This is a genomic window from Rhodococcus sp. ACPA4 (genome assembly GCF_002300185.1).
GTDB lineage: Bacteria > Actinomycetota > Actinomycetes > Mycobacteriales > Mycobacteriaceae > Rhodococcus_F > Rhodococcus_F globerula.
This window is the reverse complement of record NZ_NSDY01000001.1, coordinates 1,267,928-1,452,105: the sequence shown is the minus strand read 5'-3', so window position 1 is coordinate 1,452,105 and position 184,178 is coordinate 1,267,928. Positions and strand designations below refer to the sequence as shown.

The following is a 184,178-nucleotide window of genomic DNA, read 5'->3' as shown; positions in this document are numbered from 1 at the left end:
GTTGTGTGTTGTTTGAGAACTGCACAGTGGACGCGAGCATCTTTGTTGTAAGTAATGAAGAGCGTACGGTGGATGCCTTGGCACCAGGAGCCGATGAAGGACGTAGGAGGCTGCGATAAGCCTCGGGGAGCTGTCAACCGAGCTGTGATCCGAGGATGTCCGAATGGGGAAACCCAGCACGAGTGATGTCGTGTTACCCGCGCCTGAATATATAGGGCGTGTGGAGGGAACGTGGGGAAGTGAAACATCTCAGTACCCACAGGAAGAGAAAACAACCGTGATTCCGTGAGTAGTGGCGAGCGAAAGCGGAAGAGGCTAAACCATGGGTGTGTGATAGCCGGCAGGTGTTGCATTCGTGGGGTTGTGGGGTTCATTTTGTCAATGCTGCCGTGTTGGCCAACAGTAAGAAATCATGAGGTTAGTGGAAGTGGTCTGGAACGGCCTGTCGTAGAGGGTGAGAATCCCGTACACGAAAACTTTGTGACTGTTGTAATGGAAACCCAAGTAGCACCGGGCCCGTGAAATCTGGTGTGAATCTGTCGGGACCACCCGATAAGCCTGAATACTCCCTGGTGACCGATAGCGGACTAGTACCGTGAGGGAAAGGTGAAAAGTACCCCGGGAGGGGAGTGAAATAGTACCTGAAACCGTGCGCTTACAATCCGTCAGAGCCTTTGCACACTTCGGTGTGGGGGGTGATGGCGTGCCTTTTGAAGAATGAGCCTGCGAGTTAGTGGCATGTCGCGAGGTTAACCCGTGTGGGGTAGCCGTAGCGAAAGCGAGTCCGAATAGGGCGATCATAGTGGCATGCTCTAGACCCGAAGCGGAGTGATCTACCCATGGCCAGGTTGAAGCGACGGTAAGACGTCGTGGAGGACCGAACCCACTTAGGTTGAAAACTGAGGGGATGAGTTGTGGGTAGGGGTGAAAGGCCAATCAAACTCCGTGATAGCTGGTTCTCCCCGAAATGCATTTAGGTGCAGCGTCGCGTGTTTCTCACCGGAGGTAGAGCTACTGGATGGTCTAGGGGGCCCACAAGCTTACCGAAATCAGCCAAACTCCGAATGCCGGTGAGTGAGAGCGCGGCAGTGAGACTGCGGGCGATAAGGTTCGTAGTCGAGAGGGAAACAGCCCAGATCGCCAGCTAAGGTCCCTAAGCGTGTACTAAGTGGAAAAGGATGTGGGGTCGCGAAGACAACCAGGAGGTTGGCTTAGAAGCAGCCACCCTTGAAAGAGTGCGTAATAGCTCACTGGTCAAGTGATCCTGCGCCGACAATGTAGCGGGGCTCAAGTACACCACCGAAGCTGCGGCATTCACGCAATAGCCCCCAGTTGATCCAAGGATTTTCTGGCAGGTGTGTGGATGGGTAGGGGAGCGTCGTGTGGCCATGGAAGCGGCAGGGTGACCTAGCCGTGGAGGCCACACGAGTGAGAATGCAGGCATGAGTAGCGAAAGACGAGTGAGAAACTCGTCCGCCGAATGACCAAGGGTTCCTGGGCCAGGTTAATCCGCCCAGGGTGAGTCGGGACCTAAGACGAGGCCGACAGGCGTAGCCGATGGACAACGGGTTGATATTCCCGTACCCGTGTGAACGCGCCCATGGTGAATCAGTGATACTAACCGTCCTGAAGCCACGAGAAGACCTTCGGGTCTCGAGTTGGTGGATGCACGGGACCTGATCTGGTAGTAGCCAAGCGATGGGGTGACGCAGGAAGGTAGCTGGGCCGGTCAGTGGTAATACCGGTGTAAGCGTGTAGGGCGTGACCTAGGCAAATCCGGGTCACACATAGCCTGAGACGTGATGCGTAGCCGATTGAGGCGAATTCAGTGATCCTATGCTGCCGAGAAAAGCCTCTAGCGAGCTTTCACACGGCCCGTACCCCAAACCGACACAGGTGGTCAGGTAGAGAATACTAAGGCGATCGAGATAACTATGGTTAAGGAACTCGGCAAAATGCCCCCGTAACTTCGGGAGAAGGGGGGCCCTGTCTGGTGACGACATTTACTGTCTGAGCTGGGTGGGGCCGCAGAGACCAGTGAGAAGCGACTGTTTACTAAAAACACAGGTCCGTGCGAAGTCGTAAGACGATGTATACGGACTGACGCCTGCCCGGTGCTGGAAGGTTAAGAGGACCGGTTAGTTCTTCGGAGCGAAGCTGAGAATTTAAGCCCCAGTAAACGGCGGTGGTAACTATAACCATCCTAAGGTAGCGAAATTCCTTGTCGGGTAAGTTCCGACCTGCACGAATGGCGTAACGACTTCTCAGCTGTCTCAACCGTAGACTCGGCGAAATTGCATTACGAGTAAAGATGCTCGTTACGCGCGGCAGGACGAAAAGACCCCGGGACCTTCACTACAGCTTGGTATTGGTGTTCGGTTCGGTTTGTGTAGGATAGGTGGGAGACTGTGAAACGGTGACGCCAGTTATCGTGGAGTCGTTGTTGAAATACCACTCTGATCGAATTGGACCTCTAACCTCGGACCATGATCTGGTTCAGGGACAGTGCCTGGTGGGTAGTTTAACTGGGGCGGTTGCCTCCCAAAATGTAACGGAGGCGCCCAAAGGTTCCCTCAGCCTGGTTGGCAATCAGGTGTCGAGTGCAAGTGCACAAGGGAGCTTGACTGTGAGACTGACAGGTCGAGCAGGGACGAAAGTCGGGACTAGTGATCCGGCACCGGCAAGTGGAAGCGGTGTCGCTCAACGGATAAAAGGTACCCCGGGGATAACAGGCTGATCTTCCCCAAGAGTCCATATCGACGGGATGGTTTGGCACCTCGATGTCGGCTCGTCGCATCCTGGGGCTGGAGTAGGTCCCAAGGGTTGGGCTGTTCGCCCATTAAAGCGGCACGCGAGCTGGGTTTAGAACGTCGTGAGACAGTTCGGTCTCTATCCGCCGCGCGCGTAAGAAACTTGAGGAAGGCTGTCCCTAGTACGAGAGGACCGGGACGGACGAACCTCTGGTGTGCCAGTTGTTCCGCCAGGAGCACCGCTGGTTAGCTACGTTCGGAAGGGATAACCGCTGAAAGCATCTAAGCGGGAAGCCTGTTCCAAGATGAGGTTTCTCACCCCCTCGAGGGGGTAAGGCCCCCGGCAGACCACCGGGTTGATAGGCCAGAACTGGAAGTACAGTAATGTATGCAGGTGACTGGTACTAATAGGCCGAGGACTTACCACAAAGAAGCTACGCGTCCACTGTGCGGTATCTGAAACAACACACAGATACCTTGAATTCGATTCCCCATCATTCACCAACATTCTTGTTGGTGGGTGTGTGGAGGATCTGGTTCACGGTTAGTTACTGTGACAGTTTCATAGAGTTACGGCGGTCATAGCGAAGGGGAAACGCCCGGTCCCATTCCGAACCCGGAAGCTAAGCCCTTCAGCGCCGATGGTACTGCACTCGACAGGGTGTGGGAGAGTAGGACACCGCCGAACACCCGTTAACCGAAAGGGGACCCAACATACTGGGTCCCCTTTCGTGCGTTGTATGAAAGGAAAGACTGTGTCGGAGAATGGCGACGAGCGTCGGTCCTTCCGTGGGGGAGGAGCGCCTCGTTCAGGTGGCCCCCGTCGTGACAACGACGGGCGTGGTCCCCGAAGCAGCGGTGGCGGCGACCGCCGCAGCGGCGGAGACAGAAGCGGCGGATCGCGTCGTGGCGGCGAGGGTGGATTTACCCCTCGTGGACGCGACGGTGACCGCAATCAGCGTCAGGCAGCACGCCCTGACGAACCCGATCTACCAGACAACGTAGAACCGACCGAACTTGATCCGGCTGTTCGTCGTGATCTGCTGAGCTTGGACAAGGACAACGCCAACACAGTTGCGCGTCACCTCGTCATGGCCGGCAAGTTGGTCGACGAAGATCCGGAACTTGCACTGCTCCATGCCCGTGCTGCCCGTCAGCGCGCCGGCCGAATCGCGGTTGTTCGTGAAGCTGCCGGAATCACTGCGTATCACGCCGGTGAATGGGCTGAAGCATTGTCCGAGCTGCGTGCAGCTCGTCGTATGGCCGGCGGTCCTGGACTTATTGCAGTGATGGCTGACTGCGAACGCGGATTGGGTCGCCCCGAGCGGGCGATCGAACTCGGTCGTAGTGACGAAGCCAAACTGCTGTCGGGTGATGAAGCGTCGGAGCTTCGGATGGTCGTAGCAGGCGCCCGGATGGATCTCGGCCAGTTCGATCAGGCCGTTGTCACCTTGCAGACTGCCGATCTTGATGCAAAGCGCACCGGTGCGTCTGCTGCCAGGCTGTTCTACGCCTACGCCGACGCACTTGTTGCGGCCGGCCGCGTCGAAGACGGTCTGAAGTGGTTCCTCAATGCTGCAGCAGCAGATCTCGAGGGCGATACGGATGCAGAAGAGCGGGTGGCGGAGCTGTCCGGAGAAGATCTGTGACGGTTCTTCGCAGCCAGTACGACGTACTTCTGCTCGATCTCGATGGGACGCTCTACGCGGGCGCTCACGCGATTCCTGGTACCCAGAGTGCTCTGGGCCAGGGATCGCAAGCGCTCTACTACGTGACCAACAACGCGAGCCGGTCGCCGTCGGACGTGTCTGCGCATCTGACCGAACTCGGCTTCGATTCTGTCGACGACCGGGTTGTGACAAGTTCACAGACGGCTGCCCGTTTGCTTGCCGAACGGGTCGCTCCCGGGTCTGCGGTCCTTGTTGTCGGTACCGAAGCGCTTGCCGACGAGGTGACTCGGGTCGGACTGCGTCCGGTTCGTGAGTTCGCCGAATCTCCAGTTGCCGTCGTACAGGGGCATTCGACCGCAACCGATTGGTCGATCCTCGCCGAGGCCTGCCTCGCAATTCGCGCAGGCGCACTGTGGGTGGCGGCCAATCTCGACACCACGCTGCCTTCCGAGCGTGGTTTGGTGCTCGGAAACGGTTCGATGGTCGCGGCGCTGCGCGCAGCGACCAAGGTAGAACCATTGGTGGCCGGCAAGCCCGCGGCCCCGCTCATGAACGATGCATTGCTCCGCAGCGGTTGCACCAAACCGTTGGTCGTCGGCGATCGCCTCGATACGGATATTGAAGGCGCGCATGCTGTTTCGATCGATTCACTGCTTGTTCTGACCGGTGTCAGTACACCCGCTGATGTTCTGCGCGCTCCACTCGAACAGCACCCCACCTACATTGGTGCAACGCTGGACGCACTGAACCAGCCTGCCGCCTTGTCGAAGGTCGGCACAGACTCGAAGTGGACCATCTCCGCGTCCGGGACGGCACTGGTCGTGGACGGGCCGATGGTGGGAGACGAGACGTCGCTGCTGCGCGCACTCGCTCCCGTGGCATGGGAACATCCGGCATTCGAAAACGTCAAGGCATTGGACGCCGATGTGCAACGCGTCGTAGATTTGTGGTTGGCGTAAATTCTCGCAAGAGTGTTCGACTCGCGGGGTGGGGATGTGTGCGCAACCAATGGTCATGCACTAGCGTTGTGCGCGATGAGCACCCCGATATCGAACAACAAAAACACGAGCCCTGGCACCGGAGTGCCCGGGCCGTCGCGAGGTGTTGACCCGGAGCGTATTCGGTCCGACGTCGACGCTTTGCTCGTGAGTCTCGGGCAACTCGATCAGGATCCGAACGATCAGCACGGAGCAGGCGTGATTCCACACAAGGCGCAACTACTGGAACAAGCACACGAGGTGCTGGTCCAAGCACTGGCGTCTGTGGACAGGGTCTGACATGGCACGTAGAGCACGTGTGGATGCTGAACTCGTTCGTCGTGGATTGGCACGTTCACGCGATCATGCACAAGAGTTGATCTCGGCCGGCCGGGTCCTCATCTCGGGTGCCGTTGCCACCAAACCAGCTACGGCCATCGAAGCCGGAACACCGCTGCGCGTGGTCGAGGTCGAGCAGGAAGTCTCTTGGGCCTCCCGAGGAGCACACAAACTGATTGGCGCTCTTGACACTTTCGGCGAATCAGGGCTGAGCGTCGAGGGGCGTCGCTGCCTGGACGCCGGTGCCTCGACCGGTGGATTTACCGACGTTCTGTTGACCCGCGGTGCCAAAGAAGTGGTTGCTGTCGACGTCGGATACGGCCAATTGGTGTGGCGACTGCAGTCGGACGAGCGGGTTCACGTCATCGACCGCACCAATGTCCGCGCCATCGACGCCGAAACCATCGGTGGGACCGTCGACATGGTTGTTGCCGACCTCTCGTTCATCTCTCTCAAGCTTGTGCTCCCGGCATTTGTCGCGTGCACCGCAGACGGCGCCGATCTTGTTCCTATGGTGAAGCCGCAGTTCGAGGTCGGCAAGGATCGAGTCGGGGCAGGTGGGGTTGTTCGTGACCCTGAGCTTCGGATTTCCGCTGTCCTCGAAGTGTCCGAAGCTGCCGCCAAGGTGGGCCTGCGTACCGCCGGTGTTGTTGCGAGTCCGCTGCCCGGCCCGTCCGGAAACGTCGAGTACTTCCTGTGGCTCAAGAAGGAAACCGAGCCGCAGGAGCAGGCTGACGATGCGCCGTCGGTCGAGGATCTGATCCGCAGAGCTGTAGAGGAAGGTCCGCAGTGAATGCAACTGCCGGAGGTGAGTCACGCGAAATTCTCCTGGTGGCACACCCGGGTCGCCGTGATATCGCCGAAACTGCCCGACGAGTCGGAAAGATCTTCGAGAGCGCGGGCATTGGCCTGCGGGTGCTGGTCGACGAAGCTGACAGCTCGCGTATCGAGGCAATGACTGCGCCTGAGGGATTCTCGGCGCCGGATCTTGATGTGACAGTTGTTCACCCAGGTCCCGAAGCGGCAGTCGGATGCGAGATGGTTCTGGTTCTCGGCGGCGACGGCACCTTTCTCCGTGCCGCGGAGTTGGCTCAGGAAGCGTCGATTCCGGTTCTCGGAATCAACCTCGGACGCATCGGGTTCCTGGCGGAGACCGAGGCCGAGCATCTCGAAGAGGCTCTCGCGCAGGTAGTCCGCAAGGAATACCGCGTGGAACACCGGATGACGTTGGACGTTGTGATTCGCGTCGATGACGAGATAATCGATCGCGGGTGGGCTCTCAACGAGGCGAGTATCGAAAACCGCTCGCGTCTGGGTGTTCTCGAAGTGGTTCTCGAAGTTGACGGGCGGCCGGTGTCGGCATTCGGCTGCGACGGTGTGCTGGTGTCCACGCCGACGGGGTCGACGGCCTATGCGTTTTCTGCCGGTGGTCCGGTGGTGTGGCCGGAACTCGAAGCGCTACTTGTGGTTCCGAGCAACGCTCACGCACTGTTCGCGCGTCCACTCGTCACCAGTCCGGAGTCTCTGATTGCGGTGGAGACCGTTGCCGGCAGTCACGACGGGTTGGTGTTCTGCGACGGTCGCCGCACGCTGGAACTGCCTGCGGGCGGACGCGTCGAGATTGTTCGGGGTGCCACTCCGGTCAAGTGGGTACGACTGGATTCGGCGCCGTTTGCCGATCGGATGGTGCGAAAGTTTGAATTGCCGGTGACCGGGTGGCGGGGAAGGAAGCCTTAAAACGTGCTCGCAGAGATCCGAATCGACAGCCTGGGTGTGATCTCCGAGGCGTCAGCGCAATTCCACGAGGGATTGACCGTCCTGACCGGTGAGACCGGTGCGGGTAAGACGATGGTTGTCACCAGCCTGCACTTGCTCAGTGGTGCGCGAGCCGATGCCGGGCGGGTGCGCTTGGGCGCCTCCCGCGCAGTTGTCGAGGGCAGGTTCGTCACGGACTTGTCGCCGGCGTCGGAACGAGAGATCGCGCGGATCCTCGAGTCGTCCGGTGCCGAGCGTGACGAGGACGGCAGCATCATCGCGGTCCGTACCGTCGGTAGCGACGGACGATCGCGAGCTCATCTCGGTGGTCGCAGCGTTCCGGCCGGTGTGCTCTCGGAGTTCACCGACCCGTTGTTGACCGTGCACGGCCAGAACGATCAGCTCCGCCTGCTTCGTCCCGACCAGCAGCGTAATGCTCTGGATCGCTTCGGCGACAAGACAATCGGAACGCTCCTGACGCGCTACCGGAAGCATCGCCGTGAATGGCTCGACGCTCGTTCGGAACTGATCGAACGCACGTCGAAGGCCCGCGAACTGGCGCAGGAAGCGGATCAGCTGACCTTCGCACTCAACGAAATCGACGGTGTTGCACCGGAACCGGGCGAGGACGCCACCATCGTGGCAGAGGTTCGGCGCCTCAGTGATCTGGATTCGTTGCGCTCGGCAGCCGAGGAAGCACATGCAGCGCTCGCCGGTAGTGACGACATGGCCAGTGCTGATGTCGGAGTCTCGCCCGCACTGGATCTGATGTCGGAGGCCAGGGCGCGGATCGAGTCCGTCGTCGATTCCGATTTGGACGGATTGGGTGCGCGGCTGGCCGATGCCATCGCGGTTGTCACCGATGTAGCCGGCGATCTCAATACCTACCTCGCTGGATTACCGTCTGATCCGGGTGCTCTGAACACACTGCTGTCACGTCAATCCGAACTGAAGACGCTGACGCGCAAGTATGCCGCTGACGTCGACGGAGTTCTGGAATGGGCCGACACTGCTCGCACTCGGCTGTCCAAACTCGACGTATCGTCGGATGCTCTCGGATTGTTGAGCAAGCAGGTCGAGGAATCCGCCGCATTGACCGCAGATGCGGCCACCAAACTCAGCGCGGCGCGAGTGAAGGCGGCTGCAAAGTTGTCGAAAGCCGTCAGTGCGGAATTGGCCGGACTGGCGATGGGCCGGGCCGGTTTGGAAGTCAGCGTCCGGCAGCAGGTCGCCGGCCCTCAGGATTCGGCTCCGCTGAACGTCGGGGGAGTGGAATTGCATGCCGGTTCCGGTGGCGTAGACGAGGTGGCGTTCCGGTTGTCGGCTCATAGCGGCGCTCCGTCGTTGCCGATCAGTAAAAGCGCGTCGGGCGGTGAACTCTCACGCGTGATGCTCGCCTTGGAAGTTGTTCTTGCCGGTAGCGACACGGGCGCGACGATGGTGTTCGACGAAGTGGACGCCGGAGTCGGTGGTCGTGCGGCCGTCGAGATCGGTCGCCGATTGGCCAAACTTGCTCGGACACATCAGGTGATTGTGGTGACGCACCTTCCGCAAGTGGCGGCATTCGCTGATACCCATCTCGTAGTCGACAAAGTCGACGACAAGGGCGGCGTCGTCAGCAGTGGTGTTCGGACACTCTCGGACAGCGATCGAGTCGTGGAACTGGCCCGGATGTTGGCCGGTTTGGACGATACTGAAACGGGTCGTGCGCACGCCGAGGAACTGTTGGAAATAGCCAATGCGGCACGCGTCACAGATTGAACAATACGTGGTGCAGTTGTGGTTGATGTGGTAGTTGGTTCGGCGCGCCTCCACCGATAGCGGCAGGTTCGGGTTCATCATCGAAGCCATGAAGATGCCCGCATTGCTCTCCCGTAACACCACGTCGTTGCCAGGGATCAGCGGCATCGCCAGGGTCGATCGGAATACGGCCAAGCTTTTACGCCGTGTCGGTCCCGGGGATATCGTCGTCCTGGACGAACTCGACATCGACAGGCGAACAGCCGACGCTCTGGTGAAAGCCGGAGTGCTCGCGGTTGTCAACGCATCGCCGTCCATCTCCGGTAGATACCCGAACCTCGGCCCGGAGGTGATCGTCGCCAACGGCATCGTCCTGATCGACGCGCCGGACGGCGAGGTATTCAAGTCGATCAAGGACGGCAGCAAGATTCGCCTGCACGAAGGCGAGGTCTTCAACGGAACAAAGAGCCTCCTCAAGGGTGAGGAACAGTCCGAGGCCGAGATCTCCGACCGGATGATCGAGGCAAAAACCGGGCTCGTCGACCACCTCGAAGCGTTCTCCGGCAACACAATCGAGTTCATCCGAACCGAGAGTCCGCTCCTCATCGACGGTATCGGCGTGCCAGACGTCGACATCAATCTCAAGGACCGCCATGTCGTGGTGGTGTCCGACGGGCCCGATCACGAGGCGGATCTCAAGAACCTCAAGCCGTTCATCAAGGAGTACTCGCCGATCATGATCGGCGTCGGTGCGGGCGCCGATGTACTGAGCAAAGCCGGCTACCGCCCCGACCTCATCGTGGGCGACCCGGAAGAAATCACCAGCGCCACTCTGAAGTCCGGCGCCGAGGTGGTTCTGCCTGCAGACCAGGACGGTCATGCTGCCGGCCTTTCGCGTATCCAGGATCTCGGCATCGGAGCGATGACGTTCCCGGCAACGGGGTCACCGACGGATCTGGCTTTGTTGCTTGCGGACCATCATGGCGCGTCGCTGATCGTGACGGTCGGTAACGTCGTCTCGCTCGACGAATTCTTCGATCGTGCTCGCCGCGAAAGCAATCCGTCGGCGTTCATGACCAGACTCAAGGTCGGTCCGAAACTTGTCGACGCCAAAGCCGTCGCAACGCTGTATCGCAGTCGGGTATCCGGGGGAGCTATTGCTCTTCTGGTGCTCGCCGCACTGGTCGCGGTGATCGTCGCGCTGGTCGTATCCAATGCCGGTAGTGAAGTTCTCGACTGGGCAATCGCAACATGGAACAGCTTTGCGCTGTGGGTTCAGGGGCTCTTCAAGTGATTTCTATGCGTCAACACGCAATTTCGATTGCGGCTATTTTCTTGGCACTCGCTATCGGCGTTGTTCTGGGATCCGGAATGTTGTCGAGTGGGCTGCTCTCCGGCCTGCGCGACGACAAGGCTGATCTGCAGAACGAGATCGAAAATCTTAACGAACAGAACAATCATCTCGAAGAGCAACTCAACTCCGCCGACGGTTTCGACTCGGCCGTGGGCGGACGCGTCGTACGTGATTCCCTCGCCGGTCGGACCGTTGTGCTGGTGACCGCACCCGACGCTGATCCGAGCGATCTGGACGGTGTCACGCGATTGATCGCGGCATCGGGCGGCGCCGTGACGGGTCGCGTGTCGTTGACGGATTCGTTTGCCGACGCCAGCGGCGGTGACCGTCTGCGGACGGTCGTGAACAACGTGATCCCCGCGGGCATCACTCTCAAGACGGGAGCGGTCGACCAGGGAAGCCTCGCCGGTGACCTGCTCGGATCAGTCCTTTTGCTCAACGGATCGACCAGTGAGCCGCAGAGCACGCCGGACGAGCTGAATCTGGCTCTCGACACGTTGCGCAGCGCAGGTTTCGTCACGTACGACGGCGTCGTCAAGCCGGCTCAGCTCGCGGTGGTCCTCACGGGCGACAACGCATCGGACGACGGGGCCTCCGGTAATCGCGGCGCCGTGATCGCCCGCTTTGCCGGTGCGCTGGACGGACGCGGCGCAGGAACGGTCCTGGCGGGTCGACCGGGCTCGGCCGATGGCAATGGTCCGATTGCGGTTGTACGGGCCGATGCGGCGCTCTCAGCGGGTCTGACGACTATCGACAACGTTGATCGTGAAGCCGGGAAGATCACTACCTCGCTGGCTTTGCAAGAGCAGTTGAACGGCGGAGCAGGGCGGTACGGAACCGGCCCGGGAGCCGCGGCGATCACCGTCGGTGCACCCGCGAGTTGATACCCCGGTCACATCGTGGGGCGAAACTCGGCGCGTAGTAGGCGTCGGGGCCCCATAGGTGTTACCGTGAAATCCCGTGGGTCGGCAGGCCCCAGCATTGCTTCAACAGACCAAGCCCTGCACAGTCGTCACGGGAGCCCCTTTTGCCACAGTCACGCAACACCACGCGTACCGCCACCAAGCACATCTTCGTCAGCGGAGGTGTTGCTTCTTCGCTCGGTAAAGGTTTGACCGCCTCCAGTTTGGGACAGTTGCTCACCGCGCGGGGCATGCGCGTGACCATGCAGAAACTCGATCCCTATCTCAATGTGGATCCGGGCACCATGAATCCGTTCCAGCACGGTGAAGTGTTTGTCACCGAAGACGGCGCGGAGACCGACCTCGACGTCGGACACTACGAACGCTTCCTCGATCGCGATCTCTCGGGTCAGGCCAATGTCACCACCGGCCAGGTGTATTCGACGGTTATCGCCAAGGAGCGACGCGGCGAGTACCTGGGCGACACCGTTCAGGTCATCCCGCACATCACCGACGAAATCAAGCGACGCATCCTCGAGATGAGCGGCCCGGATCTGCAGGGCGTGCGCCCCGACGTCGTCATCACCGAAATCGGTGGAACTGTCGGCGACATCGAATCGCAGCCGTTCCTCGAAGCCGCCCGTCAGGTCCGCCACGACGTCGGCCGCGACAACGTGTTCTTCCTGCACGTCTCCCTCGTGCCGTTCCTCGGCCCGTCCGGAGAACTCAAGACCAAGCCGACGCAGCACTCGGTTGCGTCGTTGCGCAGCATCGGCATTCAGCCCGACGCGCTCATCCTTCGTTGCGACCGTGACGTCCCGCAGGGCCTCAAGAACAAGATCGCCCTGATGTGCGACGTCGACGTCGACGCCTGCATCTCCACTCCCGACGCGCCGTCGATTTACGACATCCCGAAGGTTCTGCACCGCGAGGGCCTCGACGCGTACGTCGTGCGTCAGTTGGGTCTGCCCTTCCGTGACGTCGATTGGACCGTATGGGGCGATCTGCTCGATCGGGTTCACCAGCCGCGTGAGACCGTCCGAGTTGCGTTGGTCGGCAAGTATGTCGACCTGCCGGACGCGTACCTGTCGGTGACCGAGGCTCTGCGTGCGGGCGGCTTCGCCAATCGTTCCAAGGTCGAGATCTCGTGGGTTGCTTCCGACGAGTGCGAGACCGAAGCAGGTGCTCAGGCCGCACTCGGCGACGTCGACGCCATTCTGATCCCCGGCGGCTTCGGCATCCGCGGTATCGAAGGCAAACTCGGCGCGATCCGGTACTCCCGCGCACGCAAGCTCCCGCTGCTCGGTATCTGCCTCGGTCTGCAGTGTGTTGTCATCGAAGCCGCACGCAGCGTCGGTTTGACGGACGCCAACTCGGCTGAATTCGAACCGGACACCAAGTACCCCGTCATCTCCACGATGGCCGATCAGGAAGACGTGATCGCCGGCGAGGCCGACCTCGGTGGCACGATGCGTCTGGGTGCGTACCCGGCAGTGCTGACCAAGGGTTCGGTTGCGGCGCAGGCTTACGGAACCGAAAATGTGTCCGAGCGTCACCGTCACCGCTTCGAGGTCAACAACACCTACCGTGAGCGGATTGCCAAGTCCGGCTTGAAGTTCAGCGGTACGTCGCCCGACGGCCATCTCGTCGAGTTCGTCGAGTACCCGCGCGAGCAGCACCCGTTCTTCGTTGCAACGCAGGCACACCCGGAACTCAAGAGCCGCCCGACGCGTCCGCACCCGCTGTTCTCGGCGTTCATCGATGCGGCGTTGAAGTACAAGCTCGAAGAGCGTCTGCCCGTTGACGTTCACGCCGAGAAGACCATCGACACCGCAGCAACCGAGACCGAACTCGATGCCGTCACCGAATCTTCGGAAAAGGTCTAGCAATCACATGAGCGACCCCGGTCGGCACGAATTCGACACCCTCGACTCCACCACGATCTACACCGGCGCGATCATCGCGCTGCGTAAGGACTCCGTGGTGATGCCAGGAGGTCAGCGCGCCGACCGGGAGGTCGTCGAACACCACGGCGCTGTTGCGGTGGTGGCGATCGACGCCGACGACAATCTTGTTCTGATTCATCAGTACCGGCATCCGCTCGGTCATCGGTTGTGGGAGATCCCGGCCGGTCTTCTCGACGCACCTGGCGAGAGTCCGTTGGACGCGGCCGCGCGTGAGTTGGGCGAAGAAACCGGACTCGGCGCTGATCGTTGGTCCGTGCTTGTCGACGTTGCGCTCTCGCCGGGGTTCACCGACGAAGCTGTGCGAGTTTTCCTCGCAGAGGGGTTGCACGACGTCGACCGGGAAGATCCCGAACACGAAGAGGCGGACCTGCAGATTGCGCGGGTGCCGTTGGCGAAGGCCGTCGACATGGCCTTGCGCGGCGATCTGGTGAACGCCACCGCGGTGTCCGGCATCATGGCGCTGGCGGCAGCACGCGCTGTCGGCACAGAGTTGCGACCAGCCGACGCTCCGTGGCCGGACCGTCCGACCGCCTTCGGAGAACGCAAGTCCAGGGCCTGAAATGCTTGCCAGACAGGTGGATTCATTTCTGGACCACCTAGCGGTCGAGCGGGGATCCGCTCGCAATACTCTTCTCTCGTACCGCCGGGATCTGTATCGATACGTCGAATTCCTCAATGCCAGGGGCATCGACAATGTCTCGCGAGTTGCTGAAAACGACATCACGGAATTCGTGACGAATTTGCGGCTGGGGGACAAGGACGCCGGAATTGTCGCGTTGGCACCGAGTTCTGCCGCGCGGACCCTGATCGCTGTACGCGGTTTCCACAAGTTCTCGACCGCTGAAGGACTCACAACGGTCGACGTGGCCCGGGCAGTCAAACCGCCGACCCCCGGACGCAAACTCCCCAAAGCGCTTCCGCTCGACCAGATCATCGCGCTATTGGAAGCGTCCGGTGGTGGCGCAGCCGGAGACGGTCCCCGAGATCTGAGGGATCGCGCACTCCTGGAACTGCTTTACTCCACCGGAGCTCGTATCTCGGAAGCCATCGACCTCGATGTCGACGACATCGACACCCACTCTCGATCCGTTGTGCTCCACGGCAAGGGCGGAAAGCAACGCGTGGTGCCCATCGGTCGGCCCGCGATCGAGGCCGTCGACGCTTATCTTGTGCGTGGCCGGCCCGCACTGGCTACCAGGGGCTTGCCTGCCCTGTTCCTCAACGCGCGAGGTGGACGGTTGTCCCGGCAGAGTGCCTGGCAGATCCTTCAGGACTCGGCGGCTGCCGCAGGAATCACGGCTGACGTTTCGCCCCACACGCTGCGACATTCCTTTGCCACACACCTACTGGACGGCGGTGCCGACGTTCGTGTTGTGCAGGAACTTCTGGGCCACGCGTCGGTCACCACAACCCAGATCTACACCTTGGTCACCGTCACAGCGCTACGTGAAGTGTGGGCGCAAGCACACCCCCGGGCGCGCTAGCCGTCTGCGTGTAATGCGTGTTGCGTGAGAAATCGGAGAAATAAGCGGTAGCGTTCAAGGCGCGCGAGCGACTCTTGTGAGTATTCGGCCTGTCGGAATTCGGTATTGCCGGGTATTCCACGGGTTGCCGGCGCCGAGAGCAACCGTCGAAAGAACAGGGGAGCATCGGACCGTGTCGACATCGCAGCGAGCAGCGGCGGAGTCAGCGCCGCCGTATGTCACAACCCAGTACCTCGACCCCTCTACCGAACCTGCCCCTGCCGCCGATTCCGAGGCGATATTCGACCTACCGACCTCGTCGGACACTGCGTCAGTCGAAGAACTCGGACCGACCGGTAGGCCGGTACGAGAAGTCCCGATGCCGACCCCGTTGCCGCACCACGGTCCCGCGATGATCATCGCGATGTGTAACCAGAAGGGTGGCGTCGGCAAGACGACGTCCACGATCAATCTGGGGGCGGCGTTGGCGGAGTACGGCCGCCGCGTGCTGTTGGTCGATCTGGACCCGCAGGGCGCACTGTCCGCAGGGTTGGGTGTGCAGCACCATGATCTGGAACTGACGGTCCACAACCTGCTCGTCGAACCGCGTGTGTCCATCGACGACGTGCTGATGCGCACCCGGATCGACGGACTGGATCTGCTGCCGAGCAATATCGATCTGTCGGCGGCCGAGATTCAGCTGGTTACCGAAGTGGGACGTGAACAGACGCTGGGTCGCGTTTTGCATCCTGTTCTGGATCGATACGACTACGTCCTGATCGACTGCCAGCCGTCGCTCGGTCTGCTGACGGTCAATGCCTTGGCCTGCGCTGATTCGGTGATCATTCCGATGGAATGCGAGTACTTCAGCCTGCGCGGTCTGGCGCTGCTCAACGACACCGTCGAAAAGGTTCACGACCGGCTCAATTCCAAACTCGAGTTGGCCGGTATCGTCGTCACGATGTTCGACTCGCGCACACTCCACGCCCGTGAGGTGATGGCGCGCGTCGTCGAGGTGTTCGGCGACGTTGTCTACGACACCGTGATCAACCGCACCGTGCGTTTCCCCGAAACCAGCGTGGCCGGCGAGCCGATCACCACCTGGGCACCCAAATCTGCCGGAGCCGAGGCGTATCGGGCGCTGGCCCGCGAAGTAATCCACCGGTCTGGTCGTTAGTGAAACTGATTCCACCGCAAGAAGATTCATCCCCAGCAGTTGCAGAGTTCCGCGTAACACTTCGAAACTTCGAAGGGCCGTTCGATCTGCTGCTTTCCCTGATCAATCAACGCCAACTCGACGTCACCGAGATAGCGCTGCACACCGTCACCGACGATTTCATCGCGTACACCCGGCAACTCGGCAGTGCGATGGGGCTCGATCAGACGACGGAGTTTCTTGTTGTCGCCGCGACACTTCTCGATCTGAAAGCCGCCAGGCTCCTGCCGGCAGGCGAAGTCGAGGACGCCGAGGATCTTGCTCTGCTCGAAGCCCGCGACCTTCTTTTTGCCAGGCTCCTTCAGTACCGCGCCTACAAGCAAGTTGCGACGCTGTTCGGTGAACTCGAGGAAGCAGCATTGCGGCGATACCCCCGCTCCGTTGCCGTCGAGGACCAGTTCGCCGATCTCCTTCCCGAAGTGCTGTTCGGAGTGGATTCGCACAAGTTCGCCGAGATCGCCGCAGCCGTTTTCGCACCCCGGCCGGTGCCCACAGTCAGCCTCGATCACCTGCATGTGTCCAATATCTCGATCCCCGAACAAGCGGAGTTCATCCTCGAACTGCTGCGCGCCCGCGGCACAGGGGAGTGGGTACCGTTTCCGGACCTGATCGAGGACTGCGACGACGCCGCCCCGATTGTCGCCCGCTTCCTGGCGCTGCTCGAGCTGTACCGTCGGCGCGCCATTGCCTTTGACCAACCCGAGCCGCTCGGGCCACTGCTCATTACCTGGACCGGCGAGGAATCAACCCCCGTCACCGAGGAGGACTACCGATGAGTCTCGATCCCGCCGCGACGGAATCTGTGCAGGTAGAAGACTCTGGTGAGGGTGATTCGGCTCTCGCTTTCGAGCTGGACGACACTCAACTCGACGCTGTGCTCGAGTCGCTGCTGCTCGTAGTCGATTCACCGGCGGAGGTGGCGCAACTTGCCTCCGTGACCGGTACCGATCCGGCTCGCGTCGAGCAGCGACTGCAACTGATGTCGGCTGCATTTACCGCCCGTGGCAGCGGCATAGACCTGCGATACGCAGGCGACGGATGGCGTTTCTACACGCGGCAAGAATTCGCCCCCTACGTCGAACGGCTGTTGCTGGACGGCGCACGTACCAAACTGACCCGCGCAGCATTGGAAACTTTGGCGATAGTCGCATACCGTGGACCGTTGACTCGTGCGCGGATCAGTGCAGTACGAGGCGTCAACGTGGACGGGGTGGTACGCACACTCCTCGCCCGCGGACTGATCGCGGAAGCCGGGCCAGACCCGGACACCAACGCGACACGGTACTCCACAACCGAACTGTTCCTCGAACGGCTCGGATTGAGCTCGCTGAGCGATCTCCCGGAGTTGGCACCGCTTTTGCCTGATGTCGACCTGATCGACGACATCAGCGAAAGCCTCGAATCCGATCCGCGATTTGCGAGAATGAACAAGGCCGACGTGCCCACCGACGTGGTGGACACCGAAGTCGACGACGACTGACGGGGAAAACCCGCCGTCGTCAGCAGAAAGAAAAGACCCGACCACAGTCGGGAAACAGCTGAAAACTGACAGGAAAAAAGTGAACAATCCCGCTCGCCGAGATGGCACACCGGACCGTAACAACTCCCGCGACACCCGCGGCGCACGCAGCGATGCCCCCCGCGGTGGTCGTAGCGACAGCCCCCGTGGTGGACGCAGTGACGCCCCCCGTGGCGCACGCAGCGAAGCCCCCCGTGGCGCACGCAGCAACACTTCCCGCAGTACTTCCGGATACGACCGCAATGCCGGATCCGACCGCCCCCGCACGGATGACCGTCGCAGTGGATTCAATGATGATCGGCGCCCCCCGCGCAGTGATGATCGTCGTCCCGCACGTAGTGATGATCGTCGTCCCGCACGTAGTGATGATCGTCGTCCCGCACGGACCGACGACCGTCGTGGTGGTTACAACGACGACCGTCGTCCGGCACGCACCGACGACCGTCGTGGTGGCTACAACGATGACCGCCGAGGCCCGCGCAATGACGATCGTCGCGGCCCCCGCAGCGATGACCGTCGTACCCCTCACGTTGATGCCCGTCGCGCACCGCGCGGTGGTGCTGACCGTCGCAGCGACGATCAGCGCGGCGCACGCCCCGAGGCCCCTCGCGGCACTGCCTGGGCAAACGCTCCTCGTGGATCCAAGTTCGACGGACCTCCGCGCAAGCGGCCGGCAGCCCCGACACCGGCGGCAACCAACAAGCGTGGCAAGCCGAAGACGGAGAAGCCGCAGCGCGTCGTCTCCCAGAACCCGTTGGTGTCCAACGCCAAGCCTGCGCGTCATCAGCACGCCGAGGTCACCAAGCACGACGGCCCGCCGAAGGGCGACGGCGTCCGCTTGCAGAAGGTCCTGGCTCAGGCCGGCGTCGCATCACGTCGTGCAGCAGAAGAACTGATCGACCAGGGTCGCGTCGAGGTCGACGGCCGCATCGTGGTGGAGCAGGGTCTGCGTGTTGATCCCGAGAACGCAGTAGTCCGCGTCGACGGCGTTCGTGTTGTCGTGCAGAAGGACCTCGTCTACTTGGCAATGAACAAGCCGCGTGGATGGCAGTGCACCATGTCTGACGACCTCGGTCGCCCGTGTGTCGGTGACATCGTCTCCGAGCGCGTTCAGTCCGGTCAGCGACTGTTCCACGTCGGCCGTCTCGACGCCGACACCGAGGGCTTGCTCCTCTTCACCAACGACGGCGATCTCGCTCACCGCCTGATGCACCCGTCGTTCGAGGTTCCGAAGACGTACCTCGCCACCGTTCACGGCGTTGTCGAGCGCAGCACCGGTAAGCAGTTGCGTGACGGTGTCACCCTCGACGACGGTCCGGCCAAGGTGGACGCATTCACTGTGCTCGAGATCAACGAGGGCAAGACGCTCGTCAAGCTCGTTCTGCACGAAGGTCGCAAGCACATCGTGCGTCGCCTCCTCGATGCCGTCGGTCACCCTGTTGTCCGCCTGGTTCGCACCAACGTCGGAGTTGTCGCTCTCGGCGATCAGCGTCCGGGAACGCAGCGCGTACTCGGTCGTAGCGAGGTCGGTGGACTGTACGAGGCGGTCGGCCTGTGACCGATTCGTCCATGCCGCTAGTGGTCGCGATGGACGGACCGTCCGGAACCGGCAAGTCCAGCGTCTCCCGTGCGTTGGCGCAGCGTTTGGGCGCCCGCTACCTCGACACCGGAGCTATCTACCGGATCGCGACCCTGCACGTGCTGCGTCAGGGAATCGATCTGACTGACGCTGCGGCGATCACCGCTGCGGTTGCGGCGTTGCCCTGGTCCATCGGTACTGATCCGAGCAACGAGCAGGTGCATCTCGACGGCGCGGACGTCAGCGAGGAGATCCGCGGCGACGCGGTGACCAAGGCTGTCTCCGCTGTGTCCGCCGTGCCCGAGGTTCGCGACTTGCTGGTTGCCACTCAGCGTGAGTTGGCGGCGGGCGCAGACCGGATCGTCGTCGAAGGACGCGACATCGGAACCGTCGTACTCCCTGATGCGGACGTCAAGATCTTCTTGACCGCATCGGCGGAAACCCGTGCGGCACGCCGCAATACGCAGAACGTCGGCCAAGGCCGCGAAGACAATTACGAAGCGGTGCTGGCTGATGTGCAGCGCCGTGACCATCTCGATTCGACTCGGGCAGTGTCGCCGTTGCGCCCTGCCGAGGATTCCATCCTGGTGGATACGAGCGAATTGGGCATTGAAGATGTGATCGCCAAGCTGCTGTTGGTGGTCAGCGACAGAACTGGAGCAGTGCAGTGAGCGACGATCTGGTAACCGAATTTGCCGGCGACGGAACCTGGTCCGAGGAATCGGAGTGGGACTACGCCGATCTCGAAGCGGACGGCGAAGGCGAAGCGCACATTGCCGTTCCGACCTTGGCTGTTGTCGGTCGACCGAACGTCGGCAAGTCGACGCTCGTGAACCGCATCATCGGCCGCCGTGAAGCGGTAGTCGAGGACATCCCCGGCGTTACCCGTGACCGTGTCTCGTACGAGGCGAACTGGGCCGGCCGACGCTTCCTGGTTCAGGACACCGGCGGATGGGAGCCCGACGCGAAGGGTCTTCAGCAGGCCGTTGCTCGTCAGGCCGAGTTGGCCATGGGAACGGCTGACGCCATTCTCCTGGTCGTCGACGCTGTTGTCGGCGCCACCGCGACCGACGAAGCGGTCGCTCGCGTGCTGCGTCGTTCCAAGACTCCGGTCATCCTCGTTGCCAACAAGGTGGACGACGGACGCACCGAGTCCGAGGTCGCCGCACTGTGGTCCTTGGGTCTCGGTCAGCCGTACTCCGTGAGTGCGACGCACGGCCGCGGTACCGGCGACCTGCTCGACGAGGTTCTGGAGAAGCTTCCGGAAACCCCGCGTGAAGGCATCCCCGGCGGCGGCCCGCGTCGTGTTGCTCTGGTCGGAAAGCCGAACGTCGGAAAGTCCAGCTTGCTCAACAAGCTGTCCGGCGACGAGCGGTCCGTCGTACACAACGTTGCCGGCACCACCGTCGACCCGGTCGACTCGATCGTCGAACTCGGCGGGCGCCCTTGGCGTTTCGTCGACACGGCTGGTCTGCGCAAGCGCGTCAGCCATGCCAGCGGCGCCGAGTTCTATGCGTCGCTGCGCACGAAGAGCGCGATCGAGGCCGCTGAGGTCGCGATCCTGCTCATCGACGCACACGAGCCGATCACCGAGCAGGACCTCCGTGTTCTGAGCATGGTGGCCGACACGGGTCGCGCATTGGTGATCGCATTCAACAAGTGGGACCTCGTGGACGAGGACCGTCGACTCATGCTGGACAAGGAAGTGGACCGCGATCTAGTCCGCGTTCCATGGGCTCAGCGAGTCAACATCTCCGCCCACACCGGTCGCGCCGTGGCGAAGCTCGTGCCGGCTCTCGACACGGCTCTCGAGTCCTGGGACAAGCGCATCCCCACGGGTCGCCTGAACACCTGGCTCAAGGAAGTTGTGGCAGCAACACCGCCGCCGATGCGCGGTGGCCGACTGCCTCGCATCATGTTCGCGACGCAGGCAAGCACGCGTCCGCCGACCTTCGTTCTCTTCACCACAGGCTTCCTCGAGGCCGGTTACCGCCGGTTCATCGAGCGGCGTCTGCGTGAAGAGTTCAACTTCGACGGCAGCCCGATCCGCGTTTCCGTGCGAGTGCGCGAGAAGCGCGACCGTAAGAGCCGCTAGTTTCTGCGTCCAAACAGTACTAAAAAGGCTCTGACCAGCCGATTGGTACTTCAGCCCGTCTCTGATGTAATCTTTCCAAGCGCCCGAAACAAGGGCGCGGACGGGCTGTGGCGCAGCTTGGTAGCGCACTTGACTGGGGGTCAAGTGGTCGCAGGTTCAAATCCTGTCAGCCCGACCGAAGAGCAAAAATGCGGTTCCGGAGAAATCCGGAGCCGCATTTTTTGTTTGTCTGAGTGGATGTCGATGTCGAACCGGCACTCACGTAGGGATTGGCTCGAACTCCCGCATTTCGTCCCGTCCCGCTTGAACGACACCCGCAGCCGATTCCGGCACCTCGTTCCACGCTCCCGGAAGGTCGCGCAGCGGTTCGGAAACGACGATTCGTGCTTCCTCACCAAGGTGGTGCAATGCTTCCACTTCGGGATGGAGTTTCCGCAGCGTGGAGATCTCGGTGGAGAAGAAGAGCGACCTTGATTGTCTTTCAGTCGAATAGCGGAAGATCCAGGTTGAAGTTCCGTCCGTCGTAGCGACCGTCATCTGTACTGGATTGTCGATTCCGTGGGCGCGGGCTGTCTGCTCGACAAACCCGACCGCTCTGGCAACCCCGTCGAACGGATCATCGGTCAAGCCGAAGGTGAGCGCGAGAAAGAACAGAGTTTCCGAGTCCGTGGAGCCCTCCAAGTCGGGGAAGAGCGATGGATCGATGGCGGTCACCAATTCGCGTTTGATCTCATGAAACCCGTGCAGGGAACCGTTGTGCATCCACATCCAATTCCCGTGCCGAAATGGGTGACAGTTGCTGCGCTGCACCGGAGTACCGGTTGATGCGCGGACGTGAGCGAAGAGCAACGGAGTGCGCAATTGGCTGGTGACCTCGCGGAGGTTCGAGTCGTTCCACGCGGGTTCAATGCTCTTGAACAGGGCAGGCTCGCTGCCCTCTCCGTACCAACCGATTCCGAAGCCGTCGCCATTGGTTGTCGTCGCACCGAGACGGGAATGCAGGCTCTGGTCGATTAGCGAGTGCTTCGGCCGGAACAAGAGGTCATGCGCAAGGATCGGTTCACCTGAATATGCCAGCCACCTGCACATCTTTCCATTGAATCAGATTGCGGCAGTGATGACGATCCTCTACGACTGGTGAGGGATAGGGTTGAAGGGCGCTGGTCGTGCCGTCGGGACCAGTGGCCAGGAGTTAGGTGCCGACGGAGTGAGTAGGCCGTCCGATGGGTGAAGGTGATTCGCTCGGCACTCAGCGTTACCCGCCGCCGTCGGCCGTGGAACTGGGAAGTGCCGGCTTCGACGATGTCCAGGAGATCGGCCGCGGCGGATTCGGCGTCGTCTACCGCTGCATGCAGGCAGATTTGGATCGCCCGGTTGCGGTGAAGGTGCTCACGGTTGATCTCGACGAGGAGAACAGGTCTCGCTTCTTCCGGGAACAGCAAGCGATGGGCCGGTTGACCGGACACCCGAACATCGTCAACATTTTGCAGGTCGGCGCCACCGACAGTGGCTGTCCGTTCATCGTGATGCCGTATCACCCGCGGGATTCCCTCGATGCTCGGATTCGACGCGACGGTCCGCTGCCGTTGGATCAGGCGTTCCGCCTGGGGGTGAAGATGGCGGGCGCGGTGGAGTCGGCGCACAGGCTCGGCATCCTGCACCGCGACATCAAACCCGCCAACATCCTGCTCACCGAGTACGGCGAACCGGAGTTGGCCGACTTCGGTATCGCGCATATCACCGGTGGTTTCGAGACTGCCACCGGGGTCGTCACCGGGTCGCCGGCATATACGGCGCCGGAGGTGCTGGGGGGAGATCCGTCGAGTCCAGCGGCCGATATTTACGGTCTTGGCGCTGTCCTGTTCAGCGCTCTCACCGGTCACGCCCCGTTCGAGCGTCGTAGCGGTGAGCAAGTTGTCGCGCAGTTTCTGCGGATCACCAAGCAAGCGGTACCCGACTTGCGTGACCATGGGATCCCCGACGACGTGGCCGAAGTAATCTCTCGCGCGATGTCGCGGACGCCCGGCGCGCGCCCAGTCACTGCCGCGGAGTTCGGCGAGCAACTGCGGCAAATGCAACGGCACTACGATTTCCCGGTCGACGAGATGTCCCTACGTGCCGAACCCGGCGAACCCGGCGAACCGGGCGGCGGCTGGCGACCTGGCCCTGAAGGTCGACTGCGACGTTCAGGTGCCTTTACTCCGAGCACGACGGGGGAGCTTCCGCTGGAACTGACCAGCTTTGTGGGCCGCCGACGCGAGCTGACCGAAGCGAAGAACCTGCTCGCCGCTGGCCCGTTGGTGACGTTGACCGGGATCGGCGGGGTCGGAAAGACGCGGCTGGCGATGCGGCTCGCGGCGGGGATGCACAGCGAATTTGACGATGGCGTCCGGCTCGTCGAGTTGGGCGAGCTGCGTGACGAGTCGTTGCTGATCGAAACAGTGGCTGGTGTGCTGGGACTGCGGGGCCAGTCGGCGAGACCGGTACCGGAGATGCTGATCGAGTTTCTCGAACCGCGGGAATTGCTGCTGGTTCTGGATAACTGTGAACAGCTGGTCGATGCCGTCGCTGAATTGGCCGCGACCCTGGTGCGCGTCTGTCCGTCGCTACGGATTCTGGCTACCAGCCGCGAACCCCTCGACATCGGTGGGGAGGCGGTGCTGCGGGTTCCGCCGCTTGGCGTCCCTGAGCCCGAGCGGAAGCCGTCGCTCCGGGGATTGTCTAAATACGATGCAGTGTCGTTGTTCGGCGAGCGCGCCGCGTCGGCAGTTCCGGGATTTGTGCTCACCGAGGAGAACGCGGAGACGGTGGCCGGGATCTGCCGCAGGCTCGACGGGCTGCCGTTGCCGATCGAGCTGGCGGCGGCGCGATTGCGGGCGATGTCGCTCGAGCAGATTCTCGAGCGATTGACTGATCGATACGCGCTGCTGACTCGAGGTATCCGGGGCGCCCCGTCGCGGCAGCAGACGTTGCGGCTCTGTATCGACTGGAGCTTCGAGTTATGTACTGCCAGTGAGCAACTGGTGTGGGGTCGGTTGGCGGTATTCGCGGGTAGTTTCGAACTCGATGCTGCGGAGCAGGTGTGCAGCGCGGACCAGTATCCGGGCGCGCTTCTCGACACGTTGACGTCATTGGTCGATAAGTCGATTCTGATTCGCGAGGAACATGGGTCGGTGGTGCGGTTCCGGATGCTCGAGACGTTGCGCGAGTACGGCTACGAGAAGCTCGAGCAGTCCGGCGATCTAACGGAACTGCGCCGCCGGCACCGGGACTGGTACGAACGGTTGGCGCTCGACGCGGAGGCCGAGTGGGTCAGCGACCGCCAACTCGACTGGATCGCGCGTCTGAAGCGCGAGCAACCGAACCTGCGGGAAGCCCTCGAATTCAGCGTCGTCGACGATCCCGTCGCCGGCCTGCGAACCGCTGTCGCGTTGTCCTTCTTCTGGAGCTCCCAAGGCCTGTACAACGAGTGCCGGCACTGGATCGACCACTTGCTTGCCCGTCAGAGCGGCCAATTCACCCTCGACTGGGCCAAGGGTCTTTACTTCGCCACGCTGATGGCGAGTATTCAAGGTGACCTCAGGGCCGGGGCGGGCCGCGTCGAGGAGGCACGGAGTCTCACCGCTCACACGCGTGACCCGATGATGCGCCCACTCGTTGACTTCGCCGACGGAATGCATGCTCTTTACAGTGGTGACCCCAGGCGCGCTTCCTCGCTTCTCGAAGCCGCCGCCGCCGGATTCAGCCGTCACGGCGATCGGACGCTCGAGGTAGGTGCGTTGTATTCGTTGGGGTTGGCCTATGGATTGAGCGGCCAGATGGACAGGGCAATCGAATGTCTCGAGCGTGTCCTCTCGATCACGGACCACTATGGCGAGAAGATGTATCGGTCGCTCTCGTTGTGGGCCCTCGGCATCGCCGTGTGGCGAAAAGGCGATACCGATCGTGCGATGCGGCTACTCGAGCAATCGCTGAAGTTGGCCCGCCTGGTACACCACCCACGCGTCGCAGCAGCTTGCCTCGAGACGATGGCCTGGATCGAGTGCGGGCGGCGCGACGCCACCAGAGCCGCAGTGTTGATGGGAGCGGCGGATGGGTTGGCGCACGCAATGGGCAGCACCGCGATTATTCATTCCAACTTACTTGTCTATCACCAGGAATGCGATCAGAAGGCGCGTCAGAAGCTCGGAGACAAAGCATTCGCGGCGGCTTTCCGAAAGGGGCAAGGCTTCGGACTCGAAGCTGCAATTTCCTACGCCCTCCACGAACGGCTCTCCGACGCAGCCGGATCCGGCATGGACGCCTCGACGCGACTGACCAAGCGGGAACGCCAAGTCGCCGATCTCATCGCCCAAGGTCTGACCAACCAGGCCATCGCCGATCGGCTGGTGATCTCACCGCGCACCGCCCAGGGGCATGTGGAGCACATACTGACAAAACTGGGGTTCACCTCGCGGGCGCAGGTTGCAGCCTGGATTGTGGAGAGGGACCGTGATCGGACATCTTGACACGATCTCGCGAGATCCGTTGCCGATCAATAGATTTAGTGTTCTCCTGCTGTAGGGGCATGCTGTTGCTCCGAGGGTGAACTGCTCCGGGAACGGCACGGATATGCTGAGTGCGTGGAAGCAACTGAGTACCGCGCCGCACTGAGAGCCGTCCTCGACACCGCGTCGCCGGTCGTGGCCGCTCGGCTCGAAACGATACGCAACACAGCGTCTGCCCGAATTGATGGCGTGATCATCGAGGTATTCGTCGACCAGGACGCGCACGGCACGTTCGATGTCTGGGCGCGATTCGACGGCCCTGATGCGTTCACGTTGGATAGGCAGCTCGGTGATGAGCGGGAACTGTTCGGGGTCATCTGGGGTGAGGACGGCTGGGAGCCTGCGGTTCCGGTCCGGCCGCGGATTTGGTCACGAGAGGAACTCGAGGACGTCATCGTCGAGGTCGTTGCCGAGTGGGTCGACCCACTCATCTTGGTCGGGCCATCCAACCTGTACTGGGAGGTCGCCACGCCGGACAGTGCTGTCGACCCGCGCCCCGTCGGAGCGAACCGTGAGTGAGCCTTCGATCGGTGTGGCCGGATGACGCATCGGCTCAGGTTCAGATCGGTGTTCGGCGGCCCGTCGATACCGCTGACCTACTTCGAAGAGTTGAGTCGGATCAAGTGGCAGCTGCGGAACGTGGAGTTCCAGTACGACTTCGACCTGTTTGTCATCGTCGGTGGCGACATCACGACGGTGACTGATCCGACCGGTGTCCGGTCCCCGCGTGTTTTTCTGGCGCGGCGCACGATCACTGCGCAGATCCAGATGAACAGTGCCGACGTCCTGGGAGATTCCGACCCACGCGGATTCTTGCGACAGACCATCCACGCTGCGGTGACGGAGCTGATCGCGCGCATCGCCGCCCGCGACGCCGACTTCGACGTGGATGTGGAACGGCAGAAGGTCGCGTTCTTGGTGGGGGAAGCGCTCGGCTGACATCCACATTGCTGGAATGCGGCAAAGCGCGTGGTTCGGAGCAACGGCGATAGCGACACAGTTTCGATCTGGTTCGTATTCGATCGAGTGAGACTTATTCCTGCAGAGCAGATCCATCAGTCGTGCAACGCAGCCGAGGGGCCGGGGTGATCTGTGAGTGCACCGATATCACGTGTGTTGGCGGCTTCAGGAGGCTGACGTCTCCGAAGTCCGCGTCCGCGAAGATCTTCTTTCCGTCGGCTTCGAGGCGCCTGAGAACGGAATCGAATGCGTCGATAAGCCATTCATCGGTGGCGTCGGCGAGTAGTTCGTCTGGGAGGCCGCCGATTTGAGATTGGAAGATACGAACCAACCACGAGCCGGCGGGATAGGTTTCGTCCGACAGACCCTCGGCAGTGTTGGTGGCCAGTACGTAGCGGCTGTACTCGAGATCGACACGGATGGCGTAATCGCCGGCGAGGTTGACAACATTGGCCGGACGCTGGGTTGCAGCGGCCAGCGCGATCAATGCGTCGTTATATGTTTCCGAGTGCTTCGACGTAAGGGGAATGATTGACCTACCTGTTCGAGGTGGCCGTTGCAGGGCAGCACGGCATGGGAATTAAACGTCCGTTGCCGATGCTTGACGAAGAACTGAAACAGATCCTATCCCAGCGGGCCAGACATGATGCTGCCGGCTGCAAGGCAACCGTCTCGCGCCAACTTTCTCAGGAGACAGCGAGCCGGTCAGTCGAGAGTAGATCGATGCCGGACGATGACGTCGCGAGCGAGGTCTGCGACCTTGACATTCATGTTCTGCGAAGTCTTCTGCAGAATCTCGAATGCTGCGTCGCTCGATACCCCGTGTAATCCCATCAGCAAACCGACGGCCTGGCCGATCTCACGGCTACCGGTCAGACCTCGCCGCAGCGATTCGGCATCCTCTCCTCGCGACAACGCAGTGACTGCCACAGACGCGAAGGAGACGAGAACAATAGCCACGTCGGCTATGTCCTCCGTGAACGCTCCCGGTGTATCGGAGAAGAGGTTGAGAGCACCGATTTTGCGTCGGTCGACGAGTAGGCGGAACCCCATGCTTCCACGGATCGGAGTCTTCGAGAGAGCTTGCCGCGCAAATTCAGGCCACTGGTTCGGAGTGCGCAGATCCGACTCGAGCTGTGGTGTTTCGGTTTCGAGAGCGTCAAGGCACGGACCTTCTCCGGTGGCGCGCTCCAAATCATCTGCAAAAGCGGCCATCTCATCACTCGCAGCGACGGTGACGGTGGTGTTTCCACGGCGCAGCATCAAACTGGCATGATCACAACCGGGAATCAATTCGACCGCGGCGGAACAGATCGCGTTGTACACGTCGGCATCGTCTGTCGCGGAGTAAAGAATCTGGGCCAACGCCGCAAAAACAGCTGCGGGTTCTGTCAGGGCATTGTCTGGCCAAGACATCGTGTGTGCACCTCGGGGTCTGCTGTTAAGTCCTACCTGCATCGAACGGTACTAGATCCTACTTTCCCGTCGTCAGAAGCTTTTTGCGGCTCGACGCTTCCCGGATCTCGACGGTTGAAATGCTGTGAATCATCTTCCGTCGGTGTCGTCCTGCTTCGTGAAACCTTGGTCTCCGGAACCCTGCTCTGCGCGGGAACCGAGGCGTACTTGTCGTTTGTATCGTGCAGCGGTCGCGAGGAGGTAGCGCTCAGCGGCGGTGTAGTCGATGGTGGTGCCGTCACGCTCGTTGCCTGGTGTTATCAGTTCAAGATATCGGCGCCGGATGCTTGCTGCGTCAGGTTGCGTGCGGAGGAATTCCACCGCTGCGATGATCTCCGGGGCGGGCGGTATTTTACTGCGGTCCGTCGTTCCTGCAGGGGGAGTGGAGCCCTGCCTTTCCTCACCGGTGTGCGCGTTCATCGTGAAGTCGCTTTCGTGTTGACGAGGGTGAGATCACCGTCGTAGTAGGCGAGAACACGGCGATCCATGAGCCACCTCCACAACGGGGGTATCCAAGCACAGACGATCATTACCGCGTATCCCGCCGGCAGTTGCGGTGCCGCCGGGCTACTTCGCAATGATTGGTATCTCAGGCGTGGGTTGGCGTGATGATCGCTGTGACGTTGAAGTTGATAAAGGAACACATTGCTGACGATGTGATCACTGTTCCAACTGTCCTCCGGTCGGACTTTCGTAAAACTGCCGTCGGATCTGCGCTTGCGTAGCAGTCCGTAGTGTTCGATGTAATTTGCCGCCTCCAAAAATGAGATCCCGGCGATTGCTTGGAGTGCTAGCCAAGGGGCGATCTGCCAGCCGAACACTGCGATCAGTCCACCGAATAAGACGATGCTCATCACCCATGTCTGAACGATGCTGTTCTGCGCACCCCAGCTGAGTTTTCCGCGTCGGCGCGCACGCGCTGTTTCGATCGCCCAACTCGATTTCAATCCGCCGATTACACTGCGTGACAAAAACATCCAGAATGATTCGCCGAACCGAGCGCTGGCTGGATCGTCAGGTGTTGCCACTCGGACATGGTGCCCGTGATTGTGTTCGACGAAGAAATGCCCGTAGAACGATTGTGCGAGAACAATTTTTGCCAACCATCGCTCGACGGCTTCGCTTTTGTGTCCGAGCTCGTGTGCGGCATTGATTCCTACGCCGGCTACGACTCCGACTGTCATGGAGAGGGCGATCTTCTCACCCATCGCCATGGGGGCGTTCACCCAGCACCAGCACGCAAACATCAACCCGGCATACTGTAGTGGCACGAAAAGGTAGGTGCACCAACGATAATAGCGATCCTTTTGCAGCGGCAGAATTGCATGATCCGGCGGGCTCTGGCCGTCTCTACCTGAAATCAAGTCGATGATCGGAATGATCAGTACCAGAATCCATGCCCCGGTCGCCCAGAACAATCCCAAGCTCAGACGATCGACGAGCAACCAGGACAGGAATGGGCTCAGTGGGATCAACAAGGCCACGGGCCACCAATACCGTTTTCGATCCCGCCACCTGGGTAGATCAACTGTCTCGGTAGCGATATCTTTGTCGGTCGTCATGGTGTCTCCAACATGTGCTGCACAGTCGTGGGTGTTCCGGTCGTCTGCTGAGCATGCAACCTATGTATCCCTTTCCGTCGCAATAAGTTACAAGGACATTCGTGCGACTGATGGGTGGTTCCCGAGCATTCTCGGCGCTGTGTCTATCGACAGAGTCTCGTGTTGCGGCGTCTTGTGTCACGCCATTTGGGACGTGTCCGTACACGAATGTTCACAGAGGTAAATGGTGCCGCGAGGAAATGTGCGGTCACGCGCCGAGCATGCAGGAAATCAAGCAGAAACTTCAGGATCTGGACGACACTTCTCTGGACTGGACAGCAAAATAACTAGTGCTGTTCAGTTTGCTTGTAGCACTGCGCTTATCGCACCGCCCATCTTCGGACCACGTTACAGTGTCAGGCAGGTCGGTTTGGAGTTGGTGTCCGTGTTTCGAAACCCGATCAACGCAGGCTCTCTCGACACTGTCGGATAAGCCTTGGTCCGGTTTCCCTCGTGATTGGTCATTGGGCCTCCTGGAGTTGCGTGGTTAACACTGCCTGAGGCGTCGTTCTGCAGATGTGACACTAGATCTGCCTGTTCATTCAGATCTGTCTGTTCATTCGACGGTTGCGCCCATCGCCTTCCCTCAAAATCTATACCAGCAGCTGCAGATAATTGGCAACAGCTGAGGTGGAAAATTGACGGGACAAATGCGCGCTCGCATTGCACACTGCTGGACTCATGAAATCTGTGCTGGCGACGTTAGATTGAAATGCAGAGAATGTTAAGGTTGCACGGTCAATGAAGACGCCTAGGAGGTATACCGTGACGTCAGAGACCCAGGCGCGCGCGCTTCGAGGCGTTTACGGAATCTCGGTGATGGCCGAACTTTCCGGAGTCGGGCCGCAAACGTTGAGATTGTATGAGCGACGAGGGTTGTTGACACCGACCCGCACCGGAGGCGGAACCCGCCGATACAGCGAATCGGACCTGGAGACGCTGGCCCGTATCACTGCGCTGATCGACGACGGTGTCAACTTGGTCGGCATCCGGTTAATACTGTCGCTCGAGGCCGAGAATTCAATTCTGGCGGCGAGGGTTGCACAGTTGAGCGAACAAACTGGAGTTCGAGTCTGACCGACGAGTTGGTTCCGGTTTCCTCTGCAGGCCCACCGCGAATCATGATGGCTCGCTACAACTCTCGAACCTCACGTCCTCTGGTCGACTAGGCCGCGCCGAGGGCTCACATGGCTTCGCCACATCACGTCCACATTCAGCGCTGGTCACGAGGGATGGACCTCCTTTTCTTGTGTGTGCCGTCGCAGAACGGAGAGATACTCGTACCACCGCATCGGCACAGCGCGACCGTTGCCCGTTTTCGTTCGATCGGATTGCCCGCGCCATCGATCAGGGTTGCAGGACCACGAACAAGTATCGGTCCGTCCGGGCACACGGTGACGGTGACCGTGCTCATGTCGCGTTCGGTATCGGACATGGAATTCACATGACCTCCTTGTCGAGACTTGGTTTCGCGGCCCGAAGGACAACGATCTCTTCGGTGCGCTGGCCCGGAGCGATGAGGCCGCGGGCCTCGAACAGTGCCGCCCGCGCGGAGAGTACGCGCCCGAAAGGGATCTCCGCGCGAGCCACGACTTCCACAGATAATCCCTGTTCTTCCAGCATGGACTGAGTTTTCTCAATCCCGCTGAGCACAGACTGCGCGATCAAGAGAACACCTGACTCGGCAAGCACTCGGGGTGCGTGTGTACATATCCGATCCAGAAGCACCCGCCCGTCTACGCCCGCGTCCCACGCCCGCTCCACGCCGCGAGTGGGTAGGACGTCGTCGTGCGCAGGAACGTACGGGGGGTTGGAAATGACTACGTCGAAACGTTGGTCTTGAACGGGTGTAGTCAGATCGCCTTGAATCACTCGAATCGAATGCCGATGCAGGATGGCATTCAACTGGGTGGTGACGACTGCGCGACGAGATATGTCGACGGCGGTGACATGTCTGGCTCCGATTGCAGCGGCGCGCAAGCTCAGCGCCCCCGTCCCGGTGCAGAGATCCAGTACCCGTGAGTCCCGTCCTAGTCTCTCTGCAGCCAGTGCGTCGGCCAGCAGCCACGTATCTTCCTGCGGAGGGTAAACACCTGGCAGACGCAAGAGCATCGGTGACTCCTCGGGGTTGTGCGTTCTGGTGTGACGCGGCCGTTTAACTGAAGCAATCCTATACTCCAAACGGTCAATTATCTGCATCCACTGATGTAGATAAGCTACATTTAGACTGGATGACAAGAGTCGATTTGAAATCGGGACAAGGCGAGAATGGCGGGAGGTATGACTGGTTACAGATCAATCATCACGACGGCGCGGTCGATTGGCCCACGAATGCCTCTGGGCGCCGAGCGTGAGCGAAACGCTACTGCGATACTGAATGGGTCGGCGTGAAATACAGCGGAGGGTTTCCTCGATGACTGAACAACCCGGTCTTGCCGCAGGGGCCGAGCGGGAAATCAACAGGAGGACAATCACTTACGCAGTCTCGATCGTCCTGGTTGTGATTGTGATGATAGTGGCACTTGTGGTGTTGGGTTCTCGGCGGGGCGAGTGTTTCGACACCGACGTGCTGGTCTGCTCGCGTAAGGATCGACGCCTTTTGGTGTTCTTGCCGAGCGTGACGCTCTTGGTGGGCGCTGTAGGGGCATTCTTACGAGCGTCGCCGCGATGGCATCGCACTCGCAGGTTGTCCATCAGATCGTATGTCGGATGGATTCTCGTAGGGTTGGCCGTAGCGTACGGTGCGGCGTCGTTTTCCTTCTTGTTCTGACCGATCCGAAGGGTGAATGGACGACAGTGCGCTGACAACTATTTTGCATACTTGACGAGTGCGCGCTCGAGTACTTGGCGATCGTCGAACACTATCTCCGTACCGTCGTAGTTCATCACGTGGTCGTTCCCACGCCCCGCAACGACAACGATATCGCCTGCTTTTGCCAAGCATACGGCGGTCCGTATAGCTTCACTCCGATCCGGAATGATAAGCACCTCTGCATGATTCGCGTGTCGCGCCCCCGCGGCCACGTCATTTCTGAGGGCTGTTGCGTCATCGCGGTACGGACCTTCGTCGGTGACGACAACGACGTCGGCATGACTGCCGGCAGTACGACCCAGAGGCTCGCGTTTGCCGGGGTCCCGGCCCCCAGTGGCGCCGATGACGACAATGATCTTTCCCTTCGACAACGAGCGCAGGTACGGAAACAAGCGGAGTTGCGCACCTGCGTTGTGTACGTAGTCGACGAATGCCAGGAAATTCTGTCCTATTTCCACATTTTCCAATCTCCCGGGGACGGTGTCGAGATTTTCGATACCGTCGAGCGCCGCCGCGATATCGACTCCTCCGATGCGAAGAGCGGCAATTGCCGCCAATGCGTTGTCAACTTGGTGACACCCCAGCAGGCGCAGCCGGATTCTCCTCTCCCAACTCCCATGGCGTGCGACAAAAGATGTTCCCGTTTGATCGGCCTTGATGTCAGCGGCGGTGACATCGGCGCTGGCACCATGCGATGAGAAGGTCAAACGAGGAACAGTGACGCGTTCAGCGAGGGCTTTGCCGTACAGATCGTCGACACTGATCGCCGCGCAGGCGCAACGTTCGGGTAAGAAAAGCTGCGCCTTCGAGTCGAAGTACGACGCCATAGTTTTGTGGAAATCCAGATGGTCACGCGAAAGGTTCGTGAAGGCAGCGACGCGAAAGAACGTCCCATTGACTCGGTGTAGTGCAAGACCATGACTCGACGCTTCCATAGCGACGGCGTCGACGCGGTTGTCGACGAAAGCGGACAACGTACGTTGCAACGTGCACGCTTCAGGTGTCGTTCGCTCCGCTTCCGATACGCCGTCTGGTCCCCGAACGCAGATTCCGCTGATGATGCCGGTGCGCAGTCCGGCCGCGGCTAGACCGGCTTCGAGCATGAATGTAGTGCTGGTCTTGCCGTTGGTGCCGGTAACGCCGTATACGTCGAGCGATGTGGAGGGATCGCCGTATATCCAAGCGGCCAAAGGGCCGAGGATCTTTCGGGGGTTCTTCACCACAAACGCCGGCAATATTTCAGTGGGTCGATCGCTGACCACAGCGACGGCACCCCTCTGCGCTGCTTCGGCGACGAACTCGCCACCATGGTGTTCGGCGCCTGGCAGCGCCGCGTAAATATCGCCAGGGCGAACCTGACGGGAGTCCTGACAGACGCCGGCAACAACCAGGGTTCCTTGCTCGTGCAGTAACTCGCTGTCCGCGCCGAGATATTCAGCCACCGCCTCGAGCGACCATTTCGGTTGTCTGCTGGGCCTATTCGACACGGTGCGCATGTCGGATCACGGCGTTTGTGCTCGAGGTGGCATGCCTCAGGTTTGACATTTGCGAGTTGCGCCAAACACATCACGTGGCACTGCACACCGCAATCATTCCGCTGCCGCTCGCCGATTATGCACCCGCGCGGATGATCAGGCCTGCGCGAGCACAATTGCCGCGCGGCGGTTACTCGGGTGAACTGTAACTTTTGAATCGCGCCGAAACGATGTACCCAATGTCGGGATCGGCTGCGGAATAATTGCCCGATGGCACCACAAGAATATTTTGTCAGTCCGATCGTGCCGATATATGCGATTGTACTGGTATTTTGACTGAATTGACCAGATTGTCAGACCGTAGATGAGGGTAGCGGGAATGAGAACTTTTGGTACCGCAGGTGCGTGCGCAGCGATCTTTGCCACCGCAGCCCTGATCACTACGGCGCTGCCGGGAGCAGCCGGCGCCGCGCCCGTTTTGACGCAGACGTGCGTTCCCGAGATCAATGACAACTCCATGTCACTCGATCCGGCCGTCGTCGACGGCTGGTACGACGTCTCGACCGGCACACCCGGCACGAAGATCAATTCCATCGAGTCCTGGCGCGCTGTCCCAGGCGACACTCTCGAGTTTCGAGCCTCGGTAACCATCCGCGCGCATGGCAGCCCGGTCAGCGGCACCTTGCGGATCGACGGCGCGGGACTCACCGGCGACCCGGAACTCCGCTCACGTATGACATTGACCCAGGATCTGGGGATGTCCGGAACGAAAGTCACGCATACGGACAACGGACGAGTGATTCCGGTCCGAGCAACCCTCGCCTTTGATGCGTCGACTCCGAACCTCGTGGCGCAGAATCAATCCGTCGACCTTTCCGCGGTCAAGATCGTGCTGACGGGCGATACAACCGATCCGGGGACCGACTGCCCAGACGGCGGCGGGAATGGCGGCAACCAGGGTGGCGGAAACGGCGGCGGTGGTGGCGAAAATGGCGGAAACAACGGTGGCAACCAGAACGGTGAACTGCCCGGACGCGATGTAGGCAATCGAGTTCCGATTTCCCAGGTTCCGTCCGGGCCGATCTCGCGGTGACGCAATCCTCTGGCCAGGCGCTTCGGGGCCTGTGCGGCGCAGTGGCGCTGACGGTGTTGTTGTGTGTCAGTGGGTGTTCGGATGACAGTGACCAACCGGTTCGGGTTCTCGCGACCGGGCAGGAGGATCTGCCATCTGCGTTGGAGGCGGTAGTCGACAATCCGGCAACACCGACTCAGTTGCGCATCGGCAGCGAGGCCGCCGTGGTTCTTGCGATCAAGACAACGTCGGGTGGTTCGCTGATTCCTCCGGAGGATGTGAGCAAGGTCGGCTGGTGGGCGGACTCCGCATTTCCGGGTTCGGGTACGGGAACTGTTGTTATCACCGGCCACATCAATGACGTGTACGCCGGTGACGGTTTCGGAAAGAAATTCTCGTCGTTGACTCCGGGGTCGGTTGTGACGTTGACCGGGGAGGATGGCCAAAAGTGGACCTATCGGATCGATGCGGTTGACGAGTACCGCAAGGACGGGGAACTACCGGTCGAGCGCCTGAACCGGATGGACGGACCGGAGACGCTTGCGTTGATCACGTGCGGGGGAGAGTTTGTGGGTCCGCCGCTGGGTTACGAGGACAACGACATAGCCTGGGCGACACGGATTCCCGATTTGTCGTAGTTGTACGCATTGTCGCGATTATCGATATCGTTGGCCGCACTAGCGTCTTCGCCGCACTGGTAACAGTGCCCGATTGAAGGACACGAGTGTGAGTGCACTGACAGAGACCGCGGCCGCTGCGTATTTCTATTACTACCCGCTGGTGGAGAACCTCCGACAGGTGGAGCGTTATGTCACGACCGGAGTCGGCTCCAATCCTGCAACACCGTTCAACAGTTTCTCGCATGCCCGCAAACTTGCAGGGCCAGAGGACACGTTTGTCACGATCAACAACGACACCGTCTATTCGATGGCGCAGCTTGACCTTTCGGGTGGACCACTGCGATTGGACGTGCCCGCAACCGGGGATCGCTATTACGTACTCCAATTTGTCGACGCCTGGACGAACAACATCGCGTATGTCGGCACGCGGGCTACGGGCAATGAAGCCGGCAGTTTTCTGATCGTCCCACCGGGCTGGACCGGAGAATCGGAGCATCCGGTGGTCCAGGCCTCAACCGACATTGTGTCGATAGTCGGCCGATTTGCCTGCACCGGCCCAGCCGACATTCCCGCCGTGACGAAGCTGCAGGATTTGCTGATACTCGAGTTACTCGACCCGGCCGCGACAGTGAACGGTCTACCCGCGGTGGACGCGAACCTTACCGATGAACTGCTCTTCTGGCAGCAGGCACACCGCTGGTCACAGGCATTCCCCGCTCCGACCGCGGAATCTGCCCTGATCGAGCAGTTTTCCGGTTTGTGGTCTCCGGATGTCGATAGCGATGACCTGCGCGCCTGGTATGCGGACGGCGTCGCGGAGCTCGAGGACGCCACCAAACACGGCCAGGCACCGGTCTTCAACGGATGGACGGTGGGCCTGCATCTCTTCGACTACAACCTCTACAACCTCGGCCTCGGAACGATCGACGACGACCGGTGGAAGATCCTGGACGAGAAGGTGCGCATTGTCGAAAGGGCGATTGCGTGCCGCCTGGGGCTGTGGGGAAATCACGCCTACGAAGCGGTGTATGCACAAGCCTTCACCGACGTGACCGGAGCGCCTCTGATCGGCGAGAACACCTATCTCATCAACTTCCCGGAGAAACCGCCCGTCGGCGCATTCTGGTCGATCACGCTCTACGACATTCCGCGCTACTACCTGGTTGACAACCCGATAGACCGGTACTCGATCGGCGACCGCACCGCCGGAATCCGCTACGAAACAGATGGGTCTCTCCGGATCACCATCTCGAAGGACGCGCCGACCGACGCCACCGCGCGAGCAAACTGGCTGCCGTCGCCCGATGCAGCATTCAGGCTGGTGCTTCGGCTCTATATGCCCGGGGAGGCGATCCTCGACGAAACCTATTCGTACCCTCCGGTGGAGCGGGTGAGTAACCAGGACACGTAGTCGCGGAGAAGCGCCGGGGTCAACGTTGATAAACTTCGACCTCCGGCGTTCGCGGGTATCCGTGGATGGTGTCGAAGCCTCAAAAGGAGTTTGTACCGTGGTTGACCTCGCCTATGTCATCGCTGGATCCGAATCCACCGGTGGTGCCGGCTTACAGGTCGACCTCAAGACCTTCCAGGCCCGCGGTGTCTACGGAATCGCCACCACGACGTGCATCGTGTCCTTCGACCCGAAGAACAACTGGGGCCACCGCTTTGTCCCCATCGCACCCGAGGTGATCGCAGACCAGATCGAGGCAGCAACGTCGGCGCACGATCTCGACGTCGTGAAGATCGGCATGCTGGGAACTCCCGCGACCATCGAGGTTGTTGCGGAGGGGCTGCGTCGCCAGTCGTGGCGGCACGTGGTTCTCGATCCGGTTCTGATCTGCAAGGGTCAGGAGCCCGGAGCGGCACTCGATACCGATACGGCACTTCGTGATTCGATCCTGCCCCTCGCAACGGTTGTCACCCCGAATCTCTTCGAGGCGCGCACCTTGGCCGGAATGGACGCGATCTCGAGCGTCGACGAACTGATCGAAGCAGCGCGTCGTATCCACGATCTCGGACCGAAGTACGTTCTGGCCAAGGGCGGCGTGGAACTGGCCGGCGACGACGCCGTCGACGTGCTGTTCGACGGAACCGACGTGACGGTACTTTCTGCTCCCAAGGTTGGCCAGGAGCGCGTCTCCGGTGCCGGTTGCACCCTTGCCGCTGCGGTGACCGCAGAACTCGCAAAGGGCGCTGACGTGGGAGAAGCTGTGGCACTGGCAAAGAAGTTTGTCACCGCGGGTATCGAGGCCCGGGTCTCGGCGCACACGCCGTTCGACACCGTGTGGCAGGGAGCTTTCACCGGATAGGGGACCTGATGTTCGCCCGGCCTGGCAGGATCAGACGGGTGAGCACAGCAAACCTGAACCGAACTGAAGTCACTCTCCGATCGTCCGCGGTATCGGTCACCGGTTATCGAGTGGAGTTGGACCTCCGCTCGGCGGTCGACCCTGCTGTGGCGACGTTCAAGACCGTCACCACGATCGAGATGACGTCGACCGTGGATTCGACGTGGCTCGATTTCATCGGTAGGGCGGTCGAATCGGTGGAGGTGAACGGCCGTCGTATCGCTGTCGAGTACGACGGTGCGCGGATCGCGCTGAACGGGCTGTCGGATGTGAACGTCGTGCAGGTTGCTGCGCTCGCGGAGTACAGCCGCTCCGGAGAGGGTCTGCACAGATTTGTCGACGACGCCGACGGGCAGGCGTACCTCTACACACAATACGAACCAGCGGATGCGCGTCGGGTGTTTGCGTGCTTCGAGCAGCCGGACATGAAGGCGCCATTCACTTTTGTGGTCACGGCACCGCAGTCCTGGGAAGTGCTGTCGAATCAGGTTCCCGTGCAGACAGATTCGAATTCCACCGGCAGCAAGACCGTCAATTTTGCTCCGACACTGCCTATTTCGACGTACATCACGGCAGTGGCGGCCGGTCCGTACCATCGAGTGAGCTCGGGGTGGAGTCGCGGCGACCTCACCGTCGAACTGGGTGTTCTGTGCCGAGCGTCGCTGGCCCAGTACCTCGATGCCGACGACGTGTTCGAGGTGACTCGGCAAGGTCTCGACTTTTATGCCGATGCCTTCGACTACCCGTATCCGTTCGGCAAGTACGACCAGATATTCGTTCCCGAATACAACCTCGGCGCAATGGAGAATCCGGGCCTCGTCACCTTCACCGAGTCCTACGTGTTTCGCGGCAAAGCCACTGCCGAGCAGTACCAGCGCCGCGCGAACACGATCCTGCACGAGATGGCACACATGTGGTTCGGGGACCTCGTGACCATGGTGTGGTGGGACGATCTGTGGCTCAAGGAATCGTTCGCCGATTTCATGGGATCGCTTGTCAGCGTCGAGGCAACGCGGTTCACCGACGCCTGGGTGGCGTTTGCGATCAAGCGAAAAGCCTGGGCGTACGTGCAGGATCAGTTGCCGACCACGCATCCGATCGTCGCCGACATCGTCGATCTGGAAGCTGCGAAGCTGAACTTCGACGGCATTACCTACGCCAAAGGTGCGAGTGTCCTCAAACAACTGGTGGCCTTTGTCGGGCGTGACGCGTTTTTCGAGGCGTCACGGAAGTACTTCCGGGCGAACGCTTTCGGTAACACTCGGCTAGTCGATTTCCTCGACGCGCTGAGCACGACGTCCGGGCGAGACATGCGCGATTGGTCACGTGCCTGGCTCGAGACAACGGGAGTGTCGACGTTGACGTTCGAGGGCGGGGAATTGGTGCAAACCGATCCACGACCGCATCGTCTGGCAGTCGGGGTCTACAACTACGGCGATACCGGCGACCTGGTTCGCACGGCACGCGTCGAGGTCGACATTTCGGCGGAGCGCACACCGATCGACGTTCCCGCGGGACCACTGATTCTGCTCAACGACGACGACCTGACATACGCAAAGATTCGGCTCGACGCCGCGTCGCTCGCCACCGTCGAATCGTCGCTCGAGCGTGTTGTCGATCCACTCGCGCGTGGATTGATTCTGTCCTCGCTGTGGAACTCCGTACGTGACGGTGAGCTGTCGGTATTCCGGTACCTCGCGGTGGCCGAACAAAGTGGCCCTTCAGAACCGGACCTGGCGATTCTCAGTTCGATCACTGCTGACGCGCAGTTCGCAATCGCGCACTATGTTCCGCGCGAGCTGCGCTCCAGCGCGGCGGCTGGGTGGTTGGCGACGGCATGGAAGGCGATGTTCGAGAGCGAACCGGAATCGGGCCGTCAGTTGGCGTGGGCCCGAGCCTGTGCCGCCGCGGCGGCACTCGACGATTCGCGGGCTGACGCGTTGCGTGCCATTCTGCTCGGCGAGAGCCCCGGCCCGATCGGGCTCGCTCTCGACCCCGATCTTCGGTGGTCGATGTGGATTGCCCTGGCTGCCACAGGCTTTGCCGAACCGAGTGACCTCGACCACGAGTTGCGCAGCGACGGGACATCGGCCGGCCGGATCGCCCACGCTCGCGCACTCGCGTCGTTGCCCACCGCAGCGACCAAGCAACGCGTCTGGCAGGCCGCAACCACAGACTTCACACTGTCGAACGATCATCTCGATGCCATGATCGGCGGCTTCAAAGCCGGCGTCGACGCGTCCCTGATCGAGGGCTACGCGGCGGACTATTTTGCCTCGTTGCGCACGTGGTGGTCAGGGCGCAGCATCGAGATTGCGCGGCGCCTGGTGAATGGCTTGTTCCCGGCGTCCGGGGATCTGATTGCGGTCGATCGGTGGCTCGACGCCAATGCCGATGCGCCGGCGTCGTTGCGGCGGTTGGTGCTCGAGAAGCGCGACAACCTGTCTCGGGATCTGAAGGTTCAGGCGTTCAACTCGGCGCTCTGAATTACTTCGCTCCTGGTCGTCCGACAATCAGAGGATGGACACGGCCGCTTGCACCTGCCTCGGATCCGAGGCCCTGGGGATCGGCGACACCGGCCAGGCGTATGTCCAGTTCGCCGGTCCACTCGCGGGTCAGTTCGGCGTCCATGGCGTCGAGGCGTTCGAGGAGCGGAGCGTGCTGATCCACCGGGCACGCTGCCAGCAAGGTCGTGAACACGGCGCGCAAGCGGCGCTGCACCTGGGCGGAATTGGTACTGAAGTGCCGAATTTCGTCGGTCGCGATGGACACGTAGTCCGTCCAGGTTCTCTGCTGCCCGCGGATCCGAGTCAACGTGGAGGTCGCGGAGTCGGCATGCACCCGCGGTGCCAGCAGAACGAGCAGATCCTCGATGTGGTCGAGAGCTTGGACCGCGCGGCCAGGATCGTTGATAGCCGGAGACAATGCTTTGAGCGCAATATCGACAATGGATTGGATTGCCGCGGCCGGACCGACTACGGGACCGTGAGTGTCACCGAAAACCAGGCACGACATCAGCGAATCCGGACGGATCGCCATCGAGGTGCCACGGACTTCGAACAGCGGCGCGTTCTGGGCGACGAATTCTCCGATGCCGGGCACGACTGCGATGCTGACCCCCCACTTCGATGCCAACCGCTCCAGTCGCGGCAGGTTGATCGCCAGCAGTATGCGCCCGTTGGGGGAGAGGTGTCGCAGTCGGACGATCAAGAGGTCTGCGGACTCGTCGTCGGCCAGTGCGGGATTGGCGACTACGGGTGCAGCAGTTGCGTCCAACGTCGACTCGTCGTAATGCGGGTAGGAGCGAACGATTGCGCTTCGTCCTTCGGCTGCGATCCATCGCAGGAGGCGACTGGAATTGAGAATCGAGCCGACCCGAGATACCAGTGCAATAAACAGAATGGCGCTGATGATCGCAAGAAACAGCGCCGTGTACGTGGATATCTGGGGAGCTGAATGTTGGGTGTTGAGAGCAAGATCGAGGGCAACGATGATCGAGTAGACAAATGTCGCGAGAAACATCCCGATGGACCATCGCATGACTCGCTGCTGAGCCAGCATCGGCACCACTCGCACCGATATCTGCGAAGCGCCGAATTGCATGGCCAGTGTGATCGCAGTGAACACCAGACCGGTGAGGGTGATCATTCCACCGGCAATCACGCTCAGCAGAGTTGCTGTAGCTCCCGGATCCACGGCGTATTCGAGCGAATCAGAACCGAAGCCGTCGAACACCGAACTGTCGAGATCGATAAGCGTGTCGGCCAAGAAGAATGCCGCGACGACAAGCAGAACAGGTAACCGCCACACGGGGACGGTGCGAAGCCGTCTGCGGGTACGACGCCACCGCAGTGCGTCGGATAGCCGCCACTTCGGAGTCGTAGCCGGGGGCTCGGGTGTCGACACCGTGGTCGGTTCAGCTGCTGCTGAAGGGATGGCTTCCGGTACCCCGAAACTCCCCGAGACGCTTTCCTGAAATCGAATTTTGGCTTTGATCAGTGGTTCCCTGACGCGTTGCTCGCGAGCGACCGCGCGAGACATCTTCGCCGGCTTGTCGCGATACCGGGATCTGGCCCACGGCGCACCCGGTCGGCTCAGCCGGATTGCGCCGACGATGAGGAGCGGCGGGAAAAACAATCCGATCAAACCGGTCCACAACTTGCCCTTGAGAAGTGTGATCATCGCGAGTGCCAATTGGAGTATCAGCGCGACAACAATTGCAATGAGGGTTGCGATACTGCGATCTTCCTCGTACGGGTCGAACTCGCCGGCAAACCCGATCGGATGGACGCCGAACAAGAAAAGAAAGGAAATGGCGATCGCCACGAAGACCGCATCTATCGACGACCGACCTTCTTCGGCCCAATAGACATCACGCAAATGCAGAACCAGCGCATATTCGTCGAGAACCAAGGCGCTACCGATTCCGAACACCGACGCGAGCACACAATTGGCGACCGGGGTGTGGAAATCCGCCAATGCGATAAAGGCAAACCCGGAGACGAGCATCATCATCAGCCCGAACACCATGTGATGGATATGCATACCGCCCGGCGTGACATTGCCCGGCCACCACGACACCTCGGCGCGGATCATGCGCACACTGAATCTGATGAACAGAAAGGTAAGCAGGAACGCGACCAGCAGGAAGAACAACGGTAGTCGTCCGGTATCGACGACCGTGTGCTCGAACCATGCCTTCACTACGTCAGCATGACAGGGTTTTCCGCAGGTATTCTCGCAAAACGCTCAATTGGAAACTGGCCTGTGTCTGAATCTTGCCGGGGCCGCGCTACTGTCGAGAAATGGTGAACGCGGATTTACTGGATCGGGCCCATGTCGAATCAGCCTTTTCGACCTTCGAACCGCGGTCTGTCGACCTCGACGGGCGCAGGTTGGCATCTGTGGTCTTTGCCCTGATGCGAGATGCCGACGGCACATCGGTGTTCCCGCTGACCAAGCGGCCGAGCAAAATGCGCGCGCACCCCGGTCAATTCGCCCTGCCAGGCGGGAGCGTCGACGCCGGTGAAACACCCGAAGAAGGCGCCCTGCGCGAACTCTCCGAAGAACTGGGGCTGACCGCCGCGACGTCCGACATCATCGGCCGCCTCGACGATTACGTCACACGCTCAGGCTTCGTGATCCGCCCGTTTGTCGTGTGGTCGGGCGCCGAGATCGAAAAATTGGTACCCAACCCGGACGAGGTTGCGTCATTGTACGCGGTCACATCAGCCGAACTCGATGTGGACCCGCGTTTCGTGTCGATCGAGGAGTCTCCGAATCCTGTGGTGCAGTGGCCGTTTCGAACCAGCCTCGTGCATGCTCCGACCGGTGCCGTCGTCTACCAACTCCGGGAAGTTCTCAGTGGGCGGCACACCCGGATCGACAACCTCGAACAACCCGTCTTCGCCTGGCGGTAACAACACCCACACGGGCGCGAGCGGCTCCCTGAGCGGCCATGAGCAAAATGTCGCAAGTGCTGTGGAAAGCTGGCACCACGGCGCCGCAACGGCGGGCAGTTCGATGCGGAGTGCGGAACAATACGAGGTGTGTGCAGTGACATCAGGTGAACAGGAACTTGTCGTGACAGATCGAGTTCTGACGGTTCCCAACATTCTCAGCATGGCTCGCCTGCTGCTGCTCCCGGTGTTCGCGTACCTGCTCTTGGTGACACATTCGGACGGGTGGGCGCTGGCGCTGCTGATGCTCACCGGATTCACGGACTGGCTCGACGGCAAACTGGCGCGGATTCTCGATCAGAGCTCGAAATTGGGCGCTGTTCTCGATCCACTGGTCGATCGCTTGTACGTCGTGACGACGCTCGTGACGTTTGTGGCCCGCGACTTCATCCCCTGGTGGGTCGCAGCGATCCTGATCGGCCGGGACTTGATCCTTGCTCTCACTCTTCCGATCTACCGCAGACGCGGCCTCCCGCCGCCCGAGGTCATCTATCTCGGCAAAGCCGCGACATTCCTGCTGATGTTTGCGTTGCCGCTGATACTGGCCGGCCACGGAGATTGGCCGATCGCCGGATTCACTCACGCTTTCGGTTTTGCCTTCCTGATCTGGGGAACAGTCCTGTACGTGTGGACCGCCGTGATCTATGTGCTCAAAGCTGCCCGGATTGCGCGGACCTACGAGGTTGTACCCCGATGAAAAGAACGGGGGAGGACGTGCGCCGCAACCCGGTGCCGTCACTGCTCCGGTCGCTGATGACCGAACACCTCGATCCCGGATACGAGGCTGCAGCGCTCGAACGAGAACATGAACACAGCAAGAACTCCATGCCCCGAACCGGGCCGTGGCTGGCTCTGGGCGGACTCCTGCTCGGTTTTGTTCTGACAGTCTCAGCGGTCTCGGCAGCTGGGCAGGTGTCCGGCACCGAAGATCTCCGTTCCGATCTCGTTGCGAAGGTACGTGCGACCGAAGATCAGATCGACGATCTGGACGCGACTCGGCACTCCCTCACCGAGCAGGTCGACGCCGCCCGAGCCACCGCATTGGCCGGAGACACCGAAGGCAACAAAATTCTCGGGGAACTGCGCGGCGTCGAAGCCGAAGCGGGCGCCGAAGCCGTACACGGCGAAGGCATCACCGTCACCCTCACCGACCCGGCTGGACGCCCCAATCTTTCCGACGCATCGCAACGCAGCGTCGGGGGAAAGAGCGTCGTACTCGATCGAGATATACAGAGTGTGGTCAACGCACTGTGGGCCGGCGGCGCCGAGGCCGTTGCCGTGGGCGGCGTGCGCATCGGCCCGACGGTGACGATCCGTCAGGCCGGCGGCGCGATGCTGGTCGACAATCAGCCCGTCTTCTCGCCGTACGTCGTCGAGGCAATCGGTGACTCTCGTGCGTTGCAGCGAGAATTTGTCGTGAGCGATGCCTACCTGCGGATGTCCAGCATCGCGCAGCTGTACGGCGTCGGTTTTGCTGTGGCCGAGGATAATTCGATGAGCCTTCCGCCCGCCGCAACGCGCCCGGTGCGCGTTGCGACTGAACCGATAGGACCTAGATAGATGGAGCGAGTTCGATGAAGGCCGGTTCCGCCCTGTACGGACTCGCCGCGTTGGTGATCGGCATCGTCCTGGGTGTTGTCTTCAGCCCACAGGTGCCCGACGCATTCGCGCCGTATCTTCCGATTGCCGTTGTAGCCGCACTCGATGCGGTATTCGGTGGCTTGCGGGCGTACTTGGACGAGATCTTCGACGCCAAGGTATTTGTCGTCTCGTTTGTCTTCAACGTTCTTGTCGCCTCGCTGATCGTCTGGCTGGGTGATCAGCTCGGAGTCGGCACACAACTCTCGACGGCCATCGTAGTGGTCCTGGGGATTCGAATCTTCGGCAATGCAGCGGCACTGCGTCGCCGGCTGTTCGGAGCGTGAGACATGGCTGACGCGGTCAGGAAGCACGACGAGGGACGACACGAGTTGCGACCGGTGAACAAGCACCGAAGCAACGTGGTGTTCGCAATTCTTGCGACAGTTCTGCTCGGTGTTCTGGGAGTGGCAATCGCAACTCAGGTGCGCAGCACCGTTGCGGGGGACTCGCTCGATTCTGCGCGCCCCGCCGATCTCCTTGTGGTTCTCGACAACCTGAATCGGCGCGAAGCTGCGCTGCGACAGGAAGTCTCGGAGCTCGAGGATTCTCTGGCGACATTGCGGCGCAGCGGAAGCACCGACGCGGCTCTCGGTGAAGCGCAGGCCCGATTGAATGCCCTCTCCATCCAGGTGGGGACAGCGCCGGCGAGCGGTCCTGGCGTCACCATGACGTTGACCGATCCGACGGGTGGTGTCGGGCCGGAGGTGATTCTCGATCTGATCCAGGAACTACGTGCCGCCGGAGCCGAGGCTATTCAGATTGCCGGAGCCACAGGCGAACCGATCCGGATCGGCGTGAACTCGTGGGTCGGTGGCCGCGGCGGTGACATCGAAGTGGACGGAACCAAGATCGCAGCGCCGTACACTGTGAGCGCGATCGGCGATCCGCCGACTTTGGCAGCGGCATTGAACATTCCGGGCGGAGTGTTCGACAACGTGTCACGGGGCGGCGGAAGTTCCACCGTCGAGCAATCACAGCAGGTCACGATCTCCGCCTTGCGACAATTGAATCCGCGCCAATACGCTCAACCCGGAAATTGAATTTTTGCGTCCGGAACTTTCGGGCGGCATGTGAAAGGAAGCCACTGTGAGTGAGCTCGATACACCTACCGATCTGCGTTACACCGCGGAGCACGAGTGGGTGAAGCGAACCGGCCCGACATCTGTTCGAGTGGGCATTACCGACTTCGCTCAGTCACAGCTCGGAGATGTGGTGTTCGTTCAGCTCCCCGCCGCGGGGGAAGACGTCACCGCTGGCGAATCGCTCGGTGAGGTCGAATCGACCAAGAGCGTATCCGACATCTTTGCGCCGTTCACCGCGAAAGTTATTGCGGCTAACGGCGAATTGGACGGTGCTCCCGAACTCGTGAACACCGATCCGTACAACAACGGTTGGCTCGTCGATCTCGAGGTTGCCGACGAAGCCACTTTGGACAGTGCGATTTCGGAGACCTTGGATGCTGCGGGATACACCGCACTGACGTCCAGCTAGGGCTTGACTGCCGACCCGTTGTGTCGCGGCCAGTCTCGCTGCACACAAGGGTGCGCGCAGGGTACGGTCGTGGGGTACGCATGTGCCAAGTCGGGGTGCAGGTCGTATCTGTAAGTGACTGTGAAAGATGCTCGAGAAAAAAGTGCACTGCGTAGTCCAGTGATTTCTGATCTGGACGATTGATCGAGGAGGAGAAACAGTGAGCGAGAACGGTAACGACGCGGGCTACGGGGAGACGCCGGCGGAGACCACATCGGTATTCCGTGCAGATTTCCTCAACGAGCTCGACAACTCCTCAGCAGCACCGGCCGCCGAGCAGCCGGTTTCGGGTGTCGAAGGTCTGCCTGCCGGCGCGGCTCTGCTCGTCGTCAAACGAGGACCAAACGCGGGATCGCGTTTCTTGCTGGATCAGCCGACCACGTCGGCAGGTCGCCACCCGGACAGTGACATCTTCCTCGACGATGTGACGGTCAGCCGCCGCCACGCCGAGTTCCGTCAGGAAGAAGCCGAATTCCACGTCGTCGACGTCGGAAGCCTCAACGGCACGTACGTCAACCGTGAGCCTGTCGATTCGGCAGTGCTGGCCAACGGCGACGAGGTGCAGATCGGTAAGTTCCGTCTGGTTTTCCTCACCGGCCCGCGTTCCGGCGGTTCGCAGGTGGGCGAGGCGTCAGCAGGTGCTGGTAGCTAATGACGGCATTGCGGCAGCAGAGCCAGCCGGGGATGTCTATCGGCTCCGTGCTGGATCGGTTGCGTCCAGATTTTCCCGACGTGACGATTTCGAAGATTCGTTTCCTCGAGTCCGAGGGCTTGATCAGCCCACAACGGACGCCGTCGGGATACCGCAGGTTCTCCATCGAGGACTGCGAGCGTCTTCGCTACGTACTGACCGCTCAACGTGATCAGTACCTGCCGCTGAAAGTCATCAAGGAACAACTCGAGGCGATCGACAGTGGTGCCGCGACGGTCAGCGCAGACAACTCTGCGCCGCGACGTCCGCGCGTCCTGTCGATCGCTCCGGGAGAAGTATCGCCCGAGGTTTTCCGGGTGGATCGAGAAGTCCGAGTGGGTCGGGCGGATCTTCTCGCTCGCGCGGACATCGACGATCGATTCCTGACCGACCTCATTCGTACCGGCCTGATCGTGCCAGGCGCTGCCGGATTCTTCGACGAAGACGCAGTGACGTTGGCCCGGACAGCCAAGGCGATGGCGGAATACGGTTTGGAAGTACGACATCTACGTGCGTTCAAGTTGGCTGCGGATCGTGAAGCCGGGTTGGTTACCCAGATCGCCGGACCGGTAGCCAAGGGACGTGATGCGGGTGCTCGTGATCGAGCCGAGGAAATGGTTCGAGAACTGGCAGCATTGTCATTGACATTGCATACGTGCCTGGTCAAATCAGCAGTCCGCGGAAGTCTTGATCGCTGAGTTCTCGATCATCTCGTTCCACGCGAATAGAATCTCAGTACGGTCGTGAATTCGGCCACCAGGGTCATTTCAGGTTGGAGGCAAGCTCGATGGGCGAAATGCGTGTGATCGGAGTTCGTGTCGAGCAGCCCCAGAATCAGCCGGTTTTGTTGCTCCGCGAGTCAGATGGTGATCGGTACCTTCCGATCTGGATCGGGCAGACGGAAGCCACGGCGATCGTTCTGGAGCAACAGGGAGTCGAGCCGGCGAGGCCGCTCACACACGACCTGATCAAAATACTGATCGAATCCTTCGGCCGCAGTCTGCAGGAAGTCCGCATCGTGGATCTGCAAGAAGGCACGTTCTATGCCGACCTGGTTTTCGACGAGCAAACTACGGTCTCCGCTCGTCCGTCGGATTCCATCGCGTTGGCACTTCGGATCGGGGTCCCGATCTTTGCCTCGGAATCAGTCCTTGCCGAGGCGGGATTGGTCATTCCTGACGAGCGTGAAGACGAGGTGGAGAAATTCAAGGAATTCCTGGACACGATCTCGCCGGATGATTTCAAGGCAACTGACGGTTAGCCGAAAGTTTCCGAGACTGGCTTGAGGCTTCAACTCTCAAGTAGAGGTTTAGTCTCGTTCGGCGTGTTGCGTTGACCAAAATCGCGCCGGGGTCTTACCGTTGCGAGCGGTGAAGATCGTTGAGCCTTGAAATAGAGTCTGGTCTTGGTGCTCTGTCGGGGCGTACTCTAGGTAAGTCCACTCGTGGAATTACGTGCCTCGGATTCACTGCTTCGAAATGTTCGGTGGTTCGAGATCGGCTGACGCGGGTATCCGTTTCTGTTCGGGTATCAGACTCTGCCGCATAGCACAGCGTGATGACACGATGGCGTATCGAGAAGGAGACGGCAGTGGAAGAACAGTCGAACGTAGGCAAGGCGGAGAATTCCGGCGTCGCTGAACTGACTGCAGATCCGGCTGCCCAACCCATGTCGGAAGAGTTGCAGCCGGGATTGTTCCCGGACGACTCCATTCCTGACGATCTTGTCGGCTACCGCGTTCCCATCGCCTGCCAGATCGCCGGCATCACCTACCGTCAGCTCGATTACTGGGCACGGACCGCACTGGTCGTCCCGTCCATCCGTGGCGCGGCCGGCTCCGGCAGCCAGCGTTTGTACTCGTTCAAGGACATTCTGGTTCTCAAGATCGTCAAGCGATTGCTCGACACCGGAATCTCTTTGCAGAACATCCGGGTGGCCGTCGATCACCTGCGTCACCGCGGCGTTCGCGATCTCGCCAACATCACTCTGTTCTCCGACGGGACCACCGTCTACGAGTGCACGTCCCCCGAAGAGGTCGTAGACCTGCTCCAAGGTGGGCAGGGAGTATTCGGCATCGCCGTCAGCGGCGCGATGCGTGAACTCACCGGAACCATCGCCGACTTCCCGGCCGAGCGTGCAGACGGCGGCGAAAGTGATCCGAATCCCGAAGACGAATTGGCGTCGCGCCGCAAGAATCGCGTGAGCCGCAAGACCGGATAGTGTTCCGGGCGTCACACCCGCTCGGTCGATGTGGTGGCGACGGAAGGTCGGCCGGTCAACTAGACTGGTCCACGCGTCGCCGGCGTACGGGAGAGCCTCGGGTAGTGCTTCACACACCAGTCTTCGATTTGCGGACTTGTCGTGAGCGTTATCAGGGCGCCGAAGGAGCAATACCTCCCCGTCAATCTCTCAGGCACCAAGGACCGTACGGGCTCCGACGCCTCTGGAAAGCGGTGGGATAACCCACCCGCCGACGGGGAAAGGCTGTGGTTCCGCCGGCATGGTGGATCACTACCGAATCTCTCAGGCGCTCGTTGTCGAGCAGGCGACAGAGGGGGAGGAACACACCGCAGTCGGTGTGTGTCCTGATCCTCCGATCTGCCTGGGAGTTGTCGTGATCGACGCTGCAAGCCGTAATTTTGCCGACCGCCATGTCGGTCCGAACGCCGCGGAACTCGCGCGCATCCTCGAACTCATCGGGGTCGACTCCCTCGACGATCTCGCAACCAAGGCCGTTCCGTCGGTCATTCTCGACGCCGCACCCGGCGGAATCGCTGCCGGACTCGACGCATTGCCGTTGCCGGTCGGAGAGCACGAAGCGCTCGCGGAACTGTCCGCCCTCGCTGCCCAGAACACGGTCGCCACGTCGATGATCGGCCTCGGCTACTTCGATACGTTGACACCGCCGGTGTTGTTGCGCAACATCATCGAGAACCCGGCCTGGTACACCGCGTACACGCCGTACCAGCCCGAGATCAGCCAGGGCCGCCTCGAAGCCCTCCTCAATTTCCAGACCATGGTCGCCGATCTTTCCGGCATGGAGCTCGCCAACTCGTCCATGCTCGACGAGGCCACCGCCGCTGCCGAAGCCATGACGCTCCTGCGCCGCGCGAACCGCAGCAAGTCCCCACGCTGTGTCGTCGACGCGGACCTGTACCCGCAGACCCTTGCTGTCATCGAGACGCGCGCCGAGCCGCTCGGCATCGAGATCGTCTCCGCTGACCTCACTGCCGGACTGCCCGAGGGCGATTTCTTCGGTGTCATCGCCCAGATCCCGGGCGCTTCTGGACGCGTTGTCGACTACACCTCGATCATTGCGGAAGCTCATGAGCGCGGCGCACTGGTGGCCGTCGGTGCCGACCTACTTGCGATGACGCTCATCACCTCGCCCGGTGAGCTCGGTGCGGACGCGTGCTTCGGCACCACCCAGCGCTTCGGTGTTCCCATGGGTTACGGCGGACCGCACGCCGGTTACCTGGCGGTGCACTCCAAGCTCGCGCGTCAGCTGCCCGGCCGTTTGGTCGGCGTGTCCATCGACGCGGACGGAGACAAGGCGTATCGCCTGGCGCTGCAGACGCGTGAGCAGCACATTCGCCGTGAGAAGGCGACGTCCAACATCTGCACCGCTCAGGTGCTCCTCGCCATCCTGGCCGCGATGTATGCGAGCTACCACGGCGCCGAGGGACTCAAGGCGATTGCCTTGCGCGTCGCTGCCCGGGCGCACGCGTTGGCAAACGGTTTGCGTGAGGGCGGCGTGACCGTTGTCCACGATTCGTTCTTCGACACCGTGCTGGCTCAGGTTCCGGGCAAGGCGGCCGACGTTGTCGCTGCCGCAAAGGAATCCGGAATCAACCTGCGTCTGGTCGACGCCGATCATGTCGGCATCTCCTGCGACGAGGCCACCACCGCCGATCACGTTCTCGCGGTGCTCGACGCTTTCGGTATCGACGACGCTGTTGTTGCCATCGAAGCAGAGGGCAACTCGGTTCCGGCTGATCAGGAGCGCACGTCCGACTACCTGCAGCACGAAGCCTTCACCCGTTACCGTACGGAAACAGCGATGCTTCGCTACCTGCGCGCGCTGTCCGACAAGGACATTGCGCTCGATCGCAGCATGATCCCGCTGGGTTCGTGCACCATGAAGCTCAACGCGACCGCCGAGATGGAATCCATCACGTGGCCCGCGTTCAACGCAATCCACCCGTTTGCGCCGACGTCCGACGCACCGGGACTGCTGAAGATCATCAAGGACCTCGAGGACTGGCTGGTTGCGGTCACCGGCTACGACAACGTCAGCCTGCAGCCCAACGCCGGAAGCCAGGGGGAGTACGCGGGCCTGCTCGCGATCCGTAACTACCACCTCAGCCGCGGCGACGATCACCGCGACACCTGCCTCATCCCGTCGAGTGCTCACGGCACCAACGCGGCTTCGGCCGTCATGGCCGGGATGCGCGTCGAGGTTGTTGCGTGCCGCCCCAACGGTGACGTCGACGTCGACGATCTGCGCGCGAAGATCGCCGATCATGCCGAGCGTCTCGCCGCGATCATGATCACCTACCCGTCCACCCACGGTGTCTACGAGCACGAGATCTCCGACATCTGCGCAGCAGTACACGACGCCGGCGGCCAGGTGTACGTCGACGGCGCCAACCTCAACGCGCTTGTCGGCCTTGCTCGTCCGGGCCGATTCGGTGGCGACGTCAGCCACCTGAACCTGCACAAGACCTTCTGCATCCCGCACGGCGGCGGGGGACCCGGCGTCGGACCGATCGGCGTGCGCTCGCACCTGACGCCGTTCCTGCCCGGACACCCGATGGCCCCCGAACTCGGTGGTAGAGGCACGATCTCGGCAGCGCCGTACGGCAGTGCGTCCATTCTGCCCATCACCTGGACCTACATCCGGATGATGGGTGCTCAGGGCCTGCGCCGCGCCAGCCTGACCGCCATCGCGTCGGCCAACTACATCGCGCGTCGACTCGACGAGTACTTCCCGGTTCTCTACACCGGCGAGAACGGCATGGTCGCGCACGAGTGCATCCTCGACCTGCGCGGTCTGACCAAGGACACCGGCGTGACCGTCGACGACGTCGCAAAGCGTCTCGCCGACTACGGTTTCCACGCTCCGACCATGAGCTTCCCCGTGGTCGGCACCTTGATGGTCGAGCCGACCGAGAGTGAAAACCTCGAGGAAATCGACGAGTTCTGCGACGCGATGATCGCCATTCGCGGCGAGATCGATCGCGTGGGAGCCGGTGAGTGGACTGTGGAGGACAACCCGCTTCGCGGCGCTCCCCACACTGCCGGAAGCATCGCGGCGCAGTGGGATCACCCGTACTCGCGTGAGATCGCAGTGTTCCCGCGCGGTAAGGCTCGTCCCAAGGTGTGGCCGTCCGTGCGTCGTATCGACGGTGCACACGGCGACCGCAACCTGATCTGCTCGTGCCCGCCGATCGAAGCGTTCGCAGGGAACTAAGGCGTGTGCCCGCCGGAGACCATCAGTTCTCGCGAACGAGTTCGAGGACGGTGATCTCCGGCGGCGCGCCGACGCGCACCGGCGGACCCCACGCTCCGGCGCCGCGCGTTGTGTACAGAACGGTATTGCCGATCGTGTCCAGGCCCTGCACCGAAGGTTGTTGCAGCGGGACGAGATAGCGCAGCGGCCACATCTGTCCGCCGTGCGTGTGCCCGGACAGTTGCAGATCGATGCCCATCTCCGACGCTTCGAGCGCTTGGCGGGGTTCGTGGGCGAGCAGCAAGGCAAACGTGTTCGGATCGTGCCCGTTCAGTGCTGCTGTCAGATCCGGCTCGTACGGGGCCGGTGACCTGTAGTCGTGGATGCCCACGATGTCGATGGTGTCGCCGCCACGCTCGATCGGTGCTCGGCTGTTACGAAGCGTGGTGATCCCCAAGGTTTCCCACACATCGAGCCACTTGCCGCCGTCGTCGGCGTAGAACTCGTGATTGCCACTGACCCCGAAGATCCCGTCCGGCGCATGAAGATCGGCGAGCGGCCCAAGATCGGGAGCAACCTTCGCGACTGTGCCGTCCACGAGGTCACCGCCGATCGCAATCAGATCGACATTCTGCGAGTTCACGATCTCGACCACCTTGCGGGTGAAGTCGACTCCGCGGGCCGGGCCCACATGCAAGTCGGTGATCAAGGCAATCCGGTAGCCGTTGAAGCCTTCGGGCAGGCGGGCCAACGGCACCCGAATCCGGGAGACCTTCGGGTTCGACGCCTCGTACACCCCGTATGCGGCAGTGCCCAACGCCGCAACCGTGACCGCGGCGGTTGCCAACTGCAAAGTACGACGCTTAGCCGGATCCACCTCAGGTTCCTCATGGCGTCTACGCGCCAGACGATTGACCCCGGCGCACACTCCGATGATCAGCAGCCCCGGAATCAGATACAACCACGAAGCCAACCAGACCCACCCGAGAAACCCGACCGGGCGGGCCCACGACGTGGCGAAGACCTCACCGCTCCCCATGCCGATGAGCGTCAGAACGGCCAACAGCACCAATGCGGTGTCGGTGATGCGGGCCCACCGCGTCGGCATGCCGGTTGCCCGGACCAGCCTGCGGTGCAGAAACCAGGTGAGAAGCGCGAGAACAACGGCAAATACTGCGATCCGCGCCATCAGGACAGCAGTTCCGCGACTGCAGCCGACATCGCGGCGGAGTCATCCGGGTTCACGCGAATCAATGTCCCACCAGTTCTGTCGGAGACATCTTGCAGCGTGGCGGCATCGCCACTGGAACCGATAACCAGAATGTCGACCCGCACCGGGCGAGCTGGATCAGTTGCCGACGCGATGGCGCTGAGGAGTTCGGCGCGTGTCATCGTCGACTCGTCGGTGGCAGCAGAGGTGACCAGCAGAACGGAGTTGGTTTGATCGGCGTCGTATCCGGTTGCCGCGTCTTTGTACGCTGCGGCCAGCGCGGGGTACTTCGATGATTTTCCTTCAGCGCTGAGACTGCTCATAGCGGCGGTGAGTTTGGTTCGTTGATCAGCGTTGAGGGGTGCGCCGGGAACGATTACACGCTCCGCTGCCGCGGCGTCGGAACCGGGGAACGCGTGCAACCCGACATCGGAGGCGTCCGGGCTGCGGACCAACTGAGACTCGATCGCCGTACCGGCTGCGGACAAGTTGGCGCTCATCGACGTCGAGGTATCCAGCAGGATGGTTGCGCTGCGAACGGAAACGGGGTTGGCGACAACAGCGTTCAGAGCAGTGGCAGTTTCCGCCGATGCGGGCGTCAGGGTTGAGGTGATCTGCGCGGGTTCGAGTGCACCCAGATCTGGGACACTCTTACCCTCGACGCGGAATCCGGCGTCGACAAAGATCTGGGACTGCTCCGCATCGCGCATGAACTCGGAGAACTGTGCGGCGGCGCGTGAGGCGGTTTCGTCGATTCCGCCGCCCGCGACGATCACCGCCGGATAGTCCGCGAGCGGAGTTGCGCCGCTCGGGGAAAATGCCGTCATGTCAGCGTTGGCCGACTGGGCGATCGACTGTTCGATGGCCGGGACGGCGGTGACAGTGGCAGGGGCGCCGCTGGTGAGGGCGGCTAGTGCGTCGGCGGTGGTGGCGGGCGGCGTCGGGAGAGATTGAAACTGTGACGCCAGAGCGCTCAATGCCGATGTGACTTGGCTGGACTGAGCCTGTTCGAGGGGGACCGGTCCAGAACCCGCGCCAGCCACGGCCGCGGCAATTGCCTGCGTTGCCATGACGGTCTGCGGGCTGCCAACCGGAAGTGCGAGTGTTGTGTCACCGAGGGACTGCCATCCCGCGTTCGCGGACTCCAGCGACGTTGCTGTCTCCGGCGCAACCGCCAGCACAACCGGCGAGTTCGCGATGGACCGTGGCTCTCCGTTGATCACGGCTTTACCGGACAGTGGGGCGAGTTCGAAAGAACTGGTCGGAATCCACAGATTTGGGCGCGGTCCGAGCGCGGCGGAATCCCATTCGGCGCCTGCTGCCAGGGCATTTGCGATTAATGGCGATAGAACCGCATTGATTGCAGTGGTGATGCAATGATCTCGGATCACCGGTGAAGTGTCGGTGAATCGCTTGGCCAACTGCTCGACCTGCGGGGCAATCGACGGATCAACCGTGATGTCGAGCGTCCGGTTGCCCTCGACGCACGTCCCCGCTGCTTGCTGACCTTGATCGTCGATGCGATTACCGAGGGCCTTCCACCCGAAGAATCCGGCCACGATCAGGACGACCGCCACGACAACAAGGATCGGCCCCTTACTGATACCTCTGGCGCCTGACCCGCCGCGATGTTCGCCCACGTACGCTGCCCTACCTTGCTCACTCGACGATCTCTGCCGAGAGCCAGTCTAGTGACGAATCTTCGGGGCCAACGCGAACAGCCTCGACACCGGGAGCGGCGTCGAGGCTGTTCGAGTTGAGCGAGGTGAAATCAGGCGTTGGCGGCCTTGTACTCGCGGCGGCGGCGATGCAGGATCGGCTCCGTGTATCCGCTGGGCTGCTTCGCACCTTCGAGGATCAGTTCCTTCGCGGCCTGGAAGGCGATGTTGGAATCGAAATCAGGTGCCATGTTCCGGTATTCCGCGTCGCCCTCGTTCTGGCGGTCGACAACCGGTGCCATGCGCTCGAGTGCGCTCACGACATCGGTCTCGCTGACGATGCCGTGACGCAGCCAGTTGGCGAGCAGCTGGCTCGAGATGCGTAGCGTTGCGCGGTCCTCCATGAGGGCGACATCGTGGATGTCGGGAACCTTGGAGCAGCCGACACCCGCGTCGATCCACCGGACGACGTAGCCGAGGATGGACTGGCAGTTGTTGTCGAGTTCTTCCTTCTTCTCCGCGTCCGTCCAGTCGGTGCTGGGGGCGAGCGGAATGGTCAGGATGTCGTCGACGCTCGCGCGCGGCTTACCCTTCAGGCCGTCCTGAACCGCGAACACGTCGACGCGGTGGTAGTGCGTCGCGTGCAGGGTGGCGCCGGTGGGCGAAGGCACCCAGGCGGTGTTGGCGCCGGCCTTGGGGTGGCCGATCTTCTGCTCGAGCATGTCCGCCATCAGTTCGGTCATGGCCCACATGCCCTTGCCGATCTGAGCCTTGCCCTGCAGACCGCAGGCCAGGCCGGTGTCGACGTTCCAGTCCTCGTACGCGCCGATCCACTTCTGCTTCTTCATCTCGGCCTTGCGCACCATCGCGCCGGCTTCCATGGAGGTGTGGATCTCGTCGCCGGTGCGGTCGAGGAAGCCGGTGTTGATGAAGACAACGCGGTCGACGGCTTCCTTGATGCAGGCTGCAAGGTTGACCGTCGTACGACGCTCTTCGTCCATGATGCCGACCTTGAGCGTGTTCTCCGGCAGGCCGAGGACCTGCTCGACACGGCCGAACAGTTCGGTGGTGAAGGCAACTTCCTCGGGACCGTGCTGCTTGGGCTTGACGATGTAGATCGAGCCGGTGCGGCTGTTGTCCAGTGGGCCGTTGGCGTCGCTGATCGACAAGCCGTGGACAGCACAGGCGCTGGTGATCAACGCGTCGAGAATGCCCTCGGGAACCTCGTTGCCGTCGGCGTCGAGGATCGCCGGGTTGGTCATGAGGTGACCGACGTTGCGGACGAACAGGAGTGAACGGCCGTGCAGGCTGAGTTCGCTGCCGTCGACGGCGGTGTACTTACGGTCGCCGTTGAGCGTGCGGGTGAAGGACTTGGCGCCCTTCTTGATCTCCTCGGACAGGTCGCCGCGGTTGAGGCCCAACCAGTTGCGGTAACCGACGACCTTGTCGTCGGCGTCGACAGCGGCGACCGAATCCTCGAAGTCCATGATGGTGGTGACCGCGGATTCGAGAACGACGTCCTTGACGCCGGCCGCGTCGGTGCTGCCGATCGGGGAGGACGCGTCGATCTGGATCTCGGCGTGCAGTCCGTTGTTGCGCAGCAGAATGCTGGTGGGCGCGTCCTTCTCACCGAGGTAGCCGACAAACTTCTCCGGCTGGGCGAGCGTGGTGACAGTGCCGTCCGCCAGGGTGACCTTCAGCTCACTGCCGTCGATCGAGTACTTGGTCGAATCGGCGTGCGATCCCGATGCGAGAGGTGCTGCCGCGTCGAGGAATTCACGAGCCCAGGCGATGACCTTGTCGCCGCGGACCTTGTTGTAGCCCGACCCCTTCTCGGCGCCGTTCTCCTCGGAGATGGCGTTGGTGCCGTAGAGCGCGTCGTACAACGAACCCCAGCGAGCGTTGGAGGCGTTGAGCGCGAAGCGGGCATTGAGGATCGGGACGACCAACTGCGGGCCCGCGGTTGAGGTGATCTCGGTGTCGACGTTGGTGGTCGTCACGGAGAACTCGGCGGGGGTGGGCAGGAGATATCCGATTTCCTGCAGGAACGCCTTGTATGCGGCGGCGTCGATGGGAGCGCCGGCCTGGTTGCGATGCCACTGATCGATCTGCGCCTGCAGATCGTCGCGCTTGGCAAGCAGGGCGCGGTTCTTCGGCGCGAGCTCGGTGATGACCTTGTCAGCGCCGGCCCAGAAGGTCTCGGCATCTACACCGGTGCCTGGCAGAGCCTCCTCGACCACGAAGTCGTAGAGAACCTTGGCAACCTGCAGACTGCCGACCTGAACGCGCTCAGTCATGAATAGCCTCACTTTTCCGAAATCGGAGCACCACGACGGGTGCCATGAACCACAATCAATGTTACTCGTGAGTATCTCGCAGGTGGACAGAGCCTCGATGGATACATCACAACCGGCCTGCGGAGATCTCGAAACCGCTACGACGCAGACGTTCGACCAGGACATCCCCCAAGGCTGTGGCCGGGGTGAGGACGCCTGCAGCGTTGGGTAATGCTGCGTTATCGGGCAATTCTGCGTTGCTGACAGCAAGACTCAGCGCTGATTCGCCGAGCATCACTGCGGTAGCACTATATCCCGGGTCGCCTTTGGCCCGGACACGCGAGGTGTAGCGCGCGCCCGTTGTGGTCACCGTGAATACGTCAAGGGTGAAGTGGCCTTTGCTCTGAGTGTCCTCGCTTGGTCCCTCGCCCGGGGATGGCAGAACCTTGTCGAGGAGGAAACGCGTCGGCGGCAGTGCGAGGCCTGCGATCAAGGCGCCAAGTCCCACGGCAACGCCGCCGGCGATCACCGGTGAGACCACCGACGAACCGACGTTCATCACCTCGGTGTACTTGAACTTTCGGCCGTATGCCCACTCACGAAGGGCATTGCTGCGACGCACGACTCGGGTGTTGTACGACGCCATGAAGAACGGCGCCTTCCAGCCGTGCAGCGACGGATCGATCTTTCGGCCGTCGACCACCGTGGCGTCACTCTGCTTTCCCAGATCGGGTTCGCTGGCGCGATCGGGGCTCAGCGAGTACGGCGAGGCCGCGAGTTTCCGCAACCGTGCATCGTGTTTCGACACGTCGATCTGTGTGCGGAGTGAATCGATGGTCCCGCCGCTGACGCCGCCGCGCAGTGACGTGACCACCAGCGTGGTGTCCGTCAACTCCCCGGCGCCGTCCGCTTCGATCAGCTTGTGAAGAACATGGACCCCAAGATCGGAAGGGACGGAATCGAAGCCGCACGAATGGACGATGCGGGCACCTGTCGACATGGCAAGTTCGTGATTGGCGTCGATGCTCTCGCGGTGGAAGAGAACCTCACCGGTGAGGTCGACGTAATGGGTTCCCGCGGCGGCGCATTCGTGAACCAACTGATGGCCGTACTTGGCATACGGACCGACCGTCGTAGCTACGACGCGCGTCCGTTCGGCAAGCGCCTTCAAGGCGGTCGAATCATCGGCGTCGGCGACAACGAGGGGGAGTTCGGCTGCCGCAGCACCCAGTCCGGCCCGCACGGCGGTCAGCTTCTCGAGGGAACGCCCGCCGAGGCCGATCTTCGTTCCGGCGGGTGCATGCTGAACGAGGTATTCGGCAAGGAGTTTGCCGACGAAGCCGGTAGCTCCGTAGACGATGATGTCGAGTTCGCGCTCGGGTCGACTGTCGATATTGCGGTCACTCACGGGTCCGGTCATGTAGTCAGCCTACAAATGCGGGACCCGAATGCGTGTGAGTGAGCTCACTCCGCAGGTAGTGGTTCCTTCACGACGAGGATCGGAACCTCGACTTCGAGCAGTAGCCGCTGCAGCGGGCGCTCGAGTAGGAACTTGCCGATCGGGGACATACGACGCGTTCCCACGATCAACAGATCGGCTTCGACGGCATCGACCAACTCGACCAGCGCGGTCACCGGATCGCCGTCGTGTTCTGTGGTGCGGAGCTCCCACGGAGTCTGCGCGAATCCTCCGGCGTCCAGTGCCGATTGGATCTCGCCGCGCAAAGCCGCGCTGTCTTCGTCAGTGTCCGGGACATTGACGTCGTCGAGTACGTGCAGCACGACAAGTTGCTCACGCCGATTCACAGATTCTCGTGCTCCGTGGACAATTGCCGCGCGGCCCTCCGGGCTGTCCTTGTGTACGACGGCAATCGTCATGGTTCCTCCGAGGCAGTGGGCAGTGTCGGGGTCCATTATCGCGCGGTATCGCCGGGCACTACCTCAAATGCGGTACTCGACACGGCGTATACGGGGTGTCGAGATCGCCACATCGAGACGGTGAGGTGTGTGCGGTCACCTCTCTCACCAGGGTGAGGGCTTGTAGTCCTTGAGGAAGCAGCCATGGATGTCGACGCCCAGTTCGCCCTGAACGATGGGGTCGTAGACGCGGGCGGCGCCGTCGACAAGGTCGAGCGGAGCGTGGAAACCCTCGTCGGCGAGGCGCATCTTGGTGAAGTGGGGGCGCTCGTCGGTGATCCACCCGGTGTCGACGGCAGTCATGAGGATGCCGTCCTCGAGCATTTCCTTGGAGCTGGTGCGAGTGAGCATGTTCAGTGCTGCTTTCGCCATGTTGGTGTGCGGGTGACCAGGACCCTTGTACGCGCGGCTGAACTGGCCTTCCATCGCGGAGACGTTCACGACGTACTTACGACGCGCTGCTGCTGCCGCCATCGACGGGCGCAGGCGCGAGACCAGAATGAACGGAGCAACCGAATTGCAGAGTTGCACTTCGAGAAGCTCGATCGGATCAACTTCCTCGACGGTCTGAACCCAGCTGTTGGTGTGTGCGAGGTCGGGGAGGAGTCCGCCGGCATCGATGGCGATGCCCTGCTCGATGCGATCGGGTGACGCGGATTTCGCGACCAGCGCGAGCGAGCTGACGGCGTCGGCGGAGAGATTTCCGGACGTGATGGCTGCGACGTCGGACAGCGAGCCTGCGAGCGCTGCGGGATGCGCGTCGCTGGTTTTGCCGAAGGTCACCACATCGGGGAGCTCGCCCGCCGGCAATGCGCCGGATTCGGCGTCGACCAGAGCGCCGTACGCGCCGGGGGAGCGGCGCACGGTCTGGGCGGCGTTGTTGATCAGGATGTCGAGAGGGCCTTGTGCTGCAACGGAATCGGCAAGGGCGACTACCTGCGCAGGGTCGCGGAGGTCGATGCCGACGATGCGAAGGCGGTGAATCCAGTCGGCGCTGTCTTCCATCGCTTTGAAGCGCCGGATCGCGTCGTTGGGGAATCGCGTGGTGATCGTCAGGTGGGCGCCGTCGCGCAGGAGGCGTAGCGCGATGTACATGCCGATCTTGGCGCGGCCACCGGTCAAGAGTGCGCGGCGTCCGGTCAGGTCTGTGCTGGCGTCACGCTTGGCGCGGGAAGTTGCGGCGCAGTCCGGGCACAACTGGTGATAGAACGCGTCGACCTGGGTGTAGCGCTGCTTGCAGATATAGCAGGGACGCGCCTTGATAAGGGTGCCCGCGATTGCCCCGGCAGTGTTGGACGTGATGGGGATGCCGGCGGTTTCGTCGTCGATTCGATCCGGTGATCCCGTCGCCGTTGCGGCGACGACACTGCGGTCGGCTTCGTTGACCGCCGCACGCGAGGCGAGGCGACGCTTCTTCTTGAGTCGTTTGAACAGATGGCCGACGGCACGCTGCATGATGATCGAGTCGGGATGCTCGTCGTCGAGTTCGGCTGCTTCGCGCAGAACCTTCAAGCAGATTTCGAGTTCTGCGGGGTCGAGTCCGGCCAGTTCTGCTCCCGCAGATTCTGTATCCGTTACGTCGAACTGCCGTGTGTCTGTATCCACGTGAACTTCTGTTCCATCTCGATCGCCGCTCGCGCGGTCTGTTCCCGGTGTGGGAACTTGGCCTTTTACGAGAAAAGCTCCGGTTCAATGAACCGGAGCTTTTCCTGTCTGTCTCAACACAGAGTGTCCGAGGGGGGACTTGAACCCCCACGTCCGTTAATAGGACACTAGCACCTCAAGCTAGCGCGTCTGCCATTCCGCCACTCGGACTCGGCCCCGATTTCTCGGTGCTGGGAAAGAGTATCCGATGCTGTCCCGCTCTCCCAAATCGCGTCGGCGGTGTGGACGTTTGTCCTGTTCAGGCGTGTCAGCTGCCGCTGCCGAATGGTCCCGGATTCGGAGCGACGGGGTAGGCCGCGACGTCCATGATCACCGAACCGTCGCAGGGCCCGCCGTAGATGTCGGTGCGCCACGAACCGACCAGGGTGCCGTCTGGCTGCGGCGTGTAATAGGCCAAGGAATGAGCCGGCGCCATCACTTTGGGTACACCCTCACCCTGATAGCAGTCCCATTCCCAGTCGTACGGATGAACCCAACTGGTGCCGTCCCACGTGTATTGCGCAGGCTGAGGCAAAGTCGGATTAGCCGGCGCCGGCCCGGCGATCACGGTGGCGACACAGGGTTCGGCGGAGCAATCGGTTTCGAAAGTGTAGATATCGGAGAAGTCCGGTTCCCACTGACTCGCCGCGAGACTGGTGCCCGTTTTCGAGGCTGCGAACCGCTTGACCGAGTAGTCACCGTCCCAGGTCTGCGTAGCGGCTCCCGCCGGCATTGCCGTGACAATCACGGACGTACCGAGCAACGCTGCGACCAGCAGTGATTTGCGCATAAACGAGTCAAGCACACGGAATGTCCGGATTTCCGGCATTCGGTACATAGTGAACAAAAAATGACCCCAGCTTCATCAGCTGGAGTCATTGGTTGTTTATTCGAGTGTCCGAGGGGGGACTTGAACCCCCACGTCCGTTAATAGGACACTAGCACCTCAAGCTAGCGCGTCTGCCATTCCGCCACTCGGACTCGGCCCCGATTTCTCGGTGCTGGGAAAGAGTATCCGATTCGGTGAGGTTGCCCAAATCGCCAGGTCGGACCACGTCCATGCCGCCGCGGCGGGTGTTTCGGTGGTAGGAAAGTGACATGTCCTTATCGCCGAATAACTCAGGCCCTTCTCGCGCCGAAAGCGAAGTTGTCGAACTTGTCAGCTCACTGATCCGGTTCGACACATCCAATACGGGAGAACTCGAAACAACCAAGGGTGAACGGGCGTGCGCGGAATGGGTCGCCGCTCAACTTCAGGAAGTGGGATACGAGACCGAGTACGTCGAATCCGGCGCGCCCGGACGCGGCAATGTGTTTGCCCGGTTGAAAGGCGCCGAGTCCGGCCGTGGGGCTCTCATGCTGCACGGGCACTTGGACGTCGTCCCGGCCGAGCCCGCCGACTGGAGTGTTCACCCCTTCTCCGGCACCGTGCAGGACGGTTACATCTGGGGACGTGGCGCCGTCGACATGAAGGACATGGTCGGGATGATCCTGGCCCTGGCGCGGCAGTTCAAGGCAGAGGGAACAGTGCCGCCGCGTGATCTTGTGTTTGCCTTCGTCGCCGATGAAGAGGCAGGCGGCAAGTACGGCTGTCAGTGGCTTGTGGAGCACCGTCCGGATCTGTTCGAGGGCGTCACCGAAGCAGTCGGTGAAGTGGGCGGATTCTCGCTGACCGTTCCGCGTCCGGACGGAACCGACCGTCGGCTGTATGTCGTGGAGACCGCGGAAAAGGGACTTGGCTGGATGCGGCTCACCGCAAAAGGCCGAGCCGGACACGGCTCCTTCCTGCACGACGACAACGCCGTGGCAACGTTGGCCGGTGCGGTGGCCCGCCTGAGCGCGCATGAATTCCCGATCGTGATCTCCGATTCGGTCGCGGAGTTCCTGACCGCGGTCGGCGAGGAAACCGGGCTCGACTTCGACCCGACGTCACCGGACATCGACGGGACACTCGCGAAGCTGGGGAGCATCTCCAACATCATCGGTGCAACGTTCCGCGACACCGCCAATCCGACCATGCTCAAAGCCGGTTACAAGGCGAATGTCATTCCTCAGACAGCCGAGGCTGTCTTCGACTGCCGTGTGCTTCCCGGCCGTCAAGCCGAGTTCGAGCGCACCGTCGACGCCCTGATCGGACCCGACGTCACCCGAGAGTGGATCACCAAACTCGACTCGTACGAGACAACGTTCGACGGTCATCTTGTCGACGCGATGAACGACGCAATCCTGGCCCATGACCCAGGCGCGCGCACTGTGCCGTACATGCTCTCCGCGGGCACCGACGCAAAGGCCTTCGCGAAGCTCGGGATTCGGTGCTTCGGGTTTGCGCCGCTGCAGTTGCCGCCGGAACTCGATTTCACCGCGCTGTTCCACGGCGTCGACGAGCGGGTGCCGGTGGACGCACTACTGTTCGGAACACGCGTGCTGGAACATTTTCTCCGCAATTCCTGAACGCGTGGACAGTCACCGAGTACAAGAAACAGAGAGGATTCGCATGGCTTACGATCCGTACGAACCATTGCCGAAGCTCCCGAGCTTCGAGCTGACCAGTGAAGACATCACGGCCGGTGAGCCGCTGAAACTTGCGCAGGCGAGTGGCGCTTTCGGCGTCCCCGGTGGGCAGGACATCTCGCCGCAGCTCTCCTGGTCGGGTTTCCCCGCTGAGACGAAGAGCTTTGTGGTCACCGTGTTCGATCCGGATGCTCCGACGGCGTCGGGATTCTGGCACTGGGCCGTAGCGAACATTCCCGCTTCGGTCACCGAACTGCCTGCCGGTATCGGCAGTGCGGACAGCACTGACCTTCCTGCGGGAACCGTGACTCTGCGCCACGACGGCGGCGGATTCGGCTTCATCGGTGCAGGCCCGCCTCCCGGGCACGGCCCGCATCGCTACATCGTCGCGGTACACGCGCTCGACGTGGACAAGCTCGACGGAGTCACGGCTGATTCCTCGCCGGCATTCCTCGGGTTCAACGTGTTCCAACACGCAATTGCGCGTGCAACGCTGACCGGGACGTTCGAGGTCGCATAACGCACTGTGCGCCTTTGTTAACCGCCCGCGGTTAACAAAGGCGCACAGCGTTCAGCGGGGGTTTTCCGCCCCGACGGCCTGGCTGATCGACGAGAAACCAGCCGCGCGAACACGCTTCGCGATTCCCTTGTGAATGCTGCGCGCCCAGAACGGGCCGCCGTAGATGAAGCCGGTGTAGCCCTGCACCAGGGTTGCACCCGCAAGAATCCGCTCCCACGCCTGGTCAGCTGTTTCGATACCGCCGACAGAGATGATGGTGAGCTTGTCGCCAACCCGCGCGTACAGCCGGCGAAGTACCTCGAGTGAACGGTCCGCGACGGGAGCGCCCGAGAGTCCACCGGCGCCGATCGCGGCTACCTCCGCGTCCGGGGTTTTCAAACCGTCACGGCGAATTGTGGTGTTCGTGGCCACGATGCCGGCCAACCCGAGTTCGATAGCCAGGTCTGCGACGGCGTCGACGTCCTCGTCGGACAGATCAGGCGCAATCTTCACCAGCACCGGGATATGGACCGTATCGAGCACGGCCTGCAGGAGCGGGCGCAGCGACTCGACGGCTTGCAGGTCACGCAACCCGGGGGTGTTCGGGGAGCTGACATTGACGACCATGAAATCGGCGAGCGGCCCGAGCAATTGGGCGCTGGCGGTGTAATCGGCGGGCGCGTCCGCGGCGTCGACGATCTTGGTCTTGCCGATGTTCGCGCCGATCGGCACGGTGACTCGGCGCTGACGGAGGAAGTTCGCGGCATGTCCGGCGCCGTGATTGTTGAATCCCATCCGGTTGATCAGTGCACGGTCGGCAGGCAGTCGGAACAGTCGTGGCTGCGGATTGCCGGGCTGAGCCTGAGCGGTGACGGTGCCGATTTCAGCGAATCCGAAACCGAGCGGACCCCAGGCGTCGACGCCGGTTGCATCCTTGTCGAAGCCTGCGGCCAAACCGAGTGGGGCGGGAAATGTCAGTCCGAATGCCTGACTACGTAGTACCGGATCGTCGAGAACAAGAACCTTCGCCACGAGCCACCGGATCGGTGCAAACCGAGTCACCAGTTTCATCGCGGTGAAGGCCAGGTGGTGGATGCGCTCCGGGGGTAGCCGAAACATCAGGCTCAAGAGCAGTTGGTACACGATTCTCCTGCTTGTCTGGTGAGATCTTCGATGAAACGGGCGGCTCAGTGAGCAATGCCGTCCGGGTTGTCCACGTGCAATGGTGTCTTCTTGCGCCGCAGGAGTACCCGGCGACTGCCGTCGGGGTAGAGCCGCACCTGCGAGAGTTCCCAACCGCCGAACTCCGCAGAAATTGCCAGGCGCATAGATGCCGTCACTCGTGAGACGTGGGGCGGTAGTTGCAGCGGCAGATAGTCGAACACATCGTCGGACATGTCCCACTGTGGTGACGGAGTGCGTCGCAGATGTGGCGATCCACCGTTGTGCCGCTGCATCGTCAGCCGTTCCGCGTGGGGATGACCTGCACGCCGTCCCCGGTTGCGGAACCGACGACGAGGGTTCCGGTGCTCGAATCGACCGCGAGAGAGTTGGGCTGACGAACGGTGTTGAATCGGTTCGTTTCGACCGGGATGCCCGACGAGAGGTCGAGTCCGACAACTTCGTTGGTCCCGGTCAAGCTCACCCACACACGATCGGCGGTCTCGTCGTATGCCACTGCGTACGGCGAATCGCCGACCGGGAATCGCTGGCGCAGGATGAGAGAATCGGCGGTGAAGACCAGCAGTTCGTCGCCGGTGGTGTCAGTGACGAGAATGCGACCGAAATGGTCGGTCACGAGGTGCGTCGCACCTTCTCCGGCGCGCAGAGCTGCGCCGAGTCGGTCTTCGTCGAGGTTGATATCCGTCAGTGAGGTCTGACGATGATCGAGGGCGCTCAGGTTGTCGCCGGTGACGGCAAGTTCGTCGACCGATGCAAGGCCTGAAATAGTTTGTGACTTATCAGAACTCGGATCGACAACGTGAACTGTGCCTCGCTCGGTTCCGATCGCGATGCGGCCGTCGGGCAACTCGACAGCGGAGTTGGCCGGGTCGGGGGAGGCGAAGGACGTTTGTTCGCCGGACGTCAGATTCAGCTTCACAACCTGGTTGTCCATGGACAGCAGTGCGTTTCCGTCGGACGCGATCGACACGTCCCGGATGTTGCCGTCGATGCTGATGTCGCGGCCGGCCGCAGCCGGGCCAGCGGACTCGACCTCGTCGGCCGCGACGATCCGAACGGCGGGCGGATCCTGCGATACGAGAAGTACGTTGCGCGTAACCGGATCAAATGTGATGGAATCGATCCGACCCGAATACGGATGAACGACGCCGTCCAGAGAACTTGTCGTGGCAGGCGATACGACGGCGGTGGCCGGATCAATTGTCTGGAGCTTGGTGCCGTCGCTTTCGGAAGAACATCCTGTCACCAGCATCAACGCCGCCCCCATCGCTGCTGTGGTGGTGCGGAGCCCAATGCGAGTCATGGTGTTGAATCCTCGTTTTCTACTCGAGACGGTGTTTCAGCGGAACGCGCCTGCACTCGATCATCCCTGATCGCTGCGAATCGGTTTTCATTGCATCGAAGTGCAACGGTCATTCCGTCTGCTGTTCGCACGCGATACCGTACAAATACGGATTTCCGCCCACGCGGTAATCCTCGAGGAGATCACTGTGATTCCTGTCGAACCCACCGAATCCGCTGCGGAACGACCTGGCGGATCTTTCGGCGATTTCGAGATCGAAGATATTTCGGTAGGACCCTATGCCCACGGTTTCGGCAGGTCGGAGGGGCGAACTTTCGCGTTTCGTGTCCGCAAGAGTGTGCTGTACGTCGAGGTGTATCGCGATTATTGCGAGCGCACCGTGCCGAGTTCTGACGACGTGATTGCCACGGCCAATCGTTCGGTGACCGATATCGATCTGACCGATGAACGCAGCATTTCTGCTGTGGTGCGAGACGCAGTACATTCCGCTGAGTCGGATTCGTCACATTCTCCGACTCGTGGTTCCGGTGTGACCACGTTGCGCGGAGTGCTCGATCGGCTCGGTTCGATCATCGATTCCGTTCGTTGACGCCGGCTTGCTGATGCTGCGTGCTGCGGGAATCGCGCCGCGGGATCACCAGCGTCGCGCCGCTCCGTGGGTGGGCGAACACCTCCACGGGATAGCCGTAGACGCGGGTGAGCAGATCCTCACGTAGAACCGATGCAGGTGGACCGTCGGCGGCAATGCGGCCGTTCTCGAGGACGACTATCCGGTCCGCGTAGGCGGCGGCCAACGCCAGATCGTGGAGAACGACAACGACGGCGTCACCGTCGGCCGCGCGGCTGCGTGCAACGGACATGACGGCTTCCTGATGCCCGAGATCAAGTGCGGCCGTGGGCTCGTCGAGCAGAACCGTCGACGTTTCCTGCGCCAGAACGCGGGCGAGTGCAACCCTCGCCTGTTCGCCGCCGGACAGCGCCGCAAACGGCCGATGGGCAAACGCTTCGACGTCACAGGTTTTCATTGCCGCCGCGATGGCGTCGCCGTCGCGTTCCTCGCGGGCGGTGCCGGCCCACGGCGCCCTGCCCATCGTGACAACCTGCGCAGCGGTGAACGAGAAGCCGATGGTGTGTTTCTGGGGGAGTACGGCGCGTCGCCTGGCCATGTCCAAGGGTGTCCAGTGATTCAGGTCGGTTCCATCGACGTCGACGCGGCCGGCGACGACGGGCTGATCGCCCGACAGTGCCGCGAGGAGCGTCGACTTGCCTGCGCCGTTCGGGCCCACGAGAACAACTACCTCGCCGGCGCGAACGTCGACGCTGACGCCTTCGAGGATGTTCCTGCCACCGCGCTCGACGGTGATGTCCCGCGCTTGCAGCGTGATGTCACCGCTCTGCGGACTCGACGGTTCGGGTGACGTTCGTCCGAACAGTTCGCGCCAGTTCCGGGCGATGCTGCTCATGCCCACCCACCTTGCTGTGAACGGGTGCGTCGGAGGAGCCAGAAGAAGAAGGGTCCGCCGACCAGTGCCGTGAGCATGCCGAGTGGAAGGTCGGCGTTGTCGATCAGGGACCGGGATCCGAGGTCGGCAAGTAGGAGAACCAACGCGCCGGTCAGTGCGCTTGCCGGGATGAGCGCGCGGTGACCTGGACCGACGACGATGCGCATGAGGTGGGGGACAACCAGTCCGACAAACAGGATGATGCCGGTGAAGGCAACGCTCGCCGACACCAGAAGGGCGACGATCAAGACCGCCAGCTGTCGCAGCCGTTCGACGTTGACGCCCAGGTGCCTGGCGGCATGTTCGCCGAGGGCGAGGAGATCGAGACGCGATGCGATCGCCATAGTCGCGGCGATTCCGACAACGGTCATCGGTGCGACCACCAAGACCGAATTCCACGTGGCGCCGTTGAGGCTGCCTAGTTGCCAGAACACGATCTGATCGCGTGCCGACGGGCTGGCGATGAAGGTGAAGAAGGCGATGAGTCCGCCGGCAAACGCGTTGACCGCCACACCGGTCAGGACCAGGGTGACCACTTCGGTCCGGCCTTCGTGGCGCGCGAACAGGTAGACGATTGCCGTGGTCAGGAGTCCGCAGACAAACGCTGCGGCTGCAATGGCCCAGCCTGCGACGAAATTGCCGCCGACCACGATGACCGCGCTGGCGCCTACCGCTGCGCCGGAGGACACGCCGATCACACCCGGCTCGGCCAATGGATTGGCAAAGACGCCTTGAAGCAGGGCGCCGGAACATCCGAGAGCTGCGCCGACGCAAATAGCCAGAACGACGCGAGGGAAGCGCACTTCCCAGAGCGTGACTTCACCGCTGGGGTGGGCGGGCATCGGGCCGATGTCCAGACCGATGCGGTGCATGATGCTGCCGAGGACCTCGAGCGGCGAGGTCGGCACCTGACCGATACATGCGGAGAGCACGGCGACGATAACCAAAGCGACTGTGAGCCCGATCAACACCCCGCTCACTCGTGAACGCGATGTCGGTCGTGGTGCCGATTTCTCGACTGCTTTATCTGTTTCTGTACTCACGAATCAGCGGGTCCGTAGATTGCTTCGGCGAGCGATTGCATCACTCGCCCGGTGTTGGGGCCGAAGCTGAGCAGCACGCCGTCTTCCATGTCGACGACCCGCTGGTTCTTTCCGGCCGGGGTCTGGGCGATGCCCGGGATCTTCTCGAGACCGTCGATCCCGCCGATGGACGCGAGACCGTCGGTCATCATCAAAAACGCGTCGGGCGCTGCCGCGATGAGTGCTTCGCTGGTGATGGGAGCAAATTTCTGCGTGATGCCCGATGCTGTTCCGGCGTCGACGGCGCCGAGTGCTTCGATGAGTGAATCGGCTCCGGATCCGTCACCGCCGATCATGGTGATCGCCGATCCGCGGAGGTAGAGGAACGCGATCTTCAGGGGATCTCTGTCATCGGGGACCAGGTCACGCGCAGCGGCGATTTCGCCTTCGGTCCGGTTGACCAAGGCCTTGCCCTGTTCCGGTACACCGAGGGCGTCGGCGACTGCCTGGATTTGTGCCGGGACACCTTCGAGGGTGCGGGTGGGATCGAAGAAGACGACCGGAATCCCGGCTGCCCGCAGTTGGTCCTGCACACTCTGTGGGCCGATGCTGGTATCGGTGAGAACGACGGTCGGGTTGAGATCGAGGATCGCTTCGGCGCTGAGCGACGAACCACCTACCGTCACTACCGGTACGTCTTCGACAGCCGGGAACTTGGCGGACGTGTCACGCCCGACCAGGTTGTCCCCGAGTCCGAGTGCGACCGTGGTTGCGGCAAAGGTTCCGTACCTGTCGGCAGCGATGATTCGACTGTTGTCCGTGATCGTGACGGGGACGCCGTCGAAGCCGGTGACTGTGGTGGGCAACGCGGCGACCGGATTTTCACTTACCGGTGTGGGACTGGAATCCTCGAGTACCGCAGTGCGGGCCTGCGTCGAGCCGCCCCCGTCGTTTTCCGCCGACCCACATGCGACCAATCCGAACCCGGCAACCGCAACCAGTGCGGCAGCGGCCCACCGCTTGCTCATTTGACGAGGTAGCTCTCGATGTTGCCCTCGAGGTCGGCAAACAGATCACCGTTGAGGCGGTAGGCCAGGTTGACCTCGTCGATGAACTTCTGCTGGTCTTCGGGAGAAATCGAGAGCGCGTCGAGATTTGCGCGGTACGCGTCCTTGAACGGCTTGGGCTTGGGGATGCCGTCGAAGATGTAGAAACGCAGGCCGTCGGTCTCGAAACCGTACGCACGCTCGAGCATGCGGCGGATGATCTGGCCGCCGGACAGGTCGCCCATGTACCGGAGGTAGTGGTGCGCGACGAAGTCGGCCGGCGAGTCGAAGGCAACTTCCTGCAAACGCGCCACGTAACGCTGCGTTGCCGGCAGGGCCTCCAGGCTCTCACGCCAGTTCGGTCCGCTCAGGAACTCGAGATCGGCTTCGAGCGCCGCGACGCGGAGAAGATCGTCGGAGAGGAACGGGTTGACCAGCGCGTTGTCCGCGTGTGCACGACCGGCTTCTTCGAGGCTTGTGTAGACCAGGTACGTCTGTCCCAGTAGCGCCGCGTATCCGGCGGTGGTCAGTTCGCCGCCGAGGAGAGCGCCGACAAACCGTGACTGCTCGGTTTCGCGGTGCGCTGCATCGGTCTCCGCCTTGATGCGTTCGGAGAAGGCCGACGCGTCGGCGGGACTGTGGTCTACGTCAAGCGTGGTCATAGGTTCTCCTCTAGCTAAGGAACGTGTTATCTACTAGGTTAGCCTGCCCTCGCTAAATGGGTAATTCGGGTATTTCGTCGAGTGAGACCGCAAGTTACGCGCTCACGTCGTCGAGTGCAGCAGCGATCGCCGCAGGCAACTCCAACTCCTCGGCTACCAGTACACCCGTCAATTGCGCGAGATCCCGAGTACCGACGACGGCGCTGGCAACTCCGGGGCGATCGCGAGCCCAGGCGAGAGCAACAGCCAACGGTGAGGTACCCAGACCGTCGGCGGCTGTAACGACGGCGTCGACAACCCGGACCGACGAATCCGTGAGGTAGCTCTGCACGTGGTGGGAATGAGCGTCGTCGGCGCCGCGGGAATCGACGGGAATCCCGCCGCGGTATTTACCGGTGAGGACACCGCCGGCGAGGGGGACAGCCGCAAAGACTCCGACGCCGTGGTGTGATGCGGCGGCAAACAATTCCTCTTCGACGCCTCGCGCCAACAGGGAGTACTCCGCCTGAGTGGCGGTGAGAGATGTTGTGCCGCAGGCGCCGACGGCCGTAGCCAACTGCCACCCGAGGTAGCCGCGCACGCCGACGTAGCGCACTTTGCCGCTCGAGACCGCGTAGTCGAGAGTTGCAGCGACCTCGTCGACCGGGGTCAGCGGATCCCAGGTCGCGACTTGCCACATGTCGAGGTAGTCGGTGCCGAGTTCGCGCAGTGTGGCGTCCAATTGGCGGAGCAGGCCTCGCCGCGAGCAGTCGACGCGATCCGTGCCGATCGGGTTGGGATGGATCCCCGCGCTCGAGCTGACGATCAGTTCGTCGCGGGGGACGACGTCGTCGAGAAGTTCGGAGAGGAGTCGTTGAGCCGCGCCGTCACCGTACGCGGGGGAGCTGTCCACCAGGGTTCCGCCGGCTTCCGCAAAAGCCAGAAGTTGTGCGGCGGCCTCGTCCCCGTCGGTGTCGCGTCCCCAGGTGAGCGTGCCGAGTCCAAGTCGCGACACCCGAAGTCCGCTCGTTCCGACTGATCTGTGTTTCATCAATGCCGTCCATCTCACGCCCGACCCGGGAGCGTACGTCGCACCCGGGAGTTCTCACCACGTGCAGACTAGTGGTCGCCCGACCGAACTCGGGGGATTCGGGCATCAGCGTGCCGGGCGCGGCACGTCTGGCGGTGCACCGGTAGCGTGACGCCAGTGAAAAGTGAACTCGCCCCACGAAACTGTTGTGTAGTAATCCCATTCGAATCAGTGCAGTTCGCATCAGTCCGGGCGGTTCTCTGATGGGTGAGGCGATGACATGGCTACAGGCCATGGTCCTGGGACTCGTGCAGGGATTGACCGAATTTCTTCCCGTCTCGTCGTCGGGGCATCTGCGCATCGTCTCGGAGATCTTCTTCGGAAGTGATGCCGGTGCGTCCTTCACCGCGGTGACTCAGCTCGGCACCGAACTCGCGGTCCTGATCTATTTTGCGCGCGATATCGTGAGGATCATCACCGCGTGGTTCCGGGGGTTGTTCCACGCCGAGCATCGCGGCGACCTCGACTACCGGATGGGTTGGTACGTCATCATCGGCACGCTGCCCGTCGGTATTCTCGGGTTCCTGTTCAAGGACCAAATCCGTACCGGCGCACGAAATCTGTGGCTGATCGCCACAATGCTGATCGTCTTTGCGCTCGTGATCGCCGCCGCCGAGTACTACGGACGTAAGTCCCGACCCATCGAGTCCCTCACGGCGCGTGACGGCATCATCATGGGTTCGGCGCAGGCACTCGCCCTCATCCCCGGAGTGTCGCGTTCGGGTGGAACCATCAGCGCCGGTCTGTTTCTCGGACTGACACGTGAGGCCGCCGCACGCTATTCGTTCCTGCTGGCGATCCCGGCGGTGCTGGCGTCGGGACTGTTCAGCCTTCCCGATGCCTTCGAACCTGCGGGTGAGGGACTGAACGCCAGTGGCCCCCAGCTGTTCGTCGCGACGGTGATCGCGTTTGCGGTCGGCTATGCGGCCATCGCGTGGTTGCTCAAGTTTGTGGTCAATCATTCGATGTACTGGTTTGTCGGCTACAGAATCGCTCTCGGCGTAGTCGTCCTTGCGTTGCTGGCCACAGGGGTTGTGTCCGCGACATAACGCCGGTTTCGACGTCGACCGCCCGCCGCGCTCTGCGCCGCCCCATTAGGGTTATGGCATGACAGTTGTCCTTCTGCGGCACGGGCGGTCGACGTCCAACACGGCCCACACACTTGCCGGTCGCACGCCGGGCGTCGAACTCGACGATCACGGCCGGAAACAGGCAGCGGCCGTCGTAGACAGGTTGGTGGGTCTCGACATTGCCGAGATCGTGCGGTCTCCGCTGCTGCGATGTGAGCAGACGGTGGGTCCCATCGCTGCGGACCGTGGATTGACTCCCGTTGTCGAGGAACGCCTCGTCGAGGTGGACTACGGGCAGTGGACGGGCCGCCCCCTCAAGGATTTGCTCGAGGAACCGCTGTGGAAAGTTGTGCAGCGGCACGCGTCAGGTGCCGTCTTCCCCGATGGTGAAGGGCTGGCGCAAGTCCAAGCGCGGGCCGTTGCCGCGATTCGTGAACACGACAGAAGGCTTGCCGAGGAGCACGGCAAAGACGTCGTTTGGATTGCCTGCACACACGGCGACGTCATCAAATCCGTACTGGCGGACGCGTACGCGATGCATCTCGATTCGTTCCAGCGCATCGTTGCCGAACCGGCGTCGATGAGTGTGATCCGATATTCCGCAACCTCGCCCTTCGTGCTGCGGGTCAACGACACGGGAGATGCGCTGGCGGCGATCGGTCAGGCCAAGGCGTCGACCAACGGCTCCGCTCCCGAACAGGAATCCGTGCCTGGCGGCGAGGTCGGAGTGTGATCGTGACGGATAATGGGTACCCAGGGAAGTTCCGCTCGAATTCGAGGAGGTGCAATGTCGCGCGCGATTCACGTATTTCGCACCCCTGACCGATTTGTCGCAGGGACCGTGGGAGAACCCGGTGACAGGTCTTTTTATCTCCAAGCCGTGCACGAGGCGCGAGTAGTGAGCGTGCTGCTCGAGAAGCAGCAGGTTCAGGTACTGGCAGACCGGATGGGTCTACTCCTCGAAGAGGTACATCGCCGTTTCGGCACCGAGGTTCCGCCGGAAGCCGGTGATATCACCGACCTCAGTCCGCTTGTTACTCCGTTGGATGCCGAATTCCGGGTCGGGACGATGGGTTTGGGCTGGGATGCAGATGCCGGCGCCGTTGTGGTGGAACTTCTTGCAGTGAGCGAAACGGAGTTCGACGAGTCGGTCGTGCTCGACGATTCGGACGACGGACCCGACGCCGTACGGGTGTTCCTGACGCCGGAGCAGGCGCGGGAATTCTCACTGCGATCAGAGCGAGTGATTGCCGCCGGCCGTGCGCCATGTCCGCTGTGCGGCGAACCCCTCGCTCCGGACGGACATATCTGCGTCCGGACCAACGGATATCGCCGCGGTGATTCGTTCGGGTTCGCGATCGACGACGCCGACACCGACGAGGACTGAGCGGTGTCGAGCTCGCCTGGCCCTGATGTCCAGCTCGAAGGTGAGCTGACGGTGATCGGTCAGATCACCACTGCCAGCAACGCAACTTTGGTCTGCGACGCTGTTCTCGGCGACGAGTCGATGCGGGTCGTCTACAAGCCGGTGCGCGGCGAGCGCCCGTTGTGGGACTTCCCGGACGGCACCTTGGCGGGGCGCGAAGTGGCGTCGTATCGGGTGTCGGAGGCGCTGGGGTGGGGTGTCATCCCGCGAACAGTGTTGCGCGACGGACCTTTTGGGCCAGGAATGGTGCAGAAATGGATCGACACCGTCGACCGCCACGCTGACGTGCTCGGTACGCCGGACATCGTCGATCTCTGCAGCCCGGACAATGTCCCGTCAGGATGGTTCGAGGTTCTTCAGGCGTTCGATTCTGCGGGGGAACCGGTTTCGCTCATTCACGCCGATGATCCGCGGCTTCAGCGGATGGCAGTGCTCGATGTCCTCATCAACAACGCGGATCGCAAGGGTGGTCATGCACTCGAAGGGATCGACGGCTCCGTCTACGGCGTGGATCACGGAATCTGCATGCACACGGACAACAAACTACGCACTGTCCTGTGGGGATGGGCAGGCCAACAAGTTCCCGGGCCCTTGATCGCGGATGTCGCGGAATTTGCGGCAACTGTCGACGGCAGTTTCGGTGATGAACTGTCGGAACTGGTTACCGACGACGAAATTGCGGCGCTGGCGCAGCGGGCGCGTGAGCTGACGTTGTCAGCAGTCATGCCTGTGCCGAACGGGCATCGAACGATCCCGTGGCCGGCTTTCTAGTTTTCGTTGTACTAGTTTTCGTTGTACTTGGGATTGAGTTCCGGTGACCGAACCAGCCGTAGTAGCTGTTCGCGCAATGCCGACACATCTCCGGCGCCGAAGGCCAGAGCGGCTTCGTCCTTTTCGAGTTCGAGTAGGCGTTCATAGGTCGCTTGCCCGGACGCCGTGATGGCTATAAGGCGTCGTCGTTCGTCGCGCGGATCGGTATCCCGGGTGACGTAGCCGGCACGCTCGAGGCGATCGACGGTCCGACTCATGGTCTGGTCGGTTACCCGAGCCTTCTTGGCGATGTCTCGCTGCGACGCGGGGGACATGGCGATGGAATGTAAGACGATAAGTCCGGCGTGCGTCATGTCCTGGCTGCGTAGGACCTGCTCCCACGAGTGTTCGACGAGGCGCGCCGCAGTCGACAGCAAGCGGCCTGTCGGCCAGTTTTCGAGCCCATCCTCGGTCACGCTCCTGCCTTCCGTTTGCAATTGTTCAGCTTGCTGAACAAAATAGGGGACCATCACGCATCAGCCAAACCGAACTCTGGAGAAACCGTGAGCACACCCACGAGTATGCGTCGTCGCCTGAGATGGATTGTGCCAGCTCTGCTGGTAATCGGCTGGTTGGCTATCGGCGGCTTCGGTGGACCGTTTGCCGGAAAACTGAGCACAGTGCAGCAGAACGACAACACGTCCTTCCTGCCCGCATCGGCGGAAGCGACCGAGGTCGGCAAGCTCCAGGAAGGTTTCACCGACACACGATTTGTTCCGGCGATCATCGTCGCAGAACGTTCGGGTGGGCTGCAGGGCGGCGACAGTGCCTTCCTGACGGACACGGTCGCAGAGTTTGTCGGAACCGAAGGATTCGGTGACGCGAGCTCGCCCGCGATTCCGTCGGCGGACGGTCAGGCGTTGCAGCTGTTCCTCCCGATCGACAGCACAGTCGAGGTCAAGACCTCGGTGAAGGAACTGCGTGCCGCGCTCGAATCCGCGCCGGAGGGACTGACCGTCCTGGTGACCGGTCCGGCCGGTCAGGTCGCCGACTTGTCCGCCGCTTTTGCGGGCATCGACGGTCTCTTGTTGCTGGTGGCCGGATCAGTGGTGATTCTGATCTTGATCGTGGTGTATCGCAGTCCCATCCTGCCGTTCGTTGTCATTTTCTCGGCGGTCTTTGCGCTCGGCTTGTCGAGTCTGTTGGTGTACGCGCTGGCCGACGCCGACGTCATCGCGTTGAACGGTCAGAGCCAGGGCATTTTGTTCATCCTGGTGTTCGGCGCCGCGACAGACTATGCGCTGCTTCTGGTCTCACGCTATCGCGAGGAACTGCGCATCGAGCAGGACAAATACTCGGCGATGCGGGTGGCGTGGCGTGCCACGCTGGAACCCGTCGCAGCGTCAGCCGGTACCGTGATCGCGGGCGTTCTGTGCCTGCTGTTGTCGGATCTGAACTCGAACCGCGGATTGGGACCCGTCGCGGCCATCGGTATCGCCGCATCGTTCCTCGCATCGATGACGTTCCTGCCTGCCATTCTCGTATTGTTCGGCCGTACCGCGTACTGGCCGACCAAGCCGAAATTCGACGCCGACGTCGCCCACCACGACGAGGCAGACGATCACCGTTTCTGGGCCGGACTTGCCGCTCGCATCGGGCGGCATCCGCGTCGTTTCTGGGTGGCGTCGACGCTGGTGCTGGTGATCTTCGCGCTGATGATGCCGCAGTTCAAGGCCAGCGGAGTGGCGTCGTCTGACGTCTTTCTGCTCGAGGTCGACTCGGTTGCGGGTCAGGAGATTCTCGGCGAGCATTTCGACGCCGGATCAGGTTCCCCGGCGATTGTGATCGCTGATGCAGACCAGATGGATGCCGTTGTCGCGGCAAGCCGAGTCGACGGCGTCAGTGACATCACTGTTGTTCAGAACGGGGGAGCACCGCTTGTCGTCGACGGCCGTGTCTCGCTCGAGGCGACGCTGACCGATGCCGCTGATTCGATCGAGGCCGAAAACACGATTGTGCGACTACGTGATTCAGTCCACTCCGTCGAGGGTGCCAACGCCTTGGTCGGTGGTGTCACCGCAACGGATCTCGACACAAAGACCACGTCGACGCGCGACCGCACGCTGATCATCCCGGTGGTAGTGCTCGTGGTCTTCGCGATCCTTGCGCTGTTGCTTCGATCACTCCTTGCGCCGCTGCTGCTCATGGGCACCGTAGTGCTCTCTTTTGCTGCGACACTGGGTATTTCGTCGCTCGTATTCGAGCATGTCTTCGGATTCCCCGGCGCAGATCCGGTGGTGCCGTTGTTCGCGTTCGTGTTCCTCGTCGCACTCGGGATCGATTACAACATCTTCCTGATGACCCGGGTTCGGGAGGAGGCACAGAAGATCGGTACACGGGCAGGCGCGCTCCGGGGACTGACCGTCACCGGCGGCGTCATCACCTCAGCCGGAGTTGTTCTGGCAGCAACCTTCTCGGCGTTGGCTGTGATTCCGCTGTTGTTCCTCGCGCAGATTGCCTTCATCGTTGCGTTCGGTGTGCTGCTCGACGCGTTGATTGTCCGATCACTGCTGGTCCCGGCGTTGACGTACGACATCGGGCAGAAGATCTGGTGGCCGAGCAAGCTGGCGTCCACGCCGGAACCGACACCGGATCAGCCAGCACCTTCCGAGCCCTCGACCAGTCTCCACTAGGCTCGCCAGTATGCAGTCTTGGTCCGATACCGCACTCCCGTCCGTACCCGGTCAGGGGCCGCCGTTGCGGCTGTACGACACGGCCGACCGTCAGGTTCGTCCAGTCACCCCCGGGAAGACCGCCACGATGTACGTCTGTGGCATCACACCGTACGACGCGACCCACCTCGGGCACGCCGCCACGTACCTCACCTTCGACCTCGTGAACCGTATCTGGCGCGACGCCGGACACGACGTTCACTACGTCCAGAACGTGACCGACGTGGACGACCCGCTCTTCGAACGCGCCAACCGCGACGGTGAAGACTGGGTTGTTCTCGGAATGCGCGAGACGGCGCTCTTCCGGGAAGACATGGAGGCGCTGCGCGTGCTTCCTCCCAAGGACTACATCGGCGCTGTCGAATCGATCAACGAAGTTGTCGAACTCGTCGAGAAGTTCGTCGCATCCGGCGCGGCCTACATCGTCGACGACGCCGAGTTCCCCGACGTCTACTTCCGGGCCGACGCCACCGAACAGTTCGGTTACGAGTCCGGCTACGACCGCGAGACCATGGAGAAGTTCTTCGCCGAGCGCGGCGGCGATCCGGATCGCGCCGGCAAGCGCAATCCGCTCGACGCACTGGTGTGGCGGGCTGTGCGCCCGGGTGAGCCGTCCTGGCCGTCACCGTTCGGACCGGGCCGCCCCGGGTGGCACATCGAGTGCGCGGCCATTGCACTCAACCGCATCGGCTCCGGTTTCGACCTCCAGGGCGGCGGCAGCGACCTCATCTTCCCGCACCACGAGTTCTCGGCAGCGCACGCCGAATGTGCCACGGGTGACCGTCGTTTCGCGCGTCACTACGTTCACACCGGCATGATCGGTCTGGACGGCGAGAAGATGTCCAAGAGTCGCGGCAACCTCGTGTTCGTCTCGAAGCTTCGTGGCGAAGGGGTCGACCCCGCAGCGATCCGTCTCGGATTGCTGTCCGGCCATTACCGCCAGGACCGGGCGTGGACCGAACAGGTCCTCGAGGACGCGCAGGATCGTCTGAAGGTGTGGCGTGCTGCCGCTGCCCTGAGTTCGGCTGCGTCCGTCACCGACACAGTTGCACGGTTGCGTCAGCATCTCGCCGACGACCTCGACACCCCGAAGGCTCTTGACGCCCTCGACGGTTGGGCGCGTCGTGCACTCGAAGGTGGCGGATCCGACGCACAGGCACCGGGCGAGTTCACCGATGCCGTTGACGCGCTGTTGGGGATTTCGCTGCGCTGATGTATTAGCTGTGCGCCTTTGTCAACCGCGGGCGGTTAACAAAGGCGCACAGTGCTTTCACGGGCACGCCGGCGTCACCATGTCGTAGATCTCGTCGACCTGGGCTTGGGTCGGGACTACGCCGTTATGTTCGGCCTGATCGCGGATTTCGTCGCTGACTTGTTGCTCCGAGGCACCCTCGGCGATGTCGTCGCACGTATCGAGCACGATCTCTTTGATGTCAGCATCGTCTCGATCCTGTGAAAGATCCGGGTAGCGGGTGCGAAATGCCACAACAAATGCAGTGAGTTTTCCCTGATCGACAGCGCTCATCTCGCCCGTCGACGTTCCGGCGGGCATTCGCATGGTTTCTTGACCGGTGGCGTGACCGCTGCCCTGGTTCTGGTCACCGTCGTCGTTTCCGCAGGCGCACATCATCGACGCTGCGCCCGCGATCATGATTGTCGCGATGGCTTTCTTCATGTCGTCTCCGCTCGCAAGGTTCGGCCCATGGATGAAAAGCGCGGGTGGTGCGGTGGTACCCAACCCGGGCGCTTCCCATTCCATCGACCTCGAGGCGCACAGTGCTAGGCGTAGTCGAGCGCACCTTCGGCCGGGGTGGGCACCCTACGGCGCAGCGGAGATCCGAGCGCTCTGGCCAAGTCTGTTCCGTCGTGTTCGGCGAGCAGTTCACCGTTCGACCACACGAGTAGCGCGGCGCTGACGGCTTGCTCGGCCGTCGAGTGAGCCAGGTCGTAGTGTGCGCACCCGGGGACGTCGGCGTACGTGATCCAGAGGTCGTATCCCGTCATGAAGAGGTCGAGGTCGAACTGGACGCTCAATCCCAACAACTCGCTTCGACCGTTGTCGTCGACGCCGGCAAATGCCTCGTCGAGTGCAAGTAGCCGCGGCGCATGCGGATCGGCCGAATCGAGCATGACGTGCGCTGCCGCGAAGAGTGGCAGATGCAGCGACACCGACTGCTCGCCGCCGGACAGCGCGCTGTGCCGAGCGACGGTGAGTCGATCTTCCTTGCCTTCGCCGCTGATGAGGGTGAAGGAGAAGAACCGCCACTGCCGGTAGTCGAGTGCCGACGACAGGATTTCCGGGTACGACCGCTCGGGATGTGCCGCCCGGGCAGTGCGAATCTGCGTCGCAAAATGTGCGCGCAGTGTCGCCAACTCGTCCACGCCCAGCGCCGACGCGTCTCGATCGAGCAGTTTGGAGATGGCGCGGGAGCTGTCGTCGAGGTTGTCGGCCAGAACCCAGTGGACGCCGATGGTGTTGCCGGACGACATGTGCCGCTCACGCATCTCGGTGCCCATCTGCGCGATGAGTTCGCGGGCGTCGACGGTACGCTCGTGGATCTGTTGGGCCAGTCCGGTGAGCAGTGCGTCTTCGAGAATGCGACGCTCGGATTCGGTGAGCAGCTGCTCCTGATCTCCGCGAGCTTCGTGGATGCGGGTTGCGAACTCGCCGATCGAGGAGTGTCCCTGTTCGTCCTGCACGCGGACGACGGTGAGCCCGTCCGGTGCGTCCCACTGCAGGCGGTAATCCTGGCCGGCGGCAGCGAGTTGGGCGTCGAATTCCTGCAGCGCGGACGTCAGGGCCGTGCGGGTTGCCTTGCGCGCACCGTCGGTGACGCGAACCGTCGAGGTTGCCGCGTCGAGTGCCCGGTACAGCTTGTCCACGTCTTCGGGCAGTACCGGCGGGTGCGGGGCGTCGTCGGTGCGGTCCTCGTTCTGGATCCGGTAGACGAGTTGATCGGGGCTCATCCACGCTGCGGAACTGGCAGGCCAGCTCAGCGGTTCGGTGATGCCGAGCAGCTCGAGCAGATCGGGTCGCGCGTACGGCGCGAGTTGCTCTGCGTCGCTGCGCGTTTCGGTGAGGGTGTGTCGCAAGGTCTCGACGGCGGTGTTGTAAGCGCCCTCCGCGGTGCCGATGTGGAGTACGGCCGCGTCGTAGGCCTTACGGGCGGCGCGTTGGTCGACTTTGCATTCCTCGATCTTGGCGCGCGCCTTGGCGAGGTCGAGATCGATTTGCTCGGCACTCGCGCCGAGGGTGTCGCGCAGGGTTTCCAGGCGTTGGACCTGCTGGAGCAGGCTCTCCTCCGCGATGGCCGCTTCTTCGGCAAATTCCTCGGCGTTGGTGCGTGATTCGTCGAGGCGGTCGATCGATTCGCGTTCGAGTTCCACCTCTTTGGCGTACTCGCGTCGGCATCGCAGGGCGACGTCGCCTTGCTTCTCGAAGTGACGGATCGCCGCCGCCAACGAGTCGAGTTCCCGGCCGGCGTGCGGGGTGCGATGCGTCGACGCCGTCGCGCGCAACTGCTTTTCCTTGGCCGCGAGATCCGCTATCGCCGCGTCGAGTTCACGCTGCGCGCTGTCTGTTGCTTCGGACCGTGTGCGCAGAGCGCCCGCCGATTCGGCGACAGCTTTGAGCGCGCGCAGAATCGAGCCGGTCTTGGGGAGTTCTTTTGCGGCCGCGGCAAGTTGAGCCAACTGCTCGTTTGTCTGCGCCACGAGTGCTGTGCCGGTGTCGATTGCCGTGGCAAGTTCGTCGAGGGCAACGTCGATTTCGGCGATCCGGGCAGCGCGACGACGCGCGCGAGCTGTTGTGCCGATGTACTCGGCATCGGTCTTGACGTGCCGTCCGTGGACAACACCCTGCCAGAATCGGCCGTCGACGCCGATAGCAACTGCGGCGGTGGTGGTGTCCGCGTTCTCGACCAGGCTGATCGAGGCGAGAATTCCCCTGACCTGTGCGTCGGGGACGTCGGAGTTGCCCTCGACCTCGAGAACATCGGCGAGGGTGCGTCCCTTGGGCCGCTGCTTTGTCGGGAATGCTGTGAGGAATTGCTCGCTGACGAATTCGGGCAGTTGCTCGCCGGGCACTACCCAGCCGTCCAACATATTTGCCGCTTGTAGTGCGGATTCGATTCCCGTGGCCACGTCGGGTTCGACAGACTCGGCGAACCGAACAAGGCTCCAGAAGGGCGCACCTGGCAGGTCCTTGCGGCTGTCGGTGCGGGCGTGGAATGCGGGCGGAGCATCGTCGTGCTCGGCGGAGACGGCCTTGCGTTCGGCTTTCAGTGCGGTGACGGAGGCGCGGGCGGCTGAGATTTCCGCTTCCGCACTGCGTCGACGCTCCCGCAAGGCTTCGATTCCGGCCTCGGTGTGTTCGGCGAGTACGGCAGCCAGCGTCGGAGCGTCTTCGTCACCGACTGCCGACAGTGCACCGTCCAGTGCCTCGAACAGTGAGGTATCGGCGCCGGCAGCGGCGTAGCGCTCCGAATGCCCGGTCCACCACGAGCGAAGGCCGGTCGCACATTCACTGCGAGCCAATTCGACGGCGGCTTCGCCCTCGAGGACCGCAGCTTTGGCTGATTCCAGCAGTTCTTGGCCACGACGCGACGAATTCTCGGCGCGGGTCCGCTCGGTGGTGGCTTTCTCCACGGTGGCGAGGGCCGCGCGCACAACACGAACGTCTCCGTCGCGCTCTTCGGCGTGGCCACGCACGGCAGCGGTGATCTGATCGCTGCGGGAACCTTCCGGCAGCGGTGTCCAGACGATACCGGCGTCTTCGGCGGCGACGCGCAGTTCGTCCTCGGCCCGCGAGAGTGCTTCGGCACCGCGGCGTACCGACGCGGTGGCCTTTTCGGCTTCGTCGCCGCGCTGCGCCAATGTTGCCTGCGCCTTGCGGGACTTGTCGGCCTGCTGCTCGGTGGACAGTTTCAGCGTTGCGACGGCCTGCGCGAGGTCGTCGAGCTGCTGCTTGCCTTCGTACGCGCTCGAGCGTTGCAGCGCTTCGACATTGGCGCGGGCGTGATCGAGTGCCTGTTCGGCGGCATTGAACCGTTCTTCGGCTGCTGTGCGCGCTTCTCGGCTCCGCAGCTGGGCAACAGCCGATTCGTCCATGGCGGCAACACCTTTGGCGACCGCGGCCAGGCGGGCCCCGACCTGTTCGATCTCGCCCCGCGACTGCTGGCGCAGATACTTGGTGTAGACGCCGATGAAAGTCTGGGCCGCGCCGTCGGCAGCGGCCAGCCCCTCGAGCGCGCGGCCCACTTCTTCCATGTCGCTGAACGAGCGGGCAGCTTCGAGCACCAATTGATCGTCGAGGGGGCGCAGTCCGTCGGTGAGCGCCTGCGAAAGACCCTTCGGGTCAAGGTTCTTCGCTAGCTGCGGACGGCGCAGCGTCAGGATCAGGTTGATCAGCTGGTCGTAACGCTGCACGCCGAGGCCGAACATGCGCGCGTCGATGGCGGTGCGGTAGTCGAGGGGACGGTCCGTGATCGCGTCACTGCCCAGTTGCTCGGCCAACTGCTTCTTTGTCAGCGGGCGATCGTCGGCGCCGATCAGCGAGAAGTCGACACCAACTCGGCCGTCGGCGACGAAGTACCAGCGTGTGACCTTGTCGTTGGTTCGGCTCGCACGCATGCCGATGCCGACGGTGACGGCTTCGGGGTCGTCGAGTGAGCCGCGGCAGAACTCCATCCACACATAGGAGTGTGCGGTGTCCTGCCCGCGATAGAGCAGGTTCGACTTCATGGTGCGTTCTTCGCCGGCAAACGGATTGAGGCGACGCGGTTCGATGCGGCCGTCGAAGACAAACGGGAACAGCACCTCGAGTGCCTTGGTCTTGCCGGATCCGTTGGGTCCGCGCAGGACCAGGCGGCCGTCGGCGAAAGAGAATTCCTGGTCGCGGTAATCCCAGAGGTTGATGATGCCGGACCGGGTAGGTCGGAAACGGGCGCTGTTCATGCGTTTTCTACCTCTGGTTCTTCTGTGCTGCCGGAAAATTCGGAACTGGGCTCGGGTGCGGAGTTGTCGACCGCAAAGTCGATGAGGGGATCGCGTTCGCGGACATTGACCACAACGTCGCGGTAGCGCGCGAGTACGGGCAGAACGAGCACTCCGCCGGGTACCGCGTGTGTCAGGCGCAGTCGCTGCAGCAGGCCGAGTGACTGTTTACGCAGTCCGTTGTGGTCCGCCTGCCACTGCGCCGCAAACGTTCGGCCGAACTGATCCACCAATTCGGTGATCTTGTCAGCCAGCCACGTGTCGTCGATCAGGGGATATGTCGCCGGTTCCTCGGGATCGGCAGGCTCCGCAGCAGGTTCGACCGGTTCGGCATCCTCGTCGGCAAGATCCTCGAAGATTCCGGCCTCGGGGATCGCTGCATCGAGTTGCTCGATGAGGTGGTCGTCGGACTCGGGAGGAAGCGGGAGTTTCGGCAGTTCCGGCGCGTCGACGTCGAGTATCCGATCGGCGATTTCGCCGGCCAGCAGCAGTGCGACCTGGGCGATCGTGCCGGTGCTGGGAAAACGCACGTCAGACAGGCGCCCGGTGGGGTCGATCATCGCGATTCCCTCGGCCCGGCGCTCGGCAACCAGTCCGGTCAACATTTCGACGTCGGACGCGGTCTTGGGTTGGGCCAACGCGATCAGTTCATGCTGATCGAGTTCACCGGCCAACACCACTGGGCGTTCGACGAGAGCCCGACGCACTCGCCGCCCGATTGCCTTGGCGTCCACGGGAACCCCGTCTTCCTCAGCCGCCTGGGATGTTTCGGCAGCGAGGAGTCCGCGAATGGAATGCAGGTGCTGCAGCGCGCGCGGTGGGCGGAACAGTGCCACGACGACGGATCGGTCGATGTCGTAGAGCGCTTCTCCCGCTTCGGGATTGGATGCCCAGCCGTTGGCGTCACCGTCGGCGAGTGCGATGGCGCCGCGCACACCGAGCCAGCCGACGGCGTCGACAAACGCGTCGCGATCGGCACCGCGATCGGTGGACAGTTCGACGCCGTCCACCTGCGCGGCGTCGGCGGCCACGTGATCTGCCAACTCCGACAACGTGATCTGGTTGCCGGCGCGGCCCAAGGCGGCGAGGCACAGGGCCAGGTACGAATAGCGGGTGCGGTCGAACGTGCGCTCGGTTGCCGTCTGGGCGGGTGCCGACGGGTTGAGGCGATCGGAGACCGTGAACAAACGAGCCGTTGTCTCGGTGACCTCGAGGCGGTAACCGAAGAGGTCGAGGAGGTCATCTCGCAGTTCGGTGGCCCACCGGCGTAGCAGTGGCAACGCCGCCCGATCCGGATACGACGTGGTGACCAGGTGATTCGACAGGATGACCCTTGCCGCGCGTTGATACGAATCGAGCGCAAGGGGAGTGATCTCGCGAGCTCTCATCGAACGCTGACCTCGATGCCGTCGAGGTGCATCCGGCCACGCGCGGTGGTGATGGTGGTGGAACCGTCCGACGGGCTCAGCGTCAATTTCACCCCGTTCTCGCTACCGGTGGAACTCTTGACGCGGCCGACGACCGGCACGCGGGCCGTCAGTGCGGCATTGAGCAAACTCAGCAAAACTTCGGTCTCCTGCTCGTTGAGCTCACGTTGATACACACCGTTGGTGGCCAGGGATTGTGCTGCGGCACTGCGGGTTCGCTGCGCCGCGAGCTGTTCTTCGCGCAGCCGTCGGATACTTCCGTCGTTGCGGGCGACCTTGCTGGGCAAGCCGGGCGACGGTGGGCGCCCTGTTTCCGCCAGGGTGCGGGCGATCTCGACGGGCGGTGCCTCCCACCAGGATCGGTGGTGGGAAATAATGTCGGCGTCTGGGTGAACCATCGACAGGTGGCGCGGGCGACCGAGGTCGAACACGGCCTGGAACAGTGCATGAGCCGCGTCCTCGGACGGTGTGGAGGCAAACCACCCGGCGAGATGGCGCAGCTGGCTTTCGCGGCTGACACCGCCCCGTCGGGTTTCGGTGACGCGGCGCAACAGCGCGAGCACTGCGGCAATCGCGCTCATCGTTCCTTCGCGCAGTCGCTCGGACTCACTGATTCCGGTCTCGGCGGAGACGAACCACGCGGTCAAGCCGCGCCAGCGGGCCATCCAGTCGTCTTCGCGTTCGCCGATCGGAACGAACACTCGCTCGTCGCTTGCGGCGGCGAGCCGGATCATCCGGTCGACACCCGTCGATTCGACGTGCTCGATGGCTTCCTTGAGTTTCGGGGCGTACCGCGCGAGGTCGGAGCTGAATTCGCGCATGTGTGTCAGCAGGGCGTCCTTGTGGTTCAGGAATGCCTGCGGCGTGACTTCCGTCGTCCGAACCAGATCGCCGAGCGTGAGATAGAAGTGCGCGGCTCGATCGGCCATGTCGGACAGTGTCGAGTCGAGGCGTTTGAGTTTGCGGAAGATGAGGTCGCCGTCTGCCGTTCGATTGGCTTCGGCCAATTCCGACATGTCGGCCAGAAGGTCCGCCAGCGCCAGTCGTGAGAGGGACGAATTGTCGAGCCTGGCGGCAAGAACGTCCTCGACGGACCGGTACACCTGATACCCGGCCTGGCCGAACTGGTACACAAAATGGCGGTTCCGATACTCGGCTAACGACGCGGCGCGTGTGCCGTCGTAGCTGCGTTCGAGAATCTCCCACACGTGCAACTGGTCCAGCAGAGGCGCAATCTCGGTCGACGACAGCTGAGCGGCGGGATCCGAGCCACCGATCTTCTCGAGGATCTGAGCGACCGTCCCCGCATGGAGCAGGACTGTGTAATTGGCGCGGGCGTGGTCGAATGCGCGAAGTACCCACAGGTACTCGGCGCGCTTCTCGGCGACCGTGAACGAAAACAATTTCAGTCGATGGGTATCCGCGTACGCCGTCGCTACGCCCGCGATATGCGTTTCATTCACCATGACAGCGTAGGCGAGAGTGTCGTCCGAATTTCCCTACGGTCGATCCTTGGCTGGGGAGGCGGCGCGTCGCCACTGCGATTCGTTCTCGATCATCCAGCCCATCAGGTGATCGGCCGCTGCTTCGTCGGCATCCGGACCGACGAGAAGATCGGCGTAGGCCTGACTCGGAGACACGATCCGGATGCCGTCGCGGGTGAGAATTCGGTCGAACACCGACGGCGACAGGGGAGCGGTGACCCACACATCGGCACCGGTCTCGACGCGCCGTAGGCCCAACGCGTCGGCAAATTGGTCGACGTTGTCGGCGTGGAAATGAGCCCGCTGAGTGGGCGCATACCGGGCGAACGGCGCGGCAGCGACGGATGCCGTTGCCGCATAGATGTGTCCGCTGAGTTGGCGGAGCTGATCGAAGAGCGCTTCAAGTCCGTCTGGAGCGTGAAAGCCGTGCGGTGTGGGTGCTTTGGCGATGGATTCCTGTGCCCACTCCCGGAGCATTTTCTGCCAGTTGGCGTCGGCGATGCCGCCGCGGGGGAGTCTGGTCACCAATTCCCGATCCGCGAGGGTTTGCACTACTCGATACGTTGCGCCCGTTGATGCCCCGGCCAAACGGACCAGAGCGGTGATCGCCAGGGGTGGAGCAAAATCTGCGAGCGCCCGCACGACCCGCGCCGACGGATCGCCGGCCAGTTGGCCCGACGGCCGGCCGGGGCCGCGCCACGGATCGGCGTCGGCGCCCCTGCCTCGCACCCAGACGGCAGGGCGATCGGCGGTGAGTGAGACGTTGCCCGTCGCATCGGCGTAGGAGAGTGCATGGGCGTCGAGTTGGCGGCGCACCGGTTCGGATAGATATTTGGCGCAGACGAACCCGGTTTGCCCGGTGGGGAAGCGGTCGGCGAAACCGGGAACGTCGCTGCTGAGAACTCCATGTGCGGCGTAGACGCCGAACTTCGCGACCGACCCGTCAGGGGAGCGCAGGTCGAGGCGAATGGGTGCTTCGGACAGATCGGGGGAGCGTTGCGTCGACAGTGACCAGGTGGCGGGCAGATTTTCTTCGATGATCGCGACGGATCGCCGAAAAATGTCGATGGGGCGCTCTGGTTCCGACTCGGATTCGCTCATTGTTCCATTGTATCAATATCTGTCGCTGACGGAAACACCAAATTTACCGAATATTTGTCGTCAGTTCTATCCGAACCAACGAGCTCAATTCACCAAGTCGCCGCACTTCAGCAACCCAAAGGATCAGAAAATCATCGACGGAGGGGGCTAAGCCTCCGCGGTATTCGACGGTTTCTGCCGAGGCATGATCAGCGGAGCCACAACAGCAAGTAGAGCGGCGGGTATCAGGAAACTTGCGATGGACGAGGCGTCGTAGATCGGAGTGAGAGCGAGGGGAGCGAGTGCCGCGCCGCCGAAGCGCATTGCCTGGACGACGGATACCGCGCCGCCGCGATTCGGACCCTGCGAGCCGAGCACCGCCGCGTTGACGCCGACGAGTACGAACTGGCTGGACACACCGGCAATAAACCAGGCGATCGCAATCGCCGGGATAGCGGACGCGAGTCCTACGACTGCAACGAGTACAGCGCCGCTGATTGCGCCGATGGTCACTGCCTTCCGGGCGCCGATGCGGTCGATCAGGATTCCCGCTCGTCGGGCGGCGATAATGCCGGCCAAACCGAACAGCGTCAGCATCAGACCGCGGGCTGTGGGCGAGAGACCGAACTCGTCCTCGAACCGGAATGCCAGGAGGAAGCTCAGACCGCCGAGTGCGCCCCAACCAAGGAGGGCGGCAACGCCGATCCGCAGCACTTCCGGACGCAGTGCGTCACGGAGTCTGGCGGGCGCGGCAGACGGAGGCGCCGTGGTTTTGGGTAACCCGACGGCGCCCAGAACTCCAGCTACAACCGCGATGACGAGAAATGCGAGGCGCCAATCGAATTCGGCTGCGAGGCCGCCGATCAGGGGAGCGGACGACTGGCCGGCGGCCTGAAACGCACCGAAGGCGCCCAGCGCGCGGCCGAGTCGGGCCTGTGGCGTCGCTGCTGCCAATGATGCAAGCAAGAGGGGAGTTGTGAAGGCATTGGCGCTACCTTGCAGGACCCGAGCTGCAAGGAAGATGTCCAGCGTCGGAGCCAGGAAACATGCCAACGACGCGACCACGTACACGCCATACGCGATGCGGACGGTGCGCACTTTGCCCCACCGGGAGCCGAGAGTTCCCGACACCAACATCAATGCCGCAAAAGGCAGAAGGTACGCAGTGAGCGACGACGCGGCCGCGGACGCCCCGACCCCCAGGTCGTCGCCGATCTCGGGGAGAACGGACGCCACCACGCCGCCGCCGAACGGGCCGAGAAACCCGCCGGCGTACAGCGCGATCAACTGGAGGCGAAGGCGAAGCGGTCTGGGGTTGTGCGTGTTTTCGTCGGGAGAAGTGTTGCTCACAGCCCGAAGCTACCGGGGCCTCGCCGCCGCAGGTAACGCTCGAATTCGGCAGCGATCGCATCGCCGTCGATCTTGGCGATTGCTTCTGTGATGTCTGTCTCAGCGTCGCCGCGCTCTTCCAAAGTCCGTACGTATTCGCCGATCTCCTCGTCGTCTGCAGTCATTTCGTTGACCGCTTCTTCCCAGTCCTCGGATTGAGAGGGGAGTTCGCCCAGGGGAACCTCGATGTCGAGAACGTCTTCGACGCGCTGCAGCAGTGCCACCGTGGCTTTGGGGTTGGGCGGCTGAGACACGTAGTGCGGCACCGCTGCCCAGAACGAGATGGCTGGTACGCCGGCCCGGACGCACTCGTCCTGAAGAACTCCGGTGATACCGGTGGGGCCTTCGTAGCGAGTCTGCTCGAGGTTGAATCGAGCTGCGGATTCGCTGCTGTATGCGGTTCCGGTCACCGGTACCGGACGGGTGTGCGGGGTGTCTGCGAGAAGTGCTCCGAGGATGACCACCGTCTTGACGTTCAGTTGGTCGATCAGCTCGAGGAGATCCTCGCAGAAGCTGCGCCAACGCATGTTCGGCTCGATACCGTGAAGCAGAACGATGTCGCTCTCGCTGCCAGGCGGTGAGCAGACGGACAAACGTGTGGCAGGCCACACGATTTCTCGGGTGACGCCGTCGACCTGCCGTACGGTCGGGCGGTTGACCTGATAGTCGTAGTAGTCCTCCGAATCGAGTTCCGCGAGCGGTTGGGCATCCCAGATCAGTTCGAGGTGCTCGACGGCGCCGCTGGCGGCGTCACCTGCGTCGTTCCAGCCTTCGAAGGCTGCCACGAGAATGGGATCGCGGAGCACGGGGATATCGCCCTGGGGGCGATCAGGGCTCTCGAAGGCCGCGGAATCATCGAAATCGACCGGGCCGTCGGGAGTGACGGGGAACTCACTTGGACTCACCCACCCAGCCTACGGCCAGAGCATCGGAGAGCGCCCACTACTCTGGACGGCATGTCTGCCCCATTTAACTCTGCCCTGCTTGATGCGTTGAATCAGCGCGTTGTCATCGGCGACGGAGCGATGGGCACCATGTTGCAGGCCGCGGACCTCACACTAGATGATTTCCTCGGACTCGAGGGGTGCAATGAGATCCTCAACGACACCCGCCCCGACGTGCTCAAAGACATCCACCGCGCGTACTTTGCCGCCGGTGCCGATGCTGTCGAGACCAACACTTTCGGGTGCAACCTGCCCAACCTCGCCGACTACGACATCTCGCATCGAATCCGTGAGCTTTCCGAGAAGGGCACTGCCCTCGCTCGTGAGGTAGCTGACGAGATGGGGCCAGGCCGCGACGGTATGGCCCGCTTTGTTCTCGGCTCGATGGGCCCGGGAACCAAGCTGCCCAGCCTGGGCCACGCCCCGTTTGCGATCCTGCGGGACGCGTACACCGAATCCGCCCTCGGCATGATCGAAGGCGGCGCCGACGCCATCCTCGTCGAGACCTGCCAGGACCTCCTTCAGGTCAAGGCTGCGATTCTCGGCAGCCAGCGGGCGATGGAGCAGTTGGGCTTGCGGATTCCGATCATCACGCACGTGACGGTCGAGACCACCGGAACCATGCTTCTCGGCAGCGAGATCGGGGCCGCGTTGACGGCACTCGAGCCGCTCGGCATCGACATGATCGGACTCAACTGCGCAACCGGTCCGGCAGAGATGAGCGAGCACCTTCGCCATCTGTCCAAGTACTCGACGCTGCCGGTCTCCGTCATGCCGAACGCCGGCTTGCCGCAGCTCGGCCCCAATGGTGCCGAGTACCCGCTGACCGCAGACGAATTGGCCGAAGCCCTCAGCGGATTCGTCTCCGAATTCGGTCTCGGCATGGTGGGTGGCTGCTGCGGAACCACCCCCGACCACATCAGGGCAGTTGCCGACGCGGTTCGCCTCGTGGAGAAGGCGCAGCGCACCCCGATTCACGAGGCCAGCACGTCGTCGTTGTACTCGGCTGTCCCGTTCGAACAGGACGCCAGCATCCTGATGATCGGCGAGCGCACGAACTCCAACGGCTCCAAGGCATTCCGTGAAGCAATGCTGTCCGAGGATTACCAGAAGTGCCTGGACATCGCGAAGGATCAGACTCGCGACGGCGCGCACATGCTCGACCTCAACGTCGACTACGTGGGCCGCGACGGCGCTGCCGACATGTCCGCACTCGCCAGCCGGTTGGCAACGGCGTCGACGCTGCCGATCATGCTCGACTCCACCGAACCTGCGGTTCTGCAGGCCGGACTCGAGCACCTCGGTGGACGTTGTGCCGTCAACTCCGTCAACTACGAGGACGGCGCCGGTCCCGAGTCTCGTTTCCACAAGATCATGACGTTGGTCAAGGAGCACGGCGCTGCCGTTGTCGCGTTGACCATCGACGAGGAGGGCCAGGCGCGCACGGCCGAGACCAAGGTCGCGATCGCCAAGCGCCTGATCGAGGACATCACAGGCAACTGGGGTCTCGCCGAGTCCGACATCATCGTCGACGCTCTCACCTTCCCGATCTCCACCGGTCAGGAAGAAGTGCGCCGCGACGGCATCGAGACCATCGAAGCGATCCGTCAGCTCAAGGCCGCTTACCCGGAACTGCACTTCACACTGGGTATTTCCAACATTTCCTTCGGCTTGAACCCCGCCGCTCGGCAGGTGCTCAACTCGGTGTTCCTGCACGAATGCACCGAGGCCGGCCTCGACACCGCGATCGTGCACGCCTCCAAGATCCTGCCGATGGCACGGATCCCGGAAGAACAGCGTGTGACCGCACTCGACCTGGTTTACGACCGTCGCAGCGAAGGGTACGACCCCCTGCAGAAGTTGATGGAACTGTTCGAGGGTGTCTCGGCAGCGTCTGCCCGTGAGTCACGCGCTCAGGAACTTGCCGGTCTGCCACTGTTCGATCGCCTCGAGCGTCGCATCGTCGACGGCGAGCGCAACGGCCTCGACGACGATCTCACCGAAGCGATGACGGTCAAGTCCCCGATCGAAATCATCAACGAGACACTGCTTTCGGGCATGAAGACCGTCGGTGAGCTGTTCGGTTCCGGACAGATGCAGTTGCCGTTCGTTCTGCAGTCCGCTGAGGTCATGAAGGCAGCAGTTGCGTTCCTCGAGCCGCACATGGAAGCGACGGACGACGACGGCAAGGGTCGCCTCGTCATTGCGACGGTCAAGGGCGACGTCCACGATATCGGCAAGAACCTTGTCGACATCATCTTGAGTAACAACGGTTACGACGTCGTGAACCTCGGCATCAAGCAGCCCATCGCGACCATTCTCGATGCTGCGATCGAGCACAAGGCCGATGTCATCGGCATGTCCGGACTGCTCGTGAAGTCGACAGTGGTCATGAAGGACAACCTCAAGGAACTGAACTCTCGCGGTGTCTCGGAACAGTTCCCGGTGTTGCTGGGCGGTGCGGCGCTGACGCGTTCGTACGTCGAGAACGACCTTCAAGAGGTGTACGACGGAACCGTGAGTTACGCACGCGACGCTTTCGAGGGTCTGAATCTGATGGATCAGATCATGACCGAAAAGCGTGGCGGCGGACCCGCGCCGGACAGCCCTGAGGCGATCGCCGCGCGTGAGAAGGTTGCCGAGCGGAAGGCTCGTCATGAGCGTTCCAAGCGGATCGCCGAAAAGCGTAAGGCCGAAGCAGCTCCCGTCGTTCTGCCGGAACGGTCCGATGTTGCAGTCGACATCCCTGTTCCGACCCCCCCGTTCTGGGGCAGCCGCATCGTCAAGGGCGTGGCACTGTCCGAGTACGCCGGTCTGCTCGACGAGCGCGCACTGTTCCTGGGGCAGTGGGGACTTCGTGGTCAGCGTAAGGGCGACGGTCCGACGTACGAAGAGTTGGTCGAAACCGAAGGCAAGCCGCGACTGCGGTACTGGCTGGACCGGTTGACGGCCGAGGGCATTCTCGCGCACGCCGCCGTGGTCTACGGCTACTTCCCGGCGGTGTCCGAGGGTGACGACGTCATCGTGCTCACCGAGCCGAAACCGGATGCGCCGGAACGATTCCGGTTCACCTACCCGCGTCAGCACCGGGACCGTTTCCTGTGCATCGCGGACTTCGTGCGCTCGCGTAAGGAAGCAGAAGCGACCGGTCAGGTGGACGTTCTCCCGTTCCAATTGGTCACCATGGGGCAGCCGATCGCGGACTTCGCCAACGAGCTGTTCGCGTCGAATTCGTACCGTGACTACCTCGAAGTTCACGGCATCGGTGTTCAGCTGACGGAATCACTTGCCGAGTACTGGCATCGCCGGGTCCGTGAAGAACTGGTTCTGCCTGGCGGTCATTCGGTTGCCGAGCAGGATCCCACCGACGTGTCCGGCTACTTCGACCTCGAATACCGCGGCGCGCGTTACTCCTTCGGATACGGGGCCTGCCCGGATCTCGAGGACCGCGCCAAGTTGGTCGCGTTGCTCGAGCCGGAGCGCATCGGCGTTCACCTCTCGGAGGAACTGCAGTTGCATCCGGAACAGTCCACCGACGCATTTGTCCTGCACCACCCGGAAGCCAAGTACTTCAATGTCTGAGTTGTTGACCGAGGTATCCGAGACGACGCTTGGTGGTGTCCTGTGGGACATGGACGGCACCTTGCTCGATTCGGAGAAGTTGTGGGACGTTGCGCTGCGTGAGCTGTCGCTACGCCTGGGCGGGCCGATGACGGAGGCGACGCGCGTTGCCGTCATCGGCGCGTCGAGCCCGTTTGCCCTGGCAACGGTGTTCGATTCGCTGGGGCTCGAGCAGCACCCGGAGGCAGTCGCCGAGGCCAAGGACTGGATGTACGCCCGCGTCGGCGATCTGTTCGAGGACGGTGTGACCTGGCGTCCCGGCGCGCAGGATGCACTGGCGATTGTTCGCGACGGGGGACTTCTCTCGGCTCTGGTCACCAATACCGAGCGGGTACTGGTCGATCGCGCACTCGGGATGCTCGGACGAGAGTTCTTCGACCACAGCGTCTGCGGCGACGAGGTAGCCAACGGCAAGCCTGCCGCGGATCCGTATCTGAGGGGTGCTGCGCTTCTCGGTTTGGAACCGTCACAGTGTCTGGCGATCGAGGATTCGCCGACAGGCACGGCTGCGGCCACCGCTGCGGGCTGCGGCGTGCTTGTTGTTCCCTGTGAAGTCGATGTTCCGGCGGGGCCGGGACGTATCTTCCGGGAGTCGTTGACGGACTTGTCGATTCATGATCTCCACGACGTTCATGCGCGTGCGGCACGTTAGGCTGGTGTAGCAAAAGTGTCCATTCCGAAAATTGTTCTGTTCTACCAGTTCACGCCGTTGGCCGATCCCGAAGCGATCAGGTTGTGGCAGCACAGCCTCGCCGAGTCGAACAATCTGACCGGCCGAATCCTGATCTCGCAACACGGAATCAACGCGACGGTGGGCGGCGATATCGAGGACGTCAAGCGATACGTCCGCGGCACCCGCGGGTACGAACCGTTCCGCATGGCCGACATCAAGTGGTCGGACGGACTCGGCAACGATTTCCCGCGCCTGTCCGTCAAGGTGCGCAGCGAAATCGTGACTTTCGGTGCGCCCGACGAACTCGAGGTCGATGCCAAAGGTGTGGTGGGCGGCGGCGTCCACCTGGCGCCGAAGGAACTGCACGAACTGGTCGACAACCGCGGTGACGACGTTGTCTTCTTCGACGGCCGTAATGCCTTCGAGGCCGAAATCGGACGCTTCCGCGACGCCGTTGTTCCGGACGTGACAACAACACGGGATTTTGTCAGCGAACTCGACAGCGGCAAGTACGACCACCTCAAGGACAAGGCAGTGGTCACCTATTGCACTGGTGGAGTGCGCTGCGAAGTGTTGTCGTCGTTGATGCGCTCACGCGGTTTCGGTGAGGTGTACCAACTCGACGGCGGGATCGTGCGTTACGGCGAGACGTTCGGCGACAAGGGCCTGTGGGACGGATCGTTGTACGTCTTCGACAAGCGGATGAACATCGAATTCTCGCCCGAGGCAAAGGTTCTCGGTGTGTGTGTCGACTGTGGAACGCCGACGCCACGTTTCCGCAACAGAATCGACGGCGACGGACGCACCCTCGAATTGCTGTGCGAGAGTTGCTCACCCGATCTCGAACAGGTCTAGAGGCGTGCCAAAGGCTCCGCTGCCGATCCGAGACGGGCTCGGGCCGGATCGGTTGCGGATGCCCCGGACGTCCGACGCGCGTACCGTCCTCGAGTTTCTGGTCGGTGAGTTTCCCGGCGAGCACGAGCTGTGGAACGCCCTCGTCGCTGCTGGTGACGTCGTCGACGAGCACGGGCGGATCATTTCGAGCGAGACTCCGTATCAGCCCACCCGCTTCGTCTACTTCTACCGCGAACCACCACCCGAAATCCCGGTCCCGCACGAGATCGAGATCCTGTACCGCGACGAGCAGATCCTGGTCATCGACAAACCGCACTTCCTCGCGACCATCCCGCGCGGCGCGCACATCGTCGAAAGCGCGGTCGTCCGTCTACGTCGTGACCTTCATCTCCCTGATCTGGCGCCGGTACATCGACTGGACCGCATGACCGCCGGTGTCATCGTGTTTACCGTGACTCCGGACCTGCGACGGCCTTATCAGGAACTCTTCGCGGAGCAGAAGATCGTCAAGGAGTACGAAGCTATAGCGGGATTCGATCCGGAATTGACGTTTCCACGCATCGTCCGTAGCCGGATCAACAAGGTGCACGGGGAGATGACCGCCACCGAAGTCGAGGGCGAACCGAACAGTGAAACCCGAGTCGAGTTGGTCGAGCTACTCACTGATTCTGCTGGTAGCACGCTCGGTCGATACCGGCTGTTCCCGAAAACCGGGCGCACCCACCAACTACGACTGCACCTGAACTCGATGGGCATACCCATCCTCGGTGACAACTACTACCCGAACTACCGTCCGGCGATACCCGGTGACTTCTCCACACCGTTGCGACTCCTCGCCCGGGCACTGGAATACCCCGACCCGATCACCGGCCACACTCGCCGGTTCGTCAGCACACGCGCTCTCGATCAGGGCTTGTGACGGGCCAGCCTGTAGGCCTGTGAAAATCCGTTCCGCACTCGTGAAAGAATAGCTACCCGTGAAGACCTTCGAATCCTTGTTCGCCGAGTTGACCGAGCGTGCTGCCACCCGTCCCGAGGGGTCCGGCACCGTCGCCGCCCTCGATGCCGGTGTTCACGCACAGGGCAAAAAGGTCATCGAGGAAGCCGGTGAAGTGTGGATCGCTGCGGAGTACCAGAGCGATGAGCAGCTAGCCGAAGAAATTTCTCAGCTCTTGTACTGGACTCAGGTGTTGATGGTCGGCCGCGGGCTGACCCTCGAAGACGTGTACCGACATCTGTGAAGAGGATCTGACCCGACAGTTCCGGTTCCCTTTTCCCACGTCTGACCACACCTTCCGAAAGGACGTTCACTGATGTTGCGCGTCGCAGTTCCCAACAAGGGTTCGCTGTCCGAGTCCGCCGCCGAAATCCTCAGCGAAGCGGGCTACCGCCGTCGTACCGATTCCCGCGACCTCACGGTTCTTGACCCTTCCAACCAAGTCGAGTTCTTCTTCCTGCGCCCCAAGGACATTGCCATCTACGTCGGATCGGGTGAGCTCGATCTGGGCATCACCGGTCGCGACCTCGCCGGAGATTCCGGTGCACCGGTTTCGGAGCGTTTGGCGCTCGGTTTCGGTCGCTCGTCCTTCCGTTACGCCGCACCTGCCGGCAAGGACTGGACCGTCGAAGATCTTGCCGGCCTCCGTATTGCGACGTCGTACCCGAACCTGGTTCGCAGTGACCTCGCCGCTCGCGGCATCGACGCTTCCGTCATCCGCCTCGACGGCGCCGTGGAGATCTCGATCCAGCTCGGTGTCGCCGACGCCATCGCCGACGTGGTCGGTTCCGGCCGCACTCTGCGTCAGCACAACCTTGTTGCCTTCGGCGATTCTCTGTGCGACTCGGAAGGTGTCCTGATCGAGCGCACCGGCGCCCCGCAGGACGACGCGGCCCGTAACCAGTTGATCGAGCGTGTTCGCGGAATCGTGTTCGCTCAGCAGAACCTGATGATCGACTACGACTGCCCGCGCGGCATTCTCGACGAAGCAATCAAGATGACGCCGGGCATGGAATCTCCGACTCTGTCTCCGCTGGCCGATCCGGAATGGGTCGCCGTGCGCGCCATGGTTCCCATCAAGGGACACAACCAGGTAATGGATGCTCTGGCTGAACTTGGCGCCCGGGCCATTCTCGCGTCCAACATTCGTTCGGTACGCGCGTTCTGATCAGTTAGTTCTCGTGTATTCGCGCCCGTTCCGGAACATCGGGAACGGGCGCGAATCTGTATCGCCTGGACGCATACCGCCCTCGTCTGTAGTGCCTGTGTGTGTCAGGTCATTCAACGCAGCAAACTGAGAGCGTCCATCTTGTCTACGAGAATGGTCTTACAACAAGCAGGCAGTGCGTTGTCGCGTCGCGCGGCCGGGCGACGGGTCTTGTCGCCATTGGGCGTATCCGACTCGACCCGCAATCCTAGGCTTGCGATGTGGAGCAGGCGGTAACGCCACTCGAATCCGGAGGTCGCCGAGAGTCTGCATCGCCCACTGTTCGAGACTTGACGTGTTGCCGGGTCGATCGGTGGCTGTCTAACGGCCATCCGGTCTGTAGTCACGGCCACCCAGTGCCGGATGTGACCAGCCAGACCAATGATCGGCGTCGAATCGCTATGGGGCTGAACGCAATTCAAGATCTTGATGGAAGGGTTGAGAAGCAAGGATCGAATTGGCCGATGTCATATTCGAGCGCCCGATAGATGTGGTGGGCGTGTGGACGCAGTCTCTATCGTGGTCATCCCCAATTCTCTTCCGTCGTTTGAATTAGCCGCACCATCATGGCGGCGGTCGTTATCACAAATGGTCGTTGCTCTTCGTTTCAGTTGAGCAGAATCGGGCGTGAGTAATAGCCTTCGGACGATTCGATATACCTGCAGAAATTGGAATTCGATAGCCACAACAGAATGTGGTGCCAATCACACTGAAGCATTCGAGCATTGAGTCCACGAGTAGCGGGCGAATTCGCCGCAATTTGTCCGCGTGGGCTCGAAGTCGTTACGAAGCGGCATCGGTATTGCTCGTTTCTTCGAAAATCGTTTATCGAATCAGCACATCGTGATTGTCCTGCACGCTGCGCCTCGTCTGGTAGTGGTACTGCTGCCACCTGAAATCTCTGTGAGAGAGTGCATCAATTGAAAGTGTCAACAACAATCCTAAGGATCTGGCATGTCGGATGAAATGCACCACTTCTCGATGGGAATCTGGCTGCTCGCACTCGCCTTCGTTGTTTCCGTCGCCGGATCGGTTATCGGTTTGGCGTGCACGCGTCATTCCATGAATGCCACGACCCGCGAATCGCGGATGCGCTGGTTGTTCATGGCTGCACTGTCGATCGGTGGTGTCGCCATATGGTTGATGCACTTCATCGCGATGCTCGGGTTCTCCGTGCCGGGAAGCCCCATTCGATACAGCCTGATGTGGACAGTGGTCTCGGCACTGATTTCCGTGACCGCGGTTTTCGTCGGATTGGTGATCATCGGCACCGAGTTCCGGTTGAGTCGACTCCTCGCCGGTGGCCTCGTCATGGGCGTCGCGGTCAATGTCATGCACTACACAGGTATGCGCGCCTTGCGCTTTCAGGGCGAGATCCACTACGACGTGTACTTTGTCGCACTCTCGCTCCTGATTGCCGTCGTTGCCGGCACCGTTGCGTTGTGGTTCACGATGATTGTGGAATCCACGGTGCTGCGTTTATTCGCCGGCGTGATCATGGGCGTTGCAGTAGTCAGCATGCACTACACGGGAATGGCCGCTGTAGAAGTTGTTCACGATCCGTCGGCAACTACTCCCGAGGGTCTCGAGGTGTTCTCGTTCCTGTTTCCCGTCTTCGTGCTCGGTCTCTTGGCACTGGCTATTCCGATTGTGGCAGTCTTGACCGCTCCGGATCCTGTGACCGCACATATGGATTCCGCTGCCGATGAATTGGCATCGGAAGCGCGGGAATTTGCAGTGAGAGACTGAACCGCAGGATTCAGGTCAGGGCCTCGCCGAACAGATTTTCGGATGTGACTTTTCTGGCCTCATCCATCTTTAGTCGGGCGGTGCTGACATGAGGTTGATTTCAATCTCAATGTCGGCGTCGCCCGCTGATCCCCATAGTCGTGCCTTGAAAATGGACATAAAACCTACATAGCAGACAAAAAATCTGGACAATAGGGACTATCGGCGCAATGCGATAAAGATCATTCTGTTACCGTTCAATCGCTTTCCTTCGATTGCACGTAGTCGAAGGAGCTCGGGCGATTCCCTGATCGGGGGGTTGACAGACTTTAATAGCAGACGCGAAGAGGCATTGGTCCGCATGAAACACGATGCACACACAACCTCGTGGTGGTCGATCGGCGAATGGCGCCTAGGTTGGAAGGTTGTCGCCGTCTTTGCAGTTCCGATGCTCGTTGCCATCCTGCTCGGCGCACTTCGGATCCAGGGCGAGCTTTCCACTGCTGCAAAACTGACCTCGTCCTCGGAACGCGTGCTTGCTTCCCCCGCGGCTCTCCGGCTCGAAGAGGCGCTCGACGACCTTGCAGTCGCGTCCTCCTCCGGCGCCGAACTCGAGACCGCCACGGCAGCAACGACAGCGGCCATGGCAGAGTTCGCCGCGGCCGGTCGAATGTTCCACACCGACGGGGCAATCGGTGACCAGGTCACCCGCGCTCTGGAGAACAGCCAGTCGATCATCGACGAAGTTTCGGCCGGCGCAGTCGCACCCGCTCGACTGGTCACCCGCGTCAACGAAGCATCCATCGACATCTGGACCATATTCGCCGACATCATGCGCGATTCCCCGCAGCCGGTCATGCGTCAGAGTGGAGGCGAGTTCTCTGCCTTGTGGTCAGCTCGTCGAGCATTCGCCGACCAGCGCATTCTGTTCGGTTCCGGGCGCCTCGATCAGCAAGCTCGAACCGCTCTGGTTGGCGTTGCGGGCGCAGAACTCGCGGCCCTGCGCGGTGTAGTGCTCCCGCGCGATGAATCGGAGAGCTCTCTGAATACCGTCGCCGCTGTGAACGCACTTCGCGCGTCCGCACAGGGGCGCGTCGACGAAATCGGTGCCACAGCATCGACGTCCCCGCTGAGCAGCCAGATCGACGTCGGGCTGCAGACAAGTCGTGATCATTACGACACGTTGGCCAACGCGGCATCAAGCAAGTTCGCCGCGACAGTGGGCACCGAAGCCAACTCAGCCCGATCCGCCGCCCTTCGAGACACCGCGCTCGTTCTCGGCGCTGTCCTCGCAGCCCTTGTTCTCGCGCTCATCATCAGCCGCTCGCTGGTCGAACCCATCCGACGCCTGCGATTCGCCGCTCTCCACGCAGCGCGACGGGGACTACCCGAGGCGATCGAAAGAATCCGCGCCGGCGAGAAGGTAAGCGACCTCGAAGTACCTCGAGTACCTGTTGACACCCACGAGGAAATCGGGCAACTCGCACGCGCTGTAGACGACATGCACGGGCAGGCCATCACTTTGGCCGGCGAGCAGGCAACACTCCGTCGCCAGGTCAACGACATGTTCGAAACGCTCTCCCGCCGCAACAAGTCCCTCGTCGAACAGCAACTCGGTCTCATCGAGCAACTTGAACAAGACGAAGACGACCCGAATCGCCTCGAGAATCTCTTTCGTCTCGACCACATTGCCGCCCGAATGCGACGCAACAGCGACAATCTCCTGATCCTGTCCGGCACCGAAGGGCGACGCGTACGAACCGCACCGATCGCTCTTGCCGACGCTCTACGCGCTTCGGTTTCCGGAGTCGAAGACTATCTGCGTGTCGAACTCGGACAGATTCTGTCTGCTGTTGTCAGTGGCCAGGCCAGTGCAGATGTCGTGCACCTCATCACCGAACTCCTCGATAATGCTCTGCGCTACTCGCCGCCCGAAACAACGGTGACGATCGACGCCGCACGCACGAACGACGGTTCCGTGCTGGTGGAGATTGCCGATCTCGGTATCGGAATGTCGTCGGCCGAACTACTCGATGCCAATAGGCGCCTGTCTTCGGGAGGCGAGATGAGCCCAGATACCGCCCGCCACATGGGACTTTTTGTCATCAGTCGTATCAGCCGTCGATACAATATTTCAGTGCGTCTACGCCCGTCGGGCAGCACATCCGAACACAGTGGCATTACCGCCATGGTTCACTTGCCGGTGGCACTGCTCGACGCACCACGCGACAATGTGGTTCGAACGCCGATGGCGCCGCGTGTTGCTCCGGTCCGCGCAGCTTCGCCGGTGCCTGTCGATCGCCCCGAAAGTCCGGCGGCCGATGTACCGGCAGTATCAGCGAGCGGGCTGCCGCAGCGCCAACCTCGCAACAGTCAACCTCGAAACATCAGTGCGGTCACCTTGCCGCCACCTGTTTCAGGCGCTCCCGCTGCAGTCGTTTCACAGCCGCACGCCAGTGCGCTTCCCGCGGGGAATACGCTTCCTCGCCGCACTCCAGGGAACAGTGGGGTACCCGGCATTGGTAGCACCCTCGCCACCGAACCGGCAGCTACAACACCAGCCGACCCGGAAACTACTGCCACTCAACCGGATACCAGCGTGTCCGCCGACCGAAAACCTGCGCCGAGGCACCTGTTCGGCGCCCCCAATCCGACCAACACGGCGGCGTTCTTCTCCTCCCGCCCGCGCGATTCGACACCGCCGCGTGTGGGTGTATTCGGCGCGGATGCTCCCGACGCTACCTCCGAGACTCCACCGATTGCATCCCCGATCTTTGCCCGGATGGTGTCCGAGTGGCTGGTCGATCCCACAGACGACAACTCCAGTGCCGCAAGCGGAATCATCTGGACAACCGAAGCAGACGAGGGTTGGGTTGCTGCCCGCGCGTCAACGGACATGCCCGTCACCAGGATCTCCGATTCGGGTCTCCCGATGAGGGACCGCGGTGCGCGGTTGGTTCCCGGAACGGTTGGAACCACTACTGCCACTTTCCGTTCCGGATCCCACCGTAAGAGCACCGAGCCGGAGAACATCAGACGGGGATGGAGCGACTACCAATCCGGCGTCAGCCGCGGACGGCGGCACGCTAACAGTGAGAACACCACATCCCTGCACTCGACCACGCATGTGCAGGAAGACGAAGGAGAACAGTGAGTACTGTCGGAGCCCCAGAAACTCCTCGCGCACTCGACTGGTTGGTGTCGGGTTTCGCCCGAGACGTGCCGGGAGTGAGCCACGCGATCATCGTCTCGGCCGACGGATTGTTGAGTGCTGCGAGCACTCACCTTCCGCTCGATCGAGCTGATCAATTGGCCGCTGTGACTTCGGGACTCGCCAGCCTCTCCGCCGGTGCATCACGGTTGTTCGACGGCGGTGCCGTTCTGCAATCGGTGGTCGAGATGGAGAACGGGTACCTCCTCCTCATGGGCGTCGGTAGCGGGGCGTACCTCGCTGCACTTGCCGTTGCGGGATGCGACATCGGTCAGATCGGTTACGAAATGGCAACCCTGGTCGATCGCGTCGGAACAACCATGGACATCGCTCCCAGATCAGGTCGGGATATGTGAACTCGATGCCACATCATCACTCCGAGCACGTTGATCCTGAACCGAGTCTCGTTCGACCCTACGCACTCACCGAAGGCAGGACGAAGCCGTCCATCGACCTTCCGCTCGAAGCGATCGTCGCAACGGTAGAGGATGCCATCGCAAAAAGCCTTGCACCCGAGGACATTCGCGCGTCGATTGTCGCTCTCTGCGGGCAGCGAATCTCGATCGCGGAAATCGGGGCATACCTCGGGGTTCCGATCGGGGTGGCTCGGGTCCTGGTCGCAGATCTTGTTGTTGCCGGGGCATTGGAAGTGCAAGCCACTCTGCGAAGCGATGCGACTGCGGTCGAACGCCTCGACCTGATCGAAAGGACCCTCCGTGGACTTCGGGCACTCTGACGCGCCATCTCGCGTCACATCGACAAAAATAGTAGTTGCCGGAGGATTCGGCGTCGGAAAGACCACGCTTGTCGGGACGGTCTCCGAAATCGTCCCCCTGCGCACGGAAGCGATGGTGACCGACGCCAGTGACGGCATCGACCACCTCGGCGCGACACCGAACAAGGACACCACAACAGTCGCAATGGATTTCGGCCGCATTACGCTGGCCGACGACCTGGTTCTCTATCTGTTCGGCACACCGGGCCAGCGGCGATTCTGGTTCATGTGGGACGACCTGATCACCGGCGCTATCGGAGCAGTCATCCTCATCGACACGCGTCGTCTCGAAGACAGCTTTGCTGCTGTCGACTTCTTCGAAGCCCGCGGCTTGCCGTTCATCGTGGCAGTCAACCGTTTCGACGGAGCCCCGATTCACTCGGCACACGATCTTCGTCAGGCGCTGGCGTTATCCGACCAAATCCCCATGATCGAGATTGATGCCCGCGACCGCGCGTCCGCGGTGCAGGCATTGATCACCGTCACTGAATACTCGCTCGCACGTCTTGCTGCCACTGCGCCCGCTTGACTTTGCGCTATCGCTCCCGAACGGAGTGACCGGCGTCAGAGGTTACTGACCAGTTGGTTACCACATCGCAATGTTTACATGTATGATCGATATGTAAGTGTCGATGTTGCAGTTGGCGTTTTGCCGGCGTCGTCGGTCCCCTAATTTGTGTGGCCGTCGAAGTCGACCGGCGTAGATAGTCGACGCGCTACTGTCTCGCTTGCGGCAATCAGGAGCGGGGACGAATCTGCAAGGTCTGGGCGATGCGCCCGACTGCACCCTGCTCGTCGTAGAGCACTCCGGCGCACATTCCGACGCCATCGGGTCCGGTGGTGGTTTCCGCGGAAACCCCGACCCATTCGCCCTCGGGAACCCGGAAGATGTGCACCGTCAGATCGGTGTTCAGGAACGTCCAGTGCGCGGGGTCGAGTTTCGCTCCGACGCCGTTGGAGATGTCGGCAATCGCAAACAGCCTCTCCAGGGCTGTCATCTCTTCACCCTCGACCAATACGGGCTTCGGCCGTGCCCACACCTTTCCTGTTCCCTCGCAACCAATTTCGGCAATCCACGACCAATCGAGAGTCTCGAGATAGCCGATGTTCCACATGCCGCCCAGTACACCCGGCGTGCCGGTTTCGCGCGGTTCCAGCGGTGGATCGACCACGTGGAGAACGTCGGTGGTGTCTGCGGTTTCCATGCGCCACGCCGTACCACGTGCCACGGCCCGTGACGATCCGTCGGGCGCGGTTGCCCACAATTCGGCGACGATCAATTCGATTCTGCGACCGGGTCGTTCGATCCACGAGCGAACCTCGATGTCCGCGATCGGGATCGGCCCGAGAATCTCCACGACCACCCGGGTCAGACGAGTTCCCTCGCGGGCGCCACAACGCTCGAGTGCACGCACCAACAGTGCCGACGGGGGAGCGCCGTGTTGGAGCGTCGGACCCCAGATACTGACCGTTGCCTGCGTAGTCGCGAAGCGTTCGTGGCCTTCCGCGGTAGTGCCCAAGAACTGGTAGTACGAAGTGTCTGCCATTACGTATTCTCCTTTGCCGCAACAACTTCTGCGTCCCGCAAGTCCGGCCACCCAGGGTACGGCGGCGGTGTGCCGCCGAACGAGGGGCAGAGGGCCTTGTGATCGCACCAGTCGCACAGTTTGCCAGGCTTGGGTCGGAAGTCTCCCGTTGCACCTGCCGCCAGGATTGCCTTCCAGATAGCGGACAATGTCCGCTCGAAACGCATCAGTTCGTCGTGATCCGGGGTGTATGTGAGGATCGATCCCGACGCCAGGTAGATCAGCTTGAGTTGAGCGGGCACGATCTTGCGAGTACGCAGTAGGACCAGTGCGTAGAACTTCATCTGGAACAGCGCTTTGGACTCCGTGAATTCTCGCGGGGCCTTGCCGGTCTTGTAATCGACGACGCGCACTTCGCCGGTGGGGGCGACGTCGATGCGATCGACAAATCCGCGAAGTCGAACGCCGTTCTCGAGTTCGGTCTCGACGTACACCTCGCAGGCTTGTGCGTCGAACCGCGTCGGATCCTCGAGGCTGTAATATGTCTGAACCAGCTTGCCCACTTCGGAGAGAAAACCGTCGAGGTCCTCGTCGGGAATCAACTCGGCCGCGTCGGGGGAGTCGGTGCTCACCCGCTCCCAAGCGGGGCGAACCAACTCCGCAGCTCGATCCGGAACCCGTTGACCGGTGGGTAGCGCAAACAACGCTTCCAGGGCAGCATGGACAACAGTGCCTCTGACCTGTGCTCTTGTCGGTGTTTCCGGGATTCGATCGATGGCTCTGAACCGATAGAGCAGCGGACACTGTTTGTAGTCACCCGCACGAGAAGGCGACAGCGCCGGCCGACTACGCGGACGATCGTGTGATGTTCCACCCGCTAAGGAGGGGGCTGGCAGTTCTACAGAGCTCACACCTGGCAGGCTAGACGCTTGGCCCGACAACTCCGTCGGGGCCGGTGGCGAGGACGCCGGAGCAAAACGAACAGGGATTACTCACGCATGGTGAACGATACGCAACCCGAAGAAATCACGACCGAGTTGGATGAGGTTGCGCAGTCTGCTGTCACCGAACCGGAACTCGACGCTGTAGTAGCTGTAGCAGACGACCAGGAAGTAGCCGAGGTCGTTGCAGAGGTCGAGGAAACAGCACCCGGTAAGCGCCCCTCCGGGCCGTTCCGTGTCGGCGACCGCGTCCAGCTGACCGACGGCAAGGGACGGCACTACACGATCGTGCTCGAGGCCAACCGCGAGTACCACACCCACAAGGGTGGGATTGTGCACAACGACCTCATCGGCGCGGACGAGGGCAGCGTCGTCAAGTCCGTCAACGGGACGCCGTACCTCGCCTTGCGTCCACTGCTCGTCGACTACGTGCTGTCGATGCCACGCGGCGCGCAGGTTATCTACCCCAAGGACGCGGCGCAGATCGTCCACGAGGGCGACGTGTTTCCGGGTGCCCGGGTACTAGAGGCAGGCGCCGGTTCCGGCGCGTTGACGTGTTCACTGCTTCGTGCGGTCGGACCCGAGGGCAAGGTCATCTCGTACGAGGTGCGCGACGATCATGCCGAACACGCGGTTCGCAACGTCGAGACGTTCTTCGGTGAGCGTCCGCCGAACTGGGAACTGACGATCGCGGATCTCGCGGAGTTCGATCCGGAAGCGCACGGCGGCAAGGTCGACCGGGTGGTTCTCGACATGCTCGCGCCGTGGGATGTTCTGCCCGCCGTGTCGAAGGCATTGGTTCCCGGCGGCGTACTGATCGTGTACGTCGCGACGGTGACGCAGCTGTCCAAGGTGGTCGAGGCGATGCGTGAGCAGGAATGCTGGACCGAGCCGCGCTCGTGGGAATCCATCGTCCGCGGCTGGCACGTCGTCGGATTGGCCGTTCGTCCCGAGCACCGCATGCAGGGGCACACCGCGTTCCTGATCAGTGCGCGTCGTCTGGCCGAGGGCACTGTGACCCCGAAGCCTCAGCGCCGCGCCGGCAAGGGCTCGAACACTGCCGCCAAGTAGCCACTGACTCCAAACAAAACGAGCGGCGATCCGAAAAAATCGGATCGCCGCTCGTTTTGTTTGCGGAGAAATTATCCAGCGCAGGAAGCGCGGCCCATTTCCAGGAGCACGCATGCGGAGGTGTCGGACAGCTTCCAGGTGCCGTCTTCGAGCTCCCACGTCCACGGAGCGGCAGGCATCGCGCCGTGCGGGCTCACCACTGCAACGTCGGCGGTGGCCGTCTCGCCGTCGACCTTGACGTTCTCGACGGTGAAGGTGATCTTGTACGCCGGGTTGCCACCCAGAGCGGTACCCATGGTCTCGATGTTGGCCTGACGGTTCGTTCCGTCGACCACAAGGGCGGTCTTCTCGGCGATCGGCTTGGCCGGATCGATAAGCGCAACCAGCTGTGCATTCAGCTCGTCTGCCGTCGGAGCTGCTGCGGCCGCGGCTGCGGACGTCGTTGCACTCGAGGCGGCAGAAGCGCTCGACGTTGCAGCAACAGAGGTGGACGTGGCCGACGAGTCGGAGCTGTCGTCCGAGCTGCAGGCTCCGAGAGCGAGGACAGCGGCGACGGCACAGGCGCTGACGAGTGTCTTGCGGATGATCACAGCGTGACCTTTCGTTGGGGGAGACAGGCGCTGTCTCGGCATTGTAGGCAAGGCTAACATGGCTTACTTTTGGTTCAGGAGCGGTCTCGGTGTGGCAGTCGCGGCTGTGAAATCGAACTCGCGCACCGTGTCTGGCGACACTTGGGCCGCGATGCCGGTAGCGTTGATCTATCGCACTGGGAGGAGACGCATATGAGCTCGACAGAGAACCCGGATTCGGTTGCGGCAGCAGAAGAGCTTCACGCGTTACGAGTGGAATTGCAGGTTCTGCGGCGTCAACTCGCACAGTCGCCGGAGCAGGTGCGGGAGTTGGAGTCGAAACTTGACTCGCTCGCAATCCGAAACGGCAAGTTGATGGACACTCTCAAGGAGGCCCGTCAACAACTGATCGCTTTACGCGAAGAGGTCGACAGACTCGGTCAGCCGCCGAGTGGCTACGGCGTGCTGCTCGCAGTTCACGAAGACAAAACGGTGGACGTTTTCACGTCCGGCCGCAAAATGCGTCTGACGTGTTCACCGAATATCGACACCGACACGCTCACTCAGGGTCAGACCGTGCGGCTCAACGAGGCCCTCACCATCGTGGAAGCCGGTGGTTACGAGCAGGTCGGCGAAATCAGCACTCTGCGTGAGGTACTCGACGACGGCTTGCGGGCGCTGGTAGTCGGGCACGCCGACGAAGAGCGAATCGTGTGGCTCGCTGCGCCCCTGGCAGCGGTGTTCGCCGATCCCCAGGCCGACATCATCGCCTATGACGCCGATTCCCCGACCAGGAAGCTGCGCCCGGGCGACTCCCTGCTGGTCGACGCCAAAGCCGGTTATGCGTTCGAGCGTATTCCCAAGGCCGAGGTCGAAGATCTGGTCCTCGAAGAGGTGCCGGACGTGCATTACGACGACATCGGTGGCCTCGGTCGGCAGATCGAACAGATCCGGGACGCCGTCGAACTGCCCTTCCTGCACAAGGACCTGTTCCACGAGTACTCACTGCGTCCACCGAAGGGTGTACTGCTTTACGGTCCGCCCGGTTGCGGTAAGACCCTGATCGCGAAGGCAGTCGCCAATTCGTTGGCGAAGAAGATCGCCGAAGCCCGCGGGCAGGACAGCAAGGACGCAAAGTCCTACTTCCTCAACATCAAGGGCCCCGAGCTTCTGAACAAGTTCGTCGGCGAAACCGAACGCCACATTCGGATGATTTTCCAGCGGGCCCGCGAAAAGGCGTCCGAAGGCACCCCGGTCATCGTGTTCTTCGACGAGATGGACTCCATTTTCCGTACCCGCGGTTCAGGAGTCTCCTCGGATGTGGAAACGACAGTGGTTCCGCAGTTGCTCAGTGAGATCGACGGAGTGGAAGGCCTAGAGAACGTCATCGTGATTGGTGCGTCCAACCGCGAGGACATGATCGACCCTGCCATTCTGCGGCCGGGCCGTCTGGACGTGAAGATCAAGATCGAGCGTCCCGACGCCGAATCCGCGCAGGACATCTTCTCGAAGTACCTGGTCGACGGTCTGCCGATCAATGCCGACGACCTCGCCGAGTTCGGTGGCGATCGCGCAGCATGCCTCAAGGCGATGATCGTTCGCGTTGTGGATCGCATGTACGCGGAGAGCGAGGAGAACCGTTTCCTCGAAGTCACCTACGCAAACGGTGACAAGGAAGTCCTGTTCTTCAAGGACTTCAACTCCGGTGCCATGATCCAGAACATCGTCGACCGGGCGAAGAAGTACGCCATCAAATCGGTACTCGATACCGGTGCACCGGGATTGCGGGTTCAGCATCTCTTCGATTCGATCGTCGACGAGTTCGCCGAGAACGAAGACCTGCCGAACACCACCAATCCTGATGACTGGGCCCGTATTTCGGGTAAGAAGGGTGAGCGGATCGTCTACATTCGCACCCTTGTCACCGGCAAGAACGCCAGTGCCAGCCGCGCTATCGACACCGAGTCCAACACGGGCCAGTACCTGTAGGACGCCGCAGCAGAATCGGGCCGGCACTCGCAAGAGTGCCGGCCCGATCTGTATTCGAGCGCATGCCAACTCGATCCTGACTGCACACAACCGCGTCGAAAATGGCCAGATGTGACATCTCAGCGCTGGTCGTGTGCCGATACGCACGCCCAACCCGAACCTGTCCCGATCATTCGCTGCTGAGTTGGCTCCATCGGTAGTCGGCCAACAACACCCGGGTATCGGGCACGAAGGGCCACGACGGGTCCTTCAGATGCGCGTCGAGCTCAGCCAGGGTCCACCACCCTCCGTCGGAAATTTCGCTCGGTTGATGGATGACGGGACCGTCGTAGCGGAGCTCGAAGGCAAACAAATGACATCGCAATGCGTGACCGCCCCATTCTCCGTCCCAGGAGATTCTGGCGATTTCCGTCAGCGCAAGTGGAGTGTCCTCGGTGCCGAAGATTCCGAGTTCTTCACCGACTTCACGCACAGCCGTGTCGAGTGGTGATTCACCGGGGTCGACGACGCCGCCGGCGATGCAGTCGTGATGGCCACCGAAGACCGCTTTGCTTGTAGTTCGGCGATGAACGTACACGCGCTCGCCGTCCGTGGAGCGCACGAGAACTCCTGAACTGGCGTGCCAGAGTCCGTCTCGATAGACAAGGCTGCGAGGCGCCTGGCCGATCGGTTTACCGAACTGGTCGTACACCGCAACAACCTCATCTGATCGTTTTGTGTCGGTGTCAGGTGGATGCTGCATTCCTCCTACTGTGCCACCACTGCAAGTACTGACGCTCGATCGCATAGTCTCGAACGTATGCAGCGGATTATCGGTGTCGAGGTCGAGTACGGAATATCTTCACCCAGTGAGCCTTCGGCGAATCCGATACTCACATCCACCCAGGCGGTACTGGCGTACGCCGCCGCCGCGGGTGTACCCCGAGCGAGGCGTACACGCTGGGACTATGAGGTGGAATCGCCCCTGCGTGACGCCCGTGGATTCGACCTGGGGCGACTCAGCGGGCCGGCTCCGGTGATCGACGCCGACGAAATCGGTGCGGCAAATATGATTCTCACCAACGGTGCCCGCTTGTACGTCGATCACGCACATCCCGAGTATTCGGCACCTGAAGTGGCCGATCCACTCGACGCGGTGATCTGGGACAAGGCCGGTGAGCGGGTCATGGAAGCAGCTGCTCGCCACGCCTCGAGTGTTCCCGGCGCGCCGCGCCTGCAGTTGTACAAGAACAACGTCGACGGCAAGGGTGCCTCGTACGGCACCCACGAGAACTACCTGTGCTCCCGGGCGACCCCGTTCACGGACATCGTTGCCGGTTTGACGCCCTTCTTCGCGTCACGCCAGGTCATTTGCGGTTCCGGTCGCGTGGGCATCGGCCAGTCCGGGGACGAGGCAGGTTTCCAGCTGTCGCAGCGAGCCGATTACATCGAGGTCGAGGTCGGGCTGGAGACGACTCTCAAACGCGGAATCATCAACACCCGCGACGAACCGCACGCCGATGCGGACAAGTACCGCCGTCTGCACGTCATTATCGGTGACGCGAACCTTGCGGAGATGTCCACGTACCTCAAGGTGGGGACCACGGCGCTGGTTCTCGATCTGATCGAAGCGGGCGTCGATCTGACGGATCTGCAGTTGGCGCGCCCCGTCACCGCGGTTCACCACATCAGCCATGATCCGACCCTGCGCAAGACCGTCGCCTTGTCCGACGGGCGCGAGTTGACTGGGCTTGCGCTGCAACGTATTTACCTCGAACGCGTCGCGAAGTTCCTCGACCGGGAAACTGATCGGGATGCGCGCGCCGACGACATCGTGTCCAAGTGGGCCATGGTTCTCGATCTTCTCGAACGCGATCCGATGGACTGCGCACACATCCTGGACTGGCCGGCAAAGCTGCGCCTGCTCGAAGGTTTCCGCAACCGCGAAGGTCTCGCGTGGTCGGCTCCGCGCCTGCATTTGGTCGATTTGCAGTATTCCGATGTCCGTTTGGACAAGGGTTTGTACAACCGATTGGTTGCTCGCGGATCGATGGAACGACTGGTCACCGAGCAGCAGGTGCTCGACGCGGTGTCCAATCCGCCCACCGATACGCGTGCGTATTTCCGTGGTGAATGCCTACGGCGATTCGGTGGCGATATTGCTGCTGCCAGCTGGGATTCGGTGATATTCGACCTCGGTGGTGAATCGCTGATCCGGATACCGACCCTGGAACCACTGCGCGGCAGTAAGGCTCATGTGGGTGCTCTGCTCGACTCCGTCGACAGCGCTGCGGAGTTGGTGGATCAGCTGACACATTGATTTTGGTGCCTAATCGCGGCCGAGTCTCCCGGCGCGTGACGGTGTCGCTCGGTAGGGTAAAGGTCCGAGCGGATCAGTAACCGAGACTGCTGGGCAGAACAGGATGCTCGTGAGAGCTCCCTTCACACAAGGAGGTCGACGGCGATGGCTCAAGAACAGACGCAGCGTGCCGGTGGCGGCGAAGACGACGACACCACTGGCGGCGACGGTAGTGCCGGCCAGGAACGTCGCGAGAAGCTCGCTGCAGAAACCGACGACCTACTCGACGAAATCGACGACGTGTTGGAAGAGAACGCCGAGGACTTCGTCCGCGCTTACGTGCAGAAGGGCGGCCAGTGACGGTGGATCGCGCGCCCCGGATAACCGACGGGGACACACGGTTGAGCTTCGGCTCCAATCTGTCGTCATTCTCGGAATACCTTCGAGTGCACGCACCGGAGCATCTTCCGCAGAACCGATTCGCTGACAGGGGAGGTGTAACCATGGGCGGGGGTGATGTTGCTCCGCACGGGACCACGATCGTCGCGATCAGTTACGCCGGTGGCGTGTTGCTTGCCGGCGATCGCCGGGCGACCATGGGCAACCTCATCGCCAGCCGTGACGTGCAGAAGGTGTACATCACGGACGACTACTCGGCTGCGGGGATTGCCGGGACCGCCGGCATCGCGATCGAACTGGTGCGCCTGTTCGCGGTTGAACTCGAGCATTACGAGAAGATCGAAGGCGTTTCACTCACGTTCGACGGCAAGGCAAATCGTCTGTCGTCGATGGTGCGTGGCAACCTCGGCGCCGCAATGCAGGGACTCGCAGTTGTACCGCTGCTGGTCGGCTACGACGTGGACGCCGTCGACCCTACGACGGCGGGTCGCATCGTCTCGTACGACGTCGTGGGTGGGCGGTACGAGGAACGTGCCGGCTATCACGCTGTCGGATCGGGATCATTGTTCGCGAAGTCTGCGCTCAAGAAGTTGTATTCACCGGGCATCGACGAGGCCACTGCGCTTCGCTTGGCGGTAGAGGCGCTGTACGACGCCGCCGACGATGATTCGGCGACGGGTGGACCAGACGTCACGCGGGGCATTTATCCGACCGCAGTCACGATCACCGCAGCAGGAGCCGTGGAACTGTCCACGGAGCGGGCGGCCGAAATCGCCAGGGACATTGTTGCGGCGCGTACGGCGCTCGGTAATCCGGAAGGGGGTTCTGCGCTATGACGATGCCGTATTACGCATCAGCCGAACAGATCATGCGCGATCGTTCGGAATTGGCGCGCAAAGGAATTGCCCGTGGACGAAGCGTCGTCGTACTGACGTATCGCGACGGTGTGGTGTTTGTCGCGGAGAATCCGTCGACGGCGTTGCACAAGGTCAGTGAGTTGTACGACCGTCTCGGTTTTGCGGCCGTCGGCAAGTACAACGAATTCGAAAATCTCCGTCGTGCGGGCATTGTGCACGCGGATATGCGTGGGTACTCGTACGACCGTCGTGACGTCACAGGCCGTTCGCTCGCCAATGCGTACGCCCAGACTCTGGGCACAATTTTCACCGAGCAACCCAAACCGTACGAGGTCGAGATCTGCGTTGCGGAAATCGGCCGCTTCGGTAGCAACACGCCGGCTCAGCTGTATCGGATCACATACGACGGTTCGATTGCCGACGAGCAGGAATTTGTGGTCATGGGTGGCACCACAGAGCCCATCGTGACTGCGATGCGCGAGTCGTATCAGCGAGACCTCGATCTGGAGTCCGCTGTACGCATCGCGGTCGGGGCCTTGCAGAAGGGTGGGCCGGCGCCCGTCGGAACAACCGAGGCCGAGCCCCGGGTGATGACCGTCGAGGCACTGGAAGTTGCAGTTCTCGACAACAACCGTCCGCGCCGTGCGTTCAAGCGAATCTCGGGAGCAGCACTCGAAGCCATGCTGCCATCGGCAGCAGCGCCACAGAGTACGGCTGAGAAGACTGAGGATGCGCCGCCGTCAAACGGCGACGCACCCCAATAGCAACTGTTTTTCAGTCCTTCGAGATTCTGTAGACGGCAACCGCGGCCGGTTCGGTGCTGAAATCGAACCGGCGCGCGTCTGCCACGACTTCACCGTCGGTGGCAATCGCTACAGACTCGGCATTCACCTGAACCGAGAGCGTCGGCGCCAGGGAGTGGATGTAGACCGGTGAGCTGCCCAATGTTCCTGTGGCAGCGGCAAACAGCAACCGGGCGCGGGAGAGTTTCCGGTCGGCTCGCAAGTACCGGACGTCGAGCAGTCCACGGTTGAGTTCGGGCCGCGACATCGGAACCTGGTCGCCGGGGGAGTACCGGCCGTTTCCGACGAAGAGCATCCAGATACTGGCCTTGGTACCGTCGATGGTGACACTCATCGGCTCCGCGGCAGCTAGCACGCGGATCATCGCCGCGGCGGCCGCCGGCCACTTGCCGAATCGCGGTTCCCACTTTTCGCGGAGCCGTACCGCATCCGGATAGCCGCCCAGACTGGCTGTGTTGAGAAAACGAGCAGTAACCCCGGTATCGGTTGTCACCACGGCATGATCGACAAACGCTGCCTGTCCGGACTCGACCGCCGTCACCGTTTCCGCGACGTCTGCGACACCGACGTCGCGGGCAAAGTGGTTGAGGGTTCCACCTGGGAAAACTGCGAGCGGAAGATTGTGTCGTGTTGCCGCGTCTGCGACCGTGACGACGGTGCCGTCGCCGCCGCACACACCTACCGCTAGTGGTTTCGACTCACGAAGCTTCGCTTCGATCTGCTTGTCGAAATCTATGTCCGGGTTGAATTCGATAATGACTGCTGCGGGCAGGGCTTCCCGGATCGTATCCACGATGCCGTCGTCTTCGCTGCCGGATCCGGGATTGGTGAAGACAACCAGTCCTTCGCCTCCAGGCAGCGCAGGTACCACACACTCGGGACCAAGATCCGCGGGTTCTTCGTCGCGTACTGCCCACCACCTGCGCGTTCCCGCTGCCACGGCACCTCCGACGGCTATTCCGGCGAACACGTCCGAAGGCCAGTGGACCCCGTTGTGCACGCGTGAATAGGCGACGGCCGCGGCCAATGGAGCGAGTACTGCGCCGGTTGTCGGAGATTCCATTGCTACCGCGGTAGTGAATGCGGCTGCGGAGGCGCTATGACCCGACGGGAACGACGAGGACGTCGGGAACTCGACTCCACGCTTCGGGTTGATCCACGCGCGAACGGGTGGGCGTCGACGGGGAAAAAGCGGTTTCAACACACCGTTTGCCAGTGCGCTCGATCCGGCCAATGCGAGCATTCCGCGGGCAGCCGCGCGGCGCGGTTGTCCGCCGATCAGCGCGAGGACACCGGCGATAGCCATCCACAGGAACCCGTGGTTGGCTGCTCGCGAGAGCCGCCGCATCACGGAATCGAGCGTGGAAGGCTTCAGTGCGCCAGTGCTTTCCATCCATTTGACGTCGGTTCGGACAAGTTTTCGGTGCAGGTAGCTCACCCCGCCACACTATGCCGACTCGAGATGTTGTCGAGTCGTGACGCCACGGGAGTTCGTCAACACGGGTGAAGCGGGCATTCTGGTTGTACTGTCGAAGTGTGCAGAGACGAATCATGGGTATCGAGACGGAATTCGGCGTTACCTGCACCTTTCACGGGCACAGGCGACTGAGCCCCGACGAGGTTGCTCGTTACCTCTTCCGTCGTGTCGTGTCGTGGGGTCGTAGTTCCAACGTCTTCCTCCGCAACGGAGCGCGCCTGTACTTGGATGTTGGTTCTCATCCGGAGTACGCAACCGCCGAGTGCGACAGCCTCATCCAACTGGTCAACCACGACCGGGCCGGTGAGCGAGTTCTCGAGGAACTGCTCATCGATGCGGAAGAGCGGTTGGCAGAAGAGGGAATCGGTGGCGACATCTACCTCTTCAAGAACAACACCGACTCCGCCGGAAACTCGTACGGTTGCCACGAGAACTTCCTGGTCGCGCGAGCTGGCGAGTTCTCCCGCATCTCCGACGTGCTGTTGCCGTTCCTCGTGACGCGTCAGTTGATCTGCGGTGCCGGAAAGGTTCTGCAGACACCGAAGGCAGCCACGTTCTGTCTCTCCCAGCGTGCCGAGCACATCTGGGAAGGCGTCTCGTCGGCCACCACACGTTCGCGTCCGATCATCAATACCCGCGACGAACCTCATGCCGACGCCGAGAAGTACCGTCGCCTGCACGTCATCGTGGGCGACTCCAACATGGCCGAGACCAGCACGATGCTGAAGGTCGGCTCTGCCGCCTTGGTGCTCGAGATGATCGAGGCTGGAGTCTCCTTCCGCGACTTCGCCCTCGACAATCCGATTCGTGCCATCCGAGAGGTCAGCCACGACGTCACCGGAAAGCGCCCGGTCCGGTTGGCCGGCGGCCGCCAGGCCAGTGCTCTCGACATCCAGCGTGAGTATCACTCGAAGGCTGTGGAGCACCTGCGCAATCGCGAACCGGATCCGCAGGTAGAGCAAGTTGTCGATTTGTGGGGCCGCATGCTCGACGCCGTCGAAGCCCAGGATTTTGCGAAGGTCGACACCGAGATCGACTGGGTGATCAAGCGTAAGTTGTTCCAGCGCTACCAGGATCGTCACGGATTTGATCTGTCCGACCCGAAGATCGCGCAGCTCGATCTTGCGTATCACGACATCAAGCGTGGGCGCGGAGTGTTCGACGTGTTGCAGAAGAAGGGCTTGGTCAAGCGCGTCACGGAGGACGAAACGATCGACGACGCCGTCGACAACCCACCGCAGACGACACGCGCGAAACTTCGCGGCGATTTCATCACTGCAGCGCAGGCCGCGGGGCGTGACTTCACCGTCGACTGGGTGCATCTCAAGCTCAACGATCAAGCTCAGCGAACAGTCCTGTGCAAGGACCCGTTCCGTTCGGTCGACGAGAGAGTTGAGCGACTCATCGCGTCGATGTAGTGCGCTGACGTGTCGGCAACCGCAGAGCCACTAGGATTTCGGCGTGGCGACATCGAAAATCGAGCGGTTGATGAACTTGGTGATTGCATTGCTCTCCACCAGGCAGTTCCTCACTGCGGAGAAAATCCGTGATTCAGTAGCCGGTTACAGCGATTCCGCCAACTACGAGGCGTTCTCCCGGATGTTCGAGCGGGACAAGAACGAGCTTCGTGACCTCGGAGTTCCGTTGGAGACGGGACCGGCTGGGCGGTTTTCGACGGTCGAGGGATATCGGATCAATCGCAATGCGTATGAGCTTCCTGATGTCGATTTGACCAGCGAAGAGTCGGCGGCCGTTGCCGTTGCCGTGCAGCTGTGGGAATCGCCCGAGCTGATTTCCGCCGCACAGAGTGCCTTGCTCAAACTGCGTGCTGCCGGTGTACAGGTCGACGGGGATGTTTCCGCCGCGCCGATTACTGCGATTCCGGCTCGCTCACGTGGTTCCGAACCGGCTCTCGGGAAGCTGCTCGCCGCAGTCGACGCGGGCCGGGCCGTTCATTTCCAGCATCGCGCTGCGCTCAACGAACCGTTCATCGAGCGGACAGTGGAGCCGTGGGGCGTGGTCACGCATAACGGCAAGTGGTATCTGGTCGGTCATGATGTCGATCGGGACGCTGTCCGCACGTTCCGCCTGTCCCGCATCGGTGACGATGTTCGCGAATTCGGCCCAGCCGGCGCGGTGCACAAACCGGAGGGTCTTGATCTTCGCGAGGTTGTGGACCGAGTAACCGGATCCGGTGTCGTGACCGGTACCGCGACTGTCTGGGTGGCGGCGAACCGCGCACACGAGCTGCGCAGGTTGGCGTCGTCGATGACGGATCGGACGCTGACCGAACGCGAGGGAAGCGTTCTGTCGATCCCGGTTCGATCGTGGGAGTGGACTGCCAGATTGATCGCCGGACACGGGGCAGATGCGTTGGTGCTTGATCCGCCGGACCTGCGGGCTGACGTGATCACCAAACTTCAAGGTGCTGCGGCACGCTCGGAGATTGCCGAGCAGAAGGAAACTCACTGATGAACAATCGCCTGTCGTCGAGGCTTGCTCGATTGCTGAATCTTGTTCCGTTTTTCATCGCGAACCCTGGAATGAGCGCCGCGGAGGCTGCCTCCGAACTCGGTGTCAGCACAACGCAGTTGATGAACGATCTCAATCAGTTGTGGGTGTGCGGGCTGCCCGGGTACGGCCCGGGCGATCTGATCGACCTGTCATTTTCCGAGGAGAGTATCGACGTCACGTTCTCCGCCGGTATCGACCGGCCCCTTCGGTTGACGTCGACCGAAGCGACCGCGTTGCTCATCGCGTTGCGCTCGCTGGTGGAGATGCCGGGCATGGTCGATCCGTCCGCGGCGCAACGAGCAATTGCCAAGATCGAAGCGGCGGCAGGCTCTGCGGCAGCGCGCGCCACGGGTAACGGGCATGAGGCCGAACCGGAAGTGGATGTCGCCGAAGATCCGGTAACGGCGACGGTCCGGTCGGCGCTGGCTGATCGGCGCGCACTGAAGCTGACCTACTACTCGGCTTCGCGGGACGCGGTGTCCGAGCGGGTGGTCGATCCGGTGCGAATCGTGTTGGTCGACAATTTCAGCTATCTCCAGGGCTGGTGCCGCCAGGCCGAGGGTGTGCGGTTGTTCCGATTCGATCGGATCGATGCGGCAATCGAACTCGACGAGCCGTCCACTCCGCCACCGCACGCGCTCGACGAGGATTCCAGTCTGGAATTGTTCAGTGGCGACGGATCACTGCCCGAAGCCCGATTGTTCGTAGCTCAGAACTGTGTCTGGATGCTCGACTACTACCCGATGGACGTCCAGAAGGTGAACGACGACGGTTCCGTCGAGGCAACAATGAGTTTCGGGACACTCGAGTGGATGGCACGGTTGGTTCTCGGGTTCGGTGAGGGTGTTCGGGTGCTTGCACCGCCGGAACTGGTTGCCGAAGTGCATAATCGGGCGGTGACGGCGTTGGACGCCTACGACACGATCGGATCGTGAGCGGGCTTCACAGCAATCGCGCATGAAACAAACAGGTAAACGGTAGCTGAAGTAAGGACTTGGAAGCCTCCTTACGCCGGTTGTGTCCGGTAGCATCGAGGAATCTGATCATGGGAGGTCATTATGGGTGCAATGCAGCCGATGCATTGGCTGATTGTTGCTGTTGTCGTTGTCATTCTGTTCGGGTCGAAGAAACTGCCCGACGCAGCTCGAGGACTCGGCCGTTCACTGCGCATCTTCAAGAGTGAAGTCAAGGAAATGCAGAATGACGACGCGGCTCCTGCTGCGCCCGTCGTTGCTCAGGCCCCGGCTCAGCTGCCGACCGCACAGGTGACCGCTACCGGCGCTGCTGCTCCGATCGCGCAGCCGACCGAAGTCAAGCCGCTCTAGCTACATGCCGCTGTCCAACCGGGGTGAAATCTGTATTCACCCCGGTTGTGTGCTGACCAAAACCAGTTTGCCAAGAGCAGGATGTACCAGTGCGAATTCCGTTAGACCCGCGTAACCGCCAGCGGAAGGTCAACCCCGACGGCACCATGTCGTTGATCGACCACCTGTACGAATTACGAACTCGACTGCTGTTCGCGTTCCTCGGTGTCATCATTACCACCGCCTTCGGATTCTTCTGGTACTCCGCGTCGATTTTCGGGATCGAAAGCCTCGGCGACCTACTGCGCGGACCGTACTGTGAGCTTCCGGTCGAAAGCCGCGCAAACCTCAGCGTCGACGATGCGTGTCGTTTGCTCGCAACCGGTCCGTTCGAGCAGTTCATGCTGCGATTCAAGGTGGCCCTCACCGCGGGAATCGTGCTTGCCAGTCCGATCTGGTTGTACCAGTTGTGGGCATTCATCACTCCGGGCCTGTATTCGAAGGAACGCCGCTACGCCGTGGCGTTTGTCACCGCCGGTGCCGGCCTCTTCATCCTCGGTGCCGTTCTTGCGTACCTGGTCGTGTCGAAGGCTTTGCACTTCCTTCTCACCATCGGTGACAACGTTCAGATCACCGCGCTCAGTGGTTCCGAGTACTTCGGATTCATCATCAACCTGCTGCTGATTTTCGGCGTCAGTTTCGAGATTCCGCTACTGGTCGTCGTACTGAACTTTGCGGGAATCCTTACCTACGAGCGGCTCAAGGCGTGGCGTCGCGGCTTGATCTTCGGCTTGTTCGTGTTCGCGGCCATCGCAACTCCGGGTTCGGACCCGTTCTCGATGCTCGCGCTTGCGCTCTCGCTCACTCTGCTGTTCGAGTTCGCAGTGCAGATTGCGCGCATCAACGACAAGCGCAAGGCCAGGAAGTCCGGCGAAGACTGGGGCGCGCTGTCGGACGAGGAAGCGTCGTCGATCTCGGCGCCGACCGACTTGAACGAAGCTTTGGACGAACCCGCGAAGCCGAAGGCGGAGTCACGCGGATTGTTCGGCCGGAAGTCGAAGGCGAAGGCAACTGCTGCGACCGAAGCCGGTTCCGGTACTGCCGGCAACACGTCGGGCCAGGACTTTACCGACACCCTGTGAGGCGTTCCCCGGTACCTTGTGAGGCGTGTCTCCAGGGTGCTGGGGTTCCCGTGTCGCCGGCGTGTGACACGCTGACGAGGTGGTTATGAGTAGTAGTGAAACGAGTTCTGATGTTGAGCTCAGCAAATTTGCTTCGGGGCTGAAGTTCGACCTCGATCCGTTCCAGATCAACGCCTGCCGCGCCCTCGAAGAGGGGCACGGTGTGCTGGTGTGCGCGCCGACAGGTGCGGGAAAGACTGTGGTCGGCGAATTCGCCGTCCACCTGGCGTTGGCTGCTGGGCGAAAGTGCTTCTACACCACGCCCATCAAAGCATTGAGCAATCAGAAGTACGCCGAACTGAGCGAGCGATACGGCCCCAGTGAAGTCGGTTTGCTCACCGGAGACACCAGCATCAACTCGGACGCTCCTGTTGTTGTCATGACCACCGAGGTGCTTCGCAACATGCTGTACGCCAATTCGGAGGCGTTGCGCGGTCTGTCACACGTTGTCATGGACGAGGTTCACTACCTGGCCGACCGGTTCCGCGGCGCAGTGTGGGAAGAAGTGATCCTGCACCTGTCCGAGGACGTGCGGTTGGTGAGTTTGTCCGCCACCGTGAGCAATGCCGAGGAATTCGGCGCCTGGATGGAGACTGTCCGCGGCGACACCACCGTTGTGGTCGACGAGACGCGGCCGATTCCGTTGTGGCAGCACATCATGGTGGGGCGCCGGATCTTCGATCTCTTCGACAGCCGTAGCAATCCTTCGGCCGGACCCTCGAAGTTTGTTGTCAACCAGGATCTGGTTCGGCATGTCAAACAACGTCAGGCCCTCGACCGGGTGGAAAGCTGGCAGCCGCGCGGTCGTGGCCGTAGTCGCTACCAGAGTGCCAACGATTTCCGGCCACTTCCCAGGCCTGACGTGATCGCACAACTGGACAAGGAAGGTTTGCTGCCGGCAATCACCTTCATCTTCTCGCGCGCCGGGTGCGATGCCGCGCTGACTCAGTGCGTTCGCTCGAGGCTGGATCTGACGACTCCCGAACAGGTGCGCGAGATCGACACGATCATCGACAAACACATCGGTGGCCTCCCCAAAGAGGACTTGGAGGTGCTCGGTTACTGGGAGTGGCGTAAGGCGTTGCAGCGCGGTCTGGCAGCCCATCACGCCGGGATGCTGCCCGCTTTCCGGCAGACGGTCGAGGAGTTGTTCGTCAAGGGCCTCGTCCGCGCTGTATTCGCCACTGAAACTCTGGCACTGGGCATCAACATGCCGGCCCGCACCGTGGTTCTCGAACGGCTGGTCAAGTACAACGGCGAAACTCACGCTGAGCTGACGCCGGGTGAGTACACACAGCTCACCGGTAGAGCTGGCCGACGCGGCATCGATATCGAGGGGCATGCAGTCGTCCTGTGGCAGCCAGGTGTCGAACCGACCGACGTCGCCGGCTTGGCGTCCACCCGAACATTCCCGCTGCGCAGCTCTTTTCGGCCGTCATACAACATGTCGATCAATCTGGTGGATCGCATGGGCGTCAAGGAATCCCGCACGCTGCTCGAGCGCTCGTTCGCCCAATTCCAGGCGGACCGCTCCGTGGTAGGCGTGGTGCGGAGCATCGAACGCAACGAGACCGCGCTGAAAGCGTTGCAGGACAAGCTCGGTGGTCCAGACGGTGAGTACTACGAGTACGCGTCGCTGCGTGATCGACTGAGCGATCGGGAACGCAAACTCGAACGAGAAAGTCGTGAGGATCGCCGCGATCAGGCCGTCGCGTCGCTGCGTACGCTGCGACGCGGTGACGTCATCGCGATTCCGATCGGACGCCATTCGGGTACCGCCGTTGTGCTTGTGCCGGACAACGATCCGAAGGATCCACGGCCGTTGGTTCTCGCCGAAGATCAGTGGGCCGGAAAACTGTCCGCCGCGGATTTCCCCGAAGCTGCCGAAACGCTCGGTGTGATGCGGTTGCCGAAGTTCGTCGATCACCACACCGGACGGTCGCGGCGCGATCTGGCGTCGGCGTTGCGCAGCACCGGATTCACCGCGCCGCGCCGGAAGAAGCGGCACAAGGGCGGCGCGTCCGAGGACGCCGAGGTGGCGTCGTTGCGTCGCGCGATTCGGTCGCACCCGTGCCACAGTTGGCCCGATCGTGACCATCTCGGTCGTATCGGGGAGAAGTACAACCGGCTGGCTCGGGAAACACAGGCACTGCGACAAAAAGCGGCAGCCACCACCAATTCCTTGGCGCGTACGTTCGACCGCATCGTGTCGTTGCTCAAGGAGCGCGGTTACATGAGCGCCGAGTCCGTGCCCCAAGTGACAGAAGCCGGGCAACGTCTGAGCCGGATCTACAGCGAGAGCGACTTGCTGGTGGCCGAGTGCCTACGTACTGGTGCGTGGCAGGGTCTGACTCCGCCCGAACTTGCGGCGGTCGTGTCCTCGGTCGTGTACGAATCCCGTAGGGACGGCGACACGACGAGTCGAGTTCCGACGCAGGCGATCCGTCATGCGCTCACAGACACCCAGCGTCTGTGGAGTGAACTGCGAGCGGACGAAATTCGCCACAAATTGCCGCCGACGCGTGAGCCTGATCTGGGTTTTGTCACGGCGGTCTATCACTGGGCGAGCGACAATTCGCTGGTCGAAGCGTTGCTGGCTGCCGGTGTGCAGGGGCGCGCGTTGTCGGCGGGCGATTTTGTCCGCTGGTGCCGACAGGTAATCGATCTCCTCGATCAGGTGCGGCTGACGGCTACGGATCCCGTCGTCGCGAAGGTCGCGGCGAAGGCCGTGGGGGCGATTCGTCGCGGAGTGGTCGCTCTCGACGCAGCTTGAGCGCGGACTGTGTGGTTGGATTCCCAGGAGTTGCGTGTGCACGCGGCATCTGGCATGCGTGACGTACGCGGTAACTGAAGACTGGTGTTTCGAGTGGAGGCGAAGATGAGCGGGCCTTACGGACCGAATGATCCGAATGGGCAGTGGGGCAACGGTGAACAACCACCGCAGCAGCCGTGGGGACAGCCTGGATACGGGCAGCCGGGTCAGCCCCAGGGTCAGCCGGGTTACGGTCAGCCACAGGGCCAGCCTGCGTACGGGCAACCCGGATACGGCCAGCCAGGCCAGCCTCAAGGCCAGCCCGCGTACGGGCAACCCGGATACGGCCAGCCAGGCCAGCCACAGGGGCAGCCCGGTCAGCCCGGATACGGTCAGCAGCCGTGGGGTCAGCCTCAGCAGCCCGGTCAGCCGGGTCAGCAGCAGTGGGGTCAACAGCCAGGCGGCGACCAGACTCAGGTCTGGGGGCAGCCAACGGCCCAGCAACCGCAACAGGCGTGGGGCGCGCAGCCCGGTGGTCAGCCCGGCGCGCCGGTTCAGTGGAATCAGGGACCGCCGCAAGGTGCAAAGTCCAAGAAGCCGCTGATCTTCGGTGCGATCGGTGTACTGGTCGTTCTGGCAGCCGTCGTCATCGGCCTCTTCGTATTCACGTCGAAGGACACGCTGGACGCAAATGCTGCGGCCAAGGGTGTCGAGAAAATCGTCACCGAGTCGTACGGCGCCAAGAACGTCAGCGACGTTTCCTGCCCGTCGGGTCAGGAAATCAAGTCCGGTGCAAAGTTCACGTGCACCCTCTCCGTCTCGGGTGAGAAGAAGTCGGTGACGCTGACGTTTGTCGACGACACCGGAACCTACGAAGTCTCGCGCCCCAGCTGAGTTGTCAGTTGTCAGCCGGTCGGCTTGCCGCAGCTTTGAGTGCCGCGGCAAGACGGCCGGCCGAACGCTCGATTCTCAAGGTTTCAGCCAGTTCGTCGAAGCGGGCTTGATCGATCGGTGCGTCGGGAAGCACGTCGGACCTCGAGAACTGCACATCTGCGTCACGCACGACACGCACAACGGGTAACGCGGCGTCGAGGTATGCCTTCGCCTCGGGTGACGTCAGTTTCGCTCGCAGACCTTTGGCCATATCGGATTCCGGATCTTCGGCAGCCGTGCGGATGCCGTCGAGCGATCCATACCTGAGCATGAGCGTCGACGCGGTCTTTTCGCCGACCCCCTTGATGCCAGGAAGTCCGTCGGACGAATCTCCGCGCAGCGCAGCCAGTTCCGCGTAGGCGTCGCCGGCGCGGTCGGCGGGCACACCGTATTTCTCGGCTACCTCGGCCGGCCCGAAAAGTTCGGCTTTAGCCAAGCCGCGGCCGACGTACAGGACGCGAACGGGAACGTAGTCGTCGGTGACAACCTGCAACAGGTCGCGATCTCCGCTGACCACGACGGTGAGATCATCGCGTTCCGTGGCGGCCAGCGTGCCCAGGACGTCGTCGGCTTCGAGACCGACCGCGCCGGCGGTGGCGATTCCTGCTGCCGCGAGGACATCCATGATCATGTCGACCTGCGGGGTGAGGGTATCGGGCACTTCCTCGGACGAGCCGTCGGATCCCTCGGCAACGCGGTGAGCTTTGTAGGTGGGGATGGCGTCGACACGGAACTGCGGTCGCCAATCCAGATCCAGGCAGACAGCGAGGCGACTCGGTTGGTGCTTGGTGATCAGCGACGCGACCATGTCGGTGAATCCGCGGACAGCGTTGACAGGTCTGCCGTCATCGCCGACAAAGGACTCGGGCAGTGCGTGGAACGCACGAAACCACAGGCTGGCACCGTCAAGGAGAAGCAAAGGCCCACTCATGGTCACCATCCTGCCAGTCGGCACTAATCTGGAAGCCATGACCTCTCCCGCCGAATATGGTTCACGTTTCCCCTCAGCCGTCTACGAATCTCGTATTGCCCGCGCCGCGGAGTTGGCGAGCGCGGCTGGTCTGGACGGTCTTGTGGTCACGCCGGGGCCGGATTTGCGCTATCTGACGGGCTCCCGTGCGGATTCTTTCGAACGGTTGACGGCCCTGGTGATCGCTGCCGACGGAGCAAGGGCGTCGGTGGTGCTTCCCCGGCTGGAACTGGCGTCGTTGAAGGAATCGGCGGTCGGGGATCTTGGTCTCGACGTGCTGGACTGGGTGGACGGTGTTGATCCGTATGCCATTGTCGCTGGTCAATTGCCGACGGGCGCGAAGGTCGCGGTCACGGATGCGATGCCCGCGCTGCATTTGATTCCGTTGGCCGACGCTGTGGGTTCGTTGCCGATTCTTGCTACGGGCGTGCTGCGTGAGCTGCGGATGGTCAAGGACTCCGCGGAGGTCGACGCGCTCCGTCGCGCCGGTCAGGCCATCGACCGTGTGCATGCACGGATGGCCGAGTTTCTCGTTGTGGGACGGACGGAAGCCGAAGTCGGCGAGGCGATTTCAGCAGCGATTCTCGAGGAAGGTCACACCGAGGCGGCATTTGTCATCGTGGGGTCGGGTCCGCACGGCGCCGATCCGCATCACGAGGTGTCCGATCGGGTGATCGAGAGCGGCGACATTGTGGTGATCGACATCGGCGGGCCGGTGGAGCCCGGATACAACTCCGATTCCACTCGCACGTACAGCATGGGGAAGCCGTCAATCGAGGTTGCTGCCCAGTTTGCCGTGCTCGAAGCGGCTCAGCAGGCGGCTGTGGACTCTGTTCGCCCCGGCGTGTCGGCGGAATTCGTGGATGCCGCTGCGCGCGACGTGCTCGCTGCACAAGGGTTGGCCGACGTGTTCGTTCACCGCACAGGCCACGGGATCGGCTTGTCGGTCCACGAAGAGCCGTACATCGTGGAGGGCAACAGCATCGAACTGGCCGAGGGTATGGCTTTCAGCATCGAACCGGGAATCTATTTCCGGGGCAACTGGGGTGCCCGGATCGAGGACATCGTTGTTGTCACCGCGGACGGTTGCGAGTCGTTCAACAACCGTCCGCACGGTTTGACCATCCTCTAGCTGGTCAGCTCTTCGGCCGCGGGTTTGAATGCGGCCGTTCCCAGAATGCGGGTGACGTCGATTTCGATGACCACCCGCGCCGGATTGATCCGTGGCTGGCGGTACCGCTCGGCGTAGCGCTGAACGGCGTCGGCCACGGATTCAGGGTCGTCGAGCACGCGCGCCGGACCTTCGAGGGTGAGCCAGCGTCCACCGTCGACAGAACTGATGGCGCCGTAACCACCCCGGGCGGCGTTGACGGCTTTTTGTGATCCGCCGCTGGTGATGACGCGTGCTTTTCCTGCTTCCTGATCCCACGTGAATCCCACGGCCACGACGTGCGGTGTGCCGTTCGGGCGCAGAGTTGTCAGGGTGGCGAGATGGTATTCGCGCACGAACGCCAGACCGTCGTCGGAGAGCGCGGCGGGTGCGGAGGGGGTGATGGTCATGCCACGACGGTAATCGAGGACACTGGTGCAGTGACTGCGGGTGCGAACACTGAAGATGCCGAGACGGTCCTCCTGCTGGGAGGGCGAAGCGAAATCGGTCTGGAGATTGCCGTCCGGTTGGCCCCCGGCAGAAGAATCGTGCTGGCGGCGCGGCGCAGCAGCGACCTCGAACAGCAACGCACGATGCTGACGGACGCGGGCGCCCTAGCCGTGACAGCCGTCGAATTCGATGCCGATGCAACCGACACTCATGCGGACTTCCTCGCACAGGTTGCCCGAGCGCACGGCCGGATCGACGTCGCGGTGCTGGCCTTCGGAATCCTGGGTGATCAGGCCCGCGCGGAAACCGACGCCGCTCATGCCGTTGCAATTGTTCACACCGATTACGTGGCGCAGGTCAGCATCCTGACTCTTCTCGCGGACTTGATGAAACGACAAGGCCGCGGCAAGATCGCTGTCTTCTCGTCCGTGGCCGGTGTCCGGGTGCGCCGCGCAAATTACGTCTACGGTTCTGCAAAGGCCGGCCTGGACGGCTTTGCCAGCGGCCTCGGAGATGCGTTGCACGGCAGTGGAATTCAACTACTGCTTGTCCGGCCTGGTTTTGTGATCGGCTCGATGACCGAGGGCATGAAGCCGGCGCCGATGTCGAGCACACCGGCGCAGGTCGCCGACGCGGTAGTTCGGGGATTGCAGTCCGGCGCAACGCGGGTGTGGGTTCCGCGAATCCTCCAACCAGTTTTCTTCATGATGCGACTTCTCCCACAATCGATCTGGCGGCGGATGCCGCGATGACCGCCGACGAACCCGTTGTTGTCGTCGGTCTCGGCGCTGACGGTTGGGAGGGCTTGTCGGACTCGGCGAAGAGCGCTGTGCTCGGCGCTCAGGTGTTGATGGGTTCCTCGCGTCAACTGGACCTGATCCCATTGGTAGACGGCTCCTCGGCCGATCGGATCGCCTGGCCCACACCGATGCTCTCCGCGCTCCCCGGACTGTTCGACGCTCACGCGGGCCGCCGTATCTGCGTGCTGGCCAGCGGCGATCCGATGTTCCACGGGATCGGCGCCACACTCGTGCGTGTGCTGGGTGCTGACAAACTTCGGGTGATCTCGCACCCGTCGTCGATTGCTCTGGCGAGTGCTCGCATGGGATGGGCGTCGGCCGATGCGGAGTTGGTGAGCCTGGTCAACCGCGACGCCACCACCGTCTTGCCGTCCGTCACCGACGGTGCGCGGTTGTTGGTGCTGAGCAACGGCAGGGCCACACCCGGCGAGGTGGCAGAAATACTGACCTCCACCGGTTTCGGTCGGTCCACGATCACTGTCCTCGGACAGTTGGGTGGAGCGCACGAATCACGCACCGTTGCCCAGGCGGACGAGTGGGATGTCGATGCCGCAGATGTCGACCCGTTGAATGTTCTTGCCGTGGAATGTGTTGTGTCGGGCGCACCGCACCGTCTGACGCGCGTGCCCGGATTGCCCGACGCGGCATACAGCGGTGACGGTCAGATGACGAAGCAGGAGATCCGCGCGCTGACGATCTGTGCGCTGGCCCCGGCTCCCGGTGAATACTTGTGGGATGTCGGCGGCGGGTCTGGCACTGTCGCGATCGAATGGATGCGCACCCACCCACGTTGCACCGCAACGTCATTCGAGCAGGCGGCATCGCGGATCTCCCAAATCGATGGTAATGCGCGGGCCTTGGGTGTGCCGAGCCTCGATGTCCTCGGGCGCGCGCCCGAATCGTTTGCCGAGGTGACTCGCACACCCGATGCCATCTTTATCGGCGGAGGTGTGACGCAACCCGGAATGCTCGACGCCTGCTGGGACCACCTCGAGGCCGGCGGCAGACTGGTAGCCAACGCCGTTACCGCAGAATCGGAAGCGTTGCTCCTGGAGTGGTTCACCCGATTCGGCGGCACGCTGCGTCGGTTGCAGATCCAGCGGGCCGAGCCCTTGGGAACATTCAACGTGTGGCGACCCCAACTGCCCGTCGTGCAGTGGTCGGTCACAAAAACGGAGGCAACTGCCGGTGCAGATGCCGATCACACAGAGGAAGACGCTCAATGACCGTTCATTTCATCGGTGCTGGTCCCGGTGCTGCCGACTTGATCACGGTGCGCGCCCAGCGCATCATCGCGGCAAGTCCGGTGTGCTTGTACGCGGGCAGCCTCGTCCCCGCGGAACTGCTCGAATACTGCCCGGCCGGCGCGCAGGCGGTCGATACCGCTCGATTGAGCCTCGACGAGATCACCGCGCTGCTCGTGGCAGCGGATTCGGCGGGACACGACGTAGCACGGTTGCATTCCGGTGACCCGTCGATCTTCAGTGCGGTAGCCGAGCAGGCGCGACGGCTGGACGCTGCCGGAGTCCGATACGACATGGTGCCGGGTGTTCCGGCGTTTACCGCGGCAGCGGCCGCACTGGGCCGTGAATTGACGGTTCCGGGCGTATCGCAGACCATCGTGCTGACCCGAGTGTCGACGCTGTCGACAGCGATGCCCGAAGGTGAGGATCTCCGGTCACTCGGACGCAGTGGTTCGACCATGGTGATTCATCTCGGCGCGCACCGCATCGAGCAGATCGCCGACGAGCTTGCCGAGAACTACGGGATCGACTGCCCGGTCGCGGTGGTCGCATTTGCGTCGCGTCCCGACGAGATCGTGGTGCGTGGAACGTTGAGTTCGATAGTGCGTCAGGTTCACGAGGCCGGCATCACCAAGACTGCCGTAGTCATCGTCGGACGCGTGCTCACGGCCGAGGGGTTCCCGGATAGTTACCTGTACTCGGCCGCACGTGAGCGGGTCACACACTGACCGTGCACAACGCCCGCCCCCGCGTTCTTGTGCTCGGAGGAACCGGCGAGGGACGCGAGATTGCCGCCCGCCTCGCGGATTCGGTGGACCTCGAGGTGGTCACGTCGCTCGCCGGCCGAGTCCGCGACCCGCGCTGGCCTGAGGGCGAGGTTCGCGTCGGGGGCTTCGGTGGCGCCGAAGGCCTCGCGGGGTGGTTAGCGGAAAACGAGATTCGTGCGTTGCTCGACGCGACGCACCCCTTTGCGTCCCGCATCACGGCTAATGGTCATCTGGCGGCTCGCACCTGCGAGATTCCGTTTGCTGTCTGCCAGCGGCCGTCGTGGGCGCAGCACCCACAGGACCGATGGTTTCCGGCTCGCGATCTCAGCCATGCTGCGGAATTGGTCCCTGTGTTGGGCACTAGAGCGTTCTTGACCATTGGTAGGCAAGGAGTTTCTGCGTTTGCGAAGGTCAGTGGCGTGAGTTTTCTCGTGCGGTCCATTGATCCGCCGACGGGCGCCATGCCTGCGCCCCACGAACTGATCCTGGCGCGCGGGCCGTTCGACGTCGAATCGGAGCGCGAACTCATGCGCCGCCGCGGTATCGACGTTGTAGTGACCAAGAGCAGCGGGGGTGACCAGACGTACGCCAAGATTGTTGCCGCTCGGCAACTGGGCTTGCCGGTGATCGTGGTGGAGCGCCCACCGGCACCGGAGGGCGTGGAAAGCTTCAACTCGCCTTCTGCCGCCGCAGCGTGGCTCGAATCGACAGTTACGTGAAAGTTCGGGGGCACGCGGTTCAGGTTCGTCTAAGGTTCGCGGAACATACTGGACCTATGTCAGGAACGGGTCCAACACGCCGAGGGTGCCTATGAGGGTGTCCGTCCCCGCACTCGGGCGTCGGAAGCGTTCGACAATTCGTGTCCGGACTCTCCACGCCCGCGTGAAAGTACTCACTGCAGGCTTGGTTGCGATTGCTGTGATCGCGTCTGCTGCTTCGGTGTATTTCGTATTCAACGCCTACCTTCAAGGCAACGTCGATCGTCAGTTGGAGCGAACAGCCGACGCAATTGCCGATACCGTCAACTTCGGTGGTGTCACACCGGTTTTGGGACTGACAGCCGGCGCCGATACCGCAGTGATCCAAGCTGTCGGATTGGTGACGACCGATGGAGCATTGGTGACGGCAACACCGGGATTGCCACCATTCAGTACCAGCGGTGAGGCAATCAAATCCCTGGCCCACAAAGCTTCCGGGTCCACCATTGCGACCTTGGATTCGTATCGGGTGTTGGTTACGCCGTCGGTCGCGGGTCAGACTTTGATCGTCGCGCAATCGCTCGGGCCGACAAATTCCGTCTTGAAGCGACTTGCGGTAGTGCTGGCTGCGCTCGGTGCCGCGGGTATCGCGTTGGCCTATGCCGCAGGAGATGCTGTGGCGCGCACAGGATTACGGCCGATCGCACGATTGACCGCGGCGACACAACGTGTTGCCGCAACGGACGATCTCACACCGATACCGGTCACGGGCGACGACGAGTTGGCCTCGCTGACTGTCAGTTTCAACCGAATGCTGGGCACCCTGTCGGAATCACGGGCGCGTCAGCGTAGATTGATCACTGATGCCGGACAGGATTTGCTGGCACCCCTGACGGCATTGCGAACGAATATCGAACTGTTGATGTCGATCGACACCGCCTCCGGAACTGTGTCGGAAGCCGAGACAGCACTACTGCGAGACGAGATTACACATCAGATGATGGAATTGACTGCCATGGTCGGCGAGCTTGTCGACCGTGCCCGGGTCGACGAAAGCGCCTCCGGACGAATCGAATCTCACCTGTGATTCATCCCTCACCTGGAGTTATGTATTTGCGAAATATTTTCTGACAATTCACTGCTGGTTAGTTGGGGGAGTTGAGATCATTCTGGGTATAGCCCGATTGGGGTGCAAACCGGAAGAGGGTTTGCGGGGGACCCTCGAGTGAGAGAGGAGTTCTCGTGGTCAAGCAAGCACGCGCCGAGCTGACGCGGCAGCAGATCGTCGCCGGCGCGGCAGCACAATTCGAAAAGACCGGGTACGGCAGCACAAGCATGAGTGACATCGTGGAGGGCGCCGGCACCACGAAGGGCGCCCTGTACTTCCACTTTGCATCGAAAGACGAACTGGCACAGTTTGTCATCGCAGAACAGCACCGCATGTCCATCGAGTCGGTCGAGGCGATATCCGCAACGTCGGCGACTCCGCTCGAAAAAACGGTCATGCTCACCCATGAGATGGCACGGCAGATCGTCGAGGAGCCCATCGTCCGAGCCGGAATTCGATTGACCTTGGAACTGAGCACATTCGAAGGTCCCGTCGAGCCGTACGCAGACTGGATCAATGCATGCACCGAACTCGTGCAGCAAGCGAAGGACAGCGGTCAGATCAAGCCGTCGGTGGACGTCGCCGCTTTGGGGCGATTCATTCCGGCTGCGTTCACCGGAGTTCAACTGGTGTCCAACGTGATCACCCGGCGCACTGATCTCACCGAACGTGTCGATGAGATGTGGCAGTTGCTCCTACCGGGAATCGTGTCCGGGCCGGCCGTTGGTGACATCGACCGACTCGTGAAGGCGCGATGGGAACCCGCTGCCGCCTAGCTGTGCCACACTGCTGACGTGGACCAGGAACCGCTGACCTACTCCGAAATCGGAGCAACAGGTGGCCTACTGCCCGTTGGCTATCACCACGTGCGCGAGCGTGCGGTGGTCGGTACTACCCGCGCCGATTTCGAGGCAGCGGCCAATACTGTCATGACGTGGGGGATGCATCGCGGCGCTGGATTGACGGTGAAAGCTGCCGGTGACACCGCCAGGACCGACGAAGACGCAACTTTCGGTTTCGGACCGATATTGGTGCCCGTCCGCGTTGTTTACGTGGTCGACGAGCCGAACCGGGCCGGATTTGCGTACGGCACGCGCCGTGGTCATCCCGAGTGCGGTGAAGAGTCGTTCATTGTCCATTTCGACGAACTCGGCAATCAGGTTCGCCTCGAGATAACGGCATTCTCCAAGCCCGGTACCTGGTGGGTGCGGTTGGGTGCTCCGATCGGGCGTCTGGTGCAGGCGTGGGTGACCCGGCGCTACATCCGCGCCGTGGTTGTGAAGGATTTTGCTCGCTGAGCGAACAAAATCCTTCACAATCAGGTTAGGGGTAGCGACGCGGCGTGAACACCTGTCGGCCGGAACCGGTATCCACAACCTTTGTCATGGACGATCCGACAATCAGCAACGTGCGCATATCGATTTCGGACGGTTCGAGATCGCCGAGCGTGACGATGCGCACCGATTCCTCCGCACCGGCAACATCTCGGCCGATGATGACCGGAGTTTCGGGGGAGCGGTGCTCGAGTACCAAATCCTTCATGGCCTGGACCTGCCACGTTCGGGATTTCGACGCCGGGTTGTAGACGGCAAAAGCCATATCTGCCGCGGCGACCGCTGAGATGCGACGCGACACCACTTCCCAGGGCTTGAGCCGATCCGAGAGGGAGAGCACGGCGTAATCATGACCCAGGGGGGCTCCGACACGACTGGCCACGGCATTTGCCGCTGTCATGCCGGGCAGGATTCGGACGGGAACGCCGCTCCACTGATCTTCGGCTGCCACCTCGAGTACCGCTGCAGCCATGGCAAATACACCGGGATCGCCGGACGAGACGACGGCCACGCGGGCGCCGTTCTTGGCGAGGTCGAGGGCCATCGCTGCCCGCTCCGCTTCGACGCGATTGTCGCTGGAATGGCGGCGCTGTCCGGGGCGGGTTGGCACGCGGTCGACGTACGGGCCGTATCCCACAAGGTCTGTGGCCAGTGAAAGTTCATGCGCCACTTCAGGTGTGGTCCATGCGGTGTCGCCGGGTCCGAGGCCGACGACAACCACTTCACCTGCGGTGTTTTCGCGCGTCGCTGCATTGTTCGACGGGCTGGGAACTATGGCAATGGAGAAGTACGGCACGCCCGCTGGATCGACGTCGGCGGCAGCGTCGACGCGCTGGCGAGGTGTGCTGGCTCGCTCGACATAGTGCGCTTCGCCGAGTCGGCCGGCGTCCTCGAGTGAGCGCAGAACCGGAGGGAAGGTGCGGCCCAACTTGAGGATCGCTGCGGCGTCTGTTTCCTTCAAGCGTCGCGTGAGCTCCGCTTGCGGCAAGGTTCCGGGCAGGATGGTGAGGATTTCGTCACCTTCGACCAGGGGTTTTCCGAGTGCGGCCGACGCGGCACTGACGGAGGTGACACCGGGGATGACCTCGGCCTCGAAACGATCCGCCAGGCGTTTGTGCATGTGCATGTACGAGCTGTAGAACAGCGGGTCGCCCGCGGCGAGTAGTGCCACAGTGCGTCCGGCTGCCAAGTGGACGGCCAACCTTTCGGCTGCGGCTTCGTAGAATTCGTCCATCGCACCCTGGTACCCACCCGGATGGTCGATGGTTTCGGTCGTGACGGGATACACGAGGTGTTCCTCGATCTGGCCCTCGCGCATGTACGGAGCAGCAACCCCGCGGGAAATGCTCTTACCGTGCCGCGCGGAATGGAATGCGATGACGTCGGCCTCGCCGATCACTCGGGCAGCTTTGACGGTCACCAACTCCGGATCGCCGGGTCCGATGCCGACTCCCCACAACTTGCCTTCGCTCATTCTTGTTCGCTCGCAATCGCATTGACGACAGCCGCGGTGACGGCACTGCCGCCGCGTCGGCCTCTCAGTATCAAATGTTCTATGCCGCTGGGGTGTCCGATCAGCGCTTCTTTGGATTCTGCGGATCCGATGAATCCCACGGGTCCGCCGACGATAGCAGCAGGCCGCGGTCCGCCCGCCTCGATCAGGTTGAGGAGATGGAACAGCGCGGTCGGCGCATTGCCGATCGCGACCACGGCGCCTTCGAGTTTCGGGCCCCACAGTTCGATAGCCGCCGCAGAGCGTGTGTTGTCGATTGTGTTCGCCAGCAAGGGAACCTGCGGATCGCGCAGTGTGCAGATCACGTCGTTGTCGGCGGGCAGACGCTTACGGGTAATGCCGGCGGCGACCATGTTCGCATCACAGAAGATCGGCGCACCCGCTCGCAGGGCAGCCCTCGCGACGGTGACGACGTTCGGTGTGAACGCGATGTCGTCGACCAGGTCGACCTGACCGCTCGCATGGATCATCCGCACAACAGCTTGCGAGACATCCGCCGGAAAACGGCTCAGGTCGGCTTCGGCCCGAATTGTGGCAAAGGACTGGCGATAAATTTCTGCGCCGTCACGGATGTACTCGATCATGGGGCACAGGATAGAGGTATCACCGATCGGTCTGATTCACCCGGTAACCGTCGGTCGTCGCAATCACGTCGGCTACTTTCGCGCGGGGGCGCCCGCAGGAACGGTCACAGCCCGCCCAGTGCTGCCGGCCTTCGATCGGTAGTGAGCCCTGCTCGACGGCTTCGATGGCGTCCGCCCGGACATCGGCGAGCGACTTCTCGCATCCAGGGCTTCCGGTGCAGGCTGTGACGTCGAGCCACGGCGAATTCTCGTCGAAGATCAAGCCCATCGGAGCGAGAACTCGGACCACCTGCTCGGCTGCGCCTTCGTCGAGATCGAAGATCATGATCGAGCGCCACGGCGTCACGACCACAGGTTTTTCGATGGCGGCGAGGAATTCGGCGAGTCGTGCGTCCAGGAGTCCGAAGCGGAGTCCGCCGCCTAATGCGACGGTTCCGTCGCGTTGTTCGAGCCATCCGATCGACGGCCCCGCATCCGGGGCGAGGTCGACGGCACCGGCAAATTCCGCTGAAAGGCCCAGATGATCGATCGTTCGAGCGATTCCGTCTGGCACTTCGGCCAGTCGCCAGTGCTTGTCCCGAAGATTCAGGAACGCGTGCGCAGCGTCGAGGAGCATCGGCACAGCGTCGTCGACATGGACAAGGTGGTTCGTGCGATGCCCCGCGAGGACGAGTGAGTGCTCGGATTCGCTGTGGGCGTGCAGTCCGAAATCGCCGTGTAGACCGCTGATGTCGCCGCGGCCGTCGTCGAGTGTGAAGAGTGTTCGCCCTGGTAGCTGCGCCAACGCGGGGTCCGACTGCACCGCCGCGTCAAGAGTGCGAACCAGCTCACGCACATCGGCGACACCCCCGATTCGGCCGGACAGCGGCGACGCCAGAATGTTGCGAACCCGCTCATGCGTCGCCGAGGGGAGCAAACCAGCGGACGCGATCCGTTCGGCGAATACGCGGGGGTCCTTGACGGCTCGGAGCTGAATATTCCCACGTGAGGTGAGTTCCATCTGACCGTTGCCCACGTCGCGGGCAGCCTCGGCCAGCGTTTGCAATTGGTGTGGAGCCAAAGCGCCGCCGGGTAGGCGCACGCGCGCCAACGGGCCGTCTGCGGCCTGGTGGACCTGCAGCGCTCCAGGGCACGCGTCTGGCTGAGAACGGTCTGTGGACATGGTTCAAGGGTACGACCGTGCAGAGCACGGACCCGCGACCGGTAGCATCACGGTCAACCAGTGACAGCAGGTGAGGAAACCGGTGAGATTCCGGTGCGGTCGCGCCACTGTGAGTGTGTACAAGCGGAAGTGTTTCCGTTCGTAAACACGAGTCAGACCCTCAACTGCTGTCCATGAAAGATCTTTTTCACGGGGCGCGAAACCCCAGGAAGGTTTCACCTGTGATTCTTCTGCTCTCGACGTCCGACACCGATCTGCTGAGCGCTCGCGCAAGCCAGGACAACGGAGACGGCGTTTCGTATCGCTGGGCAAACCCCTCCAGGCTGCTGGTTTCCGAGGATCTACCCGGCTTGCTCGACGGCGTCGATCTTGTGATCGTGCGCATCCTCGGCAGCCGTCGGAGCTGGGAAGACGGTCTGGACATGGTCCTGGCAAGTGGCCTGCCCGTCGTGGTGCTCGGCGGCGAACACGCGCCTGATGCCGACCTCATGGAGTGCTCGACTGTCTCCCCGGGCGTTGCGGCTGAAGCGCACAACTACCTGGCCGAAGGCGGCGCAGACAACCTCGCTCAGCTGCACCACTTCCTGTCCGACACGGTGCTGCTCACCGGTCACGGCTTCGAGGCCCCGACGCGGCTGCCGTCGTGGGGAATCGCTGATTTTGCCCCAGACATCACCGACAACAGTGGTCCCGTCATCGCGGTTCTCTACTATCGCGCTCAGCACCTCGCCGGCAATACCCGCTACGTCCAGGCGCTCTGCGATGCGATTGCCGATGCCGGCGGCACTGCGCTCCCGATCTACTGCGCCTCGTTGCGCAGCGCCGAAGCTGAATTGCTGACCACACTCCGCCGCGCCGACGCCATGGTCGTGACGGTTCTCGCAGCCGGCGGAACGAAGCCGGCCACCGCGTCCGCGGGCGGCGACGACGAAGCCTGGGACGTGGCAGCACTCGCCGCACTGGACGTACCGATCTTGCAGGGACTGTGCCTGACCAGCAGCCGCGCCACCTGGGATGCCAACGACGACGGACTGTCGCCGCTCGATGTCGCAACCCAGGTTGCGGTCCCCGAATTCGACGGACGCATCATCACGGTGCCGTTCTCGTTCAAGGAAATCGATTCCGACGGTCTCTCCACGTACATGCCCGATCCGGAGCGTGCAGCCCGCGTGGCCGGAATCGCGGTGCGCCACGGCAAGTTGCGTCATATTCCGACGCCGGAGCGTCGTGTTGCATTGATGCTGTCGGCATACCCAACGAAGCACGCTCGCATCGGCAATGCCGTTGGACTCGACACACCAGCCAGTGCGATCGACCTGCTGACCGAAATGCGCAGCGCCGGTTACGACCTCGGGCCCGTCGACGGTCCCGACTCTGTTCCCGGCTTGGCCGCCAAGGATGGCGACGCTCTGATTCATGCGTTGATCGCGGCCGGCGGGCAGGATCCCGATTGGCTCACGGCCGAGCAGCTCGAGGGCAACCCGATCCGCATTTCGGCAGCGCAGTACCGCGAGTGGTTCGCCACCCTGCCTGAAGATCTGCGTAGCGGCGTCGAAGAGCACTGGGGTGAAGCGCCCGGCGAGCTGTACGTCGACCGGTCGCAGGACCCGGACGGCGAAATCGTCATCGCCGCACTGCGATTCAACAACATCGTGCTCATGGTTCAGCCGCCTCGGGGCTTTGGTGAGAAGCCCGTCGCGATCTACCACGATCCCGATCTGCCGCCGAGTCACCACTACCTTGCCGCGTACCGTTGGATCGCTGCGACCCCGGACAACGGCGGATTTGGTGCCGACGCGGTTGTTCACCTGGGCAAGCACGGCAACCTCGAATGGCTGCCGGGCAAGACGCTCGGCATGTCCAGCAGCTGCGGTACCGACGCCGCGCTCGGTGACCTGCCCCTGATCTACCCGTTCCTCGTGAACGACCCGGGGGAGGGAACCCAGGCAAAGCGCCGGGCGCACGCGACGCTCGTCGATCACCTGATCCCGCCGATGGCCCGCGCCGAAAGCTACGGCGACATTTCCCGGCTCGAACAACTACTCGACGAGCACTCCAACATCTCCGCGCTCGACCCGTCCAAGCTGCCGGCCATCCGCCAGCAGATCTGGACCCTGATGCGTGCAGCCAAGATGGACCACGACCTCGGACTTGCCGAACGTCCGGAAGAAGACGTGTTCGACGACATGCTCCTGCACGTCGACGGCTGGCTGTGCGAGATCAAGGACGTCCAGATCCGCGACGGTCTGCACATCCTCGGCCGCGCACCCGAGGGTGACGCCGAAATCGAACTGGTACTCGCGATGCTGCGGGCGCGACAGATGTGGGGCGGCGAGCAGAGCGTTCCCGGTCTTCGTGAGGCACTCGGCCTGAGCGAGGACGGCGACGAATCACGTAACCGCGTCGACGACATCGAAGAAAAGGCGCACGCGCTCATCCGCGCCATGTCCGACGCCGAGTGGAATCCCGCTGCGGCGCAGGGACTCAGCGACGATCCGACCGTCATCAAGATTCTGCAGTTCGCAGCCACCGAGGTAGTACCGCGTCTGCGTCAAACCTCCGGCGAGATCAAGCAGGTGCTGCACGCACTCGACGGCGGCTTCATCGCGGCCGGCCCGAGTGGATCGCCGCTGCGCGGATTGATCAACGTGCTCCCCACTGGCCGCAATTTCTACTCGGTCGATCCCAAGGCGGTTCCGTCGCGTCTGGCGTGGGAGACCGGCCAGGCCATGGCGGAGTCTCTTGCCGCCCGCTACCTCGCCGATTACGGGGAGTACCCACGTTCGGTGGGTCTGTCCGTGTGGGGTACCGCCGCCATGCGTACCTCAGGCGACGACATCGCCGAAGTGTTTGCGCTCCTCGGTGTTCGCCCCGTCTGGGACGAAGCCAGTCGACGCGTCGTCAACCTCGAGGTCATCGATCTCGAAGAACTGGGACGCCCGCGCATCGATGTCACAGTCCGCATTTCCGGCTTCTTCCGCGACGCGTTCCCGCACGTCCTGGCGCTGCTCGACGACGCCGTGCAGCTGGTCGCGGCACTGGACGAGACCGACGAGCAGAACTACATTCGCGCCCATGCACAGGCAGATCTTGCCGAGCACGGAGACGCACGGCGTGCAACCACGCGTATTTTCGGCTCCAAGCCCGGAACCTACGGCGCTGGTCTGCTGCAACTCATCGACTCCAAGACCTGGCGCGGCGACGACGACCTCGCCGATGTGTACACCACGTGGGGCGGCTTTGCGTATGGCCGCGGCCTCGACGGAATCCCCGCCGCCGACGACATGCGCAGCGCGTACCGTCGAATCAACGTGGCGGCCAAGAACACTGACACACGTGAACACGACATCGCGGATTCCGACGACTACTTCCAGTACCACGGCGGCATGGTCGCAACCGTGCGCGCGCTGACCGGGAAGTCTCCCGAGGCATACATCGGCGACAGCACCCGGCCGGAATCGGTTCGCACACGGACACTTTCGGAAGAGACCGCACGTGTCTTCCGGGCGCGCGTGGTCAATCCCCGCTGGCTCGACGCGATGCGCCGTCATGGGTACAAGGGTGCATTCGAGATGGCGGCCACGGTCGATTACCTCTTCGGGTACGACGCCACCACCAACGTGGTCGCGGACTGGATGTATGAGAAGCTGGCCGAAACCTACGTCCTGGACGAGCAGAATCAGAAGTTCATGACGCAGTCCAATCCGTGGGCATTGCACGGTATCGCCGAACGACTTCTCGAAGCTGCTGAGCGCAAGATGTGGGAGCACCCGGAGCCGAAGACGCTCGACGGGTTGCGTCAGGTGTATCTCGAAACCGAAGGCGAGCTCGAAGGGGAGTAGTTACCCACGTTTGTCGGTCCTCCGACCCATAATGGCGGAATGTCAGTTTGCACACGTTTCCGACGGGACGGCGTCCGCTGCACCAACCAGACCGAGTACGTCGACGGTTGGTGCCGGGCGGACGAGTGCGAGGGATTCCTGCGGGCCGAGCAGTCGGGCGCCCCGGAATCGGTCGGTGTTCCGCACGGCACGGCCAAACACATCCGGATGTCGCGAGATCTGCCGGTCGGCGACATCTCGGTGGAGGATGTCCACGACGTGCGGGTTACGGTTCGCGCCACGGACAGCTTTCGCTACCACCACGGCGGAGACGAGCGGGCAGCGGAGTTCCAACTGCGCAACATGCTCGAGGATTTCCTGCTGAAGTCTGCCCGCAGACCGTCGAGTGGCGGTTACCTGCGGCTCTCGCGTAACGGTTTCGACGTCGTGCTCTCGCCCGATCGAGGCACGATTACGGGGTATTCGACGATCCATCGCGAGCGGACGTGGGAACAGGTCAAGAGCGGGGTCAAGTCTCGTTTCTCGGGTCGTAGTCATGGCGGTTCGGGAGTGCCACGCCCGGAAATGGGTCCATTGGTGTCGGCGGAGGACTTTGCCGACACCTTCGAACCGTCTTCGGTGCATCTGACGGTGCGGGTCCGTCAGGCCTACGCCCGAATCCATGCGCTGACTGCCGACGTCGACACCACACTTCGGCGGGCACTCGCACAATGGGATCCGCGGACTCTCGTCCAACTCGGTGAGGGGCTGTTCGAAATCCAGGCCGACAACAATTTCTGGCTGGTCTCACCCGATTGCCGTGTGCTGATCGGGGTCAGGGACCATCCCTTCAGCACTTAGATTTTCTCAGCGCTTCGAGTTGATGATCTGCGCGATGTTGCGTTCGGCCAACGCCGTGATTGTCAACGACGGATTGACCGTGCCGGTACTACCCGGGATCGCCGCTCCATCCATAACGTACAGACCGTCGTACCCCTTGACCCGGCCGTAACCGTCGGTGGCTTTGCCCAAGACTGCGCCGCCGAGAGGATGCGCGGTGAACGAGCAGTTGACGTCCTGCGCAAACGGCAATGCCGACGGCAGCGTCGAACCTGCAAAGGCCATTGAGTTCTGCACAGCACGCAAGGCCTCGATCGTGGCCGCACTGCCGTTTTTCGGCCAGTTGAGAACTACACGGTTTGTGTTGGCGTCGAAGCTGAAATCGGCGCGTTGCGGATCGAGGGTCATCCCCAGGCTGGCAAGCATGCCGATGTTCACCGGAACTCCTGCTGCATGCCAGTTTTCGAGGGACAGAGGCAGTCCCGTTTCATCAACGATGCGCGATGCGGAAGGTGCTGCCTGCGCTGAGCCGTCGCTGAACCCGAAGGATCGCACCATCGCGCCGTCGCCGTTGGTGCCCCACCCTTTACCGATGTGTTCGTTGAGGTTCGGCAGCGCGCCGGTCGCCTGAGCGCGGACAAGCAGTTCGGACGTTCCGATCGACCCAGCGCCGAGGAAGAGACGATCACACGTGATGGTGCGCCTGTTCAACACTGCGCCGGTGGGATCGCTTGTTTCGACATCGACGACGTATCGTCCGTCCTTCTCGCGGCCGATGCTCAACACTTGATGCCCGAAGCACACCGTGGTCTTGCCCGTGGCTTCAGCGGCGGGGATGTAATTCTGGGTGAGATCGAATTTTGCGCCGTTGGAATTACCCATGTTGGTGTCGCCGACGGTTGCGGAGGGGCGTGAGCCGCCGCTCAGTTCGGAACGAACGACGTCCCAGTTCCAGATGCCGTCGATGCGATGCGGGTCGAAGCCGGCTCGGCGGGCATCCTGATCCCACCGACGCGAATGCCCGAAGTTCGCCGTTTGGTAGAGATCTTCGGGCAGTGGGCTCAGGCGCAACATCTGGCGGACCTTTGGGTACCAAGTAGCAGACATCTCGTCGTAGTTCAGCGAGTTGCCGAACACGGCGTCGAAGAATCTGCGCTCGGGTGCGATCATCACGCCGGTGAAGATGACGGAACCGCCGCCGACTGCGGCGCCGCGCCACACCGACATGTTTTCGTAGTCGGTGGCGTCGAGAACTCCACTGAAGTAATCGCACGCAACCGGAATCCCGGTGAGGTTGGTGAACGATGTGCGGCGAAACACGCCTCGGCCGTCGGCGAGCAGGTCCGAGGTGTGGATTTCGCGATACGGATCATGAGGCCATCGAAGTCCCCGTTCCAATACCGTGACCTGAGTTCCGCTCTGTGCGAGTCGAAGCGCGGTGGCACTGGCACCGAATCCGGAGCCGATGACAATGGCTTCCGAATGCTGCTGGGGGACTGGTGAGGGGTCAAATAGTTCGGGAACGAGGTTGCGGTAGTGGTCCATGCCCATCGGGAGGGTGTGCCGCGGCGTCGCGTGGCTCACGGCAGTGGACGTCACCGTTGTCGTGGCGGCAACCGCTGCGCCAACACCGGCGGCCTTCAAGAAACTTCGACGCTGCATGATGAAAAGCTCAACTCCCGATACCTCGAAGACATAGGTAACGACAGAATAGCTCGAGTGAGAATTCGGTTGGGGATCATGCATAGCTTGGAGCCCCTAAAGTGCGGCAATCCGGACATATTGATTGATCGCGGAACGGTGTCTGAAATGCCGGCCGCGTGATAACCACGATTCGCACCTATCCTCGACAGGTGACCCCAGACTTCAAGCGAGTGACAGAATCCAAGTACGTCCTGCTCACCACATTCCGTAAAGACGGCACACCCGTCGCAACGCCGCTATGGGCTGCCCTCGACGGTGAGCGGTTGCTGGTGTGGACGGTGACCGATTCCTACAAGGTGAAGCGGATCAGGCGGAACCCGTCCGTGACCGTTGCAGTGTGCGATGCTCGCGGAAACCCCAAGGGTGACCCGGTCGCCGCGAAGGCAGAAATCCTCGACGGGCCTGGAACCGATCATGCCCGCGATGCGATTGCTCGTCGCTACGGAATCATCGGCTGGCTCACCATGAAGGGCAGTCTCCTCCGTCGCGGCAAGACCGGAACTGTCGGAATCGCGATTTCCGAAACATAGTCGGGTGTCTATTCGATGAATAGTGTTTTTGGACAACAGGATTGGATGAACTGATCAATCGAGCTGACGGCTAACGTGCCGCAGTGTAGCGAATGTGGAGATCCATTCCTAGCCATCGAATGGTGTGGCTCGGGTCGATACGCTGGACATGTCGGTGTGTGCGACGCACCAGCACAGACGCACCATCACAATGGGTGCTCGCCCTCATCGGCATGTCCAGATCTTCGATCTGACGGAGTTTCCCATGACGCTCACCAATCAATCACATTCCAAGGGTTCGTCCGCAGAATCTGATGTCGCGCCTATCGTGGCTCAGCTTCGGGAAGTGTATGCAGGTGGCCGGACCCGTAAAGCAGACTGGCGCAAAGGCCAGATCGGGGGAATCGAACGATTTCTCGACGAACGCGAGCAGGAGATAGCGGCGGCTCTTGCGGCAGATCTCGGACGCAGTGAGATGGAGGCGTGGCTCGCTGACGTCGCACTCGTCAAGGCAGAGGCGACCTACGCGCGAAAACGTCTGCGCTGGTGGATGCGTCGGCGACCACAACCGCTCCCGCTGAACCAACTGCCGGCAGTCGGCTGGGTCCAGTACGAGCCGCGCGGTGTTGTGCTCGTGATCGGAGCCTGGAACTATCCCGTCTATCTCACTCTCGTCCCACTTGTTGCAGCACTTGCTGCGGGCAACGTAGTCATCGTCAAACCGTCGGAAGGGGCTCCTGCGACGTCCGCACTGCTGGCTCATTGGCTGCCGCGGTACGTCGATCCAGATGCCGTTGTGGTTGTCGAAGGCGATGCACAGGTGACGCAGGAACTATTGTCCCAAGGCCCTGACAAGGTGTTGTTCACGGGCGGTACCGAGATCGGGCGCAAGATCCTGGCAAGAGCGGCGCCGGACTTGACGCCGGTACTGCTCGAACTTGGTGGCAAGAGTCCGGTCGTCGTCGCTGCCGACGCCGAAATGGATGTCGTAGCCAGACGCGTTGCGTGGGCGAAGTTGTTCAACTCGGGACAGACATGCCTTGCGCCCGACTATGTGCTCGCGGAACGGTCGATCCACGAACAATTGGTGCGTCGCATCATCGACACTCTCACGCAGTTTCGCGCCGATCAGCAGGGCCAGGGATTGCAGATCGTCAACGAGCGGCAGTTCGACAGGCTCGCCGCAAGCCTGGCCGACACTTCCGGGCGGATCGTGTTCGGGGGTGGATCGAATCGTGATGCCCTCACGATAGAACCGACGGTGATCACCGACCCCGATCCTGACGACGCCGTGATGCAGGAGGAGATCTTCGGGCCGATTCTTCCTGTGCTCGCCGTGGATTCGATCGACGAGGCGATCACGTTCGTCAACGCGCGACCCAAACCACTTGCTGCGTATTACTTCACGAGTTCGCGAACCGTGGCGACAAAGCTGGTCAATGCGATCAGTTCTGGTGGGGCAGTGGTGAATCATGTGACCGTGCACGCGATGGTGCCGCAATTGCCGTTCGGTGGTGTCGGTGACAGCGGGATGGGCGCCTACCACGGAAAGTGGGGCTTTGAAGCTTTCAGTCATCGTAAGTCTGTGCTGGTCAAGCCATTCAAGCCTGATCTGAAATTCGTCTATCCTCCGTATTCCGCGCGTTCCGTGAAGATCATGCGCAGACTGTTCTGAATCCTCGACTTCGGCAATCGATTTCGATGTCGGCAGGAGAAGTGATGATCGATGGCACCGATGACATAGTTCTTGTCCATCCGTCGGGAAACGAAGTGCGTACCGCAGTAGAGGCGTTCCAGCACACCGCGCGGATGCACCCCGACAAAGTCGCGTTGCGGACTCCTGGCGGACATCAGGAGGTGACCTGGCGTGAATACGCGCGGCGTGTCGAGGCCATCGCCGGTGGACTGGCCGAACTAGGCGTTCGGCACGGCGACACCGTCGGGCTCATGCTCACCAACCGGCCGGAATTCAATCTCGTTGATACTGCAATCACGCATCTAGGAGCTATTCCGTTTTCGGTGTACAACACCAGCGCGCCAGAACAACTCGAATTTCTGTTTAGCGACGCGGGCAACAAGGTGGTCGTCACCGAGCAGGTGTTCCTGTCGGCGATCGCAGCATCTCGCGTGACATTCGAGCACATCGTCACCGTGGACGGCCCGGCGGATGGAGCACTCGAGTTGGCGGAGATCGAATCGAATCCAGCCGCGAACTTCGATTTCGAGGCGTCGTGGCGAGCGGTGAGACCGGACGATTTGGTGACCCTTGTCTACACCTCGGGTACCACCGGTCCCCCTAAAGGTGTGGAGGTCACGCAGCGCAACGCAATCGCTGCCGCCAGGGCGATAGCCGGCTTCGACCTCGGATTCGAGGACCGGGCGATCTCGTACCTGCCGTCGGCGCACATTGCGGATCGGATTTCCACGCACGGCGCCAACCAGATCTTTGGTGTGCAAATCACGGCGGTCGGAGATCTGCGCGACTTGATGTCCGCGCTGTCCGATGTCCGGCCGACCATGTTCGTCGGTGTCCCACGGGTCTGGATGAAGATCAAGGCCGGAATTGAGGCAAAGCTGGCAGCGGAAACAAACCCGATCACGTCCAAGTTGGCGGCGTGGTCTTTCGCTGTGGGTGCGCGAGCGGCGAGAGCGACTCTGAACGGGACACCACGGGGGCGGGCGTTGCAACTGCAATACCGGGTCGCCGACACCTTGGTGTTTTCGAAGGTGCGGACCGCGTTGGGGTTCGATCAGCTCAGGTTGGCTTTCACAGGCGCAGCGGCTATTCCTGTCGAGATCCTCGAGTACTTCACCGGCTTGGGTATCCCGTTGCTCGAGATCTGGGGGATGTCGGAAACTATCGGCCTCGGTGCGATGACCACGGCCGACAATCTGAAGATCGGGACAGTGGGTAAACCCGTCACGGGCGTAGAAATCAGACTCGCAGCGGACGGTGAAGTTCTGGTACGAGGACCGATCGTGATGCGCGGATACCGCAATCAGCCCGAGAAGACCGCTGAAACAATCGATTCGGACGGCTGGATGGCGACTGGCGATATCGGAAAGTGCGATGACAACGGCAACCTGACCATCGTCGACCGCAAGAAAGAACTCATCGTCAATTCGTCGGGAAAGAACTTGGCGCCCAACAATATCGAGAATGCTGTCAAGGCATCCTCGTCGTTGATCGCCCAAGTTGTCGCGATCGGTAACAACCAGAGCTACGTCACCGCGCTGGTGACGCTGGATCCGGACGTCACTGATCTGCGAGCAGAGGCCCTAGGGGTGTCCGGAGCGCAACTCGCGGATTTGGCAGCACACCCGAAGATCGTGGAAGAGGCAACACTGGCAGTCAGGGCTGGAAACGCAAAACTATCCAGAGTTGAACAGGTGAAACGCTTTTCGATTATTCCATCGGCGTGGGTTCCAGGCGGTGATGAACTGACGCCGACGATGAAGTTGCGGCGCACACCGATCGCGAGTAAGTATGCCGACACGATCAAAGCGCTCTACGCAGAACGCAGGAATGACGGTGTCATCAACGTGGGTTGATCACATCTTGGCCGATCGGGCCATAGCGAAGGAGTAGAGACCGTAGGTGATGATGCCAAGTCCCGCGGCCACCAGGAGTGCGACTCCGTAAGGTTGGGCGCCGAGGGTTTTCAGGGCACCGTCGAGGCCGGAGGACTTATCGGGGGCCGATTGGATCACCGCAACGATCACAAGCACACCCACTGCCGCAATGGCCAATCCCTTGGCGATATACCCAACCGTGCCGAGGCGTCGAACCAGATCACTGGTGGGCCCATCGAGGTCGTCGAGGAAGTTCTGGCTGGCTCCCTTGTACACGTGGTAACCGCCGATCGCGACAATGACGAGAGCGCCGGCAACGAGTGCGACCGAGCCGACACCGGATTGCATCAGACGCGCGGTGATCCCGGTGCTCTGGCTGCTGCTGGATTTGCCGATTCCGCGTGCAAAACCCCACGCGGTGAACGCAAATGCAAAGTAGACCGCGGCCAGGGAGAACGCCTTGATTCGATCGAATATTCGCGACAATTTCTTATTGGCATCGGGCCTGGACGAACTGCCGAGTACACCTTCAACCACCCGCCACAGGCCCATAGCTGCAAATACGACGACGCCGATCCAGAGCGCCAAGCCGCCACCCGGCTTGTTCGCCAGTTCTGTCATCGCCCCGGACTGGTCTGCGGTTCCGCCGCCGCCCCCGAGAGCGAGGCGGATGGCGATGTAGCCGATGATCAGGTGAACGATGCCGCTCCCGACGAAGCCTGCTCGGGCAATACGCTCGAAGATGCTGTTCTGGGCGACTTGGCCGGCGGTAGAGGACGAGTTGTTGTATCCCGTCGACGCGGAATTTGGATCGTCCGGGTTGGTGTGAGGCATGTTGGATCTCCAGTTACTGGGCGGAAACGGTTACGGACGATCCTGGTAATACTATGTGACTGCTGCCGTCGATCGAAAGTTTGATCGGTGCAGCATCTTTCGTCTCCGACGATACGGTCACTGAAGAATGTGTGCACTGGATCTGCAATCGATGGCCACGGTAGTAGATCGTGAAGGCAAGTTCGCTCAGTTCGATCGGCAATTGCGGATGCAACCACACAACATCGTCACGGAAGTCGAGGCCGGTGTAACAGCGTTCGAGAATATCGATCGCGCCCGCCATCGCAGCGAGGTGAATGCCCTCTCGCGTACGGCCATGCTGGGAGTCCGAGAGATCCGACGCGAGCGCGCTGCGAAGCATGTCCCATGATTGCGAACGATTACCGCGGACGAGCACCCACGTGTGCGCGATTCGGCTGAGAGTCGATCCGTGCGTGGTGCGGGACAGATAGTAATCGATCATGGACGGAATCGACGACGGATCGAAGTGGTAACCCAACCGTGCGATCAGATCGGTCAGTTCCTCCGCGGAAAATACATACAGCAGCATGAGTAAGTCTGCTTGCTTGGATGCCTTGTAGTGGACGGTCGAGTCGCCTTCAGCTTCGAGAATGAGATCGAGCCGACCGATATCGAGGTACCGGGATCGGTAGTCTGCCCAATCCAGTTCTTTGAGGGTATCGAAACCCTCGAATTGCGCGAGCAGGCCATTCGGAAGGAAGGTGAGGCGCAGACGACGACTCATTTTGTCCCAGGCCGCCAACTCGGATTCTGTGACCTCGAGGTCTTCGGTGATGGATCGGCTTGTGCGGCCGAGAATCTCGACGGCGTCGAGCGCTCGCATCAGTGACCACTCCGTCATGATGTTGACGTACGTATTGTTGTCGATGCCTTCGCCAGGGCGACCTGGATAGCCGTCATGAAATTCGTCCGGGCCCATGATGCCCCGGACGTCGTATCGGTCATCGGTGGCGTCGTAGTCAGCCCGGCTGATCCAAAAGCGCGCATTTTCGACTAGAAGTTCGACCGCGTGATTCCTGAGAAATTCGAGGTCGGTGGTTGTCTGCCAGTAGTGCCATACGTTGTATGCGACGGCGAGGTTCACGTGATGCTGACGTCGGGAATTGTCGGGCATCCAGCGCTTGGATCGCGGATTGAACAGTGCAGTCGGCGTTTCCTCGCGCCCATCGCTACCGCTCTGCCAGGGGAACAGTGCGCCATCGTGTCCTGTATTTCTGGCATTGCTCCTTGCCTGTCGAAGTCGGCGACTTCGATACAGCAGCAATGATCGTGTCAATTCGGGTAGGCGCAGAGTCAGGATTGGCGTGACAAACAATTCGTCCCAGAACACGTGCCCGCGATAGGCCTCGCCGTGTAGTCCTCGCGCCGGAACGCCCACGTCGAGATCGATGGTGTGCGCGGACAGGGTCTGCAGTGCGTGAACGAGCTGGACGTTGGCGGCCAAAGATGTTGTGACATCGGAGCCCAGAGTGATGGCAAATTTGTGCCACAGAAGCTCCCACGCGATGCAATGCCGGCGGAACAATTCGCGGTGATCGGCCGCATCGATTGCGTGTTCCCGTGCAGCATGTTCGGGTTCCGCTATTGCATGGTCACGAGATGTGAAGAGCGACATGGTTTTTTCGAAAACTACGGGCTGACCCGATGTTGCCGTGTATGAGACCAACTGTGCGACGGAATTTTCGCTGACGTCCACGCGCCGTGTGTGTTGCGGCGTCGACCCGTCATCGAACCGGACTCTCAACCGTTCACATTGCGACACACGGATATGTGAGGTCGACGTTTCGACTGTCGTCGAAACACGTTCGTGATCAACCGCTTCTGCGGAAATGACGGTGAGGTGGTGATTCGCCAGTAAGGAATAGTCCGGGACGTTGTTGTTGGACACGGCTGCATTGATTCCTGAGCGCACATGGACAGTGCCGTCCCAGTTCTCGGGGATGATCGTCGTGCAGATTGCTGCGAGGTGAGGATCGTCCATCGATACGAATCGTTGTTGACGAATTCTGGTCACTCGGCCGGTGATGTCGCGGAAAGTCGTCTCACGCCGAACCGTCCCGCAGCGTAGATCGAATTCTTCATGGTGATGATCGATCAGATGGGACCCGCTCCCAAGCCACTGGCCGTCGGGTCCGGCCACGGTGAATACCGTCCAATCCGGAATATTGACGGCACTTTCGTCGTCGCGAGACCTACCCGCTGCCTCCGAAGTCAATCTGTTGTAGCACCCGGCGATGTATGTGCCGGGGTAGTGCACGCCGTCGTCATGTGATTCCGGGAGCGCTCCGCGGGTGGCGAAATAGCCGTTCCCCTGTGTCAACAGTGTTTCCCGCAGCCCAGCGGTGTCGGGGCTGCGGCCGCGGTATTCGAGGGACCAGGACGGGTCGGCGCCGTCGGTACACAGTTCGCACGCAGCATCGTCGTTGTCGCCCTCTGCCGAGGCAGAGGTGACGAAGTGGTAATCGATTTCGCTGACGTCGGACACCACGAAGTCGGCTCCGCTGCCGATCAGGTCTGCAACGTTCTCCGCCGGGCCCAGTCCGATACTGAGGCCGAAGGCGCCGGAATTGGCAGCGCGGATTCCGGCGGTCGCGTCCTCGATGACAACACACTCAGATGGTGGGACTGACAGGCGCGCTGCAGCTTCCAGATAGGTGTCGGGGTTCGGTTTCCCTGCAAGGCCGCGCTTTGCGGCGTCGATGCCATCACAGCGGATATCGAAGAGGTTTGCCAAGTGGGCGCTGTCGAGTACGAACTTCGCGTTTCTGCTTGCCGAGACAATCGCTGTGTGGACGCCGGCCGAGCGCAACTGCTGAATCCACCGGACCGTGGGAACGATCACTTCGACACGATGTCGACCAAGCTCTTCGAGGAAGTACGTATTCTTGCGCCCGAGAAGGTCGGTGATGGTAACCGCATTCGGGGAGCCTTCCGAATTTCCCAGCGGGAGAACCACATCGCGCGACGTGAGATACGACTGCAGGCCCTGAGCTCGTGCTTTGCCGTCGATATATCGTCGGTAGTCGTTGTCGCTGAGTTCCACATCGCCGACCTCGCCTCGCTCGGTCAGGTAGTGGAAAAGTCGACGCCAGGCCGCGAGATGAACTTTCGCGGTGTCGGTGACCACACCGTCCATGTCGAACAAGACGGCTCGCAAGACCTTGCCGTCGATGACGATCGACGCCCGAAGAGTTTCATCTGCTCGCCAGATCGTCATGGCAGTAGCGCTGGTGATCTGGGCGATTGGATCGAGGTAGGGAGGGCTTCGCTCGCGTCGAAACTAGAAGTGCCTACGTGGATTACCAATCTCGCTCCCTTCGGAAATGTGGCTCCCTTCACGGTATCGGATATTCCGGAGAGAGTGGCGATGCGCAGCATGCCATCGCGTGTTGGTGTGCAAAATATTTCGCCACGCGGGTTCCGATAACTTTTCCGAAGATTAGCTTGAATTTTTTCACCAGCATTTCAGGTGGGATTAATATGCGCATTACAGTCGGTTGAGCAGGCTGTATACGCGAAATTAACCCATGTCTTGCTGATTGTCGTATTTTCGACGCTTCGGTGGAGATGCTGTGCGCGATGACAAAACATGATCTACATTCGGTGTTGTAAGGATTGATTCAACCTCACCACGGAAGGGAAGATTGAAATGGGTAGTTTGGAAGATTTCGATATCTCGGCAGTGCTGCAAAAGTTGATCGCATTCGTGGATTCATTCTCATCGGACTCGCCGGAGACCGTGGAATAATGTAAGTGACGACAGGTGCTGCGTACGCCCTATTAGGGTGCGTACGCAGCACCAACTGTCGTTTGCGGAACGTGCAGCGGCGGCCATGTATTCGACTCTGATTGAATACGAAATCTATTTATTCATCAAATTATCTGCATCCCGGAATGCAGTCCCGTTCTATTCCTTGTCCGCATAGTGTTAAAGCGGGGTGAGCTCCTGATGGGTTGAGATGGCGAGCCGATTCCAAGTGTTGATCGCTGAGATTGCCATCAACAGGCGAATGATCTGATTCTCGGAGTATGACGCCTTCACTCGCGCCCAGACTGCATCCGAAACGCCGCCTTTCCCGATGAGCGTCACTTCTTCCGTCAATTCCAACACGGCCTGCTCGGCCTCGCTGAACCACGACGACGCTTCTCTCCAGGCCGCTAATACGTCCAGCCGGCGTTGATCCTCGCCGTCTTTTCGAGATTCGGTTGTGTGCATGTCCAGACAGTAGGCGCAGCCGTTGATCTGCGAGGCACGGATTTTCAGGAGATGGAGTGTTTTCGATTCGAGGTCGCCGGCGTGGACATATTTCTCGATGGCCAGCATGCCTTTGTACGCCTCGGGGTCTATGTCGGTGACAGACAGTCGTTGGGTGGCGTGGGGTCGACTTTCGATGGTGCTCACGTGGTCCTCCTTTTGCGTCTGCTGGGGGAGCGAGCCGTGATCGCTCCGAGTTCCACGTTAGTGACGAGGAATTGCTTTTTACACCGCTGGCGCTCGAGTGGTGTGTCCTGTTTCGGCACCGTGCGCATCGTCGTATGCCAGAGTCGCCAGATGAGCGAAGAAGTGGGCCCTGAGGCTTGGTGGACTGTGCTCGTCGGGATCACAGCGCTGCTCGTTGCCGGCGCTTGTGGTGTTGTCCTGTGGAGTGCCGTGCCACTCGCTTCGTATGTGTACTTCGCGCTCGCCATGGCCGTGCTCGCTGCCCTGGGTGCAGTGTGGTTGATACTCAGCCTGATTGGGTGGTTCAAATTTCGAGCCTTGCGCTGGAGTTTGATTGCGCCGGCGCTCGTTCTCCTCACATGTGCACTTGTAGCGCTGTCGGTGCCGTCGCGAATTGCGTTCATGGCGTCGAAGGACTCACTGGCTGCCGAGGCCCAGGAATGCTCGACGTCGGCGACTGACCGTCGAATAGGTGTGTATCAGGTCAGGCGGGTCGAGTCAGTTGAGCACGGGTGTCTGTTCTTCATCGAAGGCGGGCTGACCAATTCGATCGGTCTGGCGTACCTGCCGGGCGGGGCGCCGTATCTCGGCGTTCCCAGGCATGACGGCGACATCGGCTACCAGGAACTCGACGGTGATTGGTACACGTTCGTGCAAGTGTTCTAGGTGCCTGTCAGGTGATCAATGCCGTGGCAAGATCCCGATATTCTGCGGCTGGGAATGAAGTCGGGTCTGCAGTGAGCACTTGGATTGCTACTTCGTCGGCGCCCGCTTCGTAGTGCGCTTCGATGCCGGCACAGACACGTTCGAGGTCACCCCACGGAATCAGCGTGTCCATCAGAGCGTCGCTACCTCCGTCCAACAAATCCTTGTCGGTGTACCCCAGACGGCGGAGGTTGTCCGAGTAGTTCGGCAACGACAGGTAGCCGCGCATGTATTCGCGGGCGATCCCACGGGCAATGGTTTCGTCCTCTTCGAGGACCACGGCAACTTCAGGTGCGAGCAGTGGCTCGGCTCCGAGAATCTCGCGGGCCAGCGCTGTGTGTTCTGGCGGGACAAAGTAGGGGTGTGCTCCGGCCGATCTGGCAGCCGACAGCTTCAGCATGCGAGGGCCGAGGGCTGCAAGGACTCGGCGATTGGCGGGGACCGGTTCCGGTGCGGCGTCCAAAGCGTCCAGGTACTGGACCATGTGGGTGTAAGGCTTGGTGTAGGTGTGCTGCGCCTTCGCATCGACGATCGGTGCGTGGCTGGTTCCTACTCCCAGGAGAAAGCGGCCAGGGTAGTCGCGCTCGAGGTTGCTGACGGCTTGGGCGGTTTCGGTGGGGTCAGCATGCCAGATGCTGGCAATGCCGCTGGCGACACCGATTCGCGTTGTCGCAGATAGCACTTCGCCGTACACGGCAGGCAGGCCTTCTCCGAAACCGCCTGACGTCCACAACCGCGTGTAACCCAACTCGTCGAGTTCGCGAGCTGCGTCGAGTGCTGCCTCGCGATGTTGCGGACTCAGCCAGAGCGCGCCACCCCATGCACTTACTTGTCGTGTCATAACGTGAGCCTAGCTATTGATCCACTCGAGGGTGATGAATCACCACGTTCAGTGTTGGGTCGGAGACGAGAGTTCCTTGGCGGTAGAGGACCGTCCAATCACGTTCGCGCCGTTGCCAAATAGTTGCCCTGCGGGTGAGCTTGGTGTCTTGCTGGAGCGTATAGGTCAGTAGATAGGTAGCCGGGGCGATCTCGCGTAGGTGGAACTCTCTGGTGGCGGACACTGTCCTTGCAGCCTTGGTATCCCCAATTCGCCTTGCAGCAGTTTCGCAACACAGTGAACCGGCGTGTGATATCGAGAAGCTCGTTGACCTCGTTGTCGGCCCTCAGTCCAGACGATAGCGATGCCCATCCGCGTATTCCCCACGCCGTCTATCCGGTCGACTACGGGATATCTTGTCGGCACCGACACCGGCGCAGCGCCGGGTCCGAGTCCAGCATCCAGGCCGTCACCGTTGGATACAGCTTTCCGGCGCGATTCGAAAGTACGGATCACCCGGTCGACCGCCGCGTGGCAATTGTGCACGCGCAGGCGGGATCATCCGCGCGTGTGCATAATCGGCGAGCGAACTCGGCGACGTCACAACCTACTATGGGGGTTAATTGCCTCTCTCACAGCAGAGAGAAGAAGCAGCTCGATTCCGAACTGATCGCCGGTAGGGCGAGCGGTCTGGGTGCTGCGTTGAGGTCTGACGTGTACAGCGACGGAACAACATAGAGCGGTATCAGTTCGCGCAAGCCGAACCGCGATCGAATCTGCATGCGCTCATTCTTTCCAGACGCCATCGGTGGCTTTGATCTCGCGGATCATCGAAGGTCCGCCTGTGGGCCAGGTCTGGATGAGGTAGTCCTCGGTGGGGGTGTCGACGTCGAGGTCCCAGTGCGATGCTCGTCCACGGGTGGCGATGCGGAAGTGCCGAGCACCTCGGTGGGAGGTGAGCTTCCCGAATTCTTCGACGATCTCGTTTGCCAAGGTGATGAAAAGCATGGGTTCGCGGCACACGACGGTGACTTCTTCGATGTTGTCCCATGCGTCGAGATCGATATAAGGTCCACCGTTTTCGAAAATGTGGTCTTCACCGGACAACAGTTCAAGTGTGACATTAACGGGACCGTAGGCGATTCCGGTGTGAACGGAGATGAGGTGGTTGCCGGCGTCGAAAACCTGGCCGGTGGTGTATGTGTCGGTGGGATCGGCGTCGGCCGCCGAGATGAGAAACGTGTGGTGCTCGACCTCTATCAATCCTGTGATCGTCATTGGTTGATTAGAGCAGTTGGCCCTGCGCGCGTCGTGACTGCGGCAAGAAATCGTAGGGTTGTCATTGCTGTCTGGGACTTGAGTGCCCGTCGGCCCTGGCACACTCGCAGTAATAGTTGGCCAGGTTCCTGGTCCTCACGGTTAGGGAGCTGAGGTCGATGATGAGAGTTCGCAGAAATTACGGTTGGCTTCGATCGAGCAAATCAAGAGTCATCGTTGTTGCGGCTCTTACCATGTTCTTCGTCGCGGCTTGTAGCAGCCCTGAACCCGAACATGACGTGGCGACAGAAATCATTGCCTTTGCAGATGGCGACGGTTCGATTTACACGATGAAGCCGGACGGGAGCGGCCTTCGCCAGCTCACCACCACCATCACTGACGACAACTACTCTGAATACGCGTCCGACCCTGCTGTGGCTCCGGATGGCAGCAAGATTGCATTCACCCGAGGATCGGGGATCGCTGTGATGAACGTCGACGGAACCGAGCAGACGACCGTGACCGACCGCGGCGGTTCCCCCAATTTTTCGCCGATGGTTCGAAAATCGTATTCGGCTGCGTCGGCGGGATTTGCCTGATCAATGCTGACGGTTCCGATCGGCAACAACTCTCACCGGAGGTGAATGACGATCGCAGCATCCCGAGTAGGTCTTTTCCTTCGTTCTCCCCGGACGGAACGAAGATCATCTTCAACGAAAACGGCTACATTGCAGGGTTTTCGGCTGACGGCACCGGATGGTTCCAGGTGCTGCGTGACCAGTACTGGAACTCCGATCCCGCCTATTCGCCGGATGGGTCGACCATCGTCTTCTCGAGCAACCGTGGCGGGAAGAACCAATCCGAGACATATGTGATGACAGCCGACGGTAAGGACATTCGCGCACTTACGACGGAACATGATGTCGGAGCCGTGTATTCGCCAGACGGCTCGAAGATCGTCTACACGCACGGGGTAGCTGAACCTCGCACCCTGGTGGGTATCTGGGTCATGAACCTAGACGGCAGCGAACCACGGCTGTTGACCTCGAAATCGCTGATCGCTCAAGCCCCCAGTTGGGGCGGATATGCGTAACGTCAACCTTTTGGGGTAATTGTCGCAATTTTTCGGGAATAGGCCTGGCCGCAAACAAATGTGTGGTCGACTCGAACCGCACATAGCGCGGGTCTCTGTCTGTCGTCCGCGAAAAACACTCCCACGGGGAACGGAGATGCGATGCAGAAGGTGCCGAGTGGGACGAGGGGCCGACTGGTTCTGACAGCTCTGACCGCGGTACTGATTGCAACAGGCGGTGGCATCGCATCCGCTCAGCCCACATCCTGGGGTCCACTCGCCGCTCCCAACCCGTTCCTCGGACCCGCGGGTACCTCGACGATGCACGGTGACGCCGGTTCCTCCGATGCGACACCACTCAGCGGTCCGGGCACCGGGAAATTAACCGTTGATCCGCTTCCCTTGGCTGCAGCATGCCCGACACTGCTCGAGGGATCCGATGGATTGGTTCTTGCGCTGTGTACCAGCATCCTCGGCCAGACTCCGACGGTGCACCTGATAGACACGTCGGCGCTCGGCACCGGATCGGCGGGTTCGTCGGTCGGATCATTCTCACCTGCTGCTTCCGTTGCGCAACTTGAACTTGCGAAAGGCAGCTTGCTCGGCGGTGTCTATGCGTACCTGGACAACGACAACCGGCTTGTTGCGGTGGAAGGTAACCGCATGCTGGTGCGGGTGCAGCACGAACAGAAGCCAAACGGCGGTTGGCGACTCTTCGTCGACCAATCAGTTGATCTGACCTCGTCAATTCCCGACGGCGACAATGTCACCGGCCTCGCACCGGACTGGCAAGGCAACGTGTGGTTTGCAACTGGTGCCGGTCGCGTCGGTAGCGTCGACGGGGGAGGAGTCGCCCGCACACATCAATTGCCGGCCGGCGAGGAAGTGCAGAACAGCATCTCTACCTCGGCGTTCGGCACCGCCGTCGCGACTACTCACGCGCTGTACCAGCTCAGTGCCGCGCAGGACGGCACCCCGACAATAGATTGGCGTGCACCGTACGACCGTGGCAGTGCCCGCAAGCCAGGTCAACTCAGCTGGGGAACCGGTTCCACGCCAACCTATTTCGGCCCAAGCGGAGACGACTACGTGACGATCGTCGACAATGCCGACACTCAGGTGCATCTCTTGGTCTACCGAGCTGCGACCGGTGAAATGGTCTGCAGTCAGAACGTTCTCAGTACCGCAGGGCCAGGCAGCGAGAACTCGCCGATTGGTATCGGCAACTCGGTGTTCGTGGCCGGCACTTACGGCTATCCCTACCCGACGGTGCCCGAAGGCGCCGGGCCCGCGGTACCCGCGAGTGCACCGTTTGTCGGCGGCATGACTCGCGTCGATGTCGATAATGCTGGAACCGAATGCCACACAGTGTGGGACAACGACGCTCGTAGTTCTGCCGTGCCGCATCTGTCGACTGCCGACGGAAATTTGTACACCGTCGTTCGTCAAGGGCTTCCGCTTTCATCCGACAGCACCACCCCGCTCGACGGCTTTGCGTTCACGGTGATCGATCCGAACACCGGGGAGGTGCTTGCGTCGCGCGATCTACCCGGAACCATCGTCAACGACACCTTGCAGATGTCCGCGCTGATCAATTCGAGTGGTGACTACCTTCAGGGGACGATCAGTGGAGTAATCCGAGTCGGCGGGTAGCACAGCCAGCCGACCTCGACGCACTCTGCACCACTATCGGCAAGCGCACAGCCGTGCATCTGTAACCGGCGTCTCGGCACCCAGTATCAGGCAATCTCACGCGTGCTGCGCGGAATTCGATGACCTTCGATGATTCTCTGCCTGAGGGGAGGAATCGCAATGCAGCATGGTCGGTATCAGTTTTCCGGTGTTGTCGATCCTCGATACCGAAACACTGTCGCTGCAACCGTGATTCAACTTCACTGCGTGGGCAATAGCATCCCGGTCGGATTCGAATTCCCCAACTGTCGAGGTGCCTTCCGGGAGGGTGATCTTGTACTTCTCCATTACAAAACTTCTTCGTGTAGTCCTATCGACGGCCTACCCAGAGTGGGTGGGAGGGAAACGTTTCTATTGCGCCGCGCTGACCGACGACATGTGGAAATCGGGAATGCGCAGCGGTGGCATGGCGGTGCGGGTGAACCAGTCTTTCCATTCGCGAGGGAGCGTGATCTCGGTGCGTCCGGCTTCGGTGACACGGCGAAGGAGGTCCAGCGGGCTTTCGTTGAAGCGGAAATTGTTGACCGCGCCGACGATCGTGCCGTTCTCGATGAGGTACACACCGTCGCGGGTCAACCCGGTGAGCAGCAGCGTTGTCGGGTCCACCTCGCGGATGTACCAGAGTGTGGTGAGGAGGAGACCGCGTTCGGTTTTCGCGATCATGTCCTCGATGCCGGTGTCATCGCCGCCGGTGAGGATCAGGTTGTCACCTGGCACGGCAACGGGTCGGTCGAATTCGCGGGCAGCATGACGCGGATACGCAAGGGCTGCGATCGTGCCGTCTTTGATCCAGTCGACACGATCGATGTCCATACCGTTGTCGAAGAGCGAGACGGATTCACTCGACGACGTGGTCACCACGAACGGCGCGGATTTCAAGCCGTCGGCGTCCGGGTCCGAGGTCAGAGTCAATCCCAGTGTTCCGAGGGTTTCCCCGATTCGCGTGCCACCTGTCCTCGACAGTGCGGTGTGGCCTTCCTCGGCTCCGCGGCCTTCCATGGTCCACATCAGGTAGATCATGAGGTCTGCAACCGCGGACGGCGGAAGAATTGTTTCGTACCGTCCAGCCGGCAACGCGACCGAGTTTTTTGCCCAGTCGAGACGAGTAGTCAACTGGGACAAAAGATTGGGTATGGAGATGTCGCTGAAGTCGACCGTCCCGGATCCGACCCAGGCGCTGGCGTCGCCGCGTTTGCCGTTGATCTCGACTGAGCCGGTGGGCTGAACGGTGCGGCGGCGAAGGCCGGTAGAGGTTCCGAGCCACGTGGTGTGCAGTTGATGATGCGCAAAGCCGAACAGTTGATCCTGTCCGTCGAAGCCGGCGGAGAGGTCGGCAGCAAGGCGGCTGAAGACAGCGATGTCGGTCAGTGCAGGGCCGGATTCCCATTCAGAATCTGCTGGACCTGCCGGTACAAGGTCGGAGGCGTCGTCGGCGGGTGTTGCACTTCGGGCGGCGTCCTCGCTTGCCTTTACGACAGTCTCGATCTGCGCGGGATCGACACTGCTGGAACTCACTGTCCCGACACGGGCGGTGTCACCGTCCCGAACGATCGAGATGACGGTCCAGGTCCGAGACAGTGAGACACCGTTCGTGGTCATGGAGTTGTTGGCCCACCGCAACGACGCTTCGCTGGCGTCGGTGACGATGACGATCGACTCGTCGACGGTTCGCGCGGCCAGCGCGCGGTCCACTACCTGCTGCGCCGTGATCACTGCTGGGCCTCCGAACGGGTGTTGAGGATGTTGACGCCGCGGAACAAAGCGGACGGGCATCCGTGACTGACAGCGGCGACCTGCCCGGGTTGCGCCTTGCCGCAATTGAATGCGCCGCCGAGTTTCCACGTCGACGCTCCGCCTACAGCTTCCATCGAGCCCCAGAAGTCGGTGGTGGTGGCCTGGTAAGCGACGTCGCGGACCTGGCCGTCGAGTTTGCCGTCCCGGATTTTGAAGAACCGCTGACCCGTGAACTGGAAGTTGTAGCGCTGCATGTCGATTGACCACGACTTGTCTCCGACGACATAAATGCCGTCTTCGACTCTCGAGATCAAGTCGGCCGTCGACGTGTCGGTCTCCGGATCGGCGGAGAGGGAAACGTTGGCCATGCGCTGGATGGGAACGTGGTGCGGCGAATCGGCGTACGAGCACCCGTTGGAGCGCTCAAGGCCCAGACGCGGGGCAAACGCGCGGTCGAGTTGATATCCGACCAGCGTGCCGTCTGCGACCAGGTCCCAGCGCTGGGCGGCGACGCCGTCGTCGTCATAACCGACGCTGGCCAGTCCGTGTGCGACGTTGCGGTCAGCCGTGACGTGCATGATGTCGGTGCCGTACTTCAGTGTGCCGAGCTTGTCGGGGGTCGCGAAGGAGGTGCCGGCATAGGCGGCTTCGTATCCGATTGCCCGGTCGTATTCGGTTGCATGCCCGATGGATTCGTGAATGGTGAGCCACAGGTTGGTCGGGTCGATCACGAGGTCTGTCGGGCCAGGTGTGACCGACGGCGCCTTGACCTTCTCGGTGAGCCACTGCGGGATCTGCGCCAGCTCCTCAGCCCAGTCCCACGTGCTACCGGTGCCGAGATACTCCCAACCCCGCGCGACCGGCGGCGCCAAAGTACGCATCGACTCGAAGCTGCCCGCTGATTTGTCGACGGCTGTTGCCTCGATTTCGGGATGCAGTCGCACCCGTTGCTGGATGATCGACGAGCCCGCCATATCGGCGTAGAACGTCTGCTCCTTGACCTGGAGAACCCCAGCGGTGACGTGGTCGACGCCGTCGGACGCCTGAAGTCGGCCCGAGTAGTCCAGGAGAAGATCGACCTTGTCGGACGTCGGAGTGGTGAACGGATCTATCTCGTACGGAGACACCCACGTGGCGTCGGCGTAGATCGGTTCGTCGGCAAGAGTCACCGGATCGCGATTGAGTGATCGCAACGCCCTCGCCACCTCGACGGCTTGCCGTGCCAACGACGACGCAACAGCGGGTGACACCTCCGCGTGGGAGGCAAACCCCCAGGTTCCGTCCACGATCACGCGGACAGCCACACCCACTTCGTCGCTGTCCGAAACCGATTGAACTTTGCCGTCGCGCAACCGGATCGACTGAGTGAGCAACCGGTGCACACGTACATCCGCGTGCTCGGCTCCGGCGGCGCGCGCTGCGGACAGCGCGGCGTCCGTTACTGCCTTCAGAGGGAGGGCGAGGAAATCTGTATCGACATCTCGGGTGACGGTCACCGTCATGACGCTAGCCGAACTGCTGCCACCCCAGGCGAATCACCATGGCAATCACAACAACCAGCAGTGTGATCCGGACAAAACCGGAGCCTTTACTCAGTGCCATACGCGAACCGACGACCGCGCCGAGAACATTGCACACGGCCATCGCCAATCCCAAGCTCCACCACACATGGCCGGTGACGGCAAAGTACGTCAACGCGCCGAAATTGGAACCGAGATTGATGACCTTGGCCATCGCCGCGCTGCGGACGAACTCCGTTCCGAGGAACGTCGCGAAGCTGATGATCAGGAACGTGCCCGTGCCTGGGCCGAGTAAACCGTCGTAAAGCCCGATGAGTCCCGCTGACAGCAAGATCACCAGAGCCGATTTGCGTTGAGTCGGGCGGTGCGTGGCGAGCGTCGTACCCAGGCTCGGACGCATCGTGACGAACACGGCGACGGCCACCAGGACAACCATCACGATCGGAATGAAGTACTTTTTGTCGATCAACGACACTGCCGCCGCGCCACACGCTGCAGTAATCGCGGCCAGGATCGCCGCCGGGATCAACTGTCGCCATTGCATCGGAATTCGGCGTGAGAACGTCCACACCGCAGCGCTGGTCCCGGTGAACGCGGTGAGCTTGTTGGTAGCCAATGCGGCCTGCGGCGTCAACTGGGGTGCAACCAGGAACAGTGCCGGCAGCAGAATCAGCCCGCCGCCGCCGACAACGGCATCAACCCATCCGGCCGCCGTCGCCGCCGTCATGAGCAGGCCCCAGTCCGCAATATCCACGGCGGTGACTCTCTCACAGAGTGAGCGGTGATGCGGTGACGGTGTGGGAGTCTTGATCGCATGAGGAGGTTCAGCCTGTGGCTGCGAGGCAAGCCGATGATCGCCGACGGCGCGTTGGCGTTGCTGTTCTTTGCCCTGGAGATCGTCTCGTACATAGGCTCTGAGCGCGAGGAACATTGGCAACAGCTGGCGCTCGGATTCCTGATCTGCCTTCCCGTCCTCTGGCGTCGTAAGTACCCGCGAGTGTCTGCGGTGGCGATTCTCCTGATGTCGTTCACCAGTACTTTTCTCATGTGGATGAGCGGGAATGCATCAGTCGAACATCCCGGGTTGCTGGCGTTAGGCGTAGCTCTCTACACGCTGGTCGTGTACGTGGACCGGCGCACCGCCGCGATTTACCTCGGCTTTCTCCTCATCGACTCGACTCTGGCGATACTTGTGGTGCGAACAGACATCGTCCTGGATCTCATCGTTACCGCAATGCTGTTCGCCCTGGCTTGGATCAGCGCCGAATTTGTCAGTGCCAGACGCGCGTATGACGAAGAAGTGGCGGCACGTCTGGAGGTGGCCGAATACGACCGCGACCGCCGGGCCGAGGAAGCCGTTGCCGCGGAGCGGACCCGCATCGCGCGCGAATTGCACGACGTCGTTGCCCACGCGGTGAGCGTGATGATCGTCCAAGCCGACGGGGCGAGCTATGCCGTCGACACGAATCCGGCGCTAGCGAAGAAAGCGCTTGGCAACATCTCGAGCACAGGGCGAGACGCGCTGGCAGAACTACGACGCACGGTCTCGCTGTTGCGCACCGAAGTCAACAACGAGGCGATGCCGCAACACGGTTCTGCGGGCATCGCGAAGGTTGTGGAGATGATGCGTGCGACGGGTTTGAACGTACGACTGGAGTTGACGGGCGAACTCGACGACATCACGCCGTCCGTGAGTTTGGGTATTCACCGGATCGTTCAGGAGTCACTGACCAACGTGCTGCGTCACGGTGGTGACAGTCCGAAAGCGCGAGTTACCGTGCGCCGCACCGACACCGCAGTCCTGGTGGAAGTCATCGACAAGGGGATGGCGACGTCTGCTTTCACAGGTGGTTCCGGCAACGGCTTGGTCGGAATGCGTGAGCGCGTCGCAGTTCTGCAGGGAACTCTCGAGACCGGTCGACGCCCTGACGGCAGCTGGCGTGTGTACGCCGAGCTTCCCCTCGCGATCCAGGATTGACCGACCGGGCCAGGCGCGGTTTCCGACTTCCGGCACGGCTGAAGTTGTCCAGGCTCACCTGCACAACGTGACGCGACGGGTTTCGCATTCAACCGGCCTGGCCGGTGCATTTGTGCTGCTTGAGCACCACAATACCTCTGGTGAACAGACCATAATTCTTCTCTGCGGAGATTCGAGTCCGCGAAGCTGAACGAACCGTGCGGTGAATCGACGGTTGACATCGCCCCTTCCTGAAAGCAGAATAACTTTCTGTACATCAGAAAAACTATCGAAATGAGGCTTCTCATGCGCGACGCGGATGGCGTTATAGCGAACGTCCGACGAGGCATGCTCCCTGCGCACATCTACAACGACGCAGAGGTTTTCGAGGCTGAGAAGGAGCGGCTGTTCAGCCGCGCATGGATGTTTGTTGCGCACGAGTCGGAATTGCCGCAGGTTGGCGACTACGTTGTGCGCCGCGTCATGGAGAATTCGTTCATCGTCAGCCGTGACCAGTCCGGCGAGATCCACGCGATGTTCAACATGTGCCTGCACCGCGGTATGCAGGTATGCCGCGCCGAGCAGGGCAATGCCTCGCACTTCCGCTGCCCGTACCACGGCTGGTCGTACAAGAACGACGGCCGCATCGTCGGTATGCCGTTCCACAAGGAGGCATACGGCGGCGAGGAGGGCTTCGCGCGTAAGGGACAGCGACTGCTGCCGGCGCCCAGCCTGGGCATCTACAACGGGCTGATCTTCGTGTCGATGGACCCGGACGCCGAGTCGCTGGAGGACTTCCTCGGCGACTTCAAGTTCTACCTCGACTACTACACCAAGCAGAGCGCGAGTGGCGTCGAGGTTCGCGGACCCCAGCGCTGGCGAGTCAAGGCCAACTGGAAGATCGGCGCCGAGAACTTCGCCGGCGACATGTACCACACGCCGCAGACGCACACGAGCGTCGTCGAGATCGGCCTGTTCCGCGAGCCGAAGGCGGAAAAGCGTAAGGACGGCAACACATACTGGGCGGGCAAAGGCGGCGGCACCACGTACAAGCTGCCCCCGGGAACCTTCGAAGAGAAGATGAACTACGTGGGCTACCCCGACGAAATGGTCGAGCGCATGAAGGAGCAGTGGTCCCAGGAGCAGGTCGACGTCATCGGACGCGACGGCTTCATGATCTCGGCCGCTTCGGTCTTCCCGAACATCAGCCTGGTTCACAACTGGCCGAAGGTCGCTGAAGGCGACGACGTCCTGCCCTTCATCTCCATCCGGCAGTGGCAGCCGATCAGCGCCGACGAGACCGAGGTCCTGTCCTGGTTCGTCGTAGACAAGGAAGCCCCGGAGGAGTTCAAGAAGCTCTCCTACAAGGCCTACCTGATGTGCTTCGGCTCCAGCGGCATGTTCGAGCAGGATGACGTCGAGAACTGGGTTTCTCTGACCAACACTGCCGGTGGGTCGATGGCCCGCCGCCTGCTGCTCAACGGCCGCATGGGCATGCTGCACGACGACAGCCCGGTAGTGCAGCCATTGACGGAGGACGAGTTCTGCGGTCCCGGCGTGGCGCACGTCGGCTACGGCGAATACAACCAGCGGCACCTTCTCAACGAGTGGGCCGACTATCTGGAGAAGCCTGCGCCGGTGACGGAGAACATTCACGTCGGTGCTCCCAATGTCGATGGTGAGTGCAGCAGTGACACGGCAGCGCAGTGCAGCAGCGAGAAGGCGGAGGTATAACTCATGAGCACCTACATCCCCATCGACTCCGCCAGCTCCCCGCTGGGTCAGGCCGCGTCGAAGACCACCGCCGTTGGCTCCTCACTGGCATTCGACGATCCGCGGCACCTGACCGCGAATCGCTGGCTCGTGGAGGAGACCTACATTCTCGATCGACAGGACTACGACGCCTGGCTCGATACCCTCGCCGAGGACATCCATTACTTCATGCCGATCCGCGTCACCACGGCGCTGGGAACCGGCTATGACACGGCCAAGGACATGGCGCACTTCGACGAGGACAAGTACTCGTTGAGCCGTCGCGTCGCGCGTTTCGACACGGGCCACGCGTGGGCAGAGGATCCGCCCTCGCGACTGCGTCACCACCTGTCCAACGTCCGCACCTTCGCGACGGAGAACGAGAACGAACTCGTCGTCGAGTCGGCAGTCCTGTTGTTCCGCAGCCGCGGTGACGTGCTGGAGCCCTCGCTGCTCTCGGTTGGTCGCGTCGACCTGCTGCGTCTCGAGGGGGACGTCTGGCGCCTGGCCCGTCGGCACATCGCCGCCGACGAGTCCGTGCTGCGCATGCAGAACCTGGCGGTCTTCCTGTGAAGCTCGCCTGGGAGGGTGAAGCCGAGGACGCCGCAGCGGCAGCCCGGGCGAGTTCCCGGCTCGGCGTGCTGCAGGACCAGCGCGACGGTGAGACCATCGTCGTCGCGAATGAGTTCGCCGACATGCGAATCTCGAAGGTTCACACCCGCAACGGCGTTCGGCTGCTCATCGAATCGCCGAAGTCCGGCCAGTGGATCACTCTCGACGCTCTCGAGCTCGAAGCGCTGACGTGGCAGAACGAAACCACGCTGTCTGCGATGGTCGGGAAACCGTTCCAGTCGCTCCTCGGCACCGAGGACGCCTCGTGACCGGCTGGCTCGACGGTAAGCGTGCGCTTGTCGTCGGGGCGGGCTCCGGCATCGGGCGCGGTGTGGTCGACGCCTTCCTCTCCGAGGGCGCCAAGGTCGGCGTCCTCGAACTCGACACTGCCAAGTGTGAGGCACTTGCGGCCGAGCACCCCGAGGTCGAAGTTGTGCAGGGCGACGCCACCAAGGCTGCCGCGAACCAGACTGCGGTCGCTGCCGTCGTGGATCGCTTTGGCGGCCTGGATGTTCTGGTGAACTGCGTCGGCGTCTTCGACTTCTACCGCAAGCTCGAGAGCATCGACGCCGACATGCTGGATCAGGCGTTCGACGAGATGTTCGCAATCAACGTCAAGTCGCACCTGCACAGCGTCAAGGTCGCGACGCCGGCGCTGCGTGAGTCGGGTGGGTCGATCGTGCTCACAGAGTCGACGTCGGCCTACTACCCGGGCCGCGGCGGAACCCTGTATGTCGCTTCCAAATTCGCCGTACGAGGATTGGTCACCACCCTCGCGTACGAGTTGGCACCGGACATCCGCGTCAACGGCGTGGCCCCTGGCGGCACCCTGGGGACCGATCTGAGCGGGCTCACGACGCTGGGACTGACCGAGAACCGACTCGACGGCCCGGACCGCGCGAAGGAACTCGCCGGCCGTAACCCGTTGGGAGTCGCACTCTCCGGCATCGACCACGCGTGGAGCTACGTCTTCCTCGCCTCCGACCGATCACGCGGCATTTCCGGCCGCGTCGTCCACTCGGATGGCGGCATGGGCATCAAAGTTTAAGAGTCGCACCACGCGACCTACCGAAAGAAGAACTTGGAAATGGCAATCCTCAAAGCGAACCTCGAACTGTGCCAGGGCTATGCAAACTGCGTGGTCGCGGCTGACGACGTCTACGACATGGACGACGACGGCCTCGTGGTGCTGCTCAAAACCCGGGTGGACGAGTCCGACCGCCAGCGCGTCGAGACCGCAGCGAAGAGCTGCCCCGCCAACGCCCTCTGGCTGGAGGAAGAGTGAGCGGCGGGGTTCTCGTCGTCGGCGGCTCGGTCGGCGGTATCCGTACGGCCCGGGCGTTACGTAATGAGGGCTACGCCGGGCCGGTAACAGTCGTCGAGGCCGAGCCGCACTTGCCGTACGACAAGCCGCCGCTGTCGAAGGTTCCGCTCGACGGCGACGCGCACGTGCCACTGCTCACCGCGGCGGAGGCACGAGAGCTCGACATCGAGCTCAGGTTAGGCGCTGTCGCAATCGAAGTGCGGGCGCAGGCCAACCAGCTGGCACTCGCCGACGGCACAGTTCTCGACTACGACGAGCTGGTGATCGCTACCGGTGCCGCGGCTCGGCCCTCGCCGTGGAGCGGCCCTGGTATCCATGTACTTCGCACTCTTGCCGACGCTCGCGCACTGCGCGAGAGTCTGCACGGCGCGAGCCGTCTCCTCGTCGTCGGTGCCGGGTTCATCGGTGCGGAGATCGCGTCACTCGCGCGCAAGCAGGGCATCGACGTCACGATTGTCGATCCCGCCCCTGTCCCGATGGCCCGTATTGTCGGCACTGAACTGGGAGAACGCCTGTCGGACCTGCATCGGGTGCATGGCGTGGAGGCTAAATTCGGCACCACCGTCAGCGCACTCGACTGCGTAGACGACAGTCTGCGCGCGACGCTTTCCGACGGCTCAGAATTTCCGGTCGACGCTGTCGTGGTGGGAATTGGTGCGGTTCTGGAACTCGGGTGGTTGGAGTCGTCAGGCCTGACGCTCGACGACGGTGTCGTGTGTGACGAATACGGCCGCACTCCCGACTTTGCGAACATCCACGCTGTCGGTGACATTTCGAAGTGGTACCAACCGCGGCTCGGCACGTCGGCGCGGGTTGAACACTGGACCAACGCTGTCGAGCAAGCAAACACGGTGGCCCACAACATTATTCACGCGGATGATCTGCTCGCGCACGACCCGGTGGCCTATGTGTGGAGCGATCAGTACGACTGGAAGATTCAGTTGTTCGGAACCCGTGACGTTGCGGCAGACCCGCTAGTGGTGGAACAGTCCGACCCGCTACGTTTGGCAGCGATCTGGCAGGACTCCGAGGGCCGGGCAAGCGGCGGTTTTACCGTCAACTGGCCCAAGGCGTCGGTCCAGCTGCGGCGGACTATCGCTGCCGGCGGACCCGCCGATGCGGTGCACGCGCAGCTTTCGACTCCGACGGTGAAGCGATGATGTCCGGGGAATTGGATGAACTACGGCATCTGGTGGCGGAGGGCTGCCGAGTTTTGGCGGCTCGTCAATTAGCGCCCGGCATTCTCGGGCACATCAGCTACCGGATCGACGAGACCAGGCTGCTGGTTCGGTGCCGCGGCGCCCAAGAGCGCGGGCTGGCGCACACGACGCCACAAGATATTCGGTTGGTCGAATTGACCGGTGAGCCAGGCGCTCCCGGCGAACTCGACGGCTACACCGTGCCGTACGAGCTGCCTCTTCACAGCCGGGTTCTCATGCGTCGCCCCGATGTCATGTCGGTGGTGCACGCGCATCCCGCCAACGTAGTGGCGGCCGATCTCGCCGGGCTGACAATCCTGCCCATTGTCGGCGCCTATGACATCCCGGGGACCGTGCTGGCACATGGGGGAGTGCCTGTATTCCCCAGGGCCGCTTTGATTCACAACTCTGCGCTTGGCGACGATGTCGCTGATTCCCTGGGCGAGCGGCCAGTGGTCCTCATGCGCGGACACGGACTCACGTCCACCGGCACCTCGGTGCAGGAGGCGGTTCTTCGCGCAATCTCCGTCGACACGATCGCGTCACTGTCGTTGTCCATCGTCTCGGCGGGCGGCACGTTGAAACCGATCGGTGCCGAGGATCTGGCCGACTTGCCGAATCTTGGTGCCGGTCTCAATCTGGGTGCCGCGTGGCGCCACGAGGTATCCCGACTCGAATAGAATCGCCAAGATCCCTCGCCGGTGTTCACACTGGTGGGGGCTTCTTTGGATGGGCTGAATGCTCACGAAAGCCCCTATTGCCCCGACATCGACGTCGGGCCGTCACGCTCAGAGTCGTCGTGGTTCGGCAACAGACCAGTCGCGCCGCCCTGGCTTCGAGCTTGGGTTGTGTTCGTCGAATTGTCGACTGAATTCTCGAGGGGTACGCGATATCGAAATATGTTGCAGTGAAGTCTATTTCTAATCTCGAAATCAAAGTCACAAGAGGCTGGACAGTCAATAGCCGTAGATCCGGCAGATCAGTTCAACTCCGGAAGTTGATAGTCCCGATTCGGCACTCCGATCCGTGGCCCTGAATGGGAAGGAGGTCGCCTGCCTCGCTCGTTGGCGGGTGGCGGCATCGATCATGCTCGATGACAACCGGTTTCGGAGGGAGTGATCGGAGGCTTCCGACTTCACCTGATCGCGGGCGAGCGTGAGCGGAACACTCTCCGGGAGGTGCGCGTTTCGAATTCGGGCAGCAGTTGACTGTGTATCGACCGACTGGCCAGAGGGGCGTCGATGCAGGGGCAGCCTCGATCAAGGCTGTTACTCGCATTGAGGCAGCGACAGTCTTTGTATGCAGAAGGGCGCCATATTGCGCGGTATATCGAACAATAGGGAAAGATTGTGTACAATTCCGCCAGGGCTGGATCTTGGCGCACCCTGTTTTGATCCTGGTCGGCAAATGGCCTGTGTCACGGACTGGGTAGCTGGAACCGGCTCGGCTTCGGCGTTGATCCAGCCGCGTGGATTCTGAGTGCCTCATCTGCTTGTTCGGCAGAAGTAGTCTCTGCACAGAGAAATTGAGCTCTATTTCTGCTGCTTAAAAGATTTACGTTCTAAGCTTAGCGATCGATAGATTGCCCTTGACTTGGCGCCATGTATGCCTGTTCAATGCTCAGGACCACAGTTTCAATGTGGGTCAGGTCACAACCCGAAGGGACGTACTGAAGATGTTGAGGAAAGCTGCTCCAGCCCTCGCAATCGCCACGATGCTCACGTTGACTGCTTGCGGCGGGTCGGCCAGTGGAGACTCCGCAAGTGCGGATGGGGTCAAGACCGGAAAGGGCGTCAGCGACAGCGAGATCAATCTTGCGATCCTCACCGACTACTCCGGGCCACTTGCCCAGCCCGCAACCTCGGGTTCGATCGGCTTGGAAATCAAGCTGGACCAGGTCAACGCCGCGGGCGGGATCTGCGGGCGTCAACTCGTCCTGCACAAGATGGACACCAAATACGACCCTCAGGTCACCACCCAGCAGTATCGCGCCATCGCGAACAAGGTTGTGATGATCCCGCAGCTGATCGGTACGTCCTCGCTGATGGCGGTCAAGGACAGCATCGCGAAAGACGACCTGCCGACCTTCTCGGCATCGCTCAACACAGCAGCGCTCAAGCTCGAGGATGTCGCGATCTACACCCCGCCCTTCGAGGTCGAGCTGATCAACGGCCTGGTCTGGGCCGCGCAGAAGGCGGGTGCAAGCGCTACCAACCCGCTCAAGGTCGCCGTCGTCGCACCGGCGGACGAGTACGGCACGGGATACGCAGACTCCGTCAAGTTTGCCGCGGAACAGATCCCCGGCGTCGAGGTCGTCGCCAGCCCGACGTACAGCCCCGCTGACAACGACTTCACCGCTCAGGCCACCGAGTTGAAGAACTCCGGCGCCACGGTCGTGATCCTGGCCAACACCATGGCCCAGACCGCGGGGCTGGTGGGACAGTCCGCCCAGCTCGGTTATTCGCCGCAGTGGATCGGTTACTCGGGCGCCTGGAACGCCGCGCTGGCAAAGCCGCTGGCCGGCTTGACCGACAACTTCTACGTTTCGGCGAGCTACGGAGCGCTGAACGATGACGTTCAGGGCATCAAGGACATGAATGCCGCTCTGGCGCAGTACGCGCCGAACGAGAAGCCGAGCAACTTCCAGGTTGCCGGTTGGTTGAGCGGTACCGCCACCGCGGCGGTGCTGGAAAAGGCCTGCGCGAACAAGGATCTCACCCGTGAAGGTGTTCTGGCCGCGATGCAGGATCTCGACATCGACTTCGGTGGCATCCTGCCGACAGTCAACCTCGGTACCGGCGACTCGATCGTCAGCTACCAGAGCCGGATGAACACCGTAAATGCCGATGGTCTGCTGATCCCCACCACTGACTGGGCCGAGACCGATCAGGCTCGCGCCTGGGGCGAGGCAAACGGTTTCTGATCGACGCACTTCGGCGCCCGTCACAGGACGGCGGCGGGCGCCTTGGCGGCGCATCAGGACAATTACTGTTCGACTAAAGGAGTAGAAGGGGCTATGGCGCTCTTCTTGCAGCTCGGCTTCCAGGGGATAGCCCTAGGAATGGTCTACGGACTGATCGCCCTCGGGTTCGTGATCATGTACAAGGGCTCACACACATTCAACTTTGCCCACGGAGAGATCGTGGCGCTAGGCGCCTACACGGTGCTGGCCTTGATGGCCTTCATGCCCTGGGGGCTGGCGTTCCTCTTCGCGGTCGTCATCATGGTGGTTCTCGCGGTCCTGATCGAGGCGGTCTTCTTGCGCCGCATGGTCGGAAAATCTGTTACCACCGTCGTTCTCGCGACGCTGGGTATCTCGATCATGCTTCACCAGGCGATCTTGATGATCTGGGGCGTCGGCACACATGGCTCGGCCGGTCCTGTCGGTTCAGGCACGGTGACTGTCGGCTCGGTAGTGCTGCCGTGGAGTGGCATTGCGACAATCGGCACCTCCGTGGTGGTTCTCGCGGGGCTGGCCTATTTTTTCCAGAAGACACCGTACGGTCTGGCGCTTCGTGCGACCGCCAGTCACCAGGAAGCGGCACTGGCGCAGGGAATCGATGTGCGACGGATGTTCGCACTCTCGTGGGGACTTGCGGCGTTCCTTGCCGTGGTGGCCGGTGTCTTCTTGGCGTCGTTCCCTCGGGTTGTGTCTCCGGCATTGGGTATCGTTGCGCTGCTTGCTATTCCCGCGATCGTGATCGGCGGCATGGACTCGCTGGTAGGTGCGATTGTCGGCGGCCTGATCGTCGGACTGATTCAGGTTATGGGGTCTTACTACCTGTCGGACATCGGGGGCGGCCGACTCCATGAGGTCTTGCCCTACATCGTCATGTTTGCCGTGCTGGTGGTCCGGCCCTACGGACTCTTCGGCAGTAAAAGCATTGAAAGGGTCTGACCGATGACAACAACTCTCGAACCCGCACCCATCGACGACGACACCGCAGGTGTTCCCGCCGAAGTCGTGCGGACCAAGAAGCGAAGCACGCGGGTGTGGGTTGCCGTGTGGGTCGTGGCGATGCTCGTTGTGCCGTGGGTGGTGCAGTCCGATCTCTGGATGGGCGTGGGAATCTTTGCGCTGATCGCGGCGGTCGGCGCACTCGGCATGCAGGTCATCACCGGATTTGCCGGTCAGATCTCGATGGGCCACGCGGTATTCATGGCGATCGGCGCTTACACCTCGGCCTGGCTCGGAGTCGACGAGGGACTCCCAGTCTGGGTGTGGTTGCCCGCAGCCGCTGTAGTTGCCGGACTCGCCGGTGGGGTGGTCGCTCCGGCGGCAGTCCGAATCCGCGGGCTCTACCTGGCGGTTGCGACGTTGGCCCTGATTTTCATCGGCACCTATGTCTGGGAAACCTGGACCAGCCTGAGCGGCGGAGTCAATGGTCGGACGGCCCCTGCGGTGGAGATCAACGGGCAGGACCTGCTGGACGGCTACCGGTCGTCGGGAGGCGAGGAGATCCTGACCTCGTTCCAGGCGTGGTGGTATTTCGCCCTGGCAGTGCTGCTCATCGTCACTGTGCTGACGTGGAACCTCAAGCGTTCGCGCCTAGGTCGCGCCTTCATGGCGGTCCGTGACCGGGACATCGCGGCGGGCGTTGCCGGCATACCTGTGACCAGAACCAAGGTCGTGGCCTTTGTCATCTCTTCGGCGTTCGCCGGTGTCTCCGGTGCGCTGCTCGTGTCCTACATGGGCTACTTCACGCCGAGCCAGTGGACGATGATGGTCTCCGTCGACTTCATCGCGATGGTTGTCATCGGTGGTATGGGCACGGTGGCAGGCGCGATCCTCGGCGCATTCTTCATCAAGGCGATGCCTGAGATGGTGAATGTGCTGTCGCCGTACCTTCCGTTTGTCTCGAAGGACGCGAGCGCCGACGGCGGCGTTACCGCGCCTCTGCTCTCACAGTTCTTGTACGGCCTTGTGATCGTGCTGGTCCTCATCTTCGAGCCCAAAGGATTGCTCGCGCTCTTCAAGCGGCCCATCGACTGGATCCGAGCCCGAATCTCCGGAGGTAGCAAATGAACTCGCTGGTCATCGACAGCCTCAGTGTCCGCTACGGCGCAGCCTCGCTGGCCCTCGAGGATGTGAGCCTGACGGTTCCCCAAGGCCAGATCGTCAGCCTCCTCGGGCCGAACGGTGCGGGCAAGTCGACGTTGATGCGGGCGGTGTCGGGTCTGCTCGGCGTGCACGGCGGCACCGTTGCCTCGGGCAGGGTCGAACTGCTGGGCAACGACGTCACCAACGAGCGCTCGTCGAAGCGCGTGAAACTCGGCCTCGCGCAGGCCCTCGAGGGTCGGCAGGTGTTCCCTGGACTCACCGTTGCCGAGAATCTCGCGAGCGGCGCTTTTGTCCGTCGCTATCGCAAGGCCCAGGAACTCGAAGCGCGTGAGCGGGTGCTGCACCACTTCCCGCGTCTGGGTGACCTGATGCAGCGCAAAGCCGGTTACCTCTCGGGCGGAGAGCAGCAGATGCTCGCGATCGGTCGGGCGATGATGTCCCAGCCGAAGGTGCTTCTTCTCGACGAGCCGAGCCTCGGCCTGGCACCGAAAATCGTTGCTGATGTCCGAGACGTGATCGTCGACATCAACAAGGAAGGGACATCCATCCTGTTGGTGGAACAGAACGCGGCCATGGCGATGGCAATTGCGCAGTACGGATATGTCCTCGAAGGTGGCCGCGTCGTCAAGGAGGGCAAGGCGGAGAACCTGCGCGGCGACGCAGAAATCGCAGAGCTGTACCTGGGTGCTTCGGCAGTGGGCGCAGCTGAGCCGCCGGCACAGGCCACGGGAATCGATACCGAAGGGGTGATCCAGCATGTCTGATCCGCGTGCCGATCTGTTGGAGATCAACGATCTGTCCCTGAGCTTCGCCGGGGTAAAAGCCCTTGACGGCGTGAGCTTTTCGATCGCCGAGGGCGAGCTGTTCTCCGTCATCGGCCCGAACGGTGCGGGCAAGTCCTCGCTGTTCAACTGCATCTCCGGTGTCTACGCACCACAGTCCGGTTCCGTGCGCTTCGCGGGAGCCGAAATCCTGGGCTTGCCGGCTCACAAGATCGCGAAAAAGGGCATCGCCCGGACCTTCCAGAACGTGGAGGTCTTTCCCGCGATGACGGTGCTGGACAACCTCTTGCTTTCGCGGCACAACGCGATGCGCGCGGGAGCCTTGGAGAACATGCTGTGGCTGGGCCGCGCAGCGCGGGAGGAGAAGGCCGCGGTGGAAAAGGTTCGCGAGGTCGCTGCGCTGATGAACATCGAGCATCTGGCAGACACCCCTGTCGGATCACTACCGCACGGCACGCAGAAGCGCATCGAGTTGGCGCGGGCACTTGCGATGGAACCGCGGCTGATCATGCTCGACGAGCCCGTCGCCGGCATGAATCACGACGAGTCCGCCGAGATGACGGAAACCATTGTGCAGGTGAACCGAGATCTCGGCGTTGCCATTTTGCTCGTCGAGCACGACATGAAGATGGTCATGGGCATCTCGAACCGCGTCTGTGTTCTCAACTTCGGTCAACGAATCGCCCTCGGCAAGCCCGCCGACGTTATCCGCGACGACGCTGTCGTCGCGGCCTATCTGGGAGCTGCATGATGAAAGACGGAAAATTTGTAATCTGCGCGATTGCAGGCAGTCTCCGCGCAGACTCGTGGAATCGCAAACTTCTCGAGGCGACGGCGGCAATGGCGCCGGACGACGTCGAGGTGCGGATCACGAAGCTGCTGGGCGAGATCCCGATGCTCAACGAAGACGATTTCGGTAACGAGGCGAACAGCGTCCATGCGCTGCGCGCCGAGGTCGAAGCCGCTGATGCCCTGCTCATCGCGACACCCGAATACAACGGCGGCATCCCTGGTGTTCTGAAGAACGCACTCGACTGGCTCTCACTTCCACTCGGACGCTCGGTGCTCGAGCGTAAGCCGGTGGCGCTGATGGGCGCGACGCCTGGCCGCCTCGGCACAGCGCGCAGCCAATTCGAACTGCGTCACACCTTCGTCTTCTCCCGGTCCCCAGTGTTGCCCGGGCCGGAGATTCTCCTCAGCTTTGCCTCCAATCACTTTGACGAGCAAGGCAGATTGACGGATCCCATCGTCCTCGAGCGGGTCGAGTTGATGTTCACGCACCTGAAGAAATACGCAAGTCTCAACGAATACGAGGTTGTCTAACCATGACCGGCACCACCAGCCCGACCGTCCACAAGGAATTTGTCAGCAGCGAGTCACCAGGCGCTAAGCGCGCGGGTGCCGGCGGCTACCCGTGTCAGGGCATTTACTACACGCCGGCCGGTAAGAAGCCGCGCATCGCAATGATCGCTACGCATTACCAGATTGATTTCTCGGAGCATTACATCGCCGAGTTCATGGCTGCGCGAGGTATTGGATTCCTGGGTTGGAATACTCGCTACCGCGGTTACGAGGAGCTGTTCAATCTCGACCAGGCTTTGGTCGACATCGGTGTGGGTGTGCGCTGGCTCGAGGAGCACGCAGGTGTGGATCAGGTTATCCTGCTCGGCAATTCCGGAGGCGGCTCGCTGATGGCGGCCTACCAGGCGCAAGCGACCTCGCCGTGCATCCGTCCCGCCCGCGACATGGAACCCGCAGTCGGAATTAACGACCTCATCCCCGGAGCTGCCTACATCTCCCTCGCCGCGCACGGCGGTCGGCCCGACGTGCTGACCGCGTGGCTGGACGCAGCAGTCGTCGACGAAAACGACCCGACTCTGACCGACCCCGAACTTGATCTGTTCAACCCCGAGAACGGTCCGCCGTACTCCGCGGAATTCATCGAGCGGTACCGCGCTGCGCAGGTTGCCCGCAACCACCGGATCACCGCATGGGCGCAGGAAGAGCTGGCTCGGATTACCGCCGCGGGTTACAACGACCGGCACTTCGGAGTCCCGCGTACGTGGGCTGACCCCCGGATGGTGGACGCGACGCTCGAGCCCAGCAGTCGGCCGGCAGGCGAGTGCTACCGCGGCCCGACTTCGGTAGCCAACCGCGAGGACCGCGGCATCGGTGCCGGGAGCACGCTGCGGAATTGGCTACACATGTGGAGTCTCGAAGAATCGCAGTGCCGTGCGGAAATGCACATGGAGAAAATCACGGTGCCTTCGCTTGTCATCAACCCTGACGGGGACTCGGGTGTGTTCCCGAGCGACGCGGACGCGCTGTTCAATGCCCTCGCGAGCGAGGACAAGTCGCGCAAGGACCTGCCCGGTGATCACTATTTCCAGGAGCCCGGGGCCCGCGCCGCCGTTGCCGATGTGATGTGCGAGTGGATTGCGGACCGTTTCCCCAAGGCGCAGTGGTGAATACGAGCGTGGACATGGATGACCTGACGCGTGCCCGCCAGCAGCACTGGGTCAGTCAGGTCGCGCGGCATGCATTTGAGCGCGGTGAACAGACGGCCGTCGTCTTCGGCGACCGCCGGATTACCTGGGCAGATCTTCAGCAGCGAGTGGATTCCGTCTCCGCCGCCCTCGCCGAGCGCGGCGTGGCGCACGGGGACCGCGTCGCGTTGCTGATGGGCAACCAGGCCGAGTACATCGAGATCATGATCGCCGCCAACCGGATCGGCGCTATCGCCGTGCCGATCAACTTCCGGCTGAGCGTCGGCGAGGTGGCGTTCACGCTCGACAACAGCGGAGCCGTCGTTCTTTTCGTGGACGAGCAAGCGAGCGACACCGGGATCGCTGCGGCCGCGCAGGCCGCGGGTCCGGTTCAGGTCTTCCAGGTCGGCAGCGAGGGCTCTGACGGCGCATCGGCGTACGACGTTCTCCTCGCACATTCCGGTTCGGGCAGACCGGTCGCGGCGATCGACGAGTGCGAACCAGCGCTGCTCATGTACACGTCGGGAACCACCGGACGGCCCAAGGGCGCCGTGCTGACGCATCGCAACTTGGCGGCGCAGTCGGCCACGAACGTGATGGCGTTCCGGTTCGAGATGTACGACGAGGTAAGCCTGTGCGCCGCACCGCTGTTCCACATCGGGACTCTTGGCCTGGTGGCGCCGGCGATTCTGATGGGCGCCACCATGGTTGTCCTTCCGAGTGTCTCGTTCAACGCGGGGGCACTCCTCGACGTCGTCGAATGCGAGCAGGTCACTTCGACATTCCTCGTACCGACTCAGTGGCAGGCGGTCTGCGACGAGCAGGAGCGGTCGCCGCGCGATCTGTCTCGGCTTCGCGTCAGTTCCTGGGGCGCAGCGCCTGCCACCGATTCGCTGCTTCGCAAGATGAGCGAGGTGCTTCCCGGTGCGTCGAGCATTGCGCTGTTCGGGCAGACCGAGATGTCCCCGGTGACGTGTGTGCTCGAGGCCAAGGATTCTCGCCGTAAGTTGGGTTCCGTCGGACGCCCGGTACCCGGTGTCTGGGCACGCATAGTCGACGAAAACATGGTGGATGTGCAACCCGGTGAGGTCGGCGAGATCGTCTACCGTGGGCCGGGACTGATGACCGAGTACTGGAACAACCCGGAGGCAACGGCGCAGGCCTTCGCCGGAGGCTGGTTTCACTCCGGTGACCTGGTACGCAAGGACGCCGAGGGCTTCATCTACGTCGTAGATCGTGCGAAGGACATGATCATCTCCGGCGGCGAGAACATATATTGCGCCGAGGTAGAGAATGCGCTGGCCGGTCACCCGGGCATCGCCGAGGTTGCAGTGATCGGCCAGGTTCACGAAACATGGGGCGAGACCCCGGTCGCGGTGGTCGCACTGAAACCGGGTGCGGCGGAGTTGACCATCGAGTCGCTGCGCGCCTGGGCAGGGGAGAGGTTGGCGCGCTACAAGCTTCCGACCAGCCTCGTGCTGGTCGATATGCTGCCGCGAAACGCGTCCGGCAAGGTCACCAAGAATGTTCTGCGCGCTCCTGCCGTTACGCTACCTGCGTGACCGCAAAGGAAGATACAACTGCGAACCGACCGCAGTACCCGATCGAGTCTGTCGACAACGCCCTGCGAATCCTGCTGCTGCTGGGCGAGCGTCGCAGTATCCGGCTGACCGAGGTGAGCGAGTACCTTTCGGTTGCCTCGTCGACCGCGCACCGACTGCTGGCGATGCTTCAGTACCGCGGATTCGTCCGTCAGGTCGAGGGTTCACGGGCTTACGAACCGGGCCCCGCCCTGACGACGATCGCGTTCGCGGTCCTGCGCCAAACAGACGTCAGGGCCCGTGTACATCCAGTGCTCGAACGGCTTTCGGCCAGCCTGGGTGAGACGGTCCATCTGGCCCGCCTCGACGGGAACACGGTGACCTTTGTGGACTCGGTCGAGAGTGCGCGAGCGGTGCGCGTGGGGTCCCGCATGGGGATGACCATGCCGGCGCACTGCACATCGTCCGGCAAAGCGCTGCTCGCTACGCTCGATGACCGTGCGGTGCGCGAGCTGTACCCCGATGAGAAGCTGAAGGGCCTTACGTCACACTCGATTACCAAGCGGTCGGCGCTTCTGCGCCAACTCGCGGAGGTCCGCCGGGTCGGGTTTGCCACTAGCAACGAAGAGTCCGAGGATGAAGTTACGTCGGTGTCGGTCTCGCTCGGCGAGTACGGCGGGGCGCGCTACACGTTGAACGTGTCCACGCCCAAGAGCCGGATGTCCGACGTGACCCGTGAAGAGATCGCCGCCGCCCTGGCCCAAGCAGTAGACGAGGTTGCAGCGTTCTTCCTGTGATCACTGCACGGAGCGAATCTTCCTGCGCAGCAAGGTAGACCAAGGAGTGCAGCCCCGCCGATCCAATCGATCGGCGGGGCTATTTCTTGTGATCATGACCAACCCGGCCCTGCCACTTTGCTTTTCGGCAAAGGTGACAGGGCCGCGAAAGGTTACGGCCTAGTCCGAGATCCAGACCTTGTCGAAGAGCGTCAATCCATCCATGCCCGACTTTGCGTCGTGGACGTTAGGTGCCCAGGTAATGAAGTTTGCGCCCGAACCCAAAGGCAGGATCGGCACATCCTCGTTGAGGATCGTCTGCATCTTCTCGAATCCAGCCCGGCGCTCGTCTTCTGTGCCGGCAGTTTGAATCTGAAAGATGACTTCGTCCATAGTGGGATTGCTGTAGCCACTGACGTTTTGACTGGATCCAGTCGTGAGCAGGCCTTGAAGGCGCAGGAGCGGGGCGGAGTCGGGCACCGCTGTGCCGGCGACGCTCACGTCGAAGTCATGGGTGACATAAAAAACTTTGGCGATGTCGTTCTTTGTTGCATTGGGCTGGATTTCGACTTCGAAGCCGACATTTTGGAGCAGCGACTGCATCGCCAACGCCAGGTCGGTCGATGCTGGATCTGACAGCGCGGCGAACGTCAGTTTTCCATCGTATCCGTCTGCTTTTGCCTCATCGACGAGCTTGCGAGCGGCCTCGATGTCCGGAGTAGGACCCGGGATCGACCCATGCATAGTGGACCACTCCTGGAACATCTCGAGTCCCGGCGAGTTCAGGCCCTTCCTGGACCGTTCATTGATCACGGTGGGGTCGATCGCTTTCGCAATTGCCTGTCGGACCCGGATATCGTGCGCCGCACGACCTTCCCTGATATTGAGAAGTCCGTTGTCGACCATGCTTACCGGCTCGTAGTAACCGGGGAAATCGGCCCGCATCGTGTCGATGGCCTCGCCTCCCCTCAGATACGCCATCTGCACCTCACCAGCCTTGAGCGCGTCGACCATCGGCTGCTCGCCTTGAAGGTCTACAAACTTGAGTTCGCCAATTCGCGGCTTCCCGCCCCAATAGTCTTCGCGTGGCGCAAGAACGAGTTCAAATCCGGGATTGACGGACTCAACAGTGAATGGACCAGCTCCGATCGGTTCGACAAATTTCCCGTCTCTGAACGAGTCGGAGTGGGTAATCATGCCAAAACCTGAGGTCAGGAGGGTCGGGAAGTCACTCCATGGATTCTTCAGGTTATACGTCACGGTACTGGGGTCGGGCGCCTCGACAGACCGCACGTTCGCCCGGAACTGATCGCTGTTCGTGGCATTGCCCTCGGTCATACGATTGGTGCTGGCAATAACGGCCGACGCGTCCAGAGTGTCGCCATTGCTGAACGTGACCCCGTCACGAAGTCTGACGGTCCAGGAGAGTCGATCGGGAGCCTCTGTGATCGACTCGGCTAGCTGAGGCACAATTTCTGCGGATTCTGGATCCCATCGCACCAGGACGTCGTAAATGGCAGCCATTTCCGTACCTCCGAGCCAGGCAGACGTCCTGCCCTTGATCGGGTCAAGGGTATTGGTCAGCGAATGCGATGCATAAGTCAAAGTCGCACTTTCCATAGCGCGTCCCTCATCCGACTGCTCGCCAATCACCCCAGCCCTCACGAGCTTTGGCGCGCCAGTGCCATCCGATGAGCCGGCGGAGGACGCGCATCCGGCGGCTAGGAGCCCGCAAGTCGAAATGAGGGCCAAGGCGGTAAGCGTCCGCCGATAAGTTATTCGCTTCATTGCCATCCTTCGGAGGGTGTGTCTACAGACCTGACTGCGCGTTCACGCTGAGGCTGGGAATTGGATGCCGTCGGCCCCGACGAACCCCAAGGGAGACTCACATCACGTCGAACTTAGCAGAAGTAAGTTCTTTCTGAGAGAAAAATGGGGAGCTGGAGGGGTCGCAGCGGTCTTTTTGTGATCTCGGTACCGAATGAATCTTCCTGCGCAGCAAGACAGGACACGAAACAGCCCCGCCGAGGGGATTGGATCGGCGGGGCTGTTTCGTGTGATCACGTTCTATTCAGGCAAAGACCTTGCGGAGTTGGCCTGCGTCCAAATACTCCTCGATACGGCGAACCTTTCCGCTGTCGACAAATACCCGGAAGATCGTGGGGACGTTGACGGTCTTGTCCCCGATAGTCGCCCGGATGACGTGTTGACGCAGGAAGCCGTCCTCGAGGACAGTGCAGCGCGGGTTGTCATAGTGGAACTCGTCGTAGCGCGTGGGAATGCCGGAGAGGATGCGCAGATTGTCCTCACGGGACTGCTCGGCGTTGTCCCAGTTGTGCCAGATTTTCACGTCCGTGTGATAGATCTTGTCGAGGACGGCGACATTGCCGAGAACCAGGGCTCCGAACATCTTCTCGGCGAGATCGAGCATCTCGCTCATTTGGCGGCGCCAACCGGGGCGCCGAGGCCGCCGTCGGCGGTCCGGGGCGCGTGCTTGACGTCGTCCTCGCGCAATTCGCGAGTCCAGGCCGCGAATTCGAGCAAGATCCCGTCCGGGTCGAAGAAATAGATCGACCGCACGAAGGTCGAGTCGCTCTCTCCGAAACTGATCCCACGCTCGGACATGTCGTGGTTGAGCATCGGTCCGGTCTGGACGCCCTTGGCTTCGAGCTTGGCCTTGTACTCGTCGAACTTGTCGAGCGGGATCTTGAACGAGACGTGATTCATCGAGCCGTGCGCCGACGCGATTTCCTTGCCGATGCCGGGAATGGCCGCGGGCGCCGCGATGCCGGGAGCGTGGGGGGCGGCGTCGGCGAACCAGAAGAACGCGATGAACTGGCCGCCGCCCATGTCGAAGAAGAAGTGCTGGCCACCACCAGGCAGGGAGAGCGTCATGGACAGCTTCATGCCCAGGACGTTGGTGTAAAAGTCGACGGTGCGCTCCATGTCCTGGCACACCAGCGCCAAGTGACATACGCCGCCGAGTTCAAATTCTGTATTTGTCATTTCACACTCTCTTTGCTTTGTGACGCGCATCGCGCCGCTGCCTCGATTCGACAGTATTCCCAAGTGTTCGGTTCGTCAAGATCTATCGATCGCTAGATGACGAACAGATGGCTGATCGTGATCAACGCTTGCGTGATATTCCTTCGAAGGCCTTGTCGCGGTTCGCATCAGCTGAAGACGACGTCAAGCTGGCCACGGTCGAAGTACTCCTCGATGCGGTGGATCTGCCCGCCCTCGACGTACACGCGTAGGACCGCGGGGACATTGACGGTCTTCTTGCCGACAGTCGCCTTGATGACGTGTTGGCGGAGAAATCCGTCTTCGACAGCGGTGTGGCGGACGTCCACATAGGCAAATGCGTCGTAGCGGCCGGAGATTCCGGCGAGGGTTGCGAGGTTGTCGTCCCGGGATTGGTCGAGGTTGTCGAAGTTGTGCCAGACGGTCACGTCGTCGCGATAGAAGCCGGCCACCGCGTCGATGTCACCACCCTCGACGGCGTTGAAGAACCGGTCTGCGAACTCGAGGATGTCGCTCATTGCGGTGCTCCTGACTGGACGCCACGGAAGGCGTCGAACTTGCGAACAGGGGAAGGGGGGACTGTGACGTACATCGCTTATGTGTCCCAGGAGGACCGTATTACCAGCTGTTCGGTTCGTCAAGATCGACCGATCGCTAAATTTCGAACGTCAGCTGACGGATGCCTGCGACAGTGGTTCTATCTCCATGTCATGACAGATCGTCGTCCGCCATAACGGCCGTCCAACCAGGTGGTCGAGTGTCGGCGGGATAGCGTGGTACTCATGGTGCAGGCGGGACGAATCGTTGGAGACGGGCTCGGAGCCAGGATGCGCGCGGCGAGAATCGAGCGCAAGGTCGGGCTCCGTCAGCTAGCTCAACAAATAGGCATGAGTGCGTCCTCGCTGAGCGAGTTCGAGAACGGGAAGAGCCTGCCGGGTGCGGAGCGTCTCGAGGCACTCGCGAAGGCGCTCGGGGTAGAGCTTGATCTGCGTCCACCTGAGCCCATCGGACCGCGGTTCGAGGACTGGCGAGACTTTGAACGGTTGGACCTCACCCCGGTCTTTCGGGCGGCGCTGGATGTCTTTGTGGAAGTGGGCTACCACGCTGCGACAGTCAGGATGATTGCCGACCGGTGTGGATTGTCGATGGCTGGCGTCTACTACCACGTGGAAAGCAAGGACGCTCTGCTCACCGAACTGCTGCAGAGCGCGATGGCAGAGCTCATAAGCCGATGCGTGGCTGCAGATGCCGAAGCAGAATCGCCTGATCAGCGTGTGGCCAATCTTGTCGAGTGCGTAATCCTGTTCCACACCCACCGACAGGCCTCGGCCGTGCTCGCGTCCACAGAACTCCGTTCGCTCGACGAGCCTGGCAGGTTGATGCATCTGCAGTTACGACGGCAAGTTCGGGAGATCGTCCAGTCGGCCGTGGAGGCCTGCCGTGATGCGGGGCGAGCCGGTACTGTCCCGGCGACGTCAACCGCCACAGCGATCGTCACGATGTGCGTTGCCGTTGCGGATTGGTACCAACCGGGGATCAGCCCGTCGCCGGTCGAAATCGCGAGGGAGTACGCCGATCTTGCACTGGCCATGGTTGATGCAAGATCTACCGGTGCTCGATGACGCATTCGCTCGCCACCTGACGAGATGGTTGAGAGTGTCGTAGCTGCTTCAGGTTTCGGGCTCATTCCTTGACTAACGCACTTGGCCTATGCAATTCTAAGTGCAGAGAGAGCTTCTGCATTGCAGAACAATGCAACTGATGGGCGTTAAGCCTCACCAAATATCAAGTCCAGGCGGCACGTTCAGGGCTCACGACAACCCGGGATGCGGTTCGCGCATGGAGTCAGCATCCGGACCCTCCTAGGTCGCCCGCACTAGCACTGGACCCGAGGAGTGAATAATGACCACAATTGTCAAGGGGCACCCGTCGACGAATGACGACTCGTATCAGCTCAACACGACTACGCTGATCCGCCACTCGGCACGTAACTATCCTGAGCGGGAGATCGTCTACCGCACCGGCGACGGCGGATGGGATCGCTACACATACGCCGACGCCTATGCGCGTATCAAGCGGATTGCGAACGCCCTGACCAATCTCGGTGTAGCACCCGGCGATGTGGTGGGGATCCTGGACTGGAACACCAAGCGGCACTTCGAGCTTTACTGGGCCATTCCCGGCACCGGAGCGGTGATGCTGCAGATGAACCTGCGCCTGGCTCCCGAAGATGTGGGTTACGTCGCGACGCACGGCGGCGCGTCCGTCGTCCTGGTTGACGAGAGTCTGCTGAGCGTCGCGGAGTCGGTGGCACCGTTCGCGCCGGAGATTACCTGGGTGGTGATGTCCGACAAGCCTCTCGCAGAGGTTGTCACCACGTTGCCGAATGTGCGCCATTTCGAAGACCTGGTAGCGGCTGCGTCGCCGGAGATCGACTGGCCGATGATCGACGAGAGCTCCGCCTACAGCGCCTGCTACACGACCGGGACCACCGGTCGGCCAAAGGGCGTCTACTACTCGCATCGAGCGATCTACCTACACACTCTGACGCAGGCCTCGTCCTACGGGATGAGCGCCGCTGATGCGGTCATGCTGATCACGCCGATGTTCCACAGCCAGTCCTGGGGTCTGCCGCAGTCCGCCGTCTACGTCGCAGCCAAAATTGTTCTCCCCGGACGCCATTCGGCAGGGGACACCGACATGCTGGCGGACGTGATGATCGCCGAAGGTGTGACCGTCGCGAACGGTGCGCCGGCGATCTTCCAGCCGATGCTCGACTACATCAAGACGCTTGACGTCAAACCGGACTTCAGCCGGACCCGTCTGCTGTCCGGCGCTACCGAGCCGGCGCTCACACTCATGCGCGGGTTCTACGACTTGACCGGTGCCGACT

At 61.9% G+C, this 184,178-nt stretch carries 164 protein-coding genes, 3 tRNA genes, 2 rRNA genes and 2 riboswitches (1 of these 171 cut by a window edge); of the genes, 110 read left to right on the top strand and 59 right to left on the bottom strand.

The genetic code is table 11. The features are described from left to right. Positions 1–45: 45 nt before the first annotated feature. From CJ178_RS06610 to CJ178_RS06515, 20 genes are all read left to right on the top strand, one after another. Positions 46–3,178, top strand: a 23S ribosomal RNA gene (locus CJ178_RS06610). A gap of 143 nt (positions 3,179–3,321) precedes the next feature. Next, positions 3,322–3,438, top strand: a 5S ribosomal RNA gene (gene rrf / locus CJ178_RS06605). 67 nt (positions 3,439–3,505) lie between these two features. After that, the gene (locus CJ178_RS06600) at positions 3,506–4,399 is read left to right on the top strand and encodes a hypothetical protein (protein WP_245006025.1); all 894 of its coding nucleotides are present in this window, start codon (positions 3,506–3,508) and stop codon (positions 4,397–4,399) included. Next, positions 4,396–5,379, top strand: coding sequence for an HAD-IIA family hydrolase (locus tag CJ178_RS06595; RefSeq protein ID WP_095886396.1), 984 nt, complete (start codon positions 4,396–4,398; stop codon positions 5,377–5,379). Before CJ178_RS06600 ends, CJ178_RS06595 begins: the two co-directional genes overlap by 4 nt. A 75-nt stretch (positions 5,380–5,454) precedes the next feature. Beyond that, positions 5,455–5,697: a hypothetical protein gene (locus tag CJ178_RS06590; protein WP_033231881.1), complete on the top strand. Its 243-nt coding sequence runs from the start codon at positions 5,455–5,457 to the stop codon at positions 5,695–5,697. 1 nt (position 5,698) lies between these two features. Then, positions 5,699–6,529, top strand: a complete 831-nt coding sequence (locus CJ178_RS06585) for a TlyA family RNA methyltransferase (RefSeq protein WP_045067874.1) — start codon at positions 5,699–5,701, stop codon at positions 6,527–6,529. Then, the gene (locus CJ178_RS06580) at positions 6,526–7,473 is read left to right on the top strand and encodes an NAD kinase (protein WP_033231883.1); all 948 of its coding nucleotides are present in this window, start codon (positions 6,526–6,528) and stop codon (positions 7,471–7,473) included. The genes CJ178_RS06585 and CJ178_RS06580 overlap by 4 nt, the downstream gene beginning before the upstream one ends. 3 nt (positions 7,474–7,476) lie before the next feature. Beyond that, a complete protein-coding gene (recN, locus tag CJ178_RS06575; RefSeq protein WP_095886395.1) occupies positions 7,477–9,252 on the top strand; it encodes a DNA repair protein RecN in 1,776 nt (591 codons plus the stop codon). A gap of 88 nt (positions 9,253–9,340) precedes the next feature. Next, positions 9,341–10,525: a putative cytokinetic ring protein SteA gene (steA, locus tag CJ178_RS06570; protein ID WP_033232172.1), complete on the top strand. Its 1,185-nt coding sequence runs from the start codon at positions 9,341–9,343 to the stop codon at positions 10,523–10,525. Continuing rightward, positions 10,522–11,469, top strand: a complete 948-nt coding sequence (locus CJ178_RS06565) for a copper transporter (protein WP_033231885.1) — start codon at positions 10,522–10,524, stop codon at positions 11,467–11,469. The genes steA and CJ178_RS06565 overlap by 4 nt, the downstream gene beginning before the upstream one ends. A 143-nt stretch (positions 11,470–11,612) precedes the next feature. After that, entirely contained in the window at positions 11,613–13,373 is a 1,761-nt protein-coding gene (locus tag CJ178_RS06560) for a CTP synthase (RefSeq protein WP_095886394.1), read from the top strand. Between the two features lie 7 nt (positions 13,374–13,380). Next, the gene (locus CJ178_RS06555; protein ID WP_045067870.1) at positions 13,381–14,013 is read left to right on the top strand and encodes an NUDIX domain-containing protein; all 633 of its coding nucleotides are present in this window, start codon (positions 13,381–13,383) and stop codon (positions 14,011–14,013) included. A gap of 1 nt (position 14,014) precedes the next feature. Then, the gene (gene xerD / locus CJ178_RS06550) at positions 14,015–14,938 is read left to right on the top strand and encodes a site-specific tyrosine recombinase XerD (RefSeq protein ID WP_092807649.1); all 924 of its coding nucleotides are present in this window, start codon (positions 14,015–14,017) and stop codon (positions 14,936–14,938) included. 277 nt (positions 14,939–15,215) lie between these two features. Continuing rightward, the gene (locus CJ178_RS06545) at positions 15,216–16,094 is read left to right on the top strand and encodes a ParA family protein (RefSeq protein ID WP_373557473.1); all 879 of its coding nucleotides are present in this window, start codon (positions 15,216–15,218) and stop codon (positions 16,092–16,094) included. Continuing rightward, the gene (locus tag CJ178_RS06540; protein ID WP_095886392.1) at positions 16,094–16,909 is read left to right on the top strand and encodes a segregation and condensation protein A; all 816 of its coding nucleotides are present in this window, start codon (positions 16,094–16,096) and stop codon (positions 16,907–16,909) included. Before CJ178_RS06545 ends, CJ178_RS06540 begins: the two co-directional genes overlap by 1 nt. Then, a complete protein-coding gene (gene scpB, locus CJ178_RS06535; RefSeq protein ID WP_095886391.1) occupies positions 16,906–17,613 on the top strand; it encodes an SMC-Scp complex subunit ScpB in 708 nt (235 codons plus the stop codon). Before CJ178_RS06540 ends, scpB begins: the two co-directional genes overlap by 4 nt. Before the next feature lie 79 nt (positions 17,614–17,692). Further along, positions 17,693–19,210, top strand: coding sequence for a pseudouridine synthase (locus CJ178_RS06530; RefSeq protein ID WP_095886390.1), 1,518 nt, complete (start codon positions 17,693–17,695; stop codon positions 19,208–19,210). A gap of 11 nt (positions 19,211–19,221) precedes the next feature. Next, complete coding sequence (gene cmk / locus CJ178_RS06525; RefSeq protein ID WP_179300812.1) at positions 19,222–19,902, top strand: (d)CMP kinase; 681 nt, start codon at positions 19,222–19,224, stop codon at positions 19,900–19,902. After that, positions 19,899–21,326 carry a ribosome biogenesis GTPase Der gene (gene der / locus CJ178_RS06520; RefSeq protein ID WP_033231894.1) on the top strand — a complete coding sequence of 476 codons (1,428 nt, stop codon included), beginning with the start codon at positions 19,899–19,901 and terminating at the stop codon, positions 21,324–21,326. The genes cmk and der overlap by 4 nt, the downstream gene beginning before the upstream one ends. A 101-nt stretch (positions 21,327–21,427) precedes the next feature. Continuing rightward, positions 21,428–21,501: transfer RNA gene (locus CJ178_RS06515), tRNA-Pro, on the top strand. 83 nt (positions 21,502–21,584) lie between these two features. On the opposite strand, the gene CJ178_RS06510 is transcribed toward CJ178_RS06515, so the two are convergent. Further along, positions 21,585–22,415 (bottom strand): class II glutamine amidotransferase, encoded by an 831-nt coding sequence (locus CJ178_RS06510; protein WP_172935593.1) that lies wholly within the window; start codon positions 22,413–22,415, stop codon positions 21,585–21,587. 134 nt (positions 22,416–22,549) lie between these two features. On the opposite strand from CJ178_RS06510, the gene CJ178_RS06505 reads away from it, so the two are divergent. The 3 genes from CJ178_RS06505 to CJ178_RS06495 all read left to right on the top strand — a co-directional run bounded on the left by CJ178_RS06505 (position 22,550) and on the right by CJ178_RS06495 (position 26,812). Then, positions 22,550–25,834 carry a protein kinase domain-containing protein gene (locus CJ178_RS06505; protein ID WP_095886388.1) on the top strand — a complete coding sequence of 1,095 codons (3,285 nt, stop codon included), beginning with the start codon at positions 22,550–22,552 and terminating at the stop codon, positions 25,832–25,834. A gap of 114 nt (positions 25,835–25,948) precedes the next feature. Further along, the gene (locus CJ178_RS06500) at positions 25,949–26,392 is read left to right on the top strand and encodes a DUF6389 family protein (RefSeq protein ID WP_095886387.1); all 444 of its coding nucleotides are present in this window, start codon (positions 25,949–25,951) and stop codon (positions 26,390–26,392) included. Between the two features lie 21 nt (positions 26,393–26,413). After that, positions 26,414–26,812, top strand: a complete 399-nt coding sequence (locus tag CJ178_RS06495; protein WP_033231896.1) for a hypothetical protein — start codon at positions 26,414–26,416, stop codon at positions 26,810–26,812. Positions 26,813–26,906: 94 nt separating this feature from the next. On the opposite strand, the gene CJ178_RS06490 is transcribed toward CJ178_RS06495, so the two are convergent. The 4 genes from CJ178_RS06490 to CJ178_RS06475 all read right to left on the bottom strand — a co-directional run bounded on the left by CJ178_RS06490 (position 26,907) and on the right by CJ178_RS06475 (position 29,850). Then, entirely contained in the window at positions 26,907–27,362 is a 456-nt protein-coding gene (locus tag CJ178_RS06490) for a hypothetical protein (RefSeq protein WP_373557472.1), read from the bottom strand. A 176-nt stretch (positions 27,363–27,538) separates the two neighbouring features. Beyond that, positions 27,539–28,249, bottom strand: coding sequence for a GAF and ANTAR domain-containing protein (locus CJ178_RS06485; protein ID WP_095886386.1), 711 nt, complete (start codon positions 28,247–28,249; stop codon positions 27,539–27,541). 129 nt (positions 28,250–28,378) lie between these two features. Continuing rightward, a complete protein-coding gene (locus tag CJ178_RS06480) occupies positions 28,379–28,708 on the bottom strand; it encodes a hypothetical protein (protein ID WP_095886385.1) in 330 nt (109 codons plus the stop codon). Next, complete coding sequence (locus CJ178_RS06475) at positions 28,705–29,850, bottom strand: alkane 1-monooxygenase (protein ID WP_095886384.1); 1,146 nt, start codon at positions 29,848–29,850, stop codon at positions 28,705–28,707. The genes CJ178_RS06480 and CJ178_RS06475 overlap by 4 nt, the downstream gene beginning before the upstream one ends. A gap of 804 nt (positions 29,851–30,654) precedes the next feature. Here CJ178_RS06475 and CJ178_RS06470 point away from each other — a divergent pair. Then, on the top strand, positions 30,655–30,966 hold the full coding sequence (locus CJ178_RS06470) for a MerR family transcriptional regulator (protein ID WP_033231898.1): 312 nt from the start codon (positions 30,655–30,657) through the stop codon (positions 30,964–30,966). 136 nt (positions 30,967–31,102) lie between these two features. Here the strand turns inward: CJ178_RS06470 and CJ178_RS06465 are convergent, their stop codons facing one another. Further along, on the bottom strand, positions 31,103–31,324 hold the full coding sequence (locus CJ178_RS06465; RefSeq protein ID WP_095887867.1) for a CDGSH iron-sulfur domain-containing protein: 222 nt from the start codon (positions 31,322–31,324) through the stop codon (positions 31,103–31,105). 5 nt (positions 31,325–31,329) lie between these two features. Next, on the bottom strand, positions 31,330–32,001 hold the full coding sequence (locus CJ178_RS06460; RefSeq protein ID WP_033231899.1) for a HemK2/MTQ2 family protein methyltransferase: 672 nt from the start codon (positions 31,999–32,001) through the stop codon (positions 31,330–31,332). Positions 32,002–32,302: 301 nt separating this feature from the next. On the opposite strand from CJ178_RS06460, the gene CJ178_RS06455 reads away from it, so the two are divergent. Next, a complete protein-coding gene (locus CJ178_RS06455; RefSeq protein ID WP_095886383.1) occupies positions 32,303–32,659 on the top strand; it encodes a hypothetical protein in 357 nt (118 codons plus the stop codon). A gap of 38 nt (positions 32,660–32,697) precedes the next feature. Here CJ178_RS06455 and CJ178_RS06450 read toward each other — a convergent pair whose 3' ends face one another. Continuing rightward, entirely contained in the window at positions 32,698–34,143 is a 1,446-nt protein-coding gene (locus tag CJ178_RS06450) for a UDP-N-acetylmuramoyl-L-alanyl-D-glutamate--2,6-diaminopimelate ligase (protein ID WP_257013027.1), read from the bottom strand. A gap of 412 nt (positions 34,144–34,555) precedes the next feature. Here CJ178_RS06450 and CJ178_RS06445 point away from each other — a divergent pair, with 412 nt between their 5' ends. The 5 genes from CJ178_RS06445 to pepN all read left to right on the top strand — a co-directional run bounded on the left by CJ178_RS06445 (position 34,556) and on the right by pepN (position 40,702). Continuing rightward, positions 34,556–35,269 (top strand): hypothetical protein, encoded by a 714-nt coding sequence (locus CJ178_RS06445; RefSeq protein WP_095886381.1) that lies wholly within the window; start codon positions 34,556–34,558, stop codon positions 35,267–35,269. After that, positions 35,266–35,886 carry a class F sortase gene (locus CJ178_RS06440; protein ID WP_257013026.1) on the top strand — a complete coding sequence of 207 codons (621 nt, stop codon included), beginning with the start codon at positions 35,266–35,268 and terminating at the stop codon, positions 35,884–35,886. The genes CJ178_RS06445 and CJ178_RS06440 overlap by 4 nt, the downstream gene beginning before the upstream one ends. Positions 35,887–35,974: 88 nt before the next feature. Beyond that, positions 35,975–37,279, top strand: a complete 1,305-nt coding sequence (locus CJ178_RS06435) for a DUF1254 domain-containing protein (RefSeq protein WP_095886380.1) — start codon at positions 35,975–35,977, stop codon at positions 37,277–37,279. Positions 37,280–37,376: 97 nt separating this feature from the next. Continuing rightward, the gene (gene thiD / locus CJ178_RS06430; RefSeq protein WP_033231904.1) at positions 37,377–38,177 is read left to right on the top strand and encodes a bifunctional hydroxymethylpyrimidine kinase/phosphomethylpyrimidine kinase; all 801 of its coding nucleotides are present in this window, start codon (positions 37,377–37,379) and stop codon (positions 38,175–38,177) included. Positions 38,178–38,215: 38 nt separating this feature from the next. Continuing rightward, positions 38,216–40,702 carry an aminopeptidase N gene (pepN, locus tag CJ178_RS06425; protein WP_095886379.1) on the top strand — a complete coding sequence of 829 codons (2,487 nt, stop codon included), beginning with the start codon at positions 38,216–38,218 and terminating at the stop codon, positions 40,700–40,702. Between the two features lies 1 nt (position 40,703). Here the strand turns inward: pepN and CJ178_RS06420 are convergent, their stop codons facing one another. Next, on the bottom strand, positions 40,704–42,920 hold the full coding sequence (locus tag CJ178_RS06420; RefSeq protein ID WP_095886378.1) for a DUF2254 domain-containing protein: 2,217 nt from the start codon (positions 42,918–42,920) through the stop codon (positions 40,704–40,706). Between the two features lie 101 nt (positions 42,921–43,021). Between CJ178_RS06420 and CJ178_RS06415 the strand changes: the two genes are divergently transcribed. The 11 genes from CJ178_RS06415 (at position 43,022) to gcvP (ending at position 53,010) form a co-directional block, all read left to right on the top strand. Continuing rightward, on the top strand, positions 43,022–43,636 hold the full coding sequence (locus CJ178_RS06415; RefSeq protein ID WP_033231907.1) for an NUDIX hydrolase: 615 nt from the start codon (positions 43,022–43,024) through the stop codon (positions 43,634–43,636). Between the two features lie 202 nt (positions 43,637–43,838). Continuing rightward, positions 43,839–44,372 carry a CDP-alcohol phosphatidyltransferase family protein gene (locus CJ178_RS06410; protein WP_371851319.1) on the top strand — a complete coding sequence of 178 codons (534 nt, stop codon included), beginning with the start codon at positions 43,839–43,841 and terminating at the stop codon, positions 44,370–44,372. After that, entirely contained in the window at positions 44,369–45,235 is an 867-nt protein-coding gene (locus tag CJ178_RS06405; protein ID WP_095886377.1) for a DUF881 domain-containing protein, read from the top strand. The genes CJ178_RS06410 and CJ178_RS06405 overlap by 4 nt, the downstream gene beginning before the upstream one ends. A gap of 14 nt (positions 45,236–45,249) precedes the next feature. Beyond that, a complete protein-coding gene (locus CJ178_RS06400; protein WP_033231909.1) occupies positions 45,250–45,600 on the top strand; it encodes a small basic family protein in 351 nt (116 codons plus the stop codon). A 3-nt stretch (positions 45,601–45,603) separates the two neighbouring features. Next, positions 45,604–46,356 (top strand): DUF881 domain-containing protein, encoded by a 753-nt coding sequence (locus tag CJ178_RS06395; RefSeq protein WP_033231910.1) that lies wholly within the window; start codon positions 45,604–45,606, stop codon positions 46,354–46,356. 46 nt (positions 46,357–46,402) lie between these two features. Continuing rightward, the gene (gcvH, locus tag CJ178_RS06390; protein ID WP_092807693.1) at positions 46,403–46,807 is read left to right on the top strand and encodes a glycine cleavage system protein GcvH; all 405 of its coding nucleotides are present in this window, start codon (positions 46,403–46,405) and stop codon (positions 46,805–46,807) included. A gap of 199 nt (positions 46,808–47,006) precedes the next feature. Beyond that, on the top strand, positions 47,007–47,498 hold the full coding sequence (gene garA / locus CJ178_RS06385; RefSeq protein WP_033231912.1) for a glycogen accumulation regulator GarA: 492 nt from the start codon (positions 47,007–47,009) through the stop codon (positions 47,496–47,498). Next, positions 47,498–48,235 (top strand): transcriptional regulator FtsR, encoded by a 738-nt coding sequence (gene ftsR / locus CJ178_RS06380; protein ID WP_033231913.1) that lies wholly within the window; start codon positions 47,498–47,500, stop codon positions 48,233–48,235. Before garA ends, ftsR begins: the two co-directional genes overlap by 1 nt. Before the next feature lie 89 nt (positions 48,236–48,324). Continuing rightward, a complete protein-coding gene (locus CJ178_RS06375) occupies positions 48,325–48,798 on the top strand; it encodes a bifunctional nuclease family protein (RefSeq protein WP_033231914.1) in 474 nt (157 codons plus the stop codon). Between the two features lie 407 nt (positions 48,799–49,205). Further along, positions 49,206–49,757, top strand: a complete 552-nt coding sequence (locus CJ178_RS06370; protein WP_230590041.1) for a MerR family transcriptional regulator — start codon at positions 49,206–49,208, stop codon at positions 49,755–49,757. Positions 49,758–49,970: 213 nt separating this feature from the next. After that, positions 49,971–50,099: riboswitch (glycine riboswitch) on the top strand. A gap of 52 nt (positions 50,100–50,151) precedes the next feature. Beyond that, complete coding sequence (gcvP, locus tag CJ178_RS06365) at positions 50,152–53,010, top strand: aminomethyl-transferring glycine dehydrogenase (RefSeq protein ID WP_095886376.1); 2,859 nt, start codon at positions 50,152–50,154, stop codon at positions 53,008–53,010. A 22-nt stretch (positions 53,011–53,032) separates the two neighbouring features. Here gcvP and CJ178_RS06360 read toward each other — a convergent pair whose 3' ends face one another. The 9 genes from CJ178_RS06360 to CJ178_RS06320 all read right to left on the bottom strand — a co-directional run bounded on the left by CJ178_RS06360 (position 53,033) and on the right by CJ178_RS06320 (position 62,675). Then, complete coding sequence (locus CJ178_RS06360) at positions 53,033–54,178, bottom strand: metallophosphoesterase (RefSeq protein WP_095886375.1); 1,146 nt, start codon at positions 54,176–54,178, stop codon at positions 53,033–53,035. Then, a complete protein-coding gene (locus CJ178_RS06355; protein ID WP_095886374.1) occupies positions 54,178–55,839 on the bottom strand; it encodes a substrate-binding domain-containing protein in 1,662 nt (553 codons plus the stop codon). Before CJ178_RS06355 ends, CJ178_RS06360 begins: the two co-directional genes overlap by 1 nt. A 131-nt stretch (positions 55,840–55,970) precedes the next feature. After that, positions 55,971–58,154, bottom strand: coding sequence for a malate synthase G (locus tag CJ178_RS06350; RefSeq protein ID WP_095886373.1), 2,184 nt, complete (start codon positions 58,152–58,154; stop codon positions 55,971–55,973). A gap of 106 nt (positions 58,155–58,260) precedes the next feature. Then, a complete protein-coding gene (locus CJ178_RS06345) occupies positions 58,261–59,553 on the bottom strand; it encodes a saccharopine dehydrogenase family protein (RefSeq protein ID WP_095886372.1) in 1,293 nt (430 codons plus the stop codon). Positions 59,554–59,597: 44 nt separating this feature from the next. Beyond that, positions 59,598–60,011 carry a universal stress protein gene (locus CJ178_RS06340; protein ID WP_033232182.1) on the bottom strand — a complete coding sequence of 138 codons (414 nt, stop codon included), beginning with the start codon at positions 60,009–60,011 and terminating at the stop codon, positions 59,598–59,600. A 144-nt stretch (positions 60,012–60,155) separates the two neighbouring features. Next, a complete protein-coding gene (locus CJ178_RS06335) occupies positions 60,156–61,598 on the bottom strand; it encodes an SDR family oxidoreductase (RefSeq protein WP_084702887.1) in 1,443 nt (480 codons plus the stop codon). A 181-nt stretch (positions 61,599–61,779) separates the two neighbouring features. Continuing rightward, positions 61,780–61,865 (bottom strand) — tRNA-Leu (locus CJ178_RS06330). A 97-nt stretch (positions 61,866–61,962) separates the two neighbouring features. Continuing rightward, positions 61,963–62,484, bottom strand: a complete 522-nt coding sequence (locus tag CJ178_RS06325) for a hypothetical protein (RefSeq protein WP_072782541.1) — start codon at positions 62,482–62,484, stop codon at positions 61,963–61,965. Between the two features lie 105 nt (positions 62,485–62,589). Further along, positions 62,590–62,675 (bottom strand) — tRNA-Leu (locus CJ178_RS06320). 117 nt (positions 62,676–62,792) lie between these two features. Here CJ178_RS06320 and CJ178_RS06315 point away from each other — a divergent pair. Together CJ178_RS06315 and CJ178_RS06310 are read left to right on the top strand one after the other, a co-directional pair. Then, positions 62,793–64,145 carry a M20/M25/M40 family metallo-hydrolase gene (locus CJ178_RS06315; protein ID WP_045067849.1) on the top strand — a complete coding sequence of 451 codons (1,353 nt, stop codon included), beginning with the start codon at positions 62,793–62,795 and terminating at the stop codon, positions 64,143–64,145. Between the two features lie 43 nt (positions 64,146–64,188). Continuing rightward, complete coding sequence (locus CJ178_RS06310) at positions 64,189–64,725, top strand: YbhB/YbcL family Raf kinase inhibitor-like protein (protein WP_045067848.1); 537 nt, start codon at positions 64,189–64,191, stop codon at positions 64,723–64,725. 51 nt (positions 64,726–64,776) lie between these two features. Here the strand turns inward: CJ178_RS06310 and CJ178_RS06305 are convergent, their stop codons facing one another. The 3 genes from CJ178_RS06305 to CJ178_RS06295 all read right to left on the bottom strand — a co-directional run bounded on the left by CJ178_RS06305 (position 64,777) and on the right by CJ178_RS06295 (position 67,189). Continuing rightward, entirely contained in the window at positions 64,777–65,847 is a 1,071-nt protein-coding gene (locus tag CJ178_RS06305) for a quinone-dependent dihydroorotate dehydrogenase (RefSeq protein WP_033231922.1), read from the bottom strand. 44 nt (positions 65,848–65,891) lie between these two features. After that, entirely contained in the window at positions 65,892–66,101 is a 210-nt protein-coding gene (locus CJ178_RS06300) for a DUF5703 family protein (RefSeq protein ID WP_138873227.1), read from the bottom strand. A gap of 62 nt (positions 66,102–66,163) precedes the next feature. Then, positions 66,164–67,189: a lipoprotein gene (locus CJ178_RS06295; RefSeq protein ID WP_033231924.1), complete on the bottom strand. Its 1,026-nt coding sequence runs from the start codon at positions 67,187–67,189 to the stop codon at positions 66,164–66,166. A gap of 187 nt (positions 67,190–67,376) precedes the next feature. Here CJ178_RS06295 and CJ178_RS06290 point away from each other — a divergent pair, with 187 nt between their 5' ends. After that, entirely contained in the window at positions 67,377–67,778 is a 402-nt protein-coding gene (locus tag CJ178_RS06290) for a hypothetical protein (RefSeq protein WP_045068164.1), read from the top strand. Here the strand turns inward: CJ178_RS06290 and CJ178_RS06285 are convergent. The 5 genes from CJ178_RS06285 to CJ178_RS06265 form a co-directional block, all read right to left on the bottom strand. Next, positions 67,759–68,652, bottom strand: coding sequence for a heme ABC transporter ATP-binding protein (locus CJ178_RS06285; RefSeq protein WP_092807709.1), 894 nt, complete (start codon positions 68,650–68,652; stop codon positions 67,759–67,761). The genes CJ178_RS06290 and CJ178_RS06285 overlap by 20 nt on opposite strands. Beyond that, positions 68,649–69,734 carry a FecCD family ABC transporter permease gene (locus CJ178_RS06280; RefSeq protein WP_033231925.1) on the bottom strand — a complete coding sequence of 362 codons (1,086 nt, stop codon included), beginning with the start codon at positions 69,732–69,734 and terminating at the stop codon, positions 68,649–68,651. Before CJ178_RS06280 ends, CJ178_RS06285 begins: the two co-directional genes overlap by 4 nt. Then, entirely contained in the window at positions 69,731–70,741 is a 1,011-nt protein-coding gene (locus tag CJ178_RS06275; protein ID WP_045067845.1) for a heme/hemin ABC transporter substrate-binding protein, read from the bottom strand. The genes CJ178_RS06280 and CJ178_RS06275 overlap by 4 nt, the downstream gene beginning before the upstream one ends. Further along, entirely contained in the window at positions 70,738–71,421 is a 684-nt protein-coding gene (locus CJ178_RS06270; RefSeq protein ID WP_045067844.1) for a biliverdin-producing heme oxygenase, read from the bottom strand. The genes CJ178_RS06275 and CJ178_RS06270 overlap by 4 nt, the downstream gene beginning before the upstream one ends. A gap of 94 nt (positions 71,422–71,515) precedes the next feature. Beyond that, a complete protein-coding gene (locus CJ178_RS06265) occupies positions 71,516–72,451 on the bottom strand; it encodes an aldo/keto reductase (RefSeq protein WP_033231928.1) in 936 nt (311 codons plus the stop codon). A gap of 242 nt (positions 72,452–72,693) precedes the next feature. On the opposite strand from CJ178_RS06265, the gene CJ178_RS06260 reads away from it, so the two are divergent. The 4 genes from CJ178_RS06260 to CJ178_RS06245 are packed head-to-tail and all read left to right on the top strand — an operon-like array spanning position 72,694 to position 75,757. After that, a complete protein-coding gene (locus tag CJ178_RS06260; RefSeq protein WP_080711626.1) occupies positions 72,694–73,539 on the top strand; it encodes an undecaprenyl-diphosphate phosphatase in 846 nt (281 codons plus the stop codon). Positions 73,540–73,597: 58 nt separating this feature from the next. Beyond that, a complete protein-coding gene (locus CJ178_RS06255) occupies positions 73,598–74,293 on the top strand; it encodes a histidine phosphatase family protein (protein WP_033231929.1) in 696 nt (231 codons plus the stop codon). 54 nt (positions 74,294–74,347) lie between these two features. Next, complete coding sequence (locus CJ178_RS06250; RefSeq protein WP_033231930.1) at positions 74,348–74,947, top strand: DUF3090 domain-containing protein; 600 nt, start codon at positions 74,348–74,350, stop codon at positions 74,945–74,947. 3 nt (positions 74,948–74,950) lie between these two features. Then, the gene (locus CJ178_RS06245) at positions 74,951–75,757 is read left to right on the top strand and encodes an SCO1664 family protein (protein WP_033231931.1); all 807 of its coding nucleotides are present in this window, start codon (positions 74,951–74,953) and stop codon (positions 75,755–75,757) included. 11 nt (positions 75,758–75,768) lie between these two features. On the opposite strand, the gene CJ178_RS06240 is transcribed toward CJ178_RS06245, so the two are convergent. Further along, a complete protein-coding gene (locus CJ178_RS06240; protein WP_033231932.1) occupies positions 75,769–76,212 on the bottom strand; it encodes a MarR family winged helix-turn-helix transcriptional regulator in 444 nt (147 codons plus the stop codon). 105 nt (positions 76,213–76,317) lie between these two features. On the opposite strand from CJ178_RS06240, the gene CJ178_RS06235 reads away from it, so the two are divergent. Beyond that, positions 76,318–78,429 carry an MMPL family transporter gene (locus CJ178_RS06235; RefSeq protein ID WP_095886371.1) on the top strand — a complete coding sequence of 704 codons (2,112 nt, stop codon included), beginning with the start codon at positions 76,318–76,320 and terminating at the stop codon, positions 78,427–78,429. A gap of 10 nt (positions 78,430–78,439) precedes the next feature. Then, entirely contained in the window at positions 78,440–79,681 is a 1,242-nt protein-coding gene (mshC, locus tag CJ178_RS06230) for a cysteine--1-D-myo-inosityl 2-amino-2-deoxy-alpha-D-glucopyranoside ligase (protein WP_095886370.1), read from the top strand. 57 nt (positions 79,682–79,738) lie between these two features. Here the strand turns inward: mshC and CJ178_RS06225 are convergent, their stop codons facing one another. The 7 genes from CJ178_RS06225 to CJ178_RS06195 all read right to left on the bottom strand — a co-directional run bounded on the left by CJ178_RS06225 (position 79,739) and on the right by CJ178_RS06195 (position 90,747). Next, positions 79,739–80,143: a hypothetical protein gene (locus CJ178_RS06225; RefSeq protein ID WP_095887865.1), complete on the bottom strand. Its 405-nt coding sequence runs from the start codon at positions 80,141–80,143 to the stop codon at positions 79,739–79,741. 104 nt (positions 80,144–80,247) lie between these two features. Next, complete coding sequence (locus CJ178_RS06220; RefSeq protein WP_095886369.1) at positions 80,248–84,423, bottom strand: TIGR02680 family protein; 4,176 nt, start codon at positions 84,421–84,423, stop codon at positions 80,248–80,250. After that, on the bottom strand, positions 84,420–85,850 hold the full coding sequence (locus tag CJ178_RS06215; RefSeq protein ID WP_033231936.1) for a DUF2398 family protein: 1,431 nt from the start codon (positions 85,848–85,850) through the stop codon (positions 84,420–84,422). The genes CJ178_RS06220 and CJ178_RS06215 overlap by 4 nt, the downstream gene beginning before the upstream one ends. Then, entirely contained in the window at positions 85,847–87,355 is a 1,509-nt protein-coding gene (locus tag CJ178_RS06210; RefSeq protein WP_095886368.1) for a TIGR02677 family protein, read from the bottom strand. The genes CJ178_RS06215 and CJ178_RS06210 overlap by 4 nt, the downstream gene beginning before the upstream one ends. 33 nt (positions 87,356–87,388) lie before the next feature. Continuing rightward, entirely contained in the window at positions 87,389–88,474 is a 1,086-nt protein-coding gene (locus tag CJ178_RS06205) for a helix-turn-helix domain-containing protein (RefSeq protein ID WP_095886367.1), read from the bottom strand. A gap of 147 nt (positions 88,475–88,621) precedes the next feature. Beyond that, positions 88,622–89,803, bottom strand: coding sequence for an MFS transporter (locus CJ178_RS06200; RefSeq protein ID WP_095886366.1), 1,182 nt, complete (start codon positions 89,801–89,803; stop codon positions 88,622–88,624). Then, a complete protein-coding gene (locus CJ178_RS06195; protein WP_033231939.1) occupies positions 89,800–90,747 on the bottom strand; it encodes a PAC2 family protein in 948 nt (315 codons plus the stop codon). The genes CJ178_RS06200 and CJ178_RS06195 overlap by 4 nt, the downstream gene beginning before the upstream one ends. A 51-nt stretch (positions 90,748–90,798) precedes the next feature. On the opposite strand from CJ178_RS06195, the gene metH reads away from it, so the two are divergent. The 11 genes from metH to CJ178_RS06140 all read left to right on the top strand — a co-directional run bounded on the left by metH (position 90,799) and on the right by CJ178_RS06140 (position 104,382). Continuing rightward, positions 90,799–94,368 (top strand): methionine synthase, encoded by a 3,570-nt coding sequence (gene metH / locus CJ178_RS06190; RefSeq protein ID WP_045067836.1) that lies wholly within the window; start codon positions 90,799–90,801, stop codon positions 94,366–94,368. Then, positions 94,361–95,059: an HAD family hydrolase gene (locus CJ178_RS06185; protein ID WP_045067835.1), complete on the top strand. Its 699-nt coding sequence runs from the start codon at positions 94,361–94,363 to the stop codon at positions 95,057–95,059. The genes metH and CJ178_RS06185 overlap by 8 nt, the downstream gene beginning before the upstream one ends. 15 nt (positions 95,060–95,074) lie before the next feature. Next, on the top strand, positions 95,075–95,935 hold the full coding sequence (gene trhO / locus CJ178_RS06180; protein WP_045067834.1) for an oxygen-dependent tRNA uridine(34) hydroxylase TrhO: 861 nt from the start codon (positions 95,075–95,077) through the stop codon (positions 95,933–95,935). Between the two features lie 58 nt (positions 95,936–95,993). Then, the gene (locus CJ178_RS06175) at positions 95,994–96,854 is read left to right on the top strand and encodes a pseudouridine synthase (protein ID WP_373557471.1); all 861 of its coding nucleotides are present in this window, start codon (positions 95,994–95,996) and stop codon (positions 96,852–96,854) included. 58 nt (positions 96,855–96,912) lie between these two features. Next, the gene (locus CJ178_RS06170) at positions 96,913–97,176 is read left to right on the top strand and encodes a phosphoribosyl-ATP diphosphatase (protein WP_003944933.1); all 264 of its coding nucleotides are present in this window, start codon (positions 96,913–96,915) and stop codon (positions 97,174–97,176) included. Positions 97,177–97,248: 72 nt separating this feature from the next. Further along, on the top strand, positions 97,249–98,100 hold the full coding sequence (gene hisG / locus CJ178_RS06165) for an ATP phosphoribosyltransferase (protein WP_033231943.1): 852 nt from the start codon (positions 97,249–97,251) through the stop codon (positions 98,098–98,100). A 993-nt stretch (positions 98,101–99,093) separates the two neighbouring features. Further along, a complete protein-coding gene (locus CJ178_RS06160; protein ID WP_033231944.1) occupies positions 99,094–99,888 on the top strand; it encodes an MHYT domain-containing protein in 795 nt (264 codons plus the stop codon). Between the two features lie 340 nt (positions 99,889–100,228). Next, complete coding sequence (locus tag CJ178_RS06155; RefSeq protein ID WP_257013022.1) at positions 100,229–103,021, top strand: HAMP domain-containing sensor histidine kinase; 2,793 nt, start codon at positions 100,229–100,231, stop codon at positions 103,019–103,021. Beyond that, positions 103,018–103,434, top strand: coding sequence for a roadblock/LC7 domain-containing protein (locus CJ178_RS06150; protein WP_033231946.1), 417 nt, complete (start codon positions 103,018–103,020; stop codon positions 103,432–103,434). Before CJ178_RS06155 ends, CJ178_RS06150 begins: the two co-directional genes overlap by 4 nt. A gap of 5 nt (positions 103,435–103,439) precedes the next feature. Next, positions 103,440–103,814 carry a DUF742 domain-containing protein gene (locus CJ178_RS06145; RefSeq protein ID WP_033231947.1) on the top strand — a complete coding sequence of 125 codons (375 nt, stop codon included), beginning with the start codon at positions 103,440–103,442 and terminating at the stop codon, positions 103,812–103,814. Then, positions 103,795–104,382, top strand: coding sequence for a GTP-binding protein (locus CJ178_RS06140; protein ID WP_033231948.1), 588 nt, complete (start codon positions 103,795–103,797; stop codon positions 104,380–104,382). The genes CJ178_RS06145 and CJ178_RS06140 overlap by 20 nt, the downstream gene beginning before the upstream one ends. A 208-nt stretch (positions 104,383–104,590) precedes the next feature. Here the strand turns inward: CJ178_RS06140 and CJ178_RS06135 are convergent, their stop codons facing one another. Together CJ178_RS06135 and CJ178_RS06130 are read right to left on the bottom strand one after the other, a co-directional pair. Then, positions 104,591–105,400, bottom strand: coding sequence for a thioesterase family protein (locus tag CJ178_RS06135; protein WP_095886363.1), 810 nt, complete (start codon positions 105,398–105,400; stop codon positions 104,591–104,593). Next, positions 105,400–106,290 carry a RecB family exonuclease gene (locus CJ178_RS06130; protein ID WP_095886362.1) on the bottom strand — a complete coding sequence of 297 codons (891 nt, stop codon included), beginning with the start codon at positions 106,288–106,290 and terminating at the stop codon, positions 105,400–105,402. Before CJ178_RS06130 ends, CJ178_RS06135 begins: the two co-directional genes overlap by 1 nt. 87 nt (positions 106,291–106,377) lie before the next feature. Here CJ178_RS06130 and CJ178_RS06125 point away from each other — a divergent pair, with 87 nt between their 5' ends. Further along, positions 106,378–107,391 carry a tRNA (adenine-N1)-methyltransferase gene (locus CJ178_RS06125; RefSeq protein ID WP_095886361.1) on the top strand — a complete coding sequence of 338 codons (1,014 nt, stop codon included), beginning with the start codon at positions 106,378–106,380 and terminating at the stop codon, positions 107,389–107,391. Between the two features lie 71 nt (positions 107,392–107,462). Here CJ178_RS06125 and CJ178_RS06120 read toward each other — a convergent pair whose 3' ends face one another. After that, the gene (locus CJ178_RS06120; protein WP_033231950.1) at positions 107,463–107,981 is read right to left on the bottom strand and encodes a hypothetical protein; all 519 of its coding nucleotides are present in this window, start codon (positions 107,979–107,981) and stop codon (positions 107,463–107,465) included. A gap of 192 nt (positions 107,982–108,173) precedes the next feature. On the opposite strand from CJ178_RS06120, the gene arc reads away from it, so the two are divergent. Further along, positions 108,174–109,949 (top strand): proteasome ATPase, encoded by a 1,776-nt coding sequence (arc, locus tag CJ178_RS06115; RefSeq protein WP_033231951.1) that lies wholly within the window; start codon positions 108,174–108,176, stop codon positions 109,947–109,949. A 169-nt stretch (positions 109,950–110,118) separates the two neighbouring features. Here arc and CJ178_RS06110 read toward each other — a convergent pair whose 3' ends face one another. Then, positions 110,119–110,691, bottom strand: coding sequence for an NUDIX hydrolase (locus CJ178_RS06110; RefSeq protein ID WP_033231952.1), 573 nt, complete (start codon positions 110,689–110,691; stop codon positions 110,119–110,121). Positions 110,692–110,748: 57 nt separating this feature from the next. On the opposite strand from CJ178_RS06110, the gene dop reads away from it, so the two are divergent. From dop to prcA, 4 genes are all read left to right on the top strand, one after another. Further along, positions 110,749–112,248: a depupylase/deamidase Dop gene (gene dop / locus CJ178_RS06105; protein WP_033231953.1), complete on the top strand. Its 1,500-nt coding sequence runs from the start codon at positions 110,749–110,751 to the stop codon at positions 112,246–112,248. A gap of 144 nt (positions 112,249–112,392) precedes the next feature. Further along, positions 112,393–112,587 carry a ubiquitin-like protein Pup gene (locus tag CJ178_RS06100; protein WP_033231954.1) on the top strand — a complete coding sequence of 65 codons (195 nt, stop codon included), beginning with the start codon at positions 112,393–112,395 and terminating at the stop codon, positions 112,585–112,587. Next, positions 112,584–113,462 (top strand): proteasome subunit beta, encoded by an 879-nt coding sequence (gene prcB, locus CJ178_RS06095; protein ID WP_033231955.1) that lies wholly within the window; start codon positions 112,584–112,586, stop codon positions 113,460–113,462. Before CJ178_RS06100 ends, prcB begins: the two co-directional genes overlap by 4 nt. After that, the gene (prcA, locus tag CJ178_RS06090; protein WP_095886360.1) at positions 113,459–114,247 is read left to right on the top strand and encodes a proteasome subunit alpha; all 789 of its coding nucleotides are present in this window, start codon (positions 113,459–113,461) and stop codon (positions 114,245–114,247) included. The genes prcB and prcA overlap by 4 nt, the downstream gene beginning before the upstream one ends. A 10-nt stretch (positions 114,248–114,257) precedes the next feature. Here the strand turns inward: prcA and CJ178_RS06085 are convergent, their stop codons facing one another. Further along, positions 114,258–115,679, bottom strand: a complete 1,422-nt coding sequence (locus tag CJ178_RS06085) for a phosphatase PAP2 family protein (protein ID WP_179300810.1) — start codon at positions 115,677–115,679, stop codon at positions 114,258–114,260. A gap of 143 nt (positions 115,680–115,822) precedes the next feature. On the opposite strand from CJ178_RS06085, the gene pafA reads away from it, so the two are divergent. The 7 genes from pafA (at position 115,823) to CJ178_RS06050 (ending at position 124,408) form a co-directional block, all read left to right on the top strand. Next, complete coding sequence (gene pafA / locus CJ178_RS06080; RefSeq protein ID WP_181317503.1) at positions 115,823–117,181, top strand: Pup--protein ligase; 1,359 nt, start codon at positions 115,823–115,825, stop codon at positions 117,179–117,181. A gap of 43 nt (positions 117,182–117,224) precedes the next feature. Further along, the gene (locus tag CJ178_RS06075) at positions 117,225–118,235 is read left to right on the top strand and encodes a helix-turn-helix transcriptional regulator (RefSeq protein WP_033231959.1); all 1,011 of its coding nucleotides are present in this window, start codon (positions 117,225–117,227) and stop codon (positions 118,233–118,235) included. Beyond that, positions 118,235–119,212, top strand: a complete 978-nt coding sequence (locus CJ178_RS06070) for a helix-turn-helix transcriptional regulator (protein WP_095886358.1) — start codon at positions 118,235–118,237, stop codon at positions 119,210–119,212. The genes CJ178_RS06075 and CJ178_RS06070 overlap by 1 nt, the downstream gene beginning before the upstream one ends. Before the next feature lie 123 nt (positions 119,213–119,335). Then, positions 119,336–119,602, top strand: a complete 267-nt coding sequence (tatA, locus tag CJ178_RS06065) for a Sec-independent protein translocase subunit TatA (RefSeq protein WP_033231961.1) — start codon at positions 119,336–119,338, stop codon at positions 119,600–119,602. Between the two features lie 89 nt (positions 119,603–119,691). Further along, the gene (tatC, locus tag CJ178_RS06060) at positions 119,692–120,723 is read left to right on the top strand and encodes a twin-arginine translocase subunit TatC (RefSeq protein ID WP_095886357.1); all 1,032 of its coding nucleotides are present in this window, start codon (positions 119,692–119,694) and stop codon (positions 120,721–120,723) included. An 85-nt stretch (positions 120,724–120,808) separates the two neighbouring features. Then, complete coding sequence (locus tag CJ178_RS06055; protein WP_045067824.1) at positions 120,809–123,535, top strand: DEAD/DEAH box helicase; 2,727 nt, start codon at positions 120,809–120,811, stop codon at positions 123,533–123,535. Between the two features lie 105 nt (positions 123,536–123,640). After that, positions 123,641–124,408 carry a DUF4333 domain-containing protein gene (locus tag CJ178_RS06050; protein WP_092807898.1) on the top strand — a complete coding sequence of 256 codons (768 nt, stop codon included), beginning with the start codon at positions 123,641–123,643 and terminating at the stop codon, positions 124,406–124,408. A gap of 4 nt (positions 124,409–124,412) precedes the next feature. Here CJ178_RS06050 and CJ178_RS06045 read toward each other — a convergent pair whose 3' ends face one another. Then, the gene (locus CJ178_RS06045) at positions 124,413–125,378 is read right to left on the bottom strand and encodes a 5'-3' exonuclease (RefSeq protein ID WP_033231964.1); all 966 of its coding nucleotides are present in this window, start codon (positions 125,376–125,378) and stop codon (positions 124,413–124,415) included. 37 nt (positions 125,379–125,415) lie between these two features. Between CJ178_RS06045 and CJ178_RS06040 the strand changes: the two genes are divergently transcribed. Continuing rightward, complete coding sequence (locus CJ178_RS06040; protein ID WP_095887864.1) at positions 125,416–126,549, top strand: M24 family metallopeptidase; 1,134 nt, start codon at positions 125,416–125,418, stop codon at positions 126,547–126,549. Here the strand turns inward: CJ178_RS06040 and CJ178_RS06035 are convergent. Then, entirely contained in the window at positions 126,546–126,977 is a 432-nt protein-coding gene (locus CJ178_RS06035) for a PPOX class F420-dependent oxidoreductase (protein WP_033231965.1), read from the bottom strand. The two genes, CJ178_RS06040 and CJ178_RS06035, sit on opposite strands and share 4 nt — an antisense overlap. Before the next feature lie 30 nt (positions 126,978–127,007). Here CJ178_RS06035 and CJ178_RS06030 point away from each other — a divergent pair, with 30 nt between their 5' ends. The 7 genes from CJ178_RS06030 to CJ178_RS06000 all read left to right on the top strand — a co-directional run bounded on the left by CJ178_RS06030 (position 127,008) and on the right by CJ178_RS06000 (position 132,932). Further along, entirely contained in the window at positions 127,008–127,769 is a 762-nt protein-coding gene (locus CJ178_RS06030) for an SDR family NAD(P)-dependent oxidoreductase (RefSeq protein WP_257013019.1), read from the top strand. Further along, positions 127,766–129,043 (top strand): precorrin-6y C5,15-methyltransferase (decarboxylating) subunit CbiE, encoded by a 1,278-nt coding sequence (gene cbiE / locus CJ178_RS06025; RefSeq protein ID WP_095886355.1) that lies wholly within the window; start codon positions 127,766–127,768, stop codon positions 129,041–129,043. The genes CJ178_RS06030 and cbiE overlap by 4 nt, the downstream gene beginning before the upstream one ends. Then, complete coding sequence (gene cobM / locus CJ178_RS06020) at positions 129,040–129,789, top strand: precorrin-4 C(11)-methyltransferase (RefSeq protein WP_095886354.1); 750 nt, start codon at positions 129,040–129,042, stop codon at positions 129,787–129,789. Before cbiE ends, cobM begins: the two co-directional genes overlap by 4 nt. A 2-nt stretch (positions 129,790–129,791) precedes the next feature. Further along, a complete protein-coding gene (locus tag CJ178_RS06015) occupies positions 129,792–130,547 on the top strand; it encodes a cobalt-precorrin-6A reductase (protein WP_095886353.1) in 756 nt (251 codons plus the stop codon). A gap of 163 nt (positions 130,548–130,710) precedes the next feature. Then, a complete protein-coding gene (locus CJ178_RS06010) occupies positions 130,711–131,613 on the top strand; it encodes a HAMP domain-containing protein (protein WP_257013015.1) in 903 nt (300 codons plus the stop codon). Between the two features lie 155 nt (positions 131,614–131,768). Beyond that, on the top strand, positions 131,769–132,410 hold the full coding sequence (locus CJ178_RS06005) for a ScbR family autoregulator-binding transcription factor (protein ID WP_033231970.1): 642 nt from the start codon (positions 131,769–131,771) through the stop codon (positions 132,408–132,410). 18 nt (positions 132,411–132,428) lie between these two features. Beyond that, positions 132,429–132,932, top strand: a complete 504-nt coding sequence (locus tag CJ178_RS06000; RefSeq protein ID WP_095886351.1) for a DUF1990 domain-containing protein — start codon at positions 132,429–132,431, stop codon at positions 132,930–132,932. Positions 132,933–132,957: 25 nt separating this feature from the next. Here CJ178_RS06000 and cobJ read toward each other — a convergent pair whose 3' ends face one another. Genes cobJ through cobG form a run of 3 tightly spaced genes read right to left on the bottom strand, consistent with a single transcriptional unit; the run spans position 132,958 to position 136,227 of the window. Beyond that, complete coding sequence (gene cobJ, locus CJ178_RS05995; RefSeq protein ID WP_095886350.1) at positions 132,958–134,442, bottom strand: precorrin-3B C(17)-methyltransferase; 1,485 nt, start codon at positions 134,440–134,442, stop codon at positions 132,958–132,960. Beyond that, positions 134,439–135,065: a precorrin-8X methylmutase gene (locus CJ178_RS05990; RefSeq protein ID WP_033231973.1), complete on the bottom strand. Its 627-nt coding sequence runs from the start codon at positions 135,063–135,065 to the stop codon at positions 134,439–134,441. Before CJ178_RS05990 ends, cobJ begins: the two co-directional genes overlap by 4 nt. Before the next feature lie 19 nt (positions 135,066–135,084). After that, entirely contained in the window at positions 135,085–136,227 is a 1,143-nt protein-coding gene (gene cobG, locus CJ178_RS05985) for a precorrin-3B synthase (RefSeq protein WP_095886349.1), read from the bottom strand. A 51-nt stretch (positions 136,228–136,278) separates the two neighbouring features. After that, a riboswitch (cobalamin riboswitch) is annotated at positions 136,279–136,409 on the top strand. Between the two features lie 39 nt (positions 136,410–136,448). Here cobG and cobN point away from each other — a divergent pair. Both cobN and CJ178_RS05975 read left to right on the top strand, forming a co-directional pair. Beyond that, positions 136,449–140,069, top strand: a complete 3,621-nt coding sequence (cobN, locus tag CJ178_RS05980; RefSeq protein WP_095886348.1) for a cobaltochelatase subunit CobN — start codon at positions 136,449–136,451, stop codon at positions 140,067–140,069. A gap of 39 nt (positions 140,070–140,108) precedes the next feature. Beyond that, the gene (locus CJ178_RS05975) at positions 140,109–140,909 is read left to right on the top strand and encodes a hypothetical protein (RefSeq protein ID WP_095886347.1); all 801 of its coding nucleotides are present in this window, start codon (positions 140,109–140,111) and stop codon (positions 140,907–140,909) included. A gap of 6 nt (positions 140,910–140,915) precedes the next feature. Here CJ178_RS05975 and CJ178_RS05970 read toward each other — a convergent pair whose 3' ends face one another. Beyond that, a complete protein-coding gene (locus tag CJ178_RS05970; RefSeq protein ID WP_095886346.1) occupies positions 140,916–142,550 on the bottom strand; it encodes a GMC oxidoreductase in 1,635 nt (544 codons plus the stop codon). A gap of 191 nt (positions 142,551–142,741) precedes the next feature. Here CJ178_RS05970 and CJ178_RS05965 point away from each other — a divergent pair, with 191 nt between their 5' ends. The 3 genes from CJ178_RS05965 to CJ178_RS05955 all read left to right on the top strand — a co-directional run bounded on the left by CJ178_RS05965 (position 142,742) and on the right by CJ178_RS05955 (position 146,653). Further along, the gene (locus CJ178_RS05965) at positions 142,742–143,122 is read left to right on the top strand and encodes a PPOX class F420-dependent oxidoreductase (RefSeq protein ID WP_092807777.1); all 381 of its coding nucleotides are present in this window, start codon (positions 142,742–142,744) and stop codon (positions 143,120–143,122) included. A gap of 244 nt (positions 143,123–143,366) precedes the next feature. Beyond that, complete coding sequence (locus tag CJ178_RS05960; protein WP_095887863.1) at positions 143,367–144,776, top strand: aldehyde dehydrogenase family protein; 1,410 nt, start codon at positions 143,367–143,369, stop codon at positions 144,774–144,776. A 47-nt stretch (positions 144,777–144,823) separates the two neighbouring features. After that, positions 144,824–146,653, top strand: coding sequence for an AMP-dependent synthetase/ligase (locus CJ178_RS05955; RefSeq protein WP_373557470.1), 1,830 nt, complete (start codon positions 144,824–144,826; stop codon positions 146,651–146,653). Here CJ178_RS05955 and CJ178_RS05950 read toward each other — a convergent pair whose 3' ends face one another. The 3 genes from CJ178_RS05950 to CJ178_RS05940 form a co-directional block, all read right to left on the bottom strand. Continuing rightward, positions 146,654–147,508, bottom strand: a complete 855-nt coding sequence (locus tag CJ178_RS05950) for a DUF1206 domain-containing protein (RefSeq protein WP_095886345.1) — start codon at positions 147,506–147,508, stop codon at positions 146,654–146,656. A gap of 13 nt (positions 147,509–147,521) precedes the next feature. Then, positions 147,522–150,746, bottom strand: coding sequence for an HAD-IA family hydrolase (locus CJ178_RS05945; protein WP_095886344.1), 3,225 nt, complete (start codon positions 150,744–150,746; stop codon positions 147,522–147,524). Positions 150,747–151,457: 711 nt separating this feature from the next. After that, complete coding sequence (locus CJ178_RS05940) at positions 151,458–151,931, bottom strand: carboxymuconolactone decarboxylase family protein (protein ID WP_245006018.1); 474 nt, start codon at positions 151,929–151,931, stop codon at positions 151,458–151,460. A 150-nt stretch (positions 151,932–152,081) separates the two neighbouring features. On the opposite strand from CJ178_RS05940, the gene CJ178_RS05935 reads away from it, so the two are divergent. Beyond that, a complete protein-coding gene (locus CJ178_RS05935; RefSeq protein WP_257013014.1) occupies positions 152,082–152,636 on the top strand; it encodes a hypothetical protein in 555 nt (184 codons plus the stop codon). Between the two features lie 7 nt (positions 152,637–152,643). On the opposite strand, the gene CJ178_RS05930 is transcribed toward CJ178_RS05935, so the two are convergent. From CJ178_RS05930 to CJ178_RS05925, 4 genes are all read right to left on the bottom strand, one after another. Continuing rightward, complete coding sequence (locus CJ178_RS05930) at positions 152,644–153,516, bottom strand: TIGR03620 family F420-dependent LLM class oxidoreductase (protein ID WP_095886342.1); 873 nt, start codon at positions 153,514–153,516, stop codon at positions 152,644–152,646. Positions 153,517–153,529: 13 nt separating this feature from the next. After that, positions 153,530–153,739 carry a hypothetical protein gene (locus CJ178_RS32455; protein WP_143547503.1) on the bottom strand — a complete coding sequence of 70 codons (210 nt, stop codon included), beginning with the start codon at positions 153,737–153,739 and terminating at the stop codon, positions 153,530–153,532. 388 nt (positions 153,740–154,127) lie between these two features. Next, positions 154,128–154,277, bottom strand: coding sequence for a hypothetical protein (locus CJ178_RS32705; RefSeq protein ID WP_179300728.1), 150 nt, complete (start codon positions 154,275–154,277; stop codon positions 154,128–154,130). A 4-nt stretch (positions 154,278–154,281) separates the two neighbouring features. Further along, positions 154,282–154,773 (bottom strand): hypothetical protein, encoded by a 492-nt coding sequence (locus tag CJ178_RS05925; RefSeq protein ID WP_095886341.1) that lies wholly within the window; start codon positions 154,771–154,773, stop codon positions 154,282–154,284. A 278-nt stretch (positions 154,774–155,051) separates the two neighbouring features. On the opposite strand from CJ178_RS05925, the gene CJ178_RS32450 reads away from it, so the two are divergent. From CJ178_RS32450 to CJ178_RS05915, 3 genes are all read left to right on the top strand, one after another. Further along, complete coding sequence (locus CJ178_RS32450) at positions 155,052–155,351, top strand: TolB family protein (protein WP_143547502.1); 300 nt, start codon at positions 155,052–155,054, stop codon at positions 155,349–155,351. 41 nt (positions 155,352–155,392) lie between these two features. Continuing rightward, entirely contained in the window at positions 155,393–155,845 is a 453-nt protein-coding gene (locus CJ178_RS05920; protein ID WP_143547501.1) for a TolB family protein, read from the top strand. Between the two features lie 141 nt (positions 155,846–155,986). Then, positions 155,987–157,477 (top strand): hypothetical protein, encoded by a 1,491-nt coding sequence (locus CJ178_RS05915; protein ID WP_257013013.1) that lies wholly within the window; start codon positions 155,987–155,989, stop codon positions 157,475–157,477. Between the two features lie 390 nt (positions 157,478–157,867). On the opposite strand, the gene CJ178_RS05905 is transcribed toward CJ178_RS05915, so the two are convergent. From CJ178_RS05905 to CJ178_RS05895, 3 genes are read right to left on the bottom strand one after another with little or no spacing between them, the layout of a single operon-like run. Further along, a complete protein-coding gene (locus tag CJ178_RS05905) occupies positions 157,868–159,229 on the bottom strand; it encodes a metallopeptidase TldD-related protein (protein WP_095886339.1) in 1,362 nt (453 codons plus the stop codon). After that, positions 159,226–160,752: a TldD/PmbA family protein gene (locus tag CJ178_RS05900; RefSeq protein ID WP_095886338.1), complete on the bottom strand. Its 1,527-nt coding sequence runs from the start codon at positions 160,750–160,752 to the stop codon at positions 159,226–159,228. The genes CJ178_RS05905 and CJ178_RS05900 overlap by 4 nt, the downstream gene beginning before the upstream one ends. Before the next feature lie 4 nt (positions 160,753–160,756). Further along, positions 160,757–161,497, bottom strand: coding sequence for a TSUP family transporter (locus tag CJ178_RS05895; protein WP_267951586.1), 741 nt, complete (start codon positions 161,495–161,497; stop codon positions 160,757–160,759). Between the two features lie 87 nt (positions 161,498–161,584). Here CJ178_RS05895 and CJ178_RS05890 point away from each other — a divergent pair, with 87 nt between their 5' ends. The 17 genes from CJ178_RS05890 (at position 161,585) to CJ178_RS05810 (ending at position 178,282) form a co-directional block, all read left to right on the top strand. Then, positions 161,585–162,748, top strand: coding sequence for a sensor histidine kinase (locus tag CJ178_RS05890; protein WP_179300727.1), 1,164 nt, complete (start codon positions 161,585–161,587; stop codon positions 162,746–162,748). Between the two features lie 285 nt (positions 162,749–163,033). Then, complete coding sequence (locus tag CJ178_RS05885) at positions 163,034–164,461, top strand: aromatic ring-hydroxylating oxygenase subunit alpha (RefSeq protein WP_045067803.1); 1,428 nt, start codon at positions 163,034–163,036, stop codon at positions 164,459–164,461. 3 nt (positions 164,462–164,464) lie between these two features. After that, positions 164,465–165,052: a 3-phenylpropionate/cinnamic acid dioxygenase subunit beta gene (locus CJ178_RS05880; protein WP_095886337.1), complete on the top strand. Its 588-nt coding sequence runs from the start codon at positions 164,465–164,467 to the stop codon at positions 165,050–165,052. Continuing rightward, positions 165,049–165,360 (top strand): hypothetical protein, encoded by a 312-nt coding sequence (locus CJ178_RS05875; protein WP_033231990.1) that lies wholly within the window; start codon positions 165,049–165,051, stop codon positions 165,358–165,360. Before CJ178_RS05880 ends, CJ178_RS05875 begins: the two co-directional genes overlap by 4 nt. Then, positions 165,357–166,139, top strand: a complete 783-nt coding sequence (gene hcaB / locus CJ178_RS05870) for a 3-(cis-5,6-dihydroxycyclohexa-1,3-dien-1-yl)propanoate dehydrogenase (RefSeq protein ID WP_095886336.1) — start codon at positions 165,357–165,359, stop codon at positions 166,137–166,139. Before CJ178_RS05875 ends, hcaB begins: the two co-directional genes overlap by 4 nt. A gap of 39 nt (positions 166,140–166,178) precedes the next feature. Further along, the gene (locus CJ178_RS05865) at positions 166,179–166,376 is read left to right on the top strand and encodes a ferredoxin (RefSeq protein ID WP_033231992.1); all 198 of its coding nucleotides are present in this window, start codon (positions 166,179–166,181) and stop codon (positions 166,374–166,376) included. After that, positions 166,373–167,575 (top strand): NAD(P)/FAD-dependent oxidoreductase, encoded by a 1,203-nt coding sequence (locus CJ178_RS05860; RefSeq protein WP_095886335.1) that lies wholly within the window; start codon positions 166,373–166,375, stop codon positions 167,573–167,575. Before CJ178_RS05865 ends, CJ178_RS05860 begins: the two co-directional genes overlap by 4 nt. Continuing rightward, entirely contained in the window at positions 167,575–168,294 is a 720-nt protein-coding gene (locus CJ178_RS05855; protein WP_218833718.1) for a class II aldolase/adducin family protein, read from the top strand. The genes CJ178_RS05860 and CJ178_RS05855 overlap by 1 nt, the downstream gene beginning before the upstream one ends. Before the next feature lie 995 nt (positions 168,295–169,289). Next, on the top strand, positions 169,290–170,537 hold the full coding sequence (locus tag CJ178_RS05850) for an ABC transporter substrate-binding protein (protein WP_095886333.1): 1,248 nt from the start codon (positions 169,290–169,292) through the stop codon (positions 170,535–170,537). Between the two features lie 93 nt (positions 170,538–170,630). Then, entirely contained in the window at positions 170,631–171,512 is an 882-nt protein-coding gene (locus CJ178_RS05845) for a branched-chain amino acid ABC transporter permease (protein WP_033231997.1), read from the top strand. A 3-nt stretch (positions 171,513–171,515) separates the two neighbouring features. Further along, positions 171,516–172,640, top strand: a complete 1,125-nt coding sequence (locus CJ178_RS05840) for a branched-chain amino acid ABC transporter permease (RefSeq protein WP_095886332.1) — start codon at positions 171,516–171,518, stop codon at positions 172,638–172,640. Beyond that, entirely contained in the window at positions 172,637–173,440 is an 804-nt protein-coding gene (locus CJ178_RS05835; protein ID WP_095886331.1) for an ABC transporter ATP-binding protein, read from the top strand. The genes CJ178_RS05840 and CJ178_RS05835 overlap by 4 nt, the downstream gene beginning before the upstream one ends. Then, a complete protein-coding gene (locus CJ178_RS05830; RefSeq protein WP_095886330.1) occupies positions 173,433–174,209 on the top strand; it encodes an ABC transporter ATP-binding protein in 777 nt (258 codons plus the stop codon). The genes CJ178_RS05835 and CJ178_RS05830 overlap by 8 nt, the downstream gene beginning before the upstream one ends. Further along, positions 174,209–174,781, top strand: a complete 573-nt coding sequence (locus CJ178_RS05825) for an NADPH-dependent FMN reductase (protein WP_179300726.1) — start codon at positions 174,209–174,211, stop codon at positions 174,779–174,781. Before CJ178_RS05830 ends, CJ178_RS05825 begins: the two co-directional genes overlap by 1 nt. Before the next feature lie 2 nt (positions 174,782–174,783). Further along, positions 174,784–175,926, top strand: a complete 1,143-nt coding sequence (locus CJ178_RS05820; RefSeq protein WP_033231999.1) for an alpha/beta hydrolase — start codon at positions 174,784–174,786, stop codon at positions 175,924–175,926. A gap of 14 nt (positions 175,927–175,940) precedes the next feature. Then, positions 175,941–177,506, top strand: coding sequence for a long-chain-fatty-acid--CoA ligase (locus CJ178_RS05815; RefSeq protein ID WP_095887858.1), 1,566 nt, complete (start codon positions 175,941–175,943; stop codon positions 177,504–177,506). Continuing rightward, the gene (locus CJ178_RS05810; protein WP_033232001.1) at positions 177,503–178,282 is read left to right on the top strand and encodes an IclR family transcriptional regulator; all 780 of its coding nucleotides are present in this window, start codon (positions 177,503–177,505) and stop codon (positions 178,280–178,282) included. Before CJ178_RS05815 ends, CJ178_RS05810 begins: the two co-directional genes overlap by 4 nt. Before the next feature lie 159 nt (positions 178,283–178,441). On the opposite strand, the gene CJ178_RS05805 is transcribed toward CJ178_RS05810, so the two are convergent. The 4 genes from CJ178_RS05805 to CJ178_RS05790 all read right to left on the bottom strand — a co-directional run bounded on the left by CJ178_RS05805 (position 178,442) and on the right by CJ178_RS05790 (position 181,803). Continuing rightward, the gene (locus tag CJ178_RS05805) at positions 178,442–179,881 is read right to left on the bottom strand and encodes an ABC transporter substrate-binding protein (protein WP_052683549.1); all 1,440 of its coding nucleotides are present in this window, start codon (positions 179,879–179,881) and stop codon (positions 178,442–178,444) included. A 451-nt stretch (positions 179,882–180,332) separates the two neighbouring features. Then, complete coding sequence (locus CJ178_RS05800) at positions 180,333–180,701, bottom strand: nuclear transport factor 2 family protein (RefSeq protein WP_095886327.1); 369 nt, start codon at positions 180,699–180,701, stop codon at positions 180,333–180,335. Then, positions 180,698–181,267 carry a VOC family protein gene (locus CJ178_RS05795; protein ID WP_045067790.1) on the bottom strand — a complete coding sequence of 190 codons (570 nt, stop codon included), beginning with the start codon at positions 181,265–181,267 and terminating at the stop codon, positions 180,698–180,700. The genes CJ178_RS05800 and CJ178_RS05795 overlap by 4 nt, the downstream gene beginning before the upstream one ends. A gap of 167 nt (positions 181,268–181,434) precedes the next feature. Further along, positions 181,435–181,803, bottom strand: a complete 369-nt coding sequence (locus CJ178_RS05790) for a nuclear transport factor 2 family protein (protein WP_045067789.1) — start codon at positions 181,801–181,803, stop codon at positions 181,435–181,437. Positions 181,804–182,067: 264 nt separating this feature from the next. On the opposite strand from CJ178_RS05790, the gene CJ178_RS05785 reads away from it, so the two are divergent. Then, a complete protein-coding gene (locus CJ178_RS05785) occupies positions 182,068–182,907 on the top strand; it encodes a TetR family transcriptional regulator (protein ID WP_095886326.1) in 840 nt (279 codons plus the stop codon). 280 nt (positions 182,908–183,187) lie between these two features. Beyond that, on the top strand, positions 183,188–184,178 hold the 5' portion of the coding sequence (locus tag CJ178_RS05780; protein WP_095886325.1) for a long-chain-fatty-acid--CoA ligase. The gene runs 668 nt beyond the window's last position; the window shows 991 of its 1,659 coding nt (coding positions 1–991); the start codon lies at positions 183,188–183,190; the stop codon falls past the right edge of the window.

What these genes read in the sequence shown, in the direction of transcription:
- dop (WP_033231953.1), top strand. Translation starts at nt 110,749, where the DNA reads ATGCAGCGGATTATCGGTGTCGAGGTCGAGTACGGAATATCTTCACCC.
- CJ178_RS06485 (WP_095886386.1), bottom strand. Translation starts at nt 28,249, where the DNA reads ATGTCTTGGCCAGACAATGCCCTGACAGAACCCGCAGCTGTTTTTGCG.
- CJ178_RS06400 (WP_033231909.1), top strand. Translation starts at nt 45,250, where the DNA reads ATGAAGGCCGGTTCCGCCCTGTACGGACTCGCCGCGTTGGTGATCGGC.
- CJ178_RS05795 (WP_045067790.1), bottom strand. Translation starts at nt 181,267, where the DNA reads ATGACAAATACAGAATTTGAACTCGGCGGCGTATGTCACTTGGCGCTG.
- CJ178_RS06070 (WP_095886358.1), top strand. Translation starts at nt 118,235, where the DNA reads ATGAACAATCGCCTGTCGTCGAGGCTTGCTCGATTGCTGAATCTTGTT.
- CJ178_RS06040 (WP_095887864.1), top strand. Translation starts at nt 125,416, where the DNA reads ATGACCTCTCCCGCCGAATATGGTTCACGTTTCCCCTCAGCCGTCTAC.
- CJ178_RS06220 (WP_095886369.1), bottom strand. Translation starts at nt 84,423, where the DNA reads ATGAACAGCGCCCGTTTCCGACCTACCCGGTCCGGCATCATCAACCTC.
- CJ178_RS06375 (WP_033231914.1), top strand. Translation starts at nt 48,325, where the DNA reads ATGGGCGAAATGCGTGTGATCGGAGTTCGTGTCGAGCAGCCCCAGAAT.
- CJ178_RS05850 (WP_095886333.1), top strand. Translation starts at nt 169,290, where the DNA reads ATGTTGAGGAAAGCTGCTCCAGCCCTCGCAATCGCCACGATGCTCACG.
- CJ178_RS06415 (WP_033231907.1), top strand. Translation starts at nt 43,022, where the DNA reads ATGGTGAACGCGGATTTACTGGATCGGGCCCATGTCGAATCAGCCTTT.
- CJ178_RS06045 (WP_033231964.1), bottom strand. Translation starts at nt 125,378, where the DNA reads ATGAGTGGGCCTTTGCTTCTCCTTGACGGTGCCAGCCTGTGGTTTCGT.
- cobM (WP_095886354.1), top strand. Translation starts at nt 129,040, where the DNA reads ATGACCGTTCATTTCATCGGTGCTGGTCCCGGTGCTGCCGACTTGATC.
- CJ178_RS06295 (WP_033231924.1), bottom strand. Translation starts at nt 67,189, where the DNA reads ATGACTCGCATTGGGCTCCGCACCACCACAGCAGCGATGGGGGCGGCG.
- metH (WP_045067836.1), top strand. Translation starts at nt 90,799, where the DNA reads ATGTCTGCCCCATTTAACTCTGCCCTGCTTGATGCGTTGAATCAGCGC.
- CJ178_RS06250 (WP_033231930.1), top strand. Translation starts at nt 74,348, where the DNA reads ATGTCGCGCGCGATTCACGTATTTCGCACCCCTGACCGATTTGTCGCA.
- CJ178_RS05900 (WP_095886338.1), bottom strand. Translation starts at nt 160,752, where the DNA reads ATGACGGTGACCGTCACCCGAGATGTCGATACAGATTTCCTCGCCCTC.
- CJ178_RS05970 (WP_095886346.1), bottom strand. Translation starts at nt 142,550, where the DNA reads ATGCAGCGTCGAAGTTTCTTGAAGGCCGCCGGTGTTGGCGCAGCGGTT.
- ftsR (WP_033231913.1), top strand. Translation starts at nt 47,498, where the DNA reads ATGACGGCATTGCGGCAGCAGAGCCAGCCGGGGATGTCTATCGGCTCC.
- tatA (WP_033231961.1), top strand. Translation starts at nt 119,336, where the DNA reads ATGGGTGCAATGCAGCCGATGCATTGGCTGATTGTTGCTGTTGTCGTT.
- CJ178_RS06265 (WP_033231928.1), bottom strand. Translation starts at nt 72,451, where the DNA reads ATGAAACACAGATCAGTCGGAACGAGCGGACTTCGGGTGTCGCGACTT.
- CJ178_RS06035 (WP_033231965.1), bottom strand. Translation starts at nt 126,977, where the DNA reads ATGACCATCACCCCCTCCGCACCCGCCGCGCTCTCCGACGACGGTCTG.
- prcA (WP_095886360.1), top strand. Translation starts at nt 113,459, where the DNA reads ATGACGATGCCGTATTACGCATCAGCCGAACAGATCATGCGCGATCGT.
- CJ178_RS05790 (WP_045067789.1), bottom strand. Translation starts at nt 181,803, where the DNA reads ATGAGCGACATCCTCGAGTTCGCAGACCGGTTCTTCAACGCCGTCGAG.
- CJ178_RS05830 (WP_095886330.1), top strand. Translation starts at nt 173,433, where the DNA reads ATGTCTGATCCGCGTGCCGATCTGTTGGAGATCAACGATCTGTCCCTG.
- CJ178_RS06135 (WP_095886363.1), bottom strand. Translation starts at nt 105,400, where the DNA reads ATGGCAGACACTTCGTACTACCAGTTCTTGGGCACTACCGCGGAAGGC.
- CJ178_RS06475 (WP_095886384.1), bottom strand. Translation starts at nt 29,850, where the DNA reads ATGACGACCGACAAAGATATCGCTACCGAGACAGTTGATCTACCCAGG.
- CJ178_RS32705 (WP_179300728.1), bottom strand. Translation starts at nt 154,277, where the DNA reads ATGCAGATTCGATCGCGGTTCGGCTTGCGCGAACTGATACCGCTCTAT.
- CJ178_RS05930 (WP_095886342.1), bottom strand. Translation starts at nt 153,516, where the DNA reads ATGACACGACAAGTAAGTGCATGGGGTGGCGCGCTCTGGCTGAGTCCG.
- CJ178_RS05975 (WP_095886347.1), top strand. Translation starts at nt 140,109, where the DNA reads ATGTCAGTTTGCACACGTTTCCGACGGGACGGCGTCCGCTGCACCAAC.
- CJ178_RS06110 (WP_033231952.1), bottom strand. Translation starts at nt 110,691, where the DNA reads ATGCAGCATCCACCTGACACCGACACAAAACGATCAGATGAGGTTGTT.
- CJ178_RS05935 (WP_257013014.1), top strand. Translation starts at nt 152,082, where the DNA reads ATGAGCGAAGAAGTGGGCCCTGAGGCTTGGTGGACTGTGCTCGTCGGG.
- CJ178_RS06050 (WP_092807898.1), top strand. Translation starts at nt 123,641, where the DNA reads ATGAGCGGGCCTTACGGACCGAATGATCCGAATGGGCAGTGGGGCAAC.
- CJ178_RS06345 (WP_095886372.1), bottom strand. Translation starts at nt 59,553, where the DNA reads ATGACCGGACCCGTGAGTGACCGCAATATCGACAGTCGACCCGAGCGC.
- CJ178_RS06055 (WP_045067824.1), top strand. Translation starts at nt 120,809, where the DNA reads ATGAGTAGTAGTGAAACGAGTTCTGATGTTGAGCTCAGCAAATTTGCT.
- CJ178_RS05925 (WP_095886341.1), bottom strand. Translation starts at nt 154,773, where the DNA reads ATGACGATCACAGGATTGATAGAGGTCGAGCACCACACGTTTCTCATC.
- scpB (WP_095886391.1), top strand. Translation starts at nt 16,906, where the DNA reads ATGAGTCTCGATCCCGCCGCGACGGAATCTGTGCAGGTAGAAGACTCT.
- xerD (WP_092807649.1), top strand. Translation starts at nt 14,015, where the DNA reads ATGCTTGCCAGACAGGTGGATTCATTTCTGGACCACCTAGCGGTCGAG.
- CJ178_RS05865 (WP_033231992.1), top strand. Translation starts at nt 166,179, where the DNA reads ATGGCAATCCTCAAAGCGAACCTCGAACTGTGCCAGGGCTATGCAAAC.
- CJ178_RS06505 (WP_095886388.1), top strand. Translation starts at nt 22,550, where the DNA reads ATGGGTGAAGGTGATTCGCTCGGCACTCAGCGTTACCCGCCGCCGTCG.
- CJ178_RS06155 (WP_257013022.1), top strand. Translation starts at nt 100,229, where the DNA reads ATGAAACACGATGCACACACAACCTCGTGGTGGTCGATCGGCGAATGG.
- cmk (WP_179300812.1), top strand. Translation starts at nt 19,222, where the DNA reads ATGCCGCTAGTGGTCGCGATGGACGGACCGTCCGGAACCGGCAAGTCC.
- CJ178_RS06145 (WP_033231947.1), top strand. Translation starts at nt 103,440, where the DNA reads ATGCCACATCATCACTCCGAGCACGTTGATCCTGAACCGAGTCTCGTT.
- CJ178_RS06465 (WP_095887867.1), bottom strand. Translation starts at nt 31,324, where the DNA reads ATGTCCGATACCGAACGCGACATGAGCACGGTCACCGTCACCGTGTGC.
- CJ178_RS05805 (WP_052683549.1), bottom strand. Translation starts at nt 179,881, where the DNA reads ATGGAAAGTGCGACTTTGACTTATGCATCGCATTCGCTGACCAATACC.
- CJ178_RS06510 (WP_172935593.1), bottom strand. Translation starts at nt 22,415, where the DNA reads ATGTGCAGGTGGCTGGCATATTCAGGTGAACCGATCCTTGCGCATGAC.
- CJ178_RS05960 (WP_095887863.1), top strand. Translation starts at nt 143,367, where the DNA reads ATGACGCTCACCAATCAATCACATTCCAAGGGTTCGTCCGCAGAATCT.
- CJ178_RS05785 (WP_095886326.1), top strand. Translation starts at nt 182,068, where the DNA reads ATGGTGCAGGCGGGACGAATCGTTGGAGACGGGCTCGGAGCCAGGATG.
- CJ178_RS06395 (WP_033231910.1), top strand. Translation starts at nt 45,604, where the DNA reads ATGGCTGACGCGGTCAGGAAGCACGACGAGGGACGACACGAGTTGCGA.
- cbiE (WP_095886355.1), top strand. Translation starts at nt 127,766, where the DNA reads ATGACCGCCGACGAACCCGTTGTTGTCGTCGGTCTCGGCGCTGACGGT.
- CJ178_RS05895 (WP_267951586.1), bottom strand. Translation starts at nt 161,497, where the DNA reads ATGACGGCGGCGACGGCGGCCGGATGGGTTGATGCCGTTGTCGGCGGC.
- CJ178_RS05915 (WP_257013013.1), top strand. Translation starts at nt 155,987, where the DNA reads ATGCAGAAGGTGCCGAGTGGGACGAGGGGCCGACTGGTTCTGACAGCT.
- CJ178_RS06495 (WP_033231896.1), top strand. Translation starts at nt 26,414, where the DNA reads ATGACGCATCGGCTCAGGTTCAGATCGGTGTTCGGCGGCCCGTCGATA.
- CJ178_RS06175 (WP_373557471.1), top strand. Translation starts at nt 95,994, where the DNA reads ATGCCCCGGACGTCCGACGCGCGTACCGTCCTCGAGTTTCTGGTCGGT.
- CJ178_RS06360 (WP_095886375.1), bottom strand. Translation starts at nt 54,178, where the DNA reads ATGGCGCGGATCGCAGTATTTGCCGTTGTTCTCGCGCTTCTCACCTGG.
- hisG (WP_033231943.1), top strand. Translation starts at nt 97,249, where the DNA reads ATGTTGCGCGTCGCAGTTCCCAACAAGGGTTCGCTGTCCGAGTCCGCC.
- CJ178_RS06160 (WP_033231944.1), top strand. Translation starts at nt 99,094, where the DNA reads ATGTCGGATGAAATGCACCACTTCTCGATGGGAATCTGGCTGCTCGCA.
- CJ178_RS06480 (WP_095886385.1), bottom strand. Translation starts at nt 28,708, where the DNA reads ATGAACGCGCACACCGGTGAGGAAAGGCAGGGCTCCACTCCCCCTGCA.
- CJ178_RS06405 (WP_095886377.1), top strand. Translation starts at nt 44,369, where the DNA reads ATGAAAAGAACGGGGGAGGACGTGCGCCGCAACCCGGTGCCGTCACTG.
- CJ178_RS05825 (WP_179300726.1), top strand. Translation starts at nt 174,209, where the DNA reads ATGAAAGACGGAAAATTTGTAATCTGCGCGATTGCAGGCAGTCTCCGC.
- CJ178_RS05815 (WP_095887858.1), top strand. Translation starts at nt 175,941, where the DNA reads ATGGATGACCTGACGCGTGCCCGCCAGCAGCACTGGGTCAGTCAGGTC.
- CJ178_RS06445 (WP_095886381.1), top strand. Translation starts at nt 34,556, where the DNA reads ATGAGAACTTTTGGTACCGCAGGTGCGTGCGCAGCGATCTTTGCCACC.
- CJ178_RS06310 (WP_045067848.1), top strand. Translation starts at nt 64,189, where the DNA reads ATGGCTTACGATCCGTACGAACCATTGCCGAAGCTCCCGAGCTTCGAG.
- CJ178_RS06125 (WP_095886361.1), top strand. Translation starts at nt 106,378, where the DNA reads ATGGTGAACGATACGCAACCCGAAGAAATCACGACCGAGTTGGATGAG.
- CJ178_RS06270 (WP_045067844.1), bottom strand. Translation starts at nt 71,421, where the DNA reads ATGACCACGCTTGACGTAGACCACAGTCCCGCCGACGCGTCGGCCTTC.
- CJ178_RS06555 (WP_045067870.1), top strand. Translation starts at nt 13,381, where the DNA reads ATGAGCGACCCCGGTCGGCACGAATTCGACACCCTCGACTCCACCACG.
- CJ178_RS05840 (WP_095886332.1), top strand. Translation starts at nt 171,516, where the DNA reads ATGACAACAACTCTCGAACCCGCACCCATCGACGACGACACCGCAGGT.
- CJ178_RS06455 (WP_095886383.1), top strand. Translation starts at nt 32,303, where the DNA reads ATGACTGAACAACCCGGTCTTGCCGCAGGGGCCGAGCGGGAAATCAAC.
- CJ178_RS06350 (WP_095886373.1), bottom strand. Translation starts at nt 58,154, where the DNA reads ATGACTGAGCGCGTTCAGGTCGGCAGTCTGCAGGTTGCCAAGGTTCTC.
- CJ178_RS06085 (WP_179300810.1), bottom strand. Translation starts at nt 115,679, where the DNA reads ATGGAAAGCACTGGCGCACTGAAGCCTTCCACGCTCGATTCCGTGATG.
- cobG (WP_095886349.1), bottom strand. Translation starts at nt 136,227, where the DNA reads ATGTCCACAGACCGTTCTCAGCCAGACGCGTGCCCTGGAGCGCTGCAG.
- CJ178_RS05835 (WP_095886331.1), top strand. Translation starts at nt 172,637, where the DNA reads ATGAACTCGCTGGTCATCGACAGCCTCAGTGTCCGCTACGGCGCAGCC.
- CJ178_RS06315 (WP_045067849.1), top strand. Translation starts at nt 62,793, where the DNA reads ATGTCCTTATCGCCGAATAACTCAGGCCCTTCTCGCGCCGAAAGCGAA.
- CJ178_RS05820 (WP_033231999.1), top strand. Translation starts at nt 174,784, where the DNA reads ATGACCGGCACCACCAGCCCGACCGTCCACAAGGAATTTGTCAGCAGC.
- CJ178_RS06585 (WP_045067874.1), top strand. Translation starts at nt 5,699, where the DNA reads ATGGCACGTAGAGCACGTGTGGATGCTGAACTCGTTCGTCGTGGATTG.
- CJ178_RS06185 (WP_045067835.1), top strand. Translation starts at nt 94,361, where the DNA reads ATGTCTGAGTTGTTGACCGAGGTATCCGAGACGACGCTTGGTGGTGTC.
- CJ178_RS06325 (WP_072782541.1), bottom strand. Translation starts at nt 62,484, where the DNA reads ATGCGCAAATCACTGCTGGTCGCAGCGTTGCTCGGTACGTCCGTGATT.
- CJ178_RS06590 (WP_033231881.1), top strand. Translation starts at nt 5,455, where the DNA reads ATGAGCACCCCGATATCGAACAACAAAAACACGAGCCCTGGCACCGGA.
- CJ178_RS06260 (WP_080711626.1), top strand. Translation starts at nt 72,694, where the DNA reads ATGGGTGAGGCGATGACATGGCTACAGGCCATGGTCCTGGGACTCGTG.
- mshC (WP_095886370.1), top strand. Translation starts at nt 78,440, where the DNA reads ATGCAGTCTTGGTCCGATACCGCACTCCCGTCCGTACCCGGTCAGGGG.
- CJ178_RS05845 (WP_033231997.1), top strand. Translation starts at nt 170,631, where the DNA reads ATGGCGCTCTTCTTGCAGCTCGGCTTCCAGGGGATAGCCCTAGGAATG.
- CJ178_RS06205 (WP_095886367.1), bottom strand. Translation starts at nt 88,474, where the DNA reads ATGAGCGAATCCGAGTCGGAACCAGAGCGCCCCATCGACATTTTTCGG.
- CJ178_RS06210 (WP_095886368.1), bottom strand. Translation starts at nt 87,355, where the DNA reads ATGGTGAATGAAACGCATATCGCGGGCGTAGCGACGGCGTACGCGGAT.
- CJ178_RS06300 (WP_138873227.1), bottom strand. Translation starts at nt 66,101, where the DNA reads ATGTCCGACGATGTGTTCGACTATCTGCCGCTGCAACTACCGCCCCAC.
- CJ178_RS06410 (WP_371851319.1), top strand. Translation starts at nt 43,839, where the DNA reads ATGGCTCGCCTGCTGCTGCTCCCGGTGTTCGCGTACCTGCTCTTGGTG.
- arc (WP_033231951.1), top strand. Translation starts at nt 108,174, where the DNA reads ATGAGCTCGACAGAGAACCCGGATTCGGTTGCGGCAGCAGAAGAGCTT.
- CJ178_RS05885 (WP_045067803.1), top strand. Translation starts at nt 163,034, where the DNA reads ATGCGCGACGCGGATGGCGTTATAGCGAACGTCCGACGAGGCATGCTC.
- CJ178_RS06225 (WP_095887865.1), bottom strand. Translation starts at nt 80,143, where the DNA reads ATGAAGAAAGCCATCGCGACAATCATGATCGCGGGCGCAGCGTCGATG.
- CJ178_RS05945 (WP_095886344.1), bottom strand. Translation starts at nt 150,746, where the DNA reads ATGACGATCTGGCGAGCAGATGAAACTCTTCGGGCGTCGATCGTCATC.
- CJ178_RS05890 (WP_179300727.1), top strand. Translation starts at nt 161,585, where the DNA reads ATGAGGAGGTTCAGCCTGTGGCTGCGAGGCAAGCCGATGATCGCCGAC.
- CJ178_RS05990 (WP_033231973.1), bottom strand. Translation starts at nt 135,065, where the DNA reads ATGATCGAGTACATCCGTGACGGCGCAGAAATTTATCGCCAGTCCTTT.
- steA (WP_033232172.1), top strand. Translation starts at nt 9,341, where the DNA reads ATGAAGATGCCCGCATTGCTCTCCCGTAACACCACGTCGTTGCCAGGG.
- CJ178_RS05880 (WP_095886337.1), top strand. Translation starts at nt 164,465, where the DNA reads ATGAGCACCTACATCCCCATCGACTCCGCCAGCTCCCCGCTGGGTCAG.
- CJ178_RS06215 (WP_033231936.1), bottom strand. Translation starts at nt 85,850, where the DNA reads ATGAGAGCTCGCGAGATCACTCCCCTTGCGCTCGATTCGTATCAACGC.
- CJ178_RS06340 (WP_033232182.1), bottom strand. Translation starts at nt 60,011, where the DNA reads ATGACGATTGCCGTCGTACACAAGGACAGCCCGGAGGGCCGCGCGGCA.
- CJ178_RS06370 (WP_230590041.1), top strand. Translation starts at nt 49,206, where the DNA reads ATGTCGGAAGAGTTGCAGCCGGGATTGTTCCCGGACGACTCCATTCCT.
- CJ178_RS06460 (WP_033231899.1), bottom strand. Translation starts at nt 32,001, where the DNA reads ATGCTCTTGCGTCTGCCAGGTGTTTACCCTCCGCAGGAAGATACGTGG.
- CJ178_RS06100 (WP_033231954.1), top strand. Translation starts at nt 112,393, where the DNA reads ATGGCTCAAGAACAGACGCAGCGTGCCGGTGGCGGCGAAGACGACGAC.
- CJ178_RS06285 (WP_092807709.1), bottom strand. Translation starts at nt 68,652, where the DNA reads ATGAGCAGCATCGCCCGGAACTGGCGCGAACTGTTCGGACGAACGTCA.
- CJ178_RS05950 (WP_095886345.1), bottom strand. Translation starts at nt 147,508, where the DNA reads ATGCCTCACACCAACCCGGACGATCCAAATTCCGCGTCGACGGGATAC.
- CJ178_RS06235 (WP_095886371.1), top strand. Translation starts at nt 76,318, where the DNA reads ATGCGTCGTCGCCTGAGATGGATTGTGCCAGCTCTGCTGGTAATCGGC.
- CJ178_RS06275 (WP_045067845.1), bottom strand. Translation starts at nt 70,741, where the DNA reads ATGAGCAAGCGGTGGGCCGCTGCCGCACTGGTTGCGGTTGCCGGGTTC.
- CJ178_RS05855 (WP_218833718.1), top strand. Translation starts at nt 167,575, where the DNA reads ATGTCCGGGGAATTGGATGAACTACGGCATCTGGTGGCGGAGGGCTGC.
- cobJ (WP_095886350.1), bottom strand. Translation starts at nt 134,442, where the DNA reads ATGAGCGAAGGCAAGTTGTGGGGAGTCGGCATCGGACCCGGCGATCCG.
- CJ178_RS05800 (WP_095886327.1), bottom strand. Translation starts at nt 180,701, where the DNA reads ATGAGCGAGATGCTCGATCTCGCCGAGAAGATGTTCGGAGCCCTGGTT.
- CJ178_RS06255 (WP_033231929.1), top strand. Translation starts at nt 73,598, where the DNA reads ATGACAGTTGTCCTTCTGCGGCACGGGCGGTCGACGTCCAACACGGCC.